This window comes from Lacibacter sp. (assembly GCF_035299325.1).
Lineage (GTDB): Bacteria > Bacteroidota > Bacteroidia > Chitinophagales > Chitinophagaceae > Lacibacter.
The window spans coordinates 288,358-519,043 of the sequence record NZ_DATGWT010000004.1; the positions used below are offsets into that span (position 1 = coordinate 288,358).

219 protein-coding genes, 2 tRNA genes, 2 pseudogenes and 1 riboswitch (2 of these 224 running past the window's edge) are annotated in these 230,686 nt (G+C 40.5%); of the genes and pseudogenes, 83 read left to right on the forward strand and 140 right to left on the reverse strand.

Annotated elements, in window-relative coordinates; genetic code table 11:
- A protein-coding gene (locus tag VK159_RS02940) for a DMT family transporter (RefSeq protein WP_324228645.1) crosses the window boundary here: on the reverse strand, window positions 1–822 show its 5' portion. It extends 60 nt beyond the left edge of the window; only the first 822 of its 882 coding nucleotides appear in the window; the start codon lies at window positions 820–822; its stop codon lies beyond the left edge, outside the window.
- 525 nt (window positions 823–1,347) lie between these two features.
- Here VK159_RS02940 and VK159_RS02945 point away from each other — a divergent pair.
- Window positions 1,348–1,782: an NUDIX domain-containing protein gene (locus VK159_RS02945; protein ID WP_324228646.1), complete on the forward strand. Its 435-nt coding sequence runs from the start codon at window positions 1,348–1,350 to the stop codon at window positions 1,780–1,782.
- Window positions 1,783–1,784: 2 nt separating this feature from the next.
- Here VK159_RS02945 and moaCB read toward each other — a convergent pair whose 3' ends face one another.
- The 16 genes from moaCB to VK159_RS03025 form a co-directional block, all read right to left on the reverse strand.
- Window positions 1,785–2,702 (reverse strand): bifunctional molybdenum cofactor biosynthesis protein MoaC/MoaB, encoded by a 918-nt coding sequence (gene moaCB / locus VK159_RS02950; protein WP_324228647.1) that lies wholly within the window; start codon window positions 2,700–2,702, stop codon window positions 1,785–1,787.
- 3 nt (window positions 2,703–2,705) lie between these two features.
- On the reverse strand, window positions 2,706–3,146 hold the full coding sequence (locus VK159_RS02955) for a molybdenum cofactor biosynthesis protein MoaE (protein ID WP_324228648.1): 441 nt from the start codon (window positions 3,144–3,146) through the stop codon (window positions 2,706–2,708).
- Complete coding sequence (locus VK159_RS02960) at window positions 3,146–4,270, reverse strand: HesA/MoeB/ThiF family protein (RefSeq protein WP_324228649.1); 1,125 nt, start codon at window positions 4,268–4,270, stop codon at window positions 3,146–3,148. Before VK159_RS02960 ends, VK159_RS02955 begins: the two co-directional genes overlap by 1 nt.
- Before the next feature lie 3 nt (window positions 4,271–4,273).
- Window positions 4,274–4,501: a MoaD/ThiS family protein gene (locus VK159_RS02965; RefSeq protein ID WP_324228650.1), complete on the reverse strand. Its 228-nt coding sequence runs from the start codon at window positions 4,499–4,501 to the stop codon at window positions 4,274–4,276.
- A gap of 9 nt (window positions 4,502–4,510) precedes the next feature.
- Window positions 4,511–5,023, reverse strand: coding sequence for a molybdopterin-binding protein (locus VK159_RS02970; protein ID WP_324228651.1), 513 nt, complete (start codon window positions 5,021–5,023; stop codon window positions 4,511–4,513).
- Window position 5,024: 1 nt separating this feature from the next.
- On the reverse strand, window positions 5,025–5,762 hold the full coding sequence (locus VK159_RS02975; RefSeq protein ID WP_324228652.1) for a sulfite exporter TauE/SafE family protein: 738 nt from the start codon (window positions 5,760–5,762) through the stop codon (window positions 5,025–5,027).
- Window positions 5,763–5,766: 4 nt separating this feature from the next.
- Window positions 5,767–6,945 (reverse strand): gephyrin-like molybdotransferase Glp, encoded by a 1,179-nt coding sequence (gene glp / locus VK159_RS02980; RefSeq protein ID WP_324228653.1) that lies wholly within the window; start codon window positions 6,943–6,945, stop codon window positions 5,767–5,769.
- A 48-nt stretch (window positions 6,946–6,993) separates the two neighbouring features.
- Window positions 6,994–7,602 carry a nucleotidyltransferase family protein gene (locus VK159_RS02985; RefSeq protein WP_324228654.1) on the reverse strand — a complete coding sequence of 203 codons (609 nt, stop codon included), beginning with the start codon at window positions 7,600–7,602 and terminating at the stop codon, window positions 6,994–6,996.
- A complete protein-coding gene (locus VK159_RS02990; protein WP_324228655.1) occupies window positions 7,592–8,749 on the reverse strand; it encodes an XdhC/CoxI family protein in 1,158 nt (385 codons plus the stop codon). The genes VK159_RS02985 and VK159_RS02990 overlap by 11 nt, the downstream gene beginning before the upstream one ends.
- Before the next feature lie 37 nt (window positions 8,750–8,786).
- Window positions 8,787–9,212, reverse strand: a complete 426-nt coding sequence (locus VK159_RS02995; protein ID WP_324228656.1) for a cytochrome c — start codon at window positions 9,210–9,212, stop codon at window positions 8,787–8,789.
- A 36-nt stretch (window positions 9,213–9,248) separates the two neighbouring features.
- Complete coding sequence (locus tag VK159_RS03000; RefSeq protein ID WP_324228657.1) at window positions 9,249–11,504, reverse strand: xanthine dehydrogenase family protein molybdopterin-binding subunit; 2,256 nt, start codon at window positions 11,502–11,504, stop codon at window positions 9,249–9,251.
- Window positions 11,505–11,546: 42 nt separating this feature from the next.
- The gene (locus VK159_RS03005) at window positions 11,547–12,005 is read right to left on the reverse strand and encodes a (2Fe-2S)-binding protein (RefSeq protein ID WP_324228658.1); all 459 of its coding nucleotides are present in this window, start codon (window positions 12,003–12,005) and stop codon (window positions 11,547–11,549) included.
- 246 nt (window positions 12,006–12,251) lie between these two features.
- Entirely contained in the window at window positions 12,252–14,357 is a 2,106-nt protein-coding gene (locus tag VK159_RS03010; protein ID WP_324228659.1) for a xanthine dehydrogenase family protein molybdopterin-binding subunit, read from the reverse strand.
- 2 nt (window positions 14,358–14,359) lie between these two features.
- Window positions 14,360–14,827, reverse strand: a complete 468-nt coding sequence (locus tag VK159_RS03015) for a (2Fe-2S)-binding protein (RefSeq protein ID WP_324228660.1) — start codon at window positions 14,825–14,827, stop codon at window positions 14,360–14,362.
- Between the two features lie 181 nt (window positions 14,828–15,008).
- Window positions 15,009–15,989 carry a GTP 3',8-cyclase MoaA gene (gene moaA / locus VK159_RS03020; protein ID WP_324228661.1) on the reverse strand — a complete coding sequence of 327 codons (981 nt, stop codon included), beginning with the start codon at window positions 15,987–15,989 and terminating at the stop codon, window positions 15,009–15,011.
- Between the two features lie 25 nt (window positions 15,990–16,014).
- Window positions 16,015–16,893, reverse strand: a complete 879-nt coding sequence (locus VK159_RS03025) for an MOSC domain-containing protein (RefSeq protein WP_324228662.1) — start codon at window positions 16,891–16,893, stop codon at window positions 16,015–16,017.
- A gap of 74 nt (window positions 16,894–16,967) precedes the next feature.
- On the opposite strand from VK159_RS03025, the gene VK159_RS03030 reads away from it, so the two are divergent.
- Both VK159_RS03030 and VK159_RS03035 read left to right on the forward strand, forming a co-directional pair.
- Window positions 16,968–17,267, forward strand: coding sequence for a SelT/SelW/SelH family protein (locus VK159_RS03030; RefSeq protein WP_129129099.1), 300 nt, complete (start codon window positions 16,968–16,970; stop codon window positions 17,265–17,267).
- A gap of 5 nt (window positions 17,268–17,272) precedes the next feature.
- The gene (locus tag VK159_RS03035; protein ID WP_324228663.1) at window positions 17,273–17,857 is read left to right on the forward strand and encodes a molybdenum cofactor guanylyltransferase; all 585 of its coding nucleotides are present in this window, start codon (window positions 17,273–17,275) and stop codon (window positions 17,855–17,857) included.
- Here the strand turns inward: VK159_RS03035 and VK159_RS03040 are convergent.
- From VK159_RS03040 to nirB, 10 genes are all read right to left on the reverse strand, one after another.
- Entirely contained in the window at window positions 17,843–19,339 is a 1,497-nt protein-coding gene (locus VK159_RS03040; RefSeq protein ID WP_324228664.1) for a rubredoxin, read from the reverse strand. The genes VK159_RS03035 and VK159_RS03040 overlap by 15 nt on opposite strands.
- A gap of 7 nt (window positions 19,340–19,346) precedes the next feature.
- Entirely contained in the window at window positions 19,347–22,892 is a 3,546-nt protein-coding gene (locus tag VK159_RS03045; RefSeq protein WP_324228665.1) for a molybdopterin-dependent oxidoreductase, read from the reverse strand.
- 57 nt (window positions 22,893–22,949) lie between these two features.
- Window positions 22,950–24,254 (reverse strand): NarK family nitrate/nitrite MFS transporter, encoded by a 1,305-nt coding sequence (locus tag VK159_RS03050; protein WP_324228666.1) that lies wholly within the window; start codon window positions 24,252–24,254, stop codon window positions 22,950–22,952.
- Between the two features lie 27 nt (window positions 24,255–24,281).
- Window positions 24,282–25,142 (reverse strand): ABC transporter ATP-binding protein, encoded by an 861-nt coding sequence (locus tag VK159_RS03055; protein ID WP_324228667.1) that lies wholly within the window; start codon window positions 25,140–25,142, stop codon window positions 24,282–24,284.
- A gap of 48 nt (window positions 25,143–25,190) precedes the next feature.
- Window positions 25,191–25,388, reverse strand: a complete 198-nt coding sequence (nrtS, locus tag VK159_RS03060) for a nitrate/nitrite transporter NrtS (protein WP_324228668.1) — start codon at window positions 25,386–25,388, stop codon at window positions 25,191–25,193.
- An 18-nt stretch (window positions 25,389–25,406) separates the two neighbouring features.
- Window positions 25,407–26,192 carry a nitrate ABC transporter permease gene (gene ntrB, locus VK159_RS03065; protein ID WP_324228669.1) on the reverse strand — a complete coding sequence of 262 codons (786 nt, stop codon included), beginning with the start codon at window positions 26,190–26,192 and terminating at the stop codon, window positions 25,407–25,409.
- 66 nt (window positions 26,193–26,258) lie between these two features.
- Window positions 26,259–27,467, reverse strand: coding sequence for a CmpA/NrtA family ABC transporter substrate-binding protein (locus tag VK159_RS03070; protein WP_324228670.1), 1,209 nt, complete (start codon window positions 27,465–27,467; stop codon window positions 26,259–26,261).
- A gap of 47 nt (window positions 27,468–27,514) precedes the next feature.
- Window positions 27,515–29,065 (reverse strand): alginate export family protein, encoded by a 1,551-nt coding sequence (locus VK159_RS03075; RefSeq protein ID WP_324228923.1) that lies wholly within the window; start codon window positions 29,063–29,065, stop codon window positions 27,515–27,517.
- Window positions 29,066–29,261: 196 nt separating this feature from the next.
- Complete coding sequence (gene nirD / locus VK159_RS03080; RefSeq protein ID WP_324228671.1) at window positions 29,262–29,609, reverse strand: nitrite reductase small subunit NirD; 348 nt, start codon at window positions 29,607–29,609, stop codon at window positions 29,262–29,264.
- A gap of 216 nt (window positions 29,610–29,825) precedes the next feature.
- Window positions 29,826–32,324, reverse strand: a complete 2,499-nt coding sequence (gene nirB / locus VK159_RS03085) for a nitrite reductase large subunit NirB (protein ID WP_324228672.1) — start codon at window positions 32,322–32,324, stop codon at window positions 29,826–29,828.
- Between the two features lie 194 nt (window positions 32,325–32,518).
- On the opposite strand from nirB, the gene cobA reads away from it, so the two are divergent.
- The 3 genes from cobA (at window position 32,519) to VK159_RS03100 (ending at window position 34,854) form a co-directional block, all read left to right on the forward strand.
- Window positions 32,519–33,301 carry a uroporphyrinogen-III C-methyltransferase gene (cobA, locus tag VK159_RS03090; RefSeq protein ID WP_324228673.1) on the forward strand — a complete coding sequence of 261 codons (783 nt, stop codon included), beginning with the start codon at window positions 32,519–32,521 and terminating at the stop codon, window positions 33,299–33,301.
- A 54-nt stretch (window positions 33,302–33,355) separates the two neighbouring features.
- The gene (locus VK159_RS03095; RefSeq protein ID WP_324228674.1) at window positions 33,356–34,045 is read left to right on the forward strand and encodes a Crp/Fnr family transcriptional regulator; all 690 of its coding nucleotides are present in this window, start codon (window positions 33,356–33,358) and stop codon (window positions 34,043–34,045) included.
- A gap of 86 nt (window positions 34,046–34,131) precedes the next feature.
- Window positions 34,132–34,854 carry a hypothetical protein gene (locus VK159_RS03100; protein WP_324228675.1) on the forward strand — a complete coding sequence of 241 codons (723 nt, stop codon included), beginning with the start codon at window positions 34,132–34,134 and terminating at the stop codon, window positions 34,852–34,854.
- A gap of 82 nt (window positions 34,855–34,936) precedes the next feature.
- Here the strand turns inward: VK159_RS03100 and bglX are convergent, their stop codons facing one another.
- From bglX to VK159_RS03215, 24 genes and pseudogenes are all read right to left on the reverse strand, one after another.
- Complete coding sequence (bglX, locus tag VK159_RS03105; protein ID WP_324228676.1) at window positions 34,937–37,225, reverse strand: beta-glucosidase BglX; 2,289 nt, start codon at window positions 37,223–37,225, stop codon at window positions 34,937–34,939.
- A gap of 13 nt (window positions 37,226–37,238) precedes the next feature.
- The gene (locus VK159_RS03110) at window positions 37,239–37,904 is read right to left on the reverse strand and encodes a GDSL-type esterase/lipase family protein (protein ID WP_324228677.1); all 666 of its coding nucleotides are present in this window, start codon (window positions 37,902–37,904) and stop codon (window positions 37,239–37,241) included.
- Window positions 37,905–37,906: 2 nt separating this feature from the next.
- The gene (locus VK159_RS03115; protein ID WP_324228678.1) at window positions 37,907–39,670 is read right to left on the reverse strand and encodes a family 43 glycosylhydrolase; all 1,764 of its coding nucleotides are present in this window, start codon (window positions 39,668–39,670) and stop codon (window positions 37,907–37,909) included.
- A 1-nt stretch (window position 39,671) separates the two neighbouring features.
- Complete coding sequence (locus VK159_RS03120) at window positions 39,672–40,085, reverse strand: DoxX family protein (RefSeq protein ID WP_324228679.1); 414 nt, start codon at window positions 40,083–40,085, stop codon at window positions 39,672–39,674.
- A gap of 5 nt (window positions 40,086–40,090) precedes the next feature.
- The gene (locus VK159_RS03125) at window positions 40,091–40,918 is read right to left on the reverse strand and encodes a phytanoyl-CoA dioxygenase family protein (RefSeq protein WP_324228680.1); all 828 of its coding nucleotides are present in this window, start codon (window positions 40,916–40,918) and stop codon (window positions 40,091–40,093) included.
- Window positions 40,919–40,949: 31 nt separating this feature from the next.
- Window positions 40,950–41,558 (reverse strand): annotated as a pseudogene (locus VK159_RS23650) (Gfo/Idh/MocA family protein); the annotation flags it as partial.
- 114 nt (window positions 41,559–41,672) lie between these two features.
- A pseudogene (locus tag VK159_RS23655) lies at window positions 41,673–42,122 on the reverse strand (Gfo/Idh/MocA family protein); the annotation flags it as partial.
- An 80-nt stretch (window positions 42,123–42,202) separates the two neighbouring features.
- Complete coding sequence (locus VK159_RS03135) at window positions 42,203–43,630, reverse strand: glucoamylase family protein (protein WP_324228682.1); 1,428 nt, start codon at window positions 43,628–43,630, stop codon at window positions 42,203–42,205.
- Window positions 43,631–43,658: 28 nt separating this feature from the next.
- Window positions 43,659–45,002, reverse strand: a complete 1,344-nt coding sequence (locus VK159_RS03140; RefSeq protein WP_324228683.1) for a glucoamylase family protein — start codon at window positions 45,000–45,002, stop codon at window positions 43,659–43,661.
- A gap of 3 nt (window positions 45,003–45,005) precedes the next feature.
- Window positions 45,006–46,676 carry a glucoamylase family protein gene (locus VK159_RS03145; protein WP_324228684.1) on the reverse strand — a complete coding sequence of 557 codons (1,671 nt, stop codon included), beginning with the start codon at window positions 46,674–46,676 and terminating at the stop codon, window positions 45,006–45,008.
- A 28-nt stretch (window positions 46,677–46,704) separates the two neighbouring features.
- Entirely contained in the window at window positions 46,705–48,180 is a 1,476-nt protein-coding gene (locus tag VK159_RS03150; RefSeq protein WP_324228685.1) for a glycoside hydrolase family 30 protein, read from the reverse strand.
- 16 nt (window positions 48,181–48,196) lie between these two features.
- Window positions 48,197–49,621 (reverse strand): glycoside hydrolase family 30 protein, encoded by a 1,425-nt coding sequence (locus VK159_RS03155; protein WP_324228686.1) that lies wholly within the window; start codon window positions 49,619–49,621, stop codon window positions 48,197–48,199.
- 13 nt (window positions 49,622–49,634) lie between these two features.
- Window positions 49,635–52,940, reverse strand: a complete 3,306-nt coding sequence (locus VK159_RS03160) for a VCBS repeat-containing protein (RefSeq protein WP_324228687.1) — start codon at window positions 52,938–52,940, stop codon at window positions 49,635–49,637.
- Window positions 52,941–53,046: 106 nt separating this feature from the next.
- On the reverse strand, window positions 53,047–53,937 hold the full coding sequence (locus VK159_RS03165; RefSeq protein ID WP_324228688.1) for a LamG domain-containing protein: 891 nt from the start codon (window positions 53,935–53,937) through the stop codon (window positions 53,047–53,049).
- A 42-nt stretch (window positions 53,938–53,979) separates the two neighbouring features.
- Complete coding sequence (locus VK159_RS03170; protein WP_324228689.1) at window positions 53,980–55,494, reverse strand: RagB/SusD family nutrient uptake outer membrane protein; 1,515 nt, start codon at window positions 55,492–55,494, stop codon at window positions 53,980–53,982.
- A 43-nt stretch (window positions 55,495–55,537) separates the two neighbouring features.
- Window positions 55,538–58,792: a TonB-dependent receptor gene (locus VK159_RS03175; protein ID WP_324228690.1), complete on the reverse strand. Its 3,255-nt coding sequence runs from the start codon at window positions 58,790–58,792 to the stop codon at window positions 55,538–55,540.
- A gap of 240 nt (window positions 58,793–59,032) precedes the next feature.
- Window positions 59,033–60,127, reverse strand: coding sequence for a FecR family protein (locus tag VK159_RS03180; RefSeq protein WP_324228691.1), 1,095 nt, complete (start codon window positions 60,125–60,127; stop codon window positions 59,033–59,035).
- Window positions 60,128–60,177: 50 nt separating this feature from the next.
- The gene (locus tag VK159_RS03185; protein ID WP_324228692.1) at window positions 60,178–60,753 is read right to left on the reverse strand and encodes an RNA polymerase sigma-70 factor; all 576 of its coding nucleotides are present in this window, start codon (window positions 60,751–60,753) and stop codon (window positions 60,178–60,180) included.
- Window positions 60,754–60,937: 184 nt separating this feature from the next.
- Entirely contained in the window at window positions 60,938–61,228 is a 291-nt protein-coding gene (locus tag VK159_RS03190; RefSeq protein WP_324228693.1) for a lipoprotein, read from the reverse strand.
- A gap of 38 nt (window positions 61,229–61,266) precedes the next feature.
- Window positions 61,267–62,577, reverse strand: a complete 1,311-nt coding sequence (gene der / locus VK159_RS03195) for a ribosome biogenesis GTPase Der (protein WP_324228694.1) — start codon at window positions 62,575–62,577, stop codon at window positions 61,267–61,269.
- A 95-nt stretch (window positions 62,578–62,672) separates the two neighbouring features.
- Window positions 62,673–63,542 carry a GTPase Era gene (gene era / locus VK159_RS03200; protein ID WP_324228695.1) on the reverse strand — a complete coding sequence of 290 codons (870 nt, stop codon included), beginning with the start codon at window positions 63,540–63,542 and terminating at the stop codon, window positions 62,673–62,675.
- Window positions 63,543–63,623: 81 nt separating this feature from the next.
- A tRNA-Met gene (locus VK159_RS03205) sits at window positions 63,624–63,695 on the reverse strand.
- Between the two features lie 108 nt (window positions 63,696–63,803).
- On the reverse strand, window positions 63,804–64,532 hold the full coding sequence (locus VK159_RS03210; protein ID WP_324228696.1) for a head GIN domain-containing protein: 729 nt from the start codon (window positions 64,530–64,532) through the stop codon (window positions 63,804–63,806).
- 26 nt (window positions 64,533–64,558) lie between these two features.
- Window positions 64,559–65,281 (reverse strand): head GIN domain-containing protein, encoded by a 723-nt coding sequence (locus tag VK159_RS03215; protein ID WP_324228697.1) that lies wholly within the window; start codon window positions 65,279–65,281, stop codon window positions 64,559–64,561.
- A 103-nt stretch (window positions 65,282–65,384) separates the two neighbouring features.
- A riboswitch (TPP riboswitch) is annotated at window positions 65,385–65,505 on the forward strand.
- Between the two features lie 62 nt (window positions 65,506–65,567).
- Between VK159_RS03215 and VK159_RS03220 the strand changes: the two genes are divergently transcribed.
- The gene (locus VK159_RS03220; protein WP_324228698.1) at window positions 65,568–67,991 is read left to right on the forward strand and encodes a TonB-dependent receptor; all 2,424 of its coding nucleotides are present in this window, start codon (window positions 65,568–65,570) and stop codon (window positions 67,989–67,991) included.
- Between the two features lie 56 nt (window positions 67,992–68,047).
- On the opposite strand, the gene VK159_RS03225 is transcribed toward VK159_RS03220, so the two are convergent.
- The 5 genes from VK159_RS03225 to VK159_RS03245 form a co-directional block, all read right to left on the reverse strand.
- Window positions 68,048–68,356: a rhodanese-like domain-containing protein gene (locus VK159_RS03225; protein WP_324228699.1), complete on the reverse strand. Its 309-nt coding sequence runs from the start codon at window positions 68,354–68,356 to the stop codon at window positions 68,048–68,050.
- A 10-nt stretch (window positions 68,357–68,366) separates the two neighbouring features.
- Window positions 68,367–69,200, reverse strand: a complete 834-nt coding sequence (locus VK159_RS03230) for a PASTA domain-containing protein (RefSeq protein ID WP_324228700.1) — start codon at window positions 69,198–69,200, stop codon at window positions 68,367–68,369.
- Window positions 69,201–69,221: 21 nt separating this feature from the next.
- Window positions 69,222–70,223: a D-alanine--D-alanine ligase gene (locus tag VK159_RS03235; RefSeq protein WP_324228701.1), complete on the reverse strand. Its 1,002-nt coding sequence runs from the start codon at window positions 70,221–70,223 to the stop codon at window positions 69,222–69,224.
- Between the two features lie 101 nt (window positions 70,224–70,324).
- Window positions 70,325–70,810 (reverse strand): YybH family protein, encoded by a 486-nt coding sequence (locus VK159_RS03240; RefSeq protein ID WP_324228702.1) that lies wholly within the window; start codon window positions 70,808–70,810, stop codon window positions 70,325–70,327.
- A gap of 120 nt (window positions 70,811–70,930) precedes the next feature.
- A complete protein-coding gene (locus VK159_RS03245) occupies window positions 70,931–71,281 on the reverse strand; it encodes a 4Fe-4S dicluster domain-containing protein (RefSeq protein WP_324228703.1) in 351 nt (116 codons plus the stop codon).
- A gap of 67 nt (window positions 71,282–71,348) precedes the next feature.
- Here VK159_RS03245 and VK159_RS03250 point away from each other — a divergent pair, with 67 nt between their 5' ends.
- Window positions 71,349–72,344 carry an acyl-CoA reductase gene (locus tag VK159_RS03250; protein ID WP_324228704.1) on the forward strand — a complete coding sequence of 332 codons (996 nt, stop codon included), beginning with the start codon at window positions 71,349–71,351 and terminating at the stop codon, window positions 72,342–72,344.
- 150 nt (window positions 72,345–72,494) lie between these two features.
- On the forward strand, window positions 72,495–72,902 hold the full coding sequence (locus VK159_RS03255; RefSeq protein ID WP_324228705.1) for a hypothetical protein: 408 nt from the start codon (window positions 72,495–72,497) through the stop codon (window positions 72,900–72,902).
- Between the two features lie 82 nt (window positions 72,903–72,984).
- On the opposite strand, the gene cydB is transcribed toward VK159_RS03255, so the two are convergent.
- The 3 genes from cydB to VK159_RS03270 all read right to left on the reverse strand — a co-directional run bounded on the left by cydB (window position 72,985) and on the right by VK159_RS03270 (window position 76,109).
- Window positions 72,985–74,019, reverse strand: a complete 1,035-nt coding sequence (gene cydB, locus VK159_RS03260) for a cytochrome d ubiquinol oxidase subunit II (protein WP_324228706.1) — start codon at window positions 74,017–74,019, stop codon at window positions 72,985–72,987.
- A 2-nt stretch (window positions 74,020–74,021) separates the two neighbouring features.
- On the reverse strand, window positions 74,022–75,401 hold the full coding sequence (locus VK159_RS03265) for a cytochrome ubiquinol oxidase subunit I (RefSeq protein ID WP_324228707.1): 1,380 nt from the start codon (window positions 75,399–75,401) through the stop codon (window positions 74,022–74,024).
- Between the two features lie 270 nt (window positions 75,402–75,671).
- Entirely contained in the window at window positions 75,672–76,109 is a 438-nt protein-coding gene (locus VK159_RS03270) for a type I restriction enzyme HsdR N-terminal domain-containing protein (protein ID WP_324228708.1), read from the reverse strand.
- Window positions 76,110–76,155: 46 nt separating this feature from the next.
- Here VK159_RS03270 and VK159_RS03275 point away from each other — a divergent pair, with 46 nt between their 5' ends.
- The 4 genes from VK159_RS03275 (at window position 76,156) to VK159_RS03290 (ending at window position 80,570) form a co-directional block, all read left to right on the forward strand.
- Complete coding sequence (locus VK159_RS03275; RefSeq protein ID WP_324228709.1) at window positions 76,156–76,935, forward strand: AMP nucleosidase; 780 nt, start codon at window positions 76,156–76,158, stop codon at window positions 76,933–76,935.
- Entirely contained in the window at window positions 76,932–78,671 is a 1,740-nt protein-coding gene (locus VK159_RS03280) for an ABC transporter ATP-binding protein (RefSeq protein ID WP_324228710.1), read from the forward strand. The genes VK159_RS03275 and VK159_RS03280 overlap by 4 nt, the downstream gene beginning before the upstream one ends.
- Window positions 78,672–78,883: 212 nt before the next feature.
- Entirely contained in the window at window positions 78,884–79,933 is a 1,050-nt protein-coding gene (gene queA, locus VK159_RS03285) for a tRNA preQ1(34) S-adenosylmethionine ribosyltransferase-isomerase QueA (protein WP_324228711.1), read from the forward strand.
- A 121-nt stretch (window positions 79,934–80,054) separates the two neighbouring features.
- Window positions 80,055–80,570 (forward strand): acyl-CoA thioesterase, encoded by a 516-nt coding sequence (locus tag VK159_RS03290; protein ID WP_324228712.1) that lies wholly within the window; start codon window positions 80,055–80,057, stop codon window positions 80,568–80,570.
- Between the two features lie 89 nt (window positions 80,571–80,659).
- Here the strand turns inward: VK159_RS03290 and VK159_RS03295 are convergent, their stop codons facing one another.
- From VK159_RS03295 to VK159_RS03305, 3 genes are all read right to left on the reverse strand, one after another.
- Entirely contained in the window at window positions 80,660–81,829 is a 1,170-nt protein-coding gene (locus tag VK159_RS03295) for a carboxypeptidase-like regulatory domain-containing protein (RefSeq protein ID WP_324228713.1), read from the reverse strand.
- Complete coding sequence (locus tag VK159_RS03300; protein ID WP_324228714.1) at window positions 81,810–82,640, reverse strand: ion transporter; 831 nt, start codon at window positions 82,638–82,640, stop codon at window positions 81,810–81,812. The genes VK159_RS03295 and VK159_RS03300 overlap by 20 nt, the downstream gene beginning before the upstream one ends.
- Before the next feature lie 125 nt (window positions 82,641–82,765).
- Window positions 82,766–83,536, reverse strand: a complete 771-nt coding sequence (locus tag VK159_RS03305; protein ID WP_324228715.1) for a lysophospholipid acyltransferase family protein — start codon at window positions 83,534–83,536, stop codon at window positions 82,766–82,768.
- A 121-nt stretch (window positions 83,537–83,657) separates the two neighbouring features.
- On the opposite strand from VK159_RS03305, the gene hxpB reads away from it, so the two are divergent.
- Entirely contained in the window at window positions 83,658–84,314 is a 657-nt protein-coding gene (hxpB, locus tag VK159_RS03310; RefSeq protein ID WP_324228716.1) for a hexitol phosphatase HxpB, read from the forward strand.
- A gap of 3 nt (window positions 84,315–84,317) precedes the next feature.
- On the opposite strand, the gene VK159_RS03315 is transcribed toward hxpB, so the two are convergent.
- From VK159_RS03315 to VK159_RS03325, 3 genes are all read right to left on the reverse strand, one after another.
- Window positions 84,318–86,090: a chloride channel protein gene (locus VK159_RS03315; protein WP_324228717.1), complete on the reverse strand. Its 1,773-nt coding sequence runs from the start codon at window positions 86,088–86,090 to the stop codon at window positions 84,318–84,320.
- A gap of 5 nt (window positions 86,091–86,095) precedes the next feature.
- Entirely contained in the window at window positions 86,096–87,472 is a 1,377-nt protein-coding gene (locus tag VK159_RS03320; protein WP_324228718.1) for an HAD-IB family phosphatase, read from the reverse strand.
- 242 nt (window positions 87,473–87,714) lie between these two features.
- The gene (locus VK159_RS03325) at window positions 87,715–88,899 is read right to left on the reverse strand and encodes an acyl-CoA dehydrogenase family protein (protein WP_324228719.1); all 1,185 of its coding nucleotides are present in this window, start codon (window positions 88,897–88,899) and stop codon (window positions 87,715–87,717) included.
- Between the two features lie 91 nt (window positions 88,900–88,990).
- Here VK159_RS03325 and VK159_RS03330 point away from each other — a divergent pair, with 91 nt between their 5' ends.
- Both VK159_RS03330 and VK159_RS03335 read left to right on the forward strand, forming a co-directional pair.
- Window positions 88,991–89,407, forward strand: a complete 417-nt coding sequence (locus tag VK159_RS03330) for a hypothetical protein (RefSeq protein ID WP_324228720.1) — start codon at window positions 88,991–88,993, stop codon at window positions 89,405–89,407.
- Between the two features lie 128 nt (window positions 89,408–89,535).
- Window positions 89,536–90,159, forward strand: coding sequence for an SGNH/GDSL hydrolase family protein (locus VK159_RS03335; RefSeq protein WP_324228721.1), 624 nt, complete (start codon window positions 89,536–89,538; stop codon window positions 90,157–90,159).
- Window positions 90,160–90,214: 55 nt separating this feature from the next.
- On the opposite strand, the gene pyrF is transcribed toward VK159_RS03335, so the two are convergent.
- The 8 genes from pyrF to VK159_RS03375 form a co-directional block, all read right to left on the reverse strand.
- Window positions 90,215–91,045, reverse strand: a complete 831-nt coding sequence (gene pyrF, locus VK159_RS03340) for an orotidine-5'-phosphate decarboxylase (protein WP_324228722.1) — start codon at window positions 91,043–91,045, stop codon at window positions 90,215–90,217.
- Complete coding sequence (locus VK159_RS03345) at window positions 91,042–91,386, reverse strand: DUF5615 family PIN-like protein (RefSeq protein WP_324228723.1); 345 nt, start codon at window positions 91,384–91,386, stop codon at window positions 91,042–91,044. Before VK159_RS03345 ends, pyrF begins: the two co-directional genes overlap by 4 nt.
- Complete coding sequence (locus VK159_RS03350) at window positions 91,386–91,613, reverse strand: DUF433 domain-containing protein (protein ID WP_324228724.1); 228 nt, start codon at window positions 91,611–91,613, stop codon at window positions 91,386–91,388. Before VK159_RS03350 ends, VK159_RS03345 begins: the two co-directional genes overlap by 1 nt.
- 118 nt (window positions 91,614–91,731) lie before the next feature.
- A complete protein-coding gene (gene kynU, locus VK159_RS03355; RefSeq protein ID WP_324228725.1) occupies window positions 91,732–93,009 on the reverse strand; it encodes a kynureninase in 1,278 nt (425 codons plus the stop codon).
- Window positions 93,010–93,091: 82 nt separating this feature from the next.
- The gene (locus tag VK159_RS03360) at window positions 93,092–93,928 is read right to left on the reverse strand and encodes a glycerophosphodiester phosphodiesterase (RefSeq protein ID WP_324228726.1); all 837 of its coding nucleotides are present in this window, start codon (window positions 93,926–93,928) and stop codon (window positions 93,092–93,094) included.
- 56 nt (window positions 93,929–93,984) lie between these two features.
- A complete protein-coding gene (locus VK159_RS03365) occupies window positions 93,985–94,617 on the reverse strand; it encodes an FMN-binding negative transcriptional regulator (protein ID WP_324228727.1) in 633 nt (210 codons plus the stop codon).
- 77 nt (window positions 94,618–94,694) lie between these two features.
- The gene (locus tag VK159_RS03370) at window positions 94,695–94,943 is read right to left on the reverse strand and encodes a GlsB/YeaQ/YmgE family stress response membrane protein (RefSeq protein WP_324228728.1); all 249 of its coding nucleotides are present in this window, start codon (window positions 94,941–94,943) and stop codon (window positions 94,695–94,697) included.
- Between the two features lie 115 nt (window positions 94,944–95,058).
- Window positions 95,059–96,153 (reverse strand): Mrp/NBP35 family ATP-binding protein, encoded by a 1,095-nt coding sequence (locus VK159_RS03375; RefSeq protein WP_324228729.1) that lies wholly within the window; start codon window positions 96,151–96,153, stop codon window positions 95,059–95,061.
- Between the two features lie 102 nt (window positions 96,154–96,255).
- Here VK159_RS03375 and VK159_RS03380 point away from each other — a divergent pair, with 102 nt between their 5' ends.
- From VK159_RS03380 to VK159_RS03390, 3 genes are all read left to right on the forward strand, one after another.
- Window positions 96,256–96,897: a carboxypeptidase-like regulatory domain-containing protein gene (locus VK159_RS03380; protein ID WP_324228730.1), complete on the forward strand. Its 642-nt coding sequence runs from the start codon at window positions 96,256–96,258 to the stop codon at window positions 96,895–96,897.
- Window positions 96,898–97,152: 255 nt separating this feature from the next.
- Entirely contained in the window at window positions 97,153–98,043 is an 891-nt protein-coding gene (locus tag VK159_RS03385) for a 3-hydroxyacyl-CoA dehydrogenase family protein (protein WP_324228731.1), read from the forward strand.
- A gap of 854 nt (window positions 98,044–98,897) precedes the next feature.
- Window positions 98,898–99,704, forward strand: coding sequence for a DUF1080 domain-containing protein (locus tag VK159_RS03390; protein WP_324228732.1), 807 nt, complete (start codon window positions 98,898–98,900; stop codon window positions 99,702–99,704).
- 4 nt (window positions 99,705–99,708) lie between these two features.
- Here VK159_RS03390 and VK159_RS03395 read toward each other — a convergent pair whose 3' ends face one another.
- Entirely contained in the window at window positions 99,709–100,737 is a 1,029-nt protein-coding gene (locus VK159_RS03395) for a PAS domain S-box protein (RefSeq protein WP_324228733.1), read from the reverse strand.
- A 305-nt stretch (window positions 100,738–101,042) separates the two neighbouring features.
- On the opposite strand from VK159_RS03395, the gene VK159_RS03400 reads away from it, so the two are divergent.
- From VK159_RS03400 to VK159_RS03415, 4 genes are all read left to right on the forward strand, one after another.
- On the forward strand, window positions 101,043–101,795 hold the full coding sequence (locus tag VK159_RS03400) for an MBL fold metallo-hydrolase (protein WP_324228734.1): 753 nt from the start codon (window positions 101,043–101,045) through the stop codon (window positions 101,793–101,795).
- Window positions 101,796–101,822: 27 nt separating this feature from the next.
- Window positions 101,823–102,056 carry a hypothetical protein gene (locus VK159_RS03405; protein WP_324228735.1) on the forward strand — a complete coding sequence of 78 codons (234 nt, stop codon included), beginning with the start codon at window positions 101,823–101,825 and terminating at the stop codon, window positions 102,054–102,056.
- A 192-nt stretch (window positions 102,057–102,248) separates the two neighbouring features.
- Window positions 102,249–103,358, forward strand: a complete 1,110-nt coding sequence (locus tag VK159_RS03410; RefSeq protein WP_324228736.1) for a DUF2911 domain-containing protein — start codon at window positions 102,249–102,251, stop codon at window positions 103,356–103,358.
- Between the two features lie 133 nt (window positions 103,359–103,491).
- A tRNA-Val gene (locus tag VK159_RS03415) sits at window positions 103,492–103,566 on the forward strand.
- A 48-nt stretch (window positions 103,567–103,614) separates the two neighbouring features.
- On the opposite strand, the gene VK159_RS03420 is transcribed toward VK159_RS03415, so the two are convergent.
- A complete protein-coding gene (locus tag VK159_RS03420) occupies window positions 103,615–105,621 on the reverse strand; it encodes a hypothetical protein (protein ID WP_324228737.1) in 2,007 nt (668 codons plus the stop codon).
- Window positions 105,622–105,729: 108 nt separating this feature from the next.
- On the opposite strand from VK159_RS03420, the gene VK159_RS03425 reads away from it, so the two are divergent.
- Both VK159_RS03425 and aat read left to right on the forward strand, forming a co-directional pair.
- Entirely contained in the window at window positions 105,730–106,023 is a 294-nt protein-coding gene (locus tag VK159_RS03425; protein WP_182805768.1) for an ATP-dependent Clp protease adaptor ClpS, read from the forward strand.
- 35 nt (window positions 106,024–106,058) lie between these two features.
- Entirely contained in the window at window positions 106,059–106,703 is a 645-nt protein-coding gene (aat, locus tag VK159_RS03430) for a leucyl/phenylalanyl-tRNA--protein transferase (RefSeq protein ID WP_324228738.1), read from the forward strand.
- Window positions 106,704–106,733: 30 nt separating this feature from the next.
- Here aat and VK159_RS03435 read toward each other — a convergent pair whose 3' ends face one another.
- From VK159_RS03435 to clpB, 11 genes are all read right to left on the reverse strand, one after another.
- A complete protein-coding gene (locus VK159_RS03435; protein ID WP_324228739.1) occupies window positions 106,734–107,639 on the reverse strand; it encodes a DUF4349 domain-containing protein in 906 nt (301 codons plus the stop codon).
- Window positions 107,640–107,719: 80 nt separating this feature from the next.
- Window positions 107,720–108,154, reverse strand: a complete 435-nt coding sequence (locus tag VK159_RS03440) for a hypothetical protein (RefSeq protein WP_324228740.1) — start codon at window positions 108,152–108,154, stop codon at window positions 107,720–107,722.
- A 241-nt stretch (window positions 108,155–108,395) separates the two neighbouring features.
- Window positions 108,396–108,875 (reverse strand): hypothetical protein, encoded by a 480-nt coding sequence (locus tag VK159_RS03445; protein WP_324228741.1) that lies wholly within the window; start codon window positions 108,873–108,875, stop codon window positions 108,396–108,398.
- 23 nt (window positions 108,876–108,898) lie between these two features.
- Window positions 108,899–109,306, reverse strand: a complete 408-nt coding sequence (locus tag VK159_RS03450; protein ID WP_324228742.1) for an EVE domain-containing protein — start codon at window positions 109,304–109,306, stop codon at window positions 108,899–108,901.
- A gap of 94 nt (window positions 109,307–109,400) precedes the next feature.
- Complete coding sequence (locus VK159_RS03455; protein WP_324228743.1) at window positions 109,401–110,120, reverse strand: (Fe-S)-binding protein; 720 nt, start codon at window positions 110,118–110,120, stop codon at window positions 109,401–109,403.
- A gap of 22 nt (window positions 110,121–110,142) precedes the next feature.
- Window positions 110,143–110,649 carry a 6,7-dimethyl-8-ribityllumazine synthase gene (gene ribH / locus VK159_RS03460; protein WP_324228744.1) on the reverse strand — a complete coding sequence of 169 codons (507 nt, stop codon included), beginning with the start codon at window positions 110,647–110,649 and terminating at the stop codon, window positions 110,143–110,145.
- A 20-nt stretch (window positions 110,650–110,669) separates the two neighbouring features.
- Window positions 110,670–111,359 (reverse strand): tetratricopeptide repeat protein, encoded by a 690-nt coding sequence (locus VK159_RS03465; protein WP_324228745.1) that lies wholly within the window; start codon window positions 111,357–111,359, stop codon window positions 110,670–110,672.
- A gap of 56 nt (window positions 111,360–111,415) precedes the next feature.
- Complete coding sequence (gene pdhA, locus VK159_RS03470) at window positions 111,416–112,408, reverse strand: pyruvate dehydrogenase (acetyl-transferring) E1 component subunit alpha (protein ID WP_324228746.1); 993 nt, start codon at window positions 112,406–112,408, stop codon at window positions 111,416–111,418.
- Between the two features lie 163 nt (window positions 112,409–112,571).
- Entirely contained in the window at window positions 112,572–113,801 is a 1,230-nt protein-coding gene (locus VK159_RS03475) for a TCR/Tet family MFS transporter (RefSeq protein ID WP_324228747.1), read from the reverse strand.
- A 124-nt stretch (window positions 113,802–113,925) separates the two neighbouring features.
- The gene (locus tag VK159_RS03480) at window positions 113,926–114,507 is read right to left on the reverse strand and encodes a DsbA family protein (protein ID WP_324228748.1); all 582 of its coding nucleotides are present in this window, start codon (window positions 114,505–114,507) and stop codon (window positions 113,926–113,928) included.
- Window positions 114,508–114,558: 51 nt separating this feature from the next.
- The gene (gene clpB / locus VK159_RS03485) at window positions 114,559–117,201 is read right to left on the reverse strand and encodes an ATP-dependent chaperone ClpB (RefSeq protein WP_324228749.1); all 2,643 of its coding nucleotides are present in this window, start codon (window positions 117,199–117,201) and stop codon (window positions 114,559–114,561) included.
- A gap of 60 nt (window positions 117,202–117,261) precedes the next feature.
- On the opposite strand from clpB, the gene VK159_RS03490 reads away from it, so the two are divergent.
- Window positions 117,262–118,407 (forward strand): serine hydrolase domain-containing protein, encoded by a 1,146-nt coding sequence (locus VK159_RS03490; RefSeq protein ID WP_324228750.1) that lies wholly within the window; start codon window positions 117,262–117,264, stop codon window positions 118,405–118,407.
- Window positions 118,408–118,519: 112 nt separating this feature from the next.
- Here VK159_RS03490 and VK159_RS03495 read toward each other — a convergent pair whose 3' ends face one another.
- Both VK159_RS03495 and VK159_RS03500 read right to left on the reverse strand, forming a co-directional pair.
- Window positions 118,520–118,855, reverse strand: coding sequence for a hypothetical protein (locus VK159_RS03495; protein WP_324228751.1), 336 nt, complete (start codon window positions 118,853–118,855; stop codon window positions 118,520–118,522).
- A 41-nt stretch (window positions 118,856–118,896) separates the two neighbouring features.
- Window positions 118,897–119,901, reverse strand: a complete 1,005-nt coding sequence (locus VK159_RS03500; RefSeq protein WP_324228752.1) for an SMP-30/gluconolactonase/LRE family protein — start codon at window positions 119,899–119,901, stop codon at window positions 118,897–118,899.
- Window positions 119,902–120,272: 371 nt separating this feature from the next.
- On the opposite strand from VK159_RS03500, the gene VK159_RS03505 reads away from it, so the two are divergent.
- The 3 genes from VK159_RS03505 to VK159_RS03515 all read left to right on the forward strand — a co-directional run bounded on the left by VK159_RS03505 (window position 120,273) and on the right by VK159_RS03515 (window position 125,117).
- On the forward strand, window positions 120,273–121,682 hold the full coding sequence (locus VK159_RS03505; RefSeq protein ID WP_324228753.1) for an ATP-binding protein: 1,410 nt from the start codon (window positions 120,273–120,275) through the stop codon (window positions 121,680–121,682).
- A 35-nt stretch (window positions 121,683–121,717) separates the two neighbouring features.
- The gene (locus VK159_RS03510) at window positions 121,718–123,379 is read left to right on the forward strand and encodes an FAD-dependent oxidoreductase (RefSeq protein WP_324228754.1); all 1,662 of its coding nucleotides are present in this window, start codon (window positions 121,718–121,720) and stop codon (window positions 123,377–123,379) included.
- A 127-nt stretch (window positions 123,380–123,506) separates the two neighbouring features.
- Window positions 123,507–125,117, forward strand: coding sequence for an OmpA family protein (locus tag VK159_RS03515; RefSeq protein ID WP_324228755.1), 1,611 nt, complete (start codon window positions 123,507–123,509; stop codon window positions 125,115–125,117).
- Between the two features lie 10 nt (window positions 125,118–125,127).
- Here the strand turns inward: VK159_RS03515 and VK159_RS03520 are convergent, their stop codons facing one another.
- The 3 genes from VK159_RS03520 to VK159_RS03530 form a co-directional block, all read right to left on the reverse strand.
- Complete coding sequence (locus VK159_RS03520; protein WP_324228756.1) at window positions 125,128–125,673, reverse strand: class I SAM-dependent methyltransferase; 546 nt, start codon at window positions 125,671–125,673, stop codon at window positions 125,128–125,130.
- A 323-nt stretch (window positions 125,674–125,996) separates the two neighbouring features.
- Window positions 125,997–126,368, reverse strand: coding sequence for an iron chaperone (locus VK159_RS03525; protein WP_324228757.1), 372 nt, complete (start codon window positions 126,366–126,368; stop codon window positions 125,997–125,999).
- A 32-nt stretch (window positions 126,369–126,400) separates the two neighbouring features.
- A complete protein-coding gene (locus tag VK159_RS03530; protein WP_324228758.1) occupies window positions 126,401–127,384 on the reverse strand; it encodes a GlxA family transcriptional regulator in 984 nt (327 codons plus the stop codon).
- A gap of 146 nt (window positions 127,385–127,530) precedes the next feature.
- Here VK159_RS03530 and VK159_RS03535 point away from each other — a divergent pair, with 146 nt between their 5' ends.
- The 8 genes from VK159_RS03535 to VK159_RS03570 all read left to right on the forward strand — a co-directional run bounded on the left by VK159_RS03535 (window position 127,531) and on the right by VK159_RS03570 (window position 131,572).
- A complete protein-coding gene (locus tag VK159_RS03535; protein WP_324228759.1) occupies window positions 127,531–128,040 on the forward strand; it encodes a DinB family protein in 510 nt (169 codons plus the stop codon).
- Between the two features lie 12 nt (window positions 128,041–128,052).
- Complete coding sequence (locus VK159_RS03540) at window positions 128,053–128,262, forward strand: hypothetical protein (RefSeq protein WP_324228760.1); 210 nt, start codon at window positions 128,053–128,055, stop codon at window positions 128,260–128,262.
- A 41-nt stretch (window positions 128,263–128,303) separates the two neighbouring features.
- Window positions 128,304–128,837 (forward strand): SRPBCC family protein, encoded by a 534-nt coding sequence (locus VK159_RS03545; protein WP_324228761.1) that lies wholly within the window; start codon window positions 128,304–128,306, stop codon window positions 128,835–128,837.
- An 8-nt stretch (window positions 128,838–128,845) separates the two neighbouring features.
- Complete coding sequence (locus VK159_RS03550; RefSeq protein ID WP_324228762.1) at window positions 128,846–129,223, forward strand: DUF1801 domain-containing protein; 378 nt, start codon at window positions 128,846–128,848, stop codon at window positions 129,221–129,223.
- 17 nt (window positions 129,224–129,240) lie between these two features.
- On the forward strand, window positions 129,241–129,684 hold the full coding sequence (locus tag VK159_RS03555) for an SRPBCC domain-containing protein (protein ID WP_324228763.1): 444 nt from the start codon (window positions 129,241–129,243) through the stop codon (window positions 129,682–129,684).
- A 4-nt stretch (window positions 129,685–129,688) separates the two neighbouring features.
- A complete protein-coding gene (locus tag VK159_RS03560) occupies window positions 129,689–130,099 on the forward strand; it encodes a VOC family protein (protein WP_324228764.1) in 411 nt (136 codons plus the stop codon).
- Between the two features lie 75 nt (window positions 130,100–130,174).
- Window positions 130,175–131,188 (forward strand): serine hydrolase domain-containing protein, encoded by a 1,014-nt coding sequence (locus VK159_RS03565; RefSeq protein WP_324228765.1) that lies wholly within the window; start codon window positions 130,175–130,177, stop codon window positions 131,186–131,188.
- 39 nt (window positions 131,189–131,227) lie between these two features.
- On the forward strand, window positions 131,228–131,572 hold the full coding sequence (locus VK159_RS03570; protein ID WP_324228766.1) for a hypothetical protein: 345 nt from the start codon (window positions 131,228–131,230) through the stop codon (window positions 131,570–131,572).
- A 3-nt stretch (window positions 131,573–131,575) separates the two neighbouring features.
- Here VK159_RS03570 and VK159_RS03575 read toward each other — a convergent pair whose 3' ends face one another.
- A complete protein-coding gene (locus VK159_RS03575; protein ID WP_324228767.1) occupies window positions 131,576–132,670 on the reverse strand; it encodes a serine hydrolase in 1,095 nt (364 codons plus the stop codon).
- 82 nt (window positions 132,671–132,752) lie between these two features.
- On the opposite strand from VK159_RS03575, the gene queG reads away from it, so the two are divergent.
- The gene (gene queG, locus VK159_RS03580; protein ID WP_324228768.1) at window positions 132,753–133,691 is read left to right on the forward strand and encodes a tRNA epoxyqueuosine(34) reductase QueG; all 939 of its coding nucleotides are present in this window, start codon (window positions 132,753–132,755) and stop codon (window positions 133,689–133,691) included.
- A 76-nt stretch (window positions 133,692–133,767) separates the two neighbouring features.
- Here queG and VK159_RS03585 read toward each other — a convergent pair whose 3' ends face one another.
- The 7 genes from VK159_RS03585 to VK159_RS03615 form a co-directional block, all read right to left on the reverse strand.
- On the reverse strand, window positions 133,768–134,340 hold the full coding sequence (locus VK159_RS03585) for a hypothetical protein (RefSeq protein ID WP_324228769.1): 573 nt from the start codon (window positions 134,338–134,340) through the stop codon (window positions 133,768–133,770).
- 4 nt (window positions 134,341–134,344) lie between these two features.
- A complete protein-coding gene (locus tag VK159_RS03590; RefSeq protein ID WP_324228770.1) occupies window positions 134,345–135,607 on the reverse strand; it encodes a hypothetical protein in 1,263 nt (420 codons plus the stop codon).
- A gap of 68 nt (window positions 135,608–135,675) precedes the next feature.
- Window positions 135,676–137,112, reverse strand: a complete 1,437-nt coding sequence (locus tag VK159_RS03595; RefSeq protein WP_324228771.1) for a hypothetical protein — start codon at window positions 137,110–137,112, stop codon at window positions 135,676–135,678.
- Window positions 137,093–137,662: an RNA polymerase sigma factor gene (locus VK159_RS03600; protein ID WP_324228772.1), complete on the reverse strand. Its 570-nt coding sequence runs from the start codon at window positions 137,660–137,662 to the stop codon at window positions 137,093–137,095. The genes VK159_RS03595 and VK159_RS03600 overlap by 20 nt, the downstream gene beginning before the upstream one ends.
- 129 nt (window positions 137,663–137,791) lie before the next feature.
- Entirely contained in the window at window positions 137,792–139,096 is a 1,305-nt protein-coding gene (locus VK159_RS03605; protein ID WP_324228773.1) for a RagB/SusD family nutrient uptake outer membrane protein, read from the reverse strand.
- Window positions 139,097–139,114: 18 nt separating this feature from the next.
- Window positions 139,115–142,237: a SusC/RagA family TonB-linked outer membrane protein gene (locus VK159_RS03610; RefSeq protein ID WP_324228774.1), complete on the reverse strand. Its 3,123-nt coding sequence runs from the start codon at window positions 142,235–142,237 to the stop codon at window positions 139,115–139,117.
- A gap of 37 nt (window positions 142,238–142,274) precedes the next feature.
- Window positions 142,275–143,021, reverse strand: coding sequence for a DeoR/GlpR family DNA-binding transcription regulator (locus tag VK159_RS03615; RefSeq protein WP_324228775.1), 747 nt, complete (start codon window positions 143,019–143,021; stop codon window positions 142,275–142,277).
- Between the two features lie 156 nt (window positions 143,022–143,177).
- Between VK159_RS03615 and VK159_RS03620 the strand changes: the two genes are divergently transcribed.
- Window positions 143,178–144,380 carry an anhydro-N-acetylmuramic acid kinase gene (locus tag VK159_RS03620; RefSeq protein WP_324228776.1) on the forward strand — a complete coding sequence of 401 codons (1,203 nt, stop codon included), beginning with the start codon at window positions 143,178–143,180 and terminating at the stop codon, window positions 144,378–144,380.
- Here VK159_RS03620 and VK159_RS03625 read toward each other — a convergent pair.
- Window positions 144,364–144,939: an SRPBCC family protein gene (locus VK159_RS03625; protein WP_324228777.1), complete on the reverse strand. Its 576-nt coding sequence runs from the start codon at window positions 144,937–144,939 to the stop codon at window positions 144,364–144,366. The genes VK159_RS03620 and VK159_RS03625 overlap by 17 nt on opposite strands.
- Before the next feature lie 82 nt (window positions 144,940–145,021).
- Window positions 145,022–146,128, reverse strand: a complete 1,107-nt coding sequence (locus VK159_RS03630) for an ABC transporter permease (protein WP_324228778.1) — start codon at window positions 146,126–146,128, stop codon at window positions 145,022–145,024.
- A 62-nt stretch (window positions 146,129–146,190) separates the two neighbouring features.
- Between VK159_RS03630 and folK the strand changes: the two genes are divergently transcribed.
- The 5 genes from folK (at window position 146,191) to VK159_RS03655 (ending at window position 149,800) form a co-directional block, all read left to right on the forward strand.
- Complete coding sequence (gene folK, locus VK159_RS03635; protein ID WP_324228779.1) at window positions 146,191–146,679, forward strand: 2-amino-4-hydroxy-6-hydroxymethyldihydropteridine diphosphokinase; 489 nt, start codon at window positions 146,191–146,193, stop codon at window positions 146,677–146,679.
- A gap of 65 nt (window positions 146,680–146,744) precedes the next feature.
- A complete protein-coding gene (locus tag VK159_RS03640) occupies window positions 146,745–147,377 on the forward strand; it encodes a deoxynucleoside kinase (RefSeq protein ID WP_324228780.1) in 633 nt (210 codons plus the stop codon).
- Entirely contained in the window at window positions 147,374–148,609 is a 1,236-nt protein-coding gene (locus tag VK159_RS03645) for an MFS transporter (protein WP_324228781.1), read from the forward strand. Before VK159_RS03640 ends, VK159_RS03645 begins: the two co-directional genes overlap by 4 nt.
- 91 nt (window positions 148,610–148,700) lie before the next feature.
- Window positions 148,701–149,597: an MBL fold metallo-hydrolase gene (locus tag VK159_RS03650; RefSeq protein WP_324228782.1), complete on the forward strand. Its 897-nt coding sequence runs from the start codon at window positions 148,701–148,703 to the stop codon at window positions 149,595–149,597.
- Window positions 149,598–149,602: 5 nt separating this feature from the next.
- Window positions 149,603–149,800: a hypothetical protein gene (locus tag VK159_RS03655; RefSeq protein WP_324228783.1), complete on the forward strand. Its 198-nt coding sequence runs from the start codon at window positions 149,603–149,605 to the stop codon at window positions 149,798–149,800.
- Window positions 149,801–149,839: 39 nt separating this feature from the next.
- Here the strand turns inward: VK159_RS03655 and VK159_RS03660 are convergent, their stop codons facing one another.
- Window positions 149,840–150,397, reverse strand: a complete 558-nt coding sequence (locus tag VK159_RS03660; protein WP_324228784.1) for a UbiX family flavin prenyltransferase — start codon at window positions 150,395–150,397, stop codon at window positions 149,840–149,842.
- A gap of 38 nt (window positions 150,398–150,435) precedes the next feature.
- On the opposite strand from VK159_RS03660, the gene VK159_RS03665 reads away from it, so the two are divergent.
- Window positions 150,436–150,969, forward strand: coding sequence for a thioredoxin family protein (locus VK159_RS03665; RefSeq protein ID WP_324228785.1), 534 nt, complete (start codon window positions 150,436–150,438; stop codon window positions 150,967–150,969).
- Between the two features lie 349 nt (window positions 150,970–151,318).
- Here the strand turns inward: VK159_RS03665 and VK159_RS03670 are convergent, their stop codons facing one another.
- Both VK159_RS03670 and VK159_RS03675 read right to left on the reverse strand, forming a co-directional pair.
- Window positions 151,319–151,744 carry a hypothetical protein gene (locus tag VK159_RS03670; RefSeq protein WP_324228786.1) on the reverse strand — a complete coding sequence of 142 codons (426 nt, stop codon included), beginning with the start codon at window positions 151,742–151,744 and terminating at the stop codon, window positions 151,319–151,321.
- 98 nt (window positions 151,745–151,842) lie between these two features.
- Entirely contained in the window at window positions 151,843–152,325 is a 483-nt protein-coding gene (locus VK159_RS03675; protein WP_324228787.1) for a YkgJ family cysteine cluster protein, read from the reverse strand.
- 169 nt (window positions 152,326–152,494) lie between these two features.
- Between VK159_RS03675 and VK159_RS03680 the strand changes: the two genes are divergently transcribed.
- The 3 genes from VK159_RS03680 to gcvP all read left to right on the forward strand — a co-directional run bounded on the left by VK159_RS03680 (window position 152,495) and on the right by gcvP (window position 156,465).
- A complete protein-coding gene (locus VK159_RS03680) occupies window positions 152,495–152,815 on the forward strand; it encodes a metalloregulator ArsR/SmtB family transcription factor (protein WP_324228788.1) in 321 nt (106 codons plus the stop codon).
- Window positions 152,812–153,312, forward strand: coding sequence for an SRPBCC domain-containing protein (locus tag VK159_RS03685; RefSeq protein WP_324228789.1), 501 nt, complete (start codon window positions 152,812–152,814; stop codon window positions 153,310–153,312). The genes VK159_RS03680 and VK159_RS03685 overlap by 4 nt, the downstream gene beginning before the upstream one ends.
- A 288-nt stretch (window positions 153,313–153,600) precedes the next feature.
- Window positions 153,601–156,465 carry an aminomethyl-transferring glycine dehydrogenase gene (gcvP, locus tag VK159_RS03690; protein ID WP_324228790.1) on the forward strand — a complete coding sequence of 955 codons (2,865 nt, stop codon included), beginning with the start codon at window positions 153,601–153,603 and terminating at the stop codon, window positions 156,463–156,465.
- A gap of 64 nt (window positions 156,466–156,529) precedes the next feature.
- On the opposite strand, the gene VK159_RS03695 is transcribed toward gcvP, so the two are convergent.
- The 3 genes from VK159_RS03695 to VK159_RS03705 all read right to left on the reverse strand — a co-directional run bounded on the left by VK159_RS03695 (window position 156,530) and on the right by VK159_RS03705 (window position 159,681).
- Window positions 156,530–157,333, reverse strand: coding sequence for a DUF5694 domain-containing protein (locus tag VK159_RS03695; protein ID WP_324228791.1), 804 nt, complete (start codon window positions 157,331–157,333; stop codon window positions 156,530–156,532).
- 77 nt (window positions 157,334–157,410) lie between these two features.
- Window positions 157,411–159,129: an amidohydrolase family protein gene (locus tag VK159_RS03700; RefSeq protein WP_324228792.1), complete on the reverse strand. Its 1,719-nt coding sequence runs from the start codon at window positions 159,127–159,129 to the stop codon at window positions 157,411–157,413.
- Between the two features lie 174 nt (window positions 159,130–159,303).
- Entirely contained in the window at window positions 159,304–159,681 is a 378-nt protein-coding gene (locus tag VK159_RS03705; protein WP_324228793.1) for a DoxX family protein, read from the reverse strand.
- Between the two features lie 199 nt (window positions 159,682–159,880).
- Here VK159_RS03705 and VK159_RS03710 point away from each other — a divergent pair, with 199 nt between their 5' ends.
- The 4 genes from VK159_RS03710 (at window position 159,881) to VK159_RS03725 (ending at window position 164,480) form a co-directional block, all read left to right on the forward strand.
- Window positions 159,881–160,756 (forward strand): dienelactone hydrolase family protein, encoded by an 876-nt coding sequence (locus tag VK159_RS03710; RefSeq protein WP_324228794.1) that lies wholly within the window; start codon window positions 159,881–159,883, stop codon window positions 160,754–160,756.
- A 152-nt stretch (window positions 160,757–160,908) separates the two neighbouring features.
- Window positions 160,909–162,747, forward strand: coding sequence for a family 10 glycosylhydrolase (locus tag VK159_RS03715; protein WP_324228795.1), 1,839 nt, complete (start codon window positions 160,909–160,911; stop codon window positions 162,745–162,747).
- 164 nt (window positions 162,748–162,911) lie between these two features.
- The gene (locus VK159_RS03720) at window positions 162,912–163,415 is read left to right on the forward strand and encodes a GAF domain-containing protein (protein ID WP_324228796.1); all 504 of its coding nucleotides are present in this window, start codon (window positions 162,912–162,914) and stop codon (window positions 163,413–163,415) included.
- Window positions 163,416–163,424: 9 nt separating this feature from the next.
- Window positions 163,425–164,480: a saccharopine dehydrogenase family protein gene (locus tag VK159_RS03725; RefSeq protein WP_324228797.1), complete on the forward strand. Its 1,056-nt coding sequence runs from the start codon at window positions 163,425–163,427 to the stop codon at window positions 164,478–164,480.
- Here the strand turns inward: VK159_RS03725 and VK159_RS03730 are convergent.
- Window positions 164,477–165,034, reverse strand: a complete 558-nt coding sequence (locus VK159_RS03730; protein WP_324228798.1) for a hypothetical protein — start codon at window positions 165,032–165,034, stop codon at window positions 164,477–164,479. The genes VK159_RS03725 and VK159_RS03730 overlap by 4 nt on opposite strands.
- Window positions 165,035–165,120: 86 nt before the next feature.
- On the opposite strand from VK159_RS03730, the gene VK159_RS03735 reads away from it, so the two are divergent.
- From VK159_RS03735 to VK159_RS03745, 3 genes are all read left to right on the forward strand, one after another.
- The gene (locus VK159_RS03735) at window positions 165,121–165,747 is read left to right on the forward strand and encodes a J domain-containing protein (protein WP_324228924.1); all 627 of its coding nucleotides are present in this window, start codon (window positions 165,121–165,123) and stop codon (window positions 165,745–165,747) included.
- Between the two features lie 116 nt (window positions 165,748–165,863).
- Window positions 165,864–166,424, forward strand: coding sequence for a fasciclin domain-containing protein (locus tag VK159_RS03740; protein ID WP_324228799.1), 561 nt, complete (start codon window positions 165,864–165,866; stop codon window positions 166,422–166,424).
- Window positions 166,425–166,654: 230 nt separating this feature from the next.
- Window positions 166,655–168,568 carry an ABC-F family ATP-binding cassette domain-containing protein gene (locus tag VK159_RS03745; protein ID WP_324228800.1) on the forward strand — a complete coding sequence of 638 codons (1,914 nt, stop codon included), beginning with the start codon at window positions 166,655–166,657 and terminating at the stop codon, window positions 168,566–168,568.
- A 49-nt stretch (window positions 168,569–168,617) separates the two neighbouring features.
- Here the strand turns inward: VK159_RS03745 and VK159_RS03750 are convergent, their stop codons facing one another.
- From VK159_RS03750 to VK159_RS03765, 4 genes are all read right to left on the reverse strand, one after another.
- On the reverse strand, window positions 168,618–169,052 hold the full coding sequence (locus VK159_RS03750) for an acyl-CoA thioesterase (RefSeq protein ID WP_324228801.1): 435 nt from the start codon (window positions 169,050–169,052) through the stop codon (window positions 168,618–168,620).
- Window positions 169,053–169,270: 218 nt separating this feature from the next.
- Entirely contained in the window at window positions 169,271–170,929 is a 1,659-nt protein-coding gene (glgP, locus tag VK159_RS03755) for an alpha-glucan family phosphorylase (RefSeq protein ID WP_324228802.1), read from the reverse strand.
- 85 nt (window positions 170,930–171,014) lie between these two features.
- Window positions 171,015–171,404 (reverse strand): RidA family protein, encoded by a 390-nt coding sequence (locus VK159_RS03760; protein WP_324228803.1) that lies wholly within the window; start codon window positions 171,402–171,404, stop codon window positions 171,015–171,017.
- Between the two features lie 137 nt (window positions 171,405–171,541).
- Window positions 171,542–172,495 (reverse strand): hypothetical protein, encoded by a 954-nt coding sequence (locus tag VK159_RS03765; RefSeq protein WP_324228804.1) that lies wholly within the window; start codon window positions 172,493–172,495, stop codon window positions 171,542–171,544.
- A 191-nt stretch (window positions 172,496–172,686) separates the two neighbouring features.
- On the opposite strand from VK159_RS03765, the gene VK159_RS03770 reads away from it, so the two are divergent.
- The 5 genes from VK159_RS03770 (at window position 172,687) to VK159_RS03790 (ending at window position 177,997) form a co-directional block, all read left to right on the forward strand.
- Entirely contained in the window at window positions 172,687–173,346 is a 660-nt protein-coding gene (locus VK159_RS03770; RefSeq protein ID WP_324228805.1) for a metal-dependent transcriptional regulator, read from the forward strand.
- Window positions 173,346–174,173 carry a ZIP family metal transporter gene (locus VK159_RS03775; RefSeq protein ID WP_324228806.1) on the forward strand — a complete coding sequence of 276 codons (828 nt, stop codon included), beginning with the start codon at window positions 173,346–173,348 and terminating at the stop codon, window positions 174,171–174,173. Before VK159_RS03770 ends, VK159_RS03775 begins: the two co-directional genes overlap by 1 nt.
- 184 nt (window positions 174,174–174,357) lie before the next feature.
- Window positions 174,358–175,899 (forward strand): redoxin domain-containing protein, encoded by a 1,542-nt coding sequence (locus tag VK159_RS03780; protein ID WP_324228807.1) that lies wholly within the window; start codon window positions 174,358–174,360, stop codon window positions 175,897–175,899.
- An 88-nt stretch (window positions 175,900–175,987) separates the two neighbouring features.
- Window positions 175,988–176,779 (forward strand): DUF1080 domain-containing protein, encoded by a 792-nt coding sequence (locus VK159_RS03785; protein WP_324228808.1) that lies wholly within the window; start codon window positions 175,988–175,990, stop codon window positions 176,777–176,779.
- Window positions 176,780–176,845: 66 nt separating this feature from the next.
- The gene (locus VK159_RS03790) at window positions 176,846–177,997 is read left to right on the forward strand and encodes a serine hydrolase domain-containing protein (protein WP_324228809.1); all 1,152 of its coding nucleotides are present in this window, start codon (window positions 176,846–176,848) and stop codon (window positions 177,995–177,997) included.
- A gap of 112 nt (window positions 177,998–178,109) precedes the next feature.
- On the opposite strand, the gene VK159_RS03795 is transcribed toward VK159_RS03790, so the two are convergent.
- The 6 genes from VK159_RS03795 to VK159_RS03820 all read right to left on the reverse strand — a co-directional run bounded on the left by VK159_RS03795 (window position 178,110) and on the right by VK159_RS03820 (window position 184,320).
- Entirely contained in the window at window positions 178,110–178,319 is a 210-nt protein-coding gene (locus VK159_RS03795; RefSeq protein ID WP_324228810.1) for a hypothetical protein, read from the reverse strand.
- A 143-nt stretch (window positions 178,320–178,462) separates the two neighbouring features.
- Complete coding sequence (locus VK159_RS03800) at window positions 178,463–179,665, reverse strand: hypothetical protein (protein WP_324228811.1); 1,203 nt, start codon at window positions 179,663–179,665, stop codon at window positions 178,463–178,465.
- A gap of 238 nt (window positions 179,666–179,903) precedes the next feature.
- Window positions 179,904–180,971 (reverse strand): hybrid sensor histidine kinase/response regulator, encoded by a 1,068-nt coding sequence (locus tag VK159_RS03805; protein ID WP_324228812.1) that lies wholly within the window; start codon window positions 180,969–180,971, stop codon window positions 179,904–179,906.
- An 8-nt stretch (window positions 180,972–180,979) separates the two neighbouring features.
- Entirely contained in the window at window positions 180,980–181,423 is a 444-nt protein-coding gene (locus VK159_RS03810) for a response regulator (protein ID WP_324228813.1), read from the reverse strand.
- A gap of 26 nt (window positions 181,424–181,449) precedes the next feature.
- Window positions 181,450–183,246 (reverse strand): ATP-binding protein, encoded by a 1,797-nt coding sequence (locus tag VK159_RS03815; protein WP_324228814.1) that lies wholly within the window; start codon window positions 183,244–183,246, stop codon window positions 181,450–181,452.
- 378 nt (window positions 183,247–183,624) lie between these two features.
- A complete protein-coding gene (locus VK159_RS03820; RefSeq protein ID WP_324228815.1) occupies window positions 183,625–184,320 on the reverse strand; it encodes a chitosanase in 696 nt (231 codons plus the stop codon).
- Window positions 184,321–184,535: 215 nt separating this feature from the next.
- Here VK159_RS03820 and VK159_RS03825 point away from each other — a divergent pair, with 215 nt between their 5' ends.
- The gene (locus VK159_RS03825; RefSeq protein ID WP_324228816.1) at window positions 184,536–184,724 is read left to right on the forward strand and encodes a CsbD family protein; all 189 of its coding nucleotides are present in this window, start codon (window positions 184,536–184,538) and stop codon (window positions 184,722–184,724) included.
- Window positions 184,725–184,911: 187 nt separating this feature from the next.
- Here the strand turns inward: VK159_RS03825 and VK159_RS03830 are convergent, their stop codons facing one another.
- Window positions 184,912–186,093: a Kelch repeat-containing protein gene (locus tag VK159_RS03830; RefSeq protein ID WP_324228817.1), complete on the reverse strand. Its 1,182-nt coding sequence runs from the start codon at window positions 186,091–186,093 to the stop codon at window positions 184,912–184,914.
- A 269-nt stretch (window positions 186,094–186,362) separates the two neighbouring features.
- Window positions 186,363–187,361, reverse strand: coding sequence for a hypothetical protein (locus VK159_RS03835; RefSeq protein ID WP_324228818.1), 999 nt, complete (start codon window positions 187,359–187,361; stop codon window positions 186,363–186,365).
- A gap of 266 nt (window positions 187,362–187,627) precedes the next feature.
- On the opposite strand from VK159_RS03835, the gene VK159_RS03840 reads away from it, so the two are divergent.
- The 6 genes from VK159_RS03840 to VK159_RS03865 are packed head-to-tail and all read left to right on the forward strand — an operon-like array spanning window position 187,628 to window position 196,657.
- Complete coding sequence (locus VK159_RS03840) at window positions 187,628–189,262, forward strand: class I SAM-dependent DNA methyltransferase (protein WP_324228819.1); 1,635 nt, start codon at window positions 187,628–187,630, stop codon at window positions 189,260–189,262.
- A gap of 11 nt (window positions 189,263–189,273) precedes the next feature.
- Window positions 189,274–190,296 (forward strand): hypothetical protein, encoded by a 1,023-nt coding sequence (locus tag VK159_RS03845; RefSeq protein WP_324228820.1) that lies wholly within the window; start codon window positions 189,274–189,276, stop codon window positions 190,294–190,296.
- An 11-nt stretch (window positions 190,297–190,307) separates the two neighbouring features.
- A complete protein-coding gene (locus tag VK159_RS03850; RefSeq protein WP_324228821.1) occupies window positions 190,308–191,714 on the forward strand; it encodes a caspase family protein in 1,407 nt (468 codons plus the stop codon).
- A gap of 4 nt (window positions 191,715–191,718) precedes the next feature.
- Complete coding sequence (locus tag VK159_RS03855) at window positions 191,719–192,915, forward strand: restriction endonuclease subunit S (RefSeq protein ID WP_324228822.1); 1,197 nt, start codon at window positions 191,719–191,721, stop codon at window positions 192,913–192,915.
- A gap of 6 nt (window positions 192,916–192,921) precedes the next feature.
- Window positions 192,922–195,993, forward strand: coding sequence for a type I restriction endonuclease subunit R (locus VK159_RS03860; RefSeq protein ID WP_324228823.1), 3,072 nt, complete (start codon window positions 192,922–192,924; stop codon window positions 195,991–195,993).
- Between the two features lie 49 nt (window positions 195,994–196,042).
- Entirely contained in the window at window positions 196,043–196,657 is a 615-nt protein-coding gene (locus VK159_RS03865) for a hypothetical protein (RefSeq protein ID WP_324228824.1), read from the forward strand.
- A gap of 214 nt (window positions 196,658–196,871) precedes the next feature.
- On the opposite strand, the gene VK159_RS03870 is transcribed toward VK159_RS03865, so the two are convergent.
- From VK159_RS03870 to VK159_RS03880, 3 genes are all read right to left on the reverse strand, one after another.
- Window positions 196,872–197,726 carry a hypothetical protein gene (locus tag VK159_RS03870; RefSeq protein ID WP_324228825.1) on the reverse strand — a complete coding sequence of 285 codons (855 nt, stop codon included), beginning with the start codon at window positions 197,724–197,726 and terminating at the stop codon, window positions 196,872–196,874.
- A 171-nt stretch (window positions 197,727–197,897) separates the two neighbouring features.
- Window positions 197,898–199,724 (reverse strand): hypothetical protein, encoded by a 1,827-nt coding sequence (locus VK159_RS03875; RefSeq protein ID WP_324228826.1) that lies wholly within the window; start codon window positions 199,722–199,724, stop codon window positions 197,898–197,900.
- A 943-nt stretch (window positions 199,725–200,667) separates the two neighbouring features.
- On the reverse strand, window positions 200,668–200,880 hold the full coding sequence (locus tag VK159_RS03880) for a helix-turn-helix domain-containing protein (protein ID WP_324228827.1): 213 nt from the start codon (window positions 200,878–200,880) through the stop codon (window positions 200,668–200,670).
- 471 nt (window positions 200,881–201,351) lie between these two features.
- Here VK159_RS03880 and VK159_RS03885 point away from each other — a divergent pair, with 471 nt between their 5' ends.
- From VK159_RS03885 to VK159_RS03895, 3 genes are all read left to right on the forward strand, one after another.
- Window positions 201,352–201,990, forward strand: coding sequence for a DUF6266 family protein (locus VK159_RS03885; RefSeq protein ID WP_324228828.1), 639 nt, complete (start codon window positions 201,352–201,354; stop codon window positions 201,988–201,990).
- Window positions 201,991–202,094: 104 nt separating this feature from the next.
- Window positions 202,095–202,484 carry a hypothetical protein gene (locus tag VK159_RS03890; RefSeq protein WP_324228829.1) on the forward strand — a complete coding sequence of 130 codons (390 nt, stop codon included), beginning with the start codon at window positions 202,095–202,097 and terminating at the stop codon, window positions 202,482–202,484.
- A 10-nt stretch (window positions 202,485–202,494) separates the two neighbouring features.
- The gene (locus tag VK159_RS03895) at window positions 202,495–202,794 is read left to right on the forward strand and encodes a GIY-YIG nuclease family protein (protein WP_324228830.1); all 300 of its coding nucleotides are present in this window, start codon (window positions 202,495–202,497) and stop codon (window positions 202,792–202,794) included.
- 380 nt (window positions 202,795–203,174) lie between these two features.
- On the opposite strand, the gene VK159_RS03900 is transcribed toward VK159_RS03895, so the two are convergent.
- Window positions 203,175–203,438 carry a zf-TFIIB domain-containing protein gene (locus tag VK159_RS03900; RefSeq protein WP_324228831.1) on the reverse strand — a complete coding sequence of 88 codons (264 nt, stop codon included), beginning with the start codon at window positions 203,436–203,438 and terminating at the stop codon, window positions 203,175–203,177.
- Window positions 203,439–203,739: 301 nt separating this feature from the next.
- Here VK159_RS03900 and VK159_RS03905 point away from each other — a divergent pair, with 301 nt between their 5' ends.
- Entirely contained in the window at window positions 203,740–204,201 is a 462-nt protein-coding gene (locus tag VK159_RS03905) for a hypothetical protein (protein ID WP_324228832.1), read from the forward strand.
- Between the two features lie 115 nt (window positions 204,202–204,316).
- On the opposite strand, the gene VK159_RS03910 is transcribed toward VK159_RS03905, so the two are convergent.
- Window positions 204,317–205,186 (reverse strand): hypothetical protein, encoded by an 870-nt coding sequence (locus tag VK159_RS03910; RefSeq protein WP_324228833.1) that lies wholly within the window; start codon window positions 205,184–205,186, stop codon window positions 204,317–204,319.
- Window positions 205,187–205,494: 308 nt separating this feature from the next.
- On the opposite strand from VK159_RS03910, the gene VK159_RS03915 reads away from it, so the two are divergent.
- The 3 genes from VK159_RS03915 (at window position 205,495) to VK159_RS03925 (ending at window position 207,976) form a co-directional block, all read left to right on the forward strand.
- The gene (locus tag VK159_RS03915; RefSeq protein WP_324228834.1) at window positions 205,495–205,926 is read left to right on the forward strand and encodes a hypothetical protein; all 432 of its coding nucleotides are present in this window, start codon (window positions 205,495–205,497) and stop codon (window positions 205,924–205,926) included.
- Between the two features lie 227 nt (window positions 205,927–206,153).
- Window positions 206,154–207,380, forward strand: a complete 1,227-nt coding sequence (locus tag VK159_RS03920; protein ID WP_324228835.1) for a sensor histidine kinase — start codon at window positions 206,154–206,156, stop codon at window positions 207,378–207,380.
- Window positions 207,377–207,976: a DNA-binding response regulator gene (locus VK159_RS03925; RefSeq protein ID WP_324228836.1), complete on the forward strand. Its 600-nt coding sequence runs from the start codon at window positions 207,377–207,379 to the stop codon at window positions 207,974–207,976. The genes VK159_RS03920 and VK159_RS03925 overlap by 4 nt, the downstream gene beginning before the upstream one ends.
- A gap of 84 nt (window positions 207,977–208,060) precedes the next feature.
- On the opposite strand, the gene VK159_RS03930 is transcribed toward VK159_RS03925, so the two are convergent.
- The gene (locus VK159_RS03930; RefSeq protein ID WP_324228837.1) at window positions 208,061–208,858 is read right to left on the reverse strand and encodes a hypothetical protein; all 798 of its coding nucleotides are present in this window, start codon (window positions 208,856–208,858) and stop codon (window positions 208,061–208,063) included.
- Between the two features lie 84 nt (window positions 208,859–208,942).
- On the reverse strand, window positions 208,943–209,644 hold the full coding sequence (locus VK159_RS03935) for a head GIN domain-containing protein (RefSeq protein ID WP_324228838.1): 702 nt from the start codon (window positions 209,642–209,644) through the stop codon (window positions 208,943–208,945).
- Between the two features lie 186 nt (window positions 209,645–209,830).
- Here VK159_RS03935 and VK159_RS03940 point away from each other — a divergent pair, with 186 nt between their 5' ends.
- Entirely contained in the window at window positions 209,831–210,505 is a 675-nt protein-coding gene (locus VK159_RS03940; RefSeq protein WP_324228839.1) for a hypothetical protein, read from the forward strand.
- 78 nt (window positions 210,506–210,583) lie between these two features.
- Here the strand turns inward: VK159_RS03940 and VK159_RS03945 are convergent, their stop codons facing one another.
- Window positions 210,584–211,411: a DUF6159 family protein gene (locus VK159_RS03945; protein ID WP_324228840.1), complete on the reverse strand. Its 828-nt coding sequence runs from the start codon at window positions 211,409–211,411 to the stop codon at window positions 210,584–210,586.
- A gap of 163 nt (window positions 211,412–211,574) precedes the next feature.
- Between VK159_RS03945 and VK159_RS03950 the strand changes: the two genes are divergently transcribed.
- A complete protein-coding gene (locus tag VK159_RS03950) occupies window positions 211,575–211,952 on the forward strand; it encodes a YccF domain-containing protein (protein ID WP_324228841.1) in 378 nt (125 codons plus the stop codon).
- Window positions 211,953–212,165: 213 nt separating this feature from the next.
- On the forward strand, window positions 212,166–213,002 hold the full coding sequence (locus VK159_RS03955; RefSeq protein ID WP_324228842.1) for an oxidoreductase: 837 nt from the start codon (window positions 212,166–212,168) through the stop codon (window positions 213,000–213,002).
- Between the two features lie 57 nt (window positions 213,003–213,059).
- Here the strand turns inward: VK159_RS03955 and VK159_RS03960 are convergent, their stop codons facing one another.
- Window positions 213,060–213,836: a sulfite exporter TauE/SafE family protein gene (locus VK159_RS03960; protein ID WP_324228843.1), complete on the reverse strand. Its 777-nt coding sequence runs from the start codon at window positions 213,834–213,836 to the stop codon at window positions 213,060–213,062.
- A 111-nt stretch (window positions 213,837–213,947) separates the two neighbouring features.
- Here VK159_RS03960 and VK159_RS03965 point away from each other — a divergent pair, with 111 nt between their 5' ends.
- Complete coding sequence (locus tag VK159_RS03965; RefSeq protein ID WP_324228844.1) at window positions 213,948–214,442, forward strand: hypothetical protein; 495 nt, start codon at window positions 213,948–213,950, stop codon at window positions 214,440–214,442.
- A gap of 68 nt (window positions 214,443–214,510) precedes the next feature.
- Here the strand turns inward: VK159_RS03965 and VK159_RS03970 are convergent, their stop codons facing one another.
- The 4 genes from VK159_RS03970 to VK159_RS03985 all read right to left on the reverse strand — a co-directional run bounded on the left by VK159_RS03970 (window position 214,511) and on the right by VK159_RS03985 (window position 216,755).
- Window positions 214,511–214,948 (reverse strand): SWIB/MDM2 domain-containing protein, encoded by a 438-nt coding sequence (locus VK159_RS03970; RefSeq protein WP_324228845.1) that lies wholly within the window; start codon window positions 214,946–214,948, stop codon window positions 214,511–214,513.
- Between the two features lie 160 nt (window positions 214,949–215,108).
- Window positions 215,109–215,969 (reverse strand): fructosamine kinase family protein, encoded by an 861-nt coding sequence (locus tag VK159_RS03975; RefSeq protein ID WP_324228846.1) that lies wholly within the window; start codon window positions 215,967–215,969, stop codon window positions 215,109–215,111.
- Window positions 215,966–216,196 (reverse strand): DUF2905 domain-containing protein, encoded by a 231-nt coding sequence (locus tag VK159_RS03980; RefSeq protein ID WP_324228847.1) that lies wholly within the window; start codon window positions 216,194–216,196, stop codon window positions 215,966–215,968. The genes VK159_RS03975 and VK159_RS03980 overlap by 4 nt, the downstream gene beginning before the upstream one ends.
- Before the next feature lie 100 nt (window positions 216,197–216,296).
- Window positions 216,297–216,755, reverse strand: a complete 459-nt coding sequence (locus VK159_RS03985; protein WP_324228848.1) for a hypothetical protein — start codon at window positions 216,753–216,755, stop codon at window positions 216,297–216,299.
- 200 nt (window positions 216,756–216,955) lie between these two features.
- On the opposite strand from VK159_RS03985, the gene htpG reads away from it, so the two are divergent.
- Window positions 216,956–218,845 (forward strand): molecular chaperone HtpG, encoded by a 1,890-nt coding sequence (gene htpG / locus VK159_RS03990; RefSeq protein ID WP_349254773.1) that lies wholly within the window; start codon window positions 216,956–216,958, stop codon window positions 218,843–218,845.
- Window positions 218,846–218,985: 140 nt separating this feature from the next.
- On the opposite strand, the gene VK159_RS03995 is transcribed toward htpG, so the two are convergent.
- The 5 genes from VK159_RS03995 to VK159_RS04015 form a co-directional block, all read right to left on the reverse strand.
- Window positions 218,986–219,768 carry a DUF4241 domain-containing protein gene (locus VK159_RS03995; protein WP_324228849.1) on the reverse strand — a complete coding sequence of 261 codons (783 nt, stop codon included), beginning with the start codon at window positions 219,766–219,768 and terminating at the stop codon, window positions 218,986–218,988.
- Between the two features lie 31 nt (window positions 219,769–219,799).
- Complete coding sequence (locus tag VK159_RS04000) at window positions 219,800–222,982, reverse strand: M16 family metallopeptidase (RefSeq protein WP_324228850.1); 3,183 nt, start codon at window positions 222,980–222,982, stop codon at window positions 219,800–219,802.
- A gap of 136 nt (window positions 222,983–223,118) precedes the next feature.
- Window positions 223,119–223,700 (reverse strand): porin family protein, encoded by a 582-nt coding sequence (locus tag VK159_RS04005; RefSeq protein WP_324228851.1) that lies wholly within the window; start codon window positions 223,698–223,700, stop codon window positions 223,119–223,121.
- A 97-nt stretch (window positions 223,701–223,797) separates the two neighbouring features.
- Window positions 223,798–224,802, reverse strand: coding sequence for a hypothetical protein (locus tag VK159_RS04010; protein ID WP_324228852.1), 1,005 nt, complete (start codon window positions 224,800–224,802; stop codon window positions 223,798–223,800).
- A gap of 70 nt (window positions 224,803–224,872) precedes the next feature.
- The gene (locus VK159_RS04015) at window positions 224,873–226,129 is read right to left on the reverse strand and encodes a metallophosphoesterase (protein WP_324228853.1); all 1,257 of its coding nucleotides are present in this window, start codon (window positions 226,127–226,129) and stop codon (window positions 224,873–224,875) included.
- Between the two features lie 196 nt (window positions 226,130–226,325).
- Between VK159_RS04015 and VK159_RS04020 the strand changes: the two genes are divergently transcribed.
- From VK159_RS04020 to VK159_RS04030, 3 genes are all read left to right on the forward strand, one after another.
- Window positions 226,326–227,003, forward strand: a complete 678-nt coding sequence (locus VK159_RS04020; protein WP_324228854.1) for a metal-dependent hydrolase — start codon at window positions 226,326–226,328, stop codon at window positions 227,001–227,003.
- A 24-nt stretch (window positions 227,004–227,027) separates the two neighbouring features.
- Window positions 227,028–227,855: an AAA family ATPase gene (locus VK159_RS04025; RefSeq protein ID WP_324228855.1), complete on the forward strand. Its 828-nt coding sequence runs from the start codon at window positions 227,028–227,030 to the stop codon at window positions 227,853–227,855.
- Between the two features lie 165 nt (window positions 227,856–228,020).
- Entirely contained in the window at window positions 228,021–229,019 is a 999-nt protein-coding gene (locus VK159_RS04030; protein ID WP_324228856.1) for a methionyl-tRNA formyltransferase, read from the forward strand.
- A gap of 46 nt (window positions 229,020–229,065) precedes the next feature.
- Here the strand turns inward: VK159_RS04030 and VK159_RS04035 are convergent, their stop codons facing one another.
- Together VK159_RS04035 and VK159_RS04040 are read right to left on the reverse strand one after the other, a co-directional pair.
- Entirely contained in the window at window positions 229,066–229,422 is a 357-nt protein-coding gene (locus tag VK159_RS04035) for a hypothetical protein (RefSeq protein ID WP_324228857.1), read from the reverse strand.
- 116 nt (window positions 229,423–229,538) lie between these two features.
- On the reverse strand, window positions 229,539–230,519 hold the full coding sequence (locus tag VK159_RS04040; protein ID WP_324228858.1) for a LysM peptidoglycan-binding domain-containing protein: 981 nt from the start codon (window positions 230,517–230,519) through the stop codon (window positions 229,539–229,541).
- A gap of 93 nt (window positions 230,520–230,612) precedes the next feature.
- Between VK159_RS04040 and VK159_RS04045 the strand changes: the two genes are divergently transcribed.
- On the forward strand, window positions 230,613–230,686 hold the 5' end (the start) of the coding sequence (locus VK159_RS04045; RefSeq protein ID WP_324228859.1) for a ribonuclease H family protein. The gene runs 562 nt beyond the window's last position; the window shows 74 of its 636 coding nt (coding positions 1–74); the start codon lies at window positions 230,613–230,615; the stop codon falls past the right edge of the window.

Here is a 230,686-nt window from a genome sequence, read left to right on the forward strand (position 1 = left end):
CAGCACCCCGGCAACTGTAAACAGCGTGATCGGTTCATTCAGACTTATTGCCGCAATGATGAACCCGAATACCGGGCAAAGGAATAACCAGTATGATGCTGTTACTGCATTTCGTTTCAGCAGCCATAACCATAATTGTACAGCTGCAATTGAAACCGGTATGGCCAGCCATAATACTCCGCTGTAGAAATTAAGATCAAAACGATTGAGTTCGCTGTTATATGTAAGTAACAATACAGGAATGAGTAGCACACCGCCGATCAAGGTCTGCCACCCGTTAATTGTGAGAATATGCAGATTGCTCCACTTTGTGCGGGCAAAATATATGGCGCCAGCGGAATAAGCAAGCATGCTCACCAGCATAATGAGAATACCATTTATTGTGGCAAAACTGTTTTGTAACAAAGGCCAGGCTGCAACAACCACCCCTGCGCTGCAAAGCAATAAACTCAGCCAATGCTTTGCGCCCATCTTATGATCAAACAGAACTGCAGAAAGAATACTGATGAGTACCGGGTTCACAGCTACGGCCATACTTCCTAAGCCCGCTGATACTTCCTGCATGGCCACTACATACAAACCCAGGTATAAACTGATGTTGAGTAAACCATACACGGTAATAGATAGCCACTCCTTTTTTTGTGGTAAACGTTTGCGCCATATTAGATGTGCAAAAACCAACATGCCTATTCCTCCAATGAAGAAACGGGCAACAGCTATCACAAATGGTTGAGCCGATTGCAATGAGATTTTTGTAGCAGTTGCTGCCGACGACCACAACAATGCAAAGAATACTCCGGCAGCAATATATTTCCAGTTCATGTTTTGCGTTACAACTGATTTGTTTTTCTGAACAAATCCTTTTGCAAACATATCTTATTCTGCAATGAGTTTATCGGCAAAAGCCTGAGCAGCTTTGTTGCAAAAATTAAGAATGATGAAGAGTAGTTGTTTGAAAAGGGTTATAAAAGAAAAAGGTCATCTGTAGAAACAGGTGACCGTTAACGATTGCTTGCCATATAAAAAAGAGTTCTGAAAATCTGGTTGTTGAGCTTTCAAATCCTGAGAATTATTTGGTTTTAACTTCTTATTCCCTGATTTGATGATGTAAAATTATTGAACCTGTGTTTAGCCATCAAATCAAGATGCGCCTGTTTTTATGATGCCAAATGCCACTTGATTTAGCAAAACCCTTACTGATAAAGGATTACACTGGAAAAAAGCTCTTATACCCAACGGCGTTTTTTATTCGTTAAAACGACAAATATCCTTACTACAACGTTGTAATATGGCCACAGCAGTCAAGCTAAAGACTCATTTGTATCTTAGCTTATAAAAACAGTAATGATGAATACGCAAATATTACCTGCAGTTGCAGCAGCCATTTTTAATGAAAATGGTGAAATACTCCTGCAGAAAAGAAAAGATGTAAATCAATGGTGCATTATTTCAGGACATGTAGAATTTGGCGAAACAATTGAACAAGCCTTGTTACGTGAAATAGAAGAAGAAACAAACAGCACAGCAGATCTCATTCGTTTTATCGGCGTTTACTCTTCGCCTGCAACTCAAACATATAATTACTCTGACAGAACAGTACAATATGTTACTTCTTACTTTGAAGCAAAGCTTACAACAGAGATAGCCGAAGGTTTTTCAAATAATGAAACCCAGGAATTGAAATTCTTTTCTCCTGATCAACTTCCTAGTGAGCTTGCAACAATAAATCCATATTGGCTCGCTGATGCCATGACGAAAGAGAAGACAGTTTTTATACGATAGTTTTATTTTTCATCGTGACGCATACCCTTGGCCACACGAAACAGATGCAGCACATAGGGAAACAACGCATCGATTGTTTCTTCTGCACCTTTGGTTGAACCGGGCAATGTAATAACAAGTGAGTTGTCGATGAAACCTGCAACACCTCTTGATAACATAGCATAGGGTGTACGTTGCTGACCATAGTTGCGGGCAGCTTCCATCATACCGGGTATTTCCCGGTCAAGTAGTGGTTGAATCGCTTCCGGTGTAATATCTCGTGGCGACAAGCCGGTGCCGCCTGTGAATAAGATGAGGTTATATCCTTCGCTGCTGTATTGTTTGGCTTTGGATTGAATGGAATCAAACTCATCTGGAATAATGTCGTACACTGATGTTTTGAGTTGATGCTGTTCCAGCTTTTGCAGAATGGCTTTACCGCTCCTGTCTTCTTTAGTCCCCGCTGCAACAGAATCAGAACAAACAATGACTGCTGTGCGGATGCTTTCTTTCAGTTCATCTTTAAAATCTGTTTTACCACCTTTCTTGCTTTCGAGTTTGATGGAGGAAATTTCCACACCTTTATCCAACGGCTTCAACATATCATACATGGTTAAAGCTGTGATAGCTGCACCATGCATCGCCTCTACTTCAACGCCTGTTTTATAGATCGTATGCACTTCAACTGAAATGAGAATGCTTAATCCTTCAATGGAATGTTTGATGGAGGCAAACTCAACAGGCAACGGATGACAATCAGGAATGACATCACTGGTTTTTTTGATCGCCAGTAAACCGGCTGCACGGGAGAATTCAAACACATCACCCTTAGGTACAGTTTTGTTTTGAATAGCATCAATGGTTTCCTGCTTGGAAACGGTGAGCAATGCTGTGGCAATTGCCTGGCGTAAGGTTGTTGATTTATGCGTAATGTCGACCATTGTTTATTGATTTACTTTCCATTGATGCGATGCGTCTTCAAATAATTCTTTTCCCCAAACCGGCAATTCTGTTTTAATGCGTTCCACCACTTCGTTGCAGGCATCAATGGCTGCACGGCGATGTGCCGATGATGTAAATACAAACAAACAGATCTCTCCTGCTACTACTGTTCCCAAGCTGTGATGTATGTGCATGCAGGTGAGTTCATACTTCGCAAATATTTCTTCACGAATGGTATGCATTTTTTCCAATGCCAACTCTTCATACGTTGTATATTCAATGGCTGCGACTTTCTTTTCATCAATGAGATCTGCCCTTACCTGTCCTAAGAAAATGCTATGTCCGCCGATGTTTGTTTTACTGCTATGTTTGGCAATACTGTCTGCAATAAATGCCGGATCAATAGCACCTTGTGTAAATATATTCTTCGGTTTACGTTCCATTACACGGTTTGTTTTTGTTGCTGCATCCATTGCTGAATACCGCCTTTTAAACTATAGATCTTTTTTGATGTGCCGAATAGTTCTGTCAACTGTTTGGCAGCTGCAGCACTTCGCTTGCCTGATAAACAAAATAACACAATTGTCTCTTCCGTTAACCAAGCAGTATGTTGCTGTAAACTGTTCAATGGAATTTGCATATGACTGAACTCTGTTACAACAGGCTGTTCATCTTTTTCCCGAACATCAACAATAGCAGCTTTACCATCAGCAACAATATCATTAAATGCGGCTGCATCAATTTCGTTTGCAAGTGTAGCAGTACTGCACAACCATTCATAATCTGTTTCTTGCAATGCTTCTAGTGTTGCAGGAATAAGTGATGCAGTTTCTGTACGTTTGCTCAACTCCAGTTCATAGGTTTGATTATTGAGTGTGTTATACGTAAATAATTTGTTGGCCAGCAATGCACCTGTTCCTGTGATGAGCTTAATGGTTTCATTCGCCATCATACTGCCGATGATGCCGGGCAACACACCCAACACGCCTGCTTCTGCACAATTCAACACTTCCCCTTCTTTTGGAGGATGCGGAAACAGATCACGGTAATTGGCAGAACGTTCATTATTCTCTTGCACGTTCAACACAGCAACCTGTCCTTCGTATTGTGAAATAGCACCATAGACGAAAGGTTTATTCAATAACACACAGGCATCATTCACTAAATAACGTGTAGCGAAATTATCGGAGCCATCAACTATTACATCAAATGCAGAAAGAATAGTTGAAGCATTTTTATTTGTCAGCCGTTCGTTATAAACAGTAAACCTTACCTGCGGATTCAGTTGTTGTAATACTTCAACTGCACAATCAACTTTCGGTCTGCCGATCATCTGCACATTGTATAAAACCTGTCGATGCAAATTCGAAAGCGATACCACATCATTATCCACAATACCAATTGCACCCACACCGGCTGCAACAAGATATTGCAACACCGGACAACCCAATCCTCCTGCACCAATTACCAATACAGATGCAGACAACAGTTTCTGTTGTGCTTCGGCACCAAATCCTTTCAGGATCAGTTGGCGTTGGTAACGTTCATATAGTCGGTCGTTGTTCATGTTTTATCCACCCGAGAATGGAGGTAATAAAGCAACTGTGCAGTTATCCGTTAACAAAGTATTTGTTGAGATTGTTTTCTTGTCAACTGCCATAATAAACTTTTCAGCTGCAAGCGCCGGGTACTGCAAACGCAGTTGTTCCAGCAATTCATCTGTTGAAGATACATGCGGCAATTCCGCTGCTGCTTCTGCGATGTCTGCCAGCTTACCAAAAAATAACACCGTGATCATACTGCAAATTTATTGAACCTTGCTGACAATAACCTTTTGTAATCCTTTTACGTACCGACGACCGGTGGCATAGTCCATTGGTGAAATGAGAGCAATCCTGCTATCCGAATCAGAAATCGACTTTCCGTCACTTTCCACGATCAGGAACACATTGTTACCAACCGTCGTATTAAATAATTCATTCCAGGAAAAAACAACTTTGTAGCCATCAGCTGCAATCATCGTCAAATAAAACTCGCTGTACAGTTTGGGATTTGTTTCTGAAAGTTCCAATCCTTTGAGCACATCTTTTAATGCCACCAACTTTACATTCTTCATTACTGATTTTATATCTTTCAGATGATTCGTAATAACAATACTGTCGAGCTTGGTTGTTTTGTATTGCTTTAATGCGGAGATTGTCACAATGATTTCTTTTTGCACAGCTCCTTTTACCACAAAACTTTCGGTTGTAACGATGTTGTGTTGAGCGTTTGTGACTAAACAAATAAATAATAATACAGCTGTGAAGGTAAATTTCATGTTATGCGTTTGTCAGTAAGAGTTTATAAACGGCAACCAGCAATACCAGTGCCAATACATTCTTTAATATTTTCTGATTGAATTTTACCGAACCGTAATATGCCCCGGCCAATCCACCTGCAAATGCAATGATTACGTAGAGATACATATCGGATGTAAAGTGGATACCTTTTTCCATCTGCCCCCATAAACCTGTAAGTGAATTAACGAAAATAAACAAAGCACTTACTGCCGCAGCTTGTTTCATATTTGCCCATTTCAACATAAAAAGCACCGGCGAAAGAATAATACCACCACCTATTCCAATAAGACCAGACAGAAAACCAATGGCGCCACCTATTGCAACGGCTAGTCCTGTGTTTACTTTCTTCAGTTCATTTACCTGGATATTGCTAAAGAAAAAAAAGCGTACAACTGGTATTAATAAAAGCAGACCAAGAATTTTTTTATAAACAAACGCATCTACTTCTATCTTCCCCCCAAAGTACGCCATCGGTGCAGCAAGTAAAGCAAAGGGCCAAAACAAATTCCATTTAAAATAACCACCACGATAAAACTGGATGAACGATGTAAGCGATACAAATAAATTCAACAACAACGCTGTTGGTTTCATAACATCAGGTGCAATGCTGAAAATAGCCATCAATGCCAGGTAACCACTTGCCCCGCCATGCCCTACTGATGCATATAAAAATGCAACGAGGAATAAAAGAATATAAAACAGGTAAATAAAATCCATTCAATTAAACTGGTAAAAGATGAATGATTACAGGATCATTTGCTTCATACTCTTCTTTCTCCCCATCCAATTGCAGCAAACAGTTGGCCGTTGCAAACGAATTTAATTTGTATGATTCCTGTGCTGTTAAAGGCAACACCCTTTGCCCATCGTAATATGCTTTTTGAAAATGTGTTAATCCCGGAGCTTTTTTACAAGCTGCTGCCAAAACAGTTTGCACAGTCTTTAATTGCAAAGGGCGTTTTGTTTGCAATGACAATGCTTCTGTTACATATTCATAAAAACAGGTAAGTACTGAGGATGGATTACCCGGCAAACCAAACACAAGTTTATCTCCTTTCGTTCCAAAAAATAAAGGCTTGCCAGGCCGTTGTTTTATTTTGTGGAACTGCTGCACAACGCCACATGTATTTGCAGCCCGCAACACAAAATCATAATCACCAACACTTACGCCACCAGTGAGTAATACCAGATTACTTTCATGCAACGCCTGTTGCAGGATTGCTGTTAATACTTCAGGATCATCTTCTGCTTTGTAAATGCGATGCACAGGAAAATGCAGCGATTCCAATGCTGCTGTTAAACCAAACGAATTCGATTCATAAACCTGCCCGTACGACAATGGTTTGCCCGGCTCCTGCAATTCGTTGCCCGTAAGTATAATGCTGATCACCGGATCAGGAATCACTGATACTTCTGTGCTACCAATCCCTGCTAAAAAACCTATTGCAGCTGCAGTGAGTAAACTTCCTTTGGGCAAAGCCAATTCGCCTGCTTTTATCTCGGAACCGATCGGACGAACATTACTGTTGCGTTGCAGTTTATCATCTTCGATAATTAACACACCCATTTCTGTTCTTACTTTTTCCTGCATCACCACTGTATCAGCTCCTGCGGGTACAGGTGCACCTGTAAAAATGCGGATGGCTTTACCTGTTACAACTTCAATTGCTGATGAACTTCCTGCTGCCATCTCTCCATCAATCACTAATTCTTTCTGCAGATCATCAAAAGCAAATGCATAACCATCCATCGCTGATTGTGGAAAGGCAGGTATATCGACTGTTGCAAATATATCTGCTGCCAGCACTTTTCCTCTTGCCTGTAACAACGAAACTGTAACTGGATTTAAAGCGGTTACGTTATTTGAAATAATATGTTTTGCTTCTGCTACAGTAATCATTGTTTGCTGATTTTTTTGTCAGACGAGTGCGTCAGACAGAGCGTGCCTTCATTCATCTTTTGAAAGATTTTCATAATCCTCCACTGTGTCAATATCTATTTCTCCTTTCGGAAAAGGAATAAATGCTGCCTCGTCTAAATACTTTCGAACCAGGCTTTTTGCCCCAACATCTCCTGTTAATCCCAAAAGCTCCTGAAAGAAACGTTTGGTAAATAAAACAGGTGTTCCAAAAGTAGTTCCATATTTACTTGCAACAATGCTGCGCTGTTCTTTTTTGCTGAGTTCCATCAACTCATTCAATAAGTCGGCTGTTACAAATGGCTGATCGGCCACCATCAATACTACGGCTTCAACATCCGGATTTAATTTCACCAACGTTTGTAAACCGAAGCGGATGCTTGAAGCCATTCCTTCTTTCCATTCATCGTTCACAATCATTTCGGCGGTAGTATTTTTTAAACCCTGTTTGATGATGTCTGCATTTGCGCCTAATACGACAACAAGATGTATTGCATTTGATGCGAGTGCTGTATCAATGGCATGTTGCAACAGCTTTGAACCAGCAAAATCCAATAATTGTTTTGGGGAACCTAAACGTGACGATGCACCAGCAGCAAGCAGTATAAGGCCGGTAGTATTTTTTTGCTCATTTGCCATTGCTGCTTAATTTCTGTAATTCCAATTCATTGCGGGTATGAATACTGACGGAGCGCTTTTTCAAAAAGCCACCTGTACGTGCTGCAAACACAGCTTTTATTTCTGCCAATACTGATAAAGCAATTTCTTCTGCAGCTTCTGCGCCGATATCCAGACCAATCGGTCCATGGATCATTGCACGTTGTTCATCTGTTACTGTAATACCTTCTTCTTTTAATTCATCGAACATACGCTCCAAACGTTTCTTTGGCCCGAGTGTACCAATGTATCTGCAGTTGATCTGCAATAACAGCTTCATCATTGCCAGATCATACTTGTAATTATGTGTCATCAACAGAAAAACCGTCCATTCATCCGGCACAAGTTGATTGATAACATCTGCAGGCTTTCCTATGATCAATTGATGCACGTCAGGAAAACGTTGTGCATTGGCATGTGTGGATCGTCCATCAGCAACCGTTATCTGCCAACCCAGCACCTTCGTCATTTCCACTAACGGAAATGCATCATTACCTGCACCAACAATGATCAATGAAACAGATGGCTGCAACAATTCAACAAAGGCTGTCAATTCAAACGATTCGTATTCTTTGATAACAGATGATCCTGTTGCAAGTATTGATGATGCATCGGTTTGAACGATGGCTTGCAAAGCATCATCATCAATGGTGCTGTAGTTTGTTTCCTTATCAAGAAAAAAACAAGTACCGGGTTGATGACCATGGAAGTTGTGCAGTGAAAACAAAGTGACCAAGACCGTTTCTCTTCTGTATAACTGCGATCGTTCCAGTAATGCAATGGGGTTATTCTCATCTTCCGCATTAATCGGTTCAAATAAAATATGCACAATACCATTGCAACCTAACTGTACGCCAAACTCAACATCTTCTTCATCCATCGAATTATATGTAACAAGTTTATTTTGGTTTTGATGAATAGCCAGCAATGCTTTTCGCAATGCATCTCCTTCTAAACATCCACCGCTGATTGCACCGGTCATCCGCCCATCTTCTTCCACCAGCATTCGTGCACCTGGTCTCCTGTAGGAAGATCCTTCTACATACACAACAGTTGCTAATGCAGTCTTCACTCCTTTCTGCACCGCCTTTTTATATGCTGCAATTATTTCATTGATCTCTTTCGTCATGCAATAATGAAAACAATTTGTATTTACGAATGATTCATTAAAATTTCTGATATCCTTTCGAAGGAGCTTTTAATCCAGGCTGAATATCTTTTGGTAATACAGCAGGATATTTATTGCCCCATGAATTGCGGACATAATTCAACACATCCGAAACTTCCTTATCTGTTAAACTTACGGGAGCCATTTGACTATCGTAATCTACTCCGTTTACTTTTATAGGCCCTTTCATGCCTTGAAGAATCACTTTGATCAAACGGTTTTTATCAGCCAGTCTTTTTGATTTTTCCAAAGGAGGGAACGTTCCTTCAAGCCCGGTTCCGTCCGGCATGTGACAAGACATGCAATTTGTCTCGTATACAGTTTTACCACGTTTTACACTTGCTTTCAAATCAAAAGTCTGATTAAAAGAAAGTAAGGTTATTGCAAATGCCGACAGCACAAATGTTACAAGTATCATTTTCATATTCCGCTTACATTTTAGTTATGTCTATCAAACTCATTATGATTTCTTATGAAGCTCAGTTGAAAATGGCTGATTGTAAAAACGCTTCTTTTCACTTTTATACAATGCATTTGCAACTGCTGCAAATATTGGCGGGAAAGGTGGTTCACCTAATCCTGTTGGATTGATATCATTCTGTACAAAATGTACGTCGATCTTTTTCGGTGCTTCCCGATGACGGATCATTCTGTAACGTGTAAAATTATTCTTCTCCGGAACACCATCTTTAAACGTGAGTTCACCATACAATGCATTACCTATTCCATCCACAACGCAGCCTTGCACCATATTAGCAGCTGCATCTGGATTGATTACAATGCCGCAATCAACTGCACTTGTCACACGTTCAACAAATGGTTGCCCATCTTTCTTTACAATATCAACTACATGTGCCGCATAAGAGTTGTGACAGAAATAAGCGGCCACACCACGACTGTATTGTTTATTCTCCGCACTACCCCAACCGGATTTTTCTTTCACCAGTTTCAACACTTCTGCATACCTGTCTGCATCATACTCATTGTTTTTACCAACAGGATTTTCTTTCGCCCGTTTCAACAACTCCAATCTGAATTCAATCGGATCTTTTTCCATCACTTCTGCCACTTCATCTAAGAACGATTGCTCTGCAGCTGCATTGAAATTAGAACGTGGTGCTCTGAATGCGCCGATAGTAATGTTCGACGGTATTTCCCAACCTTCCGCTAAATAATTATCAACTGCTCCTGCAGGAAACCTGTTTGCATGAATTGGATGTTCAGGAATACCACCACCTCTCACATGAAACGCAATTAAATTTTTATTGGCATCAAATGCAGCACGGTAGGTAGCAGTATACATCGGACGATAAATGCCATAAGTCATATCATCTTCTCTGCTGTAAACCAATTTCACCGGAGCTTTTATTTTTCGGGAAATAAGCGCTGCTTCTGTAAACGTATGCCCATATGCCCGTAAACCAAAACCACCACCCATGCGGGTAATTTGTATTTCAATTTTATCGGCAGGAAGATTCAATACTTTTGACAAAGTTGGTTCAATCCAACCGGCAGACTGGTGCGGCCCAACTATCAATGCTTTCTCATCGGTTACATGTGCAAAGCAATTCATCGGCTCCATGCAATTGTGTGCTAAGAATGGTGCATTGTACGTGCGTTCAATCACCTTCGCTGCATTTTTAAACGCTGTTTCAGGATCACCATCTTTTCGTAACAGTTGGGCAGGCTTGCTTGCATACTCTTTCATTTTTGCAAGATGCGTGGCTGTACTTTCCAATGCACCCGGCACAACTACTTCTCTCTTTCCGCCTCTGCCTGCCATCGTATCTTTTGTATCTCCTTTCGGTTCCCAGCTTACTTTCAATTTTTTGCGGGCATTCATTACCTCCCATGTTGTTTTACCAACAACCACCAGCAGATCGTTGAACGTACGTGTATCGAAACCGGCCTGCTCATAATTATCTTCATACAACTTCAATGTAAATACATCTTTGATGCCAGGCATTTTCAATGTTTCGCTTGCATCAAACGATTTTACTTTCATACCGAATGCAGGTGGATGTTCGATCATAGCGATCAATGTTCCTTCCTGTGTATAATCCAATCCGAACAGTGGTTTACCTGTTACGATCTTCTGCCCTTCTACATTCTTCTGTGAGTTTCGTACAACAGTAAAATTCTTTACCTCTTTCAGCTTTACATCTTTAGGAATGGGAATGCCTGCTGCTTTTGATGCAAACTCACCATAGGTTCCTGACTTACCTGTTTTCTCATGAAAGATCACTCCTGCTTTGGTCGTCAGTTCTTCCACCGGCACATTCCATGTTTGCGCTGCTGCAGTTAATAACATTGCACGTGCCGCCCCACCAGCATCACGCAAAGGTTTCCAATACATGCGGACAGAATTACTGCCACCGGTAAATTGCGGGCCGAGTTTTACATTGTCGTGTGGCCCCATCTCCACCACTACTTTTTTCCAATCCACATCCAGTTCCTCCGCTACAATCATCGGCAAAGAAGTCATTACATTTTGTCCAAACTCCGGATTGGGGTTGAAGATCTTAATGATGTTATCGGATGTTATTTTGATATAACCTGTTAACTCATGCCAGTCAGCAGGCAGATCCGCAGGGTTTATTTTATTCTCCAGACTGAGCTCTGCCAATCCGCTAAAACTGATCATCAGACCACCACCTGCAAGAAAGGATGATTTTAAAAATGCTCTTCTGCTATTATCGGTTTTGAACTTTTCCATTGTTGATGAATTGAAACGTATACAATTGAATGAATGTGCAGTTTACATTTGTTTCGCTGCTGTTTTAATGGCCTCTTTAATCCGCAGGTAAGTTCCACACCTGCAAATATTCCCACTCATTGATGCTTCAATCTGCGCATCGGTTGGATTGGGATTGCTTTTAAGCAATGCCACTGCACTCATAATCTGCCCCGTTTGGCAATAGCCGCACTGTGCTACATCCTGTTCTATCCATGCTTTCTGCACCGGATGTTCACCATTCTCACTCAAGCCTTCAATGGTTGTGATTGCTCTTTTTGACACAGCAGAAACAGGCAATGAACACGAACGCACTGCTACATTATCAAGCATAATGGTACAGGCACCGCATTGTGCAACGCCGCATCCGTATTTGGTTCCAACTAAATTTAAATGCTCTCTCAGCACCCAGAGTACAGGTGTTGCAGGATCAACATCAATTGAAACAGATTTACCGTTTACGTTTAAACTGATTACTGGCATAGCGAAATACTTTTATGAAAGTTATTTACAGATATTTTATTATTGAAGATGCAATCAAAACATTTCAACCTCAGCAAAAAACAGGGCAGCACAATCTTGATTGTTTACAAACACTAAAATTCATTACTTTTTCTGTTTGATTGGTATACAGATTACGGATTTACCTACCATAATTACAGATTCGATTGTTCAATGGGCAATAGAATCAGTAATTGATACAAATCAAAGTAAAGAAATGAAACTGATTTATGCCAACTGTTCGGCGAATGGCAGCTTGCGTAATCGTTTACCGGTGGCTGCAAATATTGCATTGGCAAGTGCTGCTGCTATTGGTGGCAACGCAGGTTCGCCCAAACCGGTTGGGGCTTCATCGCTTTCAACAAACTGCACATCAATTTCGGTTGGTGCATCTCGCATACGCAAGAACTTATAAGTATGAAAATTTGTTTCGGCCACAGCACCGTTCACAAAGGTTACTTTAGGGAACATGGCATGACTGATGCCATCCACAATGGAACCCTGCACCTGGTTTTCTGCACCGCTCAAATTAATAACACGGCCACAGTTTACGGCACAATACACTTTCTTCACTTTTGGTTGACCATCCACGATTTGCACATCCACTACCTGCGCTACATACGAACCAAACGAGAACCAGGTGGAAAAACCTCTGAACACTCCGGGTGTCTTTGAACCCCACTTACTCATCTTCGCAACAAGTTCAATTACACTTTTATATTTCTCCGGATCGTAATTGATTTTTCCAACCGTTTGCTCTTTTGCTTTTTTCAACAACTCCAAACGGAATGCTATCGGATCTTTTTTCAATGCGGTGCATACTTCATCCATAAAACTTTCGGCAACATAGGCCAATGTGTTTGCACCGGGCGCTCTCCACCAACCTGTTGGAGTATTACTTGTAAAGCCTTGCCCCTCGGCACGGTAATTGGCAATTGCACCTGCCACATAACTATCGCCACGCACACCACGACCGATACCAATACCTGATTGATGCCACGATAATAAGTTGTCGGATGAAAGTGCAGCACGGTAACGCCACATTTCTGCAGGACGATAAAAATCATTCTGCATATCATCTTCACGAGTCCATTGTACCTGCACCGGAATTTGTGCTGCTGCCGAGATCAACGCAGCTTCTACACCATTATCGGTCATTAACTTTCTGCCAAAACCACCACCTTGTCGGGGTGAAGAAATGGTAATATTTTCTTCTGCTATTCCTAATTGTTTTGATACTTCCGTTCTTACAGCTCCGGGCACTTGTGTTGGGCCAAACAATTCCACTTTTCCATCTTTCACATTCGCATAAAAATTAAGCGGCTCCATTTGTCCGTGCGACAGTGCAGGTATTTCATATGTTACATCAAGAAATTTTGCAGCACCTTGTTTAGCTGCATCAACATCTCCATCATTCCTGGTGGGTTCTGTTGGCGCAGGTTTATCAAGTAAGGTTTTAAATGTTGCGAAATGCTCGGCCGTATTCTCCAGTTTTTCACTGGCATTCCATTGGATCACCAATGCGTCCCTTCCTTTTTTGGCGGCCCATGTAGATGTTGCAAGTACTGCAACTGCGTTCTTAATCTTCACCACTTTTTTTACACCTTCAATTTTCAATGCGGCTGCATCGTTTACCTCGCCCAATGTTTTTCCATAAGCCGGAGCACGGCTTACCATTGCGAACAACATTCCTTCTCTTCTTGTATCAATGCCAAACAACGGCTGACCGGTTACAATTTTATGTGCATCGACATCTTTTACTCTTGTGCCGATCAATTTAAATTCTTTCGGATCTTTTAATGTTGGTTTAGCCGGCACTTCAAGTTTTGCAGCTGCAGATGCCAACGATGCATAACTCAATTTTTTTCCACTTGTTTTATGGATCACTTCGCCATTTTCTACGGTACACTCTGTTACAGGAACATTCCATTGTTGCGCTGCAGCAGTCGTTAACATTTCACGTGCTGTTGCCCCAACTGTGCGCAACTCTGTAAACCGTCCTCTTACCGATCCGCTGCCACCGGCAGTTTGTCTGCCCATTTTACTGTGTAATGGTGCCAATTCAACTTTAATTTTTTTCCAATCAACACCCAGCTCTTCGGCAATAATCATGGGCAACGATGTTTTTACACCCTGGCCAATTTCCGGATTTGGTGCTAATAACACAATGGAACCATCAGCAGCAATGGTGATATAAGCATTCGGAGCAAAAACCATTTCTTCCAATGCCTTTGCTTCTGCCGGCAGGTTGAGCAAACTAAAACTGATGAGCATACCACCACCTGATAAAGCAGATACTTTCAGAAAATTTCTTCTTGAATGTGTTGTTGCCATAATTATTTTTTGCTTTGTGTTTTGGCTGCTAAATGAATTGCTTTGCGTATGCGGACATGTGTTCCGCATCTGCAGATATTTCCAGACATCGCATTATCAATATCTTGGTCTGTTGGCTTTGGATTGCGTTTTAATAAAGCAGCCGCACTCATGATCTGACCCGCCTGGCAATAGCCACATTGCGATACATCGAGCTCTTCCCATGCCTGTTGCAATGGATGATCGCCTGTTTCGCTTAACCCTTCAATGGTAACAATTGCATTATTTTTTACAGATGAAACCGGCAAGGAACAAGAACGAACGGCGCTGCCGTTTAGGTGAACCGTGCATGCACCACATTGTGCCATGCCGCAACCGAATTTTGTACCAACCAGATTTAAATGATCACGCAGCACCCATAACAAAGGTGTTGCCGGATCAACATCAACCGATAGCGTTTTACCATTTACATTCAAATTGATAGCTGCCATAATGGAATACTTTTAGGGAAGTTAGTTATTCTCCAAAATATACAGGTCGAAAAAGAATAGAATTACACGAATGGCTTCTTTTGTTCAAAGCAAGAGTCTTTTGTTATAGATTTTTTTCCATAATACAGTATTATCTTGCACGTTTTCTTGATATGGATCAGTTACGTCTTCGTATTTGTTCTCATCCTCCAATACCGATCATACTTCTGTTATGAATTGTCTCTGCATTGATGTGTTCAAAGTCGGCCGTGAATTGTCCGCCGAGTTCTTTTGCTTTGGATGCAATATTTTGTTGGATGAGTTCGGTTACATCTTGCCCGCTTCGCAATGCAATTAATAAGTCCATTTCTTTTTCAGCAAACAAACAATTTTTCATTTTGCCATCTGCAGTCAAACGCATGCGGTTACAACTGCTGCAGAAAGGCGAACTCATGGTACTGATGACAGAAAATGTTCCGGCATGGCCGGGAACGATATAACCTTTTGCCGTATCATGCTCTTCATTCTTCAACGGAAGAAACGAATATTGTTGTTCCACTACCTGTAAGATCTGTTGCCAGGTGAATACCTGGTTGCTTGTCCATTGGTTACCGCTGAAGGGCATAAACTCAATAAAGCGAACATGCACAGGTGTATTTTTTGTCCACGCAATAAAATCATTGATCTCTCCATCGTTCAAACCTTTCATTACCACCACATTTACTTTTACATGAAAGTTGCGGTTGATAAGCAGTTGAATATTATCCATCACTCGCTGAAACTGACCTCGTCTGGTGAGGTGCTGAAAAGTGGCAGCTTGTAAAGTGTCAAGACTTACATTGAGTGAACGCACACCTGCTTCTTCAAGTACATCTACAAACTCATGCAGTCTTGTGCCGTTTGTAGTGAGTGTAAGTTTAACGGGCAACTTTGCTAAGCGAAGAATAATATCAGCGGCATCTTTACGTACCAATGGTTCGCCACCTGTTAAGCGGATCTTGTTGACGCCGAGTTGTACAAATGTTTTTGCCAGCGATTCAATTTCATCAGCTTGCATCAGGTTTGCCTGCTTCGTAAATTCGTAATCCTCTTCAGGCATACAATAAAAGCAACGCAGGTTACAGTTATCTGTTAACGATATCCGCAAATAATTATGTACACGATTATATTTGTCGATCAACATGTTGTTCTTTTTATTTAAGAGATGATCAGGCATTCAACTGCAATGATTCTTTTCTCTGCACAACCTTCAACTCATCTCCCACTGTAATTGTTCCTTGCTGTTTATATAAAATATTCTGTCCAAAATACACTTTGTTATTTCCTGTTCTGTATGATGCTAACGTTTTCAACGGTTCTTTTGCAGTTGCACCTGTTTTCTGGTCGGTGGTGGTGATGGCACATCTTGCACAAGGCTTTACTGCATAAAGATCAATGCCGTTGATCTGGAAATGTTTCATCGTGTCCTCTTCAAATGCAGCTCCACCTGTGAACACAATGTTCGGACGAAAGCGATTCATCGGCACCGGAATTTCTAAACGGCTGTTCAAATCATCCAGCGACGCCTGACCGATCATTAACAGCGGAAACGCATCGGAGAAACCGGTGATCTCATTGTTCAGCGCATAATCAGTATCCACTTTTCGTTTGCTTGCATCGGGCATGTACACCAGTTTGCATACTCGTTTCAACTTTTCAGAAAACCATTGATTCGCTGCATCACCCATTTGTAACGCTTCACACACATCATCCCACACCTGCACGTTCACTGTTCCATTTCCTGCTGGGTACAAGTTAACACGGATCTTATCCACTTCATTCCCCTTTTCATAAACGGTTAATTCATTTGCATGAATGGCTGTACGCAACAACGCCATCTGCGGAAACTCCCGTTGCGTTAAAAAGCGATTGTCTTCATCCACCAGCATCCAACGGCGGTCGTGCTCAATACCTCTGTCGGTTAAACGTGCCGAGCTGAGTTCAATTCCACCCAACGACTTAATGGGATAAACATATAAATGGCTGATCGAAAGCATGCCTAAAATTACAGTATTTGTAAACGCCTGCCAGCTTTGCTTTTGCCGCAAAGAATAATTTTTAACAGACTAAAATAACAGTAATTTTATAAGGTTCTTTTATCCTTAACAATCAAGTTCAACACATGAAACCCGTTATTACCATTGAATACTGCCCCAAATGTCATTGGCTCTTGCGTTCGGCTTACATTGCACAGGAGTTACTCACTACGTTCGAAAACGAATTAAAAGGCGTTACACTGCAACCAAGTGAAGTAAGCGGTGACTTTCATATCTCCATTGATGGTAAGGAAATTTTTAACCGTAAAACGTATGGCGGTTTTCCTGAGATCAAAGAATTGAAACAGGTGGTGAGAGATATTGTAAGTCCGGGTAAAAGCCTTGGACATGCAGATACCAAACCACATCATCAAAGTTCACTTTGACTGTTATGATCGGAGTTATTTTATGTGGTGGACAAAGTTCACGGATGGGCAGCGACAAAGGCTTGCTCAAACATGAAGCAAAGACATGGGCGCAGACTGCTGTTGATAAACTCAGTATATTGGGTATTCCTGTAAAGCTTTCAGTTAACAGGCAACAGCTGAATGATTATGCAGAAGTGTTTGCAGCAGATGATCTGTTTGTTGATGCTGCTTCTTTACAATTACACGGGCCTTTGCTTGGAGTATTGAGTGCCCATCTGCAATTCAACACCGAAGATCTGTTTGTGTTTGCCTGCGATATGCCGCTGATGGAACCAATATTGATCAAAGAACTTTCTGCTGCGTATAAACAAAACCCCGGCTATGATGCGTATGTGTTTATGAACGATCATGAACCCGAGCCATTGTGCGCCATCTATACGGCAAAGGGACTTGCGACAATTTTCGATATGCTGCAAAACGGTTCATTAACACGGCACAGCATGAAATTTATGCTTGATCATTTAACTGTGTTCAGCATTCAACTGAACGATGCACAAAAAACCTGCTTCCGTAACTTTAATGCGCATGCTGAGTTAAACGGTTTGTAAACCCAGTTCCGATTTTTCAATTTTTGTAAAACTTTCTTTACCTGCATCGCATAAAGGGCAACAATAATCTGCAGGTAATGACTCGAATTTTACTCCTGCTGCAATATTCGTTTCAGGCTCACCCACTGTTTCATCATACACCGTTAAGCAATCAGTACATTGATGAACATATTGTGCAACAGGTTTTTTCTCCGCTTCTTTTTTCGCAGGTAATACCTTTTCAACAATGGACATCTTCCCTTCACGGTTCTGGTAAAATGCATTTATCGAACGACGCAATTGCTCAGACAGTAAAAATTTAGGATTGTTACTGCTGAACACAAATCCTGTACGTTCATTCGGGTTAAAATCATTGGCACAAAGAATATCGTACACATACAACAACTCCCAACCGAATAATTTCAATAGCGGTTTACGTTTTACCAGTATGCTACTGAACACTTCGCTCTTGCTTCTTGTTTTAATACCAATACAAAGACCGAAGGTGCGGATGTCTTCATTGTTCAATTGTTTGACGAGATAATTTTTCAACGCCAATCCTTCGCTGCAATCATCTTCCACCTGGAAATTTAATTCGTTCGCTGCATGTCGCACATTGAGATGATATTTATCCAGCAATAAACTCCACTTACGTTTATCCTTTTCATCAATCCCTTTTACAATAATACTCTTCCATGGTGTAGAACATAGCTGTCCGATCTTGGTTTCCAAACAAAGCTTACATAGTTCTTTCAGAAAATCAACGCTAAACAATTCATCTCTACGGTACACACCCATCCAATACTTCGTGTTGTTATATTTATTGAAGCCCTCGTAATAAGGTAGATTAAATGCCGGCAACTGCACAGCTTTTTCAACAGGCTTGGTGATGTAACGATCTGTATGCACCAGCTTCATCAATGTTTCACCCTGTGCTTCTGTGTTATCAAAAAAGCGCCCTTTATGATCAATAATGATCTCCTCAATTTCTTTCGACACTCTTGCCACATCATTTGTGTACACCAACTGATTCCATTCGTAAATGGTGTTGGTTTTCGGGAAACGAATAAACAGATGCCAGAAATGTGCAGCTTCACTTGCAGCCACCCAGTTGATGTTACCGGTAAGCATCGGCGTGAAACTCTGGTTACTGTCGCTTACATTTATTTTTAAGGTGGGCTGATAATCGATGCCATCAAAAATATCTTTGTAAACTCCTTCACTCAACCAGGTATTGTTGATGAAAATTTCTTCGGCAGGATAAGAGCTCACAATGTTTGGATATTGCTCATTGCCTGTTTTGTATGCAATATCGATGAGGTTCAGTTCGCTCAGCAATGACTGCCTGTTTTCAACACTTACACTAATGAGCAATTGCTGACGCAAACCAAAACTCACGTGTTTGATACCTGCTTTTGTAGCAGCCACTAAAATATTATACAGATCACCGGGCGAAATAATTCCACCACGAAAATTGATCTTTATCGTTGTACTGCTGTTCATACACACTTTATTTTTCTGCGAGTACTGTTTCTTTTACGTTTGAATGAAGATTGTTTTCCAAGATCGTTTTCACTTCAGGTCTGCAACTGCCGCAACCCATACCAGCGCCTGTTAATTGACACAACTGCAAGTGATCTTTACAACCTTCTTTTATTCTGTTGATGAGATTTCCTTCGCCCACATTATTACAACTGCACACCAGTTTGCCGATCACAGGCTCAGGTGCTTTACCAGAACGTAATAATTGCAAACGTTTTTCACTCAACTCCATTTTTTGTTCAATGAGGTTGCGGTATTCAAGGAACTCACTCTTATCACCTATTAAAATTGCACCAATCAAACGATCATTGTGAATGATACATTTCTTGTAATAACGTTTTGCTTTATCAATAAACACCACTTCTTCATATGCAGGATCATCAGGGCATTCCACTTCACCCAATGAACAAAGTTCTGTGCCATGCATTTTCAAAATGTTCATGAGCAATGAACCGGAATAGTAGTTCGATATATCTCCACCTAAATATCTTGCAACAACTTCTGCCTGTTGTTCAGCAGCTGCAGTGATGCCATAAAGAAATCCTTTGAATTCTGCAATTTCTCCAATGGCAAATACAGAAGGATCATTTGTTTGCAGGTATTCATCCACCACAACACCACGTTTACAATCGATGCCTGCTGCTTTTGCAATTTCAATATTCGGCACAGTGCCGATTGCAATCACAATTGCCTGGCAATCGATCATCAAACCACTCTTTAAACGAATGCCCGTAACAGTTGTATCGCCAAGGAAACGTTCGATCTCATCGTTATAATAAATATCAACACCTTTATCTGTTAACTCTTCGTGCAGCAACTGGCTTCCCAACGGATCAAGTTGACGATCCATTAAACGGGAGATACGTTGCACAATGGTTACTTCCACTCCTACTTCACGCAACGATGCTGCTAATTCAATACCCAGCAAACCACCACCAACGATCACTACTTTTCCTTTTGCCGGATCAACATGGTATTTGAAATTATCAGCATCAGTTCTGCTGCGCATTGTAAAAATGCCCTGCATAGCTGGCACATCACGCAGCATAGCAGCACGACTACCGGTTGCCAATAACAACACATCGTACTGATGAACATTGCCTTTGCTATCGATCACCGTTTTTTGTTCACGGTTGATTTCTATAATACTTACACCACGATGCAGTTTGATATTATAATCATATTCTTCCGCATCGCTCATTTTAATAAGGTTCTGCCATTGCAAAGTGCCGCTGATATAGTCGGGCAGCAATACACGGTTGTAAAATGGAAAATCTTCTTTGCTGAAAATTTCAATTTCATCATCTGTATTGATCATGCGGTAGCTGCGTACAAAACCACAGGCACCAGCACCTGCACCCACTACAATTATTTTTTGTTTTACTTTCTTATGAAGTTTCACTTCAACAGCAGAGAATTTGAAATCAGGTTCTTTACTTTTCGGATCAACTAAATTGTTGGTGAGGTTATTTGCACGGTTTAAATCACTGTTCAACACTTTGCCCCAATGCATCGGCAAAAACACAACACCTTTTTTAATGTCAGTTGAAAATCTTGCTTTCACCCGCACATTACCTCTTCCATTAAAAATTTCAACGAGGTCGTTTTCTTTAATGGAACGCTTCGCTGCATCATCAGGATGTATTTCTAAAAACGATTCTGAAATATGCTGTTTGAGCTTATTTACTTTTCCTGTTTTGCTCATGGTATGCCACTGATCACGGATGCGACCGGTGGTTAACACCAATGGAAAATCACGACTTAATTTTTCTGATTGATTCTCGTCATTAAATGAGTGAATGATGGCTTTTTGCGAAGGCGTATGAAACTTACGATCGGTGAACAATCGTTTTGTACCATAACCCTCCGATGAAGAAGTGTAAGGCCATTGCACCGAACGTTTCTCTTTCAGAATTTCATAACTCAATCCGCTCATGTCGATATTTGTACCGGCAGTGAGTGCTACATGTTCCGCAAAAATTTCAGAGAAGCTGTTGTAATCAAAACCATTAAAGCCCATCTTTTTTGCAAAGCGGCAAATGATCTCTGCATCGGGCAAGGCTTCACCCGGTGCATCTATAATTTTATTCAAGTAGCTGATGCGGCGCTCTGCATTCGTCATGGTGCCTTCTTTTTCGGTCCATGATGCAGCAGGTAACACCACATCCGCATACCTGATTGTCTCGGGGCGATTGCTGACGTCTTGCACTACTACAAACTTTGCTTTTTTCAATCCTTCTTCTGCCATGCGCACATCGGGTAAACTGATGAGCGGATTGGTACAAAGTATCCAGATGGCTTTTAATCGTCCATCATTCAACGCTTCAAACATTTCTGTAGCAGTAAGACCAGGTTTAGCAGCGATCGTTCCCGGAGCAACACCCCAGAAATTTTCAACTGCAGCACGGTGTTCAGGGTTCAGCAGATCACGATGAGCAGGTAATAAGTTTGACAAACCTCCAACTTCTCTTCCTCCCATTGCATTTGGCTGACCGGTTAATGACAACGGACCGGAGCCTGGCTTTCCAATATGACCGGTAATTAAATTTAAGTTGATGAGTGAAAGGTTTTTGTTTACACCAATCACGCTTTGGTTTAAACCCATCGTCCACATGGTAATAAAACCTTTCGCTTTGCCAATGTAAGAAGCCGCTAAACGAATATCTTTTTCATCAACACCACAAATGATAGCTGCTTCTGCAATGGTGCGTTCAAAAACCGTGTCTCGGTATTTTTCAAAGCCTTCTGCATGATTAGCGATGAAATCGAGATCCACATCTCCATTCTCGATGATCACTCTTCCTATTGCATGATGCAGTGTTACATCAGTACCGGGATTTAACTGCAGATGAACATTCGCAATAGAACAGGTTTGTGTTTTACGTGGATCACTGACAATAATCTTCAGGTCAGGATTTTTCTCACGTGCTGCTTCCACTCTTCTCCATAAGATGGGATGACACCAGGCAGGATTAGCACCCGCAACAAAGATCACATCAGCCAATTCAAGATCATCATAACTCACCGGCACACTGTCTTCACCTAAACTCATTTTATAACCAACCACTGCACTGCTCATGCAAAGCCGGGAGTTGGTATCAATATTATTGCTGCCAATAAATCCTTTGATGAGTTTATTAATGACATAATACTCTTCTGTTAAACACTGACCCGATGCATAAAAAGCAACAGAATCAGGACCATACTTTTCAATTAACGTTGCAAACACTTTCGCTGTACGTTCCAACGCTGTATCCCATGTAACCCGTTGACGAGGTTGGTTACGATTGTAACGCATCTCTGGATAAAGCAAACGATCAGAGCGATCATTCACTGTGTAATGCAGGTTCATTCCCTTACTGCAAAGCATTCCTTTGTTTACAGGATGGTTTTTATCCCCTTCAACATGCAAACGTCCGAGCTTATCCTTGCTGGTAACAATACCGCAACCTACACCGCAATAACAACAGGTGGTAAGGTTAGCCGCAGCATTTCCTGAGCTGTTTAACTCCATAGTATGTTCATTCGTTTCCTTCACTATACTTTTTTATAATAAGCAATCACTGAATCATCAGGCTGCGTTTTCCAACGCCACATTAAGCTCTGCTACTTTTTCTTTCTTCGTAAACCTTGTTACCAGTACCAGTAACGATACTGCCATTACGATCATACCGATATATCCGAACGCATCAACATAAGTAATGCTTTTACTTTTAAACAGAAATCCAAACAACATACCACCCACATTGCCACCTGCGCCAACAATACCACTCACTAATCCAACATTCTTTTCATTTACAAAAGGAGTGATGGCATAAGTTGCACCATTCGCCATTTTCAAAAACAATGCAAAAGAGATCATGGAGATGATGGCCATGGTAAATGAACCGGCTTGTGCAAAGAGCATCAAACCTGCACCTTCGAGTAACAATACAGCAGCAAGCAATAAACCTTTTCCACGCATACCATATTTTCTACCAACTCTATCAGCAAAGATGCCGCCGAGTGCACGTGCAAAAATGTTCATGAAACCAAACACACCGGCCCAGAAACCTGCACTGCTTTGTGATAGTTTAAACTCCTGTACAAAGTGAAGCGCAGCAATATTGTCGAATGTAATTTCCATACCAAAGCAAACGCCGTATGCTAATGCAAGCGACCAGACTCTCCAGTCTTTTAACACACTGTAATCTGTTTTGCCTTTCGCTTTTACTTCACGTTCAATTTCATCGTAGTTACCGGCGGGTGTATCTTTTGTATAACGGAAATAAAGAAATGCAGCGATCAGCATCATTACACCGGGAACGATCATTGCATAACGCCATGCTTCACCTTTTGTGTAACCAAAGCCAACAATAGCTGCAAAGATCAAAGGCATAACCATGTTGGTGATACCACCACCAAGATTACCCCAACCACCTGCAACTGCATTGGCTGTTCCTTTAATGTTTGCTGCAAACATCATGGATGTGTGAAACTGTGTGATCACAAACGATGCACCGATAACGCTGATCGCTAAACGGAACAACAAAAACGAAGTGTACGATTGTGCAAGCCCAACACCCATTACAGGTATGGCTCCTATTAACAACAAAGCTGTGTATGTTTTACGTGGACCCCATGTATCGCACAAGCGACCAATCAATAAACGTGCAATGATGGTACCTGATACAGATGCGATCACAATGTTTCCGATCTGTGATTTATCTAAATGCAGGTCCTCTTTAATGGTTGGCATTAATGGAGCCAAACCAAACCATCCAAAAAAGCAAACAAAGAATGTAAGCCATGTAATATGGAAGGTTCTCATTTGCACACCACTCAATGAAAAGATATTGAGTTTGCTTAGTGGTTGTTGTAATTTTGCTTGCGACATCAGCTGTTGTTTAAGTGTTAGAATGAATTAATGTATATCGTTGATTGAAAATTTATCGATCAGCAGACTTAATAACTTGTCGTGGATCGCCATGTAACAATCATCATGAACGATCTCTTTTTTATTTCTTGGTCTTGGCAATGGCACATCCACAATTTCTTTGATGGTTGCAGCCGGACCATTGTTCATCACCACTACACGATCGCTTAAGAAGATGGCTTCCTCCACATCATGTGTAACGATCACAATTGTCTTTTCCCTGTTATCAAGATTCCACAATTTCAAGAGCTCAACATGCATATTGCTTTTGGTCAAGGCATCCAGTGCACCAAATGGTTCATCGAGCAAAAGAATACTTGGGTTAATGGCGAATGCTCTCGCAATAGCCACACGCTGTTTCATACCACCTGAAAGATGACCGGGCAATTTGTCTTTGTGCGACCAGAGATTTACCATCTTCAGGTTTTTCTCAACTAATGCTTTTTTCTCTGCTGTAGTTTTATCTTTCAAAGCAGCGTCAACTGCTTCGTAAATATTACTGTACACACTCAACCAGGGAAGCAAAGAATAGTTTTGAAAAACGATGCCTCTGTCGGGGCCGGGCTTTGATACTATATTTCCATTGGCGATCACTTCACCCGATGTTGGTTTCACCATGCCGCTGATAGTACCCATCAACGTTGATTTACCACAACCGGAGTGACCAATGAGTGCAACGATCTCTCCTTTCTTTACATTCAATGAAATTTCTTTCACCGCCGTATAAACACCAGTAGGTGTTTTAAAGCTTACAGATACATTGTTGATTTCAATGCTCGGCTGTTCAACCGTATCAACTGCTGAATTTATTTCTACCACCCGTGGACTTAATTCTAATGTTGTTGCCATAACTTTTCAGTTAAGAATTTAAAATTTCGTTTTCTGTTATCGCCCCGTTCATGCTTTTTGCTTTGTTGCTTTTATTGATGAATAAAGCGACACACAAAACGGAGTAATATAAGTAAGCATGATCCTTATCAGGTTCTTCCCTGTAAATGTTCCATCTACAATCACATCGTAACTGTTTATGATGTTCAAAACAGTTCCAACGATCACTGCTACCAGTAAAGCTGTTGTTATATTTTTCTTATTCATAAACATTTGTTTTGTGTATTAAGCAGCGAAGCTGAAACGTTTTTGAAGTGCCATAAAAATTCTGTCGAGCAATAACCCAACAATACCGATGATGATGATAGCTACTAAAATTTTCGCAATACTTCCGCCGTTGAATCCTTCTTCCCAAACAAAATAACCAAGCCCCATACCACCCGATAACATCTCACCTGCCACAATCACCATCCATGCAACACCAATCGACAAACGCAAACCGGTTAAGATGTGTGGGAATGTATAAGGCAACACAATTTTTGTAATGTATTTCCAACGGGAGAAGCCAAATGCTTTTCCAACATTTTTATGATCCTGCGGAATATGTGAAACACCAAATGCTGTGTTGATGAGCGTTGGCCATAATGAACAAATGAAGATCATGAAGATGCTTGCCTGTGGTGAATCCTGGAAAATGGCAAGACCTAACGGAAACCATGCCAATGGAGAAACAGGACGAAGGATCTGTACCATTGGGTTAATGATGTTCATGGTAATTTTATTAGAGCCCATGATCAAACCGATTGGAATGGCAATTAAACTACCAAAGCCAAAACCAATACCAACACGACTTAATGAACTGATGAGTTTTGTACCGATACCTTTATAATCAGGATCGTCCTGCATGGGATTTTGCATTACTTCCTTAAACACTTCCCATGTCATTGCCGGCGTAGGAATTTCGTGTTTAGTGATCGCTGCAATTAATTCCCATATACCACCCATCAGTGCAAGCCCACCTAAGAAGTAGAGCAGCGACTGGAGCGTTTTAAGTGAGAAGAAATTTTTCATCGTAATTATTTTTTTTGAGTAGTGAATGGTGAGAGCGAATCACTCACCATTCACCACTCACCTTTATTAATGCTTTGTTGTTTTCAAATACGCCGACACATTGTTTGGATCAAACGCTACATCAAAATTTGTTTTGATCACCTGCATATCAGGTTGCACAGGCACACCCATTTCTTTTGCCACTTCAGCAAACAGATCATCCAACACTAATTTCTCAGCAATGGCTTTGTAATTCGGTTCAGTTTTTAAATAACCAAATCGTACATACTGTGCCAGAAACCAATGAACATATGACTTCTTTGGTGTGCTTACAATGCCGTTATTATAAAAGGTCATGTAATCATCTTTATACTTTTGCACACCTAACTCGCAACCGAGATCGTATGAACCTTTTAATCTTGCTTCCAATACCTGCACAGGAGCGTTTACATAATTCGGTTTTGAGAGCCATGAAGCTACCTTTGCACGGTTGCTCATATTATCGAGCCACTTACATGCTTCAATAATTGCTTTCATCACTTTCTTCAGGTCTTCCCTGTTAGCTGAAGCAAATGCTGAGTTAACCACCAATGCTTTTTCAGGATGATTCTTCCAGAGATCTTGCGAAGAGATATGTGTAAAGCCAACGTTTTGTGCGGCTGCAACACCATTCCATGGTTCACCCACGCAATAACCTTCCATATTATCAACACGCATGTTGGCAACCATTTGCGGAGGAGGAATGGTGATGATACCAACTGACTTTTGGTTGATACCCGCTGCTGACATCCAGTAACGCAACCAGATATCATGTGTACCACCGGGGAATGTTTGTGCAAAAGTTACTTCCTTTCTGCTCTGAACATTTTTTACACCACCAGCTGCTTTGTTCACTTGTTTAAAACCAACCTGTCCGCAAAAATCTTTTGAAAGTGTAATGGCCTGTCCGTTGTTGTTCAGCACCATGGCGATCTTCATTTCTGATCCTGCTTTACCACCAACACCTGTATAAACTGAAAGCGGCATCGAGAATAAACAATGTGCACCATCCAGTTCGCCATTCAATATTTTATCACGCACTACAGCCCATGATGCCTGTTTTTCAAGTTCCACATCCACTCCATACTTCGCAAAGAGTCCGAGTTCTTTTGCCGCTACCAGTGGTGCGCAATCGGTAAGAGGAATAAACCCCAGTTTTATTTTACGTGCAGGCGAAGAAATCTTAAAAGCAAAAATGCCAGTCAGCAACAATGTCATTGCTGAAAAAAGAATTATATTTTTAATTGAGAGTTTCATTGTTAAATGTTTTAAGTGTTACCAATCTTTATTCATTCATCACATTATCACTGTTTAATCGCCACAGGTTTTGTATAAAGGAAATCAGGTGAGAAGCGGAGCATTGCATAAAACCAATTTCCTGTTTTCCTGTAATTCGCTGCAGCCGCATCAGTTGTTGCCTGTCCTTTTGCAATGGCCATATTACCGGTTGCATTCATAATTGAATAACCCAATTCTATATTCGTAAACTTGTTCATGTTGTAGTTCAACAGGAAATCAAGTTCATTACCCAGATTTTTACCAATAAAAGAACCATCGGCTTTCTTCATGTCCTTATCAATAGAGAACAAATGAAAATCAACACCCGCTGTTAAAGCTGTACCGGTGTACTTCACTTTGAAGTAAGGATTTTTCAATCCACCTGCAGGTGAACCTGTTCCTACATAGAAATAATCCATAAAACCCCAATGACGGTGCGGTGTACCATACAACGGATCAAATTTTTCATCTGTTGCTGTTATTGCATCGTTACCGCTTAATAATTCGTAACCGGGTGTAATACTGATCTTCCCTTTTTGATAAGTTGCGGAGAGAGCATAGTGATATGCATTTTTCATTTTTATACCATCACGGTTTTTGCCGCTTTGTGCATAGAACGCACCTTGAAAAGCGATCTTCCCAAAACCTGAAGCATTACCTATTGTTTGGTTGATCATTAAACCATACGTGTAGCGTTGGTTCATTCCTTTGTAGTTGAAAGGATCAGCAGCACTTGCCGCTACAAAGCGACGACCGTATACATAACCTGTTGCATCACTGCCTGCTGAATCAAGTTTGTATTTACCGAAATTGTCGTTGAAGAAGAGCGCAGAAAATTTCGTCTGCTTAATTTTCTTACTGATGTACAAACTTGCGAATGATTTGTAATCCTGGTTACCACCATTTGTTGTGGGCGGATTCATAAAAACAGGAGCACCTGTTTTGCTGCTGTTGTTCGCAGCATTACCTGCCGTTGCCATTGGTAACATACCGGCAGGTGTTGGTACTAAGGTACCAAATGAGTTTTTTACATAAGCTGGTATATTGGAAGGAACGTATCCTGTTCCGGTATATCCAAATGCATCAGTGTTTTGATTAAAAGCATAACCGATATCGATCTGCCATCCTTTATGTACGGTTTTCAGCAAAGCCATATCATGACGGCGTGCCTGTTGCAACCAATCTAAATTGCCGATCAAACGCACATCATCATAAATTAATTCCTGGCGTCCCACTTTCAGGCTCATCAGGTCAATACCTTTTGCTTTGATCGTGGTGTCTGCACTGTTGAACAATGTAAGATCTGCCCAACCTTCATGCAGCATTAAACGATTACCGTCTGCATTCGAAATAGAAGATGCATCCTGTCCCCAAACACGAACATCCTGTACTGCCACACCAAAAGTTAACCTGTCCCATTTATAGCCAAAGTTCAATCTTGTACGTTGTGAAGTAAATACAGCGGGCTTTGAACCTTTCAATACGAGGTTGCCCAAACCGTTGCGCACTTCAGTACGTGTGCGGAGCTGGCCTGATAATGTGAACTGTGCCTTTGTTGTACAATAAGCGAGTAGCATCAAGCTCAAAAAGATTATTCGTGTTGTTTTAAAATTTTTCATGTTAATTTTGGTCGATTTTAAGGTGATAAATCCTGGAATCATACGGCCCGGTTAGACTGCCATCTGCCGGGCTATTTTTTTCAGCTGTGCTGAGTATTTCGTTTACTTTCTCTTCATGTAGTCTGTAAGTTTTGGTTTTGAAATAGTTGTTTTATTAATCTTCAATGCCGATATATACCGTACCGTTCTCCACTTTCACTTCGTAGGTTTTAATGGCGCATTCATCACCACTCAGGCATTCGCCTGAAACCAACGAAAATGTTTTCTTGTGAAACGGGCAGGCAACTTTCGGTTCTTCGTTTTGTGTACCGATCATACCACGGCTCAACGCCATTTGCTGACGATGTGGGCATTCGTTTTGGGTGGCATACCACTCATCTCTCCTTGTAAAATGGAAAAGTGCAATTTGTGTGTCGTTGTATTTTACACACACACCACCGTTGGCAGGAACGTCTTCGGTTCTGCAGGCGGCAAACCATGTAATTGTTTTTTCTGCGATCATATTTTTAGTACTTAAAGGACTTATTGAATACCTGTTGACGAAACAAGTGTTTACACAACAGAACAGAGCTTCCTTTTTTTATATGCAGGCAATCGCAGAAAAGTGGCCATTGGGGCCTTAGCAATCAATCATCGAAAATTCATTTGAGGTATTATCCGGAGGTTAAAAAGCAACTTTCTATATGGCGGCAATCGTCTTATTCAAAACCAAAAATTCTTATTTCCATTCTTTAGCACGCTTCTGTTCACGCATTGGATCAAATACAACTGTTGGATCTTTTTCTTCGGGTGCATTCACAAAGTGATTGAAGCGTTTTCTCAATTCAGGTGTTTCAATGGCAGCTTTCCATTCGCACTCGTAAGAGTTTACATGGTTTTCCATGGCCGCTTCCCATTCTGCATTCATGCCTAATGCATCATGCACAACAACTGAACGTAAATAATCAATTCCACCTTCCATCTTGTTCAACCATGTAGCAGTACGTGTTAACGGATCAGCAGTTTTTACATAGAACATTAAGAAACGATCGAGATACTTCACACATGTTTCTTCATCAATATCTGATGCGAGTAACAATGCATGTTGTGGTTTACTACCACCGTTGCCACATACATAGAGGTTCCAGCCTTTTTCTGTAGCAATGATGCCAAAGTCTTTACTCTGTGCTTCGGCACATTCACGGATACAACCACTCACACCCCCTTTTAATTTATGTGGAGAACGAAGACCACGATAACGTTCTTCAACACGTATAGCAAAACTTACACTATCGTGCAAACCGAAACGACACCAGGTACTACCCACGCAGCTTTTTACAGTCCGTAAACTTTTACCGTATGCATGTCCGCTTTCAAAACCAGCTTCAATTAATTCCTCCCAGATGTTCGGCAGATCACTTAAGTGTGCACCAAACAAATCAATACGCTGACCTCCGGTAATTTTTGTATAGAGATTATACTTTTTCGCAACCTGACCAATCACAATTAATTTATCAGGTGTAATTTCTCCGCCGGGAATACGGGGAACTACAGAATATGTTCCACCTTTTTGAATATTCGCTAAGAAACGATCATTACTATCCTGCGCTGTATCATTTCCTTTTTTCAAGATTACTTCGTTCCACAAACTGGCGAGGATCGATGCAACAGGAGGTTTACACAATTCGCAACCATCACCTTTCCCAAACTTATCCAGCACTGCATCGTAGGTGCGCAGATCATTTATTTTGATAAGATCAAATAATTCCTGACGACTGTAATCAAAATGTTCACACAATACATTACGAACAACCTTGCCTTGTGTTTTCATGGTATGTACCATCAGATCTTTCACCATGGGCACACAACCACCACAACCTGTTCCTGCTTTGGTACATTTTTTAATACCATCAACAGTTTCGTAACCAAGTTTTACAGATTCGCAAATAGCACCTTTTGTAACTGCTTCGCAACTGCAGATCACTGCATCATCAGGTAAACTTGTAACACCTGCACCACCATCACCTTCACCACCTCTTGCACCAAGAATTACATCTTCTGTATTGGGAGGCAACACTACTTTGTTTTTGCAGGTTTGCAATAACATATTGTATTGTTCTGCATCACCTACTAAAATTCCACCCAACAATTCTTTACCATCGGCACTTACATTAATACGTTTGTAAACACCTTTCACGCTGTCATCAAACACAATACTTCTAACACCATCACCACTCACAAACGGATCACCAAAGCTTGCAACATCTACCCCGATCAGTTTGAGCTTGGTGCTCATATCAAAACCTGTAAATGATTTTTCACCACCAGTTAAATTCGTTACCACTACTTCAGCCATTTCATAGCCGGGAGCAACAAGACCGTAGATCATTCCCTTATGTAAAGCACATTCGCCAATAGCAAAAATAAAAGGGTCGGATGTTTGCAAGTTGTCGTTAACGGTTATTCCTCCACGTGGACCAACTTCAATTGATGCATTTCTTGCCAACTCATCTCTTGGTTTAATACCTGCAGAGATCACCAGCATATCAACATCAAAAGAACTATCATCAGAAAAACGCATGCTGCTGATGGCTTCATCACCATTAATAGCCGTTGTATTTTTTGATGTATGAATTGTAAGACCGAGGTCTTGTAATTTCGATTGTAATAATCTTGAACCTGCATCATCTATCTGACGAGGCATGAGGCGTGGAGCAAATTCAATCACCTGTGTATCGGTAACACCAAGGTCGAGCATGGCTTTCGCAGCTTCCAATCCCAACAAGCCACCACCGATCACTGCACCTTTCTTCGACTTCTTGGCCCACTTGGTCATCAACTCCAGATCTTCAATTGTGCGGTAGATGAATACACCTTCTTTTTCAACACCCGGAATTGGCGGAACAAAAGCGGCCGAACCGGTAGCCAGGATCAGGTAATCGTAATTTTCGGTTATACCTGCATGTGAGTGCACGGTTTTCTTTTCCCGGTCGATTGAAACCACAGGATCTGAAAGGTGCAGCACTATACCATTATCAGTATACCATTCTTTGGGGGCGAGGGAAAGGTCGTCGGCAGACTTACCGGCGAAATACTCACTTAGATGAACCCTGTCGTAAGCAGGTCTTACTTCTTCTCCAAAAACTACGATGGAGATGTTACCGGCACTATTCTTTTTTACAAGCTTTTCGCAGAACTTGTAACCCACCATGCCGTTTCCTATTACTACCACTTTCATGTTGTTACTGTTTTAAGTGTAAACAATAATGGTAGCAAGCAATCGTATTTAAATTATAATCATATAATACTTTTTATGGCAAATTCAACTATCAGTAGCGTATTAAATGATTTCTGTCATGAAATTAAGGCTATTTTTTGTAATTTTATTAAACGAAACATGATTTCAATAACATATATTTTATTTTAATTTGTATGAAACAGGCTAAACTGGTACTTATCGGGGCCGGACCAGGCGATCCGGAACTTATTACAATAAAAGCTATACGTATGCTGGAACAGGCAGATATCATCTTATATGATGCACTTGCCAACGATGAACTTTTGAATTATGCATCCGCTGCCTGCATCAAGCGTTTTGTGGGTAAACGTTATGGTTGCCATGCCCTTTCACAAGAAGAGATCAATACATTAATCGTGGAATATGGACAGAAACACAAGATAGTTGTGCGTTTAAAAGGCGGCGATCCGTTTGTTTTTGGCCGTGCACAGGAAGAAATTGAAACAGCAAGACTTGCCGGAATGGAAGTTGAGTTGGTGCCGGGCATCTCCAGTGCTATTGCTGTGCCTGCTTCTCAAATGATACCCCTAACCTGTCGTGGCATCAATGAAAGTTTTTGGGTAACAACCGGCACTACCCGTACCGGTGAAATATCGACTGATATACAATTAGCCGCAAAATCGAGTGCTACTGTTATTATATTAATGGCCATGAGTAAGCTTGAAGGTATTATGGATATTTTCAGAACACATGGCAAAAGCGATACGCCGGTTGCTATTATTCAGAATGGTACTACCAAAGATGAGAAGATGATAATCGGCACAGTGAAAGATATTTTCTTTAAAGCAACCTACGAAGGTATTGGCAACCCTGCTATCATTATTGTGGGCGAAGTAGTGAAACTGCATCCTTCACTTCTAAAATCTGCTATCAACGAACGAACAAGGGATGGTATCTTTCAGAAGAAATCTTTGTGATGAACCCAAACACCGTTTGCTGTTACTTTGCAGCAGCAAACACTAAAATCCGCAATGAAGCAAAACAAAAAGAACTGCGACCTGAAAAGCTGTACCATGTGCAAACAATGCCAGCACCATTGGTTGCCTGCACTTGATGCCAACCGCAAAAGCTTTCATTTCAAAAAAGGTGAGCAACTGTTTATTGAAGGCGAGGAAGTAACAGGCATGTATTTTATCAGCAAAGGTCTGGTAAAGGTTCACAAACGCTGGAGCGATGAAAAAGAACTGATCCTTCGTATTGCAACTGATGGAGATATTGTAGGTCATCGTGGTTTAGGAGCTGATACAGTTTATCCTGTTTCAGGAACAGCAATGGAGCCTACTGATGTTTGCTATATTGATCTATCTTTCTTTAACAGTACACTACGTACCAATCCCGATTTTCAATACAACTTATTAATGTTCTTTGCTGCTGAGTTGAAAGAGTCGGAGAAACGCATGCGTAACCTTGCACACATGAATGTAAAGGGACGTATTGCAAATGCATTGCTTTATTTACAAAACAAGTTTGGGAAAGATGCGAATGGATACATCAATCTTTCTATCAGTCGACAGGATTTAGCGTCTTACACAGGCACTACGTATGAATCGCTATTCAGGATCATGAATGAATTGAGTAGCGAAAAAGCCATTAATACTGACGGCAAGAAAACACAAATCCTCAATACTGCGTTGTTGCAGGAATATATGGAGCAAAGCTGATGCTTTTTCCATTTATGGATTTGGTGAGAGAATTGGTTAGCTAATCCGTCCAGATTTGTATTTTGCGTGCTAACCAACTAATTGCCATGAAACTTGAAAAAACAATTTTTCAAAAGAGTCATCTTTATTTTCTTGCTTTCTTCCTTTTTGTAGTAGCCGGTTTCTGGGTTACTTATTTTACCAAGTTACTTGAACAGAAGAATTACAGGATGCACCTGCATGGCATTGCTTTAACGCTTTGGTGCCTGATGCTCATCGTACAGCCATATCTCATCCGTACAAAACGTACAAAGCTGCACAGAACAGTTGGCAAAGCATCATACATACTGGTACCGCTCATGATCTTTACCACACTTGATTTATTAAAATATCAGTTACAACCAGTGCCGCAACTGGGCACGATGGATTACTTCTTTGTTGCACTGGCGGCAAACGCACTTGTTGCATTTGCACTTCTTTACGGTCTTGCGATTTATCATCGTAAGAAATCAACTATACATGCCCGTTACATGATCTGTACAGCGTTTACCATGTTTACTCCTGTAACAGACCGCCTGATCCATATTCATTTCCGCAGTATCCTGGATTATATGCCAACGATCGAAGGCAACCCGATTGCACCTTTCGCCGGGTTCCTGTTAGCTGACCTGATGTTGATCGGTCTTTGCATCTGGGATTGGCGATCGCATAAAAGATGGAATGTATTCCCGTTTGCTTTACTCATACTCCTGCTGTATCATATTTCTGTATTTACATTTTACCAATTTGAGTTTTGGCGCAATTTCTGCGAATGGTTTGTGCGGTTTTAAAGCAACATTTCTATGCAAAAAAAATCGTGACTGTTTTCTTTGTTATCAGAAAACAGTCACGATTCTCAACAATTGAACTACTTTATTTACTCCAATTTACTTTTACCATTTTCACATCTCTTGAATTTCCACCGATCATGATCTGAAACTCACCCGCTTCCCAATCATGTTTTAAATCGTAATTGTAAAATTTAAGATCATTGGGTGAAATGTTGAATGTAACTGTTTTGCTTTCGCCTGCTTTTAATTCTACTTTCTGGAAACCTTTCAGTTCTTTCACCGGACGAGTTACAGAACCAACTACATCACGAATATATAACTGCACCACTTCTTTACCGGTAACAGAGCCCGTGTTGGTAAGTGTTACACTTGCTGAGATGGTTTGATTACCCTTGGGTGATGCATTGCTGATCTTTACATCACTATAACTAAAGCTTGAGTAACTCAGTCCATAACCAAAAGGATACAACGGATCATTACTTACATCTAAATAATTGCTGCGGAATTTTTCAAACCACTTCCCTTCTGCCAACGGACGACCAGTATTCTTATGATTGTAAAACAAAGGCACCTGGCCTACATTCTGTGGAAACGTCATCGTTAATTTACCGGAAGGATTTACATCGCCAAACAATACATCAGCAACTGCATAACCGGTTTCACTGCCACCAAACCAAACATTGAGAATGGCTGGTACATTTTGTTGTTCCCATGTTAATGCTAACGGTCTTCCTGTAAATAAAACCAACACAACCGGCTTACCTGTTTTTAATAATGCTTTGAGTAAATCTTTTTGTGCCTGCGGAATTTCAATGTTACTTCTGCTCGATGATTCACCGCTCATCTCGGCACTTTCACCGAGCACTGCCAACACCACATCGCTTTGATTAGCGATAGAAACAGCCTCATTAATCATTTCTTCGGGTGAACGTATATCCCGGCCGATTCCTTTACCGAACATGGTTGCACGGTCTTCAAATGCTTCATCGTAATCGAGATTACTTCCTTTTGCATACAGGAACTTTACTTTGTTGCCTATTATTTCGTTCAAACCTGTTAATACAGCTGTTGCTTTATCAAATTCTGCAGCCACGCTCCAGGTACCGGGCATATTGCGCTTGTCGTTTGCCAACGGGCCAATCACAGCCACTGTTCCACTTTTCTTCAACGGCAACATGTTGTTTTGATTTTTTAACAACACAAAACTTTGCGCAGCTGTTTCTCTTGCCATCTTGCGATGAGCGGTGGTAAATATCTCTGTCTTTGCACGTTCTTCATTACAATAGCGATAAGGATCATCAAACAAGCCGAGTTTATATTTTGCTTCGAGAATTCTTCTGCAGGCTGCATCGATCATTTGCATGGTTACTTTACCGCTGTTCAATGATTGCTTAAGTGTAAGTAAGAATCCTTCGCCTACCATATCCATATCAATACCTGCACCTAATGCTCTTGCTGAAACAGTTTTGAGATCACCTATACCATGATCCATCATTTCATTGATGCCGGTATAATCGGTAACAAGAAATCCTTTGAAGCCCCATTGCTTACGCAACACATCTGTCAACAACCATTTATTTCCAGTTGCAGGCACGCCATCAATATCGTTGAAAGATGCCATTACACTTCCAACTCCTGCCTCAACTGCTGCCTGGTAAGGATAAAAATATTCGTTGTACATACGATAGCGGCTCATATCAGTTGTATTATAATCACGACCGGCCTCTGCCGCACCATACAATGCAAAATGTTTTACACAACTCATAATCGTATTGTTCGACGACAAATTTTTTCCTTGATAACCACGCACCATTGCTTTTGCTATCTGTCCGCCGAGATATGGATCTTCGCCATTGCCTTCTGATACACGGCCCCAACGGGGATCACGTGTAAGATCAACCATTGGGGAAAAGGTCCAGTTGATACCATCTGCACTTGCTTCAATGGCAGCAATGCGTGCACTTTGTTCAATGAGTTGCATATCCCAACTGCAACTTAAACCTAATGGAATAGGAAACACTGTTTGATAACCATGGATAACATCCATCCCAAAGAGCAACGGAATTTTCAACCGTGTTTCTTCTACTGCAACTTTTTGCACAGCCTTGATCTTTGCAACAGATTTTATATTGAACAGACCTCCCACTTTTCCTTCTTTGATCTTCTTACCAATGTCAGAATTTCCGGCTTGGCCTGTTACAATATCCCCAGAGCCGGGCAAGTTTAACTGGCCAATCTTTTCATCTACTGTCATCTTCTTCATCAATGCATCAATGAAGGTTTTCATCTTTGCTTCGTTCGTTTGCTGAGCCTGTAATTGAACAGAAAGCAAAACGAAAAATCCGATGAACAATCCCTTTAAGACTTTCATAAAAAAACATTTATTATTTGAGTAAAACATTCTGCAGTTTCTTTTTCCAGATAGCATACCCTTTTGCATTCATATGCAAATTGTCTTTCAAAAAAATATCCGGCATCGGTTCGCCTTTTTCGTTCAACATGGCACTGTACACATCAACAAACTTTGTGTTGGGTTTTGTTGCCAGAAAAGACTTAATCTTTTGGTTTGCTTCTTTATACTTATCAAGCAAGTGAACACGACTCGGGCTTGGTTTCATCGACACATAAGCAACAGGTACGTTCTTATACTTTGCACGGATGTAATTGAACAAGGTTGTAAAGCGTTGCATCACCAGCTCAACTGTTACCGTATCGCTCGATGCAAAATCGTTCTCGCCGCAATAGATCACAATCTGTTTGGGTTGATAAGGAAAGATGACATCATAACGGTAACGGATCACATCGGCCAGTGTGCTGCCTCCAAATGCACGGTTGAGTATTTTACGATCGGGAAAATAAGTCTGCACATCTTTCCACATCGTAAACGATGAGCTGCCGATGAATAATACCTGGTTTGCTGAGGGGAAAGCTGTACTATCGGCTGTCTTAAATTTTTGCACTTCGTTCCAGAAGGGAAACGGCTCTTTGCTTTGCGCATTGGTATCAAGCACAACAAAGAGGAACAACATACTAACGAAAACTTTCTTCATCATTATTCTACTTTCATTACGGGTGAACGTTCGCTTACGCCATTTTCATTCACGGCTTCAATGCTGTAATAATACGTCTTTAATGCATCCATTGCCTTCATCCAGTATTCATTGTTGGCGTGTACCATAATGCTGGTGTACAATTTATCCGGATGAGTGCCATAATAAATATTATAGGCAAAGGCGTTGTCAACCGGCTTCCACTTAATGAACGCACTGCGTTTATCTTTTTCCGTACGCAATACAATAAATCCTTTCACTGCTTCCGGCTTTGCGCCATTACCATTACCAAACACACGTAAACCGCTGACTGCAAATTTACCGGTAGGCATATGGATATTCTCCACTTTTATATAACGTGCCTGCACCGGCTTTTCCAGTTCTACATATTCGTGTGGAATATCTGTTTTGTTTGTACTCTTATCAACCAGCACGGTCCACTTCTTTCCATCAACCGAGTAATACATTTTGTACTGATGAAACTGATCGTTCCATTTTCCCAAACGGTTCTGCTCCACATCCTGGTCTGCATAGTTGATCTGCACTGCATGAACGGTTGATACAGTTCCCAACTCGGTTTGTATCCATTCACCTTTGTTGCCTGTTGCTGCACTCCAGTATGTTTTGATCAATTCATCAACAGCATGATTGGCAACGTAATTACCAAGCGTAGATGAAACCTGTACAGGTTTGTTATAGTTCAACAACATCCATCCGGTGAAGTAAGGCGACTTACCATCTTTTCCATAATCCGATCCATCGATTTTATCTGATGGAATATAATGCGGATAATCGCCGAAGGTTGTGTTGCAAAACATGTTACCTTCTTTATCAAAACCTGTTGGCCAGATGCCGAGCCTGCGTTCAAATGTATTTTTTACCGACACCACGGTTGTTGATACATGCCAGAATTGATTAAACTTATCCTGGAAGGTTGCACCATGCCCGGCACCACGTACAAAACCTCCGAGCTTAATGCTTAACGGATCGCTTTGTGCTTCAAAAAAATCCAAAGGTCCATTGCCTACTAATAAACCATCTGCATATCCACTAAACTCAGTACCGGGTGCTCCATACTGTAAATAATATTTCCCATTATACTTCGTCATATGGCTTCCTTCAATAAACGGATCAAGAAATGTATTGTCCATGTGCTCACCAAAACGCTGCCAGCCAAAACGCCAAGGCTCAAGTAAATACATTTCTTTTCTTGTACCGATGGGCTGCAATGTTTTTCTGTTGAGTTCAATACCGTACATGGGGAATTTATTACTGCTGCCGTTGTACATGTACAAACGTCCATCATCATCGGTGAAGAAAGAAGGATCCCAACCTCCGATATCAAATGAATCGACCAACGGCTTCCATTCATTTTCCTTCGGATTCGTACTCATCCAGATGCTGAAGTTGCGGGTATAGGTTGAACCGAAGACAATCATGGTATCGCCGATGATGCCAACTGCAGGTGCACATAATTCATCGTATGATTTATTCCACGGACGTAAAAATTTACGTGATACAAATTTCCAGTTGAGCATATCGCTGCTGTACCAATAGCCCCATTGATTGGTGCTGAAGAGATAATAATCACCTTTGTACGTTACAATCACAGGATCGGCCGTTGCACGGTGCCGGCCCCATTCGCTGAAGTTGGGAATAGGCGTGTAACCATAATCGATATTAATCGGATTGCAATAGGTTTTTTGCTGCGCATGACTACTGCAAACTGTTACAAACAGCAATATAAACATTACACAGTTCTTCATTTTAACTTCGTTTAAATAAGTAATGATCTAAGCTGATTGTTCCCGGGCCTGTAAATAAAAACAGGAATGCAATGAGTACAAACATAAACGGATGCTGATCGTTGTACCAAACAACACCATTGCCTAATCCAAATGCAATGTAACCAAGATTGCCGATTGTAAGTACTGCAGCAACACGTGTAAACAAACCCAACACAAACAATACACCCGCTATTAACTCGGCAGACTTACCTGCATATACCAACATCTTTCCATTAGCAGCTTGTTTAAAACTATCCCAGGTAAGATATTCATTCATCTTCGCTGCATCAACTACTTCCCAACCGTGATAGATAAGAAACAAGCCAACAATCATGCGTACCAACGTTAAACCCACATTGGGTGCAAAGGGTTCTGCTGAAAAGAATTTCTTCATAGCAATTATTTTAAGGCTTCGTCTTTTTCTTTGGTCAGAAAATCAGCCGTGTCTTCCATGGCAGTACTATCCCAATGGAGTAATGCTGCATCGGGCACCACCTGTACCGGCATGGTAGATGATTGTGAAGGTTCGTTATACGGCACATTCGCATTTCTGTTATAAACAGAAATGAGCGACCACCTGGCCTTCTCAGATAAATTTGCTTCTGAACGATGTAACAGGTTCGGGTGAAAAAACAATGCATCACCTGCTTTTAATTCTACATACAGCAATTCCATTGTCTGCAGAGCAAGATCAACATAACGTTGTGCTGCACCAACCTGCTCGCCTGCAAAACCATGTTCTACTCTGCCCATTTTATGCGAGCCTTTAATCACCTGCAAACAGCCATTGGCTTTATTGGCATCGGTAATAGCAATCATAATCGACAACATCTGATCGGGAAATAAAAATTCGTTCTTGTACCAGTAACCATAATCCTGGTGCCACTCCCATGCACCGCCAACACGTGGTTCTTTCTGCATCAGCTTACTGTGAAAATGGCAAACTGCAGAATCACCTTCCATCAGTTGATTGGCAGTGTGCAGCATCCGTTCACTCCGTGTAAGCAAACCATACGAATCGTTGCCGGGTTTGTACCAGAGTGTAAGCTTCGTTTTCTTTCCGCTCTGATCATTCAGATCAAACGCATGTTTACGTATGACGGCATCATCAAATGCAATCTGCTGAAGTTTCTCTACTTCCTGAGCCAACAGAAATTCCGGCACAACCAGGAATCCATCCGTTTGATATGCTGCAATTTGTTCGGGGGTTAAAGAAAAGGCTGCCATCGTTTTATATTTACGAATTACGAATCGATCATCATTTCACTATTGGCCACGGAAACGCACTCTTCAGTTTTACTTTCATTCCTGTTGCCGATGATTTGCGTGCCGCTTCAATAATTTCCAGTACATGCAACGCATGCTCCACATTAATCAACGGCTCGGTTCCGTTAACAATACTTTCGCCGGTTACTCTTGCACCTTCCTGCCATTCGTAACCACCTTTATCGGTACTCATCAACACAGCAGGTTTATCCCACGATGTATCGAGCATCACACCATTGGTTTCCCAATCGTAACCGATCAACCGCATATTACCGTAATCGCCATAGATCTGTATCGAATGTAAGGTTTGATTACCGGCTTCATGTCCGTGTGGATCGAAATAATTAAACCCGCACATCACATGACTGATCACTCCTTTATCATGTTCCAGCAATACATGCGCATTATCTTCTGCTTCTACTTTAATTGTTCCTTTATCATCAACCGTACGTTGCCGCTTTACAATGCTCGTCATAGCCATTACACTTTTTGCAGGGCCTAACAAACCGGTGAGTGTTGCCATATTGTACACACCCAGATCGGGCATACTTCCACCACCTTTTTCATAAAAGAAGGCACTCCAGGTGGGGCCTGTATGTCCATACTGCCCATGCGCACTGGCAATGCGTCCCAGTTTCCCTTCCTGAATTGTTTTACTCATAAATGCAAACTGCGGACTGTTAACGACAGCAGGTGCTCCCCAGATGCGCAGCTTTTTACTTTTCGCTAAATCGAGCAATGCTTTTCCTTCGGCGTATGTATTCGCCATTGGTTTTTCACTCCACACATGCTTACCGGCGAGCAATGCTTTCTTATTCAGTTCACCATGCACCTGCATATCGGTGAGTGTAACCAGCATATCAAACGGAACACCTTTCAGCTGTTCATCAATGGTACGATAGGTTGCAGCATTTACTTTGTATTCCTTGTTCTGCGCCACTGCACGTTCGTACTTTATATCGCAGAGACTTACTATTTCAATTAATTTTGATGATAAGAGTTGAGGAATGTATCGATTGCTTACACTGCCGCAACCAATCACCGCTACACGTAATTTCTTTTCGGGTAATGCAGCCGCCCAACCTTCTAACGAAGACACCAGCAATGCTGCTGCAGCCATTGCAGTGGTTTTTAAAAATTGTTCACGTGATAATTGATCGTTCATGGCAAACACTTTTATAAATAAGCTGCGGTGAGTCACTCGCTTTCTTCAAGGGTGGCTCAACGGCATCGTTTCTAATTATTTCATTTCATATACGGCGATGTAAATCCCAGCTTCTTCAATCCGTTCTGTACATCCGGTATCTTCATAAATAATTTCCACAACAAACCTGTGCGGTAATTTTCAAGCATCACTACAATTGGTCCCTGGTCAATTGCCAGGTGACTTTTTGCATACCAGTTGTGATGAATACTGAAGCCATCCACAAAACCATAGTTACTCCAGATCTTATTGCCCAGTTCATAATAGAAATACCGCAAGGCTTCCATACTTTCTTTGGGTGTATAAGGCATTGATGAAATGGCAGCTGTCGGCTGTATAACGCCACGATCATTCTCCGGACTATGCGCCACATAACCTTTGTAACTGTCGCCCGCTGTTAAGCCCCAGCATTTATCAGAATAACCTTTAAACTTATTGGGGTTCTCAATACAGTATGCACGATTGATAAGTGTGTGATGTTTGCCCTGCAAAAAATAATCGTTGCCCAACGAATCTTTTAATCCATTCGGATCAATTCCCTGGAAGGTATATTGTTCAAAGAACAACGGACCACCTTTGTCTTTATCGTAATTACCTAACGGTAAAACGTAGCCGTAATATTCTTTACCGTTTTTAAATCCTGTGCTGCCCGCCCATGTTCCATCGTACACCGATTTCTTAATGCCTTTATAAGGTGATGACGCAGCCATGATGTAGGTGATCAGACATTCATTATAACCCCACACCGGGAAGTTCATATCAAAGCCATTGTTCGGGCTCCAGTGCCAGTACAATTTATTTTCGCCGTTAGTATGCCAGTTCCAGTTGGCAGCACCCCACATCTGGTTAATGCGCTTACGCAGGTAAATTTCTCTTGGTGTGTCCTTGGTAAAATATTCTCTTGCGCAGAGAAAACCCATCAGCAAATAAGAAGTTTCAACAATATCGGCACCATCATCCAGTCGATCGAACTTGATTGTTTTGCCTGTGCGGCCATTCATGAAATGCGGATAAATGCCATGATAACAATCGGCATTAATAAGAAAATCCGCAATCTGTATCAAACGTCGCACAGCTGTATCTCTGCCGATCCATCCACGCTCCACTGCAACAATGGTACTCATAATACCAAAGCCCGTACCACCGATTGCACCTGCATCTTTTCCGAATTCCGTTTTACTGAAATTGGGTTCATCCCATGCTTCGTTGATGTAATCCCAGTAATGCTCGGCTTTCACACTGTTGCTCCTTTCCAAGGCCAATCCGCTGTACGGATGTGCACCATGCCAGAAAAAACGAAAGGTTTGTTTCTGTACAGTTTCTAATAACTGTTCATCGGTTATACCTTTCATGATGCCAACTGGTGCAATACTATCGGGACCATCGGCATATTTTCCTTTATCTAATGAGCGTGTTTGTGCAAACGAAATTGAGTGAACGAAGAATAATATGGCAATGAATCGCATCATCATCGTTAATTTATTTTAAGCGTTCGTTTTATTTTATTGCCGGACTTGCAAAGCCTAACCGCTTCAACCCATTCTGCACTTCAGGACAACTCATGAATAATTTCCATAGCAAGCCGCTGCGGTAATTCTCCATCATTACAATTATGGGCCCTTGGTCGATTGCAAGATGACTTTTTGCTACCCAGTTCTTTGTTTCATTGAATGCATCTACAAAACCATACTCGCTCCATATATTATCGCCGAGTTTAAAATAAAAATGTTTTAATGCCTGCATTGAATATTCAGGTGTGTATGGGAATGCACTTAATGCAGCCGTCGGCGAAATAGTACCGAGGTCTTCAGTTGGGGAATGTGCCGCATATCCATTGTAAGTATCACTTGCTGTTAAGCCCCAGTTTTCTGCACTATACCCTTTAAACTTATTGGGATTGCGAACACAATGTTCACGATTGATGAGTGTGTGATTTTTATTTTGCTCCCAATAATCTGCATAACGATCTTTCAGTCCCCTCGGGTCTAATCCCAGAAATGAATACTGTGAAAAGAAAAGCGGTCCTCCATAGTCAAAACCAAGCGGCAGTTTAATGCCATAAAACTGTTTTCCGTTTTTAAAGAAATTACTTTCGGCCCAGCCACGGTGATACACTGCCGGGCTTACTTTGTATTTTTCATTGGGGCATGATGCTGCCAATACATACATGATCAGGCATTCATTAAAGCCACGTACAGGAAAATCCATCGCCCATCCATTATTCGGACTCCAATGCCAGTACAATACATTCTGTCCGCCATTGGTAAACCAATTCCATTCAATATCATTCCACATCCAGTTGATGCGGTTACGTAGTTCTCTCTCAGTTCTTTCATCTCCATCAAAATACTGACGTGCACATAATAATCCTTGCATTAGATACGAGGTTTCTACAAGATCTGCTCCATCGTCTTTTCTGCTGAATGGGATTGTTTTGCCTGTTGCACCATTTAACCAATGAGGAAATACACCATGATAAGAATCTGCTTTGCTGAGGAACTTCACCATGCGTAATAAAAATTTCGCTGCAGTATCTCTGCTGATCCATTTACGCTCCGCTGCAACAAGTACACTCATAATGCCAAACCCTGTTCCTCCGGTAGTCACTACTTCAGCGCCATATTCGTAAGCTACATTACTTCGCTCTCTTGACAAACCACTTACAGGATGTGCAAAATCCCAGAAATAACGAAAGGTTTGTTTCTGTATAAGATCAAGCAAAGCCGAATCTGATAAATTCTTTTGCCGGCTCAGCGGATCGAATTTTACATTTTGTTTCTGTGCTGAAACTGTGTGTATAATAAATAATGTGGTAAAAACTATGAATATACTTTTCTTCATACTTTATAAATAAGGTGCAGTAAATCCAAGTGATAACATGCCGGCTTTTACTTCAGGACAACTTGTAAACAGATTCCACAACAAACCAGTGCGGTGATTTTCGATCATCACAATAATTGGTCCCTGATCTATTGCAAGGAATGAAGATGCAAACCAGGTTTGCTTTAATGAGAATGCATCTATAAATCCATATTCCTTAAATAACTTATCTCCTAACGTGTAGTAAAAAAATTTCAGTGCCTTCATACTTTCTGTTGGCGTATATGGTATTGATGATATGGCCGCCGTAGGTGCAATTACACTTACGTCATTCGTTGGTGAACTTGCTGTATAACCATTTGGAATATCACTCGCTGTTAAACCCCATACAGAGTCGCTGTATCCATAATTTCCATTTGGGTTCGTAACACAATATTGATAGTTGATGCGTGAATGATTTCTTGTTTGTGTTTCGTAATTCGCATATGCATCACTCAACCCATTTGGATTGATGCCAAGAAATGAATAGTGAGAAAGGAATAATGGCCCACCGTATGCACTACCTAATGGCAATGTGATATTTAAATATTGATTGCCGTTTACAAAACCAGCAGCACCATTTCTCGCCCATCCATTATCATATACTGTTTTAGGGATGCCAAAAGTTGTTGACGAAGCTGCCAACACATAAGTAATTAAACATTCGTTCCATCCCCGAATTTGCAGGTTCATATCCCAAGCGAAATTCGGGCTCCAGTGCCAATATAATTGCTGTTCATTATTTTTTCTGAACCAGCTCCATTCAACAGCATTGTACAATGCAGTAATGTCGTTACGCAAATTCGTTTCCGCCACATCTCCTCCATTAAAATATTGACGTGCAGTTAACAACCCCATCATCAGTAATGATGTTTCAACAAGATCAGCTCCATCATCTTTTGCACTAAAAGCAATTACATTTCCCGTATTACCATTTAACCAATGCGGAAATGCTCCATGAAATTTCTGTGCAGTATTTTTTAAGAAGCCAACAATGGTTTGCATGCGTAGTAAACCCTGCGCCCTTGTAATGAAATTACGGTTGATACCTGTAATAATGGCCATAGCTCCAAAACCGGAACCACCTGATGTAACTAAGTCGCCTGATGTATTACGCTCTCTTGCCAAACCGCTTGTGGGATGACCAAAATCCCAGAAGTATTTGAAGGTTTGCTGTTGCACTTTGGTTAACAGCTCAGCGTCTGTAATTGCTGGAAACTTTCTTGATGAATCAATTTGTGTAACAAAGCTGTTATCAACAGAACCAACAAAATTTCCACCCGATGCAGATTTCAATCCGTCAAGTATTTTAAACTGGTATTTCGAAATGCTTGTTAATAATGAAGTTGGTTGCAGCAGAATAACCGAATCATTGTTTTGCAATGTTGCTGTAACTGCGGTTTCAACACCCCCTGCTGTGTAAAGTTTTACTGCAGCAGCAATCGTACTTTGTTTTATTGGTTGAGAAAATTGTAAACGGATTAATGGCTGCAGATTAATTCCATACAGCATGTCATTGAAGTCAACACTATTCAGCTTAATTGATTTCAATGTTACCTGCTTTGGCGGCTCCGGCACAGGCGGAGATGATTTCTTTTTGCAGGCCGAAACAACCAGCAACGAAATACATATACCATATAAAAATCCTTTTTTCATTATGTTGTTTACTGCAAAAACCATTCACTTATTGAATAACGTACGTGTTAATAGAATGCGGCAGTGCTTTTGTTGTTGCAGCCTTACCATTGATCCATAACATAAAATCGGTTGGATTACTGCCTTGATTCATCACCACAACAGCAATACTTCCGTCAGGATTTTGAAATGCAGTTGTTAACAACTGACTTCTGCTAGCTGCTGCACTGATGCGTTTCGCACCGGGTTTTATAAACTTTGAAAAATGACCGATGTAGTAATATGCATTGGTATAGATCAACTCACCAGTACGTGTATCTGCATGCATTGGTGCAAAACAGAAATTCTTTACATGATTGGGGCCACCAGTTTCATCGAGCAGGATATTCCAATCAGTAAAGCCAGTCATGCCATTATTAAAATCATTGATCATGCTGCGGCCATAACGTTCGCCCCATTTCCATTGGTAAACATTTTCTGTTTTATACGGACCATTACATCCTTCAGTAAACAGGATGGGTACATCAGGAAACGATTCATATACACGACGCACATTGTCGAACATCTGATCGCCCCCACTCCAGTCTTCATACCAATGCAATCCAATACCCCAAGCATATTTTTTTACTTCGGGATCGTTAAAATATGTTGTTGCACGCTGATAGATAAGATCACGGTTATGATCCCACATAATGATCTTCTTATCCTTCAATCCTTCTTTCTCCATCGTTGGACCAAGATGCTTTACCAAGAAATCTTTTTCTTCTTCAGCAGTATAAATACAACTCTCCCAAATTTGTTTTGCCATTGGTTCGTTCTGAATACTGATGCCCCATACTGGAATACCATCGGCTTCATATGCTTTAATAAACTTGGTATAATACATGGCCCAGCTGTCAGCGAACTCGGCTTTCAGTTTCCCCCCATGCAGCATATCATTGTTATCCTTCATCCATGATGGCGGACTCCAAGGGCTTGCAAACAAAGTCAAACTTCCACCTGCGGCCTTCATGGCTGCTTTGATCAATGGAATTTTAAATTTCTTATCATGTTCAATATTGAACGATTTTAATTCTTTATCGCCATCCTGCACATAGGTGTACATATCACTGCTGAAATCGCAACTGTTGATGTTGGTACGGGCAATGGTATAGCCAATGCCTTTTTCTTTATCAAAATGTGCCGTAAGAAATTCCTGTTGCTTTTCTTTCGGCAGTTTAGCAAAAACCTCTGCAGATGCATCGGTTAATGCTGCACCAACTCCCATATATGATTGAAAAGTTTTAGAAGGATCAACAAATACCATGATCTCATTTTCGAATGGCTGACCTTTTTCAACAAAGGTTAGAGTATCGTTGAGTGATAATCGAAGATCAGTACTGTCTGCAGTTGAATACACAAGTACTTTCTTTCCTTCCACTGAGAAACCCGTACCAACCGTTGATACAGCTTCCTTTTCTTTTTGAGTGGATGATGTGCATGCTGCAAACAAACAACTTGCAGCAATTAAGAATAATTTATTCATAGTCGTAGTTTTAAATTCACCATACATAAGTTGCTACCGCACCAGCCGGCAAGCTGGTGTTAGCATTACTTCCTTTAAATTTAATATTGAACCGAAGAGTAGTCGAGCCATCGTTCAAAGCAATCAACACTTTCTTTCCATCATTACGCAAAAAACCAACAGTATAAAGATTACCCGATATAGAACTGGCAATACGTTTCGATCCGGATGGAACAAACTTTGATGCATGGCCAATTATATAATAAGATACATTACGGGTAATGCTTCCATCTAACGTAAGTGCGCCTTTACATTGATCGCAACCGCCAGGTGTATGTGGATTATAACTTCCATCATTTGCAAGGTTCCAGTTCAATGCAACTTTACTCCAGTTGCGAACTGAACCAATAATTACATTGCGGATATGCCATTTTAAATCACCATCAAAACTTCCGTTGGCACCCGTCCACTGTTCCGTGAAGTATAAATTTTTAGTGGGGTGTGCATCATGTACAGTTGATAATGCTGTTATATCACCCGCATACAAATGAAAAGCCGAACCATCAACAAACTGTTTTGCAGCAGCATCGTTCAACACGGCAATCGGATAATCGGGACGATCGCAATTATGATCGTACAATACAATTTTTGTTGTGATTCCTGCTGTTTGAAATGCAGGGCCCAAATGATTTTTAATAAAATCCGTCTGCTCTGCTGCATTCATCAACATGCTGGGGTTGTTACCACCGTGCAGCGGTTCGTTCTGTATCGTTAACGCATCGATCGTTATCCCTTTCGCTTTCATGGCCTGGATATACTTTACAAAGTATTGTGCATATACACCGTAATACTGTGTTTTCAATCGTCCGCCAATACTGCTGTTATTATCCTTCATCCACACAGGCGGGCTCCACGGAGTTGCCATTATTTTGATGTTGGGATTGATGGCTATGATCTGCTGCAATAAAGGAATCACATCAACAGTATCCTGTGCAAGCGAAAATTTAGTAAGTGCTACATCTGTTTCACCATTTGGCAAGTCATTATAGCTATACACTTTTGTGCTAAGGTCGGTTGCACCCATACCAATGCGTAAATAGTTTACAGAAATTGCATTGTCTGCAACACCAAACAATTCCTGCAACAGGTTGCTTTTTGCTGATGTACTTAGTTTATTGATGAGGTATGCACTCCCTTCTGTCAAGGTATAACCAAAACCATCAATGGTTTGGTAAGTTTGTGCACTGTCGACATCAATGGTTAACACAGCCGTTCCGCCATTATTAAATGCAAAGGCGGTTTGTTTTTGTAACAAAACTGATTGATCACCTCTGGTCATCCACCAGTTTACTTCTGCACCCGTTGTATTGGGCGTGTCGCCCCCTCCTTTTTTCTTGCAATTAAAATTGAGAGAGAGGATCGCAAATAAAATTAAACCACCTTTTAGTATGCGCTTTTTCATTGTTCAATAGTTATTATTTCATTGTTTGCAATTGCCCGATGCTTTTAAAAAAAAGTAAGGGCTGATTATTTCTTGCTACCACTAATAGTTTATTTTCAGCGGTTGTATTTATCCATTTCATATCTCTTACTTCGCCATTGATAGCGGGCATTGTTCCATACAATGTTGTTATTGTTTCATTAAATGAGAATAATGAAGGATACAAAGCATCGTAACGGCCTTCGTGTGGGATAACGCCGTAAAAGTTACCTCCTGCAACATAGCCAGCTTTGTCACCTACAGATGCAAAACTCATAACCGGGGCAAGCTGCAGATCATCCGTAAGATCGTAACGTTTAAATCCTCCCTTTCCATCATTCATGAAAACAGAGCTGCTGAGTGTTTCTGCTTTCAATTCTTTGTAATCTTTAAAGAGATCGTAAAAAATATACTGCACCGTTTTGCCTGCCACTTCACTGTAAGTGAGATATGCCTTTTTCAATAAAGGTAATGCACGCTCCAGTTCATCTTTTGCAAGGAATGGATACTCCTCACCATTGATCGTATAAGCAAGTATTTGTTCTGTTTTGCCATTGTTATCGAAGTCTTTTACATATAATTTCAACGGGCCATTCTTACGTTCCCATAATTTTGAATTATGTCCCCAGTTACCAGCGAGTACATCTGCATACCCATCTGTATTTACGTCTGTTACCATTATCGTTTGCCATAAACCTGTTGATGCAGGTACATCGGCTGCTATAAATTTCCCTTTGTTGTTGATGAATACTTTCAAAGGCATCCACTCACCTGTAACCAAAAGATCATCCCAGCCATCGTTGTTTATGTCTGCAAAATCAGCTGCAGTAACAATGCCAAGGTTTGTGAGATCGGCCATTTGCATAGAAGCCAGCGTGAATTTTCCTTTGCCATCATTCAAGTACAAATAAGAAGGCTTCAGTAATCCATAACCTGTTGGGCTGGCAAGATTACCAACAAAGAAATCCTTATCGCCATCATGATCTACATCAGCAACAGCTACGCAGGATTTGTTTTCGTATTGAATAGTAAACGCATCATTTTTTCTGGCGAAATTTCCTTTGCCATCATTGAGGTACAAACGATCGGCCAAATCACCCGCTTGATCTGGGAGCTGGTTACCTCCACTTACTACCAACAGATCGATCGTTTTATTTCCATCTGCATCAAAAAAAACAGCATCCACATCTTCGCACCCGGCATCTTTCGCAAACAATGTAAGATTGGTCGATTGAAAATTTCCATTCGCCTGTTGCACCAATAGTGTGCCGGGTTGATCTTTTGCACCACAAGCATAAACATCATCAAGTCCATCGCCGTTTACATCTGCAACAGCAAGTTTAGGTCCTCTTGTACTTTGTGCATGAGGGATGAGATACTGTACATTAAAATCAAAAAAATCATTCTCATTGTGTTTCCAATTGCAGTTGATCTCATTGGTAACATCAGTGAAGTAAGGCGCAGGTACACCAAAGTAATGATTGTAAACAAATTCTCCTGCAGCATTCTTTTTTTCAATATTCAGTTGTTGATTAATGACAGGCTCTTTTACGGTTTGATAAGACTGATCGGGCCAAATTATCAGTAAGGAGTCAACTGTTGTTAAAGAATCTAATCCGAAATGTAAACGTGTATCTACTGCCGACTGAAAACCTCTTGTTAACATCAATTGCTGATACTGCATTCCATTTTTTGTAAAGAGGTATGCTTTTGCACCAATGCCAAAACGATTTAAACTATCAGCATTCAGTTTAACAGTAAGAAAATTTTTATTCGTTGTTTCATTTTTTAAAACTGTTGCAGATGCATTGATATTGTTTGTCACAATATCCAAATCACCGTCATTGTCAAGATCTGCATAAACTGCCCCATTGAAATAGCCTTTCATTTCTGCAGTGCCCCACTCTTTACTTACATCCGCAAATGCATGTCCATTTTTATTTTTGAAAAAGAATGGATGACTGCTGCCATCTGGCATTTTACTTATTGTTTCTGCATCATAGGCATCTGTTTCATCTAATCCTTTATTCATCTGCATGCTTGACACAAAACGGATGTAATCCAGATCAACAGGACGCTTTACAATACCGCTGCTAATGAAGATATCTTTCTTGCCATCATTATCAAAATCTGCAAAAAGAGGTGCCCAACTCCAGTCGGTTGCAGATATGCCTGCCATTAAGCCCACTTCACTAAAGTTGATACCACTGCCATTGTTTTTTTGCAAACAATTGCGGGAGTACTGATGCTGGTACCCATTCATCTCCAATTTCATTTTGTAGATGTCCGGATTCTCATCACTGCCATAGGATTTCAACGTTTTTTCATCAGGCGGCAACATGTCAACCGTAATTACATCGGGTTGCCCGTCATTATTATAATCAGCAATATCATTTCCCATACTAAAGCGGCTGTAATGTGCAAAATGATTAGCGCCGCTTTCTGTGAATGTTCCGTTTTTATTATTGATGTAATAATAATCGTTTTCGTGAAAATCGTTTCCTACATATACATCTTCCCATCCATCGTTATTGAGATCTGCCACACTTAGTCCCAGCCCATACGAAAGATTGCATTGATAGATACCGGCTTCGGTTGAAACATCAGTAAACTTTTTTTCGCCTTTGTTCTTTTCGTTTCTGAATAAACGGCTGCCACTGATGGCATCGGGTTTGTTGCGGTTAGCCGTGTCAACAATATTTGCATGAGGTTGCTTGGAATGGTTAATGAGAAAGCAATCAAGATCTCCATCCCTATCATAATCGAAAAATGCAGCTTGTGTTGAAAGCCCGGAGAAATCAAGTGCATACTCTTTCGATTGTTCAGAAAATGTTCCGTTGCCTTTATTAATGAATAATTCGTTATGTCCTTTTAAATCGTTGAACTGTGCAACAGCCGATACATAAATATCTAAATAACCATCGTTATTTACATCGGCCATGGTTACACCACTGCACCAATCGCTGTTGCCGGCTACACCGGCTTTAGCAGTTATATCTTCAAATTGAAAATTGCCTTTGTTGAGATAAAGTTTGTTGTTGCCTTTTGAGTTGGCTGTAAAATACAGATCGGTCAGGCCATCGTTATTAATATCGCCTGCTGCCACACCTCCTCCGTTATAGAAATAGAGATAATAAAGAATATTCAGGTGTGCTTTATTTGCAAGATTATTTACAAAACTGATACCGGTTGCAGATGCATCCATTTGTTTAAACAACGGCTCATTATCATCTTTACAGGAAGACAATATCAAACTGAATAACAGAAATGAATAGAATTGTACTTTTCTTGATAAATACATAGACAAAAGAAGGACTACAGGAATGAAAATAAATTTTCCCTTGTTTGAAAAGGGGCTGCATTAACATGCAGCCCCGTCTATTGATTATGACCTAAACGACTGCTGTCTATTTCTTGCTGTTGAATAAATTTGTTACTTCTGCAGCACTAAGAGCTGTTCCGTAAAAACGTAACTGATCCATTTTACCTTTGAATGAACTTTGGAGCCATCCACCTTCACCATCTCCTTCATCATCGTTACGTGGTCCACGACCTACACGATACTCTCCAATTTTTGTATTAGCTAAACGTATTGCTCCATGACCTCCCCAGGATTTAATATTTGCATTAGCTACTCCATCAATATACAATTTCATTGTACTGTTGGATGCATCATACACTATAACCAAGTGATGCCATTGGTCATTTAATAAACCGGGGATAGTTTGTGAATTTTCCCAAGTAAACCAGTTATCGCTTGGAGAACTGTTAGGGTTGGATGCAACTGAAGGACTCACACACATAGTTTTAACTGCACAGGCAGTATTATTGCCCTCAAGAAACAAAAACATTACGGCATTGCTCCAATGGTAACTACCCTCGGCTGCTCTCAAAGAAAAAATGTACTCAGGCCCGTTGCCACCCAGATTATTTGTTGTTTGTCCGTTTTTCTTAAACCATACAGATACACTGAAACTACTGCTGGTTGACCATTCATTAAATGACGGATACTTGATGAATTTCTTAGCAGCACCTTGTATTCCTTTGCCCGATACACCATCAGTTGAGGCCAAAGGATTGTCTGATGGGAAATTAGCCCTGATACTGTCTACACCATTCATCAATGGATTGGTGGTAGTTCCATCAAACGCTGCATAAAATTTTAATGCACCTCCCGGAGGATTTACATCTTTCAGATAGTCACCTAAAGCAGGTTTGTTCATTTTCTGGCAGGCAGATAACACAATCATTGCAATTGCAAGACCTGTAAATACAATTTGAAATTTATTTTTCGGCATACAAATAGATTTTTAATGAATAATAATTTAATTATTCAACGATTAATAGTCAGGATTTTGAACCAATACGCCGTTTGCAGCATCAATCGCAGCCTGTGGTATAGGATAGTACTTATGCTTATCCTGATATCCGGAAGCCCCAAGAAATGTTGTAGCAAGGTTCCAGCGAACAAGATCAAAGAAACGTTCGCCATCCAATGCCATTTCCAAACGACGTTCGTTTTGTATGATAGTTCTCATCGCCGCCTGTGTGGTAAAGGCTATATCTCCCAAACCTGCCCTTTTTCTTATTTGATTAATGTAGGTAACTGCCAAATTTTGATTAGCTGCCCCACCCACTTCATTAGCAGCTTCGGCAGCCATTAATAACACATCGGCATATCGAAGTACCTTTTGATTTGCCCAACCTGCCTGACGCTGACCTTTTGAAGATTGTGTTGCAGGATTTGGGTATACTTTCTTGTTCCAGAATTCACGAGGTATTACTGCGGGATATGCAGGCAATGTGCGGCCATAGACACCGTCGGGCTGACCAGAAAACAAGATCGTACCATCTTTACGTTTATCACCGGCAGCATATGCATTTACAAGATTAGCTGTGGGCGTATTCCATCCCCATCCAAGATCCCATTCAGCTGAGCCACGCACACCCTGGCAAATACCAAACCATGAAAAAGGCTCGCCGCTTCCTGCATATTGCGGGCCCTGATCAGCCTGAATTTCAAAAATGGATTCAATGTTATTCTCACCCTCATCACCAAATGTTTTAAAATAATCTAATGCCAATCCATAATTGCCTGAAGAAATGATGTCCTGGCAAAGCGACAAAGCTTCTGCCCAACGGCTCCGATACAGCATTGTTTTAGCACGCAATGCTTTGGCGGCGTAATTGGTTAAGCGTCCGGGGAAACGGTTGTTACCACTTGCATTTTTCCAGTCGGGTGGTAAGCTGGCAACTGCTGCCTGCAAATCAGCATCAATAAGTGCATATATTTCTGCAACACTTGCTTTTGGTTTTCTTGCATCAGCAGGATTGTAAATACGGAAATCGATTTTCGGTACTTGTCCGTATGTTCTCACTAAATCGAAGTAAGCCATTGCCCGGAAGAATTTGGCTTCACCAATATTTACCTGATCTGCAGGAGAATTCAACTTCAACGAATCGGCAACCTGTAAAGCCGTATTGGCCAGGGCAATTAACGTATAATGCTGATCCCAGTAGATAGTAGCACTCCAATGATCTTTTACATATTGAAACTTATCATGAATTAATTCCCAATCGGCACCATCCGCATTGCTGCTTCCTTTTTCCGAGTCATCTGAACGGAAATTATGAAGCGCCATCCACGGTATGCCTCCAAACGCCTGCCCGGCTACATCGCCATTACGGATTGCTCCATACATGCCATATATCTGGCCTTCTAAACCACCCTGGTTTAAATCATCCAGTGTAGCTTGCAATGGTTTGCGATCCAGAAAGTTTGAACACCCTGAGAACATCAATAGCGCAGATGTACTAAACAGCAGCATCCATATAAATTGTTTGATTGTACGCATCGGTTCTTTTTTTATAATTAAAGTTTATCGTTATAAGTACTTATCAGAAATTAACATTAATACCAGCGGTGAAAATAACAGGGATTGGTCCATCACCGTTATCAATACCAAACTGTGTTGGTGAACCTCCAAACTCAGGTGTATAACCAGAATTACGCTTAAATGTTTTCAGATTCTGTGCATTTGCAAAAACACGGAAGCTCTTAACATTAATTTTGCGCAACTTATCGGCATTGAAGTTGTAACCAATTTGTGCATTTCTGATTCGAAAGAAACTGCCATCTTCAATACCATAGGTAGATGGAAGACGGTTGATCGGACGGCTTGAAACAGCTGGTTCAAAATTAGAAGTACCTTCTCCTGTCCAGCGATCTAATCTGAAACTTGGATAATTAAACCGTGTAAATGGTAATTCTGAACTGCCCCAATAGCGATATATTTCATTTCCATATACGCCCTGGAAATCTATACCTGCATCAAAGCCTTTGTATTTAAAGTTTACTGACAACCCATACATAAAATCAGGTGTTGGGTTTCCAATCATGGTACGATCAGAAGCATCAATTTTACCATCACTGTTTACATCTTTATATTTCAAATCGCCGGGCTGATAATCGTAACCAACAACTGTGGGTGAACCTAATTTATCAGCATAACTCTGGTAAATGCCTTCAACTACATAGCCATAGAAATAACCGATAGGATAACCTTTTTCTGTTACTGCAGGTCTTTCCTCACCAGATGTTAATTTACCACCTGATGGCAGATCAATTACATTATTATCAAAAGTTGTAAGGTTACCGCTGATAACGAGGCTTGCATCTTTTGATATTTGCTGAGTCCAGCTCGACGTAAGTTCAAAGCCCCTGTTTCTTACTTTTCCTATATTACCTAAACGGCTGCCTGTTAAACTTGAAAACTCAAAAGCAAGCAAATCGTTTGTTGTACGTACATAGTACGAAGCTTCTACATATAAACGGTTGTTGAGTGCATGTAATTCAAACCCTGCTTCACTAGCGTTGATGCGTTCCCAGTTAAGATCACGATCAGGCTCATAGCTACGTGTATAAGAAGGCACAAGAAGACTACCAAATACCGCAGAATTAGAAGCAACAATATTAGGATAAGCAGGATAAGCCAGGCCCAAGGTATTTTGTACACCTAACGTACCATGCGATGCTTTTACTTTCAGGAAGTCAATAAACTCTACGCCTTGCATAAAGTTCTCTTTTGACATTTCCCATGCAACACCAACTGAATAGAAATTATTCCATTCATTATTGGGGAATGCAGAAGAACCATCACGACGGAAAGATGCATTTAATAAATACTTTCCACCATAGTTATACAACACACGACCAAGGAAGGCCTGATTAGCACGATCCCACTGACCCGATGTTGCACGCATTGTTGCAGGATCACCAAAGCCATTACTGATATACCAGAAACGAGGATCATCAGGAATAGGATCACCGGTTGGAGATTGCCGAACTGTACCAAACAAACCTCTGTATTTTTCTTCTAATGTAGTATAACCTACAGTAGCAGTTACACCGTGCTCCCCAAGATTTTTCTTGAAGGTTAAGACATGATCCTGTTGAAACTTACTCCAGCGCTCATTGTTCTGGTTAACAGAAGTTAAAGAGTTAGCGGGAACAAAAGTTTGGTCGATAACAGGATTGTAACGGCTGATCAAGGGATTGTATGTTCTTGATTCGAGGTTCGACATATCAGCATAGAAAGTAGAACGAAAGGTAAAACTGCGCAGAAAATTGATTTCTGTATAAGCACTACCAACGTTACGATACTCAACACGTATCTCTTTATCCCATTTTTCTTCAAGGTTCATCGCCGGGTTCGAAATTTGTCCGCCCTGCACAGCAAGATCGTAGAAAGTTCCTTCATCATTTTTCACCGGAGTTATCGGCAATATTCTTCTTGCATCAAACAGCAAACCATTTGCCTGGCTAAACGGAAGGCGCTGGCGCATGCTGTTTAATGTAAAACCAACTTTGATGTTCTTGGAAATTTTCAATTCATCGTTAATGCTGATGAACATTTTAGTTAAGCGTTCATGTTTCACCACACCTTCATCAATGGCATAACCAATGCCCATGTAAAACTTATTTTTCTCTGTACTTGCTGTAACACTCAGGTTGTTGGTGTTGAAGAAAGCGGTACGTGTCATTGCTTCAATCCAATCAGTATTACCTGTCCAGGGAGTGTAGTCAAAAAACTGATTGGCAGGCACACCATTATTGGTTTGCTCTTCATTATACAAGGTTTTAAAACCATTTGCATCAACCATATCAATCCTGTCAACCAAACGCTTAATACCGGCAGTTGAACTGAAATTGATATTAAGTTGTCCTGCTTTTGCTTTTTTAGTTGTAATTACGATTGCCCCTGTTGCACCACGAATACCAAAGATGGCAAGTGATGACGGATCTTTCAATATTTCAATTGATTCAATATCGTTCGGGTTTAAGAAGTCGATATTATCATTAAAGATACCATCAACAACATACAACGGACGAACCTGCCCGAAGCTTGAAGTACCACGTAAACGAATATCAGGTTGTGCGCCGGGAGTACCACTATTTACAATGTATAAACCAGCTACACGACCTTGTAAAGAAGAAATAGGATTGATGTTCGGCTTATCGGCTATGTCTTTACCGGATACTTTAACAATTGAACCCGTTAAATCACGCTTACTGGCTGCACCATAACCAATCACAACAACTTCATCCATTTTACGAGTTGCCTGTTGCATTTTTACATTTACAACTTGTTGGTTATTTACACTCACTTCGGCATCTTCATAACCAATAGCTGAAATTACCAACAGAGCATTTTCAGGAGCTGTAATTACAAAATTTCCGTTCATATCGGTGATCGTTCCTCTGTTGGTTCCTTTTATAGAAACTGAAGCGGCAGCAATACCCTCTCCTGCTTCATTCGTCACTTTTCCCGTAACACGGATATCCTTTTCTGCCGGGTTTGATGAGCGTATAGCAACGAGGTTGTTTTCCAGTTGAACATACGTGAGGCTTGTACCTGCAAAGAGGCGCTCCATCACTTCCTTTATGTTGAGATTTTCGAACTCAACAGATACTTTCTGCTTTAAATCTTTGAGTTTGGAATTGTAAAGAAACCTGAAATCTCCCTGTTTTTGGATGCTGTTGAGCACCTGCGAAATTTCTGTGTTTTGAATTTTGAGTGTTATTGTTTGTGCAGTGAGGCCTGCCGAGGCATGAAACGTACACAACACAACGAGCATAATCGTTAGTTTCATAATCAATAGCGGCTTTTTTAAGGCATAGAGTGCCTTAGCAATCGAAGTCCTTTTTTTCATACTTTTAAGCTTTGGTAGTATAAATAGAGGAAACCGTTTCTTTTTACATAGCAAGCGGTTTCCAGATGAAAGAAAATTGTACTACTGTTACGGGGAATGTTGGCGCATTTCCCGTTTTTTTTGCCGCTTAATTATGAAGAGTTTTGATGTTGGGTCATAATCAGTTGCAGTTTGGGGTTGTTAATAAATAAGGACAGTTTTATCTTCTATCTTGTATCGAAAATCAGTTGTGATCCGCAAAGCGTCAAGTGCCTGTTTGAGTGTTTCCTTACGAAAATCGCCAGTCAACAATTCATCTTCAAGTCCTCTGTTTCTGAATTGAATCCGCACATCATACCATCGCTCCATTTTCCGGGCTACGTCAGCAAATGCTTCACTTTCAAAAACCAACTTGTTTTGCATCCATGAGGTTTCAACTGCCATCGTATCATCATCCCGGTACGTTAAATGATCTATAGCAATGATCGGTACCTTTGGGCTCTTGTTTAATGTGGCCTTAGGCAGCGCACCATCTTCAGCGTTATTCAGTAAAACCAACTTTTGGTTAGGCTTCAACAGGTATTTTTCTCCTGGCCGGTTTTTTACAAATACTTCTACGCTTCCCTGCACCAAACTTGTTTCAACTGTTTTATCTTCCGGATAGGCTTTGACATTAAATTTGGTTCCTAACACCTTCACATCAATTTTTGATGTGTGTATGATAAATGGACGCTCTGGATTTTTTACTACATCAAAAAAAGCTTCACCTATAAGCTGCACTTCCCTGTTTCCTGCCTTGCCGATACGGGTATAATCAAGTTTACTTCCTGCATTTAACCAAACAGTAGAACCATCAGGCAATACCATTTTAGTACTTACTCCATTTTTCGTTGCCACTTCTTTTGGAACTGCTGCTACATCTGCTACCACCGCAGGCTCTTCTGCTGGTTTCTTCATAAAGAAAAATGCGATCACGGCTACAGCAAACAAGCTGAACATCGCCATCGTTTTTTTTCTTTTAGGTGTATAAAAGGAAGTGCTTACTTGCTCTGGCTCATCAATATGTTTGGGCTCGATGCCGAGCTTTTTCATTTTTTGGTAATGGAGATGATAAGTTGCTTCAAGGTAATCGGTATCCTCCTGCGCCTCAGTATTCCATAGCTGTTCTATGGCTTCCATCTCGTGAAATAGGGTGGGATTATCTTCCAAAAGCAGTTGCAGCTCATGCAATTCTTCTGAACTGGCTTCATTTGCCAGTTTGCGGGAAAACAGTTGCCAGATTTTATCTCTGCTCATGATTGGTAATAGTAAGGAGTAAGAAATAGAGAAAATCCCCTAAAGAAAATTCAACTTTTTTTACGGAAGGGGACACCAAGGGCTGTCGTGATCTTTTTGAGGGCAATGGCCAGTTGATTATCAACCGTTTTTACCGAGATATTGAGTAACACCGCAATATCCTTGTAACGCATTTTATCTTCTTTGGCCAGTTTAAAAATAAGACGTGCCCGTTGCGGCAAATGATTAATGGCTGCTTCGATACGACTAACGCTTTCATCCGAGATCAGCCTCTGCTCAGGGTTTTGATAAACCGATTCCATTTCAACATCTATTTCATCAATGGAAATAGCTGAGCGTTTATGCAATTGCTTTGCCTTGCGGATGGAATTATTTTTTACAGCTATAAACATGTAAAGCTGGAGATCTTCAATGGCATTGATTTTAGCTCGATCCGTCCAGATGCCCATGAAAACATCTGATACAATTTCTTCAGCAATTTCTTTTGATTGAACAATACCTGTAGCAAAACGTGTAAGCGAATTGAAGAGGAGAAAGAACAACTCTTTATAAGCAGCTTCGTCTTCATAAACAGCAATCTGCCGCTGAAGATCTTTAATACTTTTATGTGGTTTCTTGGTTGGCACAGCAATTAATCTGAACGTAAATTAATTTTATTTTGGAATACCAGCCAAACTGATTTTGGTCATGCCTCACAAATTCATCGCAAACTTTGCATTGAACAGTCTAATTCTTGCCACTTATGACTCCGGTAGGCAGCATAAAAAAGGCTGCAAAAAATGTAGCCTTCTTGTTATTAAAATCATCAGATTATTCCTTATTTACTTTCTCTTTTACTTTTTCCGCAGCCTTTTTCACTTCGTTTTTCACCGGCTCAACTACTTTCTTTTTTAAGGTATCGGCAAGTTTGCCGCCCTTACTTTGAAGCGTATCAATTACTTCATTCATCCCTTCCTGTGCCTTATCAACCAGGTTGCCTGTGTCGGAAGCTTCGGCCGCTTCAGAAGATGTTTCTGTTTTTTCGGTGTCAGATTTTTGTTCTTCGTTATTGCAGGCTGTTAAAAACGCCGCTGCAAACAGTACCATCAAAAGTTTTTTCATGTCTGTGATTTTTTTTCGTTACCCAGCAAAAATCGTTCTTATTTTTTACGGAAGAACAAACGCATGGGCGTTCCTGTAAATTGAAATGTTTTACGTAACTGGTTTTCCAGGTAATTTTTGTAAGGCTGCTTTACATCATCCGGATGATTACAGAAAAATGCAAACGACGGAACGGGTGTTGGCAATTGTGTTACATATTTAATACTCACCGGTACACCTCTTACAACTGGTGGATGATATGCCTGGAGCGATTTCTGAATAGCTTCATTTAATTCGGAAGTAGATATTTTACGTTGCCTGTTTTCTACAACCTGTAAAGCCATTTCAATAGCCTGCATGATACGTGTTTTCTCCGCAGCAGAAATAAACAGGATAGGTACATCATTAAAAGGAAGCAATCGTTGCTTCAATTCCTTTTCATAATCACGTGCTGTGTTTGTTTCCTTTTTAATAAGATCCCATTTGTTCACCAGTACAACGATGCCCTTACCTTTCTTTACTGCTAATGAATAAATATTAAGATCCTGTTGCGAAATTCCTTTCTCTGCATCAAGCACCAGCAAACAAACATCTGCTTCATCCAATGCTCTGATGGCACGGATCACCGAATAGAACTCCAGGTCTTCGTTAACTTTTGTTTTGCGACGGATACCTGCTGTATCGATCAGTATAAATTCTTTATTGAAGAGATTATAATGTGTATGAATAGTGTCTCTTGTTGTGCCGGCAATATCACTTACAATAGTGCGCTCTTCACCCAGCAATGCATTCAGTAAAGATGATTTACCCACATTAGGTTGGCCAATGATCGCAAACTTCGGAATATCTGAAACTTCAACTTCAGCCTGGTCATCGGGAATAATTTCGGCGATAGCATCCAGCAATTCACCACTGCCACTACCCGTCATACTACTAATGAAAAATATCTTTTCAATACCCAGTGCATAGAATTCACTTGCTTCCAATAAGCGCTCGTGATTATCTACTTTATTTACTGCAAGGAAAACCGGTTTGGTGGTACGGCGCAATACATCACTCATTGCTTCATCCAGATCAGTAATACCTGTTGCAGCATCGCACATAAACACCACTGCATTTGCTTCATCCAACGCAATTTTCACCTGCTTCCGAATTTCAGTTTCAAATACATCAGTACTATCTGGCACAAAACCACCTGTATCGATGAGGTTGAACGATTTGCCATTCCAATCAGCCACGCCATATTGACGATCACGGGTTACCCCACTCATATCATCTACAATCGCTTTACGTTCTTCTAATAAACGATTAAAGAAAGTACTTTTGCCCACATTGGGCCTACCCACAATTGCTACTGTAAAACCTGCCATAATAAAACAAATAAAGTTGGCAAAAATACTGAATTAAACAGAAAGCAATGGTATCACTGCCTGCCTCAGCACGTTCGCCAACAGATTAAAAACGATTAATTGTACCCGTATTCTTTTAAAAAGAGATCACTGTCTCTCCATTTAGGACGCACTTTTACAAACAACCCCAGGAATACTTTTGAATCCACAAATTTCTCAATGTCCACACGGGCCAGTGAACCCAGTTTCTTGATCATTTCACCTTTAGTACCCAGCAAAATTCCTTTTTGGGTTTCACGCTGCACAATGATATCGGCTGAAATTTTGATGAGTGTTTGCTTTTGCTCGAAAGCTGTTACAACCACAGTTGTGTGGTAGGGAATCTCTTCAGAAAAGAGATCAAATATTTTTTCACGAACCAGTTCTGCCACAAAAAAGCGGGTGCTGAGGTCCGTTAGCTGGTCTTCTTCAAAGAAAGGCTCACCTACAGGAACAAACTCCAATATATGATTGATGAAAGTTTTCTTGTTCACTCCCGATAAGGCAGAGATCGTTACTACTTTTTTACAGTAAGGTTTTCCTTCAAAGAAAGCTTTTGCTTCTTCCAGTTTAGCTGTATCAACAAGATCAAGCTTATTTAATACTACAATGGAAGGAACTTTTAATCTGAGTGATGTAAACAGATCTTCATTTTCCTGCCAGCTGTCTTTTACATCCACGAGTAACAACGCCACATCCGCATCTTCCAGTGCACTTTTTACACTAGCCATCATTTTTTCCTGCAGCTTGTATTTGGGATCAATGATGCCTGGTGTATCAGAAAATACCAACTGGTAATCGGCAGTGGTGAGAATACCTTTTATACGATGCCTGGTTGTTTGCACTTTTGATGAAACAATAGCCAGTTTCTCACCAAGCAAAGCATTCATCAACGTGCTTTTTCCTGCGTTAGGCTTACCAAATATGTTTACAAATCCAACTTTCATGAAAAAACGCTGCCTGCTAAAAGCCGCAAGCTACAAGCTATGAAATAAAAAGAAAATCCCCCGCTTGGCGGAGGACTTTTGTTGCGAAGGGGAGGATCGAACTCCCGACCTTCGGGTTATGAGCCCGACGAGCTACCGCTGCTCTACTTCGCGGAATGGAGTGCAAAATTAAGGGTTATAAGGTTAGCTCCCAAAAGAAAAAACAGAAAGGCAGAAATATTTTCTGCCTTTCTGTTCATCATCGGAATAATTATCGAAAACTTATTTAGATCGCTTCTTTAAACTGGACGCTCCGGTTGTTCTGAAATCGCTGATGGAGGCTGTGCCTTTATACTGTACATCACTTGCACCACTTGCATCAACTTTCAGATCTTTATTTACAGTGATCTTAACATCAGATGCACCGGAAGCTTCTGCCCTGCAATTTTCTGTAATAAGATCAAACCCTGTAAAATCACTTGCTCCACTCACATCCACATCAAGATTTGTAACAGTGCCTGATAATTTTGAATTAGATGCACCGCTCTGATCTACTGTTACACTTGCATAGCTGATCGCTCCTTTTAAACTGGATGCGCCGCTTAAGTCAACTTTCAGGTTCGATCCTTTCAGTACACCATCAATTTTAATATCGGTTGCACCTGAAACATCCAACTTATCAATATTCTTTACAGAAATATAAGCACGCAGTTTCCTGTTTTCATTACTCCATTTCCACACTTTTTCATTGTCATAAGAAATTTGCAGAATACCGTTCACTACATTTACTTTAATACGATCCCTGAATTTTTCTTCGCTTGCACTTACAACTACTGCTTCTTCATTTCCCTGTTTAATGATCACATCAAATGCATTGGAAATTTTGATGCCATGGAAGCCACTTACTTTTCTTGCTTCAGCATTTTTATCATTGATAACAGTTGTTTCCTGTGCAAACAGAACAGGAGTTGCTGCAACAAATAACAGCGTGGATAAAACAATCTTTTTCATTTTTAATAAGGTTTTTTATATGTGAATTAACTATCTGCTCTGCGGATAACTGCACCAATATGAGTGCCCACTTCGCTTATTTTTCCTTTGCCTTTGTAATAAATACTGCCACCGCTTGAAGAGTAAAGTTTCATTTCTTCCTGCACGGTCACTTCTACTTTTGCACCGCTGGTGGAACGTATATCGGCTTTACCGGCAGCCAGATCGTAAGCTCTCATTCTTGCACCACTGTTGGCGCTTACATTAAAGGTGCCGGCAGAACCGGAAAGAGTTGAACCTGACCCACTTTCTGTTTCCACAGTTAGTTTTCCTGCTTCAACAGTACCCTTGAATTGGGCACCTGACTTCAGGAAAAGCCGCAGTGTTTCTTCTTTGATCTTTCCATTCACATTTACGTGACTGCCTGCTGTTGCAGTTAACTGATCAAGACTTTTGAACGAAACATACACTTTCAGTTTCTTTCCGGAGCTGGTCCAGTCGGCGAATGATTCACGATCGTAATAAATCTTCAGTACACCATCTTCCACTTCCGTTTTTAAACGGCCGAGGAACTCATCACGTGAAGCACTTGCTGCCACTGATTCTTCGGTTGACTGTGATAAAAAAAGATCGATCCCATCTCCTACTTTGATGGCGTGAAAAGGTTTAATGGTTCTTTTTTCGGCGTTGGCATCTTGTATTTGTGTTTCCTGTGCTGTTGCAAACAGGGCGATTGATAAGGTAAACAGGCTGAAAATCCATTTCTTCATAATTTCTGTTTTGTGTGATACGATACAGCTTAATAAAATGTTACAGCAAACCTGAAAGAATTTATCTTTGCCCCGTCGAAAAAGCGGTAAGCCGGTTTTTGACACAGATTCCCCGGGGTGCTTACCCGTCGGTTCCAGGGCCCGGAACCAGTACGGAGGCTGAGATCAAACCCGTAGAACCTGATCAGGGTAATGCCTGCGCAGGGAAGGAGGTTCTTCATGCATATTCCTCTCTCCGTTACGCAGCATTTCCAATTCAATTTTTAACCGTAAAAGTGATTCAGAAATGAAAAAATTGATGCTGGGAATGTTGATGATTATTTCACAACAACTCGCAATGGCTCAGTACAAACTGAGTGGTGTCGTCACCGAAAAAAACAACAATGAGATCGCCGTTTCAGGTGCAACTGTTGAAGTTGCAGGCAATGGAACAACACAAACCGACAGTGAAGGAAGATTCTCTATTTTATTAAGGCAAAAAGGCACTTATCTCGTGCGCATCAGCACCGTTGCCTTTAAACAATTCGAAGAAACAATTTCAGTTACTGAAAAGGAAACCAAGCTCACTGCAACATTGGAAGCACAGCCTTTGTTCCTGAAACCCGTAGAAGTTTCGGCCATTCGTGCAGGCGACCGCATGCCGTTTGCCAAAACCAATCTCAATAAAAAAGAAATTGAGAAGATGAATTTGGGACAGGACCTCCCCTTCATTCTTAATCAAACTCCATCTGTTGTAATAAATTCTGATGCAGGCAATGGAATTGGTTACACCGGTATACGCATACGTGGTACCGATGCAACAAGGATCAACATGACGTTGAACGGTATACCTTATAACGATGCCGAAAGTCAGGGTTTGTTTTTTGTGAACCTGCCCGATTTTTCTTCGTCTGTAAATTCTATTCAGATACAGCGGGGTGTTGGCACTTCTTCAAACGGCGCAGGTGCTTTTGGTGCCACACTTAACCTCAGCACAAATGAGTTTTATGAAAAACCGTATGCAGAATTGAATAATGGGTTTGGAACATTCAACAGCTGGCGACATACGATCAAAGCCGGTTCTGGTTTGATCGGCAAACATTTCACAATCGACGGACGTGTATCGTTAATTAAGAGCGATGGTTTTATTGACAGAGGTTCATCAAATCTGCGTTCAGCTTATTTATCAGCAGCCTACATTAATGAAAAAACTTCTCTTCGTTTAAATGCGTTTACAGGAAAAGAAAAAACATACCAATCATGGAATGGTATCCCTGAGGCAAAACTCAGAGGAGATGAAGCAAAGTTGCTGGAACATTACTACAACAACTACTATCTGTATGATACTCCGGAAGATTCGTTGAATCTTTTCAGACAAGACAATAATCGTACTTATAACTATTTCCGTTATAACAATCAAACCGATAATTATCGCCAGGATCATTATCAACTGTTGTTAAATCACGAACTGAATAAAAGCTGGAATATCAATGCAGCATTATTCGCCACACGTGGACTTGGTTATTACGAAGAATACAAACGCAATGAATCATTAGACGATTATGGTTTGAATGCAGTTGAATCGGATATCATTCGCCAGCTTTGGTTAGACAACTGGTTTTACGGCACTACATTCTCGGCACAATACAAACGCAATAACGATCAGTTAACTTTTGGCGGAGCCTTTACCCGTTATGATGGGAAGCACTACGGAAAGATCATCTGGAGTGAAGAGCCTGTTACAAAAGATTATAAATGGTATGACCTTACTGCTTATAAAACCGACTTCAATTTTTATACAAAGTATCAGCGCCGCATTAACAGCCGTTGGGAAGCTTTTGCAGATCTGCAGTATCGGTATGTAAAACACTCTATTGATGGATTTCGAAAAAATCCAACACTGCAGTCGGGTAGTGATTTCTTTTTTGCCAATCCTAAAATCGGCATTTCATATGCTGATGGAAATGGCTGGCTTGGTTTTGCATCGTTCAGCATTGGAAACAAAGAACCCAACCGTGATGATTTTGAAGCAGGCGTAAACCAACAGCCAAAGCATGAAACACTGTATGATCTTGAATTAAATATTGAACAACGCAAAGCAATGTATAACTGGAGTGTTACCGGTTATTATATGCATTATAAGAACCAACTTGTGCTTACAGGAAAAGTAAATGATGTTGGTGCTTACAATCGTATCAATGTAGCGAAAAGTTATCGTGCAGGTGTTGAATTGCAGGCAGGAGTTAAACCAGCTTCATGGTTCAACCTTGCCGGTAATCTTACGTTAAGCGACAACCGGATTCTCAACTTTACCGAATATGTAGATGATTATGATAATGGCGGACAAAAGGAAAACTCCTTTAAAAGTCCGGCGCTATCTTTCTCTCCTTCTGCGGTTGCAGGTTTTACACTCAATTTTATTCCGGTTAAAAATGGCGAGATCAGTTTACTGAATAAATATGTATCACGTCAATATCTTGACAACACAGGAAATAAAGCAAGAAGTATTGATCCGTTTTTTGTGAGTGATCTTCGCTTGAATTACGCATTACGTTTTAAGGGCGTAAAAGAGATCAATCTTACATTCCAGTTAAGTAATTTGTTTGATAAAATGTATGAAACAAATGGCTATAGCTTCAGCTATATTTATGCTGCACAAACCGTTACAGAAAATTATTACTATCCAATGGCCGGAAGAAATTTCATGGCCGGAATCAACATCAAGTTATAAATGAAGAGAGGGCACTTTAAAAGTGCCCTCTCTTTTTTATTTCAATTGAAAAAAAATTAAACGCTGAACTTTTCTCTCCAGTTAAGCATACCACCTGTAAGGTTAATTACATTGGTAAAACCCATTGTTTCTGCGAACATGCACGCCTGCCCGCTGCGGTTGCCGCTACGGCAATAAAAGATCACTTCCTGGTCTTTTAAGTTTTCCAATTCATCAACATCCATTGATAAAATGCGGCCAAGCGGATATAACGTGCCGCCAATATTGAATTCTGCATGCTCATGTGGTTCACGCACATCAACAATATTCAATTGTTCGCCCGCATCAATTCTTGCTTTCAATTCTTCAGCAGTAATGGTCTTCATTTCTATAGTTTTAATATTCGTTTTCAGTTTTTTGTTCAACCACAGGTTTGGGTCGTTGTAAACTATCGATCTTAGAACGATCCATACTGATCCAGAGATCGATCAATTGTCCACCCCTGATACGTATCGGCCTGCCTTCATCATCACGGACAGGTGGGTTTTGCCTGATGACATAAGCAGCCGAACTATCACCAACTGCTCCATCAACCACAACTGCACCGAGCAAAAGGTCATTACTCTCCAGCAAAACTTTTGCTTCTGCAAAAGTAAGCCCCAACAACACAGGAACCGGCACTTCAGTTTGCTTAATACCGCCCCCCAACACAAGACTGATGCGGCTACCCATCGGAATTTTGGTTCCTTGTCTAATCTGGCTACCGTTATAGGTTTGTTCAAGTATAGAGCCTACTGCAAAATCAGGTCGCTGAGAAGTGTCACCAAGTTTTAATCCAAGCGCATTTAATTGCAATAACACACTACGGAATGTTTGACCAACAAAGTTGGGCATGGAAACCAATGGTGGCTGGGCCCTGTTAACAGTAAGATATACAGTGCGGTTGACCTTTACCAATTCTTCCGGAAGCGGTGATTGTTTTACCACCGACAAACGGGGAAGACTATCGTAATAAATACTATCCTGCACCTCCACCTGGAAACCCTGTTGCTCCAATAATGTGCGGGCTTCATCGATATTCTTTCCTTTCACCTCCGGCACTTTTACATATTTACCATGCTGCGTAATGCGATCGAGCAATTGAAAGAACACAAACACAATCGTAAGGCCGAGCACAATGGCGATCAGCAGGTTGACAAAAAATGAACGGTTTGTAACGAATTGAAACACGGGTATTGAATTTAATGTAAACTATCTTTTTTGATGATCGGCCATTGCCTGATCAATTAAAGCTGCATAAAAATCGTCAAGTTTCCAACCCATTGCTCTCACTTGTTGTGGCACAATGCTCGCATCACTTTGCCCGGGAATGGTATTTATCTCAAGCATAAACGGTTCATTACGCTCTTCATTGTAAATAAAGTCGATCCTTATTACACCCGCACAATTAAATACAGCATAAACTTTCTTTGCCGTTTCACTCACCTTTTGATAAACCGCATCACTTGCCTCAGCCGGCGTTATTTCTGTACTCTTACCTTGGTATTTTGCCACGAAATCGAAGAACTCCATATCAGCATCTGCCTTCACTTCAGTCATTGGCATTGCTACTATTTCACCTTTATGTTTAAACACGCCAATAGTGAATTCACGGCCGGTGATCATTTCTTCCACCAACACCTGTGTATCTTCATTAAATGCTTTTTCAATTGCAGCCGCAAGATCTTCCTGTTTGCTCACTTTGCTCATGCCAATACTGCTGCCACCATTATTCGGTTTTACAAATACAGGTAGCTTCAGTTTGATGTCGCTTGCATCAATTGGCTGATGTTTGAACAGGTGTACACTCTTCGCCACATTGATACCTGCAAAAGCAGCAACTGCCACAGTATATCGTTTATTGAATGTAATGGCTGATGTTGCTGAGCTACAAGATGTATAAGGCAATCCTAATACATCAAAATAACCTTGCAGTTTTCCATCTTCACCGGGTGTACCATGCATGCCGATGAACACACAATCAAAACTGATCTTTCTACCGTCAACGGTAATGGTGAAATCGTTTTTATCTACGGGTGAAACATGCTTATCTCCCACTTTATAAAACCACCCTTCGTTTGTAACATCAATTACAAACACATTAAACTTCGATTTATCAAGATGATTATAAATAGTAGTGGCGCTTTTGTAAGAGATCACTGCTTCGCCGCTATACCCGCCCGTAACAAGGGCAATATTCAATGGTTGATTCATTTACCGGATGGTTTTATTACTGCTGCCGGTTAAATTTATGAACCGGTTTTTTTTATTTTCAGGCAGGCTTTTCTTGTCAATAATCCTGCCAGTAATTCGTATTATTCGATGCTATCTTTATCAATGCCGGGGTTCCCTGTATCGATCACAAACTTCCACTTTCCATCGTCCTGTTTGCGCCAAACATTTAAATAAGTGCCCATTAAAGTAGTGTCGGCAGTTGCAACCTTGTATACACCATAAGTATATCCCATATCTCCTGACGATGCAATGTCTCCGCCTTTAGGCTCCCATGTCATGGTAAAGGAAGTATCTTCCTGGGCATTCAGGAATTTAATAACATCTCCTTCTACAATTGGTAAAAAACCGGGGCGAAGCAATACCGCATCATCAGCAATGTATTCAAGAAAGGCCTTTTTCATCCCGCTTTTTTCGCTTACGGCTGAAAAAGCTTTATCCGTATCAACCATTTCCTGCAATTGCTGCTCTGCCATTACAGCATTTTCGGGCTTATCTGTTTTGTTGAATTCCCAGCGGCACGAAACCAAAAACACAACCAACACTGCTACAAACGATAACTTCTTCATGCGTGCAAGATATAAAAAGCAAGGTGAAGGTTTTCAAGCCTTCACCTTTTTTTAACGGGAAATATCACCCGCTGTATTCCGGAATCGTTCTTACGGGAACTCATCCATCTGAGAGAAAAATTATGCCAAGTGTAAACGATCTTTTCGAGCCAACAGATCTTCTACAGTTTCTACATACATTTCGTCTGGTACACAGCAGTCAACCGGGCAAACCGAAGCACATTGCGGCTCTTCATGAAAGCCCTGGCACTCCGTACACTTGTTTGGTGTAATATAGTACGTATCCATACTTACCGGTGCATTCTTAGCAGCAGCATCTACCACACTGCCATCAATCAGGGTATAAGAACCTGTTACTGTTGTTCCATCCGCAATCGCCCATTCTACACCGCCTTCATAAATCGCATTATTGGGACACTCTGGTTCGCATGCTCCGCAATTAATGCATTCTTCTGTAATTTTTATAGCCATACTGTTTGAAAATTTTAGGGTTAGTTTTGAATTACTTTTGCATCTCAAATGTAAAGCAAAGCACTGAATGAATTTACAACAAAGACTGGAAATTTTATCCCAACTACGACAATATATTTCTGCACAACCAACCGAATGGCAAAATGCCTGCAGGCAAGCTGAACAACTAAACAATTGGTTTACACAAAGGTTTATACAAACTGCAGCAGAAGCTGTTGCCGACAATTTTTTAAACAATGATCTGTTACGTAATTGGGCTGATTACTATCATCTCGACGATAACATTACTCCGAAGACTGTTGGCATTGTAATGGCCGGGAATATTCCGCTTGTTGGCTTTCACGATTTTCTTTGCGTTTTTGTCAGTGGGCATAAACAGGTTTGCAAACTTTCATCGAAAGATGATGTGCTGCTGAAACATCTTGCAACAAAGATGACCGAGTGGAACCCTGCTGTTGCAGAACGTGTGCAATTCAACAGCATGTTGAAAGATTGTGATGCCTACATTGCAACAGGTAGTGATAACAGTGCCCGTTATTTTGATTACTATTTTGGCCGCTATCCTTCCATTATCAGAAAAAACAGAACTTCTGTTGGCATATTAACAGGTACCGAAACAGAGGCAGAATTGTCTTTGCTAGCCGATGATGTGATGCAATATTTCGGTCTGGGTTGCCGCAACATTACCAAATTATATGTGCCAACCGGTTACAACTTTGTGCCGCTGTTAAATGCACTGAGGAAATACAGCTGGATGTTTGATCATCATAAGTATCGCAACAATTACGATTACCAGTTGGCGATCTATCTTATGAATAATATCTATTACATGACCAATGATTGTATTGTCATGATCGAAAACGAACAGGTTTTCTCTCCTATTGGCACATTACACTATAGCTTCTATCAGCAAAAATCCGATGTCATTAAGAGTCTCCAGGGAAATGAGCAGGTGCAGGCTATTATTGGCACTGATCATATTCCATTTGGCCGGGCACAACAGCCCGCACTGATGGACTATGCTGATGGAGTTGATGTGATGGCATTTTTGCTGGGATTATAATTCTTTTACTGACTTTAAAAAGAAAAACTTTTATAGCCACAAATTATTTCATAAATTACTATAAGAAACGGTTTCATTACAGCACCTAGTAGAATTGACTGAGAAAAAGTTAACGACAGATATATAATTTTTCATCAAAAGCCTCCTGTTATGAAACATTACCACATCGTCTCACGCATTGCCATTTACTTACTTTCGGTAATTCTGATTGCATTTGGCATTTTTCACTACAAGAATCCGTACGACTTATTGATATACCTACCGGATGGTTTACCCGGCGGAGTAATTTGGGTGTATGTTGTTGGAACAGCCTTTATTCTTGCAGGTATTTCTTTTATCACAAATAAATTTGTAAAAATTTCAGGCTATGTACTGGCAGCTATGCTTATCTTTTTTGTATTAACCATACACTTACCCAATTCGATGAATGCAGGAGCACCTGAAATGCGGAAATTAGCTTTGATTAACCTGTTAAAGGATGCAGCTATTGCAGCGTTCGCTTTACACATTGCAGCAGGGGCATACAAGCAGCATCTGCATTTTGATCATAACGACTAATTGAACAATCATCTATAAAATTGCTTTTGAATCGAGCTGTCTTACTGTAATAAACAGCAAGTGATCTTTTATTGTGTTTGTTTTAGTAACTCATCTCATCCAGCTTAACCTTTCCCTTAAAAGTCCAGAATACGAATGCAGTGTACAAGCCTACTAACGGTGTACCTATAAGAGCAATAATGAGCAATATCTTCATTGTTTTGGCCGAAGCGGCGGCATTGTGAATGGTGATACTGTTCTCAATATCGTTACTGGCGTAAAGCAAGTATGGAAATATTTCCACTGCTACCATGATCAACAACAAAGCTATTGTAAGTGCTGAACTCAGAAATGCATATCGGTATAACCCTTTCTTGATCTGTCTTGGGATATTAGCAATAGCAAGGATCATTAAAACCGGCAGAATAAACAACCCCGGATTTTGTTTGAATTGATCGCTGAGATGCGGAATATAAAGTAACGTGTACAAAGTAGTGATCACAAAACTCAACACAAAAAACACAGTGAAGTTATTCCCCAGCAAATGCATTTTGGTGTACAGCCTGTTCTCTGTCTTCATGGTGAGATAAATGGCTCCATGCATTAGAAAGAGAGCCAACGTTGTGATTGACACCATGATCGGGAACGGATGAAAGAACGACATCCAGTTACCTGCAAACTCTTTGTCTGCATTCAACGGAATACCATAGGCCACGTTACCCAACATCAATCCTAACGAAAGTGCAATAACGATGCAGGCGATATTATAAACGATATCCCATGTTTTGCGCCACCAAAGCATTGGTTCTTTACTTCGAAACTCGATGGCTACTGCACGAAAGATCAAACCAACCATGAAGATCATAAAAGGAACATAAAAGGCAGAGAAGATTGCAGCATAGGCAACAGGAAAGCCGGCAAACAAGGCGCCGCCACCAATTACCAACCACACTTCATTACCATCCCAAACAGGACCAATGGCATTCATGGCAATACGACGGCTTTGTTCTTTGTTAAGCAACAGATGAAGAGCACCTGCGCCAAGATCAAATCCATCGAGAATAGCGTAGCCGCTGATCACGCCGCCAAACACAAGAAACCACCAAACATTATAATCTAATCCGAGAAATGTTTCCATACTTATTGTTGCATGATTGGGTTGTTACGTTTACTGCTTTCTTCAAGTTCTTCTTTTGCATGATCACTTACAGGACCGTGCTTTATTTTCTTGTTTAGCAGATACAGAAATAAAACCAAGAGTAATATGTACACAACTGTAAACATGATCAGTGAAAACAATACCTGGTTTGCGGTTACTGTTTTCGATAAGGCATCGGAAGTGCGAAGCAATCCATACACCACCCATGGTTGCCTTCCCATTTCTGCAGCAAACCATCCCGCCTGGTTAGCGATCTGAGGTAATATTACACTGAATACAAAAATCCACATCAACCATTTTGTTTCAAATAAACGATTGCGCTTCCATTGCCAAACGGCGAACAATGTCAGAGCAATCATGCTCATACCACATGCCACCATCATATGATAGAATTGAAAGATGGCATTTATCTGTTTTGGACGATCATCTTCAGGAAACGCATTCAATCCTTTTACAGGTTCATTAAAATTTCCGTGCAGCAAAAACGAAAGTCCACCCGGAATTTTTAATCCACTCACCTCTTGCGTTTTGTTATTTACATAACCCAACAGAAACATATCGGCTTTCGCCAACGTATCGTAATGCCCTTCAATGGCTGCAAGTTTAGCCGGTTGATTTTTTGCTACACCATCCGCACTTCGATGCCCTACAACTAACTGCATTAAGGAACACGCTGTGGCAACGATCAGTGCAATTTTAAAAGAAGGCCGTGCAATTTCAAGATGTCGCTTTCTGATAATATAATAGGCATTTACACTCAACACGAGGAAAGCACCGGAAAGAAATGCACCGATCCACACATGTGTTAAGCGATCAACACTAGATGGATTAAATACCATTGCCCAGAAATCGGTGATCTCTGCCCTTGCATTCATGCCCTCACCTACAATATGATAACCTGCGGGTGTTTGCTGCCAGGAGTTCGCCACAACGATCCAGATTGCAGAAAACAACGAGCCAAGAAACACCATTATGGTGGAGAAGAAATGCACTCTTGAACTCACCCTGTTCCAACCAAAGATGAGTATGCCGAGGAAACCAGATTCAAGTGCAAAAGCAAAAATGCCTTCCGCTGCAAGGGCACTTCCGAAAATATCGCCCACATATTTTGAATACGTTGCCCAGTTGGTACCAAACTCAAATTCCATGATGATTCCCGTTGCGACGCCAATACCAAAAATGAGCGCAAATATTTTTATCCAGAAACGGGTTGCATCCTCATAAATCTTACGGCCGGTTTTGAGATACATACCCTCCATGATCACAAGGATCAGCCCCAAACCAATACTCATGGGAGGATAGATGTAATGAAAGGCAATGGTGAAAGCGAATTGTATGCGGGAAAGAATCTCTACATCCATGAGCTTGATGATTGATGTAATACTGTTTAAGTAAAACAGCGAGGCAAAGATACTTGAGGAACAAAAGCACATTCAAGAAGCGCCGCAAAATGTTTTAGAGATTTGCATACAAGTGTTTGTACCGCAGAAAGAATCCGTTAAAACACCCTTTTTTAAGCTTTACTGCAACTGTAGATTTGTTTTATCAAAAAGCCGTTGCTAACCTGAAAGAGAATCAACACACCTATTTTCAAACGGAGCACCTGAAACACTTGTAGAATCTAACATAAGCTAATCAAAAACCGGCAATTCAGTTATACTGATGAGTCGGTTTTTTTCTTTCACCCATGCATAGGTATATGTACCGTTGCTGATCACGAGATAGCTTACCGGAACCGACATGTTATAGCGTATGATCTGCTCTAACACTTTATCTGTTAACTCCACATCCATTGCTTTGCATTCGATCATCATCCACGGTTGATGATTGCGGTCAAACACTAACAGATCAAAACGTTTTTTTAATTCGCCCAGTGCAATTTCTTTTTCAATTCCAATAAACGCCGCCGGGTATTTTTTTACCTGTAACATGTATTGAATAAGGTTTTGCCGCACCCATTCTTCCGGAGTCAAACGCACCCATTGCTTACGCAGATCATCAAAAATCACTTCCTTACCATTCTCTTCTTTAATTCGAAATGAAGGCACAGGAAAATCAACTTTTATCATTGCTCAAAAGTAAATGATTAATTTAGCAGAATTTAATTGCAAAAAGATGAAAACAAAAGAAGACATCGTTAAGAACTGGCTGCCACGCTACACGGGGAAAAAACTGGACGAATTTGGTAAGTATATACTACTCACCAATTTCAGCAATTATGTAAACATGTTTGCTGAGTGGAACAATGTTGAGGTTGTAGGAAAAGATAAGCCCATGCAATGTGCCACTGCTGAAGGTATAACGATCATCAACTTTGGAATGGGAAGTGCCACTGCTGCAACAGTAATGGATCTGCTGTCGGCCATTCAACCAAAAGCCGTTTTATTCCTCGGCAAATGCGGCGGGTTAAAACATAAGAACAAAATCGGCGACCTCATTCTTCCAATTGCAGCAGTAAGAGGCGAAGGTACCAGCAAGGATTATTTTCCATCTGAGGTACCGGCGTTGCCTTCGTTTGCTTTGCAGAAAGCTGTATCAACAACCATTCGTGATTACGATAGTGATTATTGGACAGGAACCGTTTATACAACCAACCGTCGTGTATGGGAACATGATACAGAGTTTAAAGCCTACCTGGAAAAAATTCGTGTGATGGCGATTGACATGGAAACGGCTACCATTTTTACAGTTGGTTTTTTCAACCACATTCCTACCGGTGCTTTGTTGCTGGTAAGTGATAGCCCTATGACGCCTGAAGGTGTAAAAACAGAAGAGAGCGACAAGAAAGTCACCACTCATTTTGTGGAGAACCATATTAAGATCGGCATTGATTCATTGAAACAATTGATCAACAACGGCAACACCGTAAAGCATCTGCGATTTGAAGAGCAATGATGGATCTGCTTCAAATAAACGAACTTGAAGTAAACTTCAAAACGGATGATGGTTTTGTAAAAGCCATACATGGTATTTCATTTAGTGTTGGCAAAGGAGAAACGGTTGCAGTGGTGGGCGAAAGCGGATCAGGCAAATCTGTTACTGCACTTTCTGCACTGCAATTAATTCCACAACCGCCGGCTTCTTATCCCAACGGCAATATTTTCTTCACAAAAAAAGACGGATCTGTCATTGACCTGCTCAAGGCTTCAGCAAAAGAATTGCAAAGTATTCGTGGTAATGAAATTGCCATGATCTTCCAGGAACCAATGAGTTCACTCAATCCTGTTTTTACTTGCGGTATGCAGGTGATGGAAGCCATTCAACTGCATCAAAAAGTAAACAAAGAAGAAGCTGCCAAACGAACATTGCAATTATTTGAAAAAGTGAAGTTGCCCAATCCGGCAGCTATGCTTAGCCGTTATCCGCATCAGCTTAGTGGCGGACAAAAGCAACGGGTGATGATCGCCATGGCGATGAGTTGTAATCCATCACTGTTAATTGCTGATGAACCAACAACAGCGTTGGATGTAACGGTGCAAAAAACAATTCTGCTGCTCATAAAAGAATTACAACAGGAAACGGGTATGGGTGTGTTGTTTATTACGCATGATCTTGGTGTAGTACATGATATTGCCGATAAAATTGTTGTGATGTACAAAGGGCAAATTGTAGAGCAAGGTTCAGTTCGGGATATTTTCGATAACCCGCAACATCCGTACACAAAAGCTTTACTTGCTTGCCGGCCTGCACTTCATCCAAAAGGAAAACGTTTGCCGGTGGTGAGTGATTTTTTAGGTGTAGAAAATGGAAAGGCGAAATTGGAAAATGAACATCCAAATCCCAATGTACAAAATCCAAAATCCAATTACCAAATACCAAATTCCCAAGTCCTTACTCCTCTTCTTCAAATACAAAACCTGAACGTTTGGTTTCCGGAGCAGAAAAAACTGTTTGGCAAATCTTCTTCTTACATTAAAGCCGTGAACAATGTAAGCTTCGATGTTTACAATGGTGAAACATTAGGACTTGTTGGAGAAAGTGGTTGCGGCAAAACAACATTGGGCAGAGCATTGCTTCGTTTGGTTGATGCAACATCGGGTAGCATTTTACTGAATGGTGAAAACATCCTCAACCAATCATCCGCTGCATTCAAACAACAACGAAAAGATCTGCAGATCGTTTTTCAGGATCCTTATTCATCCCTGAATCCACGTATCAGCATCGGCGATGCCATTGCTGAACCAATGCTGGTGCATCAACTTCAACCCAGCCAAAAAAGGGCGAAAGAAAAAGTGATGGAGCTGTTGGAAAAAGTGAATCTAACTCCTGATCATTTCAACCGATACCCACATGAGTTCAGTGGCGGACAACGGCAACGGATCGTGATAGCAAGGGCATTGGCTTTGCATCCATCGTTTATAGTTTGGGATGAATCAGTTTCGGCATTGGACGTAAGTGTACAGGCGCAGGTGCTGAACCTGCTCAACGATCTGAAGCAGGTATTCAACTTCACCTCCATCTTCATCTCCCACGATCTTTCGGTGGTGCGTTATATCTGCGACCGCATTATTGTGATGAACAAAGGGCAAATAGAAGAAATGGGCACATCTGAAGAAGTTTATTTCAAACCCAAATCAGATTATACCCGCCAATTGCTGTCAGCCATTCCCGGCCAGGCTTTACAATCCTAAACTTGATGAATAAGTTCGCAGTGATCAGCTTATACCCTGCAGCTTTGGTTGTGGATAAAATTCCCCGATTTTCGCCTAAATTCCTTACCTTCGCACGCATTAAAAAGTAACAGGTTCAAACCCGGTGCCGTAAGACGGGGTTTGGAGAGTCACTCCCGAATACTCACCTCAACGCTGCGTTTGCACCCGTTACTAAAATTATAAAACGCAGTATGAAGTTATCACAGTTTACGTTCGATCTACCCCTCAATCTCATTGCCCAGAATCCTACAAAAAAACGTGAAGACAGCCGTTTGATGGTGGTTCACCGCAAAACAGGCCAAATTGAAAACCGCCAGTTCCGTGACATCATGGAATACTTCGACGACAAAGATGTTTTTGTAGTCAATAACACAAAAGTATTTCCTGCCCGTATGTATGGCCGAAAGGAAAAAACAGGTGCTAAAATTGAAGTGTTCCTTCTCCGTGAATTAAATAAGCAAAACCGTTTGTGGGATGTGATTGTAGATCCCGCAAGAAAGATACGTGTTGGTAATAAATTATATTTCGGCGAAACAGAAGATCTGGTTGCTGAAGTAATTGACAACACTACTTCACGTGGACGTACAATTCGTTTCCTGTTTGATGGTACTGATGAAGAGTTCCGCACAGTATTGTATGCGATGGGTGAAACACCACTTCCAAAATATATTAAGCGCAAGCCGGATGATGAAGATCGTGAGCGTTACCAGACAGTGTTTGCAAAGCATGAAGGTGCTGTTGCAGCTCCAACTGCAGGTATGCACTTTAGCCAGGAATTGATAAAGCGTTTAGAAATTCAAGGTGTGCGTTTTGCAGAAGTAACATTGCATACAGGTTTAGGAACCTTCCGCCCTATTGAAGTGGAAGACCTGAGCAAACATAAAATGGATGCAGAGTATTACAAGATCGATGACTTCTCTTGCAAAATTGTAAACAAAGCAAAAGAAGGAAAAAACCGCATCTGTTCTATTGGCACCACAACCATGCGTGCATTGGAAACTTCCTTTACTGCACAGCAGTTATTAAAACCAAGTGAAGGCTGGACGAATATTTTCATTCACCCTCCTTACAATTTTAATATCGCCGATTCATTAGTTACAAACTTCCATTTGCCAAAAACAAGTCTGTTGATCATGACCTGTGCATTTGCCGGTTACGATCTTACAATGGAAGCATACAAAAAAGCAATTAAAGACAAATACCGTTTCTTCAGTTATGGAGATGCGATGTTGGTGATCTGATTATACAATCCCTCTCCCAACCGAGAGGGATTTTTTCTTTTACCACAAATAGAGAACGCAGCACAAAGAATTTTCTTCGATTAATTTGCGATTTAGTGACTTTACAGCCAAACTTATTCAAATGAACAGCAAAACAGCAAAAGAATCATTTATTATAATGACAGAGTTGGTACTCCCCAACGATACCAACGTATTTGGCAACCTTATGGGTGGCCGATTAATGTATTGGATGGATATTGCCTCTGCATTAGCAGCAGGCAAGCATTGTAACTCACCAGTAGTAACAGCAAGCGTTGATAATATTTCGTTTGAAAACCCAATCAAGCTGGGGAACGTTGTGCATATTGAAGCCAAAGTATCAAGAGCATTCAACAGTTCTATGGAAGTACACATGAAAGTGTGGGGTGAAGATACCGTGCAGCAATACCGATACAAAAGCAATGAAGCGTATTATACATTTGTTGCGCTTGATCCAAACCGCAAGCCTAAACCTGTAGCACAATTAATTCCTGAAACAGAAGAAGAAATAAAACTGTTTGAAGGTGCATTGCGTCGCAGACAATTGCGTTTAATTCTTGGCGGAAAGATGAAACCAAATGATGCAGCAGAGTTGAAGGCGTTGTTTGCGGAGGAGTAATTTTTTTCAATATTTCACTTCATGTATTACATGTAACAAAGGTTGTTTTTAAAATAACCTTTGTTGCGTTTGTTACCGGCCTTGAAAACTCACTCCGGCACATAATCTTCCGGCAGCATATTAGCCAACCGTTCATACGACCACATGCCATCATAATAAAATCCCATTGCAGAAAGTACCCTGCCCCGATTATCAACAAGGATCGGAGGATGGAAAGGGCGAAGACCGGTAACTGTTCCTGTTCGTGGCTGACCACCGATAATCCTGCTACGCATGATATCCTCTTTGAGGTCAGTATTTTTATTGTAAAGTATCCTCAGCCAATCTGCAGTTTTTAATTGATAGATTTTATAACCGGAATCTCTGTATACCCGTAACACACTGTCTTCTGTTACAGGCACTGCTATATTGAAACTGTTATTGATTCCTGCAGGTGATGCTTGTATTACTACCGGCTGATCTGGTTGCGGCTTCATCTCCTTTTTATAAACGTTTTGCATATCAAATCCTTCTTGTTTTAACGTGCAGCCTACAAGGCTCCGGAAAAAATGCATACTGCTGCCCTCATAAGCCTCTCTTCTACGTTTCAACCATTTTCGCTTTACAGTTCCATTTTCATCTTTCTCCTGAAAACGGGTATAACCATAAAACCTCGATTCGCCGGTACGGCGATTCAAATAAAAATCAACCAGGTCGAAATGAACCACGTAACCCAACTCCGGATTGTCAACGACAATTGTTGTATCGCAATAAGCAACAATTTCATTCTTATCCTGTGTAGCTGCAAATTGTACATCCTTCAGGTTACGGATCTTTGCACGTTTTGCAGCACTTGTTTCGCCCAAAAGATTTAATTTAAACGCTTCAAGATATTTCATGCGGGTTTCTTCCGGCAAGATGAGCAGCTCACGCATCTCACTATCTTTCTTTGTCATTTGGAATGTAATGCGAAGCGAAACTGTTTGCAAATCGGCTGCATATAACAATCTGTCATACCCAACAAATGAAGCAATCACTTCATAACTGCCGGGAGCAAAAGGTCCCAATTGAAATTCACCTGTTGCATTACTTATAGTTCCTGTAGTTGAATTATTGATAAATATGCTGGCGTTGGAAAGTGGCAACCCGGTTTCGGCATCCAAAACTTTACCTCGGATATAAAGGGATTGTGCAGCAGTATTACTCTGCAGCAACAGGCAAATGATGATAAGCTTATAAATTGAACCCATTCTTACTTCCTTAAGTATGATGACGATCATGATCATCCGGGTGAAAACTCTCACCACAATGAGGGCACTTAACTGTTTTCTTTCCACGCAAGTGCTGCACCTCCTCCAGGAAACCTGCTGTGATAATACCGGCAGGTAAAGCAAAGATGGCAACACCACTCAACATGATAACACCTGTCATTACTTTTCCGATTATTGTAACCGGTATCATATCGCCGTAACCAACGGTGGTGAGCGTTACAATTGCATACCATAATGTTGCGGGTATACTGGAAAAGACGGCAGGTTGAGCAGTGTGTTCAGCAAAGTACATTACACTGGATGCAATGATGATAAGAATAAGAATGAGCACCACACTCAACTTCAGATCGCTTGCCCGTTTTACAAATACATTCCTGATCATTTTTGCCGATTTCATATAAGCCGTGAGTCTGAACAAACGTAAGAAGCGAAGCAGACGAAGAATACGCAACATCCGCAGGTCGAGCCCAACAACAACATGTACATAAAAGGGAAGAATAGCCAGCAGATCGATCAAGCCTTCAACAGAGAACATATACTTGACCCTTCCAAAAAACGTGTGACTGTAGCGTGGATCATGATCGCAACTCCATACACGCAATATGTACTCTATTGTAAAGATGATCACAGAAATAAGATCGAAGTAATAAAAGAATGTCTCGTATTTATCATGTAACGATGGTACAGTTTCAAGAATAACCACCAATACGTTTGATATAATCAGAAATATAATAAATGCGTTGATGGTCTTATCCCATTTGGTTTCACCCAGTTCGGGATGAAGAAGAATATGTACTTTTTTTCTGGTTGCGTGATACATGCAGTAGTTTTTGGCAGTTTTAAAGTTAATGAATAATACAAGCAGTACAACCCGTTCTGATACGGCTTTAAAACAAAAAAGGATGAATAACAATTCATCCTTTTTTGTTTGCTCTGTCTGCAGAATTATTTATCGATCACGCTCATCAGGTGGTGCTTCCCTTTGAGCATATACTTTTTACTTTGTTCAATCGCATCCATTACCTGGTCGAGAATTTCTTCAACAGGCGCATTATAATCAATGTTCATGGGTTCTTTGATAGTAACGGAAAGAATGCTGCCTTTCTTTTTAAACTTCAATCCTTTTTTATTGAATGCACGCCAAAACCCATTGATCACAATCGGCACAACAATGGGCTGGTTTTGTTTAATGATGTAAGCGGTTCCTTTACGGCCCGGAGCAAATGGCTTTGTTGTTCCCTGCGGGAATGTGATCACCCAGCTATCGTTTAACGCTCTTGCAATTTTTCTTGTATCACCAGGATCGAGACCCCGCTGCACTTCCTTACCTTCTGCACGCCATGTACGCTTCACCGTGAGTGCGCCTGCACTGGCAAACAAACGGGTGAGCCATGTATCTTTCATGGTTTCTGCTGCTGCCACATAATAAATTTTTGTGATAGGGTTCAGCAGGTAGTAAGGAACACCCAATCCTTTATATTTACCCCACTTGGCTGCAAAAAAGATATGCAGGAAAGTGATTACGTCAGCAAAATACGTTTGATGATTACTTACAAACAGCACATTACGTTTTGGAAGATCCTTTAATCGTTCCGCACCATTTACCTGCAGTTTGTTGATGAGGGCAACGCCGGGATAAGTGATAACACCAACAACACCGTACACCACACGACGCAACAAATTCAAATTCTTTATTCGTTCGAAGAAAGTTGACATGGTTAAAGTTGATTGACGCCCCGGAGGGGTGGTGCAAGATAACAATTTGGTAATATTGGCAAACATTAATTTTAGGTTGTCGGGTTATTACTACAACGTTAATTGCCCCTACTTTTGCGCCATGAAATTGAAGGCGGTTATTTTCGACATGGATGGCTTACTCATTGACAGCGAACCGTTATGGCAGGAAGCCGGGAGCGAAACCCTTGCAGAATTTGGCAAAGAACTTACACCTGACCAATACCACTCATCAACAGGTTTGCGCACAGAAGAATGGATTCAGCATTGGTTCCATTATTTTGATATATCAATAGACCATTCAGCGACTGCTATAGATACCATCATCAGTAAAGCCATTTCAAAAATTGACGAGAAAGGAATCGCCTTCCCCGGGGTTGATCATGTTATCTCTTTCATGAAAGCACATTCGCTGAAGGTTGGACTTGCAACTTCTTCTCCCCTATCGTTGGTTGACATAGTATTGAAAAAACTTGATCTGCAAAACAGTTTCAATGCAATAACATCTGCAGAAAAACTTCCGTTTGGCAAACCACATCCTGAAGTATATCTCAATTGTGCTGCAGCGTTAGGAGTAGCAGGAATGGAATGTATTGCATTTGAAGATTCGTTTAATGGAATGATTGCTGCAAAAGCTGCACGTATGAAATGTGTGATTGTGCCGGCGCTTCAAGATTATGATCACCCGAAATGGAATGCAGCAGACCTGAAGCTTAAATCACTGCGTGAATTTGATGAAGAGAAGTTAAAACAGTTATAACAATTAACCGGCGAGATGATGAGATGTAAGTGTTTCACGTAACAACCCAAGTAATTTTCGCTTATCGGCAAAACCAATAAAAGCTCCGTCAGTATTCAGTACGGGTAAATACCATAAACCGGATAGATCAAACAACCGCATAATTTTTTGTATATCATCTTTAATGGATATGCTGTATTGCGGTTTTACCATTATTTCACGAACAAGTTTTACGTCGAATACCTCTTCCCGAACCAGGATAGATTTTACATCATCAATATAAACAAGACCTGCCAACTTCCTGTCTTCATTCAGAACAGGGAACACTGTTTGATCTGTTACTAAAAAAGCATCTGACAATTTGCGAAAACGATCATCCTGTTTCAACGAAATATAGTTCCGTTCAATAATTGCTTCAGGCTTAATATTATTCAACAGTACAAGCTCCCGGTCATCAACCTTAAATCCTTTCTGCGCCAATTTCTCTGTATAAATAGAGTAAGGTTCAAATGCACGGCTGATAAAATAACTCACGGCTGCCACGATCATCAACGGCACAAACAATGTATAACCACCTGTTACTTCTGCAATCAAAAAGATAGCTGTCAATGGTGCGTGTACAACACCACTGATGATACCGGCCATGCCTGCCGCAACAAAATTCACGGTGAGCAATTCTTTCCAACCGGTGGTATTAAAAAAATGAGCAAACCCAAACCCGGTAACAGCACCTGTAAATAATGTAGGTGCAAAAATGCCACCGTTTCCACCGGCGTTAATAGTAATGGCAGAAGCAACTACTTTAAACAAAACAATTGCAATAACTACCAGCAGTAACACATAAGGGTTTGTAACCCATTCACCATAAAATGTATTATCAAGCAGCTTACTTGTATCACCGTTAAATAAAGCAGATACCGTAGAATACCCCTCGCCATACAATACAGGAAAAAAGAAAATCAACAGGCCTAACGTCAGGCCTCCTGCAATTGCTTTCGGAAGAATAGAGGAAGAAGCGGCAAACTTTTTCTCTGTCCAGAAATACACACGCATAAAATAAACTGATACCAATCCACACAAGCCACCCAACAATAAATAAAACGGGATCGCATCAATTTGCCATTCCTTTGTAAGCAGGTAAAACAAATGTTCATTGTATAACAACCTGGATATTACAGCACCGCTTGCAGATGCAATCAAAATGGGAATAAATGTAGGAATAGAAAACTCTGCCAGCAATACTTCCATTGCAAACAACACACCTGCAACCGGAGTATTAAACACAGCCGCAATACCTGCTGCAGCTCCACAAGCAAGCAATACAACACGTTCTTTCTGGCTCAGCAAAAACACACGTGCAATATTTGATCCCACTGCAGAACCAGTAATTACAATCGGTGCTTCCAATCCAACCGATCCGCCAAACCCAACTGTAACAGCACTGCTAACCATGTGACTGTACATATTATCCGGTGGGATATTTCCATGACGTTTGGAGATCGATTGAATGATACCGCTGATACCTCTCCCGATTTTTCCTTTGCGTATCTTCTGAACATAAAATACGGTAATCAAAATACCAATGAGCGGCAACAGGTAATACAAATATTGCCAATCATGCCCTCGAAATAATTCACGCAACCAAAACTGAATTGCATGCACTGCTTTCTTCAGGGCCACAGCAACAAGCCCTACCGATACTCCAACAATGATACTGGAAACCAGGAGAAAATTCCGCTCACTGATGTGTGAGGCTCTGTAACGGTTAATATTTCGAACAACCGACCTGATGGACATACTTATCAGGCAAATTCAAGTAGTTCTCCAAATGATGGAACAGTTATTTGCCGGTCGGCAAGATAATTCAATAATTCATTGGTTGAACAAAATGAAATACCCACTCCCACATGTTTGATCATGCAAAGATCATTCTCACTATCACCAATGGCAATTGCATTATTAATATCGATCTTGTAATGGCTCAGTATATGCTGCACTGCATTTGTTTTACAGATCGTGTGCTTGCAAAGCGAATCTTTTGTATTGAAAAAGAATGAAGGCAATTTCACTTCACCGGTTGCTATACTTTTCGAAAATTCCAATTCGTTTGCCAACGAAAAATCAGCACCGATCTTTGTTTTAACATGATTTGTTACCACATCATAACTGTCACTGATGATACCAACTACATAACCACGGATTTTTAATTCCTTGACCACCTCTTTTACATCATGTACCAATGGAATGCTGTCAGCGACTGCTAATATCTGTGAAAGATTTAATCCTTTCAGCAGCTTGGCAATGGTCTTTGTCATGCTGGTACCATCTGTTTCACTTGTACGGATGTTGAATAGCTCTTTTTCAAAGCCATACAATTTTGCACAGGTATCAATAAACCGACCACGCAGAATTGTATTATCCATATCAAAAATGGCGATCTTTTCAAGACCCATTACGCTTTCACGAATAGCAAAATCCATCTGGTCCCGTATTTCGGAAAATGATTGAAGTTCTTCCAGTGTTGCATTAGGCTTATTCTGCTGCATGGCTTTTTGAATAATAGCACGTGATACTTCTTTACTCATTTTTCCCAATGCCTGCCATGGTTTACTTTTATTATCGATGTATCCGATGTTCACTTCAGTAATGCGTGCCTTTTGTAAATACATATCGATGAGGATGCCGATATCAACTCCATAATCATCATAAAAGTCAATCGTTTCAAAATATTTTTTACGACCGGCGATCATACCACTGAGTGGTTGCTCGAATTCGGACAGATCAGGAAATAAAATATTCAGCAATGGCTTTGCAACAAGTTCGGTTACACGACCTGCATTGCGGCCAAATGTTGCTTTTACAAAATCATGTGTATCGTTAATTATCGGATCGGTAAGATCACGAATTGTATTGGGTGGATACGGATCAATATCGCCATCCAGAAAAATTAAAATTTCATTTGTTGCACACAGCATCCCTTCTTTCATTGATGCTCCTTTTCCAAGCTTGGTACTCGTGATTACTTTCGCTCCTGCTGCTGTGGCTTTTGCTACTGTTTCATCAAATGATTTATCATCTACCACAACTACCTCTGAAACATTTTCATTTTCAAACGCAAATTTGATTACATTCTCAATTGTTTCGGCTTCATTCAATACCGGAATGATTACTGTTACCATACAGATACATTTTTTTGTTAGAAATCGGGTTGAATTACAGTCAGTTTACACAGAGTAATGGCAGGAAAAAGAAATTGCCGCCGGATGTATTGCAAGATGGATGCCATAAAAAATGGTTGCATCCAAAAAAAGAAACTTAAATCCGGATAAGGCAAAACGGTTGAAATTCTTTGTGTTAGAAAGATACCCATAAAAAAAGGATATCCTGTTAAGATATCCTTTTACTTAAAAACAAATAATGATTATTTAAACGCATTGATACCGGTAACATCCATACCTGTAATAAGCAGGTGAATATCATGTGTACCTTCATAAGTGATCACACTTTCGAGGTTCATCATGTGACGCATCACAGAATATTCTCCGGTAATACCCATACCGCCTAACATTTGTCGGGCATCTCTGCAAATATTTGTTGCAATTTCACAACTGTTACGCTTTGCCATACTTACCTGCTGCGGTGTAGCTCTGCCTTCACTCATCAATACACCTAAACGCCAGTTTAATAATTGTGCTTTGGTTATTTCAGTGATCATCTCTGCCAGCTTTTTTTGTTGCAATTGAAATCCGGCGATTGGTCTATCGAACTGAATACGTTCTTTGCTATAACGCAAAGCAGTATCGTAACAATCCATTGCAGCACCTAACACACCCCATGCAATACCATAACGTGCTTTGGTTAAACAACCCAACGGCCCTTTCAATCCTTTTACATTCGGCAGAATATTTTCCTTTGGCACTTTTACATTATCAAAAACCAATTCGCCAGTTGCACTTGCACGCAAACTCCATTTGCCATGTGTTGTTGGTGTTGAAAATCCTTCCATTCCTCTTTCCACAATTACACCACGCACAATACCCTCTTCATCTTTTGCCCATACAACAGCTACCTGTGAATAAGGTGCATTGCTGATCCACATTTTTGAACCATTCAAAATAACATGATCACCTGCATCTTTTATATTCGTCAACATGCTGCTCGGATCACTACCATGATTGGGCTCTGTTAATCCAAAACAACCCAGCCATTCGCCACTTGCAAGCTTTGGCAAATATTTTTTACGCTGTTCTTCATTGCCATACGCATAGATTGGATACATCACTAAACTTCCCTGCACACTTGCAGTTGAACGCACGCCACTATCGCCACGTTCCAATTCCTGCATCATCAATCCATAACTGATATAATCTAAACCGCCACCGCCATATTCAACGGGTACCGTTGGGCCAAAGCAACCTAAGTCGCCCATTTGTTTTACGATCTGTACAGGAAACTCTGCTTTTTGTGCATAGTCTTCAATAATAGGAGAAATTTCTTTTTTCACATAGCTGCGAACTGCATCACGAATCAACTTATGTTCTTCGGTTAACAGCTCATCTACTAAAAAATAATCGGGGCTTTGAAATAAGTCTTGTTTCACTGACATAGCAAAGACGTTCGTTTTAAAAGATAACAAATGTACGTGTGGGCATCCACACAAAAAAGTTGTACTTTTTCGCCAATCAAACGATTCCTGTATGAAACATTTTCTTCTTTTCATTTTACTGGGTACAGCCTGCACTGCCTATGCGCAACAGGGAACTGAAAAACCGAAAGAAAAAATCCAGCCTTACTGGTTTGTGATGTTGCTGAAAGGCAATAATCGTTCGCAGGATTCTGCAACGGCTGCGAAAATACAGGAAGGACATATGGCGAACATGGCACGCTTACATAAAGAAGGAAAACTGAAAGTTGCCGGGCCATTTGGCGATGGTGGAGACTGGGTTGGACTATTTATTTTTGATGCGTCTGCACCCGGTTGCAAAACAAAAGAAGAGATCGAAATGTTGGTTAAAACGGATCCTGCAATAATTGCCGGCCGTTTAACTTACGATATCCGGCCATGGTGGACGATGGGAAGCGGTAGCTTTAAAACCGGTATTCCTGAAAATTAAATTCACAACAACATGCATAAAGCATATATTTCGATTTGAACTTCTACAAAATATTTATCAGCCTTATGCAATTCCTAAACGCAATCGTTCTCTTATTATTTCTAACCATTTCATGCAACAGCAGTAAGATGCCAACAAACACGTCACAAAAAAAATACACCTATCTCGCCCTTGGTGATTCTTATACCATTGGCGAAAGTGTTCCTTCAGAAAAAAACTTTCCGCACCAGGTTGTTGCATTGTTGCAAAAAGAAAAAATAACGATCGATGAGCCGGCGATCATTGCTAAAACCGGCTGGACGACTGATGAACTGCAGGAGCAATTAAGTCGGGTACGATTAGCAGTGCCGTTTGATTTTGTAACACTGCTGATTGGTGTTAACAATCAATACCGTGGGCGTAGTGCAACAGAATATGCACAGCAGTTTGAAGAATTGCTGCAGCAGGCAATAGGTTATGCAGGTGACAAAACAAACCATGTAATTGTTTTAAGTATTCCTGATTGGGGTGTAACACCATTTGCAAAAGACAGGGATAAAAATAAAATTGCAACAGAGATTGATGCATTTAATGCCATCAATGAAAAGATAGCGAAAAAGTATAAAGTGCATTACATCAACATCACGCCGTTTACAAGAGAAGCAGCAACTGATAAAACATTAGTTGCTGATGATGGATTACATCCTTCAGCAAAAGATTATACAAGATGGGCGGAGAAGGTGAAAGAGGTGATGATGAATGAGATGAAATAAATGTTTCAACAACCGCCGTCAGGGTTTTCAACCACTGACGGGATTTTTCAACTTCTTACTTCAAATAAGATTTCATTTCAAATTGATACTGCTCTGCAATCGCCTTAGCTTCTGTTGCAAAATCTTCTTTACCTGAAGCATAAATAACTGCACGACTAGCATTAACAAGAAGCCCGCAATCGCCATTCATTGCCTTTTCTGAAATATCTTTTAAGCTTCCACCTTGTGCACCAACACCGGGCACCAATAAAAAATGATCAGGGATAATGCTGCGGATGTTTACAAACTCTTCAGCTTGTGTTGCACCAACTACAAACATTAAATTATCAGGAGTACCCCATTTAGCAACAGTGCGTAAAACACGTTCGTATAAAAACTCTGCACGTAAATGTGTTTCGCCATTTTCACTGAGGAGCTGTTTCAATTCAAAATCATTGGCGCCTTTGTTGGATGTAAGTCCCAACACAATCGCCCACTTACCTTCGTATTCTAAAAATGGACGCACACTATCTTCACCCATATATGGCGCAACAGTTACTGCATCAAAATTCATGGCTTCGAAAAAAGCCCGTGCATATTGTGAAGAGGTGTTACCGATATCGCCACGCTTGGCATCAGCAATTTTAAAATGCGTATCGGGAATATAATTGACCGTGCGTTCCATTACTTCCCATCCTTTCACTCCCATAGCTTCGTAAAACGCAGTGTTGATCTTATAGCTTACGCAATGCGGCAAGGTAGCATCGATGATTGCTTTATTGAATTCAAACATCGCATCAGGATGTGATTGTAAATGTTTTGGAATCTTGGTAAGATCAGTATCTAAGCCAACACACAAGTATGATTGCTTTTGCTGAATTTGTTCGATTAAAAATTGACGGGTCATGATTTGGTATATATTTCAAGCAGACCAATGTCTGTAGAATTTGAAATCTCGTTGATGGAAGAAAAATGTTTTATTATCAATTCAAACAGGTAAACAGTTCGCATATTTCCTGTCTTGATCAAAATGACTTTCGGAGGAAAACCATAAAGGTTAGAGAGATTTAAAAAATCTTCATCGTTAGTAACAATGATAAGATTTTCTGTTAATGCAAATTTCCAGATGGATCTATCTGTTGCCGGAACCGGCAAATCAGTTTGTTCAACATGAATACAATCAATCCCTTTTTCTTGCAACAACTTTACCAGCCGCCAGGAAATATTTGCATCCAGTAATAATTTCATCAGGCTGCGATCATTTTAATCATTGATTCCCTGTTGGCGGCAAATGCAAGAGCAGCCAGGATATGTTGTTCAGTCAATAAAGGGAAATCAGCCAGTATTTCTTTGTGCGAAGATCCTTGTGCCAACAATTGCAGCACATCGCCAACAGCAATTCGTGTGCCCTTTAAACAAGGCTTACCGAAACGTACTTCCGGATCGATGAAGATATATGATGCAAATTCTGTCATGTCGCAAAGATAAAGAAAGTCGGGAAGGAGAAAGCTGGAAGTCTTGCGTGGGAACGCCCGGAAGAATCAACCCGAAAAACAACCTTCACAACGCTTCCGAGCTTCCTGTCTTTCGGGCTTACGGACTTAGTATTCCTTTCATCGCCTCACCGAATTTCCACACTTCTTCAAATGTATTATACAAAGGCACAGGTGCTAAACGGATCACCGATGGTTCCCGCCAATCCACAAAGAAATCCTGTTCCATCAAAGCATTGTAAATTTCTTTGCCCCGTTGCAGCATGTTCATACTTACCTGGCAACCATGCTCGCCTTCGTTACGTGGAGTAATGAATTCAATGATGGGTTCCTTTTGCGAAGCATTTACTTCATCAAGGATATACCACAAATATTCAGTGAGTAATTTTCGTTTGCGGTTGATATTCTCCCAGCCAGCTTCTTCTACAATTTCCAATGCAGCCAGTTGTGATGCATATAACAACAAAGCCGGTGTTCCTAATTGCCAACCTTCGGCCGATTGAACGGGTTTGAATCCTTTTTCCATTTGAAAACGGGTTTCTTTTTCGTAACCCCACCACCCTGCAAAACGTTTTATTTCTGCATCATTATGATAACGCTCATGTATGTAAGCTGCTGCCACTGCACCCGGACCAGAATTGAGATATTTGTAATTACACCAGCACGCAAAATCAACATTCCAGTCGTGTAAGCTCAATTCGATATTACCCGCAGCATGCGCCAGGTCGAATCCAACTTTTGCACCGGCTTGTTTTGCCAGCTGCGTAATGGTTTGCATATCGAATACTTGTCCGCTGTAGTAATTGATACCACCAAATAACACTAATGCCAACTCTTCCCTGTGTTGTACAATGATCTGCAGCAGATCTTCATTGCGGATTATGTGTTCCCCTTCTCTTGGTTTTACTTCTATGATGGCATCAGCAGGATCGAACCCGTGATGCTTTACATGTGTTTCCATCATGTACTGATCACTGGGAAATGCTTTTGCTTCACAGAGAATTTTATACCGTTTGCCTTGAGGACGATAAAAACTCACGAGCATTAAATGCAAATTCACGCTGAGGTTGTTCATCACCGTTACTTCATGTGGCAAACAACCAACGATCTTACTCAACGGACCAACCAACCTGTCATGATAATCCATCCATGGCTGCTCGGCATGAAAGAATGATTCAACGCCCAGCTTTCCCCAATCATCGAGAATGGTTTGGAGTTTATCCTTTGTTCGTTTTGGTTGCAAACCAAGTGAATTGCCGAGAAAGTAAACCTTCTCGGTTTCATTGGCTGATGGAATAATAAATTGCTGACGGAATGCTCTTAACGGATCCTGTTGGTCGAGCTGTTGAGCAAATGCAAGCGTTGGTTGAAACTGCATAATTTTATGTTGGTCAGACGCCCTCGTCGGACCTTCTGTGTTATTCTGTTATTCCCGTCCGACGAGGGCGTCTGACGGAGTTTTAAAATAAACTCGGGTAATCGCTGATAATGCCATCAACACCCATTTTCGTTAATTGTTCAATTTCTTCTTTTGTGTTCACCGTCCACGGAATTACTTTGATCTTTTTTGAACGACAATAGCTGATCAACTCAGCATTCACCAATGAATAGTGCGGACTGTAAATCGTTGGCAAAAAGCCCAATGCTTCAATTTGTTTTTCTATTCCACGCTTATCATCATCTTCAATCAGCATTGCTGTTTTCATTTGAGGATAGTGTTGATACAGGTATTGCAATGTGCGAAAATCAAACGACTGGATGATTACCTGTTTTTCCAGTTTCTTTTCTTTGATCACTGCCATCAATAACTCAACAAATTCATCGGGTTTGGGATGATAGAGTCCGTCGCCAATGGGTAAACATTTTGTTTCGATGTTGAAGAAGGGTTGCGGACGATTGTGCGATTGTATATAAACAGCGACACTATCAAACAGATCACGCAGTAAAGGTTTTACAGCAGCAATTTTTTTCTGTTGTGGAAAACGAAGATGAGGTTTTAATCCTACATCATATGTTTTCACCTGCGTATACGTCATCTGAAAAATGTTCAATCCCCTTTCTTCAGCAACTGTAACCGCTTCTCCATTAGGCTTTGTTGTAATATCATGATTAAAAAACGGCTCATGTGAAACAACAACCTGCTTATCTTTTGTGATCACCACATCAAGCTCAAGCGTTGTTACATTTAACTCCAGTGCATGCAGCATCGCAGGAATTGTATTTTCCGGCATCAAACCCCTGCAACCACGGTGGCCTTGTTTATCGAACCCTTCAATTTTACTAACATTATTCTGCATCAGCTTCGTTGTACATGAAACAATTAAAAAAATGAACAGTGTAAAGATGAATACTCTCATTTTTTAAACACTTTATCTTTTCGTTCTTCCATCACCTTCGCCACTTCGGCAGCTTCACCAGCTTCTGCTTTCAGATGATCAATGATATGATGATAACTTTTCTCATCCCTGTTCTGGCTCAGTTTAAATACATGCTCAAGCGAAGTCACTTCAATTTCAAAACCAATAATGGCTTTCATTAAACGTGCAGTGTATTCTTCCGGCAAATTATCAAATACTGTTGCAGAATGTACATTGTTATGCTCGTAATGCAGCGACAGTTTCCGCAACGCATCAGCCAATCCTTTTTCATCTAAAAAACGAAGTTGCCCACGTGCATGCACACTACTATAATTCCAGGTACTTACATTTTGCGGATTTTCGTACCAGGTTGCACTTACATATGCATGTGCACCCGTAAAGATCACCAAGGCTTCCGTATTTTTTTCAAACACAAGATGATGATCCTGTTTTCTTGTTACATGTCCGAGTAAATACAATTTACCTTCCCTTTCTTCAATCAACAATGGTAACTGTGTTGCAATCGAACGTCCGTCGGCATTACCAATGAGCATCGCAAAGGGATGCTGTTTCATAAATTCTACAACAACCTGTTCATCAGGTTCTTTAAAATGACTAAGGTTATACATGTATCAAAGTTAAGTGAACCATCAAACAAAAAATATGGCGGACTTAATGCCCGCCATTCCTTATCACAAGTTCAACTTCATTTTCGGTTAAACAACAGATTAATGATGGCTAAAATAACAATGGCACCGAGTGCACCTGTTAAGATTGCGCCTACCCAACCTGTTCCAAAGCTAATGCCCAGTTTACCCAGTAACCAATATCCTACAAAACTTCCGAGGATACCCACTACAATGTTTCCGAGTAAACCAAGTCCACCGCCTTTAAAAATAAAAGCGCCCAGCCAACCGGCCAGTGCACCAATTAAGAGTGTTACAATGAGTTCCATACAATTGTTTTTTGCAGATGATGAATAATGTCTGGCACAACATACCCTAAAATTATCGTGCCAAAAAAATGGCGGACCTTCGGCCCGCCATTATAAAAATCAAAACAATATAATTTTAAGACACAATTTCAAGTGTTTGGGTTGCAGGTATTTCTGCGTTACGCATAGAGATACTGCGTACCGCCGCATCTGTAAATTCTTCAAATGCTTTTTTGGTCACTTCATCATCTCCAGCCATTATCGGCTTACCATAATCGCCACCTTCACGAATGCTTTGCACCAATGGAATTTGTCCAAGAAAAGTCAATTCAAATTCATCAGCTAAACGTTTGCCTCCGTCTTTTCCAAAAATATAATACTTGTTGTTTGGTAATTCGGCCGGTGTGAAATAAGCCATGTTCTCCACCAAACCAATAATCGGCACTTTTATTTGTGCCTGTCCAAACATCGCTACTGCTTTCTTCGCATCAGCTAATGCAATATCCTGAGGGGTTGTTACAACAATTGCTCCTGTTACAGGAACTGTTTGCACCAACGTTAAATGAATATCACCAGTGCCCGGAGGCATATCGATCACTAAATAATCCAAATCTTCCCACAACACATCTGTTACAAACTGGCGAATAGCACTGCTCGCCATCGGGCCACGCCAAACAATGGCATCTTTTTCATTCACCAATAAACCAATGCTCATGAATTTGATACCATACTTCTCCATTGGAACGATCATTCCTTTGCCATTCACTTCTGTCATTTTCGGACGTTCACCTCTTACACCAAACATCATCGGCACACTTGGACCGTAAATATCAGCATCCATCAAACCAACTTTTGCACCGCTCTGTGCTAATGCAATGGCGAGGTTGGCACTCACTGTGCTTTTACCCACACCACCTTTACCACTTACAACTGCAATAATATTTTTTACGTTTGGCAATATTGATTTGGGGTCTTTCCTGTTGCTGCTGGTATTGGAAGTGAAATTCACGATCACCACCGCATCTTTATTCACCAATAATTCAATGGCATTGGTGGCCGCACGCCCCATCATATCCTTCATCGGACAAGCAGGTGTCGTCAATACGATCGTAAAAGAGACTTTATTACCATCAATTTCAATGTCTTTAATCATATTCAGCGTAACGAGGTCTTTACCCAAATCCGGTTCCTGTACGTTACTCAATGCCTGCAGCACTTGTTCCTTTGTCATGTTTGTAGTATTTGTTAAAAAAGCTGATCAGGCTGCAAAATTAACCATAGATCGCTTCCGATTGGTGAGGCAAATCATGTTTTCCACTTATTTTTGATGCAGATGAAGAAATTTCTACTCCTTTCGCTGCTGCTTGGTTTGCTTGCCCCTATTGCTGTAAAAGCTCAGTTCGAGTCCTTTAAAGATTCCATTGTTCAGTTATATGGTGTGGTGATGACAGCCGACAGCCTTCGTGGCCTCCCCGGAGTTACCGTGAAACTGCGTAACCAGAACCGTGGTACGTTCACCAACGAGCAAGGTGTATTCAGTATCGTCGTGTTGAAGGGCGATATTATCGACTTCACTTATGTTGGTTTCAAACCAAAAGAAGTGGTGATACCATCAAACATCGAAGGAAATTCTTTCAGTATTATTCAGTTGATGGTGGTTGATACAGTTTACCTGCCTGCCACGATCATTAAAGCAAGACCCCGACGGGAACAGTTTGAACGGGAATTTTTAGCCGCCGATGTGCCTGCCGATAAAATTGAAGTGGCCCGCCAAAATACACGAACCGCACAATCAAGAATATTGCAACAATCATTACCGAGAGATGGCAGTGAAAACTCGAGGTATGTGCAGAATCAATACGCACAAACGCAATACTACAACGGACAGTTCCGCCCGCAAAACATCTTTAACCCTGTTGCCTGGAATGAATTTATACAGGCATGGAAACGGGGAGATTTTAAGAAGAAAAATTAGGTTTACAACAGAGTCACAAAGACACAGAGTTATTTTTTTTGTAGTGAGCTTTCGTACAACAATGTAGCTTTTGTTGCCACGCTCGCTTGTACATTCAATTCATTACTCAACAAGCTTTGTGATCTTTTGTATTTCTTCCCGCCTTTGAGCCTTCGTGGCAAATTGCCTTTGTCTTGCATCAGCATTTTTTCTAATTCAAGTCATGCATTCAACAATTGTCTTTTCCTATATTGTGCACAATAAAAAAGCATATAAATGAAACAGATTGCTGTCGTTGGTGCAGGAACCATGGGAAATGGAATTGCACATGTATTTGCCCAAACAGGTTTTAGCGTAACATTGATTGATGTAAATCCCGGTCAACTCACAAAGGCTATCGAAAGCATAGGTAAAAATCTCGACCGGCAGATCGCAAAAGGAACTATTACCGAAGATCAGAAACAAAGCACGTTAAAAAATATTACCACCACACATGATCTGCTGAAAGGTGTAACCAATGCTGAACTGATTGTTGAAGCAGCAACAGAAAATGTAGAGCTGAAGCTTGATATTTTTGAAGAGATCGATAAAGCCGCTCCGGCAGGATGTATTCTTGCAACAAACACTTCGTCTATTTCCATTACAAAAATTGCTGCGGTAACCAAACGACCGGGCATGGTGATCGGTATGCATTTTATGAATCCTGTACCGGTGATGAAACTGGTAGAGATTATTAATGGTTATGCAACAAAGAAAGAAGTAACAGATACCATCGTAGAGTTGAGTAAACAACTTGGCAAAGTGCCTTGCGTGGTAAACGATTACCCGGGTTTTATTGCCAACCGTATTTTAATGCCCATGATCAACGAAGCTATTTGCAGTTTGCATGAAGGCGTTGCAGGTGTTGAAGAAATTGATACAGTGATGAAACTTGGTATGGCTCACCCGATGGGACCTTTACAGTTAGCTGATTTTATTGGGCTGGATGTTTGTCTTGCTATTTTGCGTGTACTGCAGGATGGATTCGGCAACCCGAAATATGCTCCTTGCCCGTTATTGGTGAATATGGTTACTGCGGGTAAGTTAGGTGTGAAAAGCGGCGAAGGATTTTATAGTTATGCTGGAGGGAATAAGGAGTTGGTAGTGAGTAAGAGCTTTAGGAAGTAAATATTAGCCATGTTGGTCATCTGACCAACATGGCATAATGCCTGCAAGATTATATATTTCAAATCAAACCAGAGCATGCCCATCCTATTCTACAATTTTCGTACATAAGTTTTTGTAATTCTACAACAACTACCTTCAAGTGCGTTAAGAGAAATAACTCTACCGGATTTTGCATCTTTTAAATCGTCACCACAAATTTCCCAACGATATGTAGTATTGCCCCCATTACATGAAACGTAATAGTTATTACATCCTGTATCATATGTGTCTACTCTGACCTCCCATGTCTCACAGGAATTCATTTTTTTGCAACTGCTAAAGCTAACCATTATAACAAGAATGGCAATGGGGAGTATTGAAAGCTTTTTCATACTTATAGTTTTAATTTGGTTGAATAATTTCTCCGTAACTGATCAAACTTAATTTCACCGTTAACTGGCTATCAGATATTGTCAGTTTTTAAGTATTGGTGACATAAACCTACACTAATGTTCGAGTCAAGTATAATTGATTGCTACTGTCATTCTTGTTGGTTTTGTATGAATACTTCGAAACCGCATTTATTACCAAATCTCTCTTGCATTATTTACAACTACCAGTTAAACTCAGGTATGTAGTTGCTCTTTTCAAGAAACTAAAAAAGTATTTTGCAGATTTTGCAAAACAATGTGATCATTACTATTACCGACCAACTTTCAAAAGCTTGTTTCTTATTGTCATTGTGATTAGAAATACACAATAATCCCGTTTGAGAACCTATCCGCTTGTCTGCACAATTTTGCACAATCGTTTGTATCCGTCACTTCGCTTTAGTTAAATAGCATTAATTTCGAACTCAACCATTTTTCAAACGTATGCGCCAGTATTCATTCCTTGCAATGCTTGTAACTATCATTCTTTTTAGTTGTAGCTCTTCAAATAAAACCCAATCAACTGATGAATGGAAACCGCTCTTCAACGGTAAAGACATGAACGACTGGACCGTTAAGATCCATCATCATGATGTGGGTGTTAACTTCGGCAATACCTTTCGTGTAGAAGACAATATGATCAAAGTGCGTTATGATCAATACGATAAATTCAATGAGCAGTTTGGGCATCTTTATTACAATACGCCTTACTCTTACTATCATCTCAAACTGGAATATCGTTTCGTTGGCGAATGGTTCAAAACAGCACCTTCTTATACCTTACGCAACAGCGGAGTGATGTTTCATTCGCAGGATCCACGTACCATGCCGAAAGAACAGGACTGGCCCATCTCTGTTGAAATGCAATTCCTCGGCGGATTGAGTGATGGTAAACCCCGCTCAACAGGCAATATGTGTTCGCCCGGCACAGAAGTAGTCCAGAAAGGAACAATTGTTCCATCACATTGCATCAATTCAACTTCCAAAACATATGATGGTGAGCAATGGGTAAGTGCAGAATTGATAGTGCTGGGTGATTCGTTGATCACACATATCATCAATGGCGATACTGTACTGCAATATTCAAAACCCCAAATTGGCGGTGGTGTAGTGGCACGTTATGATCCAAACATAAAACAGGATGGAAAGTTATTGAGCAGTGGTTTTATTGCTTTGCAAAGCGAAGGACAGCCGATTGATTTCAGGAATATCCGCATCAGGGATCTGTCGAAGCAATTTAAAAAGAAATAAGCTGTTACTTTTTTAACAGAACACTCACTTGTGTTCCTTTGCCGGGTTCACTTGCAACAGTAACATTTGCATTAATAGAAGCTGCACGTTCTTTCATAACAGTTAAACCATTGCTGTGCTGTAAGCGTGTAACATCAAAACCAGTTCCATCGTCATTAATAATAAAAGAAAGCTCTTTATCTGTTTCTGTAATGGCAATAGTTGCATTCCTTGCTTCAGAATGATAAAGTACATTGTGTAATGCTTCCTGGCAAATGCGAAAAATATCAAGCTGCACTTCCCTGTTTAGTGCGTCTTCGTTACAACTTCCCTTCAATTGACAACTAACTGAACTGATAAAAGAAAACTCATTGCAATGCCATCTCAATGTTTCAACCAAGCCAAGATCATTTAACATTCCGGGGCTGATGGTAAACGAAATACGCTGAATAGTTTTTATCAGCATTTCAGTAATTACAGCAGCATGCTCAAGTCGTTTGGCAACTGCATCAGGGAGCTCTGTTTCTTTCGCCTTTATCCAGTCAATGTCAATCTTCAATACGGCCAGTAACTGCGCCAATTCTTCATGCAGTTCAACAGAAAGATATTTCCTGTCACGTTCAATACTACCCTTAAAATGATTGGCTAATCCTTTAAAGCGTTTGTATTTTTCTTCTACTTCAAGTTCAGCCAGTTTTCTTTCAGTTACATCTTTGGCAATTGCAAACACCACTTCCTTTCCCGGCAAAAAAACAGAAGTCCAGTCGAGCCATATTATTGCGCCTTCTTTTGTAACGTACCTGTTTTGAAAATTAACAAGCGGCTTACCGGCTATAAGTTCATTGCGGTGCTGCTGCGTAAATAACCTGTCTTCGGGATGAATAAAATTACTAATGGGCTGAGCATATAACTCTTCCACAGAATAACCAAGCTTCTTAATAACTGCAGGGTTTACCTGCTGAAAATAACCATCTTTCCTGGCAATACAAACCAGGTCGGGAGTGAGTTCAAAAAAGGGTGAGAGTTCAAATTCAGTGGAACTTTGTGAAATCATCAAGATGAAAATACAGAAATCTGCAAACACGAAATGTAGTACAATCTATTTTTGTGATAAGTATAATTTGAAAGAGTAGTTGTTACAATCCTGAAAAATCACTCATGATCAATCAGCCTGTTTTACAATAATGTATATATGCCATTTATTTGATCGGTATAATACTTATTGTAAAAACAGACCACAACAATCACTCATGCAAATCTTTTAACTTACCTACATAAATTTTGCTGATCTGTTAAACTACCCCTAGAAAAAACAAAAAACATTGACCTTTAAGGTTTACATTAAACAGGATTGAAGTAATGCATTGCCACATTCTTGAAATAGAATTTTCATTTAACGGAGAAAAAAACGTTCTGTATCCCGTTGTACTGCAAACTGATCAGCAACTTGTTTTGGTTGATTGTGGTTATGCAGGCTTTTTACCCCTGCTTGAGAAAGCCTATTTAAAATATCAGCTTGCATTAGATCAATTAACCGGCATTATTATCACCCACCATGATATTGATCATATGGGCGCCTTAGCTGAATTAAAAAAGAATGTTCCATCATTACAGATCTACAGTTCAGCTATAGAAGCTCCGTTTATAAGCGGCAAACAAAAATCGTTACGATTGATACAGGCAGAACAGATGCTGGAATCAATTCCTGAAGAATATAAAACGGGCGCTTTGCAGTTTATTGAATTGCTCAAAGGCATGCAAACTGTTGCTGTTGATCAATTTTTAGCATTCGATCGTGAAGTTGATTGGCTAAAGGGCATTGAGGTCATACACACACCCGGACATATGCCCGGCCATATTTCACTCTACATCCCGCAAAACAAAACATTGATCGCAGCAGATGCCCTGGCAATTGAAAACGGAAGGTTAGAAATTGCCAACCCGCAATTTACATTAGATCTCGACGAAGCACTACGATCTGTAAAAAAACTAAAGCAACTGGAAATTGATCAGTTGATCTGTTATCATGGCGGATCAATGCAAAAAGATATTACCGGCCAACTGGAACAATTATTGATGCGATATACACAGATTGCAACCAAACCTGCCTGACAATTGTTTTCAACTAAACGAATACTTATGTTGAAGCGTCCATACATCTTAGCTGTTCTTGTTACTTGCTACCTGCTTGCATATGTAGTAATGCTGCAACAGAACATTCTGCCGGATGTAACCATGATCATGTTTTTCCTTTCCCCTTTACTTGTACTGTCACTTGCCTACAGCATCCTCCGTTATGGAAACTATGATGGTAAAGACCTTCAGGAAAATGAACATTGGGGTTATCAAGACCGATCTATTGAAAAAACATAACTAACTCCCGAAAAATTATAACATTTGACTTGAGCAATGGCCATCACGTCAGAAAATGGTAATAAACTGCTGCTCCTGAATCATGTAAAACAAAGAAAAACTCCGCCTATCCATTGCTGTATTCATTAATCACAATCAGCTGAAGTAAACTTTCAGTGTTCATTAGATTACATGCACTAAAACTTATCATTCATGAAAAAATTATGTTTACTCTTTTTTAGCAGCGCTCTCTGTCTTTCGTCCTTTGCACAAATTCCGTTGACTGTTGCACCGAGTGGTGGCAATAAAAAAGCATCTGTAAGTGAACGTGTCGGCTTAACTGATGTAACCATTCATTATGATCGTCCCGCCGTGAAAGGTCGTGAAGGAAAAGTGTGGGGCGAACTTGTTCCCATTGGTTTTACCGATCCCGGTTTTGGCAGCAGCAAATCGGCTCCATGGCGTGCAGGTGCCAATGAAAATACAACCATTGAATTCAGTACCGATGTTACGGTTGAAGGGAAACCATTGAAGGCCGGCCGGTATGGATTATTTCTTTCGTATGATCCAAACGGGTCAACCTTGATCTTATCGAACAACTCTACTTCATGGGGTCATTATTATTATGATCCGAAAGAAGATGCATTGCGGGTTCCTGTAAAATCAGTTGCACTTGACAAATCAGTTGAATGGTTGAAATATGAATTTATGAATGAAAGTGAAGCTGGCGCAACCGTTGCATTGCAATGGGAAAAACTCATGTTCCCTTTTCGTGTTGAAACAGATTATGTGAAAGAACAGATCGCTTCATTTCGCAGAGAATTACGTACAGAGAAAGGATTTATCTGGCAAAGCTGGAACCAGGCAGCAAGCTGGTGTTTGCAACGCAACACCAATTTAGAAGAGGCGTTACTCTGGGCCGATTCTGCAACAAGCCGTGGCTTTGGAGGTGATCGTGTATTTGGCGCATGGGCAGTAAAAGCTCAGCTATTGGAAAAGCTTGGCCGTGCAAATGATGCTACTGCCGTAATGAAACAGGCAATGACGTTTGGTAACATGCAGGACCTCCATCAATATGGCCGGCAATTATTACAGCTGAAGAAATCAAAAGAAGCATTGGAAGTGTTCAAACAAAATCATGATAAGAATCCGAACCAGTTTACTACATTGATGGGTTTGGTGAGAGGCTACTCAGCAAATGCGGATTATAAGAATGCACTGAAGTATGCAAATCTGGCTTTGCCATTAGCACCTGATCAGCCTAATAAAAATAATGTGCAGACGATGATCAATAAACTGAAAGAAGGAAAGGATGTGAATTGATAACCATCTTTAAACAAGGCACAGTCAAAACAACTGTGCCTTTGTTATTTAGCAGGCTGTTCCCGGCTCAAAAATATTTTTCAAAAAAAATTTTTTAGAAAAACTCCGACCCTTATCTTTGCACTCCCCAAACGGGAGCATAGCTCAGTTGGTTCAGAGCATCTGCCTTACAAGCAGAGGGTCCGCGGTTCGAGCCCGTGTGCTCCCACAGAAAAAGGTTCACTTTGTGAACCTTTTTCGTTTTAACTGCACCATCTTATTTTTTGGTCGGTATAATAAAATCCATTGGCCGCTTACGCAGATATCTCCACAGAATACCAAGAAACTCAGGATAGTCTCTCAACTTGATGCCCCTTGATTTAACCGCCACATAAAACGCAAAACCAAAGCTTACAAAAAAGTTCAGGAAACCAATTAAGCTTACGCCAAGCAGAATGGTGCCGAGATAACGATAATCAATGGGCCCTTCCAATCCAAAGAAGCCAATAGCTGTATTACCTGCAGAAATGGTGATATGTCTTATATCGAACGGGATACCGAACATCTTTCCAATAAACGCAGCCATGCCCAGGAAAAAACCCAACGATACACTACCCGCAATCGAACCCAGTTTATTCTCCACAAGGTTCACCAGCCAGTTCAATTGTTTTTTGCCCAGAGAATGATGTAATACCGGGTGAAGTCTTATTCGCTGTGGCAGTTGTGCATACACCACATAATTTTCAACCCAACCTGCAATCAATCCACTCAGGAATAAAAAGAAACCGGTAAAGCAGGCAAATAACAAGGCCAGTGTTTGAAAAGGATGCTGCGCCTGCAGTAGCGCCAACGCTTCTTTACCTGCTGCGATCTTCGAGCCTGTGATTTCAAAAAACAACATCGCCAACAAATAGGTCATCGGGAAAACAACAAGCAGGTTACCGGCAAAAGATGCCAATTGACTTCTTGACACCTGCGATACTGTTACAGCAAGATTATCAAGATCTGGTCGCCCTTTCAACTTTGAACTGTCAAGCGAACTTGCAACAGCTGATGCTGTAAATGCTGGCTGCTTGGTTGCCAGTGTTGAACCTGTTGACTGTATTAACAAGAAACCGATACTGTAATTCGTACTGTATGCCACACCTTGCCAAAACGGTGCGAGTGCTACTTTGCCCAGCAGATTTTTGAAAATGGCAATGAACGAAATAATAAAACCGCCACCCATTGCGCTAAGAAAAAGAAGATTAAATTCTTTTCTTGTTTTGGTAATGAATGTTTCTCCTCTCCTTCCACCATGCTCTGATATCTGGTAAGCTAATAATCCCACATTCTGCGACAGGAATTCACTTATACTGTTTTTCCTGTTTTGGTTACGCACTACGGTAATGAAATAAGTAATGAATCGTTCGATATCGAAACGCTTATCATTATCAACTGCATCAAGTATCAGCAAAATACGTTCTACATGCTGCTCCATACGGGTGAGCAGGAATGTTTCTGCTAAACTTGTACCCACACTCTTACGTTGCTCTTTGATAAACCTTACACTTTGCAAACAATTGTGCAGCGCTTCATAAATACCTGCTGCAATAGTTTTTTCATCCTGTATGCTGTGTGTATTTTTCTTTTTCTCCAGCAACATATTCACCAAACGGCTTTGCTCAAGGAAAGGGAATACAGCATCATTTCTTGCATCATGCAATCGGGTGATCTCTTTCTCAAGCCCCATCATGGCCAACCTGTACGACAATGTTTGCATCGACTGCAACAACTGATTGTTCAATGCGGGCTCGTTCAGATTCACTTCAATCCCAATCCTTCCGAAAAATGATTTCCATAATTCAGTATCGATCTTTTCGATCCATACGTAATCATTCTTCTTGTAAAAGAGGCGTTCGATCACAAAAAGAAAATCAGTCGGTTCGAGTAAAGCCGGGATAATTTTGTGCTTGAACTTTGAGCCAAGCTCCTGGATGAATCCTCTTGAACTCAGCAAACCACTTTCGGTTAATGCAGTGGTAAGATCACTGTTAGCGAATTGAGAAAGCAACGCTTTTCGCAACGAAAAAAGTAAAGACCGATCTTCCTGCAGCTGAAATAAAAATGCTTTAAATTTTAACTCCGCAGCTTCTTTATCATTCACATCAGCCGGCCTGATCTGCTGGAAGAGTTCAGCCAGAAAGTCTAATCCCCGATTGTTGCTGTTGATAGAAAGCACAATAGCCTGCCCCTGTTCGGCTGGTTCTTCGGCTTTCTTTTTAGGCAGTAGTCTGAATTTCATTTAATTTCCGGCTGTTCGACTCAACAATGACAAGTATTATACCACTAAAGTTGCTTTCTTAAAATGAAGAAATTGTTTTTTTCTTTTCTATGGTTAATTTTGCACCTGATGCCAAACTTATCAACACATACAAAAGAGTTAATAGAAACAGACGTTCTTACTGATTTGGAAGAACCCTGTCACCTTATTATGTGGAATGATGAGGTGAATACATTTGAATGGGTAATTGAAACATTAATTGACATTTGCGATCATGCACCTGAGCAGGCAGAGCAATGCGCCTGGCTCATTCACAGCAAAGGAAAATACGCAGTGAAGAACGGATCATACGACGATCTGAAACCTTTATGCGATGCTATCACAGAACGTGGTATTGGCGCCACTGTTGAAGTGATTGCCTGATTTGCTGTTTACATTCCGATACCTTTATTTTACACATGCCACTTACGGTTTTAACTCACAAGCTTTGGTTTCCTCCTGTTGAAAAAGCAGCAGCAGATGGGTTACTTGCTATTGGTGGCGATTTAAGCACTGAACGTTTGCTGCTTGCTTACCGCAGTGGCATTTTCCCTTGGTTTAACGACGATGAACCGCCGCTTTGGTGGTGCCCCGATCCCCGATGTGTTTTATTTCCCGACGAATTGTATATCAGCAAGAGCATGCAACAATTGTTCAAACGCAAAGCATTTACGTTTACAACTAACAAAGCGTTTACCGATGTTATACATCTCTGTGCACAAACACGAAAGCTGAAAGAAGGCACATGGATCACCAAAGAAATAGAAGAAGCTTATACTTCATTACATCAGCTGGGCAAGGCCGTTAGTGCTGAAGCCTGGCAGAATAATGAACTGGTTGGCGGCTTGTATGGCATCCGTCTTGGCAATATTTTTTTTGGTGAAAGCATGTTTAGCAAAGTGCCGAATGCCAGTAAGTATGCATTCATTTCTTTTGTTAAGCAATTACAAAAAGAAGGCGTTGTGCTGATCGATTGCCAGATCTACACACCACATCTTGAAAGTTTAGGTGCACGTATGATTCCGAGAGAAGAGTTTATGAAAATTGTGAATGCGAACATTTGAGAACGAGTGCACCCAAATGTTCGATTCAAATCATACCTGAGGCGATTTCGCTTTTTTAAAGACCGAACGCTTAACTGTCCAGACAACAATACCAGCGATCAATGCCAATGGCCAGATGTTCAGTAAACCGATCAACACTTCCACCAGGCCATTCCATCCGCTGAGAAAAGCATATTTCGTTTTCTCCCAAAAGCTTACGGTTTCTGTTTCTTTTGCTGAGGCATTTACTACTTGGTAATAGGTAAGATTGATCGTACTCATTGCCGAAGCATTTGATAAATAGTTGATGCGGCCAGTTGCACTTTCAATCTCTTCCTGTATATCGTTGATCTCGGTTTGAACCTGCAGAATCTCTTCCATATTCTTTGCCTGTTTCAATAAATCCAGGTAACGCAACCTTACCTGTTTCTTTGCTTCCAGTCTTGATTTAGTATCGACAACCTGTGTTGTTACATCTTCAGAACTGATTTTCTTTTCGTTGATCTTTCCATCTCCGCTTGTAAGAAAATCAACAGCCGATTGAAACTGATCAACAGGCACTTTTAATACAATCGTGTTTTCGATCTTGTATTCTGTTTCAGATTGCAGTTCATCTGCAATATAACCTCCGAAACGGCTGGCAGATGAATGCACCAGCTGATTAAATTTTGAATAATCTTTCACCTCCACATTCAAAGTCGCTGTTTTGATGATTTTCTTATTCCAGTCGGGTTTGCTTTCCAGAGCAGGTGCAAATTGTTTAGTTGGCTGTTTTTGTTTTTGATCACCCGGAATTGCCGGAGTTTGTTCATAGGCTAAAGTACCAGTATCAGCTGCTTGTTGTTCCATTTTTACATCCGCCAAGGCCACACTTTGCAGTGTTTCTTTTTCATTCGCTTGATTGCATGAGATTACCAGGAGCAGGAATGCAATTCCTGCAAAGAGTAGTTGTTTCATATAAGTTTTTTTATTTCAGATGCAGAATACTTTTAAATACATAAACCGGCTGACAAAAAACATCAGCCGGTCTTGATCATTTATTTCTTTTTCTTAAAGTAGATCACTGCACTATCGGCACTCATTAAATTGAGTTGCTCAGGTGTAAGTGAAACTACATGCATCACCTCTTTATCAGTTAATGAATCGCCTTCGAGGATGATCAGCTGTGAACTGTCTTTCCATTCATACTTACTTTTCTGCGGCACAATGCTGTCGTTCAGCAGTTGTGTGATAGCCCCATCAGCAGCAAAGCGAAACGTATAGTTTGTCAGATTAGAATCAAGCGACAACAATAACGAACCAATACTGTTTGAATCTTTTAAAGCAATAGAATCAATTTTCCAGTCACCGATGATGGTTTCTTTGTAAGAAGTTTCAGAGAGAGGTTCAATGTTTTGGTTTCGTTGAGTAAATAAATACACAGCTCCGCCAGCGGCTGCCAATAGTACGACAGCCAAAATGATCTTTTTCATTTTGAAATGTTTTTGATTGTTTTTAAATGAGAAGCGAGATGCAGGAGCAGCGAAGTACTTGCTGAATTCATTTGCCGGCTTGCAAATCATTCAACTGCTGATGTATCATTCATAAGTAATGATTGATACCACTAACTGTAAAATGTAACCGAAGGAATTTGTTAAAAAAAGCTAAGAGAGGTGAGCTAAGAGTTTGAAAGAGGGAAAGGAGAAAAGAAGGATTGCTTTATACTGTTCTTTCCTAGCATTGATTTCTTCTCGCACCAACAATTTGCAAATCCTCCATGTCGACAATATAAAGGCCATAGGCGTCTCCGTCTGTTCGGCCATCTTTCTCGAACACATAATCATATAAAATGGAAAACGAATACTTGTCTTTTTGATTATATTCATCCACCCTCCCATTATAAAAGATTGAGTTTTTAAACACCATCTTCCAATCTTTCGTTTCTTCGAAAGCTTTTATAAAAAATGCTTTCCCAACTTCTGATACTAGGGGAATTCCTAAGATAGCAAGTTCTTGCAAACGACTTTTTACACTGATAAACTTAAAGAAGTGAGCGAAATGCTGCCAGTCAATTTCTGGCTGCTTATGAAATGTATAGTCAATTTCGATTTCAATCTGCTTGCCATCTATAATCGAGTTTGTTCGCCAAACTTTGGCGGCCTCAATAAACTCAAAGGTCAGAATCTGATTTTCGACTTGAAGAATTTTATTCATACAAATTATGACTATGCCTTGACTTATTCACCGGCCAGCTCCAACACCACATCCCACTCTGCATCTGTTACTTTGCCTACACTCAAACGGCCTAAGCGCAACAGATCCATATTTGCTAAACGTTTATCTGTTTTCATTTGTGCAAGTGTTACCGGCTTTTTCAGTTTACGTACCGGTTTAAAATCAACAACTACCCATGCATCTTCATCTGTTGTTGGGTCCTGGTAAGCTTCCTTCACCACTTTTGCAATACCCACTATTTCCAAGCCTTCATTGCTGTGATAAAAAAACACTTCATCTCCTTTCTTCATATCACGGAGATTATTACGTGCCGCATAGTTGCGTACACCATCCCAAAATGTTTGCTTGTCTTTTACAAACTGATCCCAGCTGTATTTAAACGGTTCTGATTTAATTAACCAATGAGCCATGTAAATAAAGAATTAAAAATTAATAATGAGGAATGAAAAAGTTTCACCACTTCTTCATTTTTTATATTTCATTTATCATTTCACATTTTCGAACTCACCATCCATTTGCTAACACATCAGCAAGGTGCAATGTTCGGAGATTGTGCCCTTTTTGTTTGATGTAACCTTCAAGGTGCATCAAACAACTGATATCGGTAGAGATCATATACTGAGCACCTGTAGCCAATGCATTGTTCACTTTCTGATCGGCCATTGCAATGGAGATGGGCTCAAACTTAACCGCAAAGGTTCCGCCGAAACCACAGCAGGTTTCCACATCATTCATTTCAACAAGCTCTAAGCCCTGCACGTTTTGCAACAGTTTACGTGGGCCTTCTTTGATTTTACATTCACGTAACGCTGCACAACTATCATGATAAGTTGCCTTACCTTCAAGCTTAGCACCCACATCCTCCACCATCAACACATCAGTAAGGAACTCACTGAATTCGTAAAGACGTTTACCCATATCCCTCACCTCGTTATGCATCGATGAGTTATCGAATATTTTGCCGTAATAATTCCTTACAAAACCGGCGCAGGATGCACTCGGTGCAACAATGTATTCACTGCCGGAAAAATCTTTAATAAATTTTGATGCTACATCTTTACACTCATTCTGAAAACCTGCGTTGAAAGCGGGTTGACCACAACAGGTTTGATTAGCATTGTACTTTACATTACAACCAAACTTCTCCAGCACCTTCACCATGTTAAAGGCGGTTTCCGGATAAAGCTGATCAACAAAACAAGGTATAAACAGTTGTATAGTCATAAGCCAACAATAAGTTGAGCGCTTATTTTTTTAATGAGGTGTTGAGTAAGATCATTTTTAATGCAGTGATGGCTGCTTCTTCACCCTTATGTCCATGTTTGCCGCCAATACGCTCAATAGCCTGTTGTTGATTTTCAACAGTGAGCACACCAAAGATCACCGGCACATCCAGCATAAGATTCAGTTGTGTTACAGAATCAGTAACAGCTTTGCATACATAATCGAAATGAGGTGTATCGCCACGCACAATACAGCCAAGTGTAATAAATGCATGTGGTCTTGTTTTGATATGCCTCGATTTACTTTCCCAATAAGCCTTTACTGCAAAACCAATTTCCACAGCACCGGGTACTGTTACAGTTACGATTTCTTTCACACCAAATTCTTCGAGTATTTTTCTGCAACCTTTTTCGAGCTCGTCGATCACTGTTGCATTCCACTCGGTACGTACCAATACAACACAGGCACCCGAAAAATCGTGAGTGCCTGCATTTAACTGGTATAAGTTACTATTGCTAACCTCTGCCATAATATGATTGGTTAAGCTGTTTATTCATTACCAACAACACCAAGTCGTGCAAGATATTTTTCAGCTTGCGCTGCTGCAGTTGACTTTGGATATTTTTCTTTCAATGCTTTTAACAGCTCAGTTGCCTTTTCTTTTTTTCCTGCCACTTCATAAGCCATTGCAGCACGATAAAGATTGTCAGATGAAGTGTATTCATCTTTATCATTTAATGTGCCTGCTTTCTCATAGTACGAAGCGCCTTTTTCTTTTTTATCTGTGCTCATGTATGCATCACCCAACATACGCCATGCTGCACTTTGAACCTGTGTAGCATCAGTTGAAAAATCTTCAAGCTGTTTGATGGCATTGTTATAATCTTCTTTACGGAGATAAATAGCACCAGCATAATAATGTGCAAGGTTCGCTGCTTTTGTGCCGCTATATGTCTTAATGATCTTCAGGAAACCAGCTGCTGAACCATCGCCATTCAATGCAAGGTCTAATGAGTCCTGTGCAAAATATTGTTGTGCACGGCTGATTGCTTCATTTGCCTTTGTTTCTTTCGGACCAATAAAGAAATTTTTATACACGAGGTAACCACCTGCAAGCAGAATCACTAATCCGCCAATATAAGTAATGGGTTTTGAAAAGCGACCCCAGAAATCTTTCGCTTGTTTGATGGCTTGCACTTCGTTGAGTTCCTGTGCTGTTGTTTTTTTTGTTTCAGACATTTTAATATGGATTCTTGTTATAAACGTTCACTTATTTTCTGTTCGCAGTTCCGTCATTAATCCATAATGAATGGATAGTTCTGATCAACATACACATCTTTCAGCAATTCATCTGCTTCAGGGTATGGACTTTCTTCAGAGAACCTCACACACTCTTCAACTTCTAAACGTACACGCTCGTTGATCACTTCAATTTCTGCTTCACTTACACCAAATACTTCCAGTAATTTCTTTTTAGAAGTTTCAATCGGATCACGTTGTTTGTATTCTTCAACTTCATCCTTAGAACGGTATTTCTGCGGATCACTCATTGAGTGACCTTTATAACGATAGGTTTTGATCTCCAGTAAAGTTGGACCTTCACCTGTTCTTCCACGTTTCACCGCACGGGCTACTGCTTCGTGTACAGCTTCAGGATCCATACCATCAACACTATCAGCAGGCATTTCATACGCATCTGCCAGTTTATAAATATCAACTACATTACTTGTACGGGTTACGGATGTACCCATTGCGTAGTTATTATTTTCGCAAATGAAGATCACCGGCAATTTCCACAACATTGCAAGGTTGAATGTTTCGTGGAGCATACCCTGGCGGGCAGCACCATCACCAAAGAAGGTAAGACATACTGCATCAGTTCCTTTATACTTTTCAGCAAAAGCCAAACCGGCACCCGTACCAATTTGTGCACCCACAATACCATGACCGCCATAAAAACCAACATCCACACCAAAGAAGTGCATACTACCACCTTTACCTTTTGAACAACCGGTAGCTTTACCGTACAATTCAGCCATACAGCTTTTTGCACTTACACCCTTTGCAATTGCTAAACCATGATCACGGTAAGCAGTGATCATTTTATCTTCTGCTTTGGTGGCAGTCATACATCCTGCAGCAATGGCTTCCTGGCCAATATAAAGGTGGCAGAAACCACGGATCTTTTGCATACCATATAATTGTCCGGCTTTTTCTTCGAAACGGCGAAGGAGCAGCATTAACTCATACCAGTAGAGATAAGTTTCTTTCGTGAATTTAGTGGCCACGTCGTAATTTTTTTAGAGTGGCAAAGATAAGGGGACAGGGTTAATTTCAGATAGGCGATTTTAGATTGTGGATTTCTAAAAAACCCTCAGTTTGAAGGCATTAAAGCCAACCTGTACTGTGCTGCTCTTTATGAGGGCATTGGTTTAGAAAAAGAGAGTATGATTAAGTGCCCGCTGCACGGGCAGGTTTTATATGCAGCGAATAATAAGCGATGAATGCACTTGCAATAATGAGGATAGCGCCTAACAGGAATGATGAGCCCGGAAAATAAACGGGTGCCGACTTACCCGTGAAATAAGCAAATGTATTGGTCATAAGTAGCGGGCCGACAATGGTGGTAAGACTCATGAGCCCTGAAAGTGCGCCCTGCAACTCTCCCTGTTCATTTGGCGGCACATGTCCCACCATGATCGATTGTAATGCCGGGCCGCAAATACCACCGAGGCAATAAGGAACAAGAAAAACAAACATCATCCAGCTTTGTGTGGCAAATGCAAACAACAACATTCCCAATGCGTAAAAAGCAAGACCGATATAAACACTTTTTTCATTTCCCAATCTTGGGTTAACAATCCTCGTTAACCCTGCCTGCACACCACCTACCAACACGCCAACTACAGTTAGTGAAATACCAATCATGCCCGGAGTCCACTTGAAACGTTCAATGGTAAAGAAACTCCAGTTTGATTGTACGGCATGCCCGCCAAGATAAACGAGTATCAACGAGATGATCAAACCGCCAATGGCAGGATACTTTCGCAGGTTCATAATGCTGACACCGGGAATTGCTCTCTTCCATTCAAACGGTCGACGGAGCTCTGGCTTTAGCGATTCAGGCAAAATGAAATAACCATAAAGAAAATTGAGAAAACATAAACCGGCAGCTACCATAAAAGGAACTCGTGTACCAAGTCCGCCTAATAATCCACCGATCATCGGGCCAATAACAAAACCCAAACCAAAAGCAGCGCCGATCATTCCAAAATTCTTCGCTCTGTCTTCTGCTGTACTGATATCAGCTATATACGCAGAAGCTGTTGTAAAACTTGCACCTGTAATACCGGCAATGATACGACCAACGAATAACCAGCCAAGGTTCGGCGCAAAAGATAACAACACATAATCGAGTGCAAATGCAAAAAGCGATGCCAATAAAATGGGGCGACGACCGTACTTGTCGCTGAGGTTACCTACCAAGGGCGAAAACACAAACTGTGTAATGGCAAAAACTGCGAGCAATACCCCACCGATCTTTGAAGCCTGGCTGATGTTTACGTGTGCCAGTTCCTCAATAAGATTGGGCATTACAGGAATAATAATTCCAAAGCCAATCACATCGATGAGCAAGGTGATAAAGATGAACCCAATTGCAGCGTTTTTCCCGGAAGCCATAGATTAAAATTGAGCTGCAAAGATGATTTTTTGCCTGAGATAAACCGAAGATTTTTTTGCCGGATAGTGAAAACAAAAAAGGCAATGAATTTCTTCATTGCCTTGTATAAACATCTTTCTTATTTTATGCTCTCTTTTTCGCTGCTGCTTTTGCGGCAGGTTTTTTAGCGCTTGCCAGCAGATCAATAACCTTGCTGAATGCATTTACATTCACCGGGCCATTGTACACTTCACCATTAATGTAGAAGAAAGGCACATCTCTGATACCTTTATCAGCACCTTCAAGAAGATCTGCACGAACGCTCCAGCCATAAACTGAATCAACCAACTTGGTTAAAAAGTTTTTATCTGTTACGCCGGCTTCTTTCGCATATCCTTTTAAGCTGATAGTACCCAATTGACGACGGTGAGCAAAAAGAATATTATGCATATCCCAGAACTTACCCTCACCTTCCTGCGCAGCACCAATAGAAGCTTCTGCTGCTTTTTGTGCACGCTGGTGAATACGTGTCAACGGAAAATGACGGAAGTTAAATTGTAATTTATCTTCGTATTTGCCCATTAACTGGTTTACTACTTCGTTTGCTTTAGCACAGGCTTCACTTTCATAATCGCCATACATTACTAATTTAACCGGTGCCTGTTTATTGCCAACCCATATATCTTTCGGTGGGATAATTTCTATTTCTACTGCTTTGTGTGCCATAACCTGTGTCCTTTTTTATTTAATAATTCGATAACCTATCAACTGTTAATCTCAGGTAGTCGCTGCCTTGTTCTTTTCCCTTGTTGAAGGAGTATCGTCGTTTTCATTTCTGAAAACAACTACGCCATCAAACACATCCACAAGTACTTTGCGGCTTTTTTCGATATCGCCTGATAAAATCTTTCGGCTTAGCCCATTCACGATCTCTTTCTGGATCAATCGCTTTAAGGGTCTTGCACCAAACTGGGGATCGAAACCATGTTCGGCAAGGAATTCAAGGGTGTAGTCAGAAAATTCCAGCTGTATTCCGCTTTGGGCAACGAGTTGCTTGAGATTGTTCAGCTGAATGCGAATAATGGATTTGATTTCCTTTCGAAGTAATGGTGCAAACATAATGATTTCGTCCACACGATTCAAGAATTCGGGCCGAATGGTTTGTCTAAGCAACGTCATAACTTCAAGTTTCGCCCGTTCTGTTGCCTTATCTATCTCATTATCAGTGCTTACACCTTCAAAGGCCTCGCTGATAAGATGGCTACCAATATTGCTGGTCATGATGATGATTGTGTTCTTAAAGTTCACCACTCTGCCTTTATTGTCGGTGAGGCGGCCATCATCGAGTACCTGCAACAGCACATTCCACACATCCGGATGGGCCTTTTCGATCTCATCGAGCAACACTACACTGTACGGCTTGCGACGAACAGCTTCGGTTAACTGACCACCTTCATCGTAACCCACGTAACCCGGAGGAGCGCCTACCAATCTTGAAACCGTATGTTTTTCCTGGTATTCACTCATGTCGATCCTCGTCATCATACCCTCGTCATCAAACAGGTATTCCGCCAATGCTTTTGCGAGTTCGGTTTTACCCACACCGGTTGTTCCGAGAAAGATGAATGAGCCGATCGGTTTCTTTGGATCGCTCAATCCTGCCCTGCTTCTGCGGATAGCATCGGCAACAGCAGTGATCGCTTCGTCCTGGCCAATTACACGGTTGTGCAATTCATCTTCAAGATGCAATAGTTTTTCACGCTCACTCTGCAACATCTTTGCCACAGGAATGCCCGTCATCTTTGCAACATTCTCAGCAATATCTTCCGCATCCACTTCTTCTTTCAACAAACGCTTTTCGCTGCTCGCTGCAAGCTGCTTGCTGAAATCAGTAATAATCTGTTCCTGTTCTTTTATTTTACCGTAACGGATCTCTGCTACCTTACCATAATCACCTTCACGTTCTGCACGCTCGGCCAGAAGTTTTAAATTTTCGATTTCCGCTTTTGCAGTTTGCACTTTCTCCACCAATTCTTTTTCTTCTTTCCATTTTGCTTTCAGCGTATCCCGGTCAACAGAAAGATTGGCGATCTCTGTATTTAGTTCTTTTAATTTAAATTCATCACTCTCACGTTTGATCGCTTCACGTTCTATTTCAAGCTGACGGATCTGCCGCTCAAGTTTATCCAACTCTTCAGGCATACTGTTCATTTCCAAACGAAGCTTGGCTGCACTTTCATCAATCAGGTCAATCGCTTTATCGGGCAGAAAACGATCAGTGATATATCGCACACTTAATTCAACGGCTGCAATAATTGCTTCGTCTTTAATTCGTACATGATGATGTGTTTCATAACGGTCTTTCAAACCACGTAAGATCGAAACTGCATCTTCCATACTTGGTTCATCGATCATCACTTTCTGGAAACGACGTTCGAGTGCTTTATCTTTTTCAAAAAATTTCTGATATTCATTCAGGGTAGTTGCACCAATTGCACGCAACTCACCTCTTGCCAGTGCAGGCTTCAGGATATTGGCTGCATCCATTGCACCCTCGCCGCCGCCTGCACCAACAAGCGTATGAATTTCATCAATGAACAAAATAATTTCACCATCACTGGTTGTTACTTCTTTCACCACACTTTTCAAACGTTCTTCAAACTCACCTTTATATTTTGCACCGGCAATGAGTTGTCCCATATCCAATGCATAAATGATCTTTGATTTTAAATTCTCAGGCACATCGCCATTTACGATACGCATGGCCAATCCTTCTGCGATTGCAGTTTTACCAACACCGGGTTCACCAACAAGAATGGGATTGTTTTTACTACGGCGTGTTAAGATGTGTAATGTGCGGCGAATCTCTTCATCCCGACCAATCACAGGATCAAGTTTGCCTTGTCTTGCCATTTCAATTAAGTTCTTTGCATACTTGTTCAGTGCATTGAACTGAGTTTCCTGTGTCTGACTTTTAACTGTATCTCCTTTACGCAGATCTTTAATGGCGGTGATCAATCCTTTTTCGGTTAAGCCTGCATCTTTCAACAGCTTGGCTGTTGAATCATTTCCCTGCACGATCGCTAATAACAAATGCTCAGGTGTTACAAACTCATCACCAAAACCTTTCAATGATGCACCTGCACGCAACACAACGTTGTTTGCTTCCCGCCCAATTGATTGAGCTGGTTCACCACTTGTTTTTGGCAAACGATTGATGGCCTCATCGAGTTTTGATTCAACAAGATTTACTGTAACATTATTTTTCTTTAACAGATACTCAACAGGGCTATCCTGCTGATCGAGTAATGCTTTGAGTATATGCTCTGTTTCGATATTTGTGTTCCGGGCATTAAACGCCAATTGCTGTGCCTGCTGCACAGCCTCTGCTGCTTTTATTGTGAAGTTTCCTAAATTCATACTTCTGTTATTTTAAACGTAAGGCATCAAAACACAATCCAATAAAAAAAATCAGAAAGAATGTCACTTAACTCTTTGAATATCCGCCCCAAAGTCAGTGCCAGCCTTGTTTTCCTGTTATTCTTTCAGTTGGGTTTTGCCCAACAGGATTTCAGTAAAGTAAATGACTGGGTAAATAACAATCTTACCGACTTAGGCGGCCGTGCTGTGTTAATGATCTATAAGGATGGAAAATTCGTGTACACACAGAACTTTAACAATTTAACAAAGGCTCAGCAAAACCGTGGAAAGATCAAAGCAAAAGTACAAGGCAAGGATGTGGAAGAAGTGTTGCAGGATTATACAACCACTACACGTGAACGTGTTGCCAGCAGCAGCAAATGGTTTACTGCAGCTTTGCTCATGACGTATATTGATGAAAACAAAGTTCGGCTAACCGACTCCGTTGGAAAGTTTTTACCCGTGATGACGAAGTATGGCAAAGGCGGTATTAAAGTATGGCAATGTTTAAATCATACAACTGGTATTAAAAGTGGCGGACTGCGGGATATGCTTAACGGCATGAAGAATGTAAAAAGCATGTTCGAATCAATTGAACAGATCGCTATGCTGCCGATGGAAGGCACACCCGGAAAATATTTTCATTACAGTAATACAGGCTTGCAGATAATTGCAGGCATTATTGAAAAAGTAAGTGAGAAAGATTTTGAAACAGCATTTAAAGAACGTATTGCTGATCCGCTGGAAATGAAGAATACAGATTTTGGAAAAAGCGGTGTGCCACTTGCTGCAGGTGGTGCTTACAGTACTGCAGAAGATTACATGAATTTTTTGATCATGCTGTTGAATGATGGTGAGTTTAACGGCAAACGCATCATCAGTAAGGCATTGGTGAATGAAATGCAAAAGAACCGATTAGGTCGTGATGTTGAATTGGCTTATTCACCCGAAGAAGCAGGCAACTGGGGTTATGGCTTTGGTGAATGGATTATGGATGCACCATTAGCGGTGAGCGAAAAGAAAGATGCCATGCCAGTATCAAAACGTGGCGTTGCTGTAAGCAGTCCGGGATTGTTTGGCAGTTTCCCCTGGATCGATAACGACAAAAAGTATTGTGCTTTTTTGTTTGTGAACAATTTAAAGAACAAAGGACGTCATGAGAAGTATAAAGAGTTAAAGGGATTGGTAGATAATGTGATGAGGTAAGGGGAAAAAAATCAAAAGACAATAAACAAAGTCTAAATAAACAGGAAAAAAAATCCCAGGCGTATACTTTTCTTAAATACTGCCTGGGATGCAAAAAATAAATACTCCGGATTTATTTAACCCGAGTAAGGTTCATCTCTCCTCTTTCATTCTTAACCAATATTTCATTTTCACTGATCAGCTCTGCTGTACTGGCCATTTTAATGTCGTTAAAGGAAATACTATAAGAAAACTTTTTCCCTTCTATTTTTCCATCCTCCAGTTTCGCCTCACCGAATTGAGTTTTCCAGGTACCGGTCACTACTTTGCCTTCAACCTTAAACGTGTAATTCACTTCAAAAGTACCGTTCGGTGATTCACGGGTACCTTTCCAGTTACCATCAATGGGATTTTGTGCAAATGCTGTGCAACATCCAAAGAGAAGCAATAAACTAAAAACGTATTTCATATTGTATGTTTTAATGAATTAAAAATTACCACTTACTAAGTCTAGAATTTTTCTACGCCTTTCACATTCATCTTTACAGCAGTAACCCTATCCGGACTTGTCATAAATAATATTTTATTATTTGCTCCTGCAAAAATATTGTTGGTGCCGCCACCGCCCGGAATCGTAAGTACCTTGTTGCCATTTTTATCGTAAGCGTTTAATCCAGGTCCGCCGCTCACATAAATATTTCCTTTTTCATCAAGCGACATACCATCGCAGAAATTCAGATTACTAACCAGCGTCTGCATATTTGAAAGTGTACCATCAGAATTGATATTAAAAGCCTTGATTTGACCCGTGCCGTCATAAGTCCAATTATTCACATACAATTTTTTACCATCAGGAGTTCCAGTAATCCCATTCGGCCATATGTCGGCGTTCCATCCAGCCATTGTAGTAACTCTAACAAGCGTGCTGGCACCGGGTGCTAAATAATACACGTGGCCACCTTTACCGGTTGCAGCCTGTTCAGAGTGTGTTGGCTCCCAACCTTGTTTGCGTGGATCAGACGCATCCCAATAATCTCTTGGAAATATAGGATCAGTAATATAGATGCCGCCGTTTTTCGGATTGATCCAAACATCATTTGGGCCATTTAATAATTTGCCATTGTAATTATTCACCAACACTGTATGCGAACCATCCGGAGCAATCTTCCAAAGTTCTCCATGCATATCTGCGCAGGCAATGAGATAGCCATCTTTATCAAACGCCATTCCATTAGATCGGCCGGTGCAGGTTAAAAATGTAGTGATCTGCCCGGTTGATGCGGTCCACTTATAAATTTTATCATTGGGTTGATCAGTAAAAAATACGTTTCCGTTTTTGTCAACTGCAGGCCCTTCTGTAAAACGAAATCCTTTTTGAATAGTATCTAATACCCCGTGCTGGCTTGCTGAAACAAGACCCATAGGATCAAAAAAAGTACTGACCGGCACATGCATAGCAGCAGATGCTGTTTCAGGCGTTATTTCATTGAGGGTATCGTTTTCGGAATGAAGCATGTTTTTTGAACAGGACAAGAGCCCTATGGCACATAGCAAAGCCAGAGAAAAAATCATTTTCTTTTTCATACCAGCAAACAATTTTGAGTTTAAAAAAATAGATAACAATTGTGCAGAAGTCTGCATTAATACGAAAGCTATCTAAGTTTAGAAATAAAAACTACCAAAAGATACCGCCGAAGAATTTTAAACAATGCTAACGTTTTCATGTGTTCATGCGATGATGCTGGAATAAATTCACAAACGCCACAGCAATGCAGTGGCGTTTGTGTTCTGCAAAATACTGTTGTATATTTAAGCAACTACTTGCTGTGATCAGCATCTGGCATATTTCCACATCCTTCTGTCTCATACCAAAAAGCAAATTCAGTATGCAACCAACCATTGACGACATGAAAAAAGTGATGGCACTAAACGAGCTGCCCGATGATCATCTGCAATGGATACTGGATCATTCAACCTATCATGAATTTCAGGATGGCGATATCATTGCAAAATATGGCGAACCTGCTGAAGTGATGTGGATATCCCTGATGGGAAGTGTTGCTTTTTATATGTACATCAACGGCCGGCAGGTTTACTATTTTACTTTTGAAAATAATAACATCAGCGGAGGTGTTGGCGGTTTACTTCCCTACTCCCGTATGAAAACCCATCCGGGTTACTCCTATGCAATTGGTAATGTAAAATTGCTAAAGCTGCACAAAGATCATTTTCATGACCTGGAAATGTTGAATCCAGATTTTATACAACGCCTCATTGGCTATATGACCGAACGTGCAAAAGCATTTGCCACTACACAACTGCAACATGAAAAAGTGGATGCACTTGGCAATCTTGCTGCTGGTATTGCACATGAAATGAACAACCCGGCATCGGCTATCACTGCAATAGCCGATGAACTTACGAAACGGGTGAGCAGAAATTATACACTCACGAAAAATCTGCTTGATGATAACGTAAAAGCAGAACATATTCAGAACATTCATTTGCTTATTGAAAAGAAAGTATCTGCACCAGCAGAAAATAACAAACGCAGCACTATGCAACGCATGCAGGCCCAGGATGACATTGAAGACTGGCTCGACAAAAATGGAATTACACAAAGAGAAGCTGCTGAAACATTTGCTGAGTTTGGATTTTCACTGGAAGAACTGGAGCAGATACGTACAGATGCAGGAGCAAAAACTCTTGGAAGTGTAATTCCATGGTTGGAGAATCTGATCAGCTCACAAAAAATGATCAAGGATCTTGCTGAAGCATCGGGTCGCATCTCCAATCTTGTTGCAGCAATTAAAAGCCATGTCCACATGGATCGAACCAACGATCTGCAACCCACCAATATTCATAAGGATATTGAAACTACTTTAACCTTACTGGGTTTTAAACTCCGTCAAAAAAATATTGAGGTGATAAAAAAATTCTGTAACGATCTACATGATGTACCTGCTTTTGTTGGCGAATTAAACCAGGTTTGGACAAACCTGATCGACAATGCCATTGCTGCACTCGACAAAAACGGAACACTAACGATTGAAACAACCTGCGACCAGAAAAGTGTAAAGATTGCTGTAATGGATAATGGTAGCGGCATACCAAAAGATATTATCACACGCATTTTTGATCCCTTCTTTACAACAAAGAAAGTGGGTGAAGGAACAGGTATTGGGCTTGATATTGTCAGCCGCATTGTCAAACGGCACAATGGAGAAATTAAAGTTGAATCAATACCCGGGAAAACCATCTTTACTGTTTGCATCCCACTTACAGCACAACCCTAAGTTCATAAAACATTATTTGCATAAATTATCTGTATATGAAACTTCCTTATATCATTTTAATTGACGACGATGTGCAGGTTCTTGGTGCCATTCAACGGGACATCCGCAATCAATACCGTGATTATTACAAAGTAGCAGCAACAGATTCTGCCACTGAAGCGCTGGAACTCATCAAAGAGTTGAAGTTGAAGAATGAAGTAGTGGCGTTGTTTATCTCCGATCAACGCATGCCTGAAATGGAAGGCATCGCATTTCTTGAATTAGCTAATGAAATTTTTCCTGAAGCGAAGAAAGTATTGCTCACTGCTTATTCTGATATTGAAGCAGCGATTAAAGCCATCAACACAGTCAAATTAGACTATTACTTGTTAAAACCCTGGCATCCAGCAGAAGAAAGATTATTTCCTGTAGTGAATGATCTATTAGATGAATGGCAGGCTTTGTATAAACCCGATCATGAAGCAACAAGAATCATCGGCTTTCAATGGTCGCCTAAAAGTCATAAGCTCAAAGAATTTCTTTCAGGTAACCTGGTTCCTTATATATGGATGGATGTGGAGAGTGATGAAGAAGCAGAAAAATATCTCATCAGTGCAAACGCATCTAAATCAGATCTGCCATTGGTGATATTAAAAGATGGTTCCTTCGTCATCGATCCCACTCTACCAGTACTTGCTGAGCGTGTTGGTCTGCAACAAAAAGCAACCAAAGAAATGTATGATGTACTCATCATTGGTGCAGGGCCTGCAGGACTTGCAGCATCGGTGTATGGTTCATGCGAAGGATTAAAAACATTATTGATCGAACGCAGCAATCCCGGCGGACAGGCAAGCAGCAGTGCACGCATTGAAAATTATCTCGGCTTCCCTTCAGGCTTATCAGGAGCAGAGCTGAGCAGAAGAGCTATTACTCAAACACTTCGTTTTGGAACGGAAATTCTTACACCACAGGAAGTAAAAACAATCACAATAAAAGATGGCTACAAGATAACAGAGCTGATGGATGGTTCGCAAATACACAGCAAAGCAATCGTTATTGCAACAGGTGTTGCATATAAAAAATTAGAAGTTGAAGGTTTGGATTCATTTACAGGTGCAGGTGTGTATTATGGCGCAGCAGCGGTTGAAGCACAAGCTTGTCGTAATGAAAGTATTTATATTGTTGGTGGTGGTAATTCAGCCTGCCAGGCTGCCATGTATATGAGCAAGTTTGCAAAAGATGTGAACATACTTATACGAAAAGACAAACTATCACAGGTAGCTGCAAATTATTTGGTAGAAAATATCAGCAACACTCCTAACATTCATGTCATTCCTCATACAGATGTCATTGCATGCACAGGTTCAACCATTCTTGAAACCATTACACTCAAGGATGCTGTTACTGGCGAAGAAAAAACTGTTCCAGCAAAAGCATTGTTCATTTATATTGGTACAAGACCGGGCACGGGTTGGTTAGATGATCTGGTATTAAAAGATGAAAAAGGATTTATTCTCAGCGGCAGTGAATTAATGAAAGACAAATCATTTGCAGCCATCTGGAAATTAGAACGTGAACCTTTTCTTTCTGAAACAAGTGTGCCGGGTATTTTTGCTTCAGGTGATGTACGTTTTGGTGCCATGACGGGGATATCTGCTGCAGTGGGTGAAGGTTCCATGGCTATTCGTTTTGTACGGAAGTACTTGCAGGAGATGTAGGAGGAAAATAGAAAAATTTATAAACATCGATCAAACATCACACTTCATATTCTACGATACCAACATCGTTATTCTACTATTCTTTACCTGATGAGTTTGCTGTAGTTTAGCAGCAAATCCCTTACCCGTGAAACGATCTGTATCCGCTCTTCTTTGTTTCATTATTTGTTCTGTTGGCTTTACCCAGCCGCTTGCTGATACCGTTGGTAAAATGGTTGAGCAAAAAGAAAAGATCATCACGGAAAATACGATCATCAAAATTGAGAACCTCGGCTTTCGTGTAAACTCTGAATTACCTGAGTTACGACCAACCATTTCTGCCGATGGCAATCTTTTATTTTTCATTTGCGAAAGTCATCCTGAAAACAATCATGCACATGAAGTGCGCAATTCGCAGGATATCTGGTATTCGATCCGTGATACTGCAACAGGAAAATGGACAGATGCGATTCATCTGGGACCTCCCTTCAACACCGCACATTACAATGCCGTTTACTGGATATCGCCTGATAAAAACAGGATACTTCTGCGCAATGCATTTGTTGATGGAGATTATTACGGCAATGGTGTAAGCATGAGCGAAGTGCAGAAAGACGGACGATGGAGCAAACCCAATATGCTGAAAATAAAAAACTATCACAAGTATGATCGTGGGTTTCAATCGGGTGCAAGTATGTCGAGTGATGGACAGGTGTTATTGCTCTACATGAGTGAAGAAAGCAAAAGCCGCATCAATAAAATCTATGCATGCTTTCTGCAAACAGATGGTACATGGAGCGAACCAAAAAGCATTGGCAAAAAAATAAATCTTACCGGTTATAATCAAATGACGCCTTACCTCGCATCGGATGGCGTTACACTTTATTTCAGCAGCGACCGGCCAGGTGGCATCGGCGACCAGGATATCTGGAAAACAAAACGATTAGATGATACATGGTTAAAGTGGAGTGAGCCTGTAAATCTCGGTGAGCCAATCAACACTGCTGACTTTGATGCGTTCTTTACTTTGGATGCAGGTGGTGAATATGCGTATCTCACGAGCAGTTTTCAATCGCTTGGTAAAAGTGATATTGTGCGTGTTAAGTTACTGGAGATCGAAAAACCTGATCCTGTTGTGCTGGTAAGCGGAAATGTGTATAATGCAAAAACAAAACAACCGTTAAGTGCAAGTCTCATTTATGAAACGTTACCCGATGGTGTTGTTGCAGGCAATGGTTTGTCTAGTCCCGGTGATGGTGCATTCCAGATCGTATTACCGTATGATAAAAATTATCTTATTCGTGCTTCAGCCGATCACTTCTTTGCACAATCAGAAAACCTGAATCTTGATTCATTGATTCGTGCAGGTTACAAAGAAATTCACAAAGACCTTTATCTTGTTCCCATCGAGATCGGTCAGATCGTTCGCCTGAACAATGTATTCTTTGATTTTGATAAATGGGATCTTCGTCCCGTTTCATTTATTGAGTTGAACCGTGTGGTGAAAATGCTGAATGACAACCCGGCAATCAGCATTGAAATGGGAGCGCATACTGATGCCAAAGGTTCTGATGAATACAATATCAAGCTCAGTCATAACCGTGCAAACTCAGTGATGCAATACATTTTATCAAAAGGTATTGCACCTGAGCGTGTTAGTTTTAAAGGCTATGGAGAAATGGTTCCTGTTGCAACAAATGAAACAGATGAAGGAAGACAGCTCAACCGAAGAGTTGAGTTTAAAATACTCTCGAATTAATCTTATGTGATTATGCGGGCACTGCTACAACACAAATTGCTGATGTTGGAGAAAATTCTTTCAGCTTTGTATCGAGCACTGTAAAACTATGAGCCGATAATTTTTCAGCAATAAGATCGGCAGCACTGATGGTTATTTCATAAGGATCCTGGAAAAAGATAAACAGCTTACCGCCGGGTTTTAAAAACTGTTTTACACGTTGTAAAACTTTAGCAGGATCTTTCCGGAAGAAGTTAAGATTAAAGGCAGTGATTATATCAAATGTTGAACGTTGCAGATCGGCTTTCAGAAAATCTGCGGTTAAGAATGCAGCTGTACCGGCAGCAATAAAAGGTTTGTTTCTCAACTTTGCTTTCTCGATCATAAAAGAAGATTTATCGATAGCAACCAGTTTTCCGTCTTCCAGTTTATTGCAGATCACTTCCGCCATCAACCCTACGCCACATCCAATTTCCAATACATGGTGCGATGGTTGTAATCCCAGCATATCAACTGCCCATATAAATCGTTTCGGTATCGCAGTATATGTTTTATCATTTACCATAGTTCTGAACAAGAGTTTCAATTAACAAAATTCCCCGCTTGAAAACGGGGAATACTCACATGTTACTTAAGAGACCAAATCAAATTCCTTCTGTTCCTTATTGCCCGTCTTTCGTTTTATTTACGAATATGATCAGTGTAATGGATTGTGATGTAGGTTAAGGTATCAACTCAAACAACACTTCTAAAATACTGTACTCAAAAACACAATTATCTTAGCAGCAACAATTTCCATACCAAATATTTATAATATGTTTAACCTCTTGTTTTTTCTTTCATCTTTGAGAGGCAGCGGCAGCATCATAAAAAAAATATTGCAGGAATTTGACGTTGGCATTATTTCTTTTTCGCAGTTTTTTCAAGGTTTTGTTTTACCCTGAACTTCACAATTTTTGTAATAAGCGTTAAAGGCATTGGTTCACCAAGCGGAAACTGCACCGCACCTTTTGAACTTTTGTACACCGATAATTCTTTTTCAAATGCTTTTATGCCTGCCGGTGCAGGATAAAAACCAACATGTTGTTTGTACCCTCCGAAATGAACAAGATTACCATTGAGTTTATAGGTAGGGATGCCATAGCCAATTGTTTCTTCTGCCTTGGGAGCGGCTTTCTTAATACAGTTATGAACTTCCTTTAATATTTTCTGTGTAGTGACAGGAAAAGAAGCGATGTATTCTTCAATTGTTTGAGGTTTTGCAGAAAGCATGTTGTTGTACGTTTACTGTTATAAAATAACGCTTACACGGCCACCATCGCCTTATTATATTTATTTCTGTAGGCGAGTGGTGATAAACCAGTGATCTTCCGAAATACAGTGCGAAATGCTTTTTCGTCAGAGTAACCCGTATCGTACATCACTTCGTTAACATTCTTCCGTCCGCTTTCTAATTGTTTCTTTGCGGCTTCTATTTTTACACGTTGAATATATTCAACAACGGTATTGGCAGTTGCTTTTTTGAAACGACGTTCAAGGTTACGACGGCCAAGCGCCAGCATATCAGCCAAATGATCAACTGTTATACGATCCTGGTAATTACGTTCAATATATTCCTGTGCTTTTTTGATCGATTCATCTTCATGCGCTTTTTGTCCGTTGAAGATGATAAACGGACTTTGACTTTCACGATCAATATCGATCATAAATGTTTTGGCAATACGCACAGCAATTTCACGGCCTGCGTGTCTTTCAATGATGTAAGCGAGCAGGTTTAAAAAAGAATAGGCACCACCACTGGTATACAAGCCATCTTCTTCTGTCATGATACGATCATCAACCAGTTCCACATCAGGAAACATTCTGCGGAAATCATTTGCGGCAATCCAATGCGTAGCGCATTTCTTTCCTTTCAGCAAACCGGTAGCTGCCAAAAAGAAAGAGCCGATACAAAAACTCACAATTTCTGAACCTTTGTGATATTGCTCCACCATCCATGGAAGAAAGGCAGCATTCTGTTCCATCGCTTTTGGAAGATCGCCATGCATAGCCGGGATAATGATGATATTAGTCTGCTTCACATCAGCAATCAAAACATCAGGCTGAATCGTATACAAGCCATTACGCTGCTCGATATTTTTTTCTAAACCAACCAACTGGATCTTGAACAATGGCTCCTCTCCCATTGCTGCACGAATATTATTTACCTCATTCAAAATCTGGTGTGTGCCATCAATATTTGGCAAGCTGGTGTGCCCCAACGGAACTAAAATTGAAATGTGTTTCATTTGTTGGTTGTTTAGTAAAGCAGATCGTTTGGTTAAGAGAGATCAAATGTAAGGAATGCATTTGTCGCAATCAACCCCAGATAAAGCCGCATATGCACCCTTCATGTAAAAAAAACTGTTTTTAGGTTTGTACAAGAATCATGCATATGATAACAGGCACTCTGCAAATAGCATCGCTCATCAATAATATTGAACAGGTTACCGACACACTGGTACAATTACTGCAATCAATTGACGAACGGCATTTTAACCAAAAACCCCGGGCTGATAAGTGGAGTATCGCCCAGGTAGCCGATCATATCAGGCTCTCCAATAACTCTGTGGCAAAAGCACTGGCGCTGAAAGGGAAACCGATTGACCGTAACCCGGGCGAGCGGATCGATGAACTGAAAAAGATATTTCTTGATTTTCAAAAGAAATACCAATCACCCGATTTCATTGTACCAACAAAAGATATTTACAACCCTGAACTGTTATTAAAAGACCTGAAGGAATCAATACAGCGAATTCGTGCACGGATGTATGAAGACGACCTTGATGAGCTGATTCATCATCCCGCATTCAGCGACATCAGCAAGTTTGAGATCCTGCATTTTGTTTTGTATCATACACAAAGGCATTTGCGGCAGATCAAAGAGATCGTTGCAACCTTGTAAAAGAGAACTAATATGATCGAGTTGTTTAAAACAAATGTGAACGATGTAAACGCAAAGGAATGCCTTATCCGTTTGCTGGAACAGTTCTTTCCCGGCTGCCGTGTTACTATTGACATGCACGATTGTGATAAAGTGCTGCGGCTTGAAGGAATGAATGTGCAACCCGACACCGTGAAGCAATTAGTGCGTGAAAAAGGCTTTCACTGCAGCGAACTTGATTAACGATAACTTTTAACCATTAACCATATCTAAAAATAACACAAATGAAAATTTTAAAAAGGCTATTGCTTGCAGTTCTTGGAATCATTGCCATTATTCTCGTCTTTGCCTTATTCATCGACAAAGAATTTTCTCTTTCAAAAGAAGTGACCATCAATAAACCCAAACAACAGGTTTTCGACTATGTAAAACTCATCAAAAACCAGGAGCAATACAGTGTATGGGTTATGAAAGATCCGAACATTAAAATTGTGTATACCGGTACCGATGGAACAGTGGGTGCACAATCATCCTGGGAAAGCGAAGACAAGAATGTGGGTGTGGGTGAACAGCAGATCATAGAATTGAAGGAAGCTGAAAGTATGAAGGTGGAATTACGTTTTAAAAAACCATTTGAAGGCAAGAATTATGCTACAAATACATTTACATCAATTGGCGACAACCAGACAAAAGTGACGACCACGTTCACGGGCAAATCAAACTACCCGATGAACTTTATGAACCTGTTCATGGATATGGTTCTTGGCAAAGACATGGAAACAAATTTAAACAACATAAAGGCTAATCTTGAAAAATAAACAGCTCCATGGCTACAAAAAAAGTTAAACCAACAGATGAAGACCTGGTGAACGACTGGATGACTAAACTGGAACATCCGTTGAAAGCTGAGATCGATGCTGTGCGACAGATCATTAAAGACAGCAACAAGTCTATTCATGAACGTATTAAATGGAATGCACCCAGTTATTATACATCGGCTGATATTGTAACATTTAATCACCGTGCAACAAAGTATGTACATTTAATTTTCCATCATCCTACGATTGTAAAAATAAAATCGGTATTGCTTGAGGGCGACTACAAGGACCGGCGCATGTTATACCTGCCCGACATGAAAGCTGTAAAAGCAAATAAAAAAGAACTGCAACGAATCATTAACGAATCGGTGCAGTTGATTGGTTAAACCTTAAAACAATTTTTATGGAACATCTTCATTTTTCAGCAGACATTAATGCCCCAAAAGAAAAAGTATGGGATACTTTATGGGCAAAAGGAAAATACGAAACATGGACAGCAGTCTTCAGCGAAGGCTCCACCGTGGAAACCGATTGGAAAGAAGGAAGTAAAGTTTTATTTACCGACGGCAAAGGAAGTGGCATGGTAAGTAAAATAGCAGCAAACAAACCAAACGAATACATGTCGTTTGAACATCTTGGAGAGTTACACAACGGTGTGGAAGATACTACAAGCGAAAAGGTAAAAAAATGGCAAGGCGCTACAGAAAGTTATACACTTGCAGAAAACAATGACGGAACAAAGCTAGAGGTGGACATGGATATTACGCCAGAATTTAAGGATTACTTTGAAAAAACCTGGCCTAAGGCAATTGAAGCTATCAAAACATTAGCTGAATCAAAAAACTAAAACAATGACAACAATCAAATCGATCTATGTAAACCTGCCGGTGAAAGATCTTGCAGTTACAAAGTCTTTCTGGACCAAATTGGGGTTCAGCTTTAATGATCAGTTCAGTGATGAAAAAGCGCTGTGTCTTATCCTGAACGAAGGCGTTATGTACTCCATGCTCATTACACATGAATTTTTCACTACGTTCACCAACCGATCTATTGCCGATGGATCTTCGACGCAGGTATTGTTGGCGGTTGAAGTGGAAAGTAAAGAGAAGGTAGATGAGATTGTTCAGGCAGCACTTGCAAACGGAGGTAGCCGTTACCGTGAGTCGGCCGATCATACCTGGATGTATTATGATTCATTTGCAGACCCGGATGGCCATCAATGGGAAGTGATGTACATGGATCCCACCAAAATTCCTGGGTAAAAGCACGTTAAATATTCAACGGACCCGTTTAGGAAACAGGTTTACAGCTATCTTTAGCAGCATAAAATTTCAGTGATGAAACAAATGCTGCTTTTTCTTTTCAGCGCCTTTTTATTCAGTACCTCAAATGCCCAAAGTTTTACAGAAGTAGAACAGATCATGCTCAACAACCAGAAGCAGTTGGGTGATGATCAGGCACTCATCATTTACAAAGATGGCAAAGTGTTGTACCAGAAAATGCTGGGCGATTTCAGACCAAACATACAGGCACCGATTGGCGAAAGCAGTCAATGGCTCACTGCCGCTTTGGTGATGATTATGGTGCAGGAAGGAAAAATTTCGCTGGATGATAATGTTGGAAAATACCTGCCCATATTTCCGAAATGGATGAAAGGCTATATCAGCATCCGTCATTGTCTTAGTCATACAACCGGTATTGAAACCGACAAACAAGGTGCAGGTAAATTATTTCAACGAAAAAGTTTTTCATCGCTTGAAGAAGAAGTGAACTATTATGCGGAGAAAAGAGCAATTGCCAATAATCCCGGCAACTGGTTTCAGTACGACCAGATCGGGCCGTCTATTGTTGGCCGTGTATTAGAAGTGGTGACAAAGAAAAAATTCGATCGATTGGCTCAGGAAAAATTATTCCGACCGCTGAATATGCGTATCACAAGCTTTAGCAATTACACCTCTGCTATCAGTCCGTTTGATGGAGCCAAATCATCTGCGGTTGAATACACAAATTTCTTAAGCATGTTATTGAACAAAGGCATGTTCAACGGCAAACAAATTTTAACGGAAGCATCCATTGCAGAAATGATGAAACTGCAAACAGGCACTGCATTGAATAAATACACGCCCCCTTTTATGAATGGCTTCAGTTATGGTCTGGGTACATGGCGTGAAACAGCTGATGGCAAAGTGGTGAACTGTGTATCGCAAAACAGTCCGTTTATATGGATCGACTATTGTCGTGGCTACGGTTGTATTTTATTGGCAAAAAAAGAACGGGATGGATTAAAGCGTGAGTTGTATGATCAATTGAAAGCAGCTGTTGATGCACAGTTAACAAGCACTTGCAAATAATTACGTTTCTTTCTAATTTGAGTGTAGAAACGTTTTCCCATGTATGAACATAAAAAGCAACCGCTTGCATCAAAGAAAACCTACTATCAACGTATTGGCAGAAGTCTTCTGCTGGCTTCTTTTGTTTTACTTATCAGTTTATTGATTGGCATCATTGGCTATCATTACACTACCGGGATGGATTGGCTGGATGCACTATTGAATGCATCAATGATCCTGAGCGGAATGGGACCCGTTGATACCATTACACAAACCGGAGGAAAATGGTTTGCTTCATTTTATGCAATCTTCAGCGGTGTAGTTTTTATTACAAACATCGGGCTGATACTTGCACCTGCCATTCACCGCATTATGCACAGCCTGCATGTGGAGGATGAAAAGTAGAGACTAATACTTCAATAATACCTTCAGCTTGCCCCACAACTCATTGTCAAAATTTGACACTGCAAACAGCGATGATCCTGATGCGTCGCCTACTCGTATAACCACTAAATTCTGCGAAGGCACTACATAAATCTTCTGATCATTCTTTCCAAGAGCAGCATACATATCAACAGGTGCATTGGGAGTAATGCTTCCGTTAAACGTTAATTGAGTACCTGGTAACATATGGTTGCTCTTTCCATTTAACCAGGTTAGATAACCATACGATGGATTCATGTTTTGTGATGTATTGATCATTTCATTGAAATAGGTTTGATCGCTAAGCACAGCGGTGCCATTCCAGTTGCCCTTATTCAGCAGTAACAAACCAAACCTTGCCATACTGCGCACATTGCTGTAATGAATCTTGCCGTTACCGCCAACTCCAGGCAACCAAACTCCTGTCATGCCGATTTTATTGTAGACTTTTTCCTGCGTAAATGCATTGTACGTTTTACCTGTTGCATTTTCAACCACATCAACTAATTTATAGTATGGCGGGTTGCTGTAACTCCATCTTGTTCCGGGTGTTGTTTTGTAGGTAAAACAGGCAGGTGCTGTGCAATCTGTACCACTCTGGTCATCTTCAACACCGGTTGACATAGTAAGATGATGTTTTACAGTAATCGCATTTTCCTGGGCTGTCGTCATAGTTGACCAACCTGCACCTAAATACTGGCGTGATGGGTTATTAATATTTACAAACCCCTCCTGTTGTGCAATACCAACCAAAAAAGCGCTGAGTGTTTTACCTGCAGATGCCCAATACCAGGGGCTATCAACCGTAAATGTGCCGAAATATTTTTCAAGTGCAATCCGTCCGTTTTTTAAAATAAGAAAGCCCTTTGTATTTTTTGTTTGAAGAAAACTATACAGATCGTTGAGAGAAGAAGTATTCCAATTGTACAACGCAGGATCAGCGGTTTCCCATGTTGAACTTCCGGGAAAGTACATTGTAGTTGGTCCGGTTGGCTGTTCAACTGCAGGACTATTTTTCTTGCAGGATTGAAGGCCGCCAATAATAATAAGTGCGAATAACAGAAGGTAAACAGGTTTCATAAATGGTTATTGTGGGTGCTTGGACGTTCAACGCCTTAAACGGTTTAATGCCGCATATAGTATATTTTTACGCCATCATTATATGACTTTGTTCAACAAATCGACCCATACCGCTTTCATAAAACAAACAGCCAGTTCACTAGGCTTCAGCTATTGTGGCATTGCCAAAGCTGAACGATTAGATGATGATGCACGCAAACTGGAAGCATGGTTGAACAAGGGTATGCATGGCAACATGCACTACATGGAAAATCATTTCGACATGCGTGTTGATCCAACATTACTAGTACCCGGAGCAAAAACTATGATCACGTTGATGATGAATTATTTTCCATCAGCAACGCAAAATGAAAACACACCTAAGATTTCGAAGTATGCATTTGGAAATGATTACCATGAAGTGATCCGTGCTAAGCTCAAAGAACTACTATCGCTCATCAATGCTAACATCGGCGAAGTAAACGGCAGAGGTTTTGTTGATAGCGCACCGGTGCTGGAACGTAGCTGGGCACAACGAAGTGGTTTGGGATGGATCGGTAAGAATGGAAATCTCATCAGCAAACAAAGTGGTTCGTTCTTTTTTCTTGCCACACTCATCTGCGATCTTGAACTTGAATATGATCCCCCTTTTGCAAAAGATTATTGCGGCAGTTGCACAAAATGTATTGACAATTGTCCCACAGATGCCATCCTTCCCGACAAAGTGATTGATGGCAGTAAATGCATCTCCTATTTCACTATTGAGTTGAAAGATGCATTGATCGATGAAAACATGAAAGGAAAATTCAATAACTGGATGTTTGGTTGTGATGTTTGCCAGGATGTTTGTCCATGGAATCGTTTCAGCAAACCAACAAACGAAGCAGGCTTTACTCCCATTCCTGAAATCTTAAATCTCAGCCAGAAAGAATGGGAAGAAATGAGTGAAGAAACGTTCAAACAAGTCTTTAAAAATTCTCCGCTTAAGCGAACAAAGTTTGCAGGTATTCAACGCAACTTAAAATTCATTCAGTCGCCTTAAAAAAAGAAAGAGGCATAAGCCTCTTCTTTGACAGGTGTATCCCGGTTGCATATTCAACAATTGATGAACGAATTGTTTAGAACATTAATCCAAATTTTACTACTACCCGGTTGAAACGATAATTATAATTGAGAATTGTTTCCCCGTTCGGCTGAGGCCACGATTGCCAACTGAAGCCTTGCTGCTTTTCAGGTACATGTTTGTAAGAATAACCTGCACTAAACAGGAATGCATCATCTTTCTTCGTAGCTAAACGAAATCCAATACCTGCATCGGTGTATAATCCTGTACTCTGCGAAATAATATTTCGCTGTTCTTTGTTTTTTATCCATGGAATATGAGCACCTGCATCTGTATAAATGAAAAATGATTTGCGTTGATTGGTGAAATGATATCGCACATCTGCAAACAAAGGCACACCACGCTGCATATAAAAATCAAGACCTGCACCAACACCTGCAAACCAGTTACCAAAACGATAACCATTGATCGTTTGCAATGCAAACGATTCTGTTGAACTTCCGGCCAGCAATCCTCCCTGTATGATTGTCTGAAATTTCACAGACTTCTCAGCAGCAGGTTTTATTTTCTCCTGAGCAAACGAGGAGCTTACCATCAAACTAAAAAGAATAAAAAGAGTATTTCTCATACAATTATCGTTGAATAGCAATGCTGCTGCGTTGACTGATATTCGTTTGATTGCTGTAATCAAATTGCAACAAAGCTGTTTTTGTAACAACTAATGCATTACCGTTCCAGGCAATTACATCATAAGCTTCAAATCCTTTAATATGTTTCACCAGGGTTAAGCTGGCGGGGTTTGCTGCATTGTAAACACGTAAACCATCTTTGCCATCGCACACAAACAGGAGATTGCCATCTTTTGACAAACCGTGCGGATTTGTCAGCGGATAGGTTTTAAGCAGTGAAGGTGCCTGCAGGTTTGTAATATCAATCACATCAAGTTGATTTACTATTGCACCCCGACATGTGGTTCCACTGCGAAGCGTTACATAAGCATGTGTATCATCTGCAATAACAGGGTCACAAGCAAATGCATGTTGAAAGCTTCCTGTCTTTTGAGGTACTGCAGGATTTTGCACACTAAAGATGAACATACCATTGTTCGAACCAATAAATAATTGCTCTTTGAAGGGGTAGATGGTTTCAATTCCCCAACCTACCGGCACTGTATTTAACTGTTGTGGTTGATCTGCATTTTGCAAACCAAATACTTTCAGATCGCTGTTTGATACGGTATAGAGATAATCATTCTTCAACGCAAATCTCGCCATAGAACCATTCATACCTTTTGTAACTGCAGCAGCACCTGATGAAGAAAAGTTTTGTGCAACAGCAAGAAAACCTCTGTCCCATAGAAAAGGACCCAGTCCTTGCCCGTTACTGCAACTAACTGTTACCGTTGTATCTTTCCGCAGCCAGTCAACGATCACCAGATTTGTATCTGCCGAGAACCCATTGCTGAAAGCACGGTGAGGAAACACTTTTTCTTTAATACTCACCACTTTTACTTGCTGTGGATTACTGATATCAATTGTAATAAGGTCGTTGAAAAGATCGGCATACAACCTGTTGCCATTTATCGCAAGATCAATATTGCCCGGCACTTCAATAAAACCAATATTCTTTGGCTGTGATGGATTACTGTTATCGATCACATGAATACCTTTATCAATTTCATTGAGGAAAACTGTACTGCCGAAGAGTGAAATTTTACCGGGATTAATGATTGCTTTTGCAGGTTTGCTTTTTATTTCACTCCATACTTCCTGCCTGGTTTTATAAACCGGGCGAAGGAGTGTATAGGTTTGTGTGCATTTGTCTTTCAGACAGCTTTGCAATAAAGAAACAGTTACAAGCAGTAACGCAAAGGTTTTGAAACTTCTTTGTTTCATATTACAGCAGTTTGTTTAGAAGGTTGACACTGCCTGTTTCAAAACCGTTGCGTTACTATTATTTATTTTCAGCGATTAAAAAAGAGTCGGTAACGGATACCTGTTTGCCACCAATAATCCTTTAAATTACTCTTATACGCAGGACGTAACCCATAGTCGAGGTATATACCGATTTGTGAACTTGTTTTCTTCCCTTGCCACTCAAATGAAGGTGACAGGTATATTTGTGGTTGATACCTGGTTGCTTTTGTCTCTTTTGCATTTACCATAGAGCTATATCCGGCATAACGATCGGTACTTGCTACATAACGAAATGCAGACAGTGTATCAGTTTGTGTTGAGGATACTGCAAACCAATTATGAATACCGGCACTGAATAATAATTTGCCTTTTTTAATATCAGCAATTTTAAATTCCAGTTCAAGCGGCACATTTACAGCATGCATACGAAACTGTACCGTCTTTTCTTTTGTAGAAATATTGCTGAACATATTCGCTGGCGTCATAAATGAATCGATACGCTGGCGCTGTGTAACAGAATAGCTGCTGTATTGATATTGCAGGCCTGTTACAAACGAATGTCTTTTCTTAAATGACTTGCGTAACAAAATACCAGCGCCAAATTGAGCAGCAGGATTTATCGCATAATCATACTGTAGAATTCGGGTTGCTCCACCGGGTGCACCACTATTAAAAACAACTGGCGGGGCATCAGAAAACGATTTAAAACCCGAGCCTGGAAAAAGACGTCCCCTGATATCAGCAATTCCCGCATTTACATGCAAGCCCATCTGCCATTTCCTTTTTGCAATTGTTAGCGTGGGCACTGCAGGTGCAACAGCAATTGTATCAATTACAGGTGTTGATGCAATTGTTTGTGCTGTGTCTGTTTTAATTCCAGCAGATTGATCCACAACCGCAGTATCGATCTTCTGTTGAGGTTGCTTTTCTTCAATGGCAACAATCGTTTGATCAGCGGACGCTTCTTTTTGCACTAATGCATTGTCGGCAACAACGGCAACTTCATCTTTACTTATTTGCTTTTGAGTTGTTACTGCAACAGTTTGCTTATTCCTGTTTTTTGTGTCTTGAATATTATGCGACTTTACAATGCCGCTTTGTTGCCCCCTTGTTGTTTTCGTTTGCGATAATGAGTTGTTTTGCTGCACTTCTTTTTCAGCAGCTGTTGTTTCAGTTAAGGTTGATGATGATTCGGTTTTGGTTAATGGTGATTCGTTTTTAATATTTTCTACTGCTGTCGTGTTTGCTTTGTTGGTATTTGATTGCACAACAGCGTCGGGTTTTGCATATTCCTCAACAGGCCATACTGCATAGAGTAATCCTCCAATTAAAAGTGCTGCAATTGGCAAATAGTAAAACCATCTCCTGCGTTTTCTATCTTCTTCCAATTGTGTCTCCACTTGTTGCCATACTTCCGCCGACGGCTTCAGTTTGAAGTCGGACAGCTGCTGGCTTACCTTATGTTCAAATTGATGATCCGCCATACACTTGCTTTTGGGGTTCGGAATTATATTTTTCAATCCAGGTGATCAACAGGTTTCTTGCCCGCATATACTGGCTGCGGCTGGTGCCTTCACTGATGCCGAGCATCTTCCCGATTTCCACATGCGTGAATCCTTCCACTGCATGCAGGTTAAAGATCGTTTGATAACCTGTAGGTAATTGCCGTATCAATTCAGCCAGTTGTTTGGTGCGTAGTAACACTTCAGGGTTATCATTACTCACAGGATGCAGCGGCTCACTCAGGAACGACATATCGTATTGATATTCCTTTTTCTTCTTTAAATAGTTCAATGCTGTGTTCACCATGATGGTGCGTATCCAGCCACCCAATTCCCCTTCACTCCGGTAAGTATGAAGGTTACGAAACACTTTTACAAAACCTTCCTGCAACACATCCTCCGCATCAGCCAGTGATTTGGTATAACGGTAACAAATGCCCAGCATGGTTTCAGCAAAAGCATCATAGAGTTGCTTTTGTGCCATGGCATTGCCACGCAAACAGTCTTTTATTAGTTGCCGCTGATCGATCATTCAGGTTTTGTAAAGGGTTGACAAAGCTATTTCACCATTCGTTGCTCCTCTGTTAAAAATTTTTTACAAAAAGAAGCCCCGTTAGAAAACGGGGCTGTTACACTTAAAACATAACTACTGATAAAATATTTAGCCAGCCGGATCAGCCGGTGTATTTGGATTGTTATCTCGTTCACGAAATGGGTAAGGCATAAAGTTTCGTGTGCGCTCTGAAGTTGCACGGCCAAAACGACGCATATCTTCCAGCTTTAAACCAGACATGTACAATTCGATACACCTGTTACGGTAGATCTGATCGAGAACCTGAGCTTGAGTAAGCGGTCCAACAAGCAATGGAAGATCGGCACCAATACCCAATGCATCATCGGCTGCTTTTTTTGTTACAACTTTATTTAATTCAACCAATGCATTTACCAAATCAGGCGTACCCTGGCGTGCATAACATTCAGCTTTAATCAATGTTATTTCGCCGGGATAATAAATAGGATAAGCTGTTGTAGTTGCCGCAGCAAAACCTTTCATTAAAAAACGTGAAGCTGAAGATCCGCTCAATACCATATAAAACGGAACACGCTTATCGGCCAAGTCAGGCTGCAGGCTGCCGAGTAAGCCCATTGTTGAATCAATTGGTTGGTATACATTAAAATTAGAACCTGCAACATCATAAATAGGATTAGGATTAGCAGCTTCAAAATTCAATGTTGATTTTTTCGAAAGATCAACGAGGTTGGCAGCAGTTAATGCCTGAGCATAGTTACCTGCAAACAACAAGTATCGAGCTTTCAAAGCATTAAGAGTACTAACAATATCAATGCCAGCAGGAATTTTTGATGAGAATGTAGCGCTGATAGCATTTGTGTTAATAATAGATAATGCATCATCAATTACTTCAACAGCTTTCAGAAAACCATTCTGGCGTGTAATGAATGTAACATTTGACCCAGTACCTGCTGGAATCTGCTCCCAAAACATTGCCATGTTACCAATAGACAACGCTTTAAAAATTGAAGCATAACCAATTAAACCGCTGGCAGTTCCTTTATCAGCCAGGCCTGCGGCATTGCCGATCACTAAATCAGCATCGTAAATAATTTTGTTACTGCTGGTCCATAAACCTGCAAGCATTGTATTGGTACCATCAACAGTTGGACCACCCGTGCTTAATTGAAATTCGGGTAAGTTGCCAGGGTTTAATAACCGCAATTCTTTTGTAACAAAACCATTAATTGAAATGACATTGTATAACGAACTTGCTCGGCCAAGTGCATAGACACGCTGCAAGCCAATACTTACCCCTGTTAAACCGGAAGCTGATGCAAATACTTTATCGCTTGTAGCCCGGTTAGGGTCAGTGAAATTCTTTTTACATGATGTGACAAGAGAGACTGCTAAAACAGCCACCATCCACATTTTTATTTGTTTATATCGTAACATGATTTTCAGATTTAAGAATTAAAATTTGGCCTGGATTCCAAAATTGAATGTGCGTGGAATAGGTACAGCTCCAAAATCAATACCCCTTAGAATTGTACTTTGTCCGCCTGCATTCACTTCAGGATCGTAACCTTTATAATTATCAAATGAAATAAGGTTTCGGCCGCTGAGTGTAACCACTAAGCTGCTGAAAGCTTTTTTTACTTTTCCGAAATCATAACTGATAGAGAGTTCACGCAATTTTACAAATGAACCATCATCAATACGCCATTCTTCAATACCGTATACACCAGATACATAACCTCTTGGCAGTTGACCTCTGTGCTCCTGCTCTGCAACTTTACCATTACCAACGCCCTGGCGTGTGCGCCAATCTGCATTAAACACATCCACACCTTGAACTGCATCAAATTGAAAACGAAGACTGACACGTTTATAACTTACTTCATTTACCAAGCTGGCCGTATAATCAGGATTTGGATCACCGATTACTTTGCGCAATACAGTACCGCTTGGCAAACCACCCGCATCACGCTGAGGTGTGTAGGTTAACGGTGAATTTTGAGATCCTCTTTCAGTTAAAGGAATACCACTTGCATTTTTGATTTGATTACCGCCTGCATCGGTTGCGAAAAATGTTCCATAAAAAATACCTATTGGCTGACCTTCTAAAATTGCTACAGGAGCGCCTGCGTTTGTACTCAGTAACGTTAACGCCTGTCCAATTTTAAGAGCCTTGTTTCTGTTTCGATTGAAAATACCAGTTGCACTCCAGTTGAAATCTTTCTTACGAACAATACCAAGGTTCAACACAATTTCAAAACCTTTATTTTCCAACGAACCAAAATTATCAAGCAGGCTGGAGAAACCTGTTGTTGGTGCAATTACACGATTGATCAACAAATCTTTTACATTTTTTATATAGTAGTTGAATTGAACACCAATTCGGTTATCAATAAAACCAAGATCAGTACCAATTTCAAATTCCGTTTGCCGCTCCGGCTTCACATTCGTATTCGCCAATGTTGAGCTGGAGAAGAAAGATGTTCGGCCGAGAAAACCAATACTGGAATAAGAGTTGAATCGATCGTATGGCCCTATACCTGTAAGGTTACCGCTTTCACCATATGCCGCACGTAGTTTAAAGAGGTTCCACCATTTACCGACATTTGCTTTACCCCAAAATTCTGTTTCTGAAAGAATGTAACTGCCACTTGCTTTTACATACACCTGGTTACGCTCATCTTGCCCAAAAACAGAAGATCCATCTACACGAACAGCGCCTGTAACAAATAAATGATTTTTGAACTTGAAGTTCTGCTGCAAATAAGCACCTGAAACCGATAGCTCACCACGGCTGTCAACACCTGGCAAGATTGTACTTGCGCCGTTCACCGTTTCAACAAATGGTGCAAGACCACGCCCCTGCAACAGCGAGTAACTTGATTTTTCATATTGAACAGAATAACCTGCCTGTGTAGTCGAACTTAAGCTTTCATTAATGCGCCATTGGTAGGTGGCGTTAATTTCGTTATTAATCTGGAAATAATTATTTGCTCCGGTACTTGCATAACCATTCTGAGCAGGATCAAGCGTTAAACCACCTCCATAAAAAGCAGTATTTACTGCATAAGCGAATGGTGGTATATATGTTTGACCCGATTGTGTATAGTTGTCAATGCCCATTGTGTAATCAAAACTCAGATTCTTAATAGGCTTCCATTTTATGGCGGCGGATGCCAGCATGCGGTTCGTTTCCTGTCGCTGCTTAATATCTTCAATTACCGATACCGGATTTACACGCTGACGTTCACCTATAGCTTGTATATTGCCCAACGCATCTCGAGCTTGTATATCATGGAAGTTTCCGATAATATTAATTGAGTTAATTGGAGAGAAGAATGAATTACCATCAGGCTTTTCATTTGCTGCACTGTTTATATAGTTTAACCCAATACTGAAACTAAGTTTGTCGGTAACTGTTTGATCAATATTTGACCGAAAACTGAAACGACGGAAATCAGTATTTTTAATTATACCCTGATTGAAAAAATATGATGCGGACGTGTAATACTTAGTTTTGTCTTTACCACCACTTACTGAAATGGTATTGTCTGTACCTAAAGCTGTGCGGAAAATATAATCATTATAATCGTAACGCTTCACCGGTGTGGTATTTGTCCATGCAAGAGTTAAAATATCTTGTGTTTGCGCAGTTGGGCCATCAGGTGCATTACCAAATTTAGTTGGCGCCTGGTTTACTTCTACACTTTTTCGTAACTCACTTACAGTAAAGTTTGTTGTAAAACTTACAACAGGAGCACCGGAGCTACCACGTTTGGTAAATATCTGAACTACACCTGCATTTGCACGTGAGCCGTAAATAGCTGCGGCAGCGGCTCCGTTTAATACTTCGATACGTTCGATATCCGCAGGATTAATATCAGATAAACGGTTTTGACCGATATTACCCACAAAATTCTGTCCATCGTAGTTGCCCGATGTATTGGTTACTCGTGTAGTGGAGTTGTTTACAATTATACCATCTACAATATATAATGGTTCGGAAGAACTGTTAATTGAACTGATACCTCTCAGCCGAACTGATATACCACCAGCAGGATCGCCGCTGTTTTGTATAATCTGAGCACCGGCTGTTTTACCTTGTAATGCCGCCAACACATTGCCTGTTGCACCTTTATTTAATTGCTCAGCCTTTACTGTACTTACATAACTACCCAATTGCTTCTTGGTTGTTCCCTGACTGGTTCCAGTTACAACCACTTCGTCTAAACCTAAAACGTCTTCGCTTAAAGTAACGTCAGCCGAATAGCTGTTTGTGCCACTTGTTACATTAACATCAGCTGTTTTCGTTTTGAACCCTACGCCTGAAAACTCCAGCACATATTTACCGGGCTTAAGATTTGCGTTGATACTATACGCTCCATCAGCATCTGTTGATGTACCAAAATTTGTATTACGCACAACCACCGATACGTTGGATGCAGCTGCATTTCCTGAACCGGTTACCTTACCGGAAATAGTTACCTGTGCCTGAACCATGGAACACAGCATTAACAAGAGCAGAAACATGGGCAATTGCACCCATCTGCCTTTTTGCTTTTTTACGTTTCGTTTCATTTTGCAGTTTTTTAATTTGATTAATCAATTTTGAACATCAGAGAATGTCCATGCCGGCTTCTTTATAAGGGTCAAAAATTTTATTATCAGGTGATAATTCGGTTACTAACATATCCAGTTCATTTGCTTTGCATACCTGGATGTTCTGTACGGTATTTATTTTTTCAGAAATGGATAGCGCTACTACTTTGGATGCTGATTCAAGCATGGCCTTCTTCACTTGTACTACATCGTAATCATTATCAGTTAAGCCATGTTCAAGATCAAGTGCATTAATACCAAGAAAACAGAGATCAACTTTAAATTGCCTGATCTTAAGAATTGCTTCTGCGCCAATAGAGATCTGTGAACTCTTTGATAATTTATCACCAATAAAGATCACTTCAATGTTTGGGTGATGAATATATTCCAATGCTGCGGGAAGGCTACCCGTTATAAAGGTTGCACGCAAATTCTCCGGCAATGCTTTGGCCATTTCAATGATGGTGGTGCCACCGGTACTCATCACAAACATGCCGTCCTTAATAAGTGATGCTGCTTTTTGAGCGATGGTCTTTTTTGCATCAATACTATAGACACTGGAAGAGTTAATAGAACTGCTGAATGATTTTGACAAAGCACCTCCATGAACTTTTATGATCTTGCCTTTATCAGCAAGTTCCTGTAAATCACGTCGAATGGTATCTTCAGATACATTGATCTGCGAACTGAGGTCAGATGACAACACACGGTTGTGCAGGTTCACCTGGTGTACAATAAAAGCCTGTCGTTCCTGCTTAAGCATGTTGGTTTGGCTGTTGATCGTTAGAAATAAGAGTAAGGAAAAGTACAAAAGTTTTTAAAACCCGCAAAAAAATGCAGCCTCTTTCTACACGAACGGCACAAAACGGCATAAAAAATCAATTGAGGTGCAAATTCGGGCATTTCTTATATTTATTCCATGAACAGGAATATGCAACAATTAACTGCCATTGCGCAGAAAAAGCAACGCCGCATTATTGGATTAATGAGCGGCACTTCAGTTGACGGTTTGGATATTGCCTATTGTACTATTTCAGGCGAAGGGCATGATACTGCCATTGAATTGACTGCGTTTGAAACCATTGCTTATGATCCTGATTTTAAAGCAGAGATCAAATCTGTATTTTCCAAAAAGGAAGTTGACTTTGAAAAATTATGCTTACTCAATCCATGGGTTGCACAACAACAGGCAGCAATGATCAATACTTTTCTGCAAAAGAACAAGATCAAAAAAGAAGAAGTTGATTTGATTGCCAGCCATGGTCAAACAGTTTATCATGCACCTAAGGCTTTGCATCAACAGGAAAAATTCAGCAATGCAACATTACAGATTGGCGATGGTGATCATATGGCTGTTGAAACCGGCATCATCACCATCAGTGATTTTCGGCAGAAACATATTGCTGCGGGTGGCGAAGGTGCACCGCTTGCCGTTTATGGTGATTATTTTATTTTTTCGAAGAAAGGCGAAGACCGCATTATGCTCAACATGGGTGGCATTGCCAACTTTACTTTTCTTCCCGGTTCAATGGATGCTAATAAGATTTTCAGTACCGATACCGGAACGGGTAATACATTAATGGATGCATTGATGCAGCAACATTTCCCGGGTAAATATTTTGATGAGGATTCAGCTGTTGCAAAAAAAGGAACGATCAATGCATTATTACTGAAGGCATTAAAAGATCATCCATTCTTTCAACAATCATTTCCAAAAACAACGGGACCTGAATTGTTTAACCTGCATTATTTACAAACTGCAAAAGAAAAATCGGGCACAACTGATTTGAACGTGAATGATACAATGGCGACTCTGAATGCATTCTCTGCTCAAACAATTGCTGAAGCCATTATTAAAACCATGCCACAGAATAACAACTTTCATTTATATGCAAGTGGCGGCGGCATGCACAATCCATTGTTGATGGAGCAGATCAAACAACTGCTGCCAACTATTCCGATTCATTTAACGAGTGAGCTGGGTATTAATCCTGATGCAAAAGAAGCAGTACTGTTTGCCATACTCGCCAATGAATGTATTGCAGGCGGTAATGTGCAATTCAGCAGTGAACTAAAAGGAATTCCGTCAGTAACAATGGGGAAGATCAGTTTTCCATGGTGATGGAGGCTGACGTATTATTTTCATCAGTGAGTTCAATATAATTTTTGAATTGTTCCAACCCTTTATCGAAGGCTGAGCCAATGATCTGATCGGTGAAGATGCCAAAGAAGCGCTCCCAAGGATACCATTTCAATTTGTATTCCATATACCAGAGCACTTCGGTTACATTATTGTTTGCACCTGTGCTGCGGATGCGGAAACCGCCTTCGGCTTTGTTCATATCCTTTAGCTCATGCAATACTAAAATTTCGTTTTGTTTGATTGATTGAATGGTCATAGTTCCTGCACTGTTGACTTTCACACCTTTCCAACGAAAATAAGAACCCGGTTGATCAGTAACTGCTGAGAGCTGAACAACCGCACCACTATCAGCTGTGATCCATGGCAACCATTTGTTCCAGTTCTTTACATCACTTAATTCTTTGAACACCTTGCTGCTGTCGGCCGTTACAATAATCCCTCGTGAAATTTTTACACTTGATGGAATAAATAAACCGATGATCGTAATCACGGCAAACAATCCCAGCAGCACAAACAAAAACATTTTTATTAAACGCATAAGAAAAGTTGATAGTTAATAGTTGATAGCTCATAGTCGTTGAACCCATCAGAAATCCTACATCACAAATCCGACATTACATTTATTCCCATTTAAAAACTTTAATTGCAATAGCATACAATCCAACTCCCCACAAACCGAGTATGCCGAGTTGTTTTCCGCAATCAACCAAATGACTTCCTTCAAACGCAATGTTACGCATGGCATCATTCAAATGGGTTAAAGGCAAAACCTTACAAATGGGTTGCAGCCATTTTGGAAATGTATCGATCGAGAAAAAAGTTCCTGCCAATAAAAACTGTGGCAAAGTGAACATGTTGGCGAATGGCGGAATGGTACTTTCATTCTTAGCCAATCCACTTACAATAAAACCAAAGCCCATAAACACAATTAATCCAACCAAACTCAGCAATAGCAATTCAAAAAAGGTTATCCAGCCATGTACTAAAGTGAACCCAAATACAAAACGCCCGATTAATAAAATCACAACTGCAGTGATCAATTGAAATGCAACCCGGCTGATGCCTTCACCAAATAAAATGTAACCACGCTTAATGGGTGTAGCAAAAAAACGTTTCAATACCAATTGCTGACGCAGATTGAAAAACAAAAATGCTACACCAAATACACCGGCACTCAATAATGAAAATCCCAACTGGCCGGGCAAAATAAAATCGATGGTCTTATAAATACGTCCAGGCATTGGTGGAGGCAGATCAATGCTTGCATAAGTTGGCGCATTGGGTGCAGCCCTTCGATCGATATTGACAATAATATCTTTTAATGTTGATTGAAGAATCGCCAACCGGTCAACACTTGCAGTGGACGTTTGAACGCTGATACTGTATAACGGGAATGTATCAGTGCCGTTTGGCTTCATATCGAGAATAGCAGTAATGCGTCCTTTCGACAAATCACTTCTTAACTCTTCTTCACTTTTCTCAATAACACGAATGGTTTTGTATTTCAACAGTTGCTGATAAACAGCATTGCTCTTCGAAGTATCTGTGCCTTTTGTAAACCCGATACGCACCGTTGGACTTCCACCACCAATAAAACCAAACACCAATATAAATATGAGCGGAAAAGCAAAACTGAAGATCACAGCCGATGGACTGCGGAAAATAGCCCGGAAACTTGCCCTGGAAATAGCCAGCATTGCCTTCCACTGGCTGTAAGGTTGACTCATGAGCGCAAAGCTATTTGTTTATGCTGTTGCCTGAAAAACTTTTTCATCCCTATTTTTACAGCATGTCGCTACACAAGGTTTACATTTTATTGGGCAGCAACCAGGGACAACGAAAACAATATTTGCAAAAAGCGATCAGATTGATGCAGGAGCGATGCGGCAGCATCAGCAAAGAATCATCGATCTACGAAACGGCGGCATGGGGACAAACTAAACAGGCGGCTTTTTTAAATAAAGTCATCGTTTTGCAAACAAAGGCTACTGCTGATGAACTGATGAAAACCTTATTGCAGATCGAACAGGAACTGGGCCGTATCCGCACTGAAAAATATGGCCCACGTACTATTGATCTTGACATTTTGTTTTATGACGATCTCATTTATCATTCAGCAATTGTAACACTTCCCCACCCTGCTATCCAGGACAGGCGGTTTGTGTTGATCCCTCTTGCTGAACTTTCGCCCCGAAAATTGCACCCCGTTTACAAAAAGACCATTACCACCCTGCTGAAAGAATGTGCCGATCAGCTGGCAGTAAAAAAGCTTGGCTAAGGACTTTTCCACAAACTGTATAAGTTCATTCCACGATTTGCCTGCATGTTTTAATTTGCCGACGGATGAAGTATCATTTTGTAACAATAGAAGGGAATATTGGTGCCGGCAAAACAACACTGGCACATTTGCTGAGTAAACACTACAACGCACGTTTAATACTGGAAGAATTTGCTGATAATCCATTTCTCCCGAAGTTTTATGAAAACCCAAAACAGTTTGCCTTTCCATTAGAACTGTTTTTTATGGCCGAGCGTTACAAACAGCTGAAAGATCTTTTGCATACGCAGGACATGTTTAACTCCATCACTATTTCAGACTATCTTTTTACAAAATGTTTGTTGTTTGCAAAAGTGAATCTGCCCGCCGATGAATTCAGGTTGTACCAAAGCCTGTTTGATATTATTCATCAACAACTCATTCAGCCAGAAATACTCATTTATCTTCACTCACCTGTTTCCCGTTTACAGCAAAACATCCGCAAACGTAACCGCAGTTACGAGCAACAGATAGCTGATGATTATTTATTCAGTATACAGGAAACCTACACGCAATACATTAAACAGCATAATGTAAAAACGTTATTTGTAGATGCAGGCAATGCCGATTTTCTCGGTAATAAAGCACATTTACAAGTGATCATTGATGCGTTGGATAAAGAATACGAACAGGGGCAACATTATCTTACACTGCCATGAACCATCCTGCCAAACAACCATTCCTGCTCAACAAAGAATTTGCATGGTATGTTACTGCACGTTTGATTTTCCTGGCAGGTTTACGCATGACACCTGTTTTATTGGGCTGGAAATTGTATGAAGTAACGGGCAGCAAACTTTCATTAGGTGTACTTGGTTTATCGGAAGTAATTCCAGCTATTTTATTAGCACTACCTGCAGGTGTAAAGATCGACAGAAGTAATAAACAACGGCTCATCAGCATTTGTATGTTACTGTACTTTTTTATTATGCTCGGTATGTTACTTGTAACCTCCAATTACTTTATTCAATCTACTTCAACTTTTGTTGTTCAATGGAGCATTTATGGATTGGTGGCTGCAACCGGTGCAGTTAGAGCTTTCAGCAGTCCGGCGTTCAGTGCATTTCTTTCGCAGTTGGTTTTTCCAACACAGTTGGTAAGAGCAACATCCATTAACAGCATGGCATGGTTACTTGCAGCAGTCATTGGTCCGGGTGTTGCCGGTTTGTTGATGGGTTATACCAATGTAACAGTGGCATTCACCGTGGTATCATCACTTGTACTTATCGCAGTGTTTTGCATGCAGAATGTAAAACAGAAACCAGTGTTGTTTAAACCGGGCAACACACGCACTTGGGAAAGCGTAAAAGAAGGGATCAATTTTATTCTTACACAAAAGGCATTACTTGGTTCTATGACCTTAGACATGTTTGCGGTTTTGTTTGGCGGTGTTACAGCATTGCTGCCTGTGTTTGCAAAAGATATTTTACATGTTGGTCCTGAAGGTTTGGGCTGGTTAACAGCAGCAACTTATCTGGGTAATTTTATTGCCATTGCTGCATTAACATGGAAGCCCATGAAAAACAAACAGGGGCAAAAACTCTTTTATGTAGTTGGCGGGTTTGGTGTTTGCATTTTGATATTCGCCTTGTCGCAAAATTTCTGGTTGAGTTTTGCAGCGCTTTTCGTTAGCGGTTTGTTTGATGGGGTAAGTGTGATCATACGTGGCACAGTATTGCAGTTATTTGTTCCCGATGAAATGCGTGGCCGTGTAAGCAGTGTAAGTTCCATTTTTATTAACAGCAGTAATGAACTTGGTCAATTTGAAAGTGGTACAGCCGCTTCAATTATGGGCACCGTTCCTTCAGTGATCTTTGGTGGTTGCATGACGCTTATTGTTGTAACCATCACCCGGTTTAAAGCGCCAACACTTCGCAAACTCGAGTATTGAGTTTACCATTCATCCATTTTAGTGAAGAATAGTCGCTTCGCTTGTAAACAAAACAACAGATTGTTTATTTTACAGTTACAAACAATTCTATATGAACCGCAAATCATTTCTCCGGGCATCGTCACTAACTGTTGGCGCACTTGCTTTTCAGCAATCGTTATTGGCACAACTGTTTCAGCAAGAAGCATGGAACATCAAAATGCTCACGGATGATATTGGAGTGTTTACCGAGCGTGGCGGAACAATTTTATTCTACCTGAGCAAAGAAGGCATTGTGATAGTTGATACACAATTCCCCGAACAGAGTAAACACCTGATCGATGAATTGAAGAAACGTTCTGAAAAGCCATTCAAATTACTCATCAACACACATCACCATGGCGATCATAGCAGCGGTAATATTTCATTCAAAGGAATCGTGGAGCATGTATTGGCACACGAAAATTCAAAGACCAACCAGGAGCGTGTAGCCAAACAAGCGAAGACAGAAGATAAACAGTTGTATCCTGATCAGACATTTGGAAAAACATGGAGTCAGAAGATCGGTAATGAAAAAATTACGCTGCATTATTTTGGTGCTGCTCATACAGATGGTGATGCACTCATTCATTTTGAACATGCAGATATTGTGCACATGGGTGACCTGATCAACAACCGTCGCTATCCGTTTATCGATCGTACAGCAGGTGCATCAGTCAGAAACTGGATAAAGGTGCTGGAACAAACTCAAAAGAAATTCAACAAGAAAACCACTTTCGTTTACGGCCATGCATCACAAGGTTTTGAAGTATATGGCAAGGTGGATGACATAAAAGCCATGCAGAATTATTTTGAGAAACTTGTTGCATTTGCTGAAGCAGAAATAAAAGCCGGAACAAGTGAAGAAGATTTTCTGAAGAACAAATCGATACCCGGAGTTACAGAATGGATCGGAGATGGCATTCAACGTTCATTAACTGCAGTGTATGAAGAGTTAACTACAAAGTAAAAAGTATGTGGATCGTTATTATCATCGCAATCGCAGTAACAATTCTTTTCTTTAGTTGGGGAAAGAACAGAAATACTCCACTACAATCAAAAGAATCAACAGACAGTAGTTACTCCGGTGATGGCGGAAGTTATGATGCATCAGATGATGGAGATAGTTCTGATGGAGGTGATGGTGGCGGAGACGGCGGCGGTGGTGAGTAATTCCATTCATCATTGTTTGATCACTCATCATTCATCTCATCACTTTCCCCATCGAAACGTTTTCACATCAATACCTGCCAGGTCAAGCACACGATCAACAACAGTTGCTGCAACTTCTTCAATTGTTTTCGGCACACTGTAAAAACTTGGAGTAGCAGGACAAATAATTCCGCCAGCCAGCGTGACCGTTTCCATATTGCGGATATGAATTAGATTGTAAGGAGTATCACGCACCACACAAATGAGTTTTCGTCTTTCTTTCAACACTACATCAGCAGCACGTGTAATCAAATCGTTTGATACACCTGTTGCAATGCGACCAAGCGTACCCATGCTGCAGGGAATTATGATCATGGTATTGAACTGACCAGAGCCGGATGCAAAAGGCGCTGTAAAGTCGGTTGTTGAATAAATTTTGAACGGCAGATCTTCATACTCCTTATCCTGCAATTCAGTGCGCCACACTTCTTTAGCATTCTCTGTCATAACAACTGCCACTTCCTGCCATTGATCTTTGACTGCCAGAAGCTTCTGCAATAAGAGTTTCGCATAGATCGATCCACTGGCGCCGGTAACAGAAATAACAATTTTATGCACGTGAAAGCGTTTAAATTTGTAACAGTAACAAAAATACTATGCAAAAGTTTTGTTTTTACTCCGCCCTCTTCTTTCTGTTCATCAGCATCAGTTCTTTTCAGCAAAAGAATGCAAAAGAAAAAATGAACTGGATATCACTGGAAGAAGCTGAACTTAAAATGAAAACCGAACCCCGCCCCATCCTTATTGATCTTTATACCGACTGGTGCGGCTGGTGCAAGGTGATGGATCGGAAAACTTACACAAGCCAAGATCTCATTAAATATCTCAACACAAATTTTTACACGGTAAAATTAAATGCGGAAACAAAGTCGGAAGTAAAATGGAAAGGTAATATCTATAAGTTTAACCCGTCCTATAAAACCAATGAGATAGCAATTTCGTTAACAAATGGGGAGTTAGCCTATCCCACAACTGTCATCATTCCCTCGTTAAACGATGATCCTCAGCCTATTTCAGGTATGTTAGAGGTGAAAGAAATGGAGATGGTAGCCAGGTATTTTGCTGAGCGAAAGTATGGCCAGGTGAGCTTCGACGACTATGCCAAAAATTTCAAACCCAGCTGGAAATAATTTAACGTTTCAACAATAATTCAAAAAAATATTCTATTTTGCCAACGATGATAAGGTTTAATGGTTAATGGTAACTGATTAGCGCCTCTTCCTTTACCGGAAGAGGTTTTTTTATGCCTTAGAAAAATCAATTACGCCGGTTTTTGCTTCTCGTTGCTGAATTATGACAAACTCATGCAACTCTCAAAAAAAATATTCAGTCTATTTGTGTGATGATAAGGTTTAATGGTTAATGGTAACTGATTAGCCATATCCCCTCCTTTCCAGGTGGGGATATTTTTTTTGTTCAACTTTTCGAAATAAAAAAGGCTCATTACTGAGCCATACCGGAAAGAATATTTTAGCTGTATTATTTACTCGCCACAACAGAGCTTGAAAAAATGATATACATCGGGCCCTGCGGAATATAAGCAGCCGGCATGTGTTGATTTTTTTCAGACGGCACACTCACAATGGTTTTGTTTCCGAAAGAAGCTACTTTATAAAAATTATAACGCTCCATTGTCTTCCGGTTTGCTAACCTGTCATCCAATGTGTTTACAGCATCGGGCCATGTACCTTCTTTTGTATAACGTATAATAACATCAAGAAGCGATTTGTCATTTAACTGGCGACTGACCTCTGTCTTTTCCGCCTGCGATAAATTATAAGTTGAATACATTTCGCCCATATCAGTAATCTTTACCGCCTGTGCTTTTTTCCCATCAATATAAAATCCTTTTGTACATGCTGTAAATGATGCAGCAACTAAAAGCAACAGGATCCCGTGTTTCATAATCTTCATGTGTGAGTTTTAAGTAGAATGAAAGTAAAGATTAATTTCTTTAAACAAAAGAATTACAACCTGCACAGAGAAAATTAACAGCTTACCTGTTATTTCTGCTCCATCAATTTCTCCAGCACAAAATAAGTAATCGGACAAAACGTACTGTTTTTAAGTGTGAGTTGTGGCCGTTTTAAGATCACATCTTCGTCGGTATAAGGAAAGCGTTCACAATCGGATGGACGAACGTCATAAATACTACAGTAATTATCAGCACCAAGAAACGGACAAGGTTTTGATTTGACTACATAATCGCCTTCATTATCGAGATAGAGATATGTTTCGATAAAAACACTTTCCTTCATACGGAGGTGTTTGCTGATTCGTTTGATATCGGGTGTCTTAAACCGTGGCGAATAATTTTTACAACAATTAGCACATTGCAAGCAATCAACTTTTTCAAATGCTTCTTCGTGCAGATCGGGTAATTGTTTCAGTACTTTATTCTTGTTGGCACGTTTCAGGAACTGGCCATATAGTTTTTGATGCTCTGCGGATTTTTTCTCCCAATTTTCTAATAATTCATCAGCCATAATGCAAATGTAATTGTTAGGCGAAAGCGGCAAGCTATTTGAAACGGCAACGAGGATCATATACATTCCCAATTCTATCATTCTAAAAAAAGTACTCAAAAAACTTGCGAAACCGAATGGTTGCACGTATATTTGCAACTGAACGGTTGCATAAAGCCCGTTTACCAAAATGAGAAGAGACGTATTTCAAGCAATCGCAGATCCAACACGCCGTGGAATTATTATTCTGATTGCAACACAGGCAATGACTCCCAATGCACTTGCAGAGCGTTTTGATACAAGCCGTCAGGCTATATCAAAACACCTTCGCATTCTCACTGAATGCCAATTAGTGAAGCAAGAGCAAACAGGACGGGAGATCTATTACCATTTAAATGCTACTAAAATGAAAGAAGTAGCCGACTTTATTGAGCCATTCAGACAAATGTGGGAAACGAAGTTCAACCAATTAGACAACTTATTATCAAACATAAAAAACAACAAAAAATGAGTACGAATAAAACAAACGTTGCAAAAGATTTTCAGGAAAAATCAATTGTTGTATCAAGAGAATTTAACGCACCGCTTGCAGATGTATGGCGTGCATTTACAGAGAGCGAGTTGCTTGACAAGTGGTGGGGCCCTTCACCCTGGCATGTTGAAACAAAATCGCAGGACTTTAAACCGGGCGGCTCTTGGGTTTATGCCATGGTAGGTCCGGAAGGCCAGAAACATTGGGCACGTATGGATTATCTTTCCATCAGCCACCATAAAGGGTTTGAAATACAAGATAGCTTTTGCGATGAAAATGGCGTAATAAATCAACAGTTGCCTGTTTCTACCGGCAGCAATACATTTATTGAAACAGCGGGAGGTACAAAAGTGGCATTCAAAATGATTTACCCCACCGAAGCCGCATTGCAAACAATTGTTGATATGGGCTTTGAACAAGGTATTTCTATTTGCTTTGATCAGCTGGAAGATTTGCTTAAAAGCGATAAACGATAAAAGAAAAAAACAGGAATTCGAATCAAAGGAAGCTTGTTTTTTAAGCTTCCTTTTTATTTTCACTACCCGAAGATTAAGCTATTTGTTTTCGAGAAAAACAGAAGTTAATTCCATTGTTTCTGCGCAACCGATTTCACAGTCTTTCCCCACCTGCTAACAGCTGTTTATTTGAATTGGTTCTACCCGTAACTTTGCCCGTCTTTAATTTTTTAAGAAAGCATGACATTGAAGACAGCTGCCCGGCAGTTACTTTTCCATTAACAGATCAGAATAAACGTACGACATCACATGAATCTTTTTGAAGCGCAACAAAACGAATTTTCACGTCGCCATATTGGAACCACAGGATCAGAAGCAAGTCTGCTGAAAACGGTTGGCGTGAGCAGCATGGAAGAACTCATCAGTAAAACAGTACCCGCCTCCATCCGCAACCATGAAAAACTGGCTATTCCGGATGCAATGAGTGAAGCTGACTTGCTGAAACACCTGAAAGAAGTCTCACTCAGCAACAAACTGTTTAAAAACTATATCGGTCAAGGTTATTACGATACCATCACCCCTTCTGTGATTCTGCGTAATATTTTTGAAAATCCGGGTTGGTACACTCAGTACACACCTTACCAGGCTGAAATTTCACAAGGCCGCTTGGAAAGTTTGTTGAACTTTCAAACAATGGTGAGCGACCTTACCGGTTTACCTATTGCAAACGCTTCATTGCTAGATGAAGCAACAGCAGCTGCTGAAGCAATGAACATGTTGTTTCATCATGTAAACCGTACTGATGTTATTAATGCACCGAAGTTTTTTGTAGATAATGAAGTGTTCCCGCAAACAAAAGATCTGCTGATCACACGTGGTACACCGCTTGGCATTGAGATCGTATTTGGCGATTACAAAGAAGCTATTATCGACAATACCTATTTTGGAGCCCTCGTACAATACCCCAACAATATTGGATCGGTTGAAGATTACCGTAAGTTTATTCAGCAAGTACAAGCCGTAGGTGGTTTTGTTGCAATGGCAACCGACCTGTTGGCATTAACGCTGTTAACTCCTCCGGGAGAAATGGGTGCTGATGTTGCATTTGGTTCAGCACAGCGTTTTGGTGTGCCTCTAGGTTACGGCGGACCGCATGCTGCGTTCTTCACCACCAAAGATGAATTTAAACGTTCAATCCCCGGCCGCATTATTGGTGTAAGTATTGATGCGCAAAACAACCGTGCATTACGCATGGCGTTACAAACACGTGAACAACACATCAAACGTGAAAAAGCAACCTCAAATATTTGTACAGCACAGGCATTGTTGGCGAACATGGCAGCAATGTATGCGGTGTATCATGGTCCGCAGGGATTGATCAACATTGCAACACGTGTGGCATTGCTTGCACAAACAGTTGCTGATGGATTAACAGAAAGGGGGTTTGAATTAGTCAGCAATTTCTTCTTCGATACAATTGCTGTGAAAGTAAAAGACCTGTCAGCAATAAAAGCAAAAGCAGAAAAACAGGAGATCAACCTGCGTTATATTGATGCTGCAACTGTTGGTATTTCGATTGACGAAACAACAACATTGGAAGATTTGTATGATCTGATCAACTGTTTTGTGAATGATATTGATCCTGTCCATTTCGTTGTTGAAGAAGAAGTTATTCTCAATCATATTCCTGTTACATTAGCAAGAACAAGTGCGTTCTTAACGCATCCGAACTTTAATACCCATAACAGCGAAAGCCAGATGATGCGTTATATCAAACAACTGGAGAACAAAGATCTTTCGTTGAATACGTCGATGATCTCGTTGGGCAGTTGCACGATGAAGCTGAATGCCGCAACAGAAATGATGCCGTTGAGCTGGGCACATTGGAGCAAGATTCACCCGTTTGCACCTGCGGATCAAACAAAAGGCTACCAGCAGATCATTGATGAACTGGCACATTACTTAAATGTGATCACTGGTTTTGATGCATGCAGCATGCAACCAAATAGTGGTGCACAAGGTGAATATGCTGGTTTACTTTCTATCCGCAATTATCACCTCGCTAACGGTGATGCACATCGCAAGATTATGTTGATTCCGATTTCTGCACACGGAACCAATCCGGCAAGTGCCGTCATGGCCGGCATGAAGGTGGTTGTGGTAAAAGCATTGGAGAACGGATACATTGATCTGGCCGACTTTAAAGCGAAAGCAGAACAATACGGTGCCGACCTCGCCGGCACAATGATTACTTACCCCAGCACCTATGGTATTTTTGAAGAAACGGTGAAAGAAATTTGCGAGATTGTTCACCAACATGGCGGACAAGTATATATGGATGGAGCAAATATGAATGCACAGGTTGGCTTAACATCACCCGGATTAATTGGTGCAGATGTTTGTCACCTGAACCTGCATAAAACATTTGCCATACCACACGGTGGCGGTGGCCCCGGCATGGGACCTATTTGTGTGAAAGCACACCTTGCGCCTCATCTGCCCGGTCATATAACTCAAAATACACATGGCGCAGTAAGCGCAGCACCGTATGGTTCTGCTTCTATCCTGCTCATCAGTTATGCCTATATCCGTTTGCTTGGTGCAGATGGTGTGAAACGTGCAACTCAATACGCCATCCTCAATGCCAACTATATGAAGGCAAGACTGGATAAAGATTTTGATATTCTTTATACCGATGAGAACGGCACATGTGCACATGAATTTATTGTTGATCTGCGTCCGTTTAAAAACACCGCAGGCATTGAAGCCGAAGATGTAGCCAAACGTTTGATGGATTATGGTTTTCATGCACCAACCATGAGCTTCCCGGTACCGGGCACAATCATGATCGAACCAACAGAAAGTGAAGACAAAGCTGAACTCGATCGTTTTTGTGATGCAATGTTGAGCATCCGACAGGAAATTCGTGACATTGAAGAAGGCAAATCAGATAAAGCAGATAACCCTTTAAAGAATGCACCGCATACACAACATGTGGTTACAGCTGATGAATGGAATCATGCGTACACAAGAAAGCAAGCTGCATTTCCTGTTTACTATGTAACGCTGAATAAATTCTGGCCAAGTGTGAGCCGTATCAACAATACTTATGGCGATCGTAATCTCATTTGTACTTGTGAACCGGTGAGCAGTTATGCAGAAGAAGAAGCGTAATTCAATAAGCAATAGATAATTGTTAATAAGCAAACGTCCCGCTCAATGAGCGGGACGTTTTATTTTACTTCAACACATCTGCAACCGGTACTAATTCAAGTTTTTGATTGTACTTCATCATTTCATTTAACAAAGCTGTATGTCCCGATCCAAATAATATTAAAATGCGTTCTTCTTTTCCATTTAACGTTTTGAGTACATTTTCATAGATGATCATATTTCTTCTCCACCACTCACTCGTTAAATACGAACCAACATGATTACCTTTTTCGCCGGCAATAAGAAATTCGTAATATATCCCTATGCCCGTCTTTATAAATTCAGGCGAATTATGATGCAACAGAATTTCTTTCACTGTTTTTGTTTTCAGTGATTCGTTGAAATCCTTTTCAACATTTTCAATTTCTTGTTTCACCATGCCCAAAAAATCGAATTGCTTTGCCGCAGTTGCCGACTTCATTAAGCTGTCAAATGGAAAATTTGCTTCGGTATAATCTACCGCATATAAGCCGGGATGATTCAACTCCTTTGCCACACGGTAAGCAATTTGATGTGTTTCAGAAGCACCAAGTTTCAACTCACCTGCCTTATATTTATTAAAACTGCTGTCAAGCCGTTGTTGGCGTTCAACAGGCATTTCAATAAAAATTTTATCGGGTCGGAATTGTTTGATCTTATCTGTTACTTCCAGCACTTCGGCCTGGCGTTTGGCCGACAGGATATTAGCGTTTTCAAATTTCGCCACATCCAGTCCCGGGTTATCAAAATGAAAACTTCCCAACAACAACACTTTGGTTTTCTTTTGTTGTGCATTGCCTGCATTTGCCACAAATGAACATAAAAGGCAAAGAATAAATAGCTGTTTCATATAAACGTTTTGCTTATTACGACAAAGCTATTTTAAACGTTACAGTTGAGCAGATTTTTTCTGCCGAAGTGTAGCAGTTATTGAATGAAGCGTACTTTCCTGATCTTATTTCCTTCTATAGTATAAATAGCAATTGCTTTCACAGGCTGCGCTTCAAAACCAATTACGCTTTCATAATCGATCACGGTATTACCCAACACCATACGGTTAACCAGCTCGCAATGAAGATTAGTGACCTCTTTAAAAAGGCCGGTGTACATCTCCCGCATTTGTGCTTTGCCCTTACCAATCAGTTTATTGGGATATTCATACAACTCAACACTATCGCTGTAAGGAGCAAGAAAGGCTTCAATATTACGTGCATTATAAGCATTGAGTTGCTGCTGCACCAAGAGTTCTGCTGTTACCTTCAATAGTGTATCATGTTTAATAAATTGGCCACGGTTGATGACGTAAGCAATATCGTTGACGTACTTCAAACTGTCGAATGGATTTTTATTCAACAGTACCAGATTGGCCAGTTTCCCGTTTGCAATAGAACCAATTTCTGTTTCCTTTCCAAAAGCTATTGCCGCATTCCACGTGCAGGAACGAAGAATTTGCGCATTGGTTAATCCGGCATCTTTCATTGCAAGTAACTCTGTATAAAACGATGATGCATGTTGTGTGCCGATATTGCCGGCATCGGTTCCTGCAACCACATTTATACCTGCATCTGCAGCAAGCTTCATGTTAAGGGAAATGATACTGTCTTCCTTTGAAGGGATCTGCACTTGTTTACGTAAAGACAAATAATTGAACCCGATTTCCTTGGCCGGTAAGTGTTGCAAATCGAACAAGGTGCCAAGTGGATATGGATTGGCATAAGTAAGATCATGTGTACTCATGCGATGTTGTTGAGTAAACACTTCCCGGTATTTTGAGGCAACAATAGCTGTAGGGATGTAGGTTACTTTCTTCTGCTTCATCATCTGCAGAAATGATGCATCAAGCAACTGATCATCTACGCTATGAACTAAAATATCTGCACCGGCTTCCACCGAAAGTTTCGCTGTTTGGTATTCTGTTGCATGCACACAAACCTTCAACCCATTCTTATGACTTTCATCAATTGCCGCTTTTATAATTGGCAATGTGTTGATTGCAGGCTGGTCAGGCATAACGATGTACCATATCTTGATAAAGTCTGGTTTATAAGGCAGTTGTTTGCGCACAAGCTCCCTAGCCTCTTCTTCTGAATTTACTTTTACAATCGGCGGATCTTTGGCATCGAGGTTCGGTGGCTGATAGGTAGAGATCAATGGACCGGTTACCCAGGCATTTGGCATAAGCGTACTGCTTTCGTTTTGCTTTTTCATTTCATAGTTACTCAACGGACCGCCAACATCTACAACAGTTGTAATACCACAGGCGAGGTAACGACGCATCAAGTCTGCATGATTGTCTCTTATCCACTGTTGATCTTTTTCATACGCATAAAACTTACCAAGGTTCACTGCATCAGGTCTTGTATATAAACCACCGCTTTGAAAAAAATGGATATGACCATCAACCATACCAGGCATCAGGTACTTACCGCTACCATCGATGAGTTGCACACTGTCAGGAGTTTTAGCAGTTGCTTTATACTTTATCAACTGTTGAATACGGTCTCCCTTCAGCACAACTGTCATTCCGGGTTGTGTATTTCCATCTTTTGTGTTGACGATTGATACATTCGTAATCCAGGTTGTTTTTTGCTGGGCAGTTAAACTAAATAAGAGCAAAAAGAAACAGAAGGAAAGAAAAAATTTCATATTATTTGTTTTGGTTGGCGTTGTGTAAGATAACCAAAAGGGAATAACAGTCAAAAGACACAATGAATAAAAAAACCGCCAGGTTGATAAAACTGGCGGTTGATGTATACTGATAAATTATCAGGCAAAACAATTCTCAAAAAGAAACAGTTTTGTTGATGCGTTGAGTATGCATTACAATGCTGTTTTCTTCCTCCAGAAATAATATGAAAGAATACCCGGCACAATCCACATCAACATTCCCAGCATTTGCGGATCAAATTTTCCGGCTGCAGCAATCCCTGAATATACAGCGGCTGCCAAATCGAAAAACAAACCGGCATAAGCCCATTCTTTTATCGTTCGGTTTGCAGGAATAAGAAGCGCAATAACGCCAATAATTTTAGCCCAGCTGATGAACTGAATGAAATAGATAGGATACCCCAGGAACTTATGAAAGATTTGAATTGTCTGCTCATTGGGGCCAATACCGCCAATGGATGAAAAGATCATAAGTGCGCCGAATAAAATTGTAAATACCCAATAGAGAATGTTGATTGTTTTTGGTTTCATATTGATTGATGATTGTTTAGCGTTAAAATAATAAATACTCTTTGTAACAGAAACAAAACTAACCCACACAAAAGAAATTCGACCTGTGCTGTTACGACAAACTGAAGGGTCGATTGCGACCATATTTACTAACTCCTGCCAGTTGAAGAAACATAATTCCACAAGCGGCAGAACAATTCCTCTTAAAAGATTGTAACTTATGCAACTAAAAATCAACATGCAGATGGATCAGCAAATTATTAATCTATACGACGAGTACACACACAAGCCACTTCCACGCAAAGACTTCATGAAGCGTCTGGTAATTTTAACCGGCAGCACAGCAGCAGCAGTTGCTATTCTTCCATTCCTTGAAGGGAATTATGCAAAAGCAGCCGTTACCCCCGATGACGATCTGTTTACAGAGTACATTACTTATCCCGGCGTAACAGGTGAAATGAAAGCATATGTTGCACGCCCGAAAAAAGAAGCGAAGTATGGAACAGTTGTAGTGATACACGAAAACCGTGGATTAAATGCACATATTGAAGATGTGGCACGCCGTGCTGCAACAGCAGGTTTTTTAGCGATCGCACCAAATGCATTGGCTCCGCTCGGTGGCACTCCGGCTAATGAAGATGAAGCAAGAACTTTGTTTACAAAACTCAATCAGCAGGAAACACAAACCAACTTCATTAACATTTTCAATTATCTCAAAACAAGAAAAGACAGCAATGGCAAGTTTGGTTGTGTTGGTTTTTGTTGGGGAGGTGGCATGGCAAATACACTCGCTGTGAATGTGCCTGAATTAAAAGCTGCTGTTGCGTTTTATGGCAGACAAGCTGCCGTTGCTGACGTACCAAAAATAAAAGCCGCTGTTCAATTACATTATGCCTCTTTAGACGAACGTGTAAATGCAGGAGCACCCGCTTACGAGCAGGCATTAAAAGACAACAAGATCATCTATGAATTATACATGTACCCCGATGTGAATCATGCATTCCATAATGATACAGCTCCCACTCGTTACAACGAAGCTGCTGCAAAACTTGCATGGCAACGCACAATCGATTTTTTCAAAAAACATTTAGCATAACATAATTTCTTATTCCCATATTTGCAAAAGGAAGCCATTGGCTTCCTTTTTGCTGACTAGCAATAGTATATTCACTAATTTATGCTGAATTGTATTTGCTGACGAAACGATCATCTACAAAAAATCTTATTTTGCACACCTATAAACATCTTATGAATCGACAGATCATTTGCTTCCTCGCCTTCTTTGTTTTCATTTCAACTGCTGTTGCACAAACTCCGCCCAAAAGAGAGTTAAGATCTGCATGGTTATCTACTTTTTTAAATCTTGACTGGCCGAGTACAACAACAAGAACAGTGCAGGAGGTGAAAGATTCCGTGATCAAACTGTTGGATCTTCAACAACAAACAGGCATTAATGCCATTTATTTCCAGGTACGTAATGAATGTGATGCTGTTTATCAAAGTTCTATTGAACCATGGAGTGCATCTGTTACAGGAACACAAGGTATAGCTCCTGCAAACAACTTCGACCCCTTACAATTCATGATCGATGAATGCCGCAAACGTGGCATTGAAATACATGCATGGTTCAACCCCTATCGTGCAGTCAACAATTACAACAGCATTGGCAGTTTTGCATCTTCCCATGTAGCCAATCAGCATCCGGAGTGGTTACTTGCGCAAGGTTCGTTGCGTATTCTCAACCCGGGTATTCCTGCTGTGCGTGATTATGTTCTCAGCGTTATGATGGATGTGCTTCGCCGTTATGATGTTGATGGTATTCATTACGATGATTATTTCTATCCTTATCCCGGTGCAGGTGGTACCAGTTCAAGGTTTAATGATGATGCAACATTTGCCTCTTATCCAAGAGGATTCAGTAACCAAAACGATTGGCGGAGAGATAACATCAACCTGTTTATTCAACGCAGTTACGACAGCATTAAAACTGTTAAACCCTGGGTGAAGTTCGGCGTCTCGCCTTTCGGTATCTGGCGCAACCAAAGCAGTGATGCAACAGGATCGGCCACAAATGGTTTACAGAGTTACAGCGATGTGTATGCCGACAGTAAAAAATGGTTACAACAGGGATGGGTTGATTATGTTACACCACAACTCTATTGGAGTATTGGATTTAATACAGCTAATTATGCGGTGCTTGTGCCCTGGTGGAATGGCGTTGCAAGCGGCCGACATATTTACAGCGGACAAGCTCCTTATAAAATAAATGCTGACAGTGATCCGAACTGGAATAATCCTTCACAGATCAATAACCAGGTGCGTTTGAACAGAACTTACGGGAATGTATATGGCAGTACTTTTTTCCGCACACGTTACTTCGCTACAAATCCATTACAATTCAGAGATTCATTAGAAGAACATGTGTACACTGCTCCGGCATTATTACCAACCATGCCATGGAGAGACAATGTTGCACCACAACCCGTAAGCAATGTAACTGCACAGGTAAACAGTAACAATGTGCAATTAAGCTGGACAAAACCATCAGCAACCACCAATGAATTAGATAAAGCAAGACAGTTTGTTGTTTATCGTTTCAACAGTTCTGCAATTGATTTGAATAACGTTGATGCAATACAGTTGGTGACGGCCAATGATCAAACAACTACGTTCGCTGATAACAATCTTACTCCGGCCGTTTACTATTATGTTGTTACCAGTCTTGATCGTTTTCACAATGAAAGTGCAGCAAGCAATGTAAAGGAAGTATCACTTATACCTACTACAATCGTTGTTACGCCTCAGCCCCAACCTGTAACACCTGCGCCTGAGTTTGAAATGAAAGCCTTCCCTAACCCTGCAACAACACATACCATCATCAGTTATACCTTAACAAAACGCACACAGGTATCACTGATTGCATTTGACACAAGCGGAAGAGAAGTACTAAAACTTGTGGATGGCATTCAATCAACAGGTAAACAGCTTATACGCTTTAACACAGCGTCATTACCTGCCGGTATTTACAACGTAAAAATTGTAGTAGAAAAAATTGAGAAGACAATACAGGTAGTTGTGGCGAAATAATGTCAACAGGCAATGTGCAATAAACAACTGGCAAAACCTGTATGAAATCCATACATTCTTACTTTTTGCCCATTGCTTGTTGTCTGTTGCCTATTGTCTTTTGCCCATTGACTATTAACTATTGTCTATTAACCATTCACCCTACCTTTGTAAAAATAACTCCCATGGCAGAAGATCTCCTCATTATACAAGGCACGAAAGAAGAGCAATACCAGCAACTGCTTCCACAGATCAAAGCTTTGCTCGAAGGCGAGCCTGATCTGACGGCTAATCTTGCCAACGTATGTGCTGCGCTGAAAGAGCAATTCGGTTGGCTATGGGTAGGATTTTACTTGGTGAAACCCAGTTCAGCGAAAGCATTTTCAGAAAAAAGCGAAGAGTTGGTTCTTGGGCCTTTCCAGGGACCTGTTGCCTGCACCCGCATCCGTAAAGGAAAAGGTGTTTGTGGTACTTCTTGGGCCGAAGCAAAAACGCTGATTGTTCCAGATGTAGAAAAATTTCCTGGTCATATTGCCTGTAGCAGTTTAAGCAGATCAGAAATTGTGGTACCGGTGATCCGCAACAACAAGGTGCTGGCAGTACTGGATGTTGACAGTGTTGATTTGAATACATTCGATGAAACAGATCAGCAATATCTTCAAGAAATTATTGCTTCGATCGAATTCTAATACTGCACAATGCAAAAAGATAAGGTGCTGCTTTACGGAGCCAATGGTTACACCGGTGAGTTGATTGCCCGTTATGCAAAAGATTATAACATCTCTCCTGTTCTTGCAGGAAGGAATGAAACAACCATCCGCTCATTAGCTGAACGTTTACAACTTACCTACCGGATCTTTTCGCTGGATGATGCCCATGCATTGCAGCAACAATTACAGGATGTACAGTTAGTCATTCATGCAGCAGGTCCATTTGCCAATACCGGTAAACAAATGGTGGAGGCCTGTATTGCAACACATACACATTACATCGACATCAATGGTGATATTTCTGTTTTTGAACTCATCAAAAAATATGACGCAGCAGCAAAGCAGGCAAATGTGATGCTGATGCCCGGCGCAGGCTTTGATGTAATTCCTACTGATTGCACCGCATTGCATTTGAAAGAACAATTGCCTGATGCTACACATCTTCAATTAGCTTTTATTCCAAAAGGCGGACAGGTAAGTCATGGTACCGCCACAACAATGGCCAGCCGGCTAGGCGAAGGCGGCACTGCAAGAGAAAACGGGAAACTGGTAAGAAAACCGCTTGGGCATAAAGGCATGTGGCTTGATGTGAATGGAAAAAGTTTATTTGTGATGACTCTGCCCTGGGGCGATATTTCTACGGCTCATCATACCACAGGTATTGCGAACGTGGAAGTATACACGGGAATGAAACCAACTGTTTATCGATTACTCAAATTTCAATTTCTGTTCAACTGGTTATTACGCACAAATTTCATACGAAGCATCATTCAGCAAAAGATCAATGAACGCCCTGCCGGACCAACAGATGAGCAACGTGCAAAAGCATCAACAACAATCTGGGGTAAAGTGTGGAATACAAAAGGCGACGAAAAAATAAGTGTATTGCAATGTGCCGATGGATACAGCGTAACAGCTTGGGGTTGTTTACTCATCACACAAAAAATAATGAATGGAGAATTGAAAGCCGGCTACCAAACACCTGCTTCCTGTTACGGCAAAGATCTTATCCTTGAAATTCCGAAAAGTACACGCATCAGCTAAGGCTTCACAAAATAGGCATCGGCATTGTAGGTGATCACAAATGACCGTGCAGAAGCAGGTGCCACTAACCGAAACAAGCGTGTAACAAACTCATTCCTGCTCCTTCGGCTCCCCTTTTTCTTTTTATCGAAATCATAGTAATCAACAAAAGAAACAAGTGATTGATCAGTTGCCTGATAAATAACTGTAAGGTTACCAACTCCCCAACCGAAATAATTATCATTGTGCAGGTTCACATATTGCGTGCAATAGCCGGGATGGTTCGTCTCAAGTGGCTTACAATCTGTAATGGTTACATACAGCGGAACTGTTTGCTGCAAACGTTTAAAATCAGCTTCAGAAACAACAAATGTTTCACCACTACCCAACAGGTAATGTTGCAGCAACTCTTTTTCCAAAGGCGAGTTTAATTTTGGATGAAGCGACACCAGTTTGTAAAACAATTGACGATACCCCCGCAACTTTTTTTGTTTTACAACAACAACAGCAGCAGAATCGCCGGCCACCAGCAGAGACGGGACAAACAACAACAGGAAGAGATAGCAATGCTTCATTCAGGCGTTAAAAATAACATTTTTCTTATTCTGCACTTCTTTTCGCATGTCGCCTTAGTTTTGCGGCTCTGAAAGATTATTACGCCATACTTGATGTGCCATTAACCGCTACGGTTCCTGAAATTAAACAGGCTTACCGCAGGCTGGTAATGATCTATCACCCCGATAAGAACAACGATGATCCGTATGCATTGGCCCGCTTCAATGAAATTAAAGAGGCCTACGAAGTACTGATGAACCCGGGTAAAAAAGAAGTATACCTGCACGAGCGCTGGTTGCGAAAAGCAGGTGGCCATAAGATTGGTGAAGAAATGGTAACTGCTCCCAACATTCTCATCAAAAGCCTGGAGCTCAACAAACAAATCGCTGCAATGGATATTTACCGTATGAGCTATGGCGGCATGGTCGATCGTATTCTTTCGCTCGTCAATAATACCACCATCGATGAACTGCTGGCACAAAAAGAAACCGAAGTGCAACAGGCCATCATCCACAGCTTGCTGAACACTACAAAACATTTTCCTTTTAAGGAAACAAAGCTTGTTGTTGACCAACTCCGCAAACTGGCAAAAGATCACCCACAGCTTTTACAACACATTGATGTTACCCTGGAACAAAAAAGAAAAAAAGAAAACTGGACTAAGTTCAACGGATTGTTTGTTTTCCTGCTCACTGTTTTACTATGCCTCCTTATTTATATTCTGGGACGTTAAGGTTTGTTGAATGATCGCCTCAGCAAACAGCCAATTCGCTTCACATAAAAAATTATTGTGATGAATGGCAGAACATTTGTTTGATAAGTCTGTTCTCTTACCAAACAAAAAATTTTATGAAGAAGACATTTTTCTCTCTTATGACAACTGCAGCTATTGCAGTAGTAATGACCGCTTGCGGAAGTGGCGAAACAGCTGAAGCAACAAAAGATACTGTAGCTGCAGAAACAACTGCTGCTGCTGACACGATGGCTCCTGCTGCACCTGCAACAGTTGTTGCTATTGCTGTTGGTTCTCCTGATCATTCAACGTTGGTTGCTGCTGTAACTGCAGCAGGTTTAGTTGAAACGTTAAGTGGTGCCGGTCCTTTCACAGTATTTGCTCCAACAAATGCAGCGTTTGCCGCATTACCTGCCGGTGCTCTTGACAATTTATTGAAGCCTGAAAACAAAGCTGATCTTACAGGTATTTTAACTTACCATGTTGTAGCAGGAGCTTTAAAAGCTGCTGATCTGAAAGATGGTCAGAAATTGAAAACAGTAAACGGTGCTGAGTTAACTGTTTCAATTAAAGATGGTAAAGTAATGATCGATGGCGCAAACGTAACTGCCGCTGATCTTACAGCCGGTAACGGTGTTGTGCATGTATTGGATGCAGTGGTAATGCCTAAAAAATAAGCGGTACCCTTTTTCATTCTATAAAAAATTGCTTCCCGAAAGGGGAGCAATTTTTGTTTTGTACAGTTTCGTTCTTGAGCTTTGGTTTTTCCGATTTGGATCCTGTTCCTTGTGCCTTGGATTTCTTTCTTGTACCTTGTTTTTTGGATTTTGGATTTTCCTTGTGCCTTGTTTCTTCCCTTGTACCTTGTGCCTTTCCTCTTGTGCCTTCATAGAGTTATCTTTGCGCCATGCATTACGTTTCTGTAGAAGGTTTAACGAAGAGTTACGGTATTACTCCCCTGTTTTCGAATATTACATTTCACATTGAAGAAGGTGATAAAATAGCCCTGGTGGCCAGGAATGGTTCAGGCAAATCCACTTTATTGAAAATATTGGCGGGTAAAGAAACGGCCGATGGTGGCAAATGCTGGATCAACAAAGATGTGGATATTGCTTTGTTTGAACAGGAACCCGATTTTGATCAAAGCAAAACAATTCTTGATAATATTTTTCAGCACAATCACCCGGTGATCAATGCCATTAAAGAATACGAACTGATCAGTGAAGAGAACGATACCGACAAACTGGGTGCAGCCATTGTAAAAATGGATGAACTCGGCGCATGGGATTTTGATGCAAAGGTGAAACAGATCCTTGGCAAACTGAATATCCATCATCTCCAGCAATCAGTAGGAACATTATCCGGTGGTCAGCGTAAACGTGTGGCGCTTGCAAGAACATTGATTGATATTGGCTTTGATCACAAGCATGTACTACTCATCATGGATGAACCTACCAACCATCTTGATGTTGAGATGGTGGAATGGCTGGAACATTATCTCAGCAAAGAAAACATTACACTCTTGCTTGTAACGCATGATCGTTATTTCCTCGATACAGTTTGTAATGAAGTTTGGGAACTTGACGGAAGCACGTTGGTTGAATACAAAGGCGATTACCAGAATTATTTAGAAAAGAAAACGGCACGTATTGAAAGCGATCTTGCAAGTATTGACAAAGCAAAGAATACGTACCGCAAAGAATTGGAATGGATGCGTAAGCAACCAAAAGCACGTACAACAAAAAGCAAATCACGACAGGATAATTTCTACGAAGTAGAAGCAAAAGCCAAACAACGCATCGAAGATCAACAGGTGCAACTGAGTATGAAGATGAACAGGCTTGGGGGCAAGGTGGTGGAGATGAAAAAAGTGTACAAGAGTTTTGGCGATAAACAAATCTTAAAAGGCTTTAATTATACATTCAAAAAAGGTGAACGTGTTGGTGTGGTTGGAAAAAACGGTGCAGGTAAATCAACTTTCATTGATATAATACAGGGCATTCAACAACCCGATAGCGGAAAGATCAATGTAGGCGACACGATCGTGTTTGGCAACTATTCACAAACAGGTTTAGAAATAAAAGAGGACCTGCGTGTAATTGAATATGTAAAAAACATTGCGGAGAATTTTCCGTTAGCAAACGGTGGCTCATTGAGTGCTGCACAGTTCCTGCAATTGTTTTTGTTTGATCCGGATAAACAATACACTTACATTTCAAAATTGAGTGGTGGTGAGAAAAGAAGATTGCATTTGCTCTCCATACTTTTCCGTAACCCGAATTTCCTGGTGTTGGATGAACCAACGAATGATCTTGATCTCCCAACATTGGCTGTACTTGAAAATTTCTTATCAGAATACCCGGGTTGTTTGCTGATTGTTAGCCATGATCGTTATTTTATGGATCGACTGGTTGATCATTTATTTGTGTTTGAAGGCGATGGCGTGATCACTGATTTCCCCGGCAACTATGCACAACTGCGTTTGTGGCAAAAGGAGAAAGAGAAGTTGGAAGCCGATAGTAAAGAGTCAGGAGCCAGCACTGAGCGAAGTCGAAGTGTGGTTCAGGAGTTACCGAGCGCAGTCGAGGCAACGACCATCGAAAAAAAACGTTTCAGCTTCAAAGAAAAACGTGAGTTTGAATTATTGCAAAAAGAGATCGAACAATTATCAGCTGAAAAAGAAACTATCACTGCCAAACTCAACAGTGGCAATCTTCCGTTTGATGAATTACAACAACTCAGCAACCGCATTGGTGAAGTAACCAATCTTCTTGATGAGAAAGAATTCCGCTGGCTGGAGTTGAGTGAGTATGTTGATTAGGATGTATGATTTATGATTTGTTCTATCTGTAGTGAACTAAACCCCTTAATTAATCGGAATACACAAAATCGTCCGCCTTCGGCATTTGTTCAATGATGCTTGCAGCAATGGCTGGTGCAGTGAGTTTGCGTATAGTTGTATCAAGCCATGCAAGATCAGCATATAGAATTGCTGCCAATGTTCCATCGGCTTTTCTCATTTCATGCTTTGCACTCCATCTCGATCCATCACGCTTGCATTTTGTGAGCAACATGTTTACGGTTACAATATCCCCCGCATTGAGCTCTCTTCTGAAAATACATTCCTCACGAAAAAGAATGGGACCGATCTTTAATTCGTTCATCACCTCCAGTGTGCAACTGTGTGTAATAAAAAAACTCATACGTGTATGTGCACCCAGTTCATAATACTTCGAATGCATCACATGCTGGTTGGCATCCACATCGGCCCAACGGAGTTCGAATGTTTTACTGTATTCGTTCATTGGTTGAAGTTAAGAAAGTCAATGGTGAATTGTCAATGGGCAATGGACAATAGTCAAGCATAACTTGGAGAGGCGACTCAGAACTTCAAAATTCAGAACTTGCTTGTTCAAAATGTATATATAAAAACACGTCCACACATAACTCTTAACTCATAACTTTTCAAAAAACAAGAAACCCCGGCTCATCACCAGGGCTTCGTATCATCAGGATAAATAACTCACTTTTTGTTGTACATCAACTCGTAGTATTCATGTGCCATACGGTTACTGTCGAACTGGAAGCGTACATCACGCATACCATTCTGAGTAATCTGGCGCCATACAGGGAAATTGTCGTAGTACAATGGTAAGATCTGGCGTTCAAGAATTTCATACATCTGGTCAAGATCGTATTGATCCTGTTCCTGCACATGCATGGCTGTATAATCAACAGGCGGTACAATGAAACTGTTGTTACCATGATTGGCAAACTCGCAGATCCATCCATCGAACGTACTGAAGTTGACAGCACCATTCATGGCTGCCGTCATACCACTGGTACCACTTGCTTCACGTGGCACACGTGGATTGTTTAACCAAACATCTGCCGCTTGTTTCAAACGCTTGCTCAATGCAAGTTCATAACCCGTACACACAGCTACGTTTTTATAATTCTTACTCAGGTGAACAAGATTATTAAAGTCGCTGATAGCAGGATAATCAACAGGGTATGGTTTACCAGCCCAGATGATCTGCACCGGGTATTTTTTATTGCTGAGTAATGCATTGAAACGATCAAGATCACGTGTAATCAATTCTGCACGTTTGTAACCTGCAAACCGACGTGCCCATACGATTGTCAATACATTGGGATCGAATAATTTTCCTGTCTGATCAGCAACCAGATCAAATGCCCTGCGTTTCAAATATTGTTTACGATCATCAAAGCGTTCCTCGTTTCCTTCATCCATAGAGAAATACAATTGCTTATCGGCCCAGTAACGCCAGTTTTGTGCATTGGTTACATGGGTAATAGGTGCAATACCTTCGTAATGGCTCCACATTTTACGACTCACTTCTCCATGCAATGCACTCACACCATTTGAATGACGTGCAAAACGCAATGCGGCCAGTGAATGATTGAACTGATCATCATAAATACCTGTGAGCTTACGCACTTCATTCAACGGTATACCGCAGAAATAGCTCATCTTCTCACAGAGATAAATATCATGTTTTTCGTTACCTGCTTCTTCAGGTGTATGCGTGGTAAACACCAAACGCTTTTTCACTTCTTCAACTGATCCGAATTTATTGTAGAGATAAAACGCCGATGAAATAGCATGTGCTTCATTCAAATGATATACATCAGGCTTAAATCCTAATTCATCAATGAGCTTTGCACCACCAACACCCAACAAAATAAACTGGGCTACTTTGGTTGCAACGTTTGCATCATATAAACGGTGACAAATAGTTTGTGATACATAATCATTCTCAGGAAGATCAGTACTCAACAAAAACATAGGAGCACTCTTGAATGTTTCAGGATTCAGGTACCATGCTTTCACCCAAACAGGATGCTCATGAATATTGATCTGAAATTTGATGCCCGTATCTTCTAAAAAATTATATATTTTTTCGTTCCATTGCACCTGCAGTGTTTGGTCCTGGTTACGTGCCTGGTCGTAATAACCATACTTCCACAGGATACCGATGCCAACAAGATTCTGCTTCAGTTCGTATGCACTGCGCATGTGCGAACCGGCGAGAAATCCCAAACCACCGCTATAAATTTTTAAAGGCTGATGTACCGCAAATTCCATTGAGAAGTAAGCCACTTTCTTTGTGTATGCATTTTCAGTGGCGTAAGGAACCTTGAAATGATTAAACGTCATAATACAGTTGTTCGTTTGCTTTAGGGTGCGCAATATAACAGGAAAAATCCAAAACGGCCTTTTTTGCCGAACGGGGTTATTAACATCAAACGGTTGGTATCACAGCGGTTACTTCTATTTCAATTAACAGGCGCTCATCGATCAAAGCAGACACTTCTACCATTGTAGAAGCCGGTTTTATGGCAGCAAACACTTCGCCGTGTGCTCTGCCTGCTTCTTCCCACTTGGAAATATCAGTTACAAACATACGGGTGCGAACCACATCACTGAGCGAAGCACCGGCCTCCGCCAACGCCTTTTCTATTTTTTGAAATATGTATTTCGTTTGCAGGTAAACACTCCCCAACCCTACCAACTTATCTCCATCCATAGCGGTTGTGCCCGCCACTTCCACTACATTACCCACACGCACTGCTCTTGAATAACCTACTACATCTTCCCAAGGGGAACCCGAACTTATTAACTGACGATGCATATCTTGAATTTAAATGATCAATTGGCAATAGACAATAAACAAAGAAAAAAACTTCGAACTATAGAACTTAAAAAAAACAACAGACTGCAGACCACTGACGACTCACCACTCACAACTAACCACTCACAACTAACCACTCACTTCTTCTTTTTCTTCACCGCTTCTTTCTTCTTCGGATAACTGCCTTCAAAGAAACAAGTGATATCACGGTAAAGCCCGCAGTTTTGTTCAGAAATGCGTACTGATGATGTGGTAAAATCAAAGGTGATAGCACAATCACTGCTGCCATCACGAAATACGCCTTTTGTTTTGCTCACCCATTCGCCTGTACCTTTTACTTCGCCCACACAATCACCATTCTGTTTGCTGAAATGAATAAAGAATTCAAATGTTTTATCAGTAGCGCCATCACGAATAGAAACAAGATTCTTTTTATCAGTTGTATAATCAGCTGAATACTTTCCTTTACGAGATAAACTGTCAATAGGGTTACCCATGATGAGATCACTCAGGTCTTCTGTGCTGTTGGTCATGGCAATAATGAACTTGCCTGTTTCATCCATGAAGTAGATGGTTTCATTCGTCCATAATTCACCCGTAGGCGTTTTGCGTTCCTGGATGAAGGTGATGGTATGTTTGCTGTCGATCTTACAATAACTGGTGGCTTTCCCTTTCGGCATTAACGCACCAATATTCAATGAACCCAGGTATTGCGATTTATTGTTGAAGTAAAGTAACTGTGCTCCACGCTCTTTTCCGATGACAGATTTCACCAACACATAATTGCCTTTTTCACCATCAACAGATTTACCAGCCAGGTATAATTTGAGATTTTTTGTTTTCGGATAAAGCTTTGTATAAACAGAATCCGGAAGGAAGGTCTTGAAGGTCGCCTGGTTGATGAGAACCGAATCTTTTTCTTTTGCATTCAGCAAACTGTCGTTCACCAGAATGGGATGGCTTAATTCTTTCGCCAGCAGAATAAAATCAGCCGCCGTAAGATCTTCGTCCTTTATTTCCTTTGGCTTTTTGCTTTTGCATGCTGTTACGGCAAAAAGGAAAAAAAGGCAGGCGAATACAGAATACTTCATATCAGTAGTTATGAATCTTAAAAATAGGGGTTTTGGAGGATTTAGGATATATGATGTCGGATTTAAGATGTTGGAATATCGCAGTCCGTCTGAAAGGTCAGAAATCATACCTCTTAAATCCGATATCAAAAATAATTTCATCTGTTTTGAGAAAATATTTTAGTTTCGCCTAAATTTTAATTTCATAGCCAATGAACTTTTCGACAGCCGAGGAGAATTATATTAAAGCCATCTGGCGGTTACAGCAATCCGATGCCAATGTAACCACCAATGAACTGGCTGCCGAACTGCAAACCAAACCGGCTTCTGTAACCGATATGCTGAAACGCCTCAGTGAAAAAAAACTTCTTCATTACGCTCCTTATTATGGGGTTACCTTAACACCCGAAGGGAAAAAACTGGCGCTCAATATCATCCGCAAACACCGGCTTTGGGAGTTTTTTCTTGTAGAGAAATTACAATTCAACTGGGATGCGGTGCATGATATTGCCGAAGAGCTTGAGCATGTAAGTAGTCCTGAATTAATTGAACGTCTCGATGCGTTCCTTGGTTTTCCAAAAGCTGATCCGCATGGTGATCCTATCCCGGATAGTAAGGGCCGCATGACCAGCACCAACAATATCAGTCTGCAGCAATTACCCGAATCACAACCGGCTATTGTAACAGGTGTTGGTGATCAGAGCAGCAGTTTATTGGAACTGCTGCGTCAAAAAAATATCGGTATCGGCACCAAGCTCGAAATAAAACAACGACACAATTTCGATGGCTCTGTTGAGATCAAGCTGCGCAACCAGCCATTGATCAACCTAAGTGAACAACTGGCCAAAAACATATTTGTAAAAACACTCTGATGATGGAATCGATTGTAAAGTTTTTCTCTGAGATACACCCTGTATGGGCGGCTTTTATTGCCACCACATTCACCTGGCTGGTAACCGCAGCAGGTGCATCTCTCGTATTCTTTTTCAAAACACTTAACCGTGGCGTTTTAGATCCAATGCTCGGTTTTACCGGTGGTGTAATGGTAGCTGCCAGTTTCTGGAGCTTGCTTAATCCTGCCATTGAAATTTCTGAAAAGCTTTATCCCGGCTATAGCTGGATGCCTGCTGCTGTGGGCTTTTTACTCGGGGCACTTTTTATTTTTTTCCTCGACAAAGTAACACCCCATCTGCATCTCAATTTTGGTTTGTCAGAAACAGAAGGTATCCGCACCAAGCTGCACAAAACAACCTTACTTATTCTTGCCATTACGCTGCACAACATACCGGAAGGTTTAGCAGTAGGTGTATTGTTTGGAGCTGCTGCACTTGGTATGGAAGATACTTCTATTACCGGGGCCATTGCACTGGCCATTGGTATTGGCTTGCAGAATTTTCCTGAGGGTTTAGCAGTATCGATGCCGTTACGCAGACAAGGTGTTACACGGTTTCGTAGTTTTTGGTACGGACAACTTTCTGCAATTGTAGAACCTGTTGCCGGTGTTGTGGGCGCACTGGCTGTTATTTACATGCAACCTGTGTTGCCGTTTGCATTGGCTTTTGCTGCCGGTGCCATGATCTTTGTTGTGGTGGAAGAAGTAATTCCTGAAACACAACGTGATAAATACACTGATCGTTCAACACTTGCTTTCATCGGCGGATTTTTAGTGATGATGATCCTGGATGTGGCATTAGGATAAGCTTACAACACAACAACTAAATATTTACACTTAGCATGTACTCCTTTGTGAGTATTGTTGCAAACAAACAACGCTGTTAGATTTGCTTAGTACTTAATCAACATTAAACATTCCTGTGGCAATTGGTAAGATCATCGTTGAGGCTTATTTTTTTGTATCATTGCCATGCTCAAATCAAATACCCATGTTGTACCGAAAACTTGTACCCACACTCCTTTTTATTTTTACTTCTGCCTTATTACATGCACAATCAACAGCAGGCCTGCCTAAAGCTGTACTGGTAAATAAAGCAGGCAACAGTGTAAGCACAGCATCAATTTCTGATTTTGACAACCCTGTTATTGTACTCACTTATTCTGAATCGTGGTGTACGCCTTGTGTAAAACTTATCACTGATCTTGATAATAATTACAGCACACTGGGCACAGCATCAAACGTAAAAATAGTGGCTGTGAATGTTGACAAAAGTCTTACTTCTAGTGAAGTATTTTCAAAAGCAAGCCGTTGGAAAAATGTGGAAGTACTGTTCGACAGATCGCAGCAATTGATGCAGGCGATGTACACCACAAAAGCACCTGTGATCTTTTTTATGGATGACAACCAACAGGTTATTTACACACATACAGCTTACACACTCGATATAAAGAAAGCTTATAAACTTGCCGGCCAGATCAAACGAAAAGAAATACAGGCAAAGAAAGTGTTTTACGATAAAGACTGGTTTCCCGCAGCAGAAGCAGATGCAATGTATTACCGGACTATTTCTAAGAAAGACGATAACAGCTGGGTGGTAAACGACTACTATAAAAATGGTCGTTTGCAAATGAGTGGAGAAGCTACGCTTGCTTTTCCGTTAGTACGCAAAGGAAAATACCAGTACTACTACCAGGATGGTAAACTATCAAGCGAATCGAACTACACTGAAAATGTTTTGAATGGCCGCTCACTGGGTTATTACAATACAGGCGAATTGCAGTATGAGTATACATATGCTTACGGGAAACTTGAAGGTAAATGGACAAAGTATCATGCAAACGGAAAAACAGCCAATGTTGGCATGTATACAGGTGGTGTTGCAACAGGTATATTCTATCATTATTATGAATCAGGTAAAAAAAGAAAAGAAACAAACTGGGCAAACGGAAAGATGCACGGCAAATGCACAGGTTGGTACGAAAATGGCAAGCTTAAGTTCGAAGCAGTTTTTGAAAATGGCGAAATGAGCAGCACTGTTGATCCCAAATATTTTCATGAAAATGGCAAGTCGGCTATTGAAACGAAAGTGACAGATGGCAATAAAACAGTGAAGTATATCGATGCCATGGGCATACCGTTTTTAGAAATGCAGGAAACCGGAAATCTATTTGAGCTTACTCAATTTTACAGTAATGGTGAGTTGTTAATGAAAGCAACAATGAAAGACGAGAATACGGTTAACGGTAAATACATAGCCTGGTATGAAAACGGGCAGAAGAAGTTTGAAGCAACTTTTTTCAACAATGAACCAAGTGGCAAAGCGATGAGCTGGTACGAGAACGGCACCCCAAAAGAAAAACTTGATTTCACCACCAATACAAAAGAGTACTTTGATAAACAGGGAAACAAAGTTGCTTCGATCCCCGATCCTGTTTTGAAAGTAGGAAAAGGAGAACGACTCAACACAAAACCCATTTCCGATAATATTTATGTTATTGAAGACGCAATTAAGAACGAAGGAAAAGAATAGTTTTTCACATTCCTCCATATATTTCTATAAATTTAAGGGCAGCAATCAGCTGCCTTTTTTATTCATCACCATTGTGTAATTCTAACAAATGAAATCTATTATCAAGCTTACTCTTTCAACCGTTTTTATTTTTTCTGCTTCAATTGCAATCGCACAAAAAACAACCGGGAGCAAGGTTCCTGAGGTTTCGCCCATGCCCATGAAACCGGAAATGACAGAGATATGGAACCCTGAAGTAAAAGTAATTACGCCAGGTAAAAAAGAAGGAGAAGCACCATCTGATGCCATTATTTTATTTGATGGTAAAAATCTTGATCAATGGGTTAGCCAGCGGGATAAAACAAAAGCTCCTGCATGGAAGATCATCAACAACGATTATTTTGAAGTAGTACCCGGCAAAGGTGGTATTGAAACCAAACTTGCATTTGGTGATTGCCAGTTACATATTGAATGGAGTGCACCCGACAGTGTTGTAAACGACGGGCAGAACCGTGGCAACAGTGGCATCTTTTTTCAGAACCGTTATGAGTTGCAGGTACTCGATTCATACAAAAACAGAACCTATCGTAACGGTCAGGCAGCAAGTATCTATAAAGACCATGCCCCATTGGTGAATGCCATGCGCAGCCCTGACGAATGGAATACATACGATATTATTTATACGGCACCACGTTTTAAACCAAATGGCGAGTTGGATGCACCTGCAAGAATTACCGTGCTGCATAATGGTGTGTTGGTTCAGAATAATGTTACGATCAATGGCCTTACAAATTATATCGGCTTGCATACTTATACCACCGCACATGGTGAAGATGTAATTTCTTTACAGGACCATGGCTGCAAAACACAATTCCGTAATATCTGGATCAGGAGACTGTAAAACAAAGAGCTTATCTTTTAGAAGTGTAAACCAAGTTTGTTCCCTTCATCCATGAATCTGTTTGATATGAAGAAAGTTTATTCTTTATTACTGGTTCCGGTGTTTCTCCTTTCCACACTGCACAGTATTTGCCAGCCGGCAAAAGCGGAAGCCGGCATCAGAGAGATCATGGAACAAAACAATGTGATTGGTCTTTCAGTTGCAGTAGTAAAAAAGGGAAAGATCATTTACACCCATTCATTCGGCAGTAAGGATGTGGAAAGCAATACAGCATTAACCGATGACTGCCTGTTCCGCATAGCATCTATCTCCAAATCATTTTCTGCAACATCCATCATGCAATTGGTTGAAAAGAAAAAACTTTCTTTGGATGATGATATCGGCAAGCTGCTTGGCTTCAGCATCCGCCATCCAAAATTTCCTGAAACGGTTATTACGTTAAGGATGATCCTGTCACATCGTTCAGGTATCAACGACAGCCAGGGATATTTTACACTTGATGTGATTAACCCTGCAAAGAATCCTGGTTGGGTAAAATGTTTCAGCGATTATGAACCGGGCACGGCATACAGGTACTGCAATCTCAATTACAACATGGCGGGTACCATCATTGAAAAAACAACAGGCGAACGTTTTGATCAATATGTAAAACATCATGTGCTTGATCCGCTTGGATTATATGGCGGTTATTGTGTTGACTCTTTGGATAAATCCCGTTTTGCAACGATTTATGAATACGATGGTAATGCAAAGAAGTTCAACGCTTCGCCCGCTGCCTATGCGCCACGCAGCGAAGAGATCGCTCATTATACTATGGGTTACAGCACGCCCATCTTCTCGCCTACCGGTGGTATGAAAATATCTGCAACCGATCTTGCCAAATACATGACCATGCATATGCAGCTTGGCCGTTATAAAAAAACAAAGATCATCTCAAAGAAAAGTGCCAGGCAAATGCAAACCAAATTAAGCGAGAAAGAAGGATACGGGCTTGCTATTATGACGACGGAGAATCTGATACAAGGTAAAATCATGAAAGGACACACAGGATCAGCATACGGACTTTACAGTACCATGTTCTTTCAGCCCAAAGAACAATTTGGTTTTGTGGTGATCAGCAATGGTTGTAACCCCGCCTATACCGATGGCATGAATACAGTAATGCGTAAAACCATTACCTGTTTATACGATTCCTTTATTGCAGCAACGCAACAATAGACTTATAAAAGTTATACCACTCCCTCTGCTTACAATTACAAACTGTAAAACACAAAGAGTGGTATAACTTACAAACTCAGAACTTGTTCTTAACTCATAACCCGTAACTTCTTTACATATGCTCATCTCTCTTCCTTGTAGCTTCTTCTTTTGATTCCTTATCATTTTCTTCCACCACTTCTTTTACACCTTGCACCAATGAAGAGATCGGCCCTTTCATATTATCCTGCGGATCTGTTTTGTGCAGCGTTTCAGGATCGGGCTTTATAGCAGATGATTCGTCACCTGTTTTTTTCTTCTTTACTTCCTGTTGTTGTGCCATAATGTATGTTTTTATACATACACTGTTTCAAATATGAGGCCAGTTAAAATCAGTAAAAAACACCGGCTTAAAAGTTCAACCTTTGGGGGCAATCAATTGTATATTAATAAACTGTAAGGAAACAGGCATTCCTGCCATTTTGCTCAACCAAGCGAAAGCTCAATAAAAGAAGTTTCAAACTGCTCATCGATCGTTTGATGAACAGCCCCGTTAAAATAGGTAATACGGTTATTGATGCTGCTTTGCGCAGAGTTTTTTATTGCTTTGATAAAATTAAACTGAAGATCATTTTGACTGAGAACCAGTGTTACCTGTGAAGGTTTATACAATACATTTAATACAACCTTTGTTGCAGAGGAACTGTTCAGCACAAGATCAAGATAATCCTGCAGGATCCTGAAAACTGAAAACTTATCGTTCTGACTGATGTTTTCAACTGCAAGATCATTGTACTCAAACTGAACATGAATATTGTTCAGTTTTTTCAGTTCAATGATATACTCTCGTGTTCCATCAACTAAACCGATATCCGCAATAATAGCCGGGTGCAGTTTAATACACAACATGGTTACAGCATTAATGGCATCGTTTGTAAGCGAGTAACTTTTAGCAAGCAATTCTTTGTCGCCGTTTTTTGCAATGGCTTCACCTTGGTACATCTTTGATGCTGCCAGCATTTGGGCCACACTGTCACGCAACTCATATACAATATTCTGGTTGACCGTTTCCTGCTTTTCAATAACGGAACGCAACTCCTGCTTTCGGTTACCGGCTTCAAGGGAAAGAATACGACTGTACAATTTTTCCTGATAATTATAAATCAGGATAAAGTAATAAACAGTTAATGAAAACGAGATAAAAAAAGAAAGGTAAAAAGTACGCTTTGCTTCCGTGAGCTGTTCAATCGGGTATTGAAAATTATCATCAGAAAAGATCAATGAAATAAACAGGAAACAAATCGTTACAACAGAAAAAATAACTACATACTGTCGCTTACCTTCTGTACGAAATAAATAGATATAGGCAAGGATCAATGGAAAATAGTAGAGGTAGGTTGCGCTTTTAATACCCATGTGCAACCCGATAAGCATAAACGCCACATTGAACGTTACCCCGGAAACGATCTTTGCCGACAAGGTATATTTCCGGCGATGTAATACCAGCGATACAACCAGGATGCATGAAGCAACTAGGAGCACATACACATCATAGAAATCGCCATAACCCGATTGCACACTATCAGCTACATTGATGCCAATGGCAAGAAGGGCAAGATAAATAAAGCGGTTAAAGCCGGTTAACACGTTGTGCTTAACAACATCATCAATGGATGAAGCACTGTTCATATAAATGGGGATTCAGGATATTGGATAAAAATGATCAACACCGAAAGTAGATCAAAGCAACCCGGTTCCTTCTTTTTGTATGTACTTGTTTGGATAATTAATGTTTTCTATGGATGCCATCTATAATATACCCCTGAAATGAATAAGAGGTAGCGGCACATATATGTGTGTTGTGTATAGAAGAGCTGAATTGGCCGACAGGATGTGCAGATCTTAAGAGGCAACCCGTTGCTGCAATTTACTCATCAGCAGTAGACGGCTCAGCTAACTTTGTAACCGGAATTTTTGCTTTTAATGTAAACCCCTTGCCGGGTGCGGTTTGAATCAACAGTTCCCCGTCGAAATAACCAACCCTGCTCCTGATATTATTTAAACCAATGCCATTTCCTTTTTCTTCAAGATTGGCTCCTTTTCCATCATCGCCTATCAGTAAGTTTAGGGATTGAGCATCGGGGTAAATCCTGATAAATGCATTACCTGCTTCACTATGCTTCAGAATATTATTCAGTTGCTCCTGCACAATTCTGTAGAGGGTGAGTTTCAGCTCCCTGCACACCTGTTCTTCATCAAAACCATCGGCACTAAAACTGATCTGCAACGGAGAGCTCTGGTGCACATCTTCAATCAGATCACGAATGATCTGTCCCAAACTGATGCTTTCAAGAGAAGGTGTAACAATCTGGTGCGACAAGCGCCTGATCTCTTCAATGGCATTTACCAAATGCTCTTTGCAACGAACCAGCAGTTCTTCCTGTTCAGTTGTTTGTTTCAGTGCTTTATCCAGGAAAAGTTTAGATGCCGCCAGTATCTGGTTAATATTATCGTGCAGTTCAATCCCAATTTCATTACGCACTTTTTCCTGTGCCCTGATACTGGTGCGTACAATCAGTTTTTCCTGCAGAATCCGTTGCCTGGCGAGTGTTGCTTCAGCTTCATATTTTTCAATGGCTGCTGTAACTGCATTAGGCAAGCGCTGCATCCTGTCTTTCAGGATATAATCACTGGCTCCCTGTTTCATGATCTGCACCGCATAATCTTCCGAAACAGTTGATGTGATCAGAATAAACGGAATTGAAACATCAAGGCGTTGAACAATCTGCAAGGCCTCCTGCGAATTAAATGAAGGAAGCGAGTGATCACTCAGTATAAGATCGGGCCGGCTGTACTGTAACAACTCTTCAAACTGTTGCCTGTTCACAGCTCTGCGTATCACACAACTAATACCGCCATTCTTCAACACATATGCAACCAATTCAGCATCGGAGTCAAGATCTTCAAGATGTACAATATGCAAAACCTTTTTCATACTTACAGTTACAGATGATTAATCGACTTATTCAGCAACATCCAGTAAAAACCAAGTTCTCCAACCGCTTTTGCAAAGTCTTCGAACCCAACAGGCTTTACCACATAGCTGTTTACACCCAGCCGGTAACTGGAAACAATATCTTTCTCTTCACTGGAGGAAGTCATAATCACAACAGGAATAGTTTTTGTGTGCTCACTTGCTTTAAGCTGACGTAACACTTCAATACCATCAACCTTTGGCATTTTAATATCCAGCAAAATCACCTTTGGCGATTTTGTAAGATCCCGTTCGGCATAATCACCTTTTCCAAACAAATAATCAAGCGCCTCCGCTCCATCTTTCAAATGAAGAATGTTATTGGCGATCTTTGCTTTGTTCAATGCCCGTATGGTTAACTCGGCATCACTCAAATTATCTTCTACCAGTAATATTTCCACTTCTTCTAACATAGGTCATCAGTTTTAAGAGTTATTAATCACGAAAAGCTGAACGCAAAAACAGCACCTTCACCCACTTTGCCTTCAGCACGTAAAGAACCATTCTGCCGGTCAACGATCCGCTTTACCAATGCAAGACCAATGCCTGTACCTTCAAATTCATCCTGCCGGTGCAAACGCTGAAAAACACCAAACAGTTTATCACTGTACTTCATATCAAAACCCACACCATTATCTTTCACATAATATTCCACTTTCCCGTTTGTATGTGTTGCACCGATTTCAATAACCGGTTGATCTTGTAGTGAAGAATATTTCATGGCATTGTCAACCAGGTTTAACCATACCTGTTTTATCAACAGCTGATCAGTTTTGCAAACCGGCAAGGCATGCATGATAAAACGATAGTTCTTTTCAGGGCGTTGTGCTTTAAGCTCAGCAACCACCTGCTCCACCAGCTGTTGCATATTTACCTCCTGCACTTCCGTTTCTTTTTTGCTGATGCGTGAGAAGCTGATCAGGTCATCAATAAGCTGCCCCATCATACGTGCATTCGTGACAATAGCATCAGCAATACGTTTTCCATCTTCATTGAGGGTTGTGCCATGATCTTCCCTTAGCATCGTGGCATAACCACTTACGGCACGCAGTGGCGCACGCAGATCGTGTGATACAGAATAAGAAAAAGCTTCCAGTTCTTTATTCGCCTGCTCCAGTTGCGTTGTACGTTTTGCCACTATTGCCTCCAGGTTTTTCTGGGTATCATTCACTTCCTTTGCCATTACATTAAACGCATGCGACAAAACACCCAACTCATCTGCACGTTTCAATTCAACTGTTTGTGAAAAATCTCCTTTGGCAATTCGTCGTGCTGCAATGGCCAGTTTGTCAAGTGGCTTTGTAATACTGCGGCTAAGCAACCACGTTAGTACAATACCAATGATCAGCAACAGCAAGGCACTGCTGATGGCTATTTTCAAAAACTCTTTAGCAGGCTGCAACATGTTTGCCTCCGGCATGGTGACCATTACTTTCCATTGGGTATTATGCACAAGTGTTTGTGCAGCCAGGTAAGGCCGGCTATTCCGTTTATAAGTTATCAGCGCCTTATCAACTCCCGGTGTTGCAGGCAAACCATCCACTGCTGTACGCAGGTCGCTCCATAAACTGCCATCGGCATTACCCACATACAATACCACTTGTTTTCCCAGCAGTTGCGACACCCGTTCGATATTCTCTTTTGAGTTATACATTTTCCGCCAGCGTAACAGGTAACCAATAAGTTTACCCTTATCTGTAACAGCCCCGCATATCGCATAATAAAACGCCTCCCCTTTTATGTATATCCTGCTTACAACACCTGTATCGGCCGCTGTTGGATAACCGGGTATGATTGATGAGAGTTCCAATGAATCATATACATCGCTGAGGTTTGAGGCAGCTGCCTCCTGCCCGTTGGCATTGAGCAGTTGCACGTTGATCCATGTACTGTCAAGCTTTAATTTTTGTAACAACTGATCCACCTCAACAGCCGAGTCTTTGCCTGCAGAAAGAAGAAAAGATTTTACAGCCGGGTTTGCTGCTGCTGCTCTTGTTGAATTTAATACCGGCACGGCCGATTGTGTGTACATACCGGCAAGCTGCTGCGCTAAAATAAGCAGTCGTTCCTTTGCTGCTTTTTCTGCAGTATTACGTATACCGATATACGATAGCCACCCGAAAGCCAGCATCATCACCAGCAAAAGGATAAAGATGAGAAAGGGTAATTTCCGCTGAATTGACTGCCGCTTTAGCAAATGAACGGATGCTGTATATGCGGGATCGATGGTTTTCATTACTGATTGCAAGTTGGTTGTAAGGAATAACAAGTTAACCTTCTGTAAGCAAAGAGTACATAGCTGTTACCACTTGAAACAAACAAGTGAAAACACTTACTTACTGTAACCGATCGATTGAAAACAAAGAAACTGTTTAACAAGGTTGCTTTTATCAACTGTTACCAATTCACCTGATAAAACTGATTTCTCAGGCAGTATAAAGTTATCGGTTTAAGAAAGTGTTTGACTTATACTATTGCGTTAATAACTTGTATATACTTTTTTTAAACAGGAGGACGAACCTGCCTTTGGCTGTTACTTCAGCAACGATCAATCAAAAAGCCTGCCTTACTCAAATGGTTTACGGAAAATGAATGAGCAGCTGCCGTATGCACATCAGCTTACCTGAATACCATTTGCATGTATCACCTGCAACAGATCCCAATTATCTTTTGCGATGTTGGTTTTAAAACATTGTGTGCGGTAAATGGTTTTGCGAAGTATAGCACGTTTATGATTTGCCAGCCAGTTATGTCGTGCATGTACATATTGTTTGATCCATGTTTTTTCATCGCCTGCATTTTTAGGAACTGATTCAGGGAAACGCTCCCGCAACCAGGAAGGCACCGTGCCGCTGTGAATAAAACTGTCGTAAATAACCAGCATACTCAACGCCGTTGTAAACTTCATACCCGTAAACCAGTTGAATGCTGGCTGGTAGTATAGTTGTTCAAAAAAATCGTCCTGCACTTTTTTCATTACAGGATCGCTGTTGCCTGCTGCACGCAATGTTTGCAACAGAACAGTATCGGTATAAAGACCCGGCTTCTTTCCTATCCTGTTCACATAAGGCTTCAGTGCATCCGCAAAAAGTCCGTTGGCATCAACATACAGTTGCAGTAACATTTTTAAGTTACCGAACTCTGTTGTCTGGCTGCGGCCATAGGTAATTTGTTTGATGGGGCTGCCATCGGCACCGGGCGGACCATCCTTCAACAAGGTTACAGCACCGTAGTTACCTGTAATGCTGCCTGTTTCAAACACATTTACTACCCGGAGTATTTTCTGTTTTTGTTGTGTAGTGATAGCCATGATCATAAGCTTTTGTACTACCAGTTTACAACATCGCTTTTGCATATACAGGCGTGAAAACACCTTTTTTATAACGACAGATCAACTTTAAACCTGCGGGGTTGGGGAAACCCCGGAGCTGTAGCTGCATAGAAACTTTTCTTCTGTTTGCTGTTTGGCACAGTTTTCCTTTAGTATGAGGTGGTACGCAATTTTATAACACCTAAAATGATTGTATGGACAAATTAGAATTAAAAGGACAGTGGAATGAGTGGAAAGGCAAACTCAAACAGAAATATGCAGAATTAACCGATGACGATCTTACTTACGAAGAAGGTAAAGACGAAGAGATGTGGGGAAAGGTTCAGAAGAAAACCGGCAAAGCCAAAGATGAATTGGTGAAGTGGTTGAAAGACCTGGGTTAACGAAGATGCCTTAACTATTTTATGCAGCGGACTCCGTAAAAGGGATCCGCTTTTTTTGCGTGCTGCTTATTGTTTTGACGAAGAATTATTTTAACAGTACGAACTTAACATGCACAAGTAGAAAAAAATCATCCTGGCAATCACTGCAGGCAAACACACAAAAGGAAAGCCAGCATTATGCAGTTATTTACTCAGGCAGGTATTCCCAAAACTCATTGGCATACGTAAGGTTGTTGATATGCATAAAAAATAATTCTTCTCCTGCACTGGTATATAACATAAACTGTTTATCGCCCGGAGCAATTGGATATTGATAAGAAGTTGTCATAACAGCACCATCAAATCTGCGATTAACACGATATACCTGGTTAGCCTGTATCAGATACATCATATTATTCCAACGATACGATGAATGAAGCGCTGCAAATCTTGTCTGTGGTCCGCTCTGTAACACACGCCAAACATCAGAAGCCGGATCAAATTCAATTGTTCCGTAACCGGTAGTGGGTATGTAAAACAAATTACCCATCCTGTAAGCATGTCCTTCCAGTTCAACTGGAGCAGGTAAATCTGCAAGACGTGTCCATGTATCTGTTTGCGAATCGTAGGTCCAGCATTGTTGACTTACGGGATTGTTATACACTTCATATCCTCCCAGCACATAAGCTTTGTTGTTGTGTACAAAGCAAAGAGCATCCATACGCCCTGCTGCAGGCATCGATGCTTTTTTTGTCCAAATGTTTGTTTGCGGATCATAACAATACAATGTGCCGGCCCCATTCCCTGCACTGGCAGTTAGGCCGCCAAATACATATGCTTTTCCATTGATAACAAATGAAGCAGTACGGGTGGCCCATTCCGGCATATCAGCCACACGCTGCCATGTGTGCTGCTCAACATCAAACTTCCAGAAATCATCGAACCCTACATACACAAATCCGTTAACTGCAAACATGGTACTCGGTCTGTTCTTCTTACCCGGATAATCGGGCAAACGTTGAAATGTATTTTGAATACCATTGGCAGGTGATATTGTAAACGGAGATGCTGCACAATATTTTTTTGCTTTCCATTCAACACACACCGTTCCGCTTTTTGCATTTGCAGGTATAAATACTTCTGCCAATGTATCGTTTATTACAGCAGCATCGCAGAGTACATCAGCAATGTATAATTTAAATTGTGCACTGCTGTCGGCAGCAAGTAAGTTTTTAAACCCTTTACCAATTACTTTCACTGTGCTGTTTACTCTTGCTGTTGTGGGCGTTGTGCGAATTACTTCAATGGTTGCAGAAGGATTATCGTTTTTGCTGCAGGAAGATACAGCCAGAAGGATCAATAGCACAGGAACCAAGAAATACGTTTTCATGCAATGGATTTACGTTTAAAAGTAATGATTTCCTGTTTCAGGTGAAAACACAGAAGGAAAGAACGTTCGAAAAAAGCGGCACAGGTCATTGTCTTTTGTGTGCTGTTTCGTCATTGCGAAGTATGAAGCAATCTAAGCAAAGAACGTCATTGCGAGCCGAAGGCTCCGGCTGCAGCGTCGGAAGACGAAGCAATCTTTTAACTCATTGCGATGAATAAAAACAGCAAAACGGCAACAGCAATTGCTGGAGATATTACTGAGTCCAATTATTACTTCACAAATACCGAGAAGGCATAACCGATTCCTTTCTTAACCGGCAATATCTTCGGAATATTATTTTTCCAGAGTATCGCTTCATTTCCATGAGCCGCCACATACACGTCTTTTCCTGCTGTGGCAATTGATGCGCCCATAGAAGAAAACCGGTTATCGGTATATAATATCTTACCATTCTTCCATGTTGCCCATGCACCGTTTTGCGTACCAGTCACAAACACATCATTGGTAGCTGATACAGTAACACCTGCAGCCCAATCATTACCAGTTCCTTCCAGTTCAGTGTACTTGCCATTCACCCAAAGTACCGCTGCACTTTTGAGCGGCGTGGAAACTGTTCCTGCAGCGTACACATTACCTTTATGTACGTACACACATAGTACTTCCCAATTGTCAGCGTTTGGAGGAATCTGCAACAGCTGTGGTTGGCCATTTTTATAAATTGCAGGATAATTTATACCATTTACTTGTTGCGAGCTGGCAGCGTACAGATCATTATTGTAAACAAACAGCGACCATATATACATAATTTCAGGATTCGCAAATATGATTACTCCGTTTTTCCAGATAACAACATTGTTTACGCCATTGCGGTAAACCGACCCGCTTACATACACGTCCTTGTTTGCAACAAATAAAGAATGTCCCTGTCCATGCTCACCATCCTTGCTTAAATAAACAGGGCGCATATTTTTCCAAAGTACAGCTCTTGAATCGCCACCGCCATAATTTGAACCTGCCACATACACATCTGTTTTATCAACAAACACTTCTTCCGGTTGTGGGTAGGGCGCATCTGATGGCAGGTCATAAGCAACACCGTCTACCCATAATTTGGCAATATTATATGCCGAATCCGTTCCGAAATTTATCATTTCACCGCCTGCTACATATACTTTCCCAAAACGCACAGGCAAGGGTGGTTTATCGCATTGCAGAAATAAACTACAAACAATAAGAATAAAACTAAACAGGTGAAGATGTTTTTGCATACACTACGATTTGTGGATAATAGAGCTAATGCCTGACAAAATACTCATTCCTGTGGTTTATGCAAGAGGCGATAACATGGTTCATGGTTCCTAGCCAGCAGCCCTCTCATTACTCATTACTCATCATTCTTCACTCATCACTCATCACTCATCATTACCAACTACCGGCTACCCCCCTTTCCACACAATGTGGGTGAAAAACACTTTGTACAATCAATTTTCATCTTTACATTCGGAACTTAACCCAGAAATAACAGCTTGTAATAATGGCCAAAGCGAAAAAAGAAAACAGCAAACCCAAAGCCGATATCGATTTTGAACAGGAACTCTGGGATGCTGCCAACGAGTTACGGGGTGCAGTAGCCGAAAACCAGTATAAAGATTACGTACTCTCTCTCCTCTTTCTCAAACACATGAGCGAACGCTACGAAATGCGCAAAGAGGAAATCAAAAGCGAATTCACAAATCCAAAATCTGACTATTATACATCCGATGAAGCCGTACAACTCAGCTTCCTCGAAGATGAACTCGAGTACCAGGTAAAGAACGTGTACAAGATTCCCGAAGAAGCAACCTGGACTTATTTGAAAGACAATGCCACCCATGATGATATTAAAGTAATTGTTGACAAAGCATTTGTTCTGATTGATGAAATACTTGCCCAACGCAACGAAGAATTTAAAGGCGTACTGGAGCCCATTTTTGTAAAAAGCCAGTTAAGCCCCACACAGGTTGCCGGACTCATCAACATGTTCAGCCACGATAAATTTTCGGAAGCAAAGAACCCCGAGAGTGATATTTACGGACGTGTGTACGAATACTATATCGGTAAGTTTGCCATGGCCGAAGGCAGTGGTGCAGGACAGTTCTTTACACCCGGTTCGGTAGTGCGGTTACTGGTGGAAATGATTGAACCCATGAAAGGCCGCATTATGGACCTTGCCTGTGGCAGTGGTGGTATGTTTGTACAAAGTTTAAAGTTTGTAACCGCACATGGAGGCAGCAGCAACGATATTTCTATTTACGGGCAGGAACGGTACGAAGGCACTTTGCGTTTATGCAAAATGAACCTGCTCTTACGTAATCTTTCTTTTGATGTAAAACTGGGCGACTCTTTACTCAACGATCGCTTTCCGCAACTGAAAGCTGATTATGCATTGATGAACCCGCCCTTTAACATCAGCAAGTGGCACCCCGAAGATTTACCTGAGAACGATCCCCGTTTGTTTGGTGTAAAGGAACAGTTTACTACCGATGGCAGTGCTAACTACATGTGGTTTCAAACACTGTGGCATCATTTAAGTGAAAAAGGAACCGCTGCTGTGGTAATGGCCAACGGTGCTATGACAACAGGAAACCAGGGTGAAAAAAATGTACGGGAACACATGATTGAAAACGGCATGGTGGATTGTATTGTGCAAATGCCCGATAAACTTTTTTTAACAACGGGTATACCCGCCTGTATTTTCATACTCAGTAAAAACAGGGATGGAAAAGACGGCCTGCACCGTGAACGGAAAAACGAAATTCTGTTTATTGATGCACGCAAACTCGGCCACATGGTCAACCGCCGCCTGCGTGTATTTGAAGACGCAGATCTTGCCAAAATTGCCGACACGTATCATACATGGAGGAACATCCCCTCCCGGGAGGGGCTTGGGGTGGGTCACTCCGACATTGAAGGCTTCTCCAAATCCGCCACCCTCGCCGAAGTAAAAGCCAACGGCTACATCCTCTCCCCCGGCCGCTATGTAGGCACCGAAGCCGAAGAAGACGATGGTATTTCCTTTGAAGAAAAGATGAAACAATTAACTCAACAGTTGAAAGAACAGTTTGATGAAAGCGATAAGCTGGAACAACAGATAAAAGAAAACTTGAAAAGTATTGGGTTTGAAATTTAAAGCTATATAATATGCCTACACCTTCCGATAGAGATCAATTGATAATTACAATTCATGAGACTAATAAGCGTATTCTATCCTTTGATATTGAATCTGACTTGATAAAAAGAGAGAAACTGGGCGCTGATCTTCATTTTGAAGAGTTACGAAATGAATTTATTCAAATTGCAGAAACAGTACAAAAAATTGAACAATGCAACTTAATACCAGTCCCTTTTACCAATCTAAAAAATTACAGTGCTACAATTGGTCAAATAGAAAATTTCTACAAACGAATTAAAGACTTTAGTGTTAGTACTAATGATTTGGTCAATCAAAGAACTTCTCTAATTGCTCAGATAAATATGATGATCATAAATTTAGTCGAACATGCGACACCAATTTTTTTAGTTGACCTATTAAAGGGGAATGACTTATCAATAGAAAAAGCTAAAGTCCAATCTTTAGTTGAAGAAATTAAAAAAGAAAAAGACAGCTCCGACAAAGATATAACAGAGATTAAAAAAGAATTAACCTCAACATTAGAAAGTGCAAAACGTGCAGCTGCACAAGTGGGAGTTGCGCAACACTCCTTTGTCTTTAAAGAAGAAGCCGATTTTCATTTGACAGAAGCGAAAAAATGGCTTGGCTGGACGATTGGGGTTTTGGTTATTACAGCCATTGCAGGTTTAGGATTTTTGTATTGGATGCCTGCAACAGCAGAAGGAACAGCTCATTTAGTACAGTTTACAATTACCAAAGTCGTTGTGCTTGCTGTATTGTTTTACGGATTATCTATCTGTATTAAAAACTACAGAGCACACAAACACAATAACATTTTAAATAAACACAGACAAAATGCATTGCAAACTTTTGAAACATTTGTAAAGGCATCAACTGACGATCAAACGAAAAATGCAGTGCTTTTGCAAACAACACAATCAATCTTTGCTAATCAACATACTGGTTATTCCTCAAATGAAAGTGATGGAGATATGCCAAGTAAGGTAATAGAGATTATTAAAAGTACATCGTCAAAAACAAGTAGCAATTAAAGCATACAACTATGAGTGCGACAAGATATGCGTTACTTATCGGAATCAATGACTATAAAAAGCAGGAACTTCATTACTGCAACCAAGACGTATATCAAATAAGGCAAAGACTTGTCAATCAATGTGACTTCAATGAACAGAATATCATTTGCTTAGTAAGTACGAACCAGAATCCAATAGAAGACATCTATATGCAATTTTTAGAGTCTGTTGAGATGATAAAAAAAGTATTCATTGCAGAAGTAGATTTAATTCAATTCTATTTCTCAGGTCATGGGAAATTTGAAGAAGAAACAAAATTAGAATTTCATGATACTCAAGTGTCCGTTCAAGAAATTTTTAATCATTTAAGCAGTTTAAACCCCTCAAACAGCATAATTATACTCGATGCATGTCATTCGGGGTTTGGCATTGACATTAAAAGCACAGAAGAAGCAAGCGCAATGGTTTCCTATTATAATCAACGTTATATAGCGAAGTCAAATGGAACCTACTTTCTATGCTCTTGCAAACAGGATGAAAAATCCAGAGCATTTGGCAAGTATAATGGCAGCGTATATACAAAATATCTTTGTGAAGCAATTGACAATAGCAACATTTATGATAAAGACACCTTAGCTGCTTCACTTTTCGACATCCACCAATATGCAGCTAAACGAATTTCACTCTCTGGCGATTACCAGCAAACTCCATTTTTCCAATCTCAATCTCATGGATATTTTCCTTTTAGCTTTTTGCGAAGTGGGACACTAATGACTTCATGCAAGATATCTCTTGATCATACAAATGATGAGAATGAAGTGGTTAATTTTTTATTGAAACCTCAACTAAATATGACAGATGAATTCAGAAGAGACCTTGGACAATTTCTTTCTGAAATGGTGCTAAATATTTTCAAACATAATTACTCGAAATCGATAAGCATTTCAATTACTGGAAATAAAATTGAAGTTGTTGACAATAGTCAAATAGCATTTAACCCTTTTACCGCAGAAGAAAAAGACGACCACTATGGCGTGAGAACTTACAATATATTTCTTGAAAAGTACAACGGGAAGGTAGCTACTAAATACACAGAAGGAACCCCTAATATTATCGAATTAGAATTTAACGATAGTATTTTTAGTTTAAGCACAAATAATCCTTGCCATATTGAGCTACCATCGGCAACTATGTTAGCTACAAGGGAATTAAATAAATATGATTTTGATGAAGTATGCGATGAAATACTTTTAGATATCTCAAAAACTATTACACCATTAAGTTTTTACCGAAATCTTTTTGATTACCTACTTGAAAGAACAAGTAAAAAGAAGCCGTTACTGATTTTAAAAATGCATAAAGATGATATGTTGAGAAGTGACGTAAAAACAATTTTAGAAAGATTTTATCCTAAAGAACGGCTTATCTTAATTTAAAAAAATGAACGACTGGGAAAAACATAAACTTGAAGCAATAACCGAACGCATTTGTGTTGGATATGTAGGTAGTTGCCAGAAAGACTACACTGAAAAAGGCAATGGCGTTATGATGATCAGAACTACAAATCTTAATCTATTTAAATTAGATCTTTCGGCGGTTCAATACATATCTAAAGAATTTCATGATAGAAATAAAAAATCACAACTTAAAAAGAATGACATCTTAATAGCAAGACATGGAGACAATGGCAAAGCATCGATGTATGAATTAGAAGCTGAAGCTAACTGCTTAAATGTCGTAATTATCCGGCCAGATGAAGCTAAGGCAAATTCTAAATTCTTACTTTACCTGATTAATTCTCCTGCGACACGAGAGTTAATACTTTCTCAGTCGACTGGCTCAGTTCAAGACGTAATCAACACAAGAGCAATTGCAGGATTAGAGTTACCAATTCCTGACCTCCCCACCCAAACCCGCATCGCCTCCATCCTCTCTGCACTCGACGACAAAATAGAACTCAACCGCCGCACCAACCACACACTGGAGCAAATGGCACAAACACTCTTCAAAAAATATTTTGTAACAGATATTGATCCCGATAACCTGCCGAAGGGTTGGAGAAAAGAACCAATCAGCAGCGTTGCAGAAAGAATTCAGTATGGTTTTACACAAAGTGCTTCAGTAAAAGCAATTGGACCAAAGTTTCTTAGAATAACAGACATACAAGAAGGAAAAATAAATTGGGATGAGGTTCCTTATTGCGAAGCAAATAATGCTGATTTCGAGAAATATAAAATTATGAAGCATGATATTTTCATAGCAAGGACAGGAGCATCTACAGGTGAAAATATACATGTCCTCAATCCTCCGAACGCAGTCTTTGCATCATACTTGATAAGGGTGCAATTTAAAAACCCCATGCTTGCAACATATGTTGGAAAGTTTCTTCGGCAAAATGTATATTTTGATTATGTCGCCTCAATATTAGGAGGTTCGGCTCAGCCAAATGCTAATGCGCAAGAACTAACCGGAATTGAAATTATTATTCCTTCCGATGATGCTTTGAAAAAATATTTCCTTACCGTTGATTTAATCAATCATAAAAAAGAAAATAATGAAAAGGAAAATCTTATGCTTTCAAAACTTCGTGACACCCTTCTCCCCAAACTCATGAGTGGAGAAATCAACGTAAATTAGAAATCCATGAGTCGTTACCTCGCCGAAAGTACCATTGAAGATGCCGCTATTGAATGGCTTACTGCCATTAACGGTTACAGCTATTCGCATGGAGCCGACATTCACCGTCCGCTTACCAAAGTGGTGCTCGAAGATCGGTTGGAGCAGTTCCTGCAAAAACGCTACAGCCATGTGCCGGCCAAACTACTCGCCGAGGTGAAACAGGAATTCCTGTATAACAAAGGCACCGATCTGCAATATCGCAATCATGATTTTCATAAGAAGTTAAGTAAGGGAATTAGTAAGTCGTGGAAAACGCCCACCCCTAACCCTCCCGATGCTTCGATCGGGACCTTCGGCTCCCGGGAGGAGAAAATACAGTTCGAACATTTTTATCCTGTTGATTACGATAACTGGCAGAACAATGATTTTCTCGTGGTGAACCAGTTCAGTATTGAAGGCCGTAACAAACGCCGCCCCGATCTGCTGATTTTTATTAATGGGTTACCGTTGGTGTTGTTTGAATTTAAAAACATGTTCGATGCAGAGGCAACAGTGGAGAATGCCTTTAACCAGGTGCAGCATTATATTGAAGATATTCCTGCCCTGTTCGAATACAATGCACTTGCCATCATCAGCGATGGGGCTACTACCCTGCATGGTATGTACAGCAGCGGTTTCGAATGGTTTGCCGCCTGGAAAAGTACCGATGGCATCAACACCGTGAGTAACGATTTTGCATTAGATACACTCATTAACGGTTTGCTGTTGCCGCAACGTTTGCTGCAATACATCCGCTTTTATATTTTCCACGAACCCGATAAAGGAAAGCTCATTAAGAAGGGCGCCAAGTATCACCAGTTTTTCGGAATACAGTTTGCACTGGAGCAAACAAAAGCATCGATCCGTCCTGTAGGCGATGGTAAGATTGGTGTGATCTGGCATACCACCCGCAGTGGTAAGAGTATTACCATGGCGATCTATACAGGCATATTGCGCCAGTTACCTGAATTAAAAAATCCCACCATTGTCGTGCAGGTCGATCGCTTTGATCTCAACAAACAACTGTACGAAGATTTTGTAGCCGCTAAAGATTTAGTAGGCGATGTGCAGTTAGCCAGCAGTGCCGACGATTTACGCAAACTCTTAAGTGCCGATGGTGGTGGTGTGATCTTCAGTACCATTGAAAAGTTCCGGTTAAAAGAAACCGAAGATGGGAAAGAAGCCAAACATCCGGAGCTGAGTACAAGAGAAAATATTATTGTGATTGCCGATGAATGTCACCGTACACAATATGGTTTGCTGCAGGGCTTTGCACGCAACCTGCGCAATGCCTTGCCGAATGCTTCGTTCATTGGTTTTACCGGCACACCGGTGGACAGTAAGGATGCCGATACAGAAGCCGTGTTTGGTGAGATCATTCACCGTTACGATATTAAACAGGCTACGGAAGACAAAGCGGTGGTGCCTATTTATTACGAACCACGTTTGGCCAAACTGCATTTAGCCAATACAAACATTGAAGAAGAAGCCGAAGAAATTACCGAAGGCTTAACCGATAACCAGAAGAACAAAGTATTGTGGGCTGCTGCTGAAGATGCTGCGGGTGCAGCGGAACGTGTAGAGGAAGTGGCAACAGACATCCTGCAACATTACCTACAACGCATCAGCACACTCGAAGGCAAGGCCATGATTGTATGTATGAGCCGCCGCAACTGTGTAAAAATGTATGATGCCATTACTGCATTGGAAGGTTGCCCTGAAGTGGCTGTGATCATGACCACCAATATTGCCAAAGACCCGGTGGCATGGAAACCGCATGTACGCACCAAAGAAGCAATGGAAGCCGTGAAGGCACGCTTTAAAGATCCGGATGATGCATTGAAGATTGTGATCGTAAGGGATATGTGGCTTACGGGTTTTGACAATCCTGCTTTGCATACGATGTATGTTGATAAGATCATGAATGGTCATAACCTGATACAGGCCATCAACCGTGTGAGTACGGTGTTCAGGGATAAGCCCAGTGGTTTGATTGTAGATTATATCGGCATTGGTGATAACCTGAGTGCAGCTACCAAAAAATATACCGGCAGTGGTGGAAGCGGTGATGTGACCATACCTGTGCAGGAAGCGTTTGAAATGGCAAAGGATGAAATTGCTGCGTTAAAAGCATTGCTGCCTGCTGGCACCGATTACAGCAGGTGGATGAGTATGAGTAATGGTGATCAGTTACGTTTGATCAGCACTGTGGTAAACAGTATTGTGGCTGAAGAAGAACGCAGCAAAGATTTCCTGTTGTTTGAAAAACGATTGAGTGGATTGGCGCCGATTATAAAAAGTCATGATGAGATCGAAGAGATTACACTCGATATTATTTTCTTCCAGCATGTGGGTGCAGCGGTGCGTAAGATCAAATACCCTGTAACGAATATTCGTCAGAAAGAAGGACAGATCAAAGAACTCATCCACCGCAGTATTGAAAGCGAAGCCGTGGTGGATGTATTTGCGATGGCCGGTATTCCGAAGTTTGATATTTCCATCATCAATGATGATTTCCTCGCCGCAGCCAAAGAAAAGAAAAGCGGTAATGAACTGAAACTGGAATTGATTCGCCAGATCATCAACAACGAAATAAAAGTACGTGCCAACAGCAACCTCATTAAATACCGCAAGCTGAAAGAATCGGTAGAAAAGATCATTAATGATTATCACAATCATTTCTTTGACAGCTTGGTTGCACTGCAAAAACTCCGTGAAGTGGCAGGCGACATGCAGGAGGAAGATAACCGCCGCAAACAACTCGGCTTTACCGAAGAGGAAGAAGCCTTTTATGAAATACTGGCCAAGCACAAAACAGCCATCAGCGATTTCTCCTTGATACAGGAGCTGGTAAAAGAAATTACCGCCAACATTAAAAAGAACTTACAGATCGATTGGTATAAAAAACCTGATGCCAAAGCACAGATATTGTTGGCGGTAAAACGAAGCTTGTTGAAGAAAGGCGTAAGCCAGGAGTTAAAGGATATTTTGGATGAGATTATGGAACAGGCAGAGGCAAGGTATAAGGAATGGTTTGGGGAGGAAGAGGTGGCGTAGGGATAACTCTAAGAATTAAATTAAAAATCATAAACTAGATAATGGTGCAATGAAGTCGCTATCATCCAAAATGTTCAAAAATCACGCAGATAGGCTGAGGCTAAAGGCCGATAAGCTTAATGACTTCAACTTGCCGAACGCAGAAAATTTTGAAATTGATTGGGAGCTTATAAATACAATTGCTCTTTCAAAAAATAAATACAAATGGCAAGAGTTACCCATTTACAAGAATTTGTTGAGCAATAGAAATCTACCGGCTGTGTACTATTTTATAATTGCCAGAGGAAATATTGAGCTCATACATGAATTGTACAAACAAAGCAAGGAATTTCATGCAGAGGTTGCTAAAAGTAAAGGAGTGAGGGATGAAGGATTTAGAAATGTCAGTCATGTGCCTAAAACTTTTAATGAAACAGAATGTTTATATGTTGGAAGTAGAAAATGTAATGTGCATCAACGGCTCATTCAACATTTAGGCTTTGGTTCAAAAAGAACAGGCGCTCTAAATCTTGTTAATGTATTAGGTACTTCCCAGTCAAAATTCTCGATAACTTTTTATTGCCATATTCTTAATGAAGATCACATTGATATAACAGTTGACATAGAAGCGGCCATACAATCATCCCTTAAACCATTGATTGGAAAAAATAGCTTTGGAGACTAATATCTATTTTACTTACAAAATTTAATCGCAATTAAGGCGCCTTGCTCTTCAGATGGGCAAAGAGAGAAGCTATGGAAAAGCAACTGTTTTCATCAATTGCTTTTTTTGCACCATTCAAAATCTAATTAAACCGATTTGTACGTACACCATTAGTAAAAAAAATAACACTGGCGAGTACTCTTTAGTAGAATCTATCTTCATATTGCTTAATAGGCTAGTTTTTGATTAATTCCAGTTCCCTAGTCAACACTATTATCTCATTTGTAAATTTTAGCAAATCGAATCTTTGCGGATCATCATGTCCATCGTCTAACCCTTCATCAATAATAGCATGATAAGCAGGCACCAACCATTCACCTTTTCTTACACTTGCACAAATGTATAGTAAAGCCAACATCCTGTATTGTATTTGTGTGAATCCGGGGTCTGGTGCTATCGGAGCACTGACACTTGTTCCAGGTGGATAAACCCTTGGCTGAATAAGCTCAATATGAATAAAAAGCCCTCTTGATTGCTTGCCCAGTACTTTTAATTCAAACTTGGTTGCCCGAATTCCCTCAGAAAAATCTGCCACTGAGTTTACCCCCCCTGTTCTGGTTAGATATGTATGGGCAACCTTTTTTTTCCATATTGAAGGCTTGTTATAATTCCATGTAGTATCGTTAATATTCTCTGGAAAATGATTTTTATAAACTGGCGCACTTACGTCATGAATGACAAAATATCGAGCACAAACTTTTTTGCCATTTAGATAAATCCAAGAAATTTCGCCATCCAAATTTCCTCCTATTAGATTCTCAGAAATTTTAATAGTCAGCAAATACCTTCTAAGTTCCGAAACTGTAAAATTTAAGGGGCTGTCTAACAAAGCAAGAAAAACTGTATCAATAGTTGCTTGATTTTCTTTTTTTTTTCCAAAAATGCCAACTTTCCTTAACAGCAATTTTGCCTGCTCTGATTTACTTCCTTTATATTCCATATTTTTTTTATCGAACAAACTAGCGGCTTCTTGTCCGAAAATTGCTTTAGAAAAAAAAACGATCAATAAAACCAGGACTAATTTATTCATTTTGCTTGTTTTTAAAAGTCCTGATCTTATTTGAATAGTAAGTTGCTACAGCGTGGAAAGTAAAGACAAGCTTTTCTCACATCACTGTAATAGAATCGGACTGAGTTTTACAAAAAGAAAAAAAATGTTTTCTTGGATATAAAGAACTACGGAACAAAAAATTACTTACAGCTACTGCCCACTTAAATTAGACTTAACTTCAACCTTTTCAACTAAATTAGGTAAACTTAAATTTATTGTATTTGTTACAAGCTGAGTTGTTGTTCCTCCCGATATCTCTATATTGAATTTTATTTTTATTGCAACTATTAACTGTCCTTCTTGTATAAAATTTTGCGGCTTTTCAATTGTTCTTACATCTAAAGAAATGGTATTGCCATTTATAATTGGTCCATTAAATATTGTAAATAATTGATTTTCGCTTTCTTTATTTACGTATTCAATTTGAATATTTGAAATCTTATATGGCTCAGTAAGTTTAATTCCAGTAGAATTTATTATAAACTGAATAGGATAGTTGTATTGAATTTTATTCGATGTTTTTATTTCCTGACGGCTGGCGTTTATTGATTCGCTATTTATGTTAACGACTTTAGGATTGTCAGTTACACGAACGACAGGCTCTATCACATCTAAACTTAATTTATTACCGGCAATGTCAGCGGAATTATTAAGCTTTAAAATTAATTCAATAAACCCGTTGGACTTTGCTGCATTTTCAATTGCATCTTTTCTAAGAAATCCGGTTATTTTACAAATACATTCAGGCAATGAATTTTCTTTTGCAACAACATGTGTAGAAACTACTTTAGGAGCTTGTTGCCATATATTCGTATTAAAACCATTAGGTGAAATTTGCCATGAATTTTTATCACATAACGAAGCAGGTACCCCAGCTAAAATTCTTGTAATTTCTGTCGGCAATAAATGTGATGCAAACCCATTCATTGATGGCTGAGCATTAAAGCTTGTACTATTTTGTAATTTTTGATTAATTTCTTCTGGCCTAGGTAAATTTGTCAGATCCCAGCTTAGGTTTCCATTTGACAACTTGTGAATTGATGTATTAAAGTCTCTTAATTCAAACGCTACCTTGTTCTCCATACCGGCATTTATATTACCATTCGCACTAAAAACTCCCAGCGAAATATTGGATGATAATCTGCCATTCATATTTATACTTTGATTGGAGTTTATAGCCCTATTAGTTAGCGTTGCTTTAAACTCAGATATATATTTTCCCTTTTCATATAAATATTCTGAATTTTTGGGACTGTTTTTATATTGATACAAATATGCTTCCCAAATAAGTAAATGAGCATACACAGACTGTGCAGTATTTTGTCTTAAAATAAGATATAAAGGACTAAAAAAATTACCTGTAACGGTTGTTATAGAAGTCGTCTTCTTGGTTTCTGCATCTAAACTTGCCTCAAGCTCAGCAACAGGAGCTTTAACTTTTATTCCAGCATCTCCAACAAAATAACTTCCGCAAGATTTTTGATAAAACAAACTTGGAAAACCACTAATAGGAGTTAATACAGATTGACCAAAATTTATTAATTGATCATTTAAACCGATGACTCTTTTAATATTTACATACTCTTGCTCATTAAATGTGCTATTTGTGATTTTAGTTATATCAGATGGCGTCAATGCTAAAAACAGGAGATTTGTTGCAGAAATTGGTAAATCATAAATAAATGTCGTTCTTAATCTTTTATCGTCATAACCAGATTGAATTTCTTTTGGTATATACAACCTATTATCTGAACGAACTATTCCACATGCCTCTCTAGCTTGGAGTTCATACAACGATTGGATTTTCTCACCAAGCGATTGAGCAGGATATGGAGCTGGTAAAGGAGCTGGAAAATTTTTCTTTTGTTCTTCTTCTTGTTCTTTAAGCCATCTTTTAGTTGCGTTTGATTGGCATAGGGCTACATTTAAAGCCAAGAGAAAAAATAATATAAAATTAACAACAAATTTTTGTGGCATTTTAAGTTTTTTAATTGATGAAATCTAATATTGAGCTTTTTGGGCAAAGAAAAATAAAGACTATGTCGATAAAATTTGACTATTAAAACCTTCCTTTATTCTTGATAAGCACAAAAAAATTCTAATGCATTTTTCTTTTCTTCTGTGAAGGAAATTCATAACAATGTATAGTTTTGGTTTAAGTGATTCAACTGTAACAACAGTTGCGGCTTTCAGGCAGGTAGTGGAATTGGGCAGTTAAAAGAGGAACACGGATATCTTATCGGTACAAGATCAAAAATCGAAAACGAATTTTATATTAGCAATAGTAGAAATACGTTTCCGCTGCAAAAGAACAAAGTTTCTGTTCAACTGCTATACCCCCAAAGGAGTAATTTCTTACCACACTAACGCTCATTAACAAACGAAAAAAAACGATTGCTCCGCCTCAAAACAACCGAATTGTTTTGCCTGTAACCACAGTACTTAACCAAAGTGTTTGCAGGTAGCGAGCAACCGTTCTGATAAATCTATAACAACGATGCACTGCTAAGATGCGGCAGCACAGGAACATAAAAAACCGTGAAAACACCCTTTCGGAGCGATGTAGGATTCAGGATGTAGGATTTAGGATGTAGGATTTAGGATGTAGGATTTAGGATGTAGGATTTAGGATGTAGGATTTAGGATGTAGGATTTAGGATGTTAAGAAGACCACGGACGATAGACAACTGACCACCAACTTATGATGGCTGATTTAGGATGTAGGATTTAGGATGTTAAGAAGACCACGGACGATAGACGACGGACCACCAACTTATGATGGCTGATTTAGGATGTATGATTTCTGATGTTAAAAAGACCACTGACGATAGACGACGGACCACCAGTTACTCATCACTCATCACTCATTACTCATTACTCATCACTCATCACTCACCACTCATCACTACCGGCTACCCACTCACCTCTTCCTGTACTTCTCCAGTTGCGCTTCCACTAATTTCTTGGGATAATAAATCTTTCCGCCGATCTGCAGAAAAGGGATGATGCCGTTCTTTCGCCAGGTAACAAGTGTGCGGTTACTGATATGAAAGAGTTGCAGGATGTCCTGCTTGTCATACATCGGTTCATCCAATGTAATGGGCAGTTGCGATGATGGTTCGTGTTTTTCCATGTAAGTTGTTGGGTTAGTTTATGAAAAGTAAAATAAGAAGCCCGTTTTGTTTTTGCAAGGGTTACAACACCGGATTGACTGCCTGTGCACGGAAAATTTATAAACGGGTTAATACAGATATAACTGCTGCGTGTTTGGTTACAGTCTGTTCGTATCCGCTTCGGGTTTTCTTCGGGTTTTCTTCGGGTCTTGTTCGGAGTTATCCGAACAAAACACGGCAAAGGTGCGAAGAAGATGCGAACAAAACCCGAACAAGCTCCTTACTAACGGCCTGCCATAGCTGAAAAGCAAACCAAGGTAAAGCAGTGCAGGCCTGTGCAACAAAATGCAACAAGCGGCAAAGCGTAACCGCTGCATAACAAAAGCTGCAGACGATGAGTTTTAAATGAAAGTAACAGCCCCGTACTGTGAGCGCTGCAGGAAAAGGCTGTTGACAGAAACTTTATTCCAAACCTTAAAAAACAACAAAAGATGGCTATTATTAACAAAGGGATCTTAGGTCCCATCAGTGGTACAGTAGGTACCGTAATTGGCGGTAGCTGGAAAGGCATCAGCTACGTACGCAGCCAAAGCACAAGCCGCCGCACCAGCTTTACACAACCGCAGCTTGAACAACAGGCAAAGTTTTCAACCACCATGAAATTTCTGCAACCAATGACGGGTTTGCTCTCTACCAGCTTCCGTGAATTTGCAGTGGAAATGACGGGGTTTAACAATGCCATGCGTTACACACTCAGGAATGCCATTGCGGGTGCCTACCCTGCTTACACGATCGATTATTCGTTGGCGTTAGTAAGTCGTGGCGATTTACCAAATGCCGGTAACCCTTCTGCTGCAAGTACGGTAGCCGGCACCGTTAGTTTCCAGTGGACTGATAATACCGGTGTTGGCCGTGCACAGGCTACCGATACCAGTATACTGGTGGTGTATTGCCCTGCACGCAACCAATGTATTTACACTACTGCAGGTGCAGTGCGCAGTGCAGGTACCGATGCATTTGCTGTAAGCAGTTTCAGCGGCGAGCAGGTGCATACATTTATCGGTTTTATTTCAGCCGATGGAAAGAACATTGCCAACAGCATTTATACAGGTGCACTAACGGTGCTGTAACAGTGCTTTTTACAACCAACTAAAAAGGCTGCCGGTGAGGGCAGCCTTTTTTGTGCAGTTCCGTCATTGCGAGGAACGAAGCAATCTGATCTTCAATCAATACAATGCAGATTGCTTCGGCACAAAACCAGCGCACAAACCCATTAACCCTCGCAATGACGATCCGGTTGGGGTTCCGTCGTTGCGAGGAACGAAGCAATCTGATCTTCAATCAATACAATGCAGATTGCTTCGGCAAAAACCAGCGCACAAACCCATTAACCCTCGCAATGACGCTCCGGTTGGGGTTCCGTCATTGCGAGGAACGAAGCAATCTGATCTCCAATCAATACAATGCAGATTGCTTCGGCACAAAACCAGCGCACAAACCCATTAACCCTCGCAATGACGCTCCGGTTGGGGTTTCGTCGTTGCGAGGAACGAAGCAATCTGATCATTGGAAAACAAACATCATACACACTTGTGTAATTTCTTCTTTTAAACTACTTTGTTAAAAACACCAGCATGGCAAAAGGAGGTTCCGTTTATATGATGTGTAATTTGAATAACACAACAATTTATACAGGAGTAACCAGCGATCTTGTGTCAAGAGTTTTACAACATAAAAACAAGATGAATCCAAATTCTTTTACAGCAACCTACAATTGCATCAAGCTTGTATACTATTGCTTTTATGAAACGATAGAAGCAGCCATTGAAGAAGAAAAACGAATCAAAGGTGGCAATCGAAAGCACAAAGAAATGCTTATCAATCAGATGAATCCTGAATGGAAAGATTTATGGGAAGAAATTAAACATTGGTGAATAAACAACTTGTCCTGGCGCAATGATGCTCCTCTTTCGTCATTGCGAGGAACGAAGCAATCTGATCTTCAATTAATACAATGCAGATTGCTTCGGCACAAAACCAGCGCACAAACCCATTAACCCTCGCAATGACGCTCCGGTTGGGGTTTCGTCATTGCGAGGAACGAAGCAATCTGACCTTCAATCAATACAAAACAGATTGCTTCGGCACAAAGCCAACACAAAAAGTCCTCACGCCCGCAATGACGTTTCGATTAGAGACTGAAATTGTTTTCCGGAAAATTCTTCACATAATTACTTTGCGTCTGATTAATAACTGAACCAGCAAACGCAAAATGATTTACTACTATTCGCTAAGAAAAAAGAAACATTATATTTTAATCAAAAAGATCATTCAGCCAATGTTTCTTGTGATGTTTATACTGATGTTTATCGTGATGCTTATAATCGTTGCTGTAGTTGTTCATTGGCAGAGGGTTAACAGGTATATTGCTTTTTTCACTGGCAACTACTCTGTCGATGATCTTATCGAGTTCTCCCCTGTCGAGCCAGATACCTCTGCAGGTAGGGCAATAATCAATTTCAATTCCTTGTCGTTCCGACATTACAAGATCAACAGTTGTACAAACAGGACATTTCATACTACAATCGTTTTTTGTGATTTATAATAGTTGCAAATTTACGCCGTCCCTTGTTTGCTGCAGGTAAGGGGTGCATCGCACAGCTGCCTAATGAAGTTATAATCCTGTTAAATCATCTTTTGTGCAACACCGTTTACCGGCTATGAAAAAACCGTTAAACAGATCGCACAGTTTCATTTGAAACACTAAACAACTGATGGCTTCCATTCTTTGTTTAAGTGAAAACAATTACGAATACAAAATAGCTGTTGCAGAAGGGGCGCACTAACCGCTTTTTTGTATGTTTACAAAAATCAATTACATGAAACTTTTTGCACTGCTTACCTTCCTGTTTTTCACATCGGTTACTTACAGCCAAACGATGACTGATGCACAAATGAAAGAAGCTGCTGCAGCTATGTGCACTTGTATTGAACCGGCTGTTAAAAAACTGCATCCGCAATTACTGATCATGATGAAAACAATAGATGCAAAAGGAGAAAAAGAAGCAGAAGCCGAATTGATAAAATGGATGGGAGCTGCTTCGGTTGACGAGCAGACTGCTTTAGCTGAAAGCCTTTCTTTTATGCAAACAGGTTTTATCGACTCAATTAATGTATGCCAGAAAAAAACAGAAAAATACTTTCCTAAAAACAGTATCGATAATCTCGATGAAAAAGATACCGAAAGGTTTATGAAAATAATGGAAGGCATGCCTGTTTGTAATTCCATGTTACTGTTCATGAAAATAGGCCGCAAAAAAGAAGAAGAGGAAAAGCAATAAACCGGCTCATCCAATTTTTTAAACAGGAAACGTTGTGCAGCGCAGTAAACTGCAGGTTGAGCAATGATGCGCTATACATTAGCTGAGAAAACTGCACAGGCATCAAATCAACGGCTCATTCTTTTAACAGGAATTCAACTACTCCATTTTGACTGAAGTTACTTGACAGATTGATCTCGTACCGCTTTGTGCCGGTTGTGACAATGAGAAGTGCTGTACAGGGAGGAACCGAGCCCAGGCTTTCAGCAACAAGTTTTAGTTTACTGATGGCCTTCATGTTTTTCACAGGTATCATAAACAACAAAGGTTTATCAGTGATCCGTTGTTTGGAAACAACAAGTGAATCATCAAAATAAAGTGAAACAGAATCGTCATCAATAATACCATTGTCATAAATCTCCGCTTTAATGGTATCTTCTGTTTTCGGATCTATTTCCACCAGGCTCTGAATATCAGGATACCGATCGAGCACACTGTCTTTTTTAACAGGGGCTGTAGCTGTAACGTCTGCATTTTCATTTATTGCAGTTGTATCCAACTTCCTGGCAAAACGTGCTGTAACGGTTCTGTATTGAAATAAAACACGTTGGTTGGTTGTCCAGTATCCCCAGAGTGCATTGCCGTTACTGTTATTTTCCGTCTTCAGGCTATACGTGCCTGCAGATCGTGTTGCACCAAACATAAGTTTGAAGCTGAGTACACTGTCTTCTGAAACAACAAGGCTGTTTGTCTTTACATCGAAGCGGGCAGTTACTTTATAATGTTCATATTTTTCTTTGCGGTAGTAAAGATGTGTGGCCCCGCTGTATAAGGTGTCGTCTTTTTTAAACAGCTCCATAATAATTTTTTCAGGCTGCACCATATCACTTCCCTTGCCAAAATTACCTTCCCATGTACCCGAAAAATCCTGCGCCTGTGAGCGCAAGCCGTTACAGCATAAAGTAAAAACCAATAAGGATTTAGCAATTGTTTTTAACGAATGCATGATGACGAACTGTTTAAAAAATTCAGGAATAACATTTGATCACACAGCAGGTTTTCACATTTGTAAAGCTACACAGGCAGCACTATTTTTTATACAGGGGTGCGCAAACTTGTTTTACGGAATTATGCAATTCAGGCATGAGGGTAACTTGTTTTTTGCAATTATCATTTCGCTATTATTTTCTTTTTGCAGTTACGGCAATAAATGCAAATGAAGGATGTTGCTACGCAATCATCAATTAGGTTTCTGCCGCTGTGGTTGAGAGTTTTGTATGGTTCATTCAATTCATCACATCAAATTACCATCAAATGAAACAGATTATTTTCCTTGCAGTAGTTGCGCTTGCAGCATCAGCTCCGGTTTGTAGTTTTTCGCAGGATAAAAAAGCCACCGTTTATTTCATCCGTGAAACGGGTATGCCGGGCTTTGCACTGGGGTTTAATGCCTTTATTGATTCGGCCGTTGTGTGCCGCCTCAACAATAACCGCTATTCGGTACACGAAGTAAGTGCAGGTGTACATAGTTTTCATGCACAAACAATGGGTAAGAAAGAGGCTAAATATCCCGAAAGGATCGTCCTTGACTTAGAGGAAGGAAAAACTTACTATATACAGATGGTTTATGTTGACAAATATTTTGTAGACAAACTCTATGTACAGGAAATTACTTCCGGCACAGCGCAAGTAAAACTGAAAAAATGTAAGGAAGACACGAAATGCTTAGCTGAAAAAAAAGAGTAAGCTGTTTAACCAAGGTTACGTTTTTGAAGCAACGTCTAAGCAGGAAGACGTTGCTTCAAAAATTGGTTCCGGCAGCAGAAAATCATACATGCCTATTCTATCCAGAACGATCATACATAATAATAAAACAAATACTTGCCGCCAATCGTTTTCTCGTTAATTTCAACCGTAGCACAACTTAAACAACATCAACCAACCAAATTCACAGATTCGTTTCCCTGATTGCCATGTTTCGTAAGCTGTATTATACTATTGCCGGCACCGACAAAGCTTTTACATTTGAACACAGGATCTTTAACCTCAGCAGTTTTGTGCTGGCTGTGTTTTCGTTACAGGGCACCATCTTCAATACAATTCTTGGCCTTCACCCGGTAACGATCATGCTGGGCATAACGGGTACTTTAGTTACGCTGTTTATTTTTTATCTGTCCCGTGTAAAAAAATTATTTACCCGCACACTGTTGACTGTTTTTTTACTTGCCACCATTTGCGTGCTGGGGCCTTTGTTTTTTTTCAACGGTGCATCACTGGGCCCCACCATTTATTTAATGGTGATGATCCTTACGGTTTTGCTGCTCATTTCACCATCGGGTATGCAGGGCATATTTTATGTTCTTTATGCAGCAGCTATCATCATTCTGCTGGTTCTGGAATATTATAATCCTCACTGGATCATTCCCTACAGCACCAACGCACAGCGTATCGCTGATTATACGATCTCACTTCTTTATACTTTGTTTTTTACAGCATTGGTGATCTGGTTGTTCAGGCGCAGTTACGACAGGGAACAACGCACCATAATATTGCAGAAAAAAGAATTGGAAACATTGTATGCCGATGCGCAGGAAAAGAATATTTATATCCAGTCGCTTATCCGTGAACTGCATCATCGTGTTAAGAATAACCTGCAGGTGGTATCGAGTTTAATGAGTCTGCAATCGAACCGGTTGGAAGATGAACATGCAAAAACTGCCTTGCAGGAAGGTAAAACAAGGGTTGATGCGATGGCCATGATCCATCAGAAATTATATGTTGATAACGAACTGGCGGCAGTTAACATGCAGGATTACTTACAACAGCTTACCTCTTCATTGGCCGGTAGTTTTGGTTTGCCTGCATTTGCGGTGGAAACAACTGTGCAACTGCCAAACCCATCGATGAATATTGACCGTGCAGTTTCTATTGGTCTTATTGTAAATGAATTGGTGACCAACGCCTGTAAACATGCGTTTAAACAAACAACTGATCCAAAGCTTTACATACGGCTTGAACAAACAGGCGATGAATTACAACTCAGTATTGCCGATAACGGCATAGGCTTTAAAAAAAATGATGAGGCCGAAAGCGGTTTTGGTTTAAAACTCGTAAGTATACTTGTAAACCAGCTCGACGCAACCATGCAGTTGAGTAACGGGGAAGGCACCCGTTACAGCATACAAATGAAAGCAGAATGATGACGAATAACAGTATATTAATTGTAGAAGACGAATTGATCATTGCCAATGGAATTGCAGAACTCCTGGCTGAAGAAGAATATGAAGTGATGGGCATTGCCAAATCAGCAGCAGAAGCATTGATGCATTGTCGCAAGGCAGATACACTGCCTGCTGTTGTATTGTGCGATATCAATATCAAAGGCGATGTAAAAGGACCCGAACTGGCATTACAACTGAAAAAAGAATTTGATGCAGAGATCATTTTCTTAACAGCCTACAGCGACAGCAAAACATTGCAGCAGGCGTTTGCTGCCGACCCTGTCATGTATTTAGTGAAACCTTATAACGATACACAGTTGCTGGTGGCTGTACAAATGGCCTTTCATAAATTTATTAAACGGCAGGCAACACGTAACTATCCCAAACTTGATCTTACCGACAGGGAAAAAGAAATTGCCAGGCTGATTGCAGAAGGACTTACATCCAAACAGGTGGCCCGCCAACTCTTCATCAGTATTGAAACCGTGAAGACGCACCGCAGGCGCATGCTACAGAAAAATAATATCAGCAACTTTCCGCATTTAGTGTATATCATGAACAAAGAAAGTTTATAAACTATCCCCTCTTATCAAACAACAGCCAACTTAATAGTTGGCTGTTGTTTGATAACCCGCAAAACATGTTTACTATTTTGGGAATCAGGAACCCTCATTTAAGTTTTGTTGCAACAACAATGCGGCAGCAGCATTGGCCAATAAAAATTTTTCCTCCTTTGATACGGTACCAAAATAGACAGTGCCCTTTTCCATGAGAGATACTGCTGCTACTGTTTGTCCCTGTTCATTTCTGAATTCAAACCCAACAGAGCCTCCAAAAGGAAGGTTCACAGCTTTGCCTTGTTTATTGATGAGTTGATACACCGGCGCCACTACATAGTATTCTGTTTTGCTTTTAGCCAGTAACCCGGTGTATGTTTTTGCATTGCGTTGAGCTGCATTATTATCAATGAGCATTTCCCATGGTTCAGCATTTTTTGATGGGATGATGCGAACGGCATAGGTGTTAACACCGCCATCACCAATTTGCATAATATCACCAATGATATTTACAATACTATTCGGATTGTTACCAATCGACAGATCGTGCCAACGCACTTTTGAAAATGCAGTAACTTCTGATCGATGACCTGCATCATCAACCAGGCTAAAGCGTACTGTTTGCTTTCTCCGTACAAAATCAATATTCAACCGCTCCACCCAATCGTTTGGAACAGGAACACTGAAACCCCAACTGCTTCCTTTTGTCCATGAGCGGTTTACAGCGATAGTTTTGTATTCGCCAAATGAAAGTTTTTGTTTAATAAAAAAACCATTGCGGCCTTTTACGGTTAATCCTTCAGCCGTGTGCATGGAAGAATCACTAACTGCAATTCTCGGTACTGAATTACAGGCCTGCAGAATAATGATCAACAGAAATGAGTAAATAAGCTTTTGCATAATACGTTTGTTATAACGGTTAGGAATAGTATAAAACATCCATTTCTTTACAGAAAGAAAACTCAACACCCGCTGCACGGAAACTTATTCTTCAATGATCCGTGCATCTCCACTGATCACCAGGTTTTGTTGCAGCGGATGTCCTTTGTAATAAATACGGCTCTTACCTGCTGCTGTTGCACTCAGCCATTGCATTGCATGTAGTTTTATGGTTGATTGACTGGCGGCTACAGCTGTTCCTTTTATTACCGGTACCTGGTAGGCATCAATGATTGCCGCACCGGCAGTTTCTGCTTTCAGTTCACCGGCAATGCCGTTCACAGTTATTTCTGAAAGACTGGAAGCAAGCAGTTGAAACATGGGTGCATTCATTTTTAAATACAGTTTACTTTCACCACTTGTTTCCACACGCACAGGAAGAGCTTCAGTGAATCCTTCCACAGTAATATTGCTTACACCGGCAAACACCATATCCTGTAAAGAAGGCATGGTGATGGTGATTGTTGCTTTCTTTCGCCGCAAATCAAAATGGGGATAATCCATTAACAACAACTGATCGAATACTTTTACTTCAAGTTCAGCAAGATCACGCTCAGTACCGGTGATGCGCACACGATAATCAGCTCCCTGTGTAACACGAATATCAAATTCGCCGGCGATTTCCAGTTTGTTGAAGTCACGTACATTCAACTCTTTGGTAACAGTTTGAAATCCTTCTTTTCTGCAGGATGAAAATGACAGGCCGATAAAAACAACAAGGCACAGATAAATACGGTTTCTTTTCATGATGATAAGGTTAATTGCAACACTCAATATTGTTACAAAAATGAAGCATGCAGGGATGAGAAACAATCACATAAACGTGTGAACATACAGAGAACCACCCTACCCTGCAGGCATTCTGAAATTTCATAAAGCCTGCAGGTTTTCATATTTAAAATAATTACTATCTTATCGCACTAAAATCATCGTATGACTGAATCGAATCCAAACGACAAGTATGTCATTTCTTTTCTTACGCTGCGTAAAGCAGTGGGCATTTTAGGCATGGTCTTGCCTTTTGTACTTCTCATTGGTTATTTCCTGTTTGAGAAAGGCTGCAGGTTTCCACCCAGTATCAGTCACTTTTATTATACGGATATGGGAAATCTTTTTGTTGGTATTTTATGTGCTGTGGCCTTGTTTTTATTTACGTACAATGGCTACGATAAACGGGATATGATCGCTGCTAAACTCGGCGGCACCTTTGCATTGATCGTTGCAATGTTCCCGACAAACTTTGGAAAATATACACTTGATGAATGCAGCCGCATTACACAGCAATCAAATACATTTTCAAATGCCATGCACTATGGTGGAGCTGTATTACTGTTCTCAACCTTCGCTTATTTTTCACTGGTGCTATTTGTGAAGTCGAGCCAGGAAGGTGAAATACACGGACAGAAATTGATTCGCAATTACATTTACAAAACCTGTGGCTGGACGATTGTTGTGTGCATTGTGGCCATTGCATTGATAGGAGTTATCGACAGCTGGTACCAGGCATTGAAGCATTTAAAGCCAACGTATGTATTGGAGACGATTGCACTGTTAGCATTCGGCTACTCATGGCTGATCAAAGGAGAAACATTTTTTAAAGACGAGTAAGTATCAACATAAAAAAACCTTGCAGGTTCGATGGAGCACATAGCTCCTGGAACCTGCAAGGCACAAAACAGAAGAACATTATTTCTTTTCAAACAAACTATCTACCAGCTGCTGATCGAAATGATCTTCGAGCTTACCGGTGATGTTGTGGTAAACAGAACTAATGAATAATGTTTCAGCAGCACTGAATACTGCAAAGCTGAGGAAACCTGCCACAATCGCTATGAATACAGCAACGTACAGGTTTATATACATCGCAATTAATACAACCGGCACAGCAAGTACCAATAATACCAATGTTTGAATTAATCCAAGACTGAATGTTGATGCAAGACTTTCGCCCCATTTCTCTTTCATCAGTTGAGCAGAACGTTTAAATGCTGAGATCGGTCCGTGGTTCTCGTAGGCAATTACAGGTACTACAAAGAAGGTCGTAACACCCCACACAATACCAATCAGGCCTGTAATAAACTTTCCAATAATACCGGAGTTTTCCTGGATCACTTTTAAGATGGTACCAACGGTGGCGGCAAACAATGCCCATGAAACAATAGTACCTATCCTGCTCATGCTGAATTTCAATCCTGCACTTACGGTAGCTTCTTCGCCATTGAAATAAAGTTTACTGCAATGAATAAGCGCCATGTTAAAAAACACCACAATAAAATAGTTCACGAAATAAAAAACAAAAAGCATCAGGTAATTCAATACTTCATTTTCTGTTTGAATAAGTTCAACATCCCATCCTGCCGATGCTAAAATGCCAAGCACAAATATCCCGATCACCAGTATCAATGAAATGGAAGAAAGGATAGGAAAAATAATGAGTTGTTTGTTCTTCTTCAAAATAGAAAAACTGTTTTGGGTAATTCTCCACCCGTTACTTAAACGATCAAAGAAGCTCATATGGATAATTTTTTGGTTGATTAAATATACTCAAACGGTCAGAAAACCTGCCATTTGCAGACATGTATTGTTAAGTGATGAGTGTTTACCTGTAACTGTGTTGATTCGGCAGAATAATGTGCAGGAAATAAATAGTAAGTTGCAATAATAAACACATCATCACATGAATTTTCTCGGTAATCTTATCTGGCTCATCTTTGGCGGCTTCTTTTCTGCACTCGGTTATTTCTTCGGCGGAATTGTTTTGTGTATTACCATTATTGGCATTCCGTTCGGGTTGCAATGTTTTAAACTGGCGGGTCTTGTCTTATGGCCCTTTGGTAAAAAAGTAGTGAGTGATTCTTCACAATCGGGTTGCCTGTCGGTATTCGCCAATATTATCTGGATCATCTTTGGCGGTATTGAAGTGGCAATCATACATATCATCATGGGTGCATTTCTGTATATCACCATCATTGGTATTCCCTGGGGAAGACAGCATTTTAAACTGCTTGAAATTTCATTGATGCCCTTTGGTAAAAGGGTGGTTGATGCCGCCTAACTTTGCAGTTCAATTAAATTTTAAAGCATGAAATATTCATAAATATCGCAACGGCAATTTTTTTCAAAATAACGCTGCATTTTATGGATATTCTATATGACAAATACTATAAATAAAAATGAACACATGAAATGAGCCACGACAATATGAGTTGGCTTTCTTAATGATTATATGGCGAATTCTATATGGCAAAAAAACAATAATAAAAAACATATGAAAAAAGTTTGGCTTATTACCGGTTGCTCTACCGGTTTTGGAAGGGCGTTGGCAACAGAGGCATTGGCACAAGGTTATCGTGTGGCGGTGGCAGCACGCAAAACAGAAGATGTGCAGGATATTGTTTCGGCTTATCCTGATATAGCAATCGCAGTAAAACTGGATGTGACTATTCCTGAGCAGATCAAAGCAGCTGTTGCAACTACATTGGAAAAATTCAACCAGATCGATGTATTGGTGAACAATGCCGGCATTGGTTATTTTGCTGCAATTGAAGAAAGCGAAGAAGCTGAAGTGCGACGCATGTTCGAGATCAATGTATTTGGTTTGGCGAAGATGACGCAGGAAGTTTTGCCGCATATGCGTAAACAGAAAAGTGGTCATATCCTCAACATCTCTTCTATTGGCGGCTTGCGTTCGTTTCCGGGTGTTGGGTTTTACAACGCAACAAAATACGCAGTAGATGGTTTAAGTGAAGCCTTGTACAAAGAAGTGGCTCCATTGGGAATTAAAGTAACCATTATTGCGCCAAGTGGTTTCCGTACCGATTGGGCAGGCCGTTCAGCAAAAGATACTACTGTAAAAATTGATGACTATGCTTCTACTGCCGGTAAGAACGCAGGTGATATACGTGGCTATAGTGGTAATCAACCGGGCGATCCTGTACGTGCAGCAAAAGCAATGATTGATATAACAGAAACCGAACATCCGCCATTGCGTTTATTATTAGGTGCTGCTGCATTGAAAGGAGCACGCTTAAAAGTAGAAGAGTTGAAACATGATTTTGAAACATGGGCAGCCGTAAGTGTTGCAGCTGATTTCCCTAAAGAATAGATTAACTCTCTTCAATAATTTTCCTGCAAAAGCCCTGATCTCATGCAGGGCTTTTGTTTAATTACTCCACGACAGTATTACATCTCTTCCTAGGCGAATGATGAGTATGCCGATCACCAGCAGAAAAACATAACGGATAAACACATTGCCTTTTAATATTGCAGCTTTGCTGCCAATGTATGCACCAAGCATATTGAATACCATCATGGGCAATGCAATTTTAAATACAACAGCTCCATTCATCAGGAACCCGATAAGCGAAGCAACATCTGCTATTGCATTTACAATTTTAGACGAAGCTGACGCATGCAGGAAATTTAAACCAGCTACACTTACAAATGCAAATACGAATAGACTGCCTGTGCCTGGCCCAATGAAACCATTATAAAATCCAATGACCGCTCCAATAGCCGCACAAACCACCAGGAATTTATTACCGCTGTATTTCACCGCATGAATGTGGCCAAAATCTTTTTTGATGAATGTGTACACTGCCAGCACAACAATGATGCACAGTAATAAAGGCTTAAATACTTCTGGGCGTATCAACTCCATTACAAATGTTCCGCTGAATGATGCAATGGCAGCTGTAATACCTGTTGCCATTACAACGCTTGTATCAACACCAATCATTTTGATATACTGAAACGCTGCAACACTGGTGCCTGCGAGTGATGCAAAGCGGTTACTTGCTATCACCTGTACATGGGATAGTTCAGGAAAAAGGATCATTAATAATGGTACTTGTATAAGACCACCACCGCCAACTACAGCATCAATAAAGCCTGCAAATAAAGCACCGATACAAACAAGAAGATAGATCCACCATTCCATTATGGCTGCAAAGTAAAGGAGAAAGCAGACTGCAACAGGCGAAACAGTTGAACAAACTTTCTGTTTTCGACTAAATATTTGCAGTACCTTTCTTGTATTCAATAATAAACTATGAAACCTTTTTTCTTCCTGTTCCTGCTCATACTGGCTGCAGGTTGTGCACCAAAACAACAAGCAGATCAGCAAACAGATTTGCCGGTGACAGACACGATCGCTACAGTTTCAAAAGACACTCCAATTGCATTAACTATTCCTATCCCTGAACGTTGGAAAGAAAAAGCGGCAGCGGGTATCGATTTTATTGCGACAGGTAATGAACCATTCTGGAGTATAGAGATGGATGAACAAAAATTCATCCGTTATACCACACCTGATGGAGTGGAACTCACTACTCCACCTGTGAAAGCAGTTAATATCGATGCTGCAACAAAACTTTATAAGGCAGAAACAGATATGGGGAAACTTGAATTGCAGATCATGAAGAAAGTTTGTATCAATGATATGTCGGGTGATAGTTCAGCCTACACTGTGCATTTAACGATCAAACTAAAGAAAGATGAAACGCCGAGAGTACTTCATGGATGCGGCACTTCACTAAAGCAATGATCATTCACATTACACAAAATAAAAAGAGGGCGTTTTACAACGCCCTCTTTTACTTGTTGGCAAGTATATTATTTCAAATGATTTGACAAATGTTTTGCCATATCGAACATTGATACCTGTGCTTTACCGCCAAATACAGCTTTCAGCTTTGCATCAGCATTGATCATGCGTTTGTTTTTGCTGTCCTGTAATTTATTGGCTTTAATGTAAACCCAGATCTTTTTAACTGCTTCTGTACGTGGTACCGGTTTTGCACCAATTACAGCAGCAAGATCAGCACTTGGAGTGAGTGCTTTCATGAACGCAGCATTAGGCTTACGTGCCGATTTTTTCTTTGCTACTTTTTTCTTTGGAGCAGCTTTTTTAGGAGCGGCTTTTTTTGCAGCTTTCTTAGGAGCAGCCTTCTTTGCAGCTTTTTTAGGAGCAGCTTTCTTCGCAGCTTTTTTAGGAGCAGCTTTTTTTGCAGCTTTCTTAGGAGCGGCTTTTTTTGCTTTTTTTGTTGCCATTTGTTTTAAGTTTTAGAATTTAAATGGATAATAGTAATTGTTAACAGGAATGAATTTAGGATAAATTCTATTACCCAACAAGGATTATACACACATGATGTACACAATGTGAATAAGATGCTTTTTCATTGGGGAAATCGTACTTTTTTAATGCAGTTTTTTACGCACCAAATACTGCTAAAATGGATGATGCCTGAGCAACATAATGACCGCCAAATAGCACTGCATGTACCAATACAGGATAAAGCTGCGTGAGCTGTAACCTTTGCTGCCAGCCACTTTCAAGCGAATAATGGTATTGATAAGCTTCATAAAAACTACGATCGAAACCTCCAAACAAAGCCGTCATACCAATATCCATTTCTCTATGACCATAGTAAACAGCAGGGTCAATTAACACCGGAAGGCCATTTTCATTGGGAAAATGGTTGCCTCCCCACAGGTCGCCATGGAGAAAAGCCGGTTTTTCATTGGGAAAATACTGTGAAAGCTTCGTATATAAACGCTCGGCCTGCTGGTGTTGACTGTTGCTAAACAGTCCTGCGTCTGTCAATAATTTTACCAATGGAGCAATGCGATGTGTTGCATAAAAACTACACCAATCATCAGTAAGTGTATTCTGTTGCGGCAAACTGCCAATGTAATTATCAACCGGCCAGACGCATTGTGTTTGTGATTGCAAATGCATTTCGGCAAGCGATTTTCCCAACGAAGAATAATAATCTTTTGCCGGAGCGGCACGTTCGATCCATTCCAGTAAAAGATATTGCTGATCACCGGCAACGCCCGTTTTTATTACTTCCGGCACTATACAATTGCTGTATTTCTTAAGCGCCTCAAGTCCATTTGCCTCCCGTTGAAACATCAATGGAAAAGCAGCTGCATCATTAACTTTGAGAAAAAAGGAAACGTCTCCGGTCTGAATTCTGTAAGCACGGTTAATGTCGCCACCCGTTACTGTTTGTACCTGTGCATCATCAAATCCACATTGCTGTAATATACTTTTCAATGAAACATTCATAGGAAAAAACGTTTGATGAGGCGTATCAATAAACTCACCACAACACTCAGCAATAACATTGTTGTAAAAGGAAAATAGAAACGGACATTCTCCCGTTCAATACGGATGTCACCCGGCAGGCGGCCAATCCAACCCAACTTATCATGAAAGAAATAAATGATCACACCAATCAATACGATCAGCAGTCCCGCAATAATGATCCATTTGCCTGCTTCAGTTCTGAGCATGTGGAAGAATTAATAAAACCAAACTTACAACAGACTCATTAAAAAAGCCCTCCGCTATTGCGCAGGGCTTTTAAACCACCACTTCTGACCACCTGTAAAACTATAAGTTCTTATTTTTCCCTTTTGATTTACCTCCACTGTTTCCTTTTACCACCACTGCTTTTTTGGGTCCGGTTGCATTACCCTTGCTGTACTTAATGGCCTTCTGCTTTCCACTCACACCTTTGTACCTGGCGTATTTTACTTTGTAAGCAGCATGTTGTAAGTAAGGCTTGGGTTTATTTACCACTACTTTGTAGCCATTGTAAAGATTATACGTACGGTAGCGGGATGGTAATCCGGCAGAATAGATCCACTTACCATTATTGAGATAAATGAATTGTTTGCCTGGCACATAGTAATACGTTTCAATATCCGGCAGGTAATAATAATCTACATACTGGTACCCTGCGGGTCCCCATGCCGGCTGTAATCCTAAATTGATGTTGATTTGTGCATCTGCTTTTTGAACAGTTGCCAAACCTCCAATCAACAGCATCATTACGATCATCTTTTTCATATACTTACTTTTAATTTTAATTTTTGCCATCTGGTATACCCCTACTCATTTCCAGTGCTGAGGGTTCAAAGTCAGTGCCAGAAATGATTTCTTGCGGATTTGATTGGCGTAATTTGCTGTCAATGTGGCAAATAAACTGCAATTGGAACAGCAATTGAGCAGGGTGTTTCATTCGAAACAATAGCTAAAAACAAACCAGTATGATACAGGAAAAAGGAACCATTTCCATTAACACGGAGAATATCTTCCCTATTATTAAAAAGTTTTTATACTCCGACCATGAAATCTTCCTGCGTGAATTAGTGAGCAATGCGGTTGATGCATCGCAGAAAATGAAACGCCTGGCAAGCCTCGGTCATTACAGCAAAGAGACAGGCGATCTGAAAGTAAGTGTGTCAGTTGATGCTGCGGCAAAAACCATCACTATTTCTGATAATGGTATTGGTATGACGGCTGATGAGATCAAGAAATACATTAACCAGGTAGCTTTCTCAGGTGCCACTGAGTTTATGGAAAAATTCAAAGAAGCGAAAGATGCCAATGAAATTATCGGTCGCTTTGGTTTGGGTTTCTATTCGGCATTTATGGTGGCTGAAAAAGTAGAGATACAAACACTTTCTTACCAGGACGGAGCAACTCCTGCCCGTTGGGAGTGTGATGGCAGCACCGAATTTGAACTTACAGATGGCAACCGTACAGAACGTGGCACCGATGTTATCCTTTACATCAATAGCGAATCTGAAGAGTTTTTAGAAGAACACCGTATCAGCAGCATTCTTGATAAGTATGCAAAGTTTTTACCTGTGCCTGTGCAATTTGGTACAAAAGAAGAAAGTATTGAAGATGGAGTTGATGAAGAAGGTAAAACAAAATATAAAACAGTTACAGTTGATAACATCATCAACAATACCACTCCTATCTGGACCAAAGCACCAAGTGATCTGAAAGATGAAGACTATCTTGATTTCTATCGTGAGCTTTATCCTTTCAGCGAAGAACCTTTGTTCTGGATACATTTGAATGTTGACTATCCGTTCAATCTTACCGGTGTATTGTATTTCCCTAAACTGAAAAATGATTTTGAAGTACAGAAGAACAAGATCAAGCTCTTCAGCCGCCAGGTATTTATTACGGATGAAGTAAAAGATATTGTTCCTGAATTTTTATTGTTGTTGCACGGTGTTATTGATTCGCCTGATATTCCGTTGAACGTAAGTCGTTCTTTCCTGCAGGCCGATAGCAATGTGAAAAAGATCAACAGCTATATTAGTCGTAAAGTAGCTGATAAGTTAAGTGAACTCTTCAAGAAAGACCGTAAGGGTTATGAAGAAAAATGGAACGACATTGGTTTGTTTGTGAAGTATGGTGCCATTTCTGATGAGAAATTTTACGACAAAGCAAAAGACTTCTTGTTACTCACAAACACCAACAATGAACATTACACATTAGAAGAATACGCTGCTAAAGTAAAAGATTTCCAGACCGACAAAGAGGGTAAACTTGTTTATCTCTACACAATAGATGCAGAGCACCAACACAGTTTTGTGCAGGCTGCACAGAAAAAGAATTACGATGTGCTGTTGATGAACTCGCCAATTGATACACACTTTATACAGCACCTGGAAATGAAGCTGGATAAAACGAGTATGAAGCGTGTTGATGCTGATGTACCGGATAAACTGATCGTTAAAGAAGATGCTCCGCAACACCAGTTAACAGAAGAAGAACGTAACAAAGTGAAAGCAGTGTTTGAAAAAGCAATCAACAATGCACACATGAAAGTAGAACTCGAAAGTTTACCTGCAGAAGCAATGCCAGTAACCATTACCATGGAAGAATGGATGCGCCGCATGAAAGACATGAGCAAACTTGGTGGCGGTGGTATGATGGGCTTTTACGGTAACATGCCCGATAGCTACAACGTATCCATTAACGCCAATCACAAACTCATCAACAAATTGTTGAATGCGGATGAAGCACAACAAACATCCATTGCCAAGCAGGCATTTGATTTGGCATTGCTTGCACAGGGTTTATTGAAAGGTGCTGAGCTTACAGCGTTTGTTGAACGGAATGTGGAGGTGATTTAATTACTCCTGAGCAGAGATTCGATTTTAAAATAAGAGGGCCGATGCAAAGCATCGGCCCTCTTTATTTGTTTATTCAACATTTTCGATAAAAAGACTCATTTCGTTTAAGAAGCGTCATCAGTTCATCTCTTTGTATAATTCTAAAAGATTTGTTTTTTTTCTTCAATCTTCCACCAACCAACAAGTCCAAAGTCGGTTAATATTTGAACTACATTGCCCTGCCTGTCTAAGCCAATGTAAGTAGCATAACAACCATCACCATAACCGGTTGAAAAAGTCGCAAGGTTGTGCCCATCAAAATCGTGTATAAACCCTTTATATCCGTTCTTTTCAGCCTTTGCAATAAAAATATTTTCCCACTCCGAATGATCTTTTTTACTAAAAATATTGTTTGCAATTGAATCAATAAATATTCCTGTTCCCGCATCAACACCATAACAATAAAAACTTGTATCATTTAATGGAATTGGTTTTTGCCCTTTTTGCAAAGCAAATTCCCATTTAGCGATTGATTTGTCTGAGAAAACTATTCGGCTAAACGCAACCCTTTCATCATTAATTGTATTTGCCATTGCAAGATGAACCGGAAATTCTCCTTTTGGGAAATTTTGTACAAACGGCATTATATCTTGCATTACAATTGGGTCACATGCAATTAATTTTCCACTCTTAATTTTTATTTTACCGATGTCAAGCATGTAAAAACTATACTTTATGTCGCCTTCCTGAACTTTTGTTTCATTACTAAACGCCGCTTCAAATATGTCAGGATAAGCTGTCGCTTTAAAAGAAGTTGTAATTACAGGTTTAACTGTATCGGACAAATTGTTTCCCGTCAACAAAAGGCTTTCTTTTGGTTGCCTGTAGCTGTTACAGGAAACTATAATTGTCAGGATTGATAGTAATATTTTTATGGAGATCATAAGTTTACCTACTATTAATGACAGTTAAATTTTACTCCTTCCACTTAAACACAATCGTTCCGTTTTTCTTCTTATCACTCTCCACAGTAATATTGTAAACTTTACCGCCTGCTGTAATACGCATTAAAGCCGTATTTGGCGGGGTTTTACCAAGGTTCTCAGCAAACATCACCAAATTATTCTTTCTTCCTTTCAGTGCCTTTACATTAAGCGTAGTTACTTTATCGGTCAATTGTTTTTTGCTGAGAACAGGATAGCTGTTGAAATAAACCGTGACACTATCACCATCAATTTCGCCATTATCAAACAATTCAATTTTGATCTCAGGCTTATCAATTTCAATGGTCTGGATCACATTGTTATCACGCTCACCTGTTTTCTTCTCTTCACCGGGCACATAATTTTCAGGCATCTGAATAGCAGTGAATACATTCGGCCCATTCAACAATTTAGCGGCAGCCAGTTGAACATCCTTTACTGTTAGCTTATCAACATACTTTTCATAGTTCACAAAATAGTCGATGTTATTACCGGGGAATTTGCTTTCGGTAATTGCAGTTAACCAATCTTCGTTTTCTTTGAGATCGATCTTATGCTGTTCACGCCATTGCTGTTTTACCTTATCCAGGTTTTTTTGCGATGGACCTTTTGTTGCAATTTCTTTGATTTCCTTGTTGATTGCTTTGAGTAATGTATCTGCTTTCTCAGGACCGCAAGGCAACTGAACAGCAAAGGTGTAGTTATCATACGGCTCACTCTCCAATGAACCAAAAATGCCACCACCATAAATACCACCGATCTTTTCACGCAATTCTTCAATGATGCGGATGTTGAGTACTTCAGTAGCAGCCTGTGCTTTCAATTCCAGATCCTGGCTGTAAGGCACTTCACCTGAATGGAGCTGCAGAATAAGACTACGCTCATCTTTCCCTTTCTTCACCATCAGATCCTTCTTACCTTTTACCGGACGTACTTTGTTATCCACTGTAACAAATTTCTTAGCTGTTGTTGGCAAACTACCAATGTATTGTTCAATCAATGGAATGATCTCTTCTTCTTTAAAGCTCCCAACAAATACAAACTCCATGCTGCCTGCATCGCTGAAGCGTTCGTTGTAAATTTCAGCAGCACGTTTCAGATCGATCTTTGAAAAGTTTTCAGACTTTGGCAATGCAATGGGAGCAAGCGGATCATTATTGTACAACACGCTGTAGAATGTATCAATAAATGCAAACTGTGGATTAGCGCTCATCATCGCATATTGCGATTTATTACGTTGTACATAAGATTTAAACAACGAGGTATCCATACGTGGACTTGTAAATGTTAACCACGTAAGCTGGAACAACGATTCAATATCTTTTACAGTTGAACTACCACGCACACCTTCACTTGATGAATTGATAAAAGGATTCACCTGCACGGTTTTACCTGCCAATACTTTCCGCAGATCAACCGGAGAAAACGCACCAACACCCATCGCCTGCACTACAGCTACAGCATATTCAGCATTGTATTTATCAGCAGCACTATAATTATTTTTTCCACCGGGGCGAACAGATGACATCAAGATCTGGTCAGCTTTAAAATCAGTTGACTTCAATGTTACTTTAATGCCATTGCTCAACGTTAATTCAGTTGTACCAAGCTTTTCATCTTTTTTAGTGGCAGTTACTTTTCCTGCTTTAGGTTTGTTTTCTACCAATGAAGAAGCCACGGCTTTATCTTCATAAGGTTTTACATCAGCTTTTTCTGCAGCAGGAAAAAAGGCGAGTATTTCTTCTTCAGTCGGCAACTTTTCTCCTGCTTTCGGTTCAGGCTGTGTGATGTAGGTGAAACGGTTGTCAACGCCTTTGATGTATTTATTCACCAATGCATTTACTTCTTCAATTGTAATACCGGGCAACAATTCCTTTACTTTTTCAAATTCGTATTCAATTCCCGGTGTTGGATCTTTCTTCAAAAAATAGTTCACATACTCATCAACATAATTTGCACTTTCTGTTTTATCTCTGTTGTTATAAGTACGTTCGTAATTGCTGAGTGTTGTTTTCTTACTACGTTCCAGTTCGGTTGCTGTAAACCCAAAACGTTTTACACGTTCCACTTCTTCCAGCAAAACCTGTGTTGCTTTCTTTACATCACCTGTTCCAACACCTGCATATACTGAGAACGCATCATAGCCACGTGCATAGGAACCAAAACCACCTCCGCCAAAATTGAAAGGGGGATTTTCTTTTTGCGTGAGTTCCTGCAAACGTTGATTGAACATACGCAGGAATAAACTGCGGATGATGCTGTTACGGTAATCAGCAACCGTATTCATTGTTTCATACTTGAATACAGGATAGTTGATAGCCACTTCACTTGAGGAAGCTTCTTTATCTGCCAGTATCATTACTTCGTTGGAAGCATATGGTTTTACTTCAGCATACTTGCGTTCACGTGGAGTTGCTGGATTTTTAATACCTGCAAAATGTTTGCGGATAAGTTCTTCAGCTTTCTCAACAGTAATATCACCCACTACAATTACCGCCATGAGATCAGGACGATACCAGTCTTTGTAAAAGCGACGGATGGCATCATACTTAAAGTTTTTGATAATGCTGTCTTTACCAATCGGTAAACGATCAGCATACAATGAACCTGCAAACAATGCAGGCAATATCTTACGGAACATTCTCTCCTCTGCACCTTTACCTAAACGACTTTCTTCCAGTATCACTGCACGTTCGCCATCAATATCATCATTCAGGTTCGATACATTATGCGCCCAGTCTTCAATGATCTGGAAACCTTTTTCAAGATTGCCGGGTTTATCGATCGGGATGGGAAGAATGTATACCGTTTCATCGAAGCTGGTATAGGCATTGAGATCGTTCCCAAAGCCAACACCAATTTCCTGGAGATACGAAACGATATCGTTCTTCTTAAAATTCTTTGTACCGTTAAAGGCCATGTGCTCAGTCATATGTGCAAGACCTAACTGATCTTCATCTTCATTAATAGCACCGGCATTTACTACTAAACGAAGCTCTACTCTTTTTTCAGGTTTTTGATTGGGACGAATAAAATACGTCAGCCCGTTTTCAAGTTTACCCGTTTTCACTTTTGCATCAAACGGAATCTTATCAGTGATTTGCTGGGCAAAAGAACTGACAAAAAGAAATAGAAAAAACGGGAGGAAGAACAGGTGTAATCCTTTACGTTGCATAGATGAAATTTTTAAGTGCGTAAATATAAAAGATTGAAGCCAACAACTCTGTTAAGAAGAGGAAAAGTTGATGGATGGCCGCAAATAAAAAGCTCCCCGTTAAACGGGGAGCTTTGCTTTATAGTGAATGTAAGTTTTAAAGTGCTAAGCCAACGCCAAGCTGGAATCCGGTTGTTTTCCACTGCTCCTGGTTTGGCAAATCGTTGATATTATTCAATCCAATTGCATAACGGCCATATATTCTCACACGTAGAATGTTCAGTTGCGCACCAAACAGCATTGAAAAGTCGCCGCTCTTGAAGGCCTCTTTACCGTTGTCGATAAAAGTCTTATCCTTATTCAACAAGATGCCAAACTGAGGACCGGCCTGCAGTGACAATACCTTAGCTGGTTTGTAAGTGAGTAATAAAGGAATGCTCAGATAATTCAATTGAGGATTTTTTACGTTCTCATCAAGATTTTGATAAATAGCTTTGAATCCGGATGCAGTATCGGAATTGATCTGGTTCCATAATACCTCAGGCTGAATTGCAAATTTCTTCCCTAATGGAATTTCAGCAAATGCACCAAGATGATAACCGAGCTTATATTGTTCATCAAAACCTTTACCCTCAATTTTACCAATATTAGCACCCAGCTTTGGACCGATACGGAATTGTGCAAACGAAGTTGCTGATGCAGTGATTGCTACAAGAAGGATTACAAGAGACTTTTTCATTCGATTTGATTTTAGTTGTTGTATTAACGGCGAAATAAGTGCCAATCATTTCTTTAACGCTGTAAAAATATGTTAAGAAGAACCATGCAAAACTTTCTTAAAACATAAACCCGGTTTGTACACTATACAATGCACTCCATCTGTTTTCACTGCTTAACAGGTAATAATCAAAATATACCTGCGGGTTCAGAAAGAATTTACCAATATACCAACTGGCATCCAGTTGCAACCCTACTGATTGAAACTGGAAAGCACTTTTCTGAGAGTAGGTTTCTGAATAGTTACGGCTACGATCAAGTAAGCGTCGTTGACGAATACTTCCTTTTGAATCAATGGTTACGTTACTTCGTGAGCCAATGATCATCAGTGTTGATTGCAGATTGAAATAATCTTTCTTTCCAATACCATCAAGCACCTGGTTATAACGCATATAAGGAATAAAGGACAGATCCCTGATGAGCACATCAGAGGTATCACTTACATAATAGTATTGTGTAACCAACTGGTTTGTCAAAGGCATGCGTACCTGCTGCGAATCTAGGTATTGCAATGTTTCACGGTAACGGCCACCCGAAAAACCAAGCATGGCCCCACCCTGCAATTTGTTTTTACCAAACTGTAAGTAGGCCAGTACATCATTATCATAAGGAGATGATGCATTTACAAATTCCTTCTTCCCGAAAAATCTCGTGTATGATATACCGTAAGAAGCATTTTCGCCTTTCAGGTAATCGTAAGAAAATGTAATGGCGTGTTGCAGTAATTCTGTTTTGCCTTTTTCAACCAGCAGGTAATTGTTATAAGTAATACCTAAACCTGTTTTATGGTAATAACCAATTGTGGGTGTAATGCTGAGATTGGTTGCCGACTGTTGCGCATTCAACGCCACGTTGCGTACACTGAACTGTGTGTTACCAACACCAAGCGATACCAGCAAATAACTTCTAGGAGCTTTCAGCGAATCATACATATCCAGAAATGCATTGATCTCCCGTTCAAGAGAGTCGACATTGATGGCCGTTGAATCGGTTTTTGTTTCCTGTGCATGCACAGAAAATAAACTACAGCAGATCGTCAGAAACAGAATAAGCGGTTTCAGCATAAAGGAATAGGGCGGTTGGTTGCAAACCATAGACCAACCTGCTGCAATATAGTTTAATGGAGCTAAAAAATCAGCTAAGCTCTATCAACGTAATCTCGGGTAAAATACCCACCCTGCCGGGGTAACCAATGAAACCAAAGCCACGGTTTACATACAGTTTCTGCTGCGCTTCTTCATATAATCCTGCCCATTGCTTATACACGTATTTCACAGGGCTCCACCGGAAACCGGGAATCTCCACGCCAAACTGCATCCCATGCGTGTGGCCAGCCAGTGTGAGGGCAATATCTTTAAACTCCGATGTTACTTCCGCATTCCAATGCGAAGGATCGTGGCTCATGAGTATTTTAAACGGAATATCTTTTGCCGCAGCATGTGTTTCAGGCAGCTTACCAAACGAAGGAAAATTGGCTTTCGCACTTGTATTATCAACTCCGAGTATCGCTATCTGTTCACCGTCCTTTTCCAACACCACATGTTCATTACTGAGTGTTTTCCATCCTAACTGTTTGTGTACATCCACCACTCCTTTTGCATTGGCCAATTGTTTTGCCTTTACTTCTTCTCTTGTTGCACCAGTTGGAAAACCATAATCATGATTACCCAATGTTGCATAAACACCATGCTTCGCTTTCAATCCGGAGAAAACATCCATGTATTCTTTCATTTCATCTGCACTGTAGTTCACAAGATCACCCGTAAACAATACCACATCGGCCTGTTGTTCATTGATCTTCTCAATGCCTTTACGCACCGCTTCTTTATCTGTAAAACTTCCGCTATGAATATCACTCACGTGAATGATCTTAAACCCTTTGAATGCATTGGGCAGATGCGAAAAACTCATCGCAATTTTTTGCAGGTTGTATTTGTATTTATTGCCGAAACCATAAATGAGCGATGTGAATAATCCACCACCAACTGCCAAACCTGCCCAGCTTAAAAACATGGAACGTGTAATACCTGTTCCGGTGCCGGCTGTTTTGGGGTTCCAGTTCGGAAAAATAAAACTACCTGCCCATTGCACTACACGGCGCACATCATCCACCAAAAAGAAAGCACTAGCCAGGAGCTTGGCTAAAAACAAACCAATCACTACGGCAAAGGCATAAGTGCGCAGGAGTTTGTGCCAGGTTTCGTAGTTCGTAAACGTGATACTCAGCATCAACGCAAATGAGAGGATGCTGATGCCCCAGTAAACTGCAAACACGATCAAACGGGTGCGTGGTGCCCAGGTATCGGCTACTGCACGCAGTGCCTGGAAAACGTAAATATCAATCAGCAAAAAAATGATCAGGAAGATCCATGAACCGGCTAAACGTCGCATAAGTTTCAAAATTGAGAAATAAATCAAACACCCTGCTGTTAAATTTCAAACAGTTAGGTAGGTTTCAGTATAACATCGGGGGATAAGTATTGTTCCCGAATATTAGCCTGAACCCTTATTTTTGTCAGGATGGCATTGACTGTGTTTTCCTACACAAGTTTTTGTTTTTCAGTTTGATCAAACCCGTTTTACCGAGATGACGTTTACATATTACGGCCATTCCTGCTTTAGCATAGACGTGAAAGGAAAGAAATTACTTTTCGATCCGTTTATTTCTCCCAACGAATTGGCGGCCGGTGTTGATGTAAACAGCATTGAAGCCGATTATATCCTGGTGAGCCATGGCCATGAAGATCATATAGCAGATTGTGTATCGATCGCAAAACGTACCGGCGCTTTGGTGATCTGTAATTGGGAGGTTTATGTGTGGCTGCAAAAACAGGGAGTAGAAAACATCCATCCCATGAATACGGGAGGAAAAAAAGCATTCGAGTTTGGAACCGTGAAATGTGTTACGGCGCAACATTCCTCTTCCCTGCCCGACGGAACTTATGGCGGCAACCCGATGGGCTTTGTAATTAACTGCGGAAAGAATTTTTATTATAGTGGCGATACGGCTCTTACCCTCGACATGCAATTGGTACCGCAAGGCAGTCCATTAGCATTTTGTATTTTGCCTATCGGCGATAATTTCACGATGGGTTATGAAGATGCAGCAAGAGCAGCACATATGATCAGTTGCCACACAGTGTTCGGCGTGCATTATAATACCTTTCCGTACATTGTAATTGATGAAGAGGCGGTAAAAGAACATTTTCAACGTAATGGGCTGGAATTGAAACTGCCGGCTATTGGTGAAAGTATCAAAATTTGAAATTGAAAACTGAGAGTAGAAACTATGGGTCGAATAATTGGAATAGCGAATCAGAAAGGTGGTGTAGGTAAAACCACAACAGCAATTAATCTCGCTGCAAGTTTTGCCGTACTCGAATACAAAACATTATTGGTAGATGCTGATCCGCAAGCGAACAGTACTACCGGTGTTGGGTTCGATCTGCATAATGTACAGCAAAGTCTGTACGATTGTTTCGTGAACGGTGCCAATGTAAGAGACGTGGTGTTGAAAACAGAAATTCCTAATCTTGACCTGGTTCCATCGCATATTGACCTTGTGGGTGCTGAAATTGAAATGATCAACCAGCCCAACCGTGAATCGGTAATGAAACAATTACTGCAACCCTTGAAAGATGAATATGATTTCATTATCATCGATTGTTCTCCTTCACTTGGTTTAATAACTGTAAATGCATTAACTGCTGCTGATGCAGTGGTGGTGCCTGTACAAACTGAATTCTTTGCATTGGAAGGATTGGGTAAATTACTTAACACCATCAAGATCGTTCAAAGCCGTTTGAATCCACAATTAGTGATCGAAGGTATTCTGATGACGATGTATGATGGTCGCTTGCGTTTGTGTAACCAGGTTGTTAGTGAAGTGCGCCGCCATTTTGAAGGAATTGTATTTGATTCGATCATTCACCGCAATACCCGTTTGAGCGAAGCACCAAGCTTTGGCAAACCGGTGATCTTATACGATAGTGAAAGTAAAGGCGCTGTAAACTATCTTAATCTTGCCAAAGAAATTCTGCAACGTAACAACCTCACCAAGATCAACCAGGTAGACAAGGTTATTGAAATGGATGAGGAAGAAGAGGCCACTAGCTGATAGCCATTCGCTACAAGTTTCGTCACGAAGACAGGAATGAATACAAAGAAAAATTCATTCGTCTTCAATCAATAAAATCGTCTTTTCTTCTTCTTTTTGCAGCTTAGAGCCTTTGTGTCTTCTTGGCAAAAAAATTACTAGCTGCTTTCTCTTTATTTTTGTTTTATGGTAACGAAAGAATCTCCACGCATTGTTTTTATGGGTACACCTGAGTTTGCAGTAGCATCACTTGATGCATTGGTGAAAGCAGGTTATAATGTGGTTGGTGTTATTACAGCACCCGATAAACCGGCGGGTCGTGGAATGAAGTTGACGGAAAGTGCAGTAAAAAAATATGCAACAGAGCATAACCTGTTTGTATTGCAACCGGAGAAACTGAAGAATCCTGTTTTCCTGAAAGAATTAATTGCATTGCGTGCCGATCTGCAGATCGTAGTTGCATTCCGCATGTTACCTGAGGCGGTTTGGAACATGCCAAAGATGGGTACGGTGAATGTACATGGAAGTTTATTACCGCAATACCGTGGAGCAGCGCCTATTAACTGGGCAGTGATCAATGGTGAAAAAGAAACAGGCGTTACCACGTTTAAACTGAAACACGAAATTGATACAGGTGATATTTTGCTACAGGAATCATTTCCTATTGGTGAAGATGAAACAGCAGGTGAAGTGCATGATCGTATGAAAGAAATTGGTGCTCAGTTGTTGGTAAGAACTGTAGAAGGTTTGGTGAACGGAACGTTGGAGGAGAAACCGCAATCGTCAATAGGCAATGAGCAAGTTGCAATGAGTAATGGACAAGTTGAAACTGAGCACTCATCACTCATCATTCATCATTCATCGCTCAAGCATGCCCCCAAAATTTTCACCGATACCTGCAAAATAGATTTCAGCAAAACAGTGGAAGAAGTGCATAATCTTATCCGTGGCCTCTCTCCTTTTCCCGGTGCGTTTACCATGTTCAATGGAAAGATGATGAAGATCTATCGGTCGAAGAAAGAAATAACAACCAACCCACAGCAAGAAAGCGGAGCTTTTGAAACCGATGGCAAAACTTATTTAAAGTTTGCCTGCAGTAACGGCTATGTGCAGGTATTGGAATTACAACTCGAAGGCAAAAAGAAAATGTTGGTGGAAGATTTTTTGAGGGGATACAGGAGCTAAGAATGTTTCACTGAAAACAAAAGTGACAATTCGGATTTCAACTTATTCAATAGCCAAGCTTTTTAATTCTATTGGCAGCTAATATTTTTTTAAACTTGTCATAGTTGAGGGAGAATAAATTTATAATCCGAAACCTTTGCCCATTATATGTTTCAATAATAAGAGTTTCAAATGTCCAATTGTAAACATACGTGTCAAGGTAATATCCTTTAATAAAATCAGGATAAATTTCCTCTTGCTTAAAGAATATTGCATCCTTTATAAAAAGAGCACCTGCTTTTATTTTAATACTGTAGCGATATCTTATCAACAAGTCAAAAAGGACAATTAACCCATACATCACCCCAATGACAATTAATGAAACACCAATATACATTGGCACTCTATTCTGCTCCTTTTCCATTATTATTGGAATATACTTTGGCAGACTAAATGCAACAGCAAGGAACAAAACTAAAACTATGCAACACAGGAGATAAGTAAAGTAATTGAACTTTGTCATAGTTATTTAAGACAAGCTTATTTCCCCCAAATCAACTCCGCATTAAACTTTTCAGCACTAATACCTAATTGTGCTGCCGCAGAATTACTTAAGCGAAACAGCAAACCACTACCCGGACTTGTTTCTTCCACGCTGCCCAACACTTTTGCATATACAGCTTTTCCGTTGGCGGGATTACGCACCATGATGATGGTTCCTTTTTCAACATTATCCATCAACACATAATATTTTCCATCGCTCCAGCCGCTCGTGCTTTTAAAGACAGAACCGGGGCCATTGTTGCGATCTGTGCGGCGGCCGTTATTCGACTGGCGGTTAAACTCATCTTTAAAAAATCCGTTACCACCATAGCTTGCCGGTGTAACTTCCATTTTTGGTTCTTCTTTCTTTACTTCAGGTTTGGGTTGCTCCTGCTTTGGCTCTTCTTTTTTCACAACAATATCCTGCTTCTTCGGTTCTTCAACCTTTGGCTCTGGTTTGGTTTGTTGATTTACCACATTCGGTTCGCTACGCACATTCATACCTTTTGCTGCAAGTGGTGATAATGTTTTATCAACTTTCAGAAAACCAACGATCACTTTGTTACCTGCACTCACTGCTTCTAAGTTATTCCATGATTTGATGGAAGCATTATCTGTTCCAAACAACTGGCTCAGCTTTGTTAGCGTTTCGCCTGCTTTTGCTGTATGGTAAACCGGAACAACGGTTTCATTTTCTTTGCGTGTACCTGTTTGCCAGAAATTCACTTCATTCAAGGGAATGCGTATTTGCTGACCTATACTCAAGGGTGACGTCAACTCAAGTCCGTTATAAGGCGCAAACACCCGTGGACTGATATTGTAAATACGGCCAATGCTGTAAAAATTTTCTTTGGGGCCAATACTGTGTACGAGGTACGGTTTACCCTGGTTATCTAACTGCGCCACTAAAGGAGTGGTTTGTGCAGCAACAACAAGAACAGAAAAAAACAAACTGAAAAACAAAAAGGCTCTCTTCATGGGAACATAGTTTACGTTGCAAAGATGCATAATTCTATGAAAGAACCATACCAAAGAAAAGCTTAACGTTTCTTTTGCTAACATTGCATCCACATGAGCAATATTAAACCCAAATATTACGTGGTGTGGAAAGGGAAAGAACCCGGCATTTATACCAATTGGAACGA

Bases quoted from the DNA above. Each gene is read 5' to 3' on its own strand.
- VK159_RS02945 (WP_324228646.1), top strand. From the start codon at position 1,348: ATGAATACGCAAATATTACCTGCAGTTGCAGCAGCCATTTTTAATGAA.
- moaCB (WP_324228647.1), bottom strand. From the start codon at position 2,702: ATGGTCGACATTACGCATAAATCAACAACCTTACGCCAGGCAATTGCC.
- VK159_RS02955 (WP_324228648.1), bottom strand. From the start codon at position 3,146: ATGGAACGTAAACCGAAGAATATATTTACACAAGGTGCTATTGATCCG.
- VK159_RS02960 (WP_324228649.1), bottom strand. From the start codon at position 4,270: ATGAACAACGACCGACTATATGAACGTTACCAACGCCAACTGATCCTG.
- VK159_RS02965 (WP_324228650.1), bottom strand. From the start codon at position 4,501: ATGATCACGGTGTTATTTTTTGGTAAGCTGGCAGACATCGCAGAAGCA.
- VK159_RS02970 (WP_324228651.1), bottom strand. From the start codon at position 5,023: ATGAAATTTACCTTCACAGCTGTATTATTATTTATTTGTTTAGTCACA.
- VK159_RS02975 (WP_324228652.1), bottom strand. From the start codon at position 5,762: ATGGATTTTATTTACCTGTTTTATATTCTTTTATTCCTCGTTGCATTT.
- glp (WP_324228653.1), bottom strand. From the start codon at position 6,945: ATGATTACTGTAGCAGAAGCAAAACATATTATTTCAAATAACGTAACC.
- VK159_RS02985 (WP_324228654.1), bottom strand. From the start codon at position 7,602: ATGGCAAATGAGCAAAAAAATACTACCGGCCTTATACTGCTTGCTGCT.
- VK159_RS02990 (WP_324228655.1), bottom strand. From the start codon at position 8,749: ATGACGAAAGAGATCAATGAAATAATTGCAGCATATAAAAAGGCGGTG.
- VK159_RS02995 (WP_324228656.1), bottom strand. From the start codon at position 9,212: ATGAAAATGATACTTGTAACATTTGTGCTGTCGGCATTTGCAATAACC.
- VK159_RS03000 (WP_324228657.1), bottom strand. From the start codon at position 11,504: ATGGAAAAGTTCAAAACCGATAATAGCAGAAGAGCATTTTTAAAATCA.
- VK159_RS03005 (WP_324228658.1), bottom strand. From the start codon at position 12,005: ATGCCAGTAATCAGTTTAAACGTAAACGGTAAATCTGTTTCAATTGAT.
- VK159_RS03010 (WP_324228659.1), bottom strand. From the start codon at position 14,357: ATGGCAACAACACATTCAAGAAGAAATTTTCTGAAAGTATCTGCTTTA.
- VK159_RS03015 (WP_324228660.1), bottom strand. From the start codon at position 14,827: ATGGCAGCTATCAATTTGAATGTAAATGGTAAAACGCTATCGGTTGAT.
- moaA (WP_324228661.1), bottom strand. From the start codon at position 15,989: ATGTTGATCGACAAATATAATCGTGTACATAATTATTTGCGGATATCG.
- VK159_RS03030 (WP_129129099.1), top strand. From the start codon at position 16,968: ATGAAACCCGTTATTACCATTGAATACTGCCCCAAATGTCATTGGCTC.
- VK159_RS03035 (WP_324228663.1), top strand. From the start codon at position 17,273: ATGATCGGAGTTATTTTATGTGGTGGACAAAGTTCACGGATGGGCAGC.
- VK159_RS03040 (WP_324228664.1), bottom strand. From the start codon at position 19,339: ATGAACAGCAGTACAACGATAAAGATCAATTTTCGTGGTGGAATTATT.
- VK159_RS03045 (WP_324228665.1), bottom strand. From the start codon at position 22,892: ATGGAGTTAAACAGCTCAGGAAATGCTGCGGCTAACCTTACCACCTGT.
- VK159_RS03050 (WP_324228666.1), bottom strand. From the start codon at position 24,254: ATGTCGCAAGCAAAATTACAACAACCACTAAGCAAACTCAATATCTTT.
- VK159_RS03055 (WP_324228667.1), bottom strand. From the start codon at position 25,142: ATGGCAACAACATTAGAATTAAGTCCACGGGTGGTAGAAATAAATTCA.
- nrtS (WP_324228668.1), bottom strand. From the start codon at position 25,388: ATGAATAAGAAAAATATAACAACAGCTTTACTGGTAGCAGTGATCGTT.
- ntrB (WP_324228669.1), bottom strand. From the start codon at position 26,192: ATGAAAAATTTCTTCTCACTTAAAACGCTCCAGTCGCTGCTCTACTTC.
- VK159_RS03070 (WP_324228670.1), bottom strand. From the start codon at position 27,467: ATGAAACTCTCAATTAAAAATATAATTCTTTTTTCAGCAATGACATTG.
- VK159_RS03075 (WP_324228923.1), bottom strand. From the start codon at position 29,065: ATGCTACTCGCTTATTGTACAACAAAGGCACAGTTCACATTATCAGGC.
- nirD (WP_324228671.1), bottom strand. From the start codon at position 29,609: ATGATCGCAGAAAAAACAATTACATGGTTTGCCGCCTGCAGAACCGAA.
- nirB (WP_324228672.1), bottom strand. From the start codon at position 32,324: ATGAAAGTGGTAGTAATAGGAAACGGCATGGTGGGTTACAAGTTCTGC.
- cobA (WP_324228673.1), top strand. From the start codon at position 32,519: ATGAAACAGGCTAAACTGGTACTTATCGGGGCCGGACCAGGCGATCCG.
- VK159_RS03095 (WP_324228674.1), top strand. From the start codon at position 33,356: ATGAAGCAAAACAAAAAGAACTGCGACCTGAAAAGCTGTACCATGTGC.
- VK159_RS03100 (WP_324228675.1), top strand. From the start codon at position 34,132: ATGAAACTTGAAAAAACAATTTTTCAAAAGAGTCATCTTTATTTTCTT.
- bglX (WP_324228676.1), bottom strand. From the start codon at position 37,225: ATGAAAGTCTTAAAGGGATTGTTCATCGGATTTTTCGTTTTGCTTTCT.
- VK159_RS03110 (WP_324228677.1), bottom strand. From the start codon at position 37,904: ATGAAGAAAGTTTTCGTTAGTATGTTGTTCCTCTTTGTTGTGCTTGAT.
- VK159_RS03115 (WP_324228678.1), bottom strand. From the start codon at position 39,670: ATGAAGAACTGTGTAATGTTTATATTGCTGTTTGTAACAGTTTGCAGT.
- VK159_RS03120 (WP_324228679.1), bottom strand. From the start codon at position 40,085: ATGAAGAAATTCTTTTCAGCAGAACCCTTTGCACCCAATGTGGGTTTA.
- VK159_RS03125 (WP_324228680.1), bottom strand. From the start codon at position 40,918: ATGGCAGCCTTTTCTTTAACCCCCGAACAAATTGCAGCATATCAAACG.
- VK159_RS03135 (WP_324228682.1), bottom strand. From the start codon at position 43,630: ATGATGCGATTCATTGCCATATTATTCTTCGTTCACTCAATTTCGTTT.
- VK159_RS03140 (WP_324228683.1), bottom strand. From the start codon at position 45,002: ATGAAGAAAAGTATATTCATAGTTTTTACCACATTATTTATTATACAC.
- VK159_RS03145 (WP_324228684.1), bottom strand. From the start codon at position 46,676: ATGAAAAAAGGATTTTTATATGGTATATGTATTTCGTTGCTGGTTGTT.
- VK159_RS03150 (WP_324228685.1), bottom strand. From the start codon at position 48,180: ATGAATAAATTATTCTTAATTGCTGCAAGTTGTTTGTTTGCAGCATGC.
- VK159_RS03155 (WP_324228686.1), bottom strand. From the start codon at position 49,621: ATGAAAAAGCGCATACTAAAAGGTGGTTTAATTTTATTTGCGATCCTC.
- VK159_RS03160 (WP_324228687.1), bottom strand. From the start codon at position 52,940: ATGTATTTATCAAGAAAAGTACAATTCTATTCATTTCTGTTATTCAGT.
- VK159_RS03165 (WP_324228688.1), bottom strand. From the start codon at position 53,937: ATGCCGAAAAATAAATTTCAAATTGTATTTACAGGTCTTGCAATTGCA.
- VK159_RS03170 (WP_324228689.1), bottom strand. From the start codon at position 55,494: ATGCGTACAATCAAACAATTTATATGGATGCTGCTGTTTAGTACATCT.
- VK159_RS03175 (WP_324228690.1), bottom strand. From the start codon at position 58,792: ATGAAACTAACGATTATGCTCGTTGTGTTGTGTACGTTTCATGCCTCG.
- VK159_RS03180 (WP_324228691.1), bottom strand. From the start codon at position 60,127: ATGAGCAGAGATAAAATCTGGCAACTGTTTTCCCGCAAACTGGCAAAT.
- VK159_RS03190 (WP_324228693.1), bottom strand. From the start codon at position 61,228: ATGAAAAAACTTTTGATGGTACTGTTTGCAGCGGCGTTTTTAACAGCC.
- der (WP_324228694.1), bottom strand. From the start codon at position 62,577: ATGGCAGGTTTTACAGTAGCAATTGTGGGTAGGCCCAATGTGGGCAAA.
- era (WP_324228695.1), bottom strand. From the start codon at position 63,542: ATGAAAGTTGGATTTGTAAACATATTTGGTAAGCCTAACGCAGGAAAA.
- VK159_RS03210 (WP_324228696.1), bottom strand. From the start codon at position 64,532: ATGAAAAAGATTGTTTTATCCACGCTGTTATTTGTTGCAGCAACTCCT.
- VK159_RS03215 (WP_324228697.1), bottom strand. From the start codon at position 65,281: ATGAAGAAATGGATTTTCAGCCTGTTTACCTTATCAATCGCCCTGTTT.
- VK159_RS03220 (WP_324228698.1), top strand. From the start codon at position 65,568: ATGAAAAAATTGATGCTGGGAATGTTGATGATTATTTCACAACAACTC.
- VK159_RS03225 (WP_324228699.1), bottom strand. From the start codon at position 68,356: ATGAAGACCATTACTGCTGAAGAATTGAAAGCAAGAATTGATGCGGGC.
- VK159_RS03235 (WP_324228701.1), bottom strand. From the start codon at position 70,223: ATGAATCAACCATTGAATATTGCCCTTGTTACGGGCGGGTATAGCGGC.
- VK159_RS03240 (WP_324228702.1), bottom strand. From the start codon at position 70,810: ATGAAGAAGTTATCGTTTGTAGCAGTGTTGGTTGTGTTTTTGGTTTCG.
- VK159_RS03245 (WP_324228703.1), bottom strand. From the start codon at position 71,281: ATGGCTATAAAAATTACAGAAGAATGCATTAATTGCGGAGCATGCGAA.
- VK159_RS03250 (WP_324228704.1), top strand. From the start codon at position 71,349: ATGAATTTACAACAAAGACTGGAAATTTTATCCCAACTACGACAATAT.
- VK159_RS03255 (WP_324228705.1), top strand. From the start codon at position 72,495: ATGAAACATTACCACATCGTCTCACGCATTGCCATTTACTTACTTTCG.
- cydB (WP_324228706.1), bottom strand. From the start codon at position 74,019: ATGGAAACATTTCTCGGATTAGATTATAATGTTTGGTGGTTTCTTGTG.
- VK159_RS03265 (WP_324228707.1), bottom strand. From the start codon at position 75,401: ATGGATGTAGAGATTCTTTCCCGCATACAATTCGCTTTCACCATTGCC.
- VK159_RS03270 (WP_324228708.1), bottom strand. From the start codon at position 76,109: ATGATAAAAGTTGATTTTCCTGTGCCTTCATTTCGAATTAAAGAAGAG.
- VK159_RS03275 (WP_324228709.1), top strand. From the start codon at position 76,156: ATGAAAACAAAAGAAGACATCGTTAAGAACTGGCTGCCACGCTACACG.
- VK159_RS03280 (WP_324228710.1), top strand. From the start codon at position 76,932: ATGATGGATCTGCTTCAAATAAACGAACTTGAAGTAAACTTCAAAACG.
- queA (WP_324228711.1), top strand. From the start codon at position 78,884: ATGAAGTTATCACAGTTTACGTTCGATCTACCCCTCAATCTCATTGCC.
- VK159_RS03290 (WP_324228712.1), top strand. From the start codon at position 80,055: ATGAACAGCAAAACAGCAAAAGAATCATTTATTATAATGACAGAGTTG.
- VK159_RS03295 (WP_324228713.1), bottom strand. From the start codon at position 81,829: ATGATCGTCATCATACTTAAGGAAGTAAGAATGGGTTCAATTTATAAG.
- VK159_RS03300 (WP_324228714.1), bottom strand. From the start codon at position 82,640: ATGTATCACGCAACCAGAAAAAAAGTACATATTCTTCTTCATCCCGAA.
- VK159_RS03305 (WP_324228715.1), bottom strand. From the start codon at position 83,536: ATGTCAACTTTCTTCGAACGAATAAAGAATTTGAATTTGTTGCGTCGT.
- hxpB (WP_324228716.1), top strand. From the start codon at position 83,658: ATGAAATTGAAGGCGGTTATTTTCGACATGGATGGCTTACTCATTGAC.
- VK159_RS03315 (WP_324228717.1), bottom strand. From the start codon at position 86,090: ATGTCCATCAGGTCGGTTGTTCGAAATATTAACCGTTACAGAGCCTCA.
- VK159_RS03320 (WP_324228718.1), bottom strand. From the start codon at position 87,472: ATGGTAACAGTAATCATTCCGGTATTGAATGAAGCCGAAACAATTGAG.
- VK159_RS03325 (WP_324228719.1), bottom strand. From the start codon at position 88,899: ATGTCAGTGAAACAAGACTTATTTCAAAGCCCCGATTATTTTTTAGTA.
- VK159_RS03330 (WP_324228720.1), top strand. From the start codon at position 88,991: ATGAAACATTTTCTTCTTTTCATTTTACTGGGTACAGCCTGCACTGCC.
- VK159_RS03335 (WP_324228721.1), top strand. From the start codon at position 89,536: ATGCCAACAAACACGTCACAAAAAAAATACACCTATCTCGCCCTTGGT.
- pyrF (WP_324228722.1), bottom strand. From the start codon at position 91,045: ATGACCCGTCAATTTTTAATCGAACAAATTCAGCAAAAGCAATCATAC.
- VK159_RS03345 (WP_324228723.1), bottom strand. From the start codon at position 91,386: ATGAAATTATTACTGGATGCAAATATTTCCTGGCGGCTGGTAAAGTTG.
- VK159_RS03350 (WP_324228724.1), bottom strand. From the start codon at position 91,613: ATGACAGAATTTGCATCATATATCTTCATCGATCCGGAAGTACGTTTC.
- kynU (WP_324228725.1), bottom strand. From the start codon at position 93,009: ATGCAGTTTCAACCAACGCTTGCATTTGCTCAACAGCTCGACCAACAG.
- VK159_RS03360 (WP_324228726.1), bottom strand. From the start codon at position 93,928: ATGCAGAATAATGTTAGTAAAATTGAAGGGTTCGATAAACAAGGCCAC.
- VK159_RS03365 (WP_324228727.1), bottom strand. From the start codon at position 94,617: ATGTATAACCTTAGTCATTTTAAAGAACCTGATGAACAGGTTGTTGTA.
- VK159_RS03370 (WP_324228728.1), bottom strand. From the start codon at position 94,943: ATGGAACTCATTGTAACACTCTTAATTGGTGCACTGGCCGGTTGGCTG.
- VK159_RS03375 (WP_324228729.1), bottom strand. From the start codon at position 96,153: ATGACAAAGGAACAAGTGCTGCAGGCATTGAGTAACGTACAGGAACCG.
- VK159_RS03380 (WP_324228730.1), top strand. From the start codon at position 96,256: ATGAAGAAATTTCTACTCCTTTCGCTGCTGCTTGGTTTGCTTGCCCCT.
- VK159_RS03385 (WP_324228731.1), top strand. From the start codon at position 97,153: ATGAAACAGATTGCTGTCGTTGGTGCAGGAACCATGGGAAATGGAATT.
- VK159_RS03390 (WP_324228732.1), top strand. From the start codon at position 98,898: ATGCGCCAGTATTCATTCCTTGCAATGCTTGTAACTATCATTCTTTTT.
- VK159_RS03395 (WP_324228733.1), bottom strand. From the start codon at position 100,737: ATGATTTCACAAAGTTCCACTGAATTTGAACTCTCACCCTTTTTTGAA.
- VK159_RS03400 (WP_324228734.1), top strand. From the start codon at position 101,043: ATGCATTGCCACATTCTTGAAATAGAATTTTCATTTAACGGAGAAAAA.
- VK159_RS03405 (WP_324228735.1), top strand. From the start codon at position 101,823: ATGTTGAAGCGTCCATACATCTTAGCTGTTCTTGTTACTTGCTACCTG.
- VK159_RS03410 (WP_324228736.1), top strand. From the start codon at position 102,249: ATGAAAAAATTATGTTTACTCTTTTTTAGCAGCGCTCTCTGTCTTTCG.
- VK159_RS03420 (WP_324228737.1), bottom strand. From the start codon at position 105,621: ATGAAATTCAGACTACTGCCTAAAAAGAAAGCCGAAGAACCAGCCGAA.
- VK159_RS03425 (WP_182805768.1), top strand. From the start codon at position 105,730: ATGCCAAACTTATCAACACATACAAAAGAGTTAATAGAAACAGACGTT.
- aat (WP_324228738.1), top strand. From the start codon at position 106,059: ATGCCACTTACGGTTTTAACTCACAAGCTTTGGTTTCCTCCTGTTGAA.
- VK159_RS03435 (WP_324228739.1), bottom strand. From the start codon at position 107,639: ATGAAACAACTACTCTTTGCAGGAATTGCATTCCTGCTCCTGGTAATC.
- VK159_RS03440 (WP_324228740.1), bottom strand. From the start codon at position 108,154: ATGAAAAAGATCATTTTGGCTGTCGTACTATTGGCAGCCGCTGGCGGA.
- VK159_RS03445 (WP_324228741.1), bottom strand. From the start codon at position 108,875: ATGAATAAAATTCTTCAAGTCGAAAATCAGATTCTGACCTTTGAGTTT.
- VK159_RS03450 (WP_324228742.1), bottom strand. From the start codon at position 109,306: ATGGCTCATTGGTTAATTAAATCAGAACCGTTTAAATACAGCTGGGAT.
- VK159_RS03455 (WP_324228743.1), bottom strand. From the start codon at position 110,120: ATGACTATACAACTGTTTATACCTTGTTTTGTTGATCAGCTTTATCCG.
- ribH (WP_324228744.1), bottom strand. From the start codon at position 110,649: ATGGCAGAGGTTAGCAATAGTAACTTATACCAGTTAAATGCAGGCACT.
- VK159_RS03465 (WP_324228745.1), bottom strand. From the start codon at position 111,359: ATGTCTGAAACAAAAAAAACAACAGCACAGGAACTCAACGAAGTGCAA.
- VK159_RS03475 (WP_324228747.1), bottom strand. From the start codon at position 113,801: ATGGCTTCCGGGAAAAACGCTGCAATTGGGTTCATCTTTATCACCTTG.
- VK159_RS03480 (WP_324228748.1), bottom strand. From the start codon at position 114,507: ATGGCACACAAAGCAGTAGAAATAGAAATTATCCCACCGAAAGATATA.
- clpB (WP_324228749.1), bottom strand. From the start codon at position 117,201: ATGAATTTAGGAAACTTCACAATAAAAGCAGCAGAGGCTGTGCAGCAG.
- VK159_RS03490 (WP_324228750.1), top strand. From the start codon at position 117,262: ATGTCACTTAACTCTTTGAATATCCGCCCCAAAGTCAGTGCCAGCCTT.
- VK159_RS03495 (WP_324228751.1), bottom strand. From the start codon at position 118,855: ATGAAATACGTTTTTAGTTTATTGCTTCTCTTTGGATGTTGCACAGCA.
- VK159_RS03500 (WP_324228752.1), bottom strand. From the start codon at position 119,901: ATGCTTCATTCCGAAAACGATACCCTCAATGAAATAACGCCTGAAACA.
- VK159_RS03505 (WP_324228753.1), top strand. From the start codon at position 120,273: ATGCAACCAACCATTGACGACATGAAAAAAGTGATGGCACTAAACGAG.
- VK159_RS03510 (WP_324228754.1), top strand. From the start codon at position 121,718: ATGAAACTTCCTTATATCATTTTAATTGACGACGATGTGCAGGTTCTT.
- VK159_RS03525 (WP_324228757.1), bottom strand. From the start codon at position 126,368: ATGCTTTCTGCAAAACCTCAAACAATTGAAGAATACATCGCTTCTTTT.
- VK159_RS03530 (WP_324228758.1), bottom strand. From the start codon at position 127,384: ATGAAACACATTTCAATTTTAGTTCCGTTGGGGCACACCAGCTTGCCA.
- VK159_RS03535 (WP_324228759.1), top strand. From the start codon at position 127,531: ATGATAACAGGCACTCTGCAAATAGCATCGCTCATCAATAATATTGAA.
- VK159_RS03540 (WP_324228760.1), top strand. From the start codon at position 128,053: ATGATCGAGTTGTTTAAAACAAATGTGAACGATGTAAACGCAAAGGAA.
- VK159_RS03545 (WP_324228761.1), top strand. From the start codon at position 128,304: ATGAAAATTTTAAAAAGGCTATTGCTTGCAGTTCTTGGAATCATTGCC.
- VK159_RS03550 (WP_324228762.1), top strand. From the start codon at position 128,846: ATGGCTACAAAAAAAGTTAAACCAACAGATGAAGACCTGGTGAACGAC.
- VK159_RS03555 (WP_324228763.1), top strand. From the start codon at position 129,241: ATGGAACATCTTCATTTTTCAGCAGACATTAATGCCCCAAAAGAAAAA.
- VK159_RS03560 (WP_324228764.1), top strand. From the start codon at position 129,689: ATGACAACAATCAAATCGATCTATGTAAACCTGCCGGTGAAAGATCTT.
- VK159_RS03565 (WP_324228765.1), top strand. From the start codon at position 130,175: ATGAAACAAATGCTGCTTTTTCTTTTCAGCGCCTTTTTATTCAGTACC.
- VK159_RS03570 (WP_324228766.1), top strand. From the start codon at position 131,228: ATGTATGAACATAAAAAGCAACCGCTTGCATCAAAGAAAACCTACTAT.
- VK159_RS03575 (WP_324228767.1), bottom strand. From the start codon at position 132,670: ATGAAACCTGTTTACCTTCTGTTATTCGCACTTATTATTATTGGCGGC.
- queG (WP_324228768.1), top strand. From the start codon at position 132,753: ATGACTTTGTTCAACAAATCGACCCATACCGCTTTCATAAAACAAACA.
- VK159_RS03585 (WP_324228769.1), bottom strand. From the start codon at position 134,340: ATGAGAAATACTCTTTTTATTCTTTTTAGTTTGATGGTAAGCTCCTCG.
- VK159_RS03590 (WP_324228770.1), bottom strand. From the start codon at position 135,607: ATGAAACAAAGAAGTTTCAAAACCTTTGCGTTACTGCTTGTAACTGTT.
- VK159_RS03595 (WP_324228771.1), bottom strand. From the start codon at position 137,112: ATGGCGGATCATCAATTTGAACATAAGGTAAGCCAGCAGCTGTCCGAC.
- VK159_RS03600 (WP_324228772.1), bottom strand. From the start codon at position 137,662: ATGATCGATCAGCGGCAACTAATAAAAGACTGTTTGCGTGGCAATGCC.
- VK159_RS03605 (WP_324228773.1), bottom strand. From the start codon at position 139,096: ATGTTACGATATAAACAAATAAAAATGTGGATGGTGGCTGTTTTAGCA.
- VK159_RS03610 (WP_324228774.1), bottom strand. From the start codon at position 142,237: ATGAAACGAAACGTAAAAAAGCAAAAAGGCAGATGGGTGCAATTGCCC.
- VK159_RS03615 (WP_324228775.1), bottom strand. From the start codon at position 143,021: ATGCTTAAGCAGGAACGACAGGCTTTTATTGTACACCAGGTGAACCTG.
- VK159_RS03620 (WP_324228776.1), top strand. From the start codon at position 143,178: ATGAACAGGAATATGCAACAATTAACTGCCATTGCGCAGAAAAAGCAA.
- VK159_RS03625 (WP_324228777.1), bottom strand. From the start codon at position 144,939: ATGCGTTTAATAAAAATGTTTTTGTTTGTGCTGCTGGGATTGTTTGCC.
- VK159_RS03630 (WP_324228778.1), bottom strand. From the start codon at position 146,128: ATGAGTCAACCTTACAGCCAGTGGAAGGCAATGCTGGCTATTTCCAGG.
- folK (WP_324228779.1), top strand. From the start codon at position 146,191: ATGTCGCTACACAAGGTTTACATTTTATTGGGCAGCAACCAGGGACAA.
- VK159_RS03640 (WP_324228780.1), top strand. From the start codon at position 146,745: ATGAAGTATCATTTTGTAACAATAGAAGGGAATATTGGTGCCGGCAAA.
- VK159_RS03645 (WP_324228781.1), top strand. From the start codon at position 147,374: ATGAACCATCCTGCCAAACAACCATTCCTGCTCAACAAAGAATTTGCA.
- VK159_RS03650 (WP_324228782.1), top strand. From the start codon at position 148,701: ATGAACCGCAAATCATTTCTCCGGGCATCGTCACTAACTGTTGGCGCA.
- VK159_RS03655 (WP_324228783.1), top strand. From the start codon at position 149,603: ATGTGGATCGTTATTATCATCGCAATCGCAGTAACAATTCTTTTCTTT.
- VK159_RS03665 (WP_324228785.1), top strand. From the start codon at position 150,436: ATGCAAAAGTTTTGTTTTTACTCCGCCCTCTTCTTTCTGTTCATCAGC.
- VK159_RS03670 (WP_324228786.1), bottom strand. From the start codon at position 151,744: ATGAAACACGGGATCCTGTTGCTTTTAGTTGCTGCATCATTTACAGCA.
- VK159_RS03675 (WP_324228787.1), bottom strand. From the start codon at position 152,325: ATGGCTGATGAATTATTAGAAAATTGGGAGAAAAAATCCGCAGAGCAT.
- VK159_RS03680 (WP_324228788.1), top strand. From the start codon at position 152,495: ATGAGAAGAGACGTATTTCAAGCAATCGCAGATCCAACACGCCGTGGA.
- VK159_RS03685 (WP_324228789.1), top strand. From the start codon at position 152,812: ATGAGTACGAATAAAACAAACGTTGCAAAAGATTTTCAGGAAAAATCA.
- gcvP (WP_324228790.1), top strand. From the start codon at position 153,601: ATGAATCTTTTTGAAGCGCAACAAAACGAATTTTCACGTCGCCATATT.
- VK159_RS03695 (WP_324228791.1), bottom strand. From the start codon at position 157,333: ATGAAACAGCTATTTATTCTTTGCCTTTTATGTTCATTTGTGGCAAAT.
- VK159_RS03700 (WP_324228792.1), bottom strand. From the start codon at position 159,129: ATGAAATTTTTTCTTTCCTTCTGTTTCTTTTTGCTCTTATTTAGTTTA.
- VK159_RS03705 (WP_324228793.1), bottom strand. From the start codon at position 159,681: ATGAAACCAAAAACAATCAACATTCTCTATTGGGTATTTACAATTTTA.
- VK159_RS03710 (WP_324228794.1), top strand. From the start codon at position 159,881: ATGCAACTAAAAATCAACATGCAGATGGATCAGCAAATTATTAATCTA.
- VK159_RS03715 (WP_324228795.1), top strand. From the start codon at position 160,909: ATGAATCGACAGATCATTTGCTTCCTCGCCTTCTTTGTTTTCATTTCA.
- VK159_RS03720 (WP_324228796.1), top strand. From the start codon at position 162,912: ATGGCAGAAGATCTCCTCATTATACAAGGCACGAAAGAAGAGCAATAC.
- VK159_RS03725 (WP_324228797.1), top strand. From the start codon at position 163,425: ATGCAAAAAGATAAGGTGCTGCTTTACGGAGCCAATGGTTACACCGGT.
- VK159_RS03730 (WP_324228798.1), bottom strand. From the start codon at position 165,034: ATGAAGCATTGCTATCTCTTCCTGTTGTTGTTTGTCCCGTCTCTGCTG.
- VK159_RS03740 (WP_324228799.1), top strand. From the start codon at position 165,864: ATGAAGAAGACATTTTTCTCTCTTATGACAACTGCAGCTATTGCAGTA.
- VK159_RS03745 (WP_324228800.1), top strand. From the start codon at position 166,655: ATGCATTACGTTTCTGTAGAAGGTTTAACGAAGAGTTACGGTATTACT.
- VK159_RS03750 (WP_324228801.1), bottom strand. From the start codon at position 169,052: ATGAACGAATACAGTAAAACATTCGAACTCCGTTGGGCCGATGTGGAT.
- glgP (WP_324228802.1), bottom strand. From the start codon at position 170,929: ATGACGTTTAATCATTTCAAGGTTCCTTACGCCACTGAAAATGCATAC.
- VK159_RS03760 (WP_324228803.1), bottom strand. From the start codon at position 171,404: ATGCATCGTCAGTTAATAAGTTCGGGTTCCCCTTGGGAAGATGTAGTA.
- VK159_RS03765 (WP_324228804.1), bottom strand. From the start codon at position 172,495: ATGAAGTATTCTGTATTCGCCTGCCTTTTTTTCCTTTTTGCCGTAACA.
- VK159_RS03770 (WP_324228805.1), top strand. From the start codon at position 172,687: ATGAACTTTTCGACAGCCGAGGAGAATTATATTAAAGCCATCTGGCGG.
- VK159_RS03775 (WP_324228806.1), top strand. From the start codon at position 173,346: ATGATGGAATCGATTGTAAAGTTTTTCTCTGAGATACACCCTGTATGG.
- VK159_RS03780 (WP_324228807.1), top strand. From the start codon at position 174,358: ATGTTGTACCGAAAACTTGTACCCACACTCCTTTTTATTTTTACTTCT.
- VK159_RS03785 (WP_324228808.1), top strand. From the start codon at position 175,988: ATGAAATCTATTATCAAGCTTACTCTTTCAACCGTTTTTATTTTTTCT.
- VK159_RS03790 (WP_324228809.1), top strand. From the start codon at position 176,846: ATGAAGAAAGTTTATTCTTTATTACTGGTTCCGGTGTTTCTCCTTTCC.
- VK159_RS03795 (WP_324228810.1), bottom strand. From the start codon at position 178,319: ATGGCACAACAACAGGAAGTAAAGAAGAAAAAAACAGGTGACGAATCA.
- VK159_RS03800 (WP_324228811.1), bottom strand. From the start codon at position 179,665: ATGAACAGTGCTTCATCCATTGATGATGTTGTTAAGCACAACGTGTTA.
- VK159_RS03805 (WP_324228812.1), bottom strand. From the start codon at position 180,971: ATGAAAAAGGTTTTGCATATTGTACATCTTGAAGATCTTGACTCCGAT.
- VK159_RS03810 (WP_324228813.1), bottom strand. From the start codon at position 181,423: ATGTTAGAAGAAGTGGAAATATTACTGGTAGAAGATAATTTGAGTGAT.
- VK159_RS03815 (WP_324228814.1), bottom strand. From the start codon at position 183,246: ATGAAAACCATCGATCCCGCATATACAGCATCCGTTCATTTGCTAAAG.
- VK159_RS03820 (WP_324228815.1), bottom strand. From the start codon at position 184,320: ATGGCTATCACTACACAACAAAAACAGAAAATACTCCGGGTAGTAAAT.
- VK159_RS03825 (WP_324228816.1), top strand. From the start codon at position 184,536: ATGGACAAATTAGAATTAAAAGGACAGTGGAATGAGTGGAAAGGCAAA.
- VK159_RS03830 (WP_324228817.1), bottom strand. From the start codon at position 186,093: ATGAAAACGTATTTCTTGGTTCCTGTGCTATTGATCCTTCTGGCTGTA.
- VK159_RS03835 (WP_324228818.1), bottom strand. From the start codon at position 187,361: ATGCAAAAACATCTTCACCTGTTTAGTTTTATTCTTATTGTTTGTAGT.
- VK159_RS03840 (WP_324228819.1), top strand. From the start codon at position 187,628: ATGGCCAAAGCGAAAAAAGAAAACAGCAAACCCAAAGCCGATATCGAT.
- VK159_RS03845 (WP_324228820.1), top strand. From the start codon at position 189,274: ATGCCTACACCTTCCGATAGAGATCAATTGATAATTACAATTCATGAG.
- VK159_RS03850 (WP_324228821.1), top strand. From the start codon at position 190,308: ATGAGTGCGACAAGATATGCGTTACTTATCGGAATCAATGACTATAAA.
- VK159_RS03855 (WP_324228822.1), top strand. From the start codon at position 191,719: ATGAACGACTGGGAAAAACATAAACTTGAAGCAATAACCGAACGCATT.
- VK159_RS03860 (WP_324228823.1), top strand. From the start codon at position 192,922: ATGAGTCGTTACCTCGCCGAAAGTACCATTGAAGATGCCGCTATTGAA.
- VK159_RS03865 (WP_324228824.1), top strand. From the start codon at position 196,043: ATGAAGTCGCTATCATCCAAAATGTTCAAAAATCACGCAGATAGGCTG.
- VK159_RS03870 (WP_324228825.1), bottom strand. From the start codon at position 197,726: ATGAATAAATTAGTCCTGGTTTTATTGATCGTTTTTTTTTCTAAAGCA.
- VK159_RS03875 (WP_324228826.1), bottom strand. From the start codon at position 199,724: ATGCCACAAAAATTTGTTGTTAATTTTATATTATTTTTTCTCTTGGCT.
- VK159_RS03880 (WP_324228827.1), bottom strand. From the start codon at position 200,880: ATGGAAAAACACGAACCATCATCGCAACTGCCCATTACATTGGATGAA.
- VK159_RS03885 (WP_324228828.1), top strand. From the start codon at position 201,352: ATGGCTATTATTAACAAAGGGATCTTAGGTCCCATCAGTGGTACAGTA.
- VK159_RS03890 (WP_324228829.1), top strand. From the start codon at position 202,095: ATGCAGATTGCTTCGGCACAAAACCAGCGCACAAACCCATTAACCCTC.
- VK159_RS03895 (WP_324228830.1), top strand. From the start codon at position 202,495: ATGGCAAAAGGAGGTTCCGTTTATATGATGTGTAATTTGAATAACACA.
- VK159_RS03900 (WP_324228831.1), bottom strand. From the start codon at position 203,438: ATGAAATGTCCTGTTTGTACAACTGTTGATCTTGTAATGTCGGAACGA.
- VK159_RS03905 (WP_324228832.1), top strand. From the start codon at position 203,740: ATGAAACTTTTTGCACTGCTTACCTTCCTGTTTTTCACATCGGTTACT.
- VK159_RS03910 (WP_324228833.1), bottom strand. From the start codon at position 205,186: ATGCATTCGTTAAAAACAATTGCTAAATCCTTATTGGTTTTTACTTTA.
- VK159_RS03915 (WP_324228834.1), top strand. From the start codon at position 205,495: ATGAAACAGATTATTTTCCTTGCAGTAGTTGCGCTTGCAGCATCAGCT.
- VK159_RS03920 (WP_324228835.1), top strand. From the start codon at position 206,154: ATGTTTCGTAAGCTGTATTATACTATTGCCGGCACCGACAAAGCTTTT.
- VK159_RS03925 (WP_324228836.1), top strand. From the start codon at position 207,377: ATGATGACGAATAACAGTATATTAATTGTAGAAGACGAATTGATCATT.
- VK159_RS03930 (WP_324228837.1), bottom strand. From the start codon at position 208,858: ATGCAAAAGCTTATTTACTCATTTCTGTTGATCATTATTCTGCAGGCC.
- VK159_RS03935 (WP_324228838.1), bottom strand. From the start codon at position 209,644: ATGAAAAGAAACCGTATTTATCTGTGCCTTGTTGTTTTTATCGGCCTG.
- VK159_RS03940 (WP_324228839.1), top strand. From the start codon at position 209,831: ATGACTGAATCGAATCCAAACGACAAGTATGTCATTTCTTTTCTTACG.
- VK159_RS03945 (WP_324228840.1), bottom strand. From the start codon at position 211,411: ATGAGCTTCTTTGATCGTTTAAGTAACGGGTGGAGAATTACCCAAAAC.
- VK159_RS03950 (WP_324228841.1), top strand. From the start codon at position 211,575: ATGAATTTTCTCGGTAATCTTATCTGGCTCATCTTTGGCGGCTTCTTT.
- VK159_RS03955 (WP_324228842.1), top strand. From the start codon at position 212,166: ATGAAAAAAGTTTGGCTTATTACCGGTTGCTCTACCGGTTTTGGAAGG.
- VK159_RS03960 (WP_324228843.1), bottom strand. From the start codon at position 213,836: ATGGAATGGTGGATCTATCTTCTTGTTTGTATCGGTGCTTTATTTGCA.
- VK159_RS03965 (WP_324228844.1), top strand. From the start codon at position 213,948: ATGAAACCTTTTTTCTTCCTGTTCCTGCTCATACTGGCTGCAGGTTGT.
- VK159_RS03970 (WP_324228845.1), bottom strand. From the start codon at position 214,948: ATGGCAACAAAAAAAGCAAAAAAAGCCGCTCCTAAGAAAGCTGCAAAA.
- VK159_RS03975 (WP_324228846.1), bottom strand. From the start codon at position 215,969: ATGAATGTTTCATTGAAAAGTATATTACAGCAATGTGGATTTGATGAT.
- VK159_RS03980 (WP_324228847.1), bottom strand. From the start codon at position 216,196: ATGCTCAGAACTGAAGCAGGCAAATGGATCATTATTGCGGGACTGCTG.
- VK159_RS03985 (WP_324228848.1), bottom strand. From the start codon at position 216,755: ATGAAAAAGATGATCGTAATGATGCTGTTGATTGGAGGTTTGGCAACT.
- htpG (WP_349254773.1), top strand. From the start codon at position 216,956: ATGATACAGGAAAAAGGAACCATTTCCATTAACACGGAGAATATCTTC.
- VK159_RS03995 (WP_324228849.1), bottom strand. From the start codon at position 219,768: ATGATCTCCATAAAAATATTACTATCAATCCTGACAATTATAGTTTCC.
- VK159_RS04000 (WP_324228850.1), bottom strand. From the start codon at position 222,982: ATGCAACGTAAAGGATTACACCTGTTCTTCCTCCCGTTTTTTCTATTT.
- VK159_RS04005 (WP_324228851.1), bottom strand. From the start codon at position 223,700: ATGAAAAAGTCTCTTGTAATCCTTCTTGTAGCAATCACTGCATCAGCA.
- VK159_RS04010 (WP_324228852.1), bottom strand. From the start codon at position 224,802: ATGCTGAAACCGCTTATTCTGTTTCTGACGATCTGCTGTAGTTTATTT.
- VK159_RS04015 (WP_324228853.1), bottom strand. From the start codon at position 226,129: ATGCGACGTTTAGCCGGTTCATGGATCTTCCTGATCATTTTTTTGCTG.
- VK159_RS04020 (WP_324228854.1), top strand. From the start codon at position 226,326: ATGACGTTTACATATTACGGCCATTCCTGCTTTAGCATAGACGTGAAA.
- VK159_RS04025 (WP_324228855.1), top strand. From the start codon at position 227,028: ATGGGTCGAATAATTGGAATAGCGAATCAGAAAGGTGGTGTAGGTAAA.
- VK159_RS04030 (WP_324228856.1), top strand. From the start codon at position 228,021: ATGGTAACGAAAGAATCTCCACGCATTGTTTTTATGGGTACACCTGAG.
- VK159_RS04035 (WP_324228857.1), bottom strand. From the start codon at position 229,422: ATGGAAAAGGAGCAGAATAGAGTGCCAATGTATATTGGTGTTTCATTA.
- VK159_RS04040 (WP_324228858.1), bottom strand. From the start codon at position 230,519: ATGAAGAGAGCCTTTTTGTTTTTCAGTTTGTTTTTTTCTGTTCTTGTT.